This is a genomic window from Lysinibacillus sp. UBA5990 (assembly GCF_002429815.1).
GTDB lineage: Bacteria > Bacillota > Bacilli > Bacillales_A > Planococcaceae > Lysinibacillus > Lysinibacillus fusiformis.
In genome coordinates, this window is the sequence record NZ_DJAY01000005.1 from 1 (window position 1) to 229540 (window position 229540).

Sequence of the window (229540 nt, forward strand, 5' to 3'; positions counted from 1 at the left end):
GTTCGTGTTTGTATGGAATCATACTTAATCCTCCCTTGTGAGATATATTTGGGTATGCAAAAAACATTGACGCAAAATATCTTTGCGTATAAAATATTCTTACACTTATTATAATGCAAAATTTCGTTGCATATTTCAAGTAAAAAATTTTTGAGGTGCACTTTTTTATGAAAAATTCTGAACCTTTACTACCTTTTTATGAGTTTATTGCAACAAATGTATCCGTTGGTATTCATGCAGTAGACCTATCCGGCAAGACGATTATTTATAATACAAAAATGAAAGAAATTGAAGGATTCCATTTTGATGAACTTGCGGATCGTTCGATTATTGAAATGTTTTCCTTCCGTCAGCACGAAAGTACATTAATGCGTGTATTACAAACAGGAAAGAAAGAAATTAATGTCAAACAATCCTATTGGAATAAAAATGGCCATGAAATTACAACCATTAATGATACTTTTCCACTTATTGTAGAAGGAAAACTGATTGGGGCAATAGAATTTGCGCGTGATATTACATCATTAGAAAAACTTGTTTATCAACCCCTTCGTCGTTATGATGAGCCTTTGACGTTCGACATGATAAAAGCTGAATCTGAAGCCATGAAGCAGGTCATCGAAAATGCTAAAAAAGCAGCGGCTGTAAAATTACCAGTATTATTAATTGGGGAATCTGGGACAGGCAAGGATTTAGTGGCTGAAGGTATTCACCACGCCGCTTCACCAGATCCTGAAGCCTTTATGACTCTCGTTAGTCGTCGTTCCGCTCAATCGGTGCTTGATAAATTAAATCAGCTTTTAGAAGAAGATAAAGACTATACCTTTTTCTTTGAGCGCATTGATTTTTTGAGCTTAGACATTCAAGAACAATTATTAGATATACTTCAATCCCTACCGCAGTCCAAGTATATGTTAATTGGTAGTGTAGGTAGCGACCCGATTACATTAATTGCTGAAAAAAAGCTGTCCAAATCCCTTTATTATTTCTTTGCAACGATGGCTATTACTATTCCCCATTTAACTGATCGAAAAGAAGATATTCTTCCATTTGTGGATGATTATTTTAGCCGTCATCGAGAACGATTTGCTTCACAGGTTACAGAACTAGCGCCAGATGTACAGGAATTATTCTTACAATATGATTGGCCTGGAAATTTAAAGGAACTCGAGTTACTATTGGATGAAATTGTTTCATTTATGACGATAGAATCTACCGTAACCTCTGATTTATTGCCGCTGCATTTTCGCTTTAAGGTACAGCAGCAAGATACCAACAATCGTGAACCAGAATTCTTTATGTTCCATCAAAATCATGATGTCATGCCATTAGATGCTTATTTGCGCGAAGCCGAATCATATTATGTGCAAAATGTCTTAAATTTATATGAGGGCAATATTACAAAAGCAGCGAATGCACTTGGAATGAGTAGACAAAACCTTCAATACCGAATCCGAAAAATAAAAAAGCAATAACATAAAAACGAGGATACCTTCACTCTGAAAGTATCCTCGTTTTTTATTGTCCAGATTGTTCAATCCAGTCCTGTAATTTATCTTTTAAGGAATTAAAACCATTCGCATCCGATTCATCTACACGGTCTTGCAATGATTTTCGTGGTGGTGCTTCTTTTTTTCTTACTGTTGCCGGGCGTTCCTGTAGCGCTCTCATCGATAAACTAATTTTTTCGGCCTCTTCATCGATTTCAAGTATCTTGACCTCTACTTCTTGCCCAACAGCTAAAAATTCACTAACGTCCTTTACAAAGCCGTATGTTATTTCCGAAATATGCACAAGGCCTTGCGTATTGTCATCTAATGCAACAAATGCACCGTATGGTTGAATACCTGTAACTTTTCCGGTCAACACGTCTCCTAATTCATATTTTTTTACCATAACCTTTGCCCACTTTCTTTTGGTTTGCTACGTATATATCGGTTAAATTATAACATACGTGTAAAATCGGGGCAAAAAATCTCCTTACTCAGAAATGGCTGTAATGATGCAACGTTTTTCACCTTTTCCTGTAGTCGCTGTACCTAACTGGAAGGTTAAATGCTGACCAATCAGTTGAACTGATTCTGGCTTAACACCCGCTTTAATGGTTGTTTGAGAAGCATCTGTTGCATAAAGAATTGTAAAATGTTCCATACCCTCAAATTGAACCATTTTACTCAAATCTACTTCTTGAGACAATAACTGTTTAGCTGTTTCTTGATCACCTTTTCCGTGTGCATATAAGAATAGGCTAACGACGTTCATTGGATTTAATGAATCTAGGATGGTATAATCTTTGCTTGTTATATAGGAATTGTATAGTGCTTCCGTTTGGTAAATCCATCGGAAATCAATACGTAAACCTGCTGAGCCATCTTCTGTTTCTATATAAACTTTGTCTCGTAAATTTAACAACTCCAACCAGATATCCTTTGTTGTAAGTATGTCTAATGTTTTTGATTGTTTATTTGCGTTATATTCTTCAACTATAAATTGAGCGGTCAAGCGCATCGATTCTCCATACTTTCCATTTGCAGATGCAGTTAAAAACTCGATATGTTCGGGCGAATATCTACTCATGTCTTCAGTACCTTTTAGAAGTACAAGCCACGTATTTTCGAATTCTTTCTTTAAATCCCGTAATAGGAAATCAAGTCCTGCTATTGATAGGTCCATTATTAAAGTTCTTTCGTATAATTTTAAAATTCGAACAGTTTCTTCTGCAGAAAACCGTAAATTCTCACCTTCCAATAAAGAGCCAGTAGCCAAATATTTAAAAAGACCTAATATATCAGAGTGAAGACGTTCAGCATATGCTGGTGAATTTTTCTGAAAAATAGGATTTGCTCTAAAGCTAAAGTTATTCCCATCATTAGATAACTCAAAATACTGTTTTTTAGCCGTAGCGATTAATTGATTTAGTTCTTTAGGGTAATTTTTCTCTTTTTGTGCTAGTACACTCGTATACGGAGAAAGCTGATTTGTATAATATTGCAGAACATCTTTCGTTGAGTAGAAATAATTGCTAAAGAAATATCTAGATTCTTCGTATGACATAGAGTTTTCAAATGTGCTGAGTTGCTCTATCAGCTCCCGAGGTGTTTGCAAATTATCTAGTATTTCTTGCTCCAGTTCCACTAAATATTTTGGATTATCCATCATTCTATTAACAACTAATTTTTTATTTCTAGCTTTATCATTGTATCTATTATCAGCTGTTCCAATAAACGATAGTTTCCTAAAATCTTGCTCAGGTATATTGAGCTCCTGACGTGTTTTTTCGCGCTTTTCTAGATACTTTTTTTGTAAACTCAAGAACCATTCTTCATAGCTACTTTCTATCTTTTCTTCATCTGAATGCACGGATGTTGACGGATGGAACATATATGACGACATTAGAATTCCAACTAATAACACACTGGCGATGCTAGCAATCCAAACAGCATGCTTTTGCCATTTTGTTGAAGATTTTGGAACCGTATTATTGATTTCATGAGATTCCCTTATGGCATCTTCATTTTCAATTTGCTGAATAACTTGTTGTGGATCTAGCTCTGATTCCATTCGCTCATAGGATTTTTTCAGTAGTGCCATACGTTGATTAAATTGTTTATCATCCATTTTCTACACTCCCCTCTTGCATTAATGCTGCCTTCAACTTTTCTTTTGCACGTAATAACCGTACCTTAACCGTTGATAATGAAATATTTAAAACCTCTGCGATTTCTTCATATTTTAACTCGTGAAAATAATACAGTACGATAGGGTACCTATATTTTTCATCTAGGGCTTGAATAGCATTGTGTAAGAGTTTATCTTCTTCAAATAATAGAACATCGTCTTCAGCAGAGAGGAAAATAGTTTGCCTTTGCGCATTAAGCTTGTCCTCTTTTGCCAGTTCTCTCTGTTCCTTACGATAATAATCACGTGTAGCATTCAATGTAATTTTATAAAGCCACGTTGTAAATCGATCCTGTTTAAATTGATGTAAAAAGCGATACAGTTTAACAAATACCTCCTGTGAAACATCTGCTAAATCATTGCTATGTACGCCACACTGAAAGGCAAACTTTTCAACTGTTTGTTGATGAATTCGAATAAGATCGATATAAGCTTCTTTGTCTCCTTGCTGTGCCCTCGCTATTAATTCAGCCTCCTCCAAAGCAATCTCCTCCTTTTGTTTATGGAACGACAGAACCTCCCTAATTGTTACATAATAAGGATGTTATTTACTCTAAAAGGAGGAACCTTACTAAAACTCCACCACACGCTATATAAATTGGCTCTTAATGTAGAAATCCCCCCAATCAATATTCAGATATTTGCTTGTGTTATGGAAATATTGCGGTAAAATAAAACTTTAGTACAAGGAGGCTTTATTTTTGTGTCATCGAGAGATCAATTTACAACTAAAATTGGGTTTATTTTAGCTGCCGCCGGAAGTGCTATAGGGCTAGGAGCCATTTGGAAATTCCCTTATATGGCTGGTACGAATGGTGGTAGTGTCTTTATTTTATTATTCATTTTATGTACATTCTTTATCGGCTTACCAGTACTCATTGCAGAATTTATGATTGGTCGTCGTGGACAAAAGGATGCTGTCACATCCTTTAAAGAACAAGCGCCAGGAAAGCCATGGTATTTAATTGGTTGGGGTGGTATGGTCATTGCTGGCCTTATCTTATCTTTCTATAGTGTTGTAGGTGGGTGGATTTTAAGCTATTTGGGTCGTGCCTTTACGTTTAAGCTAACGAATGCAGGTTCTAACATCAACTACGCAGATTTATTTGGCCATATAATTTCGAGTCCATTTGAAGCCGTGCTTGTGCAAGGGCTATTTATGTTATTGACAGTAGTCATTGTGTCAGCTGGCATTAAGGGTGGCATTGAGAAAGCCAGCACATGGATGATGCCGCTCCTATTTATTTTCTTCATTATATTAGTCATACGCTCTTTAACATTGGATGGTGCAATGGAAGGCATTAAATTTATGTTTGTGCCTGATTGGTCTTACTTGAATGCAGAAACATTTTTAATGGCATTAGGACAAGCATTTTTCTCATTAAGTGTTGGTATTGCTGTGATGATTACCTATGCTTCATATCTATCAAAAACAGAGAAGATTGGTAACTCAGCAATCAATGTTGCATCCATGAACATTATCATCTCTTTACTTGCTGGCCTTGTTATTTTCCCAGCAGTATTCGCACTTGGCTATACGCCTGATCAAGGACCTGGCCTTGTATTCATTATTTTGCCGGCTGTCTTCGAACAACTGCCTCTCGGTGGTCTATTCTTAACCATTTTCTTTATTTTATTATTATTCGCCACAGTTACATCTTCCATTTCTATGTTAGAAATTGTCGTGGCAATTGCGATTGGAGATAAACCAGAAAAACGAAAAAAAATTGCCTGGATTGGTGGCATCATTATCTTTATTGTTGGTATTCCTAGTGCATTGTCATTTGGTATACTATCAGATGTGAAGATGTTAGACCGTTCTATTTTTGATTTTGTTGATTTTATGACCAACAATATCGGAATGCCTATTGGCGCTCTGCTAATATCAATTTTTGCAGGTTATTATTATACAAAAGATATTTCTCGTAAAGAGCTAGCCGCATCTAATTGGACGTTTACAATTTGGTACATGTTAATTCGTTATGTGTCCCCAATTGCTATATTAATTATTTTCATTCAGGGCATCTTACCAATATTTAAATAAGCATATAGAACCTCTATTATTACAATGCAAAAAAGAGGTTGTCGTAGGACAACCCCTTTTTTTATAGGAAATATGCAAAATATTTTAAATAATACATTTTGCTTCAAATTTAATAGCAATCAGTTTGTAAGAGATGGATACACAATCTTCAAAAGGAATCCATTGCTCAAACGAATGCTCATATGTTTCTTGAATTACTTTTGCAAGCGTCGATGGATCATCGATTCCTTGCAATGCCGCTACAACATCTGCTGTTTCCGTATCATAATGGTCTGGACCTAAGTGGAATGGATCCCACTCCTCTAGCAGATGGACAGCTGCTTGATTCATTTTTACATTTTCCAAAATACTCACCTATTATCCTTTGATCATAATCGTATGATACCATAGTAAATAAAAAAGAAAAGAGTGATTTGCTTGTCTATTTTTGATCAAACTATCAAACGACGTTGTACAAACTCCGTAAAATGGGACGCAATGAAAATGGTTTATGGACTAAACGATGCGTCCGATATTCTGCCAATGTGGGTAGCTGATATGGATTTTGCTGCTCCAACGGCCGTTTCAAAAGCATTGCAGGAACATGCTGAACGCACTATTTTTGGTTATAGCTTTATTAGCGAGGAAGCGATACAGTCAATCGTGGACTGGCAAAATACTCGTCATGATTGGCACATTGACAAGGATTCCATCGTATTCTGTAATGGTGTTGTTGCTGCCTTAGCAAATAGCATTGTAGCCTTTACTAATCCAGGAGATAAAGTCCTTATATCTACACCTGTTTACCCACCATTTTTTAACATCCCAAAAAGCAATGGGCGCGAAGTAATAAGCTGCCAACTAGTTGAAAAAAATGATGGTAAATTTATCATTGATTATAAAGCTTTTGAACAGGCATTAGCTCAAAATGTGAAAGCCTACATATTATGTAATCCTCACAATCCTGGCGGTTATGTATGGGATGAAGCTACTTTAAAGGAAATTGTACGACTCTGTGCTCAATACGATGTCCTTATTATTTCAGATGAGATTCATGCTGATTTAATGATAAATGGAGAAAAACATATTCCTATTGCCAAAGTAGCAGGCGATGAAATCAATCGTATTATAACGTGTATGGCTCCTACTAAAACATTTAATTTAGCAGGTATTCAGGTTTCTTATATGATTGTGCCAGATAAGAAAAAACGTCTACAGCTTGAAGCCGTGAATATGGCAAGTGGACAAGGCTCATTAAATACTTTTGCCTCTGTAGCATTGCAAGCTGCATATACGGAAGGCTCCCCTTGGTTAGATGAATTGCTGCCGTATATTTCAGCAAATATGGATTATGTTAAAGAGGAGTTAGAGCAGATTCAAGGCATTCGCATCATTAAACCACAATCCACTTATTTAATATGGATTGATTATAGAGAGCTTAAGCTTGAAGAAAAAGATATTATGAATCGACTATTAGAAATTGGTAAACTGGCATTAGAGCCAGGGACAAAATACGGAGAAGAGGGTCGAGGCTTCTTACGTATGAATGTAGCTTGTTCATTTGAAACAGTACAAGACGGCGTAGAACGCTTTAAAAAAGCGTTTAAACAATAAAAAACAAGAGAAGGAATCCCGACTATTTAGGATTCCTTCTTTTTATATGTTTAAAATCCTTAATATGTGGAAAAGTTTCTTATCAATCGGATGGAAAAAGGGGTGTTTTCAATGGACTTAGTTCCTTTAAAAATTCAGCGTGCCTATATGACATTCTTATTTCCTTTCGCCTACCAAACAAAAGATCGGCAAAAGATTGGTAATATCCTTTTAGAAGAAGAGTTTTCTTTTTTTGAATTGAACAATGCTACTCTTGAAAAAGCCTTTTATGGAGACATAACAATCATCCATGAAGAACTTGCCCAGTTTTTTTATCCCTTTCTTGAAGACAAATTATTTCCAAACAAAATGGATAGCCCAGACTTTCTTCGTTTCTCAAAAGCATTTTATACACAAGGAGCCTTACACCATCAAGAAAATTGTATAAACTATGAGCTTATGAGTATCGATGTAACGCTATGCCCTTTCGGCAATGGCATCGTCACTGTACGAACAAGCATAGACAACCCTTATGACATTAGCGATATTTTAAATTTCATTCATTACTTTAGGGTGCTGGAGGCAAAACTGCGAGAGGAAAAGGGCGCAAGTCACCATTTCTCGTTCGGTCAATGTGATTCTACGAGTGAACTATTATTTAACTATTTTATCCCCTTCTTAAAGCCTTTTTTACAGCATCACCAAGACCATAGCTATGAAGGATTACCCTTTTTTGAAGATGAACGAATGTTTTCCTCAGCCTATTTAATTTGTGATGAACAAGCAGAACTTTTACCTGAGCATCTTTTTCGATTAGGGCAAGTAGATGGAAGAACACCTGATGGCAAACCCTTTATTTCAAGTACAAATCCTAAGTATATTTCAAACTATGTGCAGGAACACGCCCATACACGCTGGGCACCCAATAGTTATATTATCTCCTCAGCGCAGGCGCAAATGACACTTACAAATAAGGCATTTAAACATTGTTCACATAGCATTCAAGAGTTTATGGGGACTCACTATTATAATTTGTTCATTCATTATTTTTATAAAATGATGCTCTTAAAGCTTTCCTATGAATACAGTGAAATAAAGTGGGGAAAGGATAAACAAATTGTCAATGAATTAATCGAACTAATCACAAAGTTTTCTGCACGATATTATTTCGAAGAAGTTGTTGTTCGAACTGAAGGTAGGGAAATTTCTCAAATGCTACGAAAGCATTTCCGTATCAATGAACATTATGTAGAAACAAAAGCGACATTGAACAGCTTGTATCGAACACAAGAAGATCAGTCTGATAATCGAAGTAATAATTTATTATTTATTTTAACTGTATTTACGGTTATATCCGGTATTTACGGAATGAATTTAGTCATTGAAGAATGGAAGGACAGTAGTGATCTAGATAGTGTTTGGAGCTATACGCCGTTCGAATGGGTTGCTTTTATTACAGCCATGAGCGGGATTGGCCTATCCATTGTACTCGTTTGCTTCAATGCCTTCAAAACTCTACAAAACATAGTTCGTCGTTCTAAAAGAAAAATTTAAATAAAAGAATCTGTCTCCATTAGAGGCAGATTCTTTTTAATTAAATATTTTGTTGGTTGTTTGTACTTTTCTTTTCTGCTAGTATACGTGCTTCAATTTCCTTTGACTTAATTTCCTGTTTCTTAGAAATTTTACGGAAAAGCGTAAACACGATTACACATAAAATAAGCATGATTAAAAATTCAAATGCTGCTGGAATATATCCTGATTTATCTTCAGGGAAATATAAAAATTGATACATTAAGTTTTCCATGCTCTACACGTCCTTATAATTATTATTCAAAGACTGTAATTGACTCAATTTTCACATCTTCTAATGGTTTATCACGGGGATCTTTTTCTACATCCGCAATTTTATCCACAATATCCATTCCTTCTACAACATGACCGAATACAGTATGTTTATGGTCTAACCAAGGTGTACCGCCATTTTTTGCATAAGCTTCAATAATTTCCTCTGGGAAGCCTGCTCCTTGCAATTGACGAAGCATATCGCTTGGAAGATGTTTCATCTGAACGATAAAGAATTGAGAACCATTTGTGTTTGGACCGGCATTTGCCATTGATAGCGCACCGCGTAGGTTAAACAATTTATCTGAGAATTCATCTTCAAAAGAATCACCCCAAATTGACTCACCGCCCATACCTGTTCCAGTAGGGTCCCCACCTTGAACCATAAAGTCTTGAATAACTCGGTGGAAAATGATGCCGTTATAATAACCTGATTTAGCATGACCCAAAAAGTTTTCAACAGTTTTTGGTGCAAACTCCGGGAACAATTTAATTTTAACTGCCCCTAATGTTGTGTTCATTTCTACAAGCACTTCGCCTGCTTGTACGTCTGTTGTTAATTGTGGAAACATGGAAGTCTCTCCTTTAATGATAATTTTCAGTTTCAATGAAAAAGATGACAATTCATCCTTCTTGACCTCATTTTAGTCTAACATACTTCCGATTGGTTTTCTTCATCAAAGTATTGACGATTTATGCACTTTTAACTTCCTTTCTCAAAATAAAGGAAATAGGTCTGACCGAGTATTTGGAATCAATCCAAAATATGTTATTCTGTTGAAGGATTCATAGAAAGAGTGGAGGCACACATGAAAAAGGCTTTTGGTTTTTTTATTATACTTCTTTCCTTACCTGTTCTATGGTGGATTAGCACAAACATACGAACAGAAATCAATACCGCACAAGCACATGAGGAACAAATTACACAGGCTATTCATTTACCTGAAGTACAACCTCAGCTTCCTGTAACACTTAAGGACCAAAATGGGCAAACATTTAGTGAGGAATATGTCGAATGGCGGCAGCCACTAACATTACAAGAAATTCCACAAATTGCCCAGGAAATATTCATTGCAAGTGAGGATGCCGACTTTTACGAACACATCGGCTTTGATTTAAGTGCTATTATGCGTGCAGTAGTCGCCAATTCAAATACGAGTACTAGCTCACAGGGTGGCAGTACGATTACACAGCAGCTTGTTCGAATGCGTTATTTATCTGATGAAAAAACATATGAACGAAAATTAACCGAACTTTTTTATGCTTATGAATTAGAAAAAGAGTTCGATAAAGAAGCAATTTTAACGATGTATCTTAACGAATCCTATTTTAGCAATCAAGTTTACGGAATTGGTGGAGCCGCAACTTATTATTTTCAAAAGCCACTTCAGCAATTATCAATAGCTGAAATTGCTTTTATTGCAGCGATTCCCAACAACCCCTCCCTTTATAACCCTTTAAAAAACTTTGATCAAACTAAAGCACGTCAAGAACGCTTATTAGATACACTTGCCTTGAAAGGTAGCATTACAAAGGAAGATGCAACGGCTTATAAGGCAGAACCTATTACATTGCGTATTAAGGATAAAATACAAAGCTATCCTATGTATGGCACTTACGTTCTTCAAGAATTAAAATGGTTAGTTGCAGAAAAAGAAGGCTATTCGGATCGACTTAACAATACAGAAAATGAGGAAGAAAAGAAAAAAATTAAGACACAATTAGACAATCGACTTGATACATTATTTCAAAATGGACTCATAATTAACACTGCATTGAATCCACAAAAACAGCAGCATGATGAGCAACAAATGACCGCTACCTTGGGTGCCGGTTCATTGCAAGCAGCAGGTGCTGTTATTCAAAACCAATCCAGAGAAATCGTTAGTTTATATGCAGGAAAAAACTATGAAAAGTTTGATTATCATCGCGCATTTCAAGGAACACGTCAGCCAGGTTCCGCCTTTAAGCCACTGGCTGTCTATGCTCCTTTTTTTGAAACAACAACACATACACCTGATTCAATTGTAAATGGTGGTAGTTATTGTGTTGGATCCTTCTGCCCTCAAAACTATGGGGGCTATAAGTACGGTGATGTGTCGCTGCGCACTGCGTTTCGACATAGCTACAATACATCGGCACTGCGACTGTTCCAGACAGTTGGCGTTGATACAGCATTTCAATATTTAGATCGTTTCCATTTCCGCTCCATTGTAGAAAAGGATCATAATTATGCTGCTTCCTTGGGCGGGCTTACTTACGGTGTAACAGCATTAGAGCTAGCAGATGCCTATACAAGCTTTATTGATGGATCTTATGTTCTAGCCCATAGCATTCGTAAAGTTACAGCTTTAGATGGAACTGAACTCTATAGTTGGGAAACACAGCGTGATCAAATTTGGTCTCCTAAAACAGTAAAATACATGCGTGAGCTACTTGCCGATGTTGTGGCGAACGGTACGGGACAGGGAGTCTACAGTAATAGCAGCTATGTTGGTGCCAAAACAGGGACAACGAATGACTATCGAGACTATTGGCTTGCCGGACTTAATGATACCTATACAGCTGCCGTATGGATTGGATATGATAAGCCTCAATCCATGCAAAAATTAGAAGAATACAAAATTCATCATCAATTATTTAATGTTTTACTTGAGTAAGATTAGTGGTTTGGATGTAATGATCGCAAAAGGGAGCAGAAAGAGATGGTCTACTCCCTTCAGACTGTAGACAAACTCGAAAAAGTTGAGAGTTTGCCTATAGTCTTTTTTCATTTACATTCGAATAAAGTAAGCCATTGATTTCCACTACGGGTGGGGTGGAGCTGCTTCCTTTGCTTTGTTGCTGCCGCTTCACTTTCGCCAGAAAACATCCGCTCAGTCCAGAATCTCGACTTTCCCGCTTTTCCCGCTGAAGTCACCGCCCTTCGTTCTAAACAACTTCTACATAAAGCACTTCATTGTTGCCATTAATGGAAAGCTTGGACGTGACAGGTAAAATAAGAAGTTGCCTATGCTCGAACAACATGTAGTCATTCACCAAATAGTAACTTGAACATAACAAAAACCATCGAGTTTGAGCCTCTCGATGGTTTTTTTGCCTACAGTATGAATTTAGTGGGCAAATGGAAGACTTGCTAAAATACCATTATATAGTTTCAATACAACATAAACGATGAATGTTAATAGAATCGTCCACATAAAAAGTTCAAAGATTAATAGGCCGATTGTGCCGCCCATTGACATGAAATGACTCATTTTGTAAATAAGATAAATGAAATATGTAAAAACAGTTAGGACAAAAATTCCTATTAACACATAAATAAATTGGATGGCAAATGCTGAACACATGGCACCAATAAACAAAATAATATAGCCGTCTCGCGCTTGGCTAACAGTTGCTCCATCGTTGTCTTTTGAAAAAAAGAGCATTCCTAACTCATGGATGGTTTCTCCTACTAGTTTGAGTGCTGAAAATAGCATAAAAAAAACAACTGCAAACACTATGAGTAAAAATACACGTAATTCAACATCAGATAAAAATTCTCGCATTCCTGAATATACACCGATCGCTCGAAAAATCTGTAAAGATTCTCCAACTGCATACATACCAAATGTCAAACTAAACAATAAAATTGTAATTAATGGTAAATAACCGTAGATATATGGATTCTTCATAAAAAATTTTTTCCTCTATTTTTATTGATAACTTCCTATTTATAATATAACGAAAATTCTTCCACTACCGCAAGCTAAATCCCAATAGTACGTATGCATTCCCAATTAAAGTACGTTATAATTGATTTACTTACCTGCATAAAGGAGGGTTTTTTTGTTACAAGTACTTTATATTTTCATTCCAATGCTTGCTGCAATCTTTGTACCATTTTTATATAAAAGCATAAAAAATATTCATACTGGCTGGTTTGTTCTCGCTGTTCCAGCTACGCTCGTAGTTATTTATGCATCCTATATTGCACAAGTAGCTAAAGGTGGAGTATTTACCGCTAAACTTCCTTGGATTCCATCGCTTGATATTTCCTTCGTCTCCTATTTGGATGGCCTTAGCTTATTATTCTCGCTATTAATTACTGGAATCGGGTCTTTAGTTGTCCTCTACTCCATTTTTTACTTAGATAAACATAAAGAAAAATTACATAATTTTTATGTTTACTTACTGTTATTTATGTCTGCCATGCTTGGAGTAGTACAGTCAGATCATTTAATTACACTGTATTTCTTTTGGGAATTAACGTCCATTTCCTCATTCCTGCTCATTGGTTATTGGTATAACCGTGATGCATCACGCCTTGGCGCACTGAAGTCAATGATGATAACAGTTGGCGGCGGATTAATGATGCTAGGTGGATTCGTACTTCTCTACTTAATGGGAGGAACTTATTCCATTCGAGAGCTAATTATTATGGCACCAAATCTAATCGATCAACCTTTATTTACATGGTCGCTTGTTTTATTACTTCTAGGAGCATTTACAAAATCTGCGCAATTCCCATTCTACATTTGGCTACCAGATGCAATGGAAGCACCTACACCAGTAAGTGCATACCTTCACTCTGCCACAATGGTCAAAGCAGGTATTTATTTAGTAGCACGCTTTACCCCAATATTTGCGGCTTCCGAGCTCTGGGTATGGCTTGTAACAGGTATAGGTATTTTAACTTTATTCTGGGGTTCTTTCTTTGCAGTCAAACAAACGGACTTAAAAGGGATTCTAGCCTTCTCGACTGTTAGTCAACTTGGACTTATTATGTCCCTACTTGGGGCAAGCGCAGTTGCGTTTCATGCGAATGAATCAGTAGATACAATTAAATTCGCGGCATTTGCTGCCATCTTCCATCTAATTAATCACGCAACATTTAAAGGTAGTCTATTCATGATTGCAGGGATTATTGATCATGAAACAGGGACACGTGATATTCGAAAATTGGGTGGGTTAATGAGTATTATGCCTATCAGTTTTACAGTTGCAGCGATAGGAAGCTTATCGATGGCTGGTCTTCCACCGTTTAATGGCTTCTTAAGTAAAGAAATGTTTTTAACAGCCATGCTCTCCCTACAAAAGTTTGAGCTCTTTGGCTTTGATACATGGGGTGTGCTCTTCCCAATCGTCGCTTGGATTGCTAGTATTTTCACATTTATTTATAGCTTTTATTTTGTTTTCCGAACATTTAATGGCAACTACAAACCAGATCAATTACCTCATAAACCACATGAGGCACCTATTGGAATGCTAGTTTCTCCAATGCTTTTAGCGGGATTAGTTGTGTTCATATTCTTTATTCCGAATTTTATTGGCGATACATTTGTCAAACCGGCTGTTCTAGCGATTCAGCCATTTTTATACGAAACACCACAAGATATTGACATACAAGTAGCAGCTTGGCATGGGGTCAATCCCGAACTTCTGATGACGATAGGAATTATCATTATAGGGGTACTGCTATTTGTATCACTACCGAAATGGCAAGGAATGTATCAGCGATTCCCAAAGGCTTTCACCTTGAATAATGCGTATGACAAAATTATGCAGGGGTTAGATGTTGGCTTAAATCGCCTCTCTCGACTCTATATGACGGGTTCAATGCGCCATTATTTACTCTATATGTTTAGTGGTATTACTATTATCGTCATTGGTTCGCTTTTTGTAAAAAATGCCTTTAGTCTTTCATTCCAAGGGACCGCTCCGATAAGACCATATGAAATTATTTTAGTCGTGGTTTTATTAATTGGAACAGCTATCACCATTCTAGCCAAATCGCGGTTAACGGCCATTATAGGTCTGGGCTCTGTTGGTTATACGGTAGCTCTATTCTTTGTTATTTTTAACGCGCCTGATTTAGCCTTAACACAGCTTGTTATTGAGACCATATCTGTAGCCCTCTTTTTATTAGCATTCTACCATTTACCAAAGCTTGGTAAACGAGAAGAACGTATGAGATTTCAATTAAATCGAGCTGTTATATCCATTGCAGTCGGTGTCATGGTAACACTTGTCGCACTATCTGCCCATTCGCAAAAACTCATTCCTACTATTTCTAAGTACTATGAGGAAACCGTTTACTCTTTGGCGGGCGGAGGAAATATTGTCAACGTAATATTAGTAGACTATCGTGGCTTTGATACATTGTTTGAAATTACAGTACTCGCTATTGCTGGGATGGCCATTTTTGCAATGATTAAATTGCGTATGAATAGAAAGGAGAAAACACATGAAAACAAATGATGTGATAATACAATTTACGGCTAAAATTGTATTCTTCATTATTTTCTTCTTCTCCATTCATATTTTTTTAGCAGGTCATTACACGCCTGGTGGTGGCTTTGTTGGAGGGCTTTTAACCTCCAGTGCCATCGTGCTATTAGTATTAGCCTTTGATATCCGTACTGTACGACATATTTTACCTATTAATTACACGTATTTAACGGCTATTGGTTTATTATTAGCCCTTGCTACTGCGGCATTCCCTATGTTTGTGGGCGAACCTTTTTTTACACATTTCTTTGATTATTTCGATTTACCGCTTCTAGGCAAACAGTCTTTACACACGGCTATGCTTTTTGATAGCGGTGTCTATCTGGTTGTTGTGGGTGTTACGATGACCATTATTCAAACGATTGGAGAGGATGAATAATGGAAATAATTATGGCCTTTGTCATTGGCTTCCTCTTTATGGCAGCTGTCTATTTAATTTTATCAAAAAGTTTATTACGAATTATTATTGGTACAGGACTTTTAAGTCATGGTGCTCATCTACTTATATTAACGATGGGTGGTCTTGGTGGTGAGGCTCCACCCGTGTTAAACGAAGGAGCCAAAACTTTTGCAGACCCATTACCTCAGGCACTTATTTTAACTGCTATTGTCATTAGCTTTGGCGTCACAGCGTTTTTCCTAGTGCTGGCATATCGTTCCTATCAGGAGCTGCAAACTGATGATATTAGCTTAATGAGAGGAAGTGATGAGGATGAATAACTTCCTACTGCTGCCTATCATCATTCCGTTTTTCTTCGGTATGATTTTAATGTTTGGGCAAAAAAATCTAATTTATCAACGAACGTTTTCATTACTTGGAATTGGGATCTCCTTGATCACTGCCATTTCACTTCTAATGAAAGTGAAACATGATGGTATCCAAAAGGTCACTTTTGGAGATTGGCCAGTTCCTTACGGTATTACGATGGTTTCTGATATGGTATCTGCATTGCTCGTGACAACGACATTGTTAATTGCCTTTTTTGTTGTTTGGTATGGCTTTGGTTCTATTACGAAGGAACGTGAACGATTCTTTTATTACCCTGGTATCATGTTTATTTTAACTGGGGTTAATGGGGCTTTTACTACAGGCGATATTTTTAACTTATTCGTTTTCTTCGAAGTATTATTAATGGCTTCTTATTTACTGATCGTCCTAGGTGGCGAGAAAGGGCAACTGAAAGGATCGATTAAATATATTTTAATTAATGTTATTTCATCTGCCCTATTTGTCATTACTGTAGCCTTTTTATACTCGGTTGTAGGAACATTGAATATGGCTGATATTGCCGTTAAAATAGCTGAAATCAATCAACCAGGTATCATTACCGTTATAGCTGTACTCTTTTTAATGGTATTTGGATTAAAAGCAGCCATTTTCCCATTGTATTTTTGGCTTCCTACTTCATATGCAGCGGCTCCTATACCTGTACTAACATTATTCGGTGCACTGCTCACAAAGGTAGGTGTCTATGCGATTACACGTACCTATACATTATTCTTTGTACACGATTTATCCTATACTCATGATCTATTGATGGTACTTGCCATTGCTACAATTGTGGCTGGATGCATTGGGGCACTCGCTTACTTTGATGTCAAACTTATTATTATCTACAATATTGTCATCGCCGTAGGAGTTATTTTATTTGGTGTCTCACAAATGAATGAAGCTTCCTTAAAGGGAGCAATGTTTTATTTAGTACACGATATGCTCATAAAGGCTGCACTCTTTATGTTAATCGGTATGATCATCTACATTACAGGTACATCTGATTTGCGTAAGATGGGTGGTCTGATGAAAAAATACCCGGCACTTGGTTGGTGTTATTTAATTGCAGCATTTGGCTTAGCCGGAATTCCACCACTTAGCGGATTTGTTGGAAAACTATTGATTGTTCAAGGTGGCTTTGAAGCGGGAAATATGTGGAGTAGTATTTTCATATTAGCATCATCACTGCTCGTACTACTTTCCGTAATTCGTATCTTCATCTATGCCTTTTGGGGCGAGGAAAAAGAAACGAAGGTTATCGTTGACAGATCTATCTACAAGATGCTGTTTATGCCTTCAGCCCTTTTAGTACTTATTTCTGTCGCATATGGTGTCGGTTCCGAATGGATGATACCATTTATGGACGATGCAGCAAAACTTTTAAATGATCCATCTATCTATATAGATGCTGTGATGAAGGGGGATTAACGCTGTGGCATTTCAAATGATTTTAAACTTTGTACTTGCCTTCGTATGGATGTTCCTATCCTCTAATTACACAGCAACCGGCTTTATTATTGGGTTCATAATGGGCATCATTTTACTCATAATAATGCGAAGATTTTTTAAATCTCGTCTTTATGTCTACCGCCTATGGGCCCTTTTAAAATTAACTTTGCTGTTCTTTAAAGAGTTAGTATTAGCGAATGTGCAAGTACTGAAGGTAGTATTAAAGCCTAAATTGGACATGCAGCCTGCCTTTTTTGCTTATCCTACTGTATTAACGGAAGATTGGGAAATTACATTATTATCCAGTCTTATCACTTTAACGCCAGGAACTGTAGTCGTACATGTATCGGATGATTCTAAAACACTATATGTACATGCTATTGATATTAGTGATGTGGATGAGGCTGTTGCTTCCATTCGAGATTCATTTGAGAAAGCGATTTTGGAGGTGAGTAAATCATGACAACATTTATTATAACGGTCATTGTAGTGATTTGCTTATCGATGATTGCGGTCATTTATCGAATGATCAAAGGACCTTCAGCATCTGACCGTGTAGTCGCTTTAGATTCACTGGGTGTCTCACTTATTTCCTTGATTGGACTATTTTCGATATTAGTGGAAACAAGCTTCTTCCTTGAGATTATTTTATTGCTAGCGATTTTATCATTTATTGGTACAGTTGCTTTCTCTAAATTCATAGAGAAAGGAGATATCATTAAACGTGACAATTCTCGCTAATAGTTTAGTTATCTTTTTCATTTCTGTTGGAGTACTTTTTATTGTCGTCACAGCTATTGGGCTTATCCGCCTACCTGATTTATATACGCGAGCACATGCTGCCTCAAAAAGTGCTACACTTGGTGTCATGTGTGTACTAATTGGTGTATTCTTACACTTTTGGCTAATTGAAGATCATTTTAATCCACGTATATTACTAGGGATACTATTCCTCTTCATCACTGGCCCTGTTGGAGGACATATTATGACCCGCTCCTCTTATATTGCTGGTGTAAAGCCTTGGAAAGGTACAGTACGTGATGAATTAGGTCCTGAAATTGACAGAATGAAAAAAGAACAAGACGCACAATAAGACATATAAAAAATCTGCTCAATCGTTCTGAACGAGCAGATTTTTTTATTGGTTTATTATATATACCCTTTGGAAGTTAAAATACTAGTCAACTGTTCCACACACTCTTCTATCGTATGATGTTCTGTATCTAAAATAATTTCTGGGTTTTCTGGTTCCTCATAAGGGGCACTAACACCAGTGAAATTAGATATTTCTGCTTTTCTCGCTTTTTTATATAGACCCTTGGGATCACGTTTTTCACATGTTTCTACTGAACACTTTACAAAGACCTCGATAAATTCACCATCTTCAACAAGCGCACGGACCACCTGACGATCTTCTCGATAAGGCGAAATAAATGCCGTTAATACAATTTGACCACTTTCTATAAAAAGCTTCGAAACTTCCCCTATACGACGAATATTTTCTTTTCGTCCTGCCTCATCAAAACCTAAATCCTTGTTTAGGCCATGGCGGACATTATCGCCATCCAACACAAAGGCTTGGTTGCACCTTTCATATAATTGACGGGCAAACGCATTGGCTATAGATGATTTTCCTGAAGCAGACAAGCCCGTAAACCATAAAATAAAGCTTTGATGTTTATTTTGAGATCGACGCTCCTCTTTTGTAACGGAGGCCTCATGCCAAACAATATTCGAACTCATTTGACTACCTCCTTTTGCATGCCTTTTATTAATACTTCTACTACCTCTTTACGGCTAAATGTACTTGGTGGTACTTCCCCATTGCGTAGCATCTCTCGTACTTTTGTTCCTGATAAAATAATATGGGCAGAGCTATCGTGTGGACAAGTTTTTGTAGTAGCCATTCCTTCACATTGCTGACAATAAAAACTATGCTCGAACTTTAATGGAACAATCCCTAATTCATCTTCCGTAAACTGTTCAAAGATTTTTTGTGCATCGTACGTTCCATAGTAATCCCCTACACCTGCATGATCTCGTCCGACGATAAAATGTGTACAGCCATAATTTTTCCTTACAAGTGCATGAAAAATGGCTTCTCTTGGTCCTGCGTAACGCATAGCAGCCGGAAACACTCCTAATTGCACACGATTTTCAGGATAGTAATTTTTTAATAGAATCTCATAGCTTTCCATGCGGATAGCCGCAGACACATCATCCGACTTTGTTTCACCAACAAGTGGGTTTAAAAATAAACCATCAATCGTTTCAAGTGCTGCCTTTTGGATATATTCATGCGCTCGATGCACCGGGTTACGCGTTTGAAAGCCAACAATGGTTTGCCAACCCTTTGAAGCAAATAGTTGACGGGCTTCCACCGGATCAAATGAATACGTAGGAAACTTTTGTGCCAGACGTTTGATTAAAGTAATTTTCCCTCCGACATATATGGTAGGACGTTCATGTAGCTTGTGAACGCCAGGATGTGCGAGATCCTCAGTACCATATACAAGTAATGCCTCTGTTCGCTTATTCGGCTCAAAAATATCAGCCACCTGAATAACGCCATAAGTTTCACCTTGGTAGACTAATTTTACCTCTTCGCCAGGTTGTAATGTTGCTGCCTTCTCTTTCGTCACAGGGAGGGTAATTGGAATACTCCATACTATACCTGATGCTAATCGACTTTTTTCCACTACTGATTCATAATCTGCTTGTGTTAAAAAGCCTTCGATGGGGCTGTAGCCACCTATGGCAATTAACTCTAAATCACTCAAAGAAATGGCATCCAGCTCAATCTCCTTATGAATAGTTGTCATATCCTTTTCGGGATGAAAAGCTTGCACAAGAAACCCTCCATGTGGTTGTAAACTCATATAATCTCCTCCTAATTCTAGTTAAATACTAAGTTTAATAGTTGAAATGTATGAAAGATCAACATCAATGATGTTGTAATACTAGTGAAATTAAATACCCTCTCCTGCATCATATATGGATTGTTCTTCTTCTCGCATTGTACGCATTAAACTAATAACCCCAAGCGTTCCAACGATAATGCTGCCATTCAAAATAATCGCATAAAGATCTTTTTCTAAAAACAACTGCACTAAAAAATAAGAAATGGCTAATGAAAAAATTGGGGATACAACCCATATACGAATAATCTTTTTCACAATATGCTTATGGAAAATTTGTTTTCCGTTCTTCGCCATGCCCATTCCAATAATAGAGGAAGATGTTACTTGCGTTAGTGGCACTGGAAGTCCAAAAATGGAGCTTATACCAACAAGGAGCGCACCCGTACTTGAAATTAAAATACCCTCTGCCTTTTGAAAACGTATGATTTTCTTACCGTTTGTTTCAAGAACTCGTTTTCCAAGTAGGATGGCTCCTATAGCGACAAATGCACCCCCAAGCATAATGCCGATAGTAACATCCATCATGCCAGCACCTACAAGCGGTCCAACTGCATTCGCAACATTATTCATACCTGCCGAAAAGGCTTCAAAAAATCCTGCTAATACAAGTAGAACCGTTAAAATTGGATGATCTTTTAGTAGCCCCCTGTGCTGTAATTTATATAACAACTTCCCACATATAAGGGCTATAACAAAAGCTATAAGTGGGACGATAACCCAAAAGGACATGATAACAAGTAAAGAATGGACGAATAGCACTTTATAAGCCATTCCCACACCAACGACTGCACCGACGGTCACCTCACTCGTAGATAAGGGGATGCCTAAAAGATTGGCAAAAAATAAACTGCTTGTTGCAGAAATTAAAATAATGATGACAATTTTCACCGTAATATATTCCTGAGGCATAATGCCTGAGCTAATCGTTTTGACTACTTCTCCTCCGCCTAAAACTGCTCCACTATAAACTCCTATGGCGCATAACAGTAATGCTTGCCAAGCCTTTTTTATAGCTCCGGCCCCATAAGCAACTCCCATCGAAGCAGCTGCTCCACTTGCACCAATATTCATTGCAAAAAATAAACTAATAGCTATGGCGAAATATTCTAGCATGGCATAACTCCTTTATTCATGTAACCCACATTCCGTCTTACCAGAGCCTTGCCATCTACCTGAACGTAAATCATCCATCGTAAACGCCGGCTTTGTACAATGCTCACAGCCGATACTTGGATAGCCCTGATCATGCAAAGGATTGTATGGCAAATTGTGTTTTGAGACATATCGCCAAACATCCTGCCATGACCAATGGATAAGTGGGCAAACTTTAATCGACTTAAATTTATCATCACGATTAAGAAAATTTGTCTGTTGACGTGATGGCGATTGTTCACGACGCAAACCAGATATCCAAGCCTTTGTACCTGAAAGGGCTTCATGTAAAGGCTTAATCTTGCGTATAGCACAGCATTGATTTGGATCTGACTTCCATAGTTCATCACCATATTGCGCCGCTTGTTGTTCAAGTGTAAGTGCAGGCTTTTTCATCACAATATTTAATTGTGGATATTTTTCCTTTACACGCTGGATCGTTTCATAGGTCTCTTTAAAATGAACATCTGTATCTAAAAAGACAATGGTTGCATCTGGCTTTACCTTTGAAATGAGATCAATTAAAACTATGCCCTCTATCCCAAAGCTACAGGCATAGACAATTTCATTCCCATACTCTTGATAGCTCCACTGTAAAACCTCTAATGCTCCCTTATACGTTTCATCAACTTGAAAATTAATGTTTGGCTCTTGCCAATTTGCATGTGTTAACATTGAATCCCCCTCATAGCGAAAAAAGGCGTTCTAACAAAAGACACCCAAAAACATGTCTTTGTTAAAACGCCTCTAGTTTGACTAGCCAGCTCATTATTCAACGATTTTTCACTAGTAATTGCTACCTCGTTCTATAATCGTCTTTTCTTATTACCAAATATATACTAAAGTACACCAAGCAGTCAACTAGGCTTTTGAAATATATTATGCTATTAACCCATTTTTGACACTCTTAGTTGCATAAGATAAACGATAGCTAAGTAAATCACCGTTATTTTCAACATTTCATAATTCCTTGTTGACTAATAGGAAATATATGTTTAATGTATTATCTACAAATACTAAAATGCTGATCAGAGGATCTGAAGGCCATCTACCTATGACGAATAATCGTGATAGGGGATGGCCTTTTGCATTCTTTAGCCGAAAAAGGAGCGAAATGGAATGAAGAAAAGGAAGAATGTCTTTCAATCTTTGGCACTGCTAGCTGTATTAACTTTATCTGTAACAGGATGTAGTAGTGCTACCTCAAATGAAGAAGCAAGTGGCCAGAAAGGTAACAAATCAGTAGAGCTATTAAATGTATCCTATGATCCAACACGCGAGCTTTACGATGAGTTCAATCAAGATTTTATAAAAAAGTGGAAGGATGAAACAGGACAGGATGTCACGATTAAACAATCTCATGGAGGCTCAGGAAAACAAGGTAGAGCAGTGATTGATGGCCTCGAAGCAGACGTTGTCACGCTTGCTCTCGCCTATGATATTGATGAAATTGCCCAAACTCGTGAACTGCTGAATAAAGATTGGCAAACAGAATTTGACCATAACTCTACTCCATATACATCCACTATTGTCTTTTTGGTACGCAAGGGCAACCCGAAAAATATACAAGATTGGGATGATCTCATCAAAAAAGATGTATCCGTCATCACCCCTAACCCTAAAACATCTGGTGGTGCAAGGTGGAACTACCTAGCTGCTTGGGGATATGCTGGAAAGTTATATAACAATGATGAAACAAAAATAAAAGAATTTATGAAATCACTATACAGCAATGTTGAAGTACTAGATTCTGGTGCCCGAGGTGCTACCACAACTTTTGTGGAACGAAAAATTGGGGATGTCTTAATTGCATGGGAAAATGAAGCTTACTTATCACTTCATGAATTAGGAAAGGACGAATTCGAGATTATTACTCCATCATTAAGTATTTTAGCGGAGCCACCAGTGGCGGTCGTTGACAAAATCGTCGATAAAAAAGGAACACGCGAAGTAGCCGAGGCATACTTACAGCATTTATATAGCGAAACAGGTCAAGAAATTGCTGCCAAAAATTATTACCGCCCTCGCAATGAAGCTGTTCTAGCTAAATATAAAGACCAATTCCCTCAGCTCGAACTTGTTTCTATCGATGATTTTGGTGGCTGGACAAAAGCACAAGCAACTCACTTTAAAGACGGTGGTACCTTTGATGAAATCTACTTACCACAATAAGGAGTGTTCTGATGAGTAGTTTAACCTTGACGAAGAAATCACGTCGGATTATTCCAGGATTTCACCTATCTCTTGGATATACGATGTTATATGTTAGTTTATTAGTGTTATTACCACTTTCTATGATTTTTTTCCATACGATGTCCTTAAGCTGGACTGCGTTTCTCGATATTATCACCGATCCTCGTGCTGTTGCTTCCTATAAAGTGAGCTTCAGCACAGCCTTCATTGCAGGTCTATTAAATGTACTTTTCGGTACAATTATCGCTTGGGTTCTGGTTCGCTACCAGTTTCCTTTTAAAAGGATGATTGATGGATTAGTAGACTTACCCTTTGCTTTACCTACTGCTGTAGCGGGGATTGCTTTAACATCACTCTATGCCCCCAATGGTTGGATTGGCCAATTTTTTGATTTTAAAATTGCCTTTACGCCCCTTGGTATTATAATTGCCTTAACTTTTATTGGTCTCCCTTTCGTTGTACGGACAGTACAGCCAGTAATGCAAAATATTAGTGCTGAAGTCGAGGAGGCTTCTGCTAGCCTTGGGGCCAATCGTTTACAAACCTTTCGTAAAGTGATTTTACCAGAGTTACTACCAGCCATATTAACGGGCTTTTCATTAGCCTTTGCCCGTGCTCTAGGAGAGTATGGCTCGGTTGTTTTCATCGCTGGAAATATGCCGATGAAAACCGAAATTACCCCTTTAATTATTATGACTAAACTTGAGCAATACGATTATGCGGGTGCCACTGCAATTGCAGTAGTAATGCTTGTTACTTCATTTATTTTATTATTAACCATTAACGTCATACAGTGGCTAGCCAATCGTCGGTTTGTACATTAGGAGGAGCTATATGGAACAATCAACATTTATTCAACAGGCTAGTACTGAAAAAAATAAGGTGTTTAAGTCTGCCGCCTTACAGGAGCCTCGTGTTATTCGCTATACGCTTACATTTATTGCATTAGCCTTTTTAGCTTTTTTTATCGTCCTACCATTAGCTTCAATTTTTATTACAGCCTTTCAAAAAGGTGTTGATGTTTACTTCGCAGCTATCACACATCCAGATGCATTAGCTGCTATTAAACTCACTTTAACAGTTGTAGCAATTGCTGTACCTCTAAATGCAATCTTTGGCGTAATGGCTGCATGGACCCTTACAAAATTTAATTTTAAGGGGAAAAATCTTTTACTAACCATTGTTGATTTACCTTTTGCGGTCTCCCCTGTTATCGCAGGTTTGGTATTTATTTTACTATTTGGATCGCAGGGATTATTTGGTGATTGGTTATTCGCCAAAGATATTAAAATTGTTTTTGCCCTACCTGGCATTGTCCTTGCGACTATATTTGTCACACTGCCCTTTGTTGCTCGTGAGCTAATACCTCTAATGCAAGCACAGGGTACGTCTGAGGAAGAGGCGTCAATTTCGCTTGGTGCAAGTGGCTTTAAGACATTTTGGTATGTCACCTTACCTAATATTAAATGGGGTTTATTTTATGGTCTAATTTTGTGTAACGCACGAGCTATAGGAGAATTTGGTGCAGTTTCAGTTGTATCTGGCCATATACGAGGCATGACGAATACAATGCCCCTTCATATTGAAATTCTCTATAATGAATATCAATTTTCAGCCGCCTTTGCTGTTGCATCCTTAATGAGTGTCATAGCTATCTTTACTTTAATTTTAAAAGACATAATTGCATGGAAGTCCAAATCTAGTTAAAAGGAGATGATCAGCATGAGTATTCAAATTCAAAATGTCTCGAAAATATACGGATCCTTTCAAGCATTAGAGGATATTTCTATTCATATTCAGTCAGGGGAGCTTGTTGCATTGCTTGGCCCCTCTGGATCAGGAAAAACCTCTCTATTACGTGTTATTGCAGGGCTGGAAACCGCCGATACGGGTGATATTTTTTTTGATGGACATTCCATGACGGATCGGCATCCAAAGGAACGTAATGTAGGCTTTGTGTTTCAGCATTATGCCCTATTTCGTCATATGACAGTCTTTGAAAATGTCGCCTATGGCCTAAAGGTTCGCCCTCGGAAAACTAGACCTACTAAGCAAGAAATACGAGACAAAGTGATGGAATTGCTACAATTAGTGAAACTCCAAAATTTCTCTGACCGCTATCCTACACAGCTTTCAGGTGGTCAAAGACAGCGTGTGGCACTTGCAAGAGCACTTGCAGTAGAGCCGAAAGTTCTTCTGCTAGATGAGCCATTCGGGGCACTCGATGCAAAAGTTCGCAAGGAGTTGCGTCGCTGGCTACGAAAGTTACACGATGAATTTCATATTACAAGTATTTTTGTAACGCATGATCAAGAGGAAGCATTGGATGTGGCAGATCGTATTGTTGTCATGAACAATGGCAAAATCGAGCAAGTTGGGAGTCCCGATGAGGTATATACGCATCCCCAAAGTCCATTTGTCTATGATTTTTTAGGGAACGTTAATCTTTTTAAAGGACGCTTACATAACGGTAAGCTGATGCATGGAGAAGTTGCACTGGATGTGCCTGATGTACAATCACATACAAAAGATAATGTGATTGGTTATGTTCGTCCCCATGATATACAAATAGAAAAGGTAAGTATTCCAGGTACGGTTCCCGTCAAAATCAATCATATCCATCTGTTGGGACCAATTGTCCAAATTGAGCTACGCCGTGAAGATTTAGATGAATTTTTAGAGGCAGAATTATCAAAAGAACAGTTCTATCATCTTCAGCTTGAAGTGGGCGATCATGTATTTGTTAGGCCGAAGCAATTAAAGGTCTTTATCCCCGAAGATTACTCCATTTAAAAAACCATGTAGCAAATTTCTTTGCTACATGGTTTTTCTATTTATTATATGTGAAATTCTTTACCATCATATACAGCCGTCACATATCCAGCACGAATGACAAAATCACCAAAATGTTCACCGTCTAAACGTTCCTTCGCATAATGTACAAGAATTGGTCGTAGCTCCGCTAGTATCTCTTCCTCACCTATATTTTCACGATAGATTTTATTCAATCGATTACCAGTAAAACTTGCCCCAAGATATAAATTGTATTTCCCAGGACCTTTACCGATAAAGCCTATTTCAGCCATCGCTGCTCGGGAGCAACCATTTGGACAGCCTGACATCCGAATAACAATTTCTGTATCATTTAACCCAGTTTCATCAATGATTGTTTCCATTTTTGTAATAAGAGATGGCAAATAACGTTCCGCCTCCGCCATGGCTAAACCACAGGTTGGTAAGGAGACACAGGCAATGGAATTACGGCGCAATGCGGAATAATGCGCACCATCCGTCAGCTTATATTGCTCTATAATAGCATCAATCATTTTCTTTTTCTGTGGTGTTACATTACTAATCATTAAATTCTGGTTAGGAGTTAAACGGAAATCACCTGTATGCACCTTAGCTATTTCACGTAACCCTGTTAACAACTCATAATCTTGAAAATCTTTAATGCGGCCGTTTTGAATAAATAGCGTATAATGCCACTTACCCTCTGCCCCTTTAATCCAACCGAACTCATCTCCTGTACGTTCAAACGTATAAGGACGCGCTTCTTGAATACTCCAACCCAAACGTCGCGTTAATTCTTCGTTAAACCATTCTAGTCCTCTTGCATCAATCGTATATTTGAAACGTGCATTTTTACGAACTGAGCGATTCCCATAATCCCGCTGAATTGTTATAATCTTTTCTGCTGTTTCCAATAGTTTATCTGGTGTAATAAAGCCAATTTCACGCGCAAGCTGTGGATAGGTAGCATGATCGCCATGCGTCATCCCCATTCCTCCACCAACAGCTACATTAAAGCCAATCAGCTTTTGATCTTCTACGATCGCGATTAGTCCGATATCTTGTGAAAATACATCGACATCATTACTTGGCGGAATCGCAATGCCAATTTTAAATTTACGGGGCAAATATTGTTCTCCGTAAATCGGTTCAATTTCTTCATCCTGACTGTCTATTACCTTTTTTCCATCTAACCATAATTCATGGTATGCACGTGTACGAGGTAGTAAATGCTCACTTAGTTTAGCAGACCAATTATAAACTTCTTCATGTAATGTTGATTGATTTGGGTTTACATTACACATAACATTACGGTTTACATCCCCACAGGCGGCAAGAGAGTCCAATAACACGTCATTAATTTCTTGCATATATTTTTTGACATTCCATTTTAAAATACCGTGCACCTGAAACGCTTGACGTGTAGTTAGTTTTAAGGAGCCATTGCCATACTTTCTAGCCATTTCATCCATTACAAGCCATTGTTCCGGCGTAGCCGCTCCTCCAGGTGTTCGTACGCGTACCATGAATTGATAGGCAGGCTCTAGTTTTTGTCGTTGTCTTTCATTGCGAAGGTCTCGATCATCCTGTAGGTAACTACCATGGAATTTCATTAAACGATTGTCATCCTCAGGAATACCAGAACTTAATGGGTCATTCATAGTCCGTTCGAGTGTCCCACGAAGATAATTACTTTCCGTCTTAATACGCTCTACATCACTTGGTTTCCCTGACTGTGTAGGCAAAACAATTTTCTCTGTCATTCTTTATCGCTCCTTTAATCCATTACACCTCTCCAGAGGCTTTGCTTGCTAGCAAATAGTCATCTTCCTACGAGGAAGAGTTTTTTTCTTAATAAACATCCCGTTGGTATCGTTTTTGTTGCTTTAGTTCTTGCACAAGGGCTTTTGCTTGCTCAGACGTTTTCTGCCCCTGCTGCTCTATAATACGGTGAATGGTTGCATCCACATCAGCTGCCATTGATTTCTCATCACCACATACATAAATGACAGCACCTTGCTCAAGCCATTCATAAAAATTAGCTGCATTTTCTTCCAATTTGTGTTGAACATAGACTTTTTTATCGGTATCACGTGAAAAGGCTATATGCATTTGGCTTAATGTGCCAGAAGCTAGCCAGCGTTGCCAATCTGTTTGATAGAGGAAGTCCGTGACAAAATGCTGATCACCAAAAATAAGCCAAGATTTTCCCTCTACCCCTAACTCTTCTCTTTCCTCTAGGAAAGCTCGATACGGTGCTATACCTGTGCCCGCGCCAATCATTATTATGGGTGTTTCCTTCTGCTCAGGTAATCTGAAATTTGGATTTTTATGAACATAGATTGGTAATGTAGCGCCAATTTGAAGTTCTGCCACACTGCCTGAACATACTCCCAGACGTTGTCGACCGTTCGTCTCATAGCTTACCTTGCTAATCGTTAAATGCACCTCATCATGATTCGCCAATTGGCTACTTGCAATGGAATACAGTCGTGATGGAATTTTTCGCAGAATGTCCACGAATTGTTGCGCACTCCATGTGAAAGGAGCAAAATCCTCTACTACATCAAGTAAATCCCTTCCCTTGGCATAATCCTTCCATGCATTAGGTTCTTCTAATAACGATGAAAACTCATTATGTTCTGTGTAAGCTTTAATTTTTTCAAGAACTGGCTTAGATAACACTGTAATTTCCAATTTTTTTTGTAAGGCATTCTTTAAGGACACTGTTTCATCAAACACAGTCACCTCAGTAGCTGGATCAAATTGTAGTACTCCCAGTAATGCATCGACTAATGGCTCACTATTTTCCGGTTGAATCCCAATACTGTCTCCTGGCTCAAATTGAAAATTAGCCCCTTCAATGGATAACTCTAGATGACGTGTCTCTTTGTTGGAGCCGCGACCATTTAGATTAATATTTTCTAACACTTCAGCGTAAAATGGATTTTTTCTTGAATATGTAGTAGCTCCTTGTATTTCATCGCTCTGTGTTGAAGTAACCGATATTGTAGTAGCCTGTTTGAGAAATTCTTGTTGAACAGCTGAGAACCATTGAGCAGCAGCGTCATCATAATCCACATCGCAATCAGTACGAGGAACAATTCTTGTTGCACCTAGTTTGGCAAATTGCTCATCAAAGTCTTTACCTGTTTTACAGAAAAATTCATAGGAGCTATCCCCTAATGCAAGTACCGAATATTGAAGATACTCTAGTTTTGGTGCTCGTTTACTATGCAAAAATTCATAGAACTGGATCGCCTGATCAGGTGGATCACCCTCACCATGTGTACTCACAATAAGTAATAGATTGTTGATTTTCTTTAAGTTACTTGCTTTAAATTTCCCTAATGATGAGACCGTAACGTCTACGTTTTGAGCCTTTAATAGAGAGGCATATTTTTCAGCTAGCCCTTGACTATTACCTGTTTGGGAACCATATAAAATCGTCATGGTTTTCGTAATAGGGGCTGTTGCTGGGATCGTCTCAACTACGGCCTCCTGAGTAGCTTGTGGTGCACTTAAATAACCGTTTAACCAAATTTTTTGCTCCAGTGTTAATTGAGGTAAAAGTTCGTTTAATAATTTTACCTGCTCTTCATTAAATGGACTGTTTATAACTTGCAGTTTCAATCTTTGCCACCTCGCGAATCGTTATCATTTCATCCTCTAAAAAGATTTATCGGAGTCTTATTTTTTCTTTCTTTTCGATTTGAACCACATAAGAGTTTTGAACAATCAATGTAATCGAACCATGGTTCACAGTATTTAGCATTTGGCGGACATTATCTAATGCTAGATTTACATTTTCAAGCTTTTTATCTGCCATTATGAAACACCTTCCTCTTTGAAATGTAGTAATTCATCAATACGTTCCACTAACACTTTTTTTACATTGACGTCATAACCTAAGCTTTCACATAACATCATGTTGTTGTTAGATAGTCCTTGTAATCGCTTTGTAATGCTTTGCCGTAAAATACCAGTAAATAAGAGATACGGCACAATAAAAACTTGATGCTGCCTCTCTTTTTCTTGCTGGAGCCAGTCATCAAAACTCGGACCCATCCCATATAAGAAGCAAGTATCTACTGTTTGATAGTTGTATTTCATTCGCAATCTTGTTGCAATTTCAGCTAAATCTCTCTTTACGGTCGGATCACTACTGCCACGTCCTATTAGTAAAACACATGCTTCGCAGTTAGGCTGCTGCTTTTCTAAAATCCTAGCCTGCAACGTGTCAATGATTCGTTCATGAATGCCTAATGGTTCACCATAGGAAAAGTTGATATGCGGATAGAGCTTTTGAGCTTCGGCAATTTCTCTTGGAATATCTTGCTTCGCATGCTGTGCAGCTAGCAATAGAATGGGCATAACAGCAATCATAGTTGCCCCTTGTCTAACACAGTTGGCAATCCCCTCTGCAATGGTAGGTGTTGCAAGCTCCAAAAAGCATATTTCCTGAATAGATACATGAACCTCTTGTTGAACGCCTTGTAGAAAAGCTACAGCTTGATCTGTACCTGCCTTAACACGACTACCATGAGCAATATATAAAATAGCCTGCATAAAGTCACATCACATCCTTACCCCGTAACTTGGATTGGTTGTGGACTGTTATGCTCGAACCATTGTATCGTTTCTCTTAATGCCACAACCTCTCCAACTAAAATGATACTCGGGTTCTGAATATTTTCTGTTTGAACGATTTCTTCAATTGTTGCTAAAGTGCCCGTAACCGTTTTTTGCTTAGCAGCAAAAGTTCCCCAATGAATAACGGCTACAGGTGTTTCTTCCTCACGTCCATATTTGAGAAGTTGCTGTCGGATGTACGGCAGATTACCTACCCCCATATAAATAGCAATCGTATCGATTCCTTTTGCAAGACTTTCCCAACGTATTGCGTCATCTTTTCCTTCCTGCATATGTCCCGTAACCATGGCAAAACTAGAGCTTAGATCCCGATGTGTCACAGGAATTCCTGCATATGCCGGGGCTGCTATACCTGAAGTAATCCCCGGTACAATTTCAAATGGAATATGATGTTTGGCTAGCACTTCAGCCTCCTCTGCCCCTCTTCCGAAGACAAATGGGTCACCTCCCTTTAATCTTGTAACGATTAACCCTTGCTGTGCATAACTGACAAGCGTTTGGTTAATATGCTCCTGAATCATGGAATGTTGCTGTGGCAGTTTTCCGCAAAATATTAATTGAGCGTCTTGTCGAGCATAGTTTAATAGCTCTTTATTTATGAGTCTGTCATATAAAATGACATCTGCACATTCAATACAACGTAAACCCTTGACCGTAATAAGATCAACATCCCCAGGACCAGCACCAACGATATATACTTTCCCCATTTCATTTCACTCCTTCTATCCGTTGCGCCTCCGCGTCATGGTGTCCAGTTTTTAGTTGACGGAGTAGCAACCGTCACGCCCTTTGACAACCGCAAGCGGTTGTATCTCCAACTGGTGGCGTTTGAACAAAGCTTTTGATTCTCCCCTATAGAGGAAAAAGATTGCTGTAATCAAGGTAAAGAAAAAAGGCCAATATTATCCCTAGGCACAAAAATGCCCATGAACAATAAAAGCCTCTAGTTTGCTAGTCAGCTACTTATTTAATTCTTAGTAATATAATAAGAATAATAAATAATTTAGTATATTCTGTCAACACAAAATTTGATACTTCCTCAACACAACAAAAAACCAGTTGCCGTTTTTGACTAGGCAACTGGATTATTTATTTTATGTTCTTACCAGCGTCTACGATACCGTGGTCCTGGTCGGTAAAATGGACCAGGCGGATATGGCCGATAGTTTGGATAATATGGATTGTAAGGATATTGATTAAATTGAGACCCTAGGAAACTTCCTAAAAAGCCACCGAAAAACGGTGCACCGAATGGCCAAATACCTCCTCCAAATCCTCCTCCTGGGTAACCTCCGAAATTACGCATATGCTACCTCCCTTTTTATTCTATCGTATGAAGGAAGATGCATCTATCATATGTACATTGCCTAATCTATCGGGATAAGTGCTGAAAATACAAAAAATCAGCGGAAAGACAATCCCGCTGATCAAAATGCTCTATTATTTTTCTTCTCCTAAACGTTGGACAAAATTAGCGAGTGTACGTACCATTACGCCTGTACCACCTTTAGGACCTAGATCATGGACAGCTACTGCATCGGATGTTCCGGCAATATCAAGGTGAATCCAAGGTGTTTCACCAACAAATTCTCCAACAAAGCCCCCACCAAAAATCATATGACCATCACGACCAGGTGAGTTGTTTAAATCTGCCACATCAGATTTACGAATTCTCTTTTTATCATTCTCTGTCAAAGGCATACGCCAAACAAATTCATCCGTTTCCTCTGCCGCTTCCATAAATGCTGCAAAAAATTCATCATCATTAGAAAGAGCACCTGTTTTATCCATACCTAGCGCAGTAATGACGCCTCCTGTTAAAGTAGCGACATCAATTAGCGATGCAGCCCCTTGCTGCTTCGCATATGTAGTTGCATCTGCCAGAACTAAACGTCCTTCTGCATCCGTATTTAATACTTCGACTGTTTTCCCACTATACGTTGTAATGACATCATCTGGTTTAAATGCTGTGTCAGATACCATATTATCAGTAGATCCGATAACGGCTACTACATTTTTATTTGGACGTAATTCACCGATAATTTTCATGGCACCAAGCACTGCTGCTGCACCGCCCATATCGCCTTTCATCCCAACCATCGAGTCTTTTGGTTTTAAGGAATAGCCACCTGTATCATATGTTACACCTTTACCTACGAGACCAATAGGATTTTCAAAATCATCAGTCGCTTTATATTTTAATGTAATTAATCGAGGTTCTTCGTAAGAGCCTTGGTTGACACTTAAAATGCCGCCCATTCCCAATTCTTCTAATTGCGCTTTACCTAGAATCTCTACTTCAAAGTCATATTCACTTGCCAAAGATTCCGCATAGTTTGCTAAATCAGTTGCCGTTAGTAAATTCGGTGGTAAATTAATTAGACTACGTGCCTCATTCACTGCATCCGCATAAATGACGCCGACCTCAAAGCCTGCTACAACTTCGTCTAAATCCCCTGCTGACGTCACTAGATGAACAGCATCAATACGTTTATCCACTTCGTTTGAAGTTGTTTTGTAATGAGGAATAGAATAATAGCCTAGACCAGTTCCTTCACCAGCTAAGAAGGCTACATCAGTCACTGAAATTGTTTCTGTTGTAAATGATTCAAGCCAAATGGAATACTCTTTTACTTTTAAAGCTCTTAACTCTTTCCCAACTAAACCAAAGGCTGCTCGAATATCCCCCTCTTTTAGGTTTTTACGCTCATCTAGCCCTACAAATAAAATACGTTTTAAATTGGCATGATCCTTCACAAATGGCAGCTTCGTTAGCTTCTTAAGCTCTGTTGAAACGTCTCCCGCGCTAACCCACATATCAAGTGATTCACCATAAAAAGATGAAAAGCTTGCCCAATCCTGCATTTGCTCACGGTGTTTAGTGACACCCACCACTAATAATTCAGTAGAAATTGTTTCAAATGTCTTTGCTTCTTTTACAATATTCATGTAAATTCCTCCATTCCATCTACTATTATAACGAAGTTTCTGAAAAGCGCGTAATATTTGCCTATATCTTCTTTTAGAAAATAATGAATGTTATAATAAAAGCAATTATTTGCGAAGGTTGTGATGAATTTGAGTTTACTTCAAAATACCCCATTACTGATTGCCCTCTTTTCGGTTATCTTTGCTCAGTTTGTCAAGATTCCTATCCATTTTCTAATGACCAGACAAGTGAAATGGAGCCTCTTTACTTCAACGGGCGGAATGCCTAGCTCTCACTCCGCTTCTGTTACTGGACTGGCAACATCTATTGCTTATGAGACGGGTTTAGCATCCCCAATTTTTGCCGTAGCCGCTATGTTTTCCATTATTGTTATGTACGATGCCAGCGGTGTACGTTACCAAGCTGGGCAACATGCTGCAATTTTAAATCAATTGCGTAAGGATTTCCAAACACTGCTTCATGATTTAAAAAAATGGCCTCAAATGGATGGGCAAGAGAAAATGGAGGAATTAAAAACGTTATTAGGACACAAACGAAGCGAAGTATTTTTTGGGGCGCTCACAGGTATTTTTATCGCCATCATAACCTACGAATTTTTCATATGATAGCTAAAACACATCCTTTTATGATGGAGGATGTGTTTTTTATCGAATAAAAAAAGTACTCTTCTTTCAGTCAATAGAAAGAAGAGTACTGAGCAAATTAGAACATGCGATATCCACTTTTTCGTAAAAAAATCATCACAATACCTGCCACGATGGAGCCTGCAAAGCCGCCCGATAAAATAGCAATATCTACAAACTGAAGGGCTTGTAATTTATCGATTAACGCTGGAAATGCAGAACCTGGCTTGAAAATATAATCTAAGAAGCTTACTTCATCCACGATAAAGATCACAACAATTGGATATACAATCGCCATTAACCACGTCATACGTAACAGCATGTTTAATAAGAATCCGATACCAAAGAACATGACAAAAAATAACAAAATAGATATGATTAACTGTACTAATGAAACTGGACCATCCATGTATGTATAACCTCCGTTTTCCTCTCATTAGTTTACATGATTACGACAACGCTTTCAATGAACATATCCTTGTTTTCGCTTGTTCGACATATTTAGGAAATCATTTTTGTTGATTGTGATTGATCATGGATATTTAATACCAAAAAATATCATAAAAAAAACTATTGAAGACCATTTCTTATCTCCAATAGTTTCTTTTCTTACATTATGAAGTTGATTGAGTTAATACAAACTTTGGAGATTTCCACAGCTGTGCCCATTTTTTAAACGCTGAAATAACAATGAGTAGCCCTAGCATCAGCATGATAACGGATAAGATGCCATTTAACATATTAAAGCCGGCAGCTGCGGGATTCCAATAAACATTTTTAATCATCCAATAACCTGCCACATTCACAGTGATGTATAAATAAGTTAATGGGATAAAACAAGTTAGTGCATAGATTCGTTTATCTGCCACCTTCAGTACCATCGTCACTCCACATACTAAACCAATTGCCGCCATTAGCTGATTAGAAACCCCGAATAATACCCAAATGGAGCTGATATCTCCTGAATACAATAAATAACCCCACATAAAGCAAGCAAGTGCACTAGCGAAAATTGTCCCTGGTATCCAATTAGTACGCTTCAAGGGCTTATAAACATTGCCCCCAAAGTCTTGAATTAAATAACGTGCCACTCGTGTTCCCGCATCTATCGCTGTTAGAATAAACACAGCCTCAAACATAATGACAAATTGATAGAAATAGGAGGATAACTCCGCAAACCAAGGAATACCTGTAAAAATATCCGTCATTCCGACAGCTAATGTCACGGCTCCTCCTGTTCGTCCCTCTAAGTCCATTCCAATACTTTGAGATAATTCTTGTAAATGAACAGGCTCCATTCCTAATGTAGCAAAAACTGCTGGCGCTGAGTTAATGGCAAAATAGTCTGCTGGATGCAGGGCTGTAGCTGCAATTAACGCCATCACACCTACTAACGACTCAACTAACATTGCTCCAAAGCCAACGATTCGAATATCTTCCCAACGGTCAATCATTTTAGGTGTCGTTCCTGAGCCTACAAAGGCATGGAAGCCGGAAATAGCTCCACAGGCAATCGTAATGGATACGAATGGCCAAACAGGACCTGCAATTACCGGACCTCCACCATGAATAAACTCTGTAAATGGTGGGAACTGAATAGCTGGGTTAACGAAAAAGACACCAATAATTAAAGCGATGAACACCCCAATTTTCATGAAACTACTTAAATAATCACGTGGAGCCAATAATAGCCACACAGGTAATGCCGCTGCAAAAAATGCATAGATAGGTAAAATAATTGCTAGTGTATCACGATCAAACGTTAAAAAATCACCAAATGCAGTTCCTTGAATAAGCGGCCCTATAAATACGCCAATCATTAATAAAATAAACCCAACTGCTGACGTAACAAGTAAATTGCCTGTTTTACGATAAGCAATACCCACAAGCATAGCAATTGGAATGGTAATCCCTACTGCAAACGTCCCCCATGGATTGCGTTCCAAAGCTCCTAAAACTACCATAGAAAGACCTGCCATTGTAATTGTAATAATAAACAGCATGGCAAGGCCTGTACAGAAGCCAGCAATCGGACCGAGCTCTTCCTTCATCACTTCGGATAAAGACTTACCACCATGGCGCATAGAAGCAAATAATACGACTGCATCATGGACAGCTCCTCCAATGACCGCTCCTATTAATAACCATAGAAGACCAGGTAAATAACCGAACTGTGCAGCTAAAATTGGTCCAACTAATGGTCCCGCAGCAGCGATCGCTGCAAAGTGATGTCCAAAGGTTACCCATTTATTCGTCGGAACATAGTCTTTACCATCTTCCAAAGCATGGGCGGGCGTGGGCGTATCATCCTTTATTTTCAATACCTTTTTTGTAAAAAATATGCCATACAAACGATAGCTAATCACCAAAACACAAATAGAGCCTATCACAATTGTAATCGCATTCATGCAAACACCCCTTTTACTTTTTCCACATCATAGCAAAGGAATGTCCATGATATTCATAAAATTAACTGAAATGTCAGAATCAAAAGTTGAAATGTAGTTTTCTACCGTTGAAATGCAACTACCTCGATAGGTCAAAAATTTTCCGCACATCCTTCATATAGAGCCTACTGACAGGAATGGAATGTCTGTTGTGCAAAATTAAATTATATTTAGAACTACTCCAAGGCTCTAGCTCCACAATATGCTCTAAATTTACGATAAACGCACGATGGACACGCACAAATCCTTTTAATGTCAGCTTCTTTTCTAATGCTGCCAATGACTCCGAAGCAAAAAACCTCCCTTGCTCTGTGACAACAACCGTTTTACTGTCCTCCGATGTACAATATAAAATATCCTGTATTTTTATTAATAAAATTCGATCATTGACATAGACCGTTAATTTATCAAGCTTGTCAAGCTGTGATATCTTTATTTCTTCCATTGTTTTCGCCTGTGCAGCTATTTTTTTAGCTACTAACTTTTCTACAGCAGCCTGTACTCTCTGTGCTTCAAAAGGTTTCAGAATATAATCAAAGGCATTCACCTCGAATGCCTGTAATGCGTATTCATCAAAGGCAGTAGCAAAGATAATTTCGGGTCTTTGTGTATGCAACAGTAATTGTTTAGCTATATCAAGTCCATTATTCATGCCTAACTCAATATCTAAGAATACACAATCAACCTGTTCATACTGTGTCGTGTTGTAAAAATCCTCTAGACTTTCAGACTCACCACAAACATTTACTAACGCTGTTTGCTCTAATAAATAGCGCAATTCAGCACGAGCCAACGGTTCATCATCCACAATAAATACATTCAATCTCTTCTACTCCCATCTAGTCGCCTTTAACGGCAGTTGAATCATTATTTTTGTTCCTACATCCAATGTACTCACTATATGAAAATCAGCGTCAGAGCCGTAAATTTCATGAATACGCTGATAAATATTCCATAACGCCGTTCCAGTCCCTTGCTCCGATTGCATAATCTGTTTACCGAGCTGCTTTACCTGCTCTTTTCTCATGCCACAACCGTTATCTTCGGTTAACAAGACTAGCTTATCGTTCACTCGTTGTACTTTGACAATAATCTTGCCTTCCTTACTATTTTTAAAAGCATGATAAATAGCATTTTCAACAAGAGGCTGTAATGTAAATGGTGGAATCTGCACATCGAAAAGTGATTCATCCATAATAAACTCAACTTCGTAACGCTTAGGAAATCTTGTTTGCTCAATGGATAAATAAGCCTCAACATGATCTATTTCATTTTTCAATGGAATAAGCATTTGCCGTGCACCTTGCAAATTGCTTCTAAAAAATGTACTAAGCTTGATCAATAATGCTCTTGCCTCATCTGCATCTGTACGGATCAAGCTTGATATCGTATTAAGGCTGTTAAAGAAGAAATGAGGATGAACCTGTGCCTGTAACGCTTTAATTTCAGCATCCTTTAATAACTTTCGTTGTTGTTCAATTTCAGCATATTCCAGCTGTGAAGAGAATAGTCTACTTAAACCCTCCGCAAGCTCCTTCTTCACTCCTGTTAATGAATCTGCTTTGGTGAAATACAGCTTTAGACTTCCAACCGTGCGATGCTGTACCATTAAAGGCAAAACAATGGCAGCGCTTAAAGGGCAATCATCATGTGGACATTGAATTTCCTTTGCCGAAGTAGCCATTAAAATTTTCCCTTCCTCTAGTACTCTCTTCGTCAAAGCCGTCATAATTTCCCGATGAATTAAATGATGGTCTTCCCCAACGCCAACATGTGCTAATACACCGTTTTTATCCGTAATGGCGACCGCCTCTACATTAATTTCTCTTTTAATAATTTCAGCCACCGTCTGACAGGATTCCTCATTCAAGCCTTTTCGGAAATGCTCAATCGTTTGTTGAGCAATTGAAAAAGCTTGATGTGTTTGCAGTGCCTTTGCTCGTTCTTCTTCATCGATAAATGTTTTTATAATCATGAAAAATAAAAAGATTCCAAAGGCATTCATCAAAATCATTGGCATGGCAATTAATGTCACTAGCTGCAAAGCTTGCTCGAATGGCTTCGCAACTACTAAAATCACTAACATTTGAATCGTTTCTGCACAAATTCCAATGATAACAGCTTTCTTATAGGAAAAAGTTTGACGTATTTTGAAACGGTTGCTTAATCCACCGGTCATAAAGCCTGCTAAAATCGTCGAAATGCCACAGGCGATCGCTGTAAAGCCCCCAAGTGTCATACGGTGAATCCCTGCAATAATACCTACACATACACCAACAAGGGGTCCACCGAAAATGCCTGCAATGGCTACACCAATTAATCTCGTATTAGCAATAGCCTCCTCAGCATTAATCGTACTATGTATCATCTGATTTAACGGGTGTATCGTACCGCTTTCAATTTTAATCCCTGTATAACTACTAATAATACATAAGCTACTAAAGATAATGACGAGCCATATTTTCTCCTTCGTCCCTTGCTCCTGAAACAGCTTCTCTCGAAACAGTCTCCATCTTGACATTAAAAAGGCAAACACAATGATCAGCCCGACGCGCTCTAACATAAATAAAAACAGCTCCATCATAGGTCCCCTCCCAAAGTCATATCATTTTTTAAAGAACAGTCGATACGAGGTATACCCAAAAATATCGCCAGGATTAATCCCCTCTATCGCTTCTAACTGATGTTTTTCGAATTGATTGGATGCCATTTCTTTTAACATAACGGAGGTTGTTTCATCTTGTGCGAGCTCCTGAGGATACAACCATTTGGCTTCTAGTATTTCTTTTTCCTGAATGCATACCTGCTGCTGTTCATCTAGCATACGACAATAAAAAATCGCCATATTATCACTGATATCGTCACGGATGACGCCTGTACGAAATCCAATTAAGCCTGATACACTGCAATCTATTCCTGTTTCTTCTTTTATTTCACGTATGACCGCCTCATCCACGGTTTCACTTGCGTTAACAAATCCCGCTGGCAATGACCAACGTCCTTTCAATCCGCTATAAGCCTTTTTCACAACTAACCATTGTCCAAGCTCATTCACCGTAACACCTGATACACCCAACCATATTTTCCCTCGATCTTTTCTCATAACCTTCACCTCTATATAACTATTATACCTGCTCGCTTTCAGTGGAATGAAGCTTTTATTCAGAATTTTAAGACCAATCTTTATAATTCAATAAAATGCATAGACAATCCTTATTTGTAAATATGTTACGCTTAGTGCAACTCATCATTTTAATAAGAAAGGAGATTTTATGTTACATGCACTATCAGTACGAGCAAAATACTTTGTAGCAGCCCTTATATTAGCGATACTCACACCTTTTTTAGCCTTTTTTACGCCTCTAACCATATCGCAGACATTCTATGCCCATAGAGAGGATGTCGTCCTGATGACACCACCTAGCAACTTTATTATGCTATTAATAGCCTTAGGCTTGATCTTCGTAGTTTTCATTGTACTCGGATTAAAAAGGAATCCAAACATCTACAGCCTTGCATGCGTCATCATCTTAAGTAGTATCGTATTAGGTTATTATTCTTTATTAAGCTATAGCGCCATACAAAAGGATCAAATCGTTTTTCAACAGTATCACCATCAAACTATTTATAAATGGCAAGATTTACATGAGGTTATCTATGAATACGAAATAGGTACGTTTGGAACCTATTACTTTCAAACTAAAAGCAATGAACACTTTGTCATTGAGGAAAATGGACAATTTGGTCTTGATGAAAAGAGGGCCATCTATAAGCTAGCAGTTTTAAATGGAGTAAAGTTTATGGAGCGTGAAAAGTCTATTTAACTCCATGTTAAAAGGGTTCTTCCATCACTAACAAAAGAAGCCATTTTCTTATTTTCACTTTGTTTCTCTAACCAGCAATCGGGAGAGGAGATATAGATTTTCAGAAAATAAAAGCCATCCAACCTACCACATGGTTGAATACAGAAAGGGAGAGTAAAATGATCATTAAAATGACTCCATCTACTATGAAGGATTTTAATAAATCAAATGACGGTTTTATAGTCTCGGGGAAAATTATACCGACATTCAAAGATAAAGTTTGGACATTTACAGAGGAAATATGTTCGGAGCCTTACTTCAAAAAATATGAAGAAGATGTAATTGATCTCAGTTACATAGAAGATATCGAGAAAGCTGTATTTTTTTATTATACTGACAACCACTGTGTAGGGCAGATTAAGATGTGCTCTAACTGGAACGGATATGCACTTATTGAAGACATCGCTGTCGCAAAAGATTATAGAAAAAATGGCATTGGCTCTGCCTTATTAAATAAAGCCATTGAGTGGGCAAAAGAAAGAAACTGCTGTGGTCTCATGCTGGAAACACAAGATATCAATGTTCCAGCTTGTCACTTTTATGCCAAAAATCAATTTGTAATAGGTGCAGTGGATACAATGCTATATTCAAATTTTCCAACAGCTAATGAACTAGCAATTTTTTGGTATTATAAATTTTAAATGATTAGAGTGCCTTGTTTAATTATCTAGACAAGGCTTTCCTTTAAGACTTTTATGTTTTCAAAACACAGTAAAAGCCTCTTCAATTTGTTGTTTTCAAAACATACAAATCAAAAAGGCTTGGTATTCACAACCTAGTTCAGATTGTGTTTACATATTATCAGGATTGTCTTCTACATTTATATCACGTTTAATTATTCACAAATCTCAGGTGTACCTTCACGCTTTGCTGTTTTGAAAGATGTACCGCAGCCACATGATGCAATGGCATTTGGATTATCGATTGTGAAGCCACCGCCCATTAGCGATTGTTTATAGTCAATTTTTGTTCCCATCAAAATCGGCGCATCTTCACGGGAAACAAGAATTGTTAAACCATGTTGTACATCTACAAAGTCATCCTCTTTTTTCTCTTGATCAAAATGCATACCATAGGATAGTCCGCTACAGCCGCCACCGTTTACTACTACACGTAAAAAAGAACCTTGCTCTTCATTATGCTCCATCATCTCATTAATATGAAAGCCGGCAGCCTGTGTAATTTCAATAACTTGCTTTGTACTTGTCATCCCCATCACCTTCCTTCTTACCTACTATCATATCAATTTTGACCATTGTATGACAAACATTCAGCTTCAAGGTAAATTTTAGTGATAGTTCTCATATTTTTCACATGTTTAGGAGTTTTTGTTCATGTTTCTACCAGCTCCATTGGTATAATAGTTACAATGACTTCTATGTAGGGGGTAATATATATGGATATTTCACCGTATTATGAAAAACAAATTCAATGTTTAAATTGTAAAAAGGATTTTCCGACGTTAAAAGTTCGTTCCAAATTTATTAAAGTAGAACAAACAGAAACCGATTTCCACCCTATTTATACGGATGATGTGAATGCACTTTATTACAATGTCTTCGTTTGCGAGCATTGTGGCTTTTCATTTACAGAGGATTTTACAAAATATTTTGCACCAGGTATTCAAGATGAGATTCACACGCAGATTACAAAAAAGTGGGTGCATCATGATTTTAAGGGAGAACGTACTGTTTTTCAGGCGATACAGGCGTATAAATTGGCTTTCCTCTGCGGCACGATAAAAAAAGAAAAACATGTCGCTATTGCTGGTTTAGCTTTGCGTCTTGCTTGGCTCTACCGTTCTCTCAAAAATAGTGGGCAAGAGGAGCGCTTTATGAAACTTGCGCGGGATCATTATATGGAATCGTATTCAACAGAAGATTACAGTTCTACACAAATGTCTGCTGTACGTATCATGTATATGATTGCTGAATTATCAAGAAGAATCGGAGACATTGAAAATGCGACACGCTTCTTCTCTAGAGTAATTGAAAAACAAAGTAGCGGTGGTGAGGCAAAAATTATAGATATGGCAAAAGAGCAATGGGCTATCATCCGCGAAGAAAAAGAGCATGCGCGCCACATATAAATAAAAAAAGTTCTAGTCTGAGATTCAGCTAGAACTTTTTTAATGTCTTAGAATACTTGCTCTACTTCCACAATACCTGGTACTTCTTCTAATAATGCGCGTTCGATACCAGCTTTCAATGTAATAGTAGAACTTGGGCAACTGCCACAAGCACCTAATAAACGTAATTTTACAACGCCATCCTCAACATCTACTAATTCACAGTCTCCACCGTCACGTAGTAAAAATGGACGTAATTTATCTAATACCTCTTGAACTTGGTCGTTAATTGTTGCTTCAGCCATTTTATCTCGACTCCTTTCCTTATAATGATTATAATGTTAGCAACAGAAAAAATCCAATATTGAATCACAAGGAGAGAAAATACGATGCAACCAACTAAACCTATGATTGAAATTTATGGAACAGCTGTAATTTGCGCTAGCTGTGTCAATGCTCCATCTTCCAAAGATACATATGAGTGGCTACAAGCAGCTATCGACCGAAAATATCCAGATCAACCCTATGATATTCGTTATATCGATATCGAAGGTCCAATTGAGAATGATCGAGATCAAGACTATGCAACACGTATTCAGGAAGATGAATTTTTCTACCCTCTTGTTCTCATTAATAATGAAGTCGTTGGTGAAGGCTATGTACAGTTGAAACCGGTATTCACTGCACTTGAAGGTTTAGGGTTTGTTCCAGATAAAACAGTTTAATCAAACCAAGGGATTGTTTCAAATAGAAACAATCCCTTTTACTAACTAATCATTTTGACGTTTGTAATACCATAATAATCCAGATTTCATTAAACGAGCGATACGACCTGTAACTGTTGTATCTGCCAAATAGACAAAGCCTTGTTTTTTACCAAGGGCACCCATGAAACCTTTTAATTTAATATCTGGCATTTTTTCAGGTAATTGTTCGCCCTTCCAGCGCATACGAAGTACTTTTACAATTAGCTCTGCTTGTTCCTCTGCTAACTGTGCAGTTGGAGGTAAATCTGAGGAAGCACAATCTCCAACAATATATACATGTTCATCGTCAAGTACATTAAAGTACTGTGTTACTAGTGGACGACCCTGTTTATCCTTCTCTACATCCATATCACGTACGATTTTGACAGGCTGTACGCCAGCTGTCCAAACGACCTTGTCGAGTAAAATTTCATCTTCATGATTAAAAATTTTACCTGGTTCCACTTTAGTAATATTGGAATTGGCAATAACATCAACGTTATGCTTAACGAACCAATCCTTTACATATTTACTTAGTTTTTCAGGGAAATCCTTTAGAATACGTGGACCTCGGTCAAATAGCTTTATTTTTAAATCAGATCGACTTTCACGTAGCTCACTTGCAAGTTCGATACCACTTAAGCCAGCCCCTACAATTCCGACTGTAGACCCAGCTGGTAAACCACATAGCGCTTGAAGTGTAGCACGTGATTGTCCCATTGTTTGAATGCTATAAGTGTACTCCTCTGCACCTGGTACACCATGATATTTATCTTCGCAACCAAGACCAACGACTAAATCATCATATTCAATACGTTGCCCATCTTCTAAAACGACTACTTTTTCCGCACGATTAATTTCAGTGATTTCTCCATATACAGGCGTTAAACGTTCATGCTCAGGGAAGCTTACACGAATCTCTTTATCTGTAGCAGTACCTGCTGCTAACGCATAAAACTCAGTTTTTAAACTATGGAAAGGGGCTCTATCTATTATGACTACCTCTCTGTCTAATGGCAGACTATTTAATAGACGAAGCATGACACGCATATTGCCATAGCCGCCACCTAAAAGTACTAATTTACCCATAATATTCTCCTTTAATATCTCTTTTAATAATTGTTCACAAAGTATCCACAAACGAGTATAACCGATTGTGAGAAGTTTCACAATATCAGAATGAAAATTTGTGAAGGATTTCACAAAATAAATGAAAAGATGTTCATTTCGATAGATTTTTAATCAATTAATAACGGTTTTCCCTTAAAGTTTTATATAAAAACGCTTCTTTACCTTCAATTTAAATAATTGACGAATTTCGTAAAACCGAGTAGCATTACTTTGGTGAGGTGACATGGATGAATCCAATGGTTGAATTTTGTATTAGTAATTTAGCAAATGGCTCTCAAGCAACTTATGAAGTACTCGAACGCGATCCGAATATTGACGTTTTGGAATATGGCTGCCTCAGTTATTGTACAAAGTGCTCAGAATCTTTTTATGCTATTGTCAATGGTGAATTAGTAGAAGCTGATTCTCCAGAAGCATTAACGAAAGCCATTTATCAGTTTATTGAAGAAAATCCTTTATGGTAGTTTGCTAAAACGCCTATATGAATAAATTTGAACAAAAAAAATGGATGTTATGCTAAAAAATCTGCATAACATCCTTTTATTTATTGTAACGCTTCCACTACATATGTAGGTTGAAGTTCTTTCTCTTGTACAACCTTTGTGGGCGTAACGCCTGTATTCACATGGATTGTATCACAGCCAAAATTAATACCGCACATAATGTCCGTATCATAATTATCACCAATCATAACCATGTCTTCTTTAGCAAAATGATGTTCTGTCGCAATCACTTCTAGGATAGCAGGTGATGGCTTACCTATATAAATAGGATCAACGCCTGCAACCTCTCCTACTAAACGAGCAAAAGAACCATTCCCTGGTAAGAAGCCATATTCTGTTGGGAACTTAATATCCTGATTTGTGGCAATAAAGACTGCTCCTTTTTGGACAAAGATAGTCGCTCTAGCAAGTGCCATATAATCAAGCGTTCGATCAATTCCCATGACAAATACATCCGCCTCATCTTCAACAGGCACAATATTTTCACTAAGCAATGCCTGACGAATACCATCAGAACCCATCATAGCTACTTTTTTACCTGCATAATGGAGTGCCACATACTTCGCTGTGACGGACGCACTTGAATAAATATGTTCTAATGGTGCACTAATCCCTATAGACATTAAAGCATCTTGCAGTTGTTCACGTGTTTTAGAAGAGTTATTCGTGACATAAAATGGCTCGATTCCTCCTTGCTGTAAGCGATGAATAAAAGCAACAGCAGAAGAAATCCCTTCCTTTCCACGGTAAACAGTGCCGTCTAAATCAAAGCAATAGGCCTTATAATCTCTCATTGATGATCCTCTGGTAAAAAGGCAGAAACTGGACCTAGCTCATTTGTTAAATAACTATGGACTGCAGGCGAAAATTGCTTTAATGCTGATAAATTGGCTGTAAGTACGTGGACAACTTCATCGATATCTACCTCTATAAACTCGCGTACAAGCATTTTACGCAAGCCAACAACTGCTTTATATGGTGCCTCCATTTCAGCAACTACGACTTTTTCATCGACTAATATATCAATAATATCCTCGTAGCTTCCTGGGTCGCGCATTATGAAACCGTCAATCATTAAATTTCCTACATCCATCATTGACTCCATAATGTTGTGACCAATTCGCTCGATAGCTAATTTCTTTATATCATTTTGAGACCAGTTATTCTCTGTCTCCAAAATGGCTAATAGCCCATCTAAGTACTGTAAATTTTTTGTGATTTTATTACGATCTACAAAATACACAAGGAAAGCCCCCATTCAAATCTTTAAAAGTTGATAGTCTTTTCTCTTCTATAGTACCATAACTATAGGACTGGAAGGAGATTAAAAGATGGAACGTTTTTTTTTATATGATGATGTAGAAGATACAAAAACTCGCTTTGTTAGCTTTGCAGGAAAAAAATTACGCTATGATTTAGCGATATTACAATCTGGCCGCTTCTTTGGGAAAGTGCTTGTCATGGATATTCAATTTGGTCGCTTTGCGATTATTGGTCCTGATGATGTAGAAGAGCCTGGCTACTTAGAACATGTATACAATCGTACAGAGGACGAAACAGAAGAACTTCGGGAATATTTACGTGAGCTATTGAACTAACACCCTTTTTACAGGGTGTTTTTTTGTAGGCCATCATTAAATTGCACGAGCATTTTTTGTGAATCAATAAATCAAGATAAAAAAATTTCGCTCACCAGTTGGCTTTTGCGAAATCTTTTAAGGTCGATTATTTATTGAGCGTGGATGGATTATCTTTATTATGTGGCTTGTCTTTATTTTCATTATCATTTTGCTTTTTCGCTTCGTTATTTTGACCAATAACGCCTAAATCATCTACACTAATATCAAAACCATATCCATATTCTTCACGATCTAGGGGCTTTTTATTGCGCTTATCCTTCGTCAACATCATCACCTCCACTCATAAATTATCCTTTTTTCAACGTTTTATACTTCTTGTACCTTCATTTCTCAAGCTGTTGCATCCTTAATTATCCACCGCGTTGCACTCATCAAATCAGGAAAAATTGCATCTGCTAATGGGTCATCCCCACCTAAAAACACGCCCTTTGTACCTGCTTGTTTTCCAGCTATAATATCTGTATCCGTATCACCAACCATATAGCATTTCGATAAATCAACGTTATATTTCTTTCCTAAATCAATAATTAGTTTACTATTAGGTTTCCTACAGGCACAGCCTGACTTAGGTTTATGGGGACAATAAACTACTTCATGAATAATGGCACCTTTTTTCTTTAGCTCCTTGACCATATGCTCATGTATTTTTTGCAAGCCACTTTCGCTCATAAAGCCTAAACCAACACCACCTTGATTTGTCACGACAAAAATATAGTCAAAGTGTTTATTTAATTTGCGAATAGCTTCTGGAACTTGTGGTAAAAAGTATAAATCTCTAGGTTTATTAACAAATTTCACGCGTTTTGTTAATACTTCATTGATTACACCATCACGGTCTAAAAAGACGGCTCTTTTCATTTGTATCTCACCTTTAATTAGCTGTTTTGAGCTTTATTATTCCCCAATCATACAAAAGCTAATAAAAACAAAGAAAAAAACTTGATGCACATCACATCAAGTTTTTTCTTTTTATTCTGCTAATGGTTCTTGGTCGGTTGGTTCCGCTATTATTTCATTAGCATCCAACACCTCTGGCTGTTTCATAACTTTCCCTGTTTTACGTAGGACAAAATAGGCGCAGCCAAAATTACAATACTCGTATAAATAATCTTGAAGCGTACTTATTTTCGTATCAAAAGTCGACTTTTGATTTTTATCATCAAAAAAGCCCTTTAATCGTAATTGGTTATAGCCCCAATCACCTACTATATAATCATATCTAGCCAATATATCGGAATACCTTTCCTGAAAAACTTCCTCCTGAAAGGCTTCACGAAAATCTTCTAATAGTTCATATTCTAATCCTTCAACTATGATCAAAGTGACACCACCCTCTTGTTCATCCTTGACGCTTAGAGCTCTGCTTGTAACTGACGTTCTTTTGTTGCAGCGTTTACTTGTTCGTCAGCATGGTAACTACTACGTACAAGTGGGCCAGCTTCACAATGTTTAAAGCCTTTTTCCATAGCAATTTTTCGCAGTTTCCCAAACTCTATCGGTGAATAATATTTTTTAACTGGTAAATGCTTTTTCGTAGGCTGTAAATATTGACCAATCGTCATGATATCTACATGATTTGCTCGTAAATCATCCATTACCTCTAAAATTTCATCATGAGTTTCTCCTAAACCAATCATTAAAGATGATTTCGTCGGAATATCTGGTTGCATTTCTTTAGCTAGACGAAGGAACTCCAAAGAACGCTCGTATTTTGCACGAGCACGTACTCTCGGTGTTAATCGGCGCACGGTTTCAATATTATGATTTAAAATGTCTGGCTTCGCATCCATTAACATTTGAAGGTTTTCCTTCATACCACCTAAATCGGATGGTAATACTTCAACAGATGTGAAAGGACTTTTACGGCGAATAGCACGTACTGTTTCTGCTAAAACTTCCGCTCCCCCATCTTTTAAATCGTCACGTGCTACCATAGTAATGACAACGTGCTTTAGGTTCATAATTGCTACTGAATCTGCAACACGTTCTGGCTCTGCCAAGTCTAATTCATTGGGTAAGCCTGTTTTTACTGCACAAAATCGACAAGCACGTGTACAAACCGAACCAAGAATCATCATGGTAGCCGTACGTCTTTCTCCCCAGCATTCATGAATATTTGGACAGCGAGCCTCTTCACAAACTGTATGAAGATTTTTCTCACGCATTAGCTTCTTAAGACCTTTATATTCATCATTAGTGTTTAGTTTTATTTTTAGCCAGTCTGGTTTTCTTAAATGTTCTTCCTTACTTGTAGGTTTACAAGATGTCATACGGATATCGCCCCTATCAAAAATATGCATTTTTTATATTAACTATCTTCACTGTTGTCAATGTAACATAATAAATGAACTCCAACAACTATCACAGTAAACATTTCTATTTAAATGGCACAGGTATTTCAATGGAAGGTTGAGGCGCATCACTGCTATTGGTATAGATGTTCGGTACTGGTCCTCTAGTTAACCCCATAGCTACAGGAATATCCTGTGCAACGGTTGAAGATTTACTTGCAAACGGAACAATAATTTGGACATTTACCTCTAAATGAATGCCTACTTCAACATACGCACTATTGATCCCAAATTCTTGAATGGATGAGGTCACATTACTATGGACATTTCCTATCACATGAAATCGTATAGGGATTTTTGGCCCTAAATTTCCGAGCAAAGGAATATTCGCGGCTTGCCCCAGCGGTACAAAAAAGACAATGCCATCGCCTTCCTGAATTCGATTAATATCATATTCAACATTATCTAATTCAGGTAAATGTGATAGTTCTCCTTGTTCTGCCTGCTCTAAATACATTTTTACAAGCTCTAATGTCTCCGCTCGAACACGATTAATAATTTCCGTATTAAACTTTGTTGTCATCATATCAGAACTACCTGGAGGAATATCTTCAATGATATCATTTACATCTAATACATTGGAGGTTCGTGAGTTAATGGCTTTACTTACTACATATGATGCAATTTTTGTAGTTTGTACCTCTGCATACTGCAAATATGTGGGCATGAGCCGTTCATTTAAATAATAAATAAATAATATAAGACAAACAACCATACTAACAATTAAAATGGTTAATCGATTAAGACGTATTCCCCGTTTGTTATACGAGCGCAATTTCATCCTTTTTCGAGGGAAAAACAAAAAAATCTCCTCCTGTTCCATAACGTATGAACAGGAGGAGTATTTTATTCTACCTTTGCAGGAACCATATAATCCGTCTCAACATTTTCAATTAAAACATTTGGATAGTCCACTAAATTAACCTCATATGTAGCTGCGAGCAGTTGATTTTGCTCCTCAAAAATACGAATCCATGGTAATGCTGCATCCAATGGGTTTTGTCTAGATACAATGCCACGTCGACCATCTGATAATTTTAAGATAACACCATTTGGATAATGAACGACAGCTCTTTTTAACGCTTTTACGATGCGAGCATCATATAGCGTACCGGAGCCTGCCTCTACAATAGCTAGTCCTTGTGAAGGAAGCATTTTTTCACGATATACTCGATTCGTTGTAACCGCGTCAAAGACATCGGCAACGCCAATAATCTTGGCAAATGGATGAATTTCAAAATCAACTAATCCTCGTGGGTAGCCACTTCCGTCAATACGCTCATGATGTTGAAATGCACAATGAGCCACTAGCAATGATATAGAATGTAAATTGCGTAATAAATCAAAGCCATATCGGGCGTGCATTTTCATCGCTTCAAATTCTTCATTGGTTAGGCGACCTGGTTTTGTTAGGATATCTTTTGGTACCATTAGTTTACCTACATCATGTAGTAATGCACCAATCCCTACTAACCGTAAATCCTCAGCAGAGTAGCCGAGCTCTTTGGCAATGGCTATCGAGTATAGTGTCACTTGGAAGGAGTGTTGATATAAATACTCATCAAATAAATAAGCATCTGTTAATATCGTTAAAATTTCATCATTTCCAGTAACAGCAGAAAGTAGTTCATCTACAATCGAGACAATTGTTTTTGATTGTTGATCTAATATATAAGAGGCATTTACTGAATTTAAACCATCGATTGATTGAAATGAGTCTTTAATTGTTGTAATGACTTTATTTCGCATCGCAGGTGGAACAGTTTCTTCTACCTCAATGCCCTCCGAAATATCATCGTCAATGTATAGGTAATGTGTATTTAACTGTTGAAGTCGCTGAATAATTCGGTCATTAATGATGACATCCTTCTTTAAAAGCGGATGCCCCGCCTCATTCCAAATGGTTCTGCCTAATACCATTCCTTCTTTTAATACATCGATTGAAATTAATCGCATGATTTCTTCCCCAATCTATTCTTTAAGCTAACACTATTACTTAAAGAAACTTTGACCATAATCTATCATAATGTTTCGTAAAAATTCTGGTAATATATATTGCTTCTTTGCATATTTGAAACTTGGATAAAAATATCCAAAAGTAAACAAATCTAATGTTACAAGTTTATAGATGTGATCATCATTTGCCAGCTTTCCATTAATTAATAACTGACGATTGTCGTTCATGGAAAAACCATATGTCAATATTTTTCCAAAAATTACACCTCTAAACCCTAATCCCTTTAATTCAATATAGGGCCATTCTTCATTCTTGGATTGCATATAAATTTCCTTCATTTCCGTAACGGATAATTCAATTGTACATAAATTAATAGGATGTGGAAAAATCCGATGTAAATCTAATGCAGTCACAGTTCCTTTTGGAAGGCCATCTAAAAATATTCCAGCATTAAACAAGGCACAGTCAGCACCACTTTTTTCTAAAATAGCCTGTGCAAATAAATCAGATAGCTGTGAGTAGTGGAACCATTCCTTATTATAAGATTTCTTCGTCGTAAATACTGGCGTATCCAATATTCTAATTCCCTCATCCTCTAAGGATTGTACAAATTGCTGCTCGTTATGGATATTTGGCAAGTCCTTATTATGAATTAAAGTATCCTTTTTTTCAACAATTTTCCTCATTTTTTTATCGTATTCGATAACAAGATGTCCTGTATATTGTCCAAATTTACCTCCACCTGTCAATAAAACACCATTGACGCGTTTCCCTTCTGGCAAGACATGATGTGTATGTGAACCGAATATAACGTCAATTTCTGGACATTCCTCCGCTAATAGCTCATCTTCGGTTATCCCTAAATGTGATAGGCATAAAACAATATCAACCTCTTTACGTAGTTGATGGGCTAAACGAAGAAGTGTGCTGCGCGCTTCAACCATCTGCCAATTTAACGCCTCATAATACACTTCAAACATAGCCGTGGCTGCAATTATCCCTAGCTTCGTCCCCTTCTCCGTTGTAAGCACAACATAGGGCTTCAGCCAGGCTGGATTTCTCCCCTGATATGCATCAATATTACCTACAACAACATCAAAATTTGCATCATCGTATAAATGAAAAAGCTCATCATGAGACAATGTAATGCCCTCATTGTTCCCAATTGTCACTACATCGTATTCTGCTTCGTTGAGTAGTTGTACATTCCCCTTACCGATTGTCGCTTCGGTATAAATATTAGAGCGATCTAAATGATCCCCCACATCAAACAAATAACTCGTTTCCCCTATTCTCGCTAGACTGTTGCGCTTCTCTTTCACATAGCTTTGCATTCGTGGCCAATACTTAAAATGACTATGCAAATCATTTGTGTGAAAAATATGGATTTTTTCAAGCATTAAAGCCACCTCATTTTCATTAGCTAGTATAGCCGATTAAGCCAATATCCCTTCAACAATGGAACGAATTCCTAATAGTAATAAAATAATTCGAAGAACCAGTACAAGCGTATCTGATTTAATTTTTTTATTTAACGCTGCACCAAGCTTCGCCCCAATAAAGGCTCCTGGTATGACGGGGATTGTATAAAGCCATGGAACATGCCCCAAATATACATGGCTGGCCGTATTAACAAGTGACGTTAAAAACACTAAAAACATCGAAGTTGCTACTGCTACATGTGGGGGAAATAAGAACAATATAATCATAGCCGGTACAATCATTGAGCCTCCACCTATACCAAATAGTCCTGAGGCAAAGCCCACTCCGAATGTAAATAAAATCGCAAACCAAATCGGATATCCGTAGATAAAGGTTTTCCCTTCGGCATCCGTAAATTCTTGTTGCAGACCATTTTTCACAAACCATTTTACAGGCTTCAATTTGTCGCGTACAAGTAAAATAATCGATAAAATAATAAGCAAAATACCAAAGTATAAATTGAAGGATGGTAAATCTAATCCTTTATTAACCCAAGCGCCCAAAATAGAGCCTGGAATACTGCCGATAAAAAATATATAGCCAGTTTTATAATCCACCGTTTTTGATTTCATATAACTTAATGTGGAGGCTAGTCCTGTAAAAATCATCATTACAACAGATAAACCAACTACTTTTTGTGGTGTTATATCTGGAATCATTCCAAGGTTTAAACCGATATATAAAGTTGCTGGCACTAATACCACGCCACCGCCTAGCCCAACTAATGAGCCAAGGAGACCTGAAAATAATGCAATAATTATTAATAAAATAAACGCCATTATAATTCCCCTTCAAACATGTTTAATTGTTTAGGCGCTAACCCAACATCTTTAATATTCAAAATACCCTGTAATTCCTTCGCGTTTTTCGCTGCATGATTACCCGAATTGTTATTAAATAATATAAATAGTTCCTGCACCTTTGTCTCAAGCTTCGTGATTTGCTGTCCAAGCTGCTGCAATTCTTCTTTATTATAGTCATATAAAAAGCGAACTTTGCGCCAATTTTCTGCATTCCCCGTGTTGCGCCAACCATGTATATTTCGCCCATGGATACGCACCAGCGCCTTATCGGCAGTCACTACAGGATGGAAGGGCACAGATCCTACACCAGCCTGTGGCTCATCACAAATCGTATGAATCAATTGATGCTCTCGTAAAAAGTCCATTGTTTGTTGTACTACATTATCTGCATACCATGTTTGATTGCGAAATTCGATAGCCACTTCGAAATCCTTTAGTTGTTGACGAATATACAATAAGTATTGAACATTTTTCGACTGACAATCAAACCACGGTGGAAACTGAGCTAAAACCATTCCTAGTTTCCCCAAACGTTTAAATTCATAGGCACATTCAATAAAAGCATTGAACATATCATTTTTGGATTCAAAAGGAATATCTCCCCGCAAATGTCCCGTCATGCCTTGATAGGCCTTCACTATAAAACGAAAATTCTCCGGTGTATTCTCACACCATTTACGAACATTCTCTTTGGATGGTATGGCATAAAAGGAAGTATCTACTTCCACTGCTAAAAAATGACCTGTATAATCAAATAATTTATCCTTTGAAGTAGTCACTCCACTATAAAGTGAAGGGTGATCGCCCCATCCAGTTAATCCAACTACAATCATGTGACATCCTCCTCTATCTACAACATAATCATAGCATACAGTCTTCTCATACAATTAAACATCATGTAAAAAATCTAGCTTTTCACAAAGAAAAAGCATGAGTCCTTATACAAATTGAACTCATGCCAAACAAGTTATTTATCAAGATTTTGTTGGATTGCCTCTAAAAAAGTAATACGACTAAACGCTGGGCCACCTTCCATTAGTGGGTCCACAACATTCACAAATACTTGCTCATTTTTAAAGGCATTAATATTTTGGATAATGGGATTCTTTTTAAAATCTTCTAACGCATTAGGAGCATCCGCATTTTCATCCGTTGAAAACTGCACAAATAAATAATCTGGATTCATATCCGCTAGTTGCTCAACAGAAATCGCTTCTTGTGATTTAGCCTTAGCGATTTCAGCAGGAACTTCTAAACCAAGCTCCCCATATAAAACGGGGTTTAAAAACACCTCTTTTGGATAGACATAAGCTTGTCCCCCACGAATTCGAATGGCTGCAACTTTTTTGCCTTCTAGCTTTTCTGTTAGGCTAGATTTTGCCGCTTCAATATCAGCCTTATATGTAGATAATATTTTTTCTGCCTCTGCTTGCTTGCCCGTTAATTCAGCTAATAAGTTTAAATTAGACTCCCAATTCGTAGAGATATGCGAAACTAAAATGGTTGGAGCAATTTTTTCTAATTTACTTTGTACTTCCTCTGGAAACTTTGTTGAGCCTAAAATCACATCTGGATCTAATTCTAATATTTTTTCAAAGTTTGGCTTAATCTTCTCCCCAATCGATTCTGCCTTATCTGTAATAGCAGCGTACAACTCAGGGAATTTACCACCAACCGCAATTGCTCCTACCGGATGAACATCAAGTACAACCATATCTTCCATGGCCTCCATCGCACCCGTAACAATAATTCTTTCGACCTTATCTGGCACTTCATAGCTTTCTCCAAGATAATCAATGGTTCTTGTCCCATTTTCATTGCCAGAATCGTCTTGTGTTTGTGATACTTCCTCTTTCGTAGAATTTGTGGACGTATCTGTTTTCTTCTCTCCGCATGCAGCGAGGATCAGCATAAATACCGCTATCATACTAATAAATAGAAACTTGTTTTTCATGTACTCAATCTCCCTTTCTTAATTGATATTGATTCTCATTATCATTGTAGTATGTCTCCTTATAAAAATCCACTATTATTTCAATATATTAAGAAAATTATTTTTCATACAAAACAAAAACCCTTGCCACAAACATAGTTGTGACAAGGGTTAATTAATACTTTATGCAGTAAATCCAGTTATCTTACAAAGCTTAATAAGTCCTAAACCTGATGATTGATAAAGCTTTGAACGATTGCCCTCCCTAAAGGGATAAGTGAGGGCTTCGCTGCTTCTCTCCATTTTCTCAGCAATTACTCTCAAGTGCCCCTTAAATTTTATCGAAGGATATAAAAGCATCCTCTACTTCCTCATAGAAAACGTAAAAAAGGAGCAGATATTAGAATCTGCCCCTTTTATTTTAATTTTATCCGATAGAACCTTCCATCTCAAACTTGATAAGACGGTTCATTTCTACTGCATATTCCATTGGTAATTCTTTTGTGAATGGCTCGATGAAGCCCATTACGATCATTTCTGTCGCTTCTTCTTCAGAGATACCACGAGACATTAAATAGAATAATTGTTCTTCAGATACTTTTGAAACTTTAGCTTCATGCTCTAAAGAAACGTTATCATTCAGAATTTCGTTGTATGGAATTGTATCAGAAGTTGATTGATTATCCATAATCAGCGTATCACATTCAATGTTGGCACGAGCACCGCTAGCTTTAGGACCGAAACGAACTTGTCCCATATACGTAACCTTACCACCTTGTTTAGCAATCGATTTAGAAACGATTGTAGAAGATGTGTTAGGTGCCATATGAATCATTTTTGCTCCAGCATGTTGATGTTGACCTTTACCTGCTAATGCAATAGATAATGTCATACCACGAGCACCTTCACCTTTTAGGATACATGCTGGGTATTTCATTGTTAATTTAGAACCAATGTTACCATCAATCCATTCCATTGTACCGTTCTCTTCAACAACTGTACGTTTCGTTACAAGATTGTATACGTTGTTTGCCCAGTTTTGAATTGTTGTATAACGGCAGTAGGCATCTTTACGAACAACAATTTCTACAACAGCTGAGTGTAAAGAGTTTGTTGTGTAAACAGGGGCTGTACAACCTTCAACATAGTGTACATGCGCGCCTTCATCCACAATAATTAGCGTACGTTCGAATTGCCCCATATTCTCAGAGTTAATGCGGAAGTAAGCTTGTAAAGGTGTTTCAACTTTAACACCTGGTGGTACATAAATAAATGATCCACCTGACCATACAGCTGAGTTCAATGCCGCAAATTTATTATCTGTGTATGGGATTACTTTACCCCAATATTGTTTGAAAATTTCTTCGTTTTCGCGTAATGCTGAGTCTGTATCTTTGAACACAATACCAAGATCTTCAAGGTCTTGCTTCATGTTATGATAAACTACCTCTGACTCATATTGTGCAGATACACCCGCAAGATATTTTTGTTCTGCTTCCGGAATCCCTAATTTATCAAAAGTCGCTTTTATTTCGTCAGGTACTTCATCCCATGATTTTTGTGTAGCTTCTGATGGTTTTACATAGTACGTAATTTCATCAAAGTCTAAATCACCAAGATCGCCACCCCATTGTGGCATTGGTTTTGCATAGAATGTTTCAAGTGCTTTTAAGCGGTACTCCAGCATCCACTCTGGCTCTTGTTTCATATTTGAAATTTCACGGACGATTTCTTCAGTTAAACCACGTTTTGAACGGAAAATTGATACGTCCTTGTCATGGAAACCGTATTTGTAATCGCCGATATCAGGCATTTTTTTAGCCATCTTTTCTCCTCCGTTCGTTGAGATGTATTGTTCGAGGTATTCGACCCTTGCCTTGAGTGAAAGTATATCACTTTCACCCAGCCGACAAGGCAGTATGATTTATTTCACACCTTTTTCCATTGCTTTCCAAGCTAATGTTGCACATTTAATACGTGCAGGGAATTGTGAGACACCTTGCAGTGCTTCAACATCCTCTAGGTCATATTTATCGCTATACTCTTCACCCATCATCATTTTAGAAAAAATATCAGCAAGCTCTAAAGCTTCATCTACCTTTTTCCCTTTAATCAGTTGAGTCATCATAGAGGCAGAAGACATAGAAATTGAACAGCCTTCACCTTCAAATTTGGCATCCTCTACAACACCGTCAGTCACTTTTAATGTTAAGTGAATACGGTCTCCACATGTCGGATTGTTCATATCAATCGTTACAGCTTCACCTTCTAAAGCACCCTTATTACGAGGATTTTTATAGTGATCCATAATGACTGAACGATATAGTTGATCTAAATTATTAAAAGACATCGCCAAAATACTCCTTCGCAGAACGTAACCCTGCGACAAGACGGTCAATATCCTCCTCTGTATTATACAGATAGAAGCTTGCACGCGCTGTCGCTACTTGCTGAAGACATTTCATTAGTGGTTGTGCACAGTGATGACCAGCACGAACAGCAATACCATTCATATCAAGCACCGTTGCCACATCATGTGGATGGACATCATCTAAGTTAAATGTCACAAGTCCACAACGTTTCATTGGGTCACGTGGGCCGAAAATTTTTAAACCGTCAATTGTTTCAAGCTGATCCATTGCGTAGCCTACAAGCTTATGCTCATGCTCTGCAATATTATCTAACCCAATCTCAGTTAAGAAATCAATAGCGGCACCTAATCCTATTGCACCTGCAATAATAGGCGTTCCACCTTCAAATTTCCACGGTAATTCCTTCCACGTTGAATCATATAACCCTACAAAATCGATCATTTCGCCACCAAATTCAATTGGCTCCATCTTTTCAAGGTGTTCCTTTTTACCATATAGTACACCTATTCCAGTAGGACCGCACATTTTATGCCCAGAGAACCCTAAGAAATCTACATCCAAATCTTGCACATCGATTTTCATATGCGGAGCAGCTTGAGCTCCATCAGCCACCATAACAGCACCATTAGCATGTGCAATTTGGGCAATTTCTTTAATTGGATTAATAGTTCCAAGTACGTTTGATGCCATTGACACCGACACAATTTTTGTTTGAGGTGTGATCGTCGCACGTACTTTTTCTAAACTAATCGTTCCATCAGCTTCTAGCTCAATATATTTCAATGTCGCCTTTTTTTCTTTGGCTAACTGTTGCCAAGGAATAATATTGGAGTGATGCTCCATTTGAGTAATGACGATTTCATCACCCTCAGCAACATTTGCACGTCCATAACTGGCTGCTACTGTATTTAAGGCTGTCGTTGTTCCACGAGTAAAAATAATTTCTTGTGTTGATTGAGCATTAATAAACTTACGAACCTTTTCACGTGCACCTTCATATTTATCTGTAGCACGGTTTCCTAATGTATGCACACCACGGTGAACATTGGAATTATCGAATTCGTAATAAGCTTTGATTGCTTCAATTACTTGAACAGGTTTTTGAGATGTCGCTGCACTATCAAGATACGCAAGTCTATGACCATTAACATCCTGATTTAAAATTGGGAAATAGCTTTTAATGTCTTTATTCATCATTAGCGAACTTTCCTTTCAATAACCTCCGTCAGTTGCTTTTGAACGCCCTCAATTGGTAATTGCGTAACAACTGGCGCAAGGAATCCATGGATAACAAGGCGCTCTGCTTCTGCTTTCGAGATACCACGGCTCATTAAATAGTAAAGCTGTAATGGATCTACTCGACCAACAGATGCTGCGTGTCCTGCTGTTACATCATCTTCATCAATTAATAAAATTGGGTTTGCATCCCCTCGAGCTTTTTCAGAAAGCATTAATACACGTGATTCTTGTTGTGCATCTGCTTTCGTTGCACCATGTTCGATATAGCCAATACCATTAAAGATAGATTGAGCTGCATCTTTCATGACACCATGTTTTAAGATATGCCCGTTTGAGTTTTTACCCCAGTGACGAACCTCTGTAGTGAAGTTAAGTTTTTGTTCTCCACGACCAACAACTACTGTTTTTGTATCTGCATGAGAACCGTCACCAATTAGATGAGTAATATTTTCTGAGATTGTATCTGAGTCATTCATTAAACCAAGAGCCCAATCTACTTTTGCGTCACGCGCTAAGCGTGCACGACGATTTACATATGTCGTAAAGCCTTTTGCAAGTACATCCACTGCTCCATATGTTACTTGCGCATTATCTTGGACAACTACTTCCGCAATAATATTTGCTTGGCCTTTTGCTTCTTCAACCGTTGAAATATATGTTTCCACATATGTTACAGCAGAATTTGCTTCTGCTACTACTAATACATGGTTGTATAATGATGCTTCAGCATTATCGTTTAAGAAAACAACTTGAAGTGGTTGCTCGATGACTACATTTTTTGGTACGTAAACAAATACGCCACCGTTAACAAGTGCTGTATGAAGCGCTGTTAACTTATGCTCATCCACTTTAACAGCTTCAGTCATAAAGTATTTTTGAACAAGCTCACCATGGTCACGAACTGCTGTAAAAATATCTGTAAAAATAACACCTTTATCAGCAAGCTCTTGTGATGTTTTAATGTAAGCTGGTGTATTATTGCGTTGAATATAAAGGTTTTCTTGCACTTCAAGGTCAATTAACCCTTTTGCTTCTTCAGGTAAAGCATCCAATGATGGAAATGCCTCACTATGAACTGTAAATACTGGGAAGTTCATGAAATCCCATTTTGTAATATTAGTTCTATCTGGTTTTGGCAAATCTAAACCAGTTACTTTGTCTAGTGCTGCCGCGCGAAGCTCTGTAAACCAAGTTGGTTCACCATTTGCTTCTGAGAACGAGCGCACGTCCTGTACTGTTACAGGCAAGTTAAGTTCCACTGTCATGCTAGTTCGTCCTCCCTCTTATGCTTCTTGTTCTTCTGTTTCTTCTTCAATACCTAATTCTTTTTTGATCCAGTCATAACCTTCTGCTTCTAAGCGTTGTGCAAGCTCTGCACCACCTGATTTCACAACACGTCCTTGCATCATTACGTGTACATGGTCTGGTGTAATGTAGTTAAGAAGACGTTGATAGTGCGTAATCATTAAGCAGCCAAAGCCTTCACCGCGCATTGCGTTGATTCCTTTAGATACTACTTTAAGTGCATCAATATCAAGACCAGAGTCAATTTCGTCTAAAATAGCGATCGTTGGTTTAATCATCATTAATTGAAGAATTTCATTACGCTTTTTCTCACCGCCAGAGAAACCTTCATTTAAATAACGTTGTGCCATATCTTCGTTCATTTCTAGGAATTCCATGTTTTTATCTAATTCACGGATAAACTTCATTAATGAAATTTCATCGCCCTCTTCACGGCGAGCATTAATAGCTGAACGTAAGAAATCAGCATTTGTAACACCAGCAATTTCAGAAGGATATTGCATAGCTAGGAATAGACCAGCTTGAGCACGCTCGTCTACTTCCATCTCAAGTACATCTTCGCCATCAAGCTCAACAGTACCTGAAGTAACTTCATATTTAGGGTGACCCATAATAGCAGAAGCTAGTGTTGATTTACCAGTTCCGTTTGGTCCCATGATTGCATGAATTTCGTTTGTATTAATTGTAAGATTTACGCCTTTTAAAATCTCTTTCCCGTCGATAGCAACGTGAAGATCTTTAATAACTAAAGTTGACATGAAATTACCTCCATAGTGTTCAGTGAATGGGTCAACCATTCCTTAATTATCATCATTCTAATCTTAACTGAAAATCGTTCTCTATGCAAACCATTTCAATTACTTTCCTTCTACGCAATTAAAATCTTGAAAAATAAAGGCTTTGTAAGCATTTTCAGATTATTACTATTTGGAATAGATATTGAGAATAGACTTTCTTCATTTTCAATGAATTATCTCTAATTGAGAATTGATTTCATCTAGCTACATAGTGGAAACCTCATGAAAAGGGCTAATTGTAGAGGTTTTATGACAAATTTGCATAAACAACCATAACTATACTATAACCTATTTCATTAAAATGGAATCAATAAAATGAAGATATTTTCAAGGCAATCTCTTTTACACCCAAAAAAATTCTATTATACAAGATTACTGAATACTTAAACTTTTTTCTGTATTTACAGTCACTTTTTATCTTCAATACTATATAATTGAGCTATAATCAATCTTATTTTTAGATTAATAGAGGTGAAATGTTAGTGGAGTTACGTCAATTACGCTATTTTGTGGAGGTTGCTGAACGCGAGCATATTTCAGAGGCCGCTGAGCATCTTCACGTAGCTCAATCAGCCATTAGTCGGCAAATCGCAAATCTTGAAGATGAATTAGGTACTCCGTTATTTGAACGAGTGGGTCGTAATGTGAAATTAACCCCGATTGGGAAGACATTTCTTGAACATACCATTACAGCATTAAAGGCCATTGATTTTGCTGCCAAACAAGTAGAAGAATATCTTGATCCTGCTAAGGGCTCTATTAAGATTGGCTTTCCAACAAGCTTGGCTAGCTATGTACTTCCAACCGTTATCTCAGCATTTAAACGAGAGCATCCAAATTTACAATTTCAGCTACGACAAGGATCTTACCGATTTTTAATTGATGCTGTCAAAAATCGAGAGTTAAACCTTGCCTTTTTAGGTCCGCTTCCTCCTAAAGATGAATCTATTGAGTCGACTATATTGTTTACAGAAAATATTGCAGCTCTTCTACCTGCCAATCATCCATTAGCGAAAAGAGAGAGTATCCAGCTCGCAGAATTGAGAAATGATCTATTTGTGTTATTTCCAGATGGCTATATATTACATAAAGTGGCAATGGATGCCTGTCGTGCTGCAGGATTTTTGCCTAATATTATTTCAGAGGGTGAAGATTTGGATGCACTTAAAGGCTTGGTAGCAGCTGGAATAGGCGTTAGTCTGTTACCAGAAAGTTCACTTTATGATTCTGCTGCTCGCTTTACTGTAAAGGTGCCCATCGAATCACCCTCCATCCCAAGGACGGTTGGCATTATTTCTCCAGTCAATCGAGAAATCGCTCCATCAGAAACCATTTTTTTAAATTTCGTCAAAGATTTCTTTTCACGTCTGTCCCAATTTCAATAAAAAAATCGCCTTAACTGGCGATTTAAACTTTAGGCAAAAGCCATCGAGAAAGTTCACTCTCGATGGCTTTTGTTGAAATTCTCTTTATTGGTGATTTTTTGGGGGAGACGAACGCTCTCCAGTTTCTTGCTCACTAATCCAGTGTAATGTTTTGACACCTAATCCACCTGCACGCCACAACACTACATCATGATAGCTTTTCCTCTGGACATATTTGACCCATTTTTCAAGTGTTTCTTGGTCAGCATACCAAACCTCATGACTAACATTGCTAGAATCTGTATACGTAAAATAAACTGCTCCACTTGCTTTATCACGTTTTTTATTAGCGTTTGTTTCAGCTAATACTTTCTCAGCCTCAAGCTCCGTTAATGCAACCGTATTCCCTTGAGCTACCCAATCGAAACCACCTGTGGCAAAGGCGATGGCTAATTTTTGATTGGATTTTTTGATTTTTTTTATTAAATCATTGAGGAAGGTAAAAGTAGCTTTCGCACCTGGACCACTATGATAACCATGTACATTATAGGCCATTACAGTGTAGCTAGGCCCATTTGGTAGCTTCACATCAAACGGAAAGCTTGGCTCTAACACAACATGCAGTGTAACATTCTTTTTGGCAAGCTCTCGGTAAAGCTCCTTTAAAAATTGAACATATTTTGAAAGGTCTTCTTTAGCTATCTTTTCATAATCAATTTCGATGCCATCCGGTTGGTATTGATCAACTACCTGCAAAATATTATTGATATGCTTTTTTCTTGCTGCGGAATCCTGTAATAGCCTATGCAAAAGTGTACTATCCTTTTGAACAGATGAAGCATTATCTGTCACATAATCATTAATAAGCGTTAGGATCACATGATGTGATTCATTGTATTGCTGCTGTGTCTGTTGCAACATATCGACTGCACTATCCGTTAACAACAATTCATCTTGATAATTAAAATATGCACCAAAAACGCGTATATCTTGTAATCCTTGTTGAGAATTTTGGACATCTTCTAAGGCTAATTGATTTTGCCATTCAGGTAACCACATAGATAAACGGAGCTTTGCTTTATCTTTCAATTCTTCCTTTGCTATAGCCGGTGGTTCTTTACTATTACTACAAGCAGTGATAAATATTAGAGCTATACAGATAAATAATATAAAATTTTTCACTTGTTTCAAATTTCACCCCAAATTAGAAGGTTTCTATAAAGAAATCCACAACATGATTAAACAATGTTGTACTTTTATACTTAACCTTCTCGAAATTCGTATATTGGTTTGTAAAAATGGTTTGATCTTTTCTATCTGTAATTAAAATATCTTCTATTAATGTATCGTATATATCATCTGCATACTGTTCATGGGACGTATCTTTATGACTAAACAACGCCCCAAATCCTATTTGTGATCCATGAAGGCTAGGGTTAATTTGAATAGTTTCAGATAATACATTATCTACATCTATGTTTATTTTATCCTTATTTACTGCAATGTTAAATACTCTATTTTTTCTTAAGTTTCTTGGGTATTCTTCTTCAACAATCCGCGATCCCTTTTGGGTATCCTGATACGTATAGACGGTCGCCTTATTAAATGCATACTCCTCTTCATTCCACTTAATCTCATTCAATGGAAAACGAGCCTTTTCCACAATGTCTGAAGCTGGTAATTTTTCACTTACTACAAGCTCATTATCGATTAAGGCAATGCGTAAATAGCTATTTGTTTTATCATCATAATTGACGTAGAACGCTTGTTCACCCACCACATTCCCTTTAAATGTAAAATTCGCATTGTATTGTTGCGGCATTGTTTCCTTTAAAAGTATCCTACCTTCACTAGAGGGAGCTGATGTTAATATGACTTTATTCTGATCAAATTCTGCCGCCCCATTAACGGTATGCCATTTTTGGGCTAATGCAGGATCTCCTATTTTAAACTCTACATTTTGATTGCTAGCCTGTCTGATCTTCATCATTACATGATTGGTTGACCAATAAGGGGAAACTTGTAATCGATTCAAGTTATATAGATCGCTATCTTTATCATTATAGGCACTCAATTCTCGATTAAAGTGCATAAGAAACTTGTCTTTAATTTCCTTGTCATTGGCACTCTGCACCAGTGGGTCCATATTGTTATACAATGAATTAGCATGCATAATGGCATAGGCTTTTGGAACTTTCCCAAACTCTTGCTGATAGATATCTTGCATAAGCTTGTAGTCTTTCTTAATTCGAATTTCCATCTCTTGTCGAGTTTCACTTGGAATCATATATTGATTACGAATAAAATCCATTAAATAGTGGTTATAATACTCGATTGTTGTTTTATTTGGTATATTATTTTCGTCAATCATTCCTAAGGACTGCCCTTTATCATTAAAAATATTAATATAGGTTAGTCGGTACCCATTAGAGCCTAATTCCCAATAGCCGCTTTTCTCCATCAACTTCAAATCTTTTGGCTTTAAAAATTTATGATCACGGGTATCCATTTTATTGGCATACGTAAACATCGTAGCCTTGTAATTTAATTTCTCCATAATATTTTGTGCGAAAATACTAGAATCCGTACGTCCATCCTCAAATGATAAAAACAATGCTTTTTCAGGTAATGGTTTGTTCTTTTGATAAAAATCCAATATATCCTGTTGTGTAATCGTTTGATAGCCTTGTTTTTCAAGCAATGTTAATTGTTCTTCTAAATTCTTCTTTGACACATATTTAGGGGAGTCATTTCTACTCACCCCAAAATAGGAAAGTGCTATAAATCCTTCTTTATTGTTTAATGGTACCGCCTCAGCAAATCTCTTGTCTGTCAGAAAAACGGCTTTAATTAACACAACTGCTAAAAAGACAACAACGATTAATTGTAGGATCGAGCGTATAATTTTCCTTCGATTTTTTTTAGCTGGCTGTAAAATTACATTTTTCTCTTTCATTCCTTCTCACCCATTTTTCTAATTTTCAACATTGAAAATCGGGATTTTCGTAATTTTTGCTTTTCTATTTTCTTTTCTTTTGCCAAAACGTCTTGTGGCGTTTCCCTTGTTCCCCACGTTGATTTCCAAAATGTTACCCATGCAACTGGCATTTGCCAGAGTAAAATAAATTCATAATAAAGAACGAAGATAAACCCGAATAACCATAATTTACTTTTTCTAAAGAATAGATGAGCCAAACTCATTAGCATGGCCATTAAAAGTAAACCTAATAAAAAGGTAGTTGGAAAAACGCCATACATAATCGGCACATAGATTAAGTTGTAAACGACGACAATGGGTGCTGCAATTGGCACAATTAAACCTATGATGAAGAAAAGGAACATGAAGGGTTCTTTTTTCCACATAAATAAAAATGCTCGTAAAGATTCTCTTAACCAAGAACGTTTCCATCTCATTTGCTGAGATAAAAAAACCTTTGTGTCAGAGGGGACGATCGTCGAACAAATTGCATTATCCTGATAACCTGTTCGATGAGTTTTCAAAATATAGTTTGTCATACTACGATCATCACCAAATGTAGCAGGCTGCCCAAGAAATTTTTGATTGAGCCAGGCTGTTTCATTCTTTAAAATTAGTTCTTTTCGATAACAAGCTAAAGGTCCTGATAAGCATGTTACCGTATCAAACCAAGATTCAGCCGCTTTCATTATACGAAAGGCAATATAATAACGCACTGTCTGTAGTTTGGTCAGGGCATTAGTAAATTTATTTTCTACCTCTGTCCGACCAGCTACACCACCCATTTTAGGATCTTGGAAAGGCTGTACTAAATTGCGAATTGCATGTGGCTCCAAAAAACTATCTGAATCCACAAAAACCACTAAGTCATGTTTTGCTTGATGAACACCGGCTACTAGTGCTTCACGTTTTCCACCATTTTGAGGGAGCTTAGAAAACTTTAAGCGATCAGTCGTTTTAAAACGCCCACCCTCAAAATGAATAAGATCAATCATTTCCTTAGCTTTTTCCTCCGTCCCATCCGTAGAGCAATCATCCACGACAATCACTTCTAACTTATCGACAGGATAGTACTGATTAATACAGCTTGAAATCGTTCGATGTATCCATTCTTCCTCGTTAAATACAGGGATAATTATGGATACACCGGGCTCATAATGCGGATTGATTGGTACATTTTTATAGAAAATACCAAATAGGTATCTACTTAATAGAAACGTTGCGGCTATAATACTATAAAGATATAAAAATTTATTAAACCTAAAATAAATAACACTTTCTGCTCTCATCAGCATGACAATAAGAGTGACGACCAATAAAAATAGGCTCGCCATAAAAACAGAAATGCCCCACCGCTTTTTTACCATATATTCATTTAAAGGTTGGAGAAATTCACAAGCAAAGTAATACAGCGTTTGACCATCCACCTCTTTAGTAAAATGTCTGACCACCTTTGCCTTTAACTTTACTTTTGCCTCATATCCCTCGGGCATTGCGCCCCCTGGAATCGTAAAATTCATTTCTAAAATTTCATCTTTTAATAATTGTTGAGGCTGTTGAGAATATACAAGGATTCCCGTAACTGAAATATCTTCCGCATAGTATTTGTCTGAACTTATTTTATGCCTTGCTCTTCTCACCAATACTTCAAAATGAGTTTCATAGCGTAAGCTAAGCTGTTGGAGACGATAAATTTCATTGACATCTGTCGGATCAATTTCTTCTTTCTGATAAGATGCACCTCGACGATTGACAAGGTTCCGGACATTTTCGGGATCAGGAATATTTGATAGAATCCGACGGTCTGATCGCGGTACTGTTAAAACCTCTTTTTTCGTTTTTATCATTTATTCACATCCCTATTTGCATCTTCTTCAATCCAAGTTGACATTTTACTAAAGCTATAACCATCTTGTTGCAACTTTTCAATAATTAATGGAAGTGCCTCAACTGTTTTAGTTCCATCTAAGATGTGCATGACAATAACCTTTCCTGGCGCTGCTCTAGATATGACCCGATCATAAATATCCTGAGCACTGTAATCTAAATTCCAGTCAAAAGAAGCAATGTCATACATGGCAATGGTTTGAATTCCTGTAGCAGTAATCACTTTAGCAGTTCGCTCATCCATGATTCCTTGTGCTGGTCTAAAATAAAGTAAAGGTGGTTCCTGTAACGCATAAGTGAGTGCCTTATGGGCCTTCACTAAATCATCCTGTATTTCCTCTGGCGTCATCTTAGTAACATCTAAATGGTAATAGGAGTGACTTGCTACTTCATGACCTTCCTCTTGTATTAATTTTGCTAATTGTGGATTTTTCTCCACCCCACTACCGATTAAGAAAAATGTACTTTTAATATTATATTTTTTTAAAACATCTAAAACATCTTTCACTTGCTGTTCATGTGCCCAGTCATCAAAGGTAATGGCAATTTCTTTTTTAGATGTCTCTTTTCGATAAAATAAATGTGGTTCGATATTTTCATAATTTAAGTTAGGTTTGATTGCATCATGACCTGCTATTTCTTCTAACGACTTTGTTAAATAACGCTCATCTAACAAATCATTTAAAGTAGTAATTGTGTAATCATGCTCTTTTGCTAATTGTGCTAGTAAAGGAATGGTATCTATAATGGCAGGATTAATATAAGTATTAAGATGAATAATAGAGCCTCTATCAATATATTTGTCAATATAATCAATCAATTCTTGGGCACTTTGCATTTTTCGATCAAGTGGATTAATAGATAATCCTATCACTGCATTCATATCCAGTGCAGCAGCCGCTAAGCGCATATTATCTGTAATATCACCGGAACGACTTCGAACATATTTGGGCTTATATCCTAAATGCTCCTCAAATATTTGATTCGTTAAATAAATCTCCTCATAGGTTTGATCATAGTCTAAAGCGGTGACATCTGGAAATGACAAGGTACCGTTTTGGACTTCATGGCCTCTTTTTAAAATGTCTTGAACAAGCTCCGGCTCCTGTGCCACTCGTAGCCCCTCTAAGAAGAAGGTAGCTTTCATATTAGATTCATCTAATTTCTTCAGTAGTAGCTCCATGGTTTGATTATCCGCAAAGCCATTAAACGTTAGAGCCACTTTTGGCTTAATAATATCGGCATGGCTGATTGAATCACTCATCGTACCATCAGATTCCTTAATCTCTATAGTAGAATCAATTGGTTGAATCGTTTTTTGAGGAGTGGATTGACATCCTGCTAAGAACATCAGGAGTAGAAGCCCACATATTTTTAGCTGTTTCATGACCCACGAACTCTCCTTATAACTTGTAATAATATTTATTCTTAAATAAAAAATGGGTATTACGTGTATCAAAAATTAATGACGCTTGTTGATCAATTAATGAATAATCAATGTTGGAATGGTTGGTTAAAATCAATACTGCATCTGCATCTTTAATAATTTTTTCTGTTAAAGGAACTGTATTGAATATCGATTGTTCTACTGGGAATGTTTGAATATAAGGGTCGATAATCTGTAATGAGCACTGATTATCTAGTAATTGTTGAATGACACGTAGTGCGGGAGATTCGCGTGAGTCATTTATTTCCGGCTTATACGTGACACCAATAATAACAATTTTTGCTTGGCGCAGCTCGGTATTTTGAATACGTAAGTACTGCTCAAGCCTCTCCACAACAAAGTTAGGCATCGAATCATTAATTTTATCTGCTGCTTCAATTAATGTTGCTGAGACACCATGCTGTTGACCCGCCCACAATAAATATTTAGGGTCCACAGGGATACAATGTCCACCCACTCCTGGGCCAGGTTTAAATGGCATAAATCCATAAGGCTTTGTTGAGGCGGCATCGATGACTTCCCAAATATCAATGTTCATTTTATTGCAAATTTGACTTAGCTCATTGACAAGAGCGATGTTGATTTGGCGAAACGTATTTTCCAATAATTTCTCCATTTCGGCAACTTTCGGACTTGTTACCGTATATACACTAGTATGAATGACTGTTTCATAAAAAACCTTTGAAACTTCCAAGCATGTGGAAGTGACACCGCCAACAACTTTGGGTGTATTAGAAACTGAAAAATTACTATTACCAGGATCCACTCGTTCTGGTGAATAGGCTAAAAATAAATCTTGACCAACTGCAAAGCCATGTTTTTGCAAAATAGGCTGAACAATTTCCTCTGTTGTCCCAGGATAGGTCGTACTTTCAAGAATGACTAGTGCATTTGCATTAATATGGCACCCAATATCGTGAGCTGCTTCTTCTATATAGGAAATATCAGGAGTACCATCCTCAGTTGTAGGGGTTGGCACACAAATGATGACAACATCAACAGATGCAAGTTTGGAAAAATCATAGGTTGCTTCAAATTGATGTTCCTTTAATAGTGGCTGTATATTTTCTTTCGGGATATCAGCTATATAGCTTTCACCGTTTTGCAACAGGGCGATTTTTTCTTGATTTTTATCAAAGCCTAAAACATGAAAACCTTTTTGAACAATTTCAATGGCAAATGGTAGACCTACATAGCCGAGGCCAATTACCCCAATTGTCGCTTTTTTTGTTTGAATTTTATTTAATAAAGCTGAGCTCATTGATTTCGTGTTTATCGTCATAACAATAACTCCTTTGGCTAAACTTTCATGTAATTTTTATCGCCATTTTTCCGTTTTCTATTCATTCTACTTATATATGCCGAATATTCTGCAACGTAATAGGTTATTTCTCATTGCCATTTTAACCAAACCCCTTTCATCTCCACATACTTAAGTATGATTTTTGTAGTCAAAATAGATGAATAAAATCTAAATTTCACAAAAAAACTTTTCTAACAATTATATAGTACTACTTGCAACTAAACAATTTCTAAATAATTCCTTCATTCACGATAAAACACCTACTTTATTAGTATTTAGAACAAAAAAATTCATTATTTATTCAAATTTTTAGTAAATATATTCAGAGTCTTTTTATAGTGTAGATGAAAAAGATGCTAAGTAACACTGAAGAATGTTAATAAATAGAAAATTAACATTTTTTTCTTTCTTGAAATCTCTAAAAAAATCCCTCCAGCATTGGTTTTAACCGATACTGGAGGGATTAGGTAGAACAATACTTTGAAATATGTAGAATAGGCACTACATGAGCTGTTGTAAATAATTTACATAGCTATTTTTATTTCCTCGGAAATCGACAACCTGTAAATAGTCACTATCCGAAAGCAGTCAAAATTTAGTTAAACAGCTTCAAAGAAAAAGAGTACATAAGTAATTCACTACTTACGTACTCTTCTGTTTAGATTATTGAACAGGTACTACTGCACCTTTCCATTCTTCTAAGATAAAGTCTTGGATTTCTTTAGACGTTAATACTTCTAATAATGTTTTAATTTCTGGTCTTGATTCATCACCAGCACGTACTGCGATGATGTTTACGTATGGCGACTCTTTGTCTTCAAGAGAAATCGCATCTTCGATTGGATTTAAGCCATTATCAATAGCAAAGTTAGAATTGATCAGCACTGCGTCCCCTTCGTCGTTTTCGTACATTTGTACAAGCATTTCTGGTGCAGTATTCGCATCAAATTTAAAGTTTTTAGGATTTTCTTCTATATCCTTAATTTCTGCTGCTGTTTTATCAATACCATCTTTTAATTTAATTAAGCCCTTAGCTTCTAATAATGACAGCATACGACCATGATCTGATACTGAATTAGAAAGTAAGATTGATGCACCTTCAGGCAGTTCCTCTAAAGATTTATATTTTTTAGAATAAATACCGATTGGCTCAATATGAACACCACCAGCATTGACGAAGTCATAGCCATTGTCTTTAATTTGCAACTCTAAATACGGAATATGTTGGAAGTAATTTGCATCCAAATCTTTTGATTCTAAATCTTGGTTTGGTAGCACATAGTCTGTATATGTTTCTACTTTTAGGTCAATACCTTTCTCAGCTAAAATCGGTTTTGCTTTATCCAAAATTACTGCATGTGGTGTATTAGAAGCTCCCACTGTTAAAGTAACGTTTTCTTTACTATCTGTTTTATCACCAGATGCTGAATTTGCATCCTCTTTTTTATCAGTACCGCAAGCTGCTAAAGCTAGTACAAGTATTGATAAAAATAATCCTGTTAATAACTTTTTCATTTATGACACTCCTTTTATTTTGATAAAAATATGTTAGCGGCAAGAACCGGAATAACCTCAGTTTTATTAACGTTTATCAATTTTTTCTGTAATGAAATCACCAATCCATTGGATGATAAAGACTACTACTAAGATCAAAATAGTTGCCATTAATGTCACATCTTGGCGATTTCTTTGGAAACCGTCTAAGAAGGCTAAGTTTCCAAGACCCCCTGCACCGATTATTCCTGCCATTGCTGTATAACCGACAAGTGCTACAGCCGTAACTGTAATACCTGAAATAAGTGCTGGTAAGGATTCAGGGATCAGAACTTTCCAAATAATTGTGGCTGTTTTAGCCCCCATTGAACGAGCTGCTTCAATAACACCCTTATCAATTTCTCGTAACGCAATTAATACCATACGCGCATAGAACGGAGCTGCACCGATAATTAAAGCTGGTAAAGCAGCATTAGCTCCACGGATTGTACCTAGTAAAAACTTAGTGAATGGAATTAATAAAATAATTAACACGATAAATGGGATAGAACGGAATATGTTAACGAGCGACCCTGTTAAAAAGCTAACAATTTTATTAGCCCATAACTGATTCGGACTTGTTAAAAATAGGACGATCCCAATGGCTAACCCAAGAATAAATGTAATAACTGTAGAAATGGCCGTCATATATAATGTTTCATACGTAGCCTGCCACATGCTATCCCAGTCTACATTCGGAAAGAGATTAGTTAGCATCTGCAATCACCTCCGTTTGTACTTCCACTGTATTTAAATAGCTTAAGGCTTCAGTCACGTTTGCTTTGGACCCGTCAATTTGCACAATGAGGGTACCATATGCACCATTTTTCGTTTGTGAAATATTTCCGTGTACAATGCTTACTTCCACATCGAATTGCTTCACTAGATGTGAAATAACTGGCTGTTCTGTTTTTTCACCAACAAAAATCAATTTGACAAGTTGTCCAGTTGGATAATTTGCTTTGATTTGTTCTACTGTATCCTGTGTTTCCTTTGTATTTGTAATTTGAGCTACAAATTTCTTAGTAATGGCAGCCTGAGGAGCCTGGAAAACTTGTAATACTTCTCCACGCTCTACAATTTCGCCTGCCTCCATCACTGCTACACGATGACAAATCTTGCGAATGACATGCATTTCATGAGTAATGAGGACAATCGTTAACCCTAAACGTTCATTAATATCCACCAGTAAATCAAGAATTGCATCTGTTGTCTCAGGATCTAGTGCAGATGTTGCCTCATCACATAGTAAAACCTCTGGATTATTTGCTAATGCTCGTGCAATCCCTACACGTTGCTTTTGTCCACCAGACAGCTGTGATGGATATGCTTGATCGCGACCCTCTAAGCCAACAAGTGCTATCAATTCCTTCACCCGTGCCTCACGTTGAGCTTTTGATACACCTGCAATTTCTAATGGGAAGGCAATGTTTTCTGCAACTGTTCGCGACCAAAGTAGGTTAAAATGTTGAAAAATCATACTAACCTTTTGTCTAGCTGCTCTAAGCTTTTGACCTTTAATCGATGAAAATTCTTGATTGTTCACCGTTACTGTTCCTGCTGTTGGTTTCTCTAAACCATTAAGTAAACGAATCATGGTACTTTTACCAGCGCCACTATAGCCGATAATGCCAAAAATTTCACCCTTATTAATAGTAAGGTTAACATCTTTGACTGCCGTTAATTCGCCATTTGCTGTTTTGTATTTCTTCGTTATATTTTGAAGCTGTATCATAGCGAATACTCCTTTTCTTATATAAAAAAACCCCTTCACTCATAGACAAGTAGAAGGGGTCACGTATTATACGTTGAACCGTTCTCTCATCTTTCAAAGAAAAATCTTTGGGTGATTTGGCACCTTTTCACTATGTGATGGTTGCCGGGCTTCATAGGGCACTTCCCTCCGCCGCTCTTCATAAGAGTTCGATATATTTAATGTTTTAGTAATATATTTGTTACTTTACCACGCTAATAAAGTTCAGTCAATTGATTTTTTTAACAATTCGTACAAAAATGGTACGGATTGAAAAGCATAAATCTTTTCTGTCACTTTGCCGCCATCACAAACAAGTAAACAAGGGACGCTTTCAATTTGATGTTCAATAGCAATTTGCTCCAAAAAATTAATATTTGCTTTCCCTAGTTTTAGGTGAGGTAATAGTTGTTCTACAATTGACATCATTTTCGATGCCACTGCACATGTACCACACATCGGTGTATATAAATAAAACGCAGCTTTTTCTCCCGACTGTAAAGCCGTCTCCCACTGCTCTTTTGACCATTCTTCCATTTAGTTCACGCAACCTTACAAAATATATTCATTATGGATTGAGAAATGCGCACGCAGTAAAATCATTGCTAACACTTTTCTTGGTGTTGTTTCTACTTCCTTATATGTCGGCATTGTACGTAAATGCTCCGCTTCCGGATAATGTCTGTCCATTAAAGCGCGTAGCTTATCGCCTGAAGTATCAGCATCAAAAAAAGTAAATAGCTCGCAGCCCTCATAGGGGTCTATTAGCTCCTCTAATTGATGCACTCCAATTGTTCCATTCGTACATAGTATTGTAACATTCTCGTTCAAAATTGGCTCAATTTGTAGCTTATCTGAGCGTCCTTCTACTATCAAGCATTTCCCATCGAACATTACGCCACCTCCATTTAGACATACCCACTTATACATTATTATATAATAAAAAACGCCGGTAGTTTCCGACGTTTTTTGATTATGGCTTGTCTTATTCTGCAGTCATCTCTTCGTATTGTTCTGCTGTCATAAGTTTATCAACTTCTGATGCATCAGCAGGCTCTACGACGATCATCCATGCTTTTTCATATGGTGATTCATTTACGAATTCTGGGCTATCTTCTAAATCTGCATTTACTTCCACTACAGTACCTGAGATTGGTGCATACAATTCAGAAACAGTTTTTACTGATTCTACGCTACCGAATGGATCATCTGTTTTGATTTCATCGCCAACTTGTGGAAGTTCAACGAAAACGATATCTCCTAATTCAGATTGTGCGAAGTGCGTAATACCAATACGTACTTTTCCATCTTCTACTTTTACCCATTCATGCTCTTCAGAGTAACGTAAGTCTTTCGGTGTGCTCATGCAAAAAACCCCTCCATAATTATGTAATATATTCACTTTCAGTGTGCCATACTTCTCCTATAAAAACAAGGATAAAAACGGTTATAACCAAGCTTGCTCAAAATCGGATTCTTTAAACCCTAAAGTTACTTTTTTTCCATCTGTTACGATGGGACGTTTTATTAACATACCATCCGTAGCTAGTAGCTCAAGCTGTTCTTCCTCAGTCATATCAGCTAGCTTGTCCTTCAAACCAAGGTCACGATACTTCATGCCAGAAGTATTAAAAAACTTTTTCAAAGGTAGTTCACTTGCTTGCCATAAAGCTGTTATTTCATCCTTTGTTGGTGGCTGCTCTACGATATGTACCTCTTCATAGGAAACGTCATGATCATTTAACCACTTTTGTGCTTTTTTACATGTTGTACATTTTGGATAATGGAAAAACTGAATCGTCATAAAAATGCTCCTCTACTGTCTTTTTCTGTAGTATACCATCATAATCATTTAGAATGGTGGAACTTCGCTCATTTACGTAAGTCTATCCATCGGTTTTGTATTTTTATCCGTTACTTTCACAAATTTATCTGGAACAAAAAAACTAGCTACCCATTTACGGATAGCTAGCGTTTTTTTATACGATTAAACGATATATTTTTCTGCTTCAATTAATTTCACAGATGCTTCACGTTTCTTCGTAATTAGGTTGTATGGATTGTTACGCGTTAATTTCCGTAATGCAGATAAAGTCATACGTGCTGCATCACCATCTGCGGACGCAAGAATTGTATCTTTTGCTTCTTTTTCGATTTCAGCAAATGCTTCTTGGCAGAAAATTTGAGTGTATAGCAATTTTTGATGTGCTTTTTCAACGCCATCACGAGCAATCGCTTTTTCTGTACGTAATACAGCTGATTCCATTGCAAATAATTGATTAGCGATATTAGCAATATTCACTAAAACTTCTTGCTCTTGATCTAACTTCGCACCAAAGCGTTGTGCTGCTAAGCCTGCCGCTAATACAGCAATCTTCTTGGCATTTTTCACTAAGTATTTTTCCTGAGCTAGTGGCTCTGTACCGATATCCTCCGGCATTAACATCAGAAGCTCTTGCTGTAGATTTTGCGCAACTTGTAATAATGGCAGCTCACCTTTTAGTGCCTTTTTCATAAATGTACCTGGTACAATCATGCGATTAATTTCATTTGTACCTTCAAAAATTCGATTAATACGAGAATCCCGGTAAATACGCTCTACCTCATATTCAGCCATGAAGCCATAACCGCCGTGTAACTGTACCGCTTCATCAGCAATATAATCTAATGTTTCTGATCCAAATACTTTAGCAATTGAGCATTCAATCGCATACTCAGCGATAGCACCTGCAATCACTTTTCCTTCCTTTTGCTCCTCTGGACTTAGCTGGCTTAAACGATCTTCAAATAAACCAACAGTACGATAGTTTAATGATTCGGATGCATACAATTGAGAAGCCATCGTTGATAATTTTTCTTTTGTAAGGTTGAAGTCAGAAAGCTTTGTTTTAAATTGCTGACGTTGGTTTGTATATTGTACCGCTAACTCAAAAGCACGTTTTGATCCACCAATTGTTCCAACCCCAAGTTTATAGCGACCGATATTTAAAATATTGAAGGCAATGACATGCCCACGACCAATTTCACCTAATAAATTTTCTACTGGCACTTCTGCATCTTCTAACACTAGTGTACGAGTAGATGAGGATTTAATCCCCATTTTCTTCTCTTCAGGACCCACTGAAACACCATTGAATGCACGTTCCACAATAAAGGCAGTGAACTTGTCGCCATCAATTTTAGCGTAAACAACAAACACATCTGCAAAGCCCGCATTTGTAATCCATTGCTTTTCACCATTTAAAATATAATGTGTGCCTGCATCGTTTAGTTTCGCAGTTGTTTTTGCCCCTAAAGCATCTGAGCCTGATCCCGGCTCTGTTAATGCATAAGCAGCAATTAATTCACCTGAAGCAAGCTTAGGTAAATATTTTTTCTTTTGATCTTCGTCACCGAATAGCACGATTGGTAATGAGCCAATTCCAACATGTGCACCATGGGTGATGGAGAAACCACCTGCTACAGACATTTTTTCTGCAATTAATGCTGAAGAAACTTTATCTAAGCCTAGTCCTTCGTATTCTTCAGGAACATCTGCTCCTAGCAAGCCTAATTCACCAGCACTTTTAAGGAGACGTACTGAATGCTCAAATTCGTGGTGCTCTAAATTTTCAACTACAGGTAAAACTTCATTTGCTACATATTCTTCTGTTGTTTTGGCAATCATTTTATGCTCGTCAGTGAAATCTTCTGGTGTAAACACACGATCTAATTCCACATCCTCAATTAAAAATCCGCCGCCTTTAATGAAATCCGTTGTTTTTTCAGTCATATAAATTCCTCCCAATATATCTATTTTGATAGTCTAATCCCCTATTGAATGATGCCTCTTCAAAATCTGTGATATTTGCTAGAGGCTTAATTTTATTCAGCATCTTCTCCAACCATATAGAGAAGATTTCTGACACTACAAACCTTTTGCTGGTGAAGACAAACATATATAGAAAAGCTTGAAATATACATGCTCGGAGGCAACCGGAAACAGTACACCTCAAGCTGATCTAGTGAAAATTATAGAATTTCAAATACTCCAGCAGCCCCCATGCCGCCACCAATACACATAGTTACTACACCATATTTTTTGCCTTGACGCTTTAATTCATGAATAAGTTTTAGTGTTAAAATAGCACCCGTTGCACCAAGTGGATGTCCTAATGCGATAGCTCCACCATTCACATTGACCTTATCTTGGTCAATGCCTAAATGACGAACAACCTGTAAAGATTGGGATGCAAATGCTTCATTGATTTCCCATAGATCAATAGCATCTACTGATAAACCTGCTATTTCTAATGCTTTCGGTACCGCCACAATTGGACCAATTCCCATTACTTCAGGTGGTACACCACCTACTGCAAAGCCTAGGAATTTTGCCATTGGTGTTAAACCTTGCTTGATAGCCTCTTCACGATCCATCACCAATACAGCTGCTGCACCATCGGAAGTTTGAGAAGCGTTCCCTGCTGTCACACTCCCTTTCACATGGAAAGCTGGACGAAGTTTCGCTAAGCCTTCAACCGATGTACCAGGACGGACACCTTCATCCATGCTGAAAGTGAATTTTTTCACTTGTGGCTTATTGTTCTCATCAACATAATGTTGTTCCACTTCTATTGGTACAATCTCATCATTAAATTTACCTTCTTTGATCGCCTTTTCAGCAAGTTCATGTGAACGAACAGCAAAAGCATCTTGATCTTCTCGACTTACATTGTACTGTCGAGCTACTTCCTCAGCTGTATGCCCCATTCCCATATAATATTGTGGTGCTGTTTCAGCTAATGTTGGATTTAAGCGGGGTGTGTTCCCCACCATTGGCACCATACTCATTGACTCTACTCCACCAGCAAGAATGGCCTTTGAATGCCCTAGCATAATTCGTTCAGCTGCATAGGCAATCGCCTGTAGACCTGAAGAGCAAAATCTATTAATTGTTAGAGCCGGAGTTGTATCTGGTAATCCGGCAAGTGCACCGATACTACGAGCTACATTCATCCCTTGTTCTGCTTCTGGCATAGCACAGCCTAAAATTAGATCATCTATAGGTCCCTCATAGCCTGCTCTTTTTAATGTTTCTTTGACAACGGCAGCACCAAAGTCATCTGGTCTTACTGTTGCTAAAGAACCTTTTTTTGCTTTTCCAATTGGAGTTCGTGCTCCTGCTACAATAACGGCTTCACGCATCGTATAATCCCCCTTTGTTTCATGTGCAAGTTTTGTCTATTTCGTCCATTAGTTACGAAGTGGTTTCCCCTTTAACAGCATATGTTGCATTCTTTGCTGTGAAAGTGGATCAGCAACAAGGCTAAGGAATGCCTCACGCTCTAAGTTTAATAGATACTGTTCATCGACTAATGTGCCATATGGAACCTTACCACCCGCAATAACGTAAGCTAGCTTTTTAGCAATTTTCAAATCATGCTTACTGATAAAGCCTGACTCATACATACCTTGCGCACCAATGAGTAATGTACCGTAGCCTGATGCACCAACCACAGGAACTTTTGTTGGCACAGGTGGTTGATAGCCTGCTTCGTAAAGTGCTAAAGCCGCTTGCTTCGCGTCATATAATTGATGATCTTGGTTAACAGAAATCCCATCTGCGAAGTTTAAGAAGTTATTTTCACGTGCTTCCTCACCAGATGTTGAAACCTTCGCCATCGCAATTGTTTCAAAAACTTTATTTGCAATATGCTGATAGTCTATCTCAACACCATTTGGTAGGCCCTTTAGGAATTTTTGATAAAGCGCTTTATTACCTCCGCCGCCCGGAATTAACCCAACGCCTACTTCCACTAATCCCATATATGTTTCCATCGTTGCCTGGATATGTGCAGCAGGTAAACAAACCTCTGCACCGCCACCTAATGTCATCGCAAACGGTGCTGCCACAACTGGCTTACGTGAATATTTAATTTTTTGCATCGAATCTTGGAATGCCTTAATGACAAAATCTAGTTCAAAGATATTATCATCCTGCGCCTCGACTAAAATCATTCCTAGATTTGCTCCAACACAGAAGTTTTTCCCCTGGTTTCCAATAACTAAGCCCTTATAATTAGCTTCTACCTCGTCGATTGCAAAGTTGATCATTTGAATAATATCTAAACCAATAGCATTCGACTGGGAATGGAATTCTAATAATGCAACTCCATCACCTAAGTCTATTAAACTAGCACCTGTATTAGATTTAATTACGCCATGTTTTTTCTTATACCGTTTTAAATCAATTTCCTTTTCATTAACGGGCACTTTGACATACTCCGAACCATTATAGTAAGCCAAGTCACCATCGATATCTGAATAGAAAGTTTCAAACCCATTTGCTAACATCTCTTTTACAAAGGCAGGTACTTCTCGACCTTCTGCCTCCATTTTTGTTACAGCTTCTTTCACGCCAATAGCATCCCAAATTTCAAATGGTCCTTGTTGCCAGCCAAAGCCCCATTTCATCGCATTATCAATAGCTACAATATCATCTGCAATTTCACCGTATAGCTGAGCAGAATAAATTAATGTAGGAGCAAATATTCCCCATAATAATTCACCTGTACGATCTTTTGCATATGTTAAAGTCTTCACTTTATTAGCCAATCCACGAGTTTGTTTCGCCATTTCAATGGAAGGTGTCTTTAATTTTTTCGCAGGACTATAGTCCAAAGTCGTTGGGTCAATTTCATGAATCTCTTTTCCTTGCTTTATGAAGAAGCCTTGGCCTGATTTGGCACCGAGCCAACCATTCGTGACCATTTTTTGCAAAAATTCTGGGACAGCAAACACCTGCTGCTCCTCACCTGTTGTTTGATCGTATACATTTTTAGCTACATGAATAAATGTATCTAATCCAACAACATCGAGCGTACGGAACGTTGCCGATTTAGGACGGCCAATAAGCGGACCTGTCACGGAATCTACTTCCCCAACTGAGTAACCACCTTTTAGCATTTCCTGTAACGTGATGAGTAACCCATAAGTGCCGATGCGGTTAGCAATAAAGTTAGGTGTATCCTTTGCAAGCACAACGCCCTTACCCAGCACATCTTCACCAAAGGTTTTCATGAAGCTTACTACTTCAGGTGCAGTTGTATCAGCTGGAATCACCTCTAATAGTTTTAAATAGCGAGGCGGGTTGAAAAAGTGTGTGCCAAGAAAATGCTTTTTAAAATCATCTGAACGTCCTTCTGCCATCGCATTAATACTAATGCCAGAGGTGTTTGAGCTAATAATTGTTCCAGGTGTACGAACAGCATCGATTTTTTCATACAGACTTTGTTTTATAGGTAAGTTTTCTACAACAACTTCAATAATCCAATCTACATCTTTTAGTTTCCCTAAATCATCTTCAAAATTGCCGACCGTTAGTAGTGATAAATTTTTCTTAGAAGTAAGTGGTGCTGGCTTTTGCTTTAATAACTTTTGCAAAGCTCCGTTTACAAGACGATTTCTTACAGCTGGGTGCTCTAAGGAAAGACCTTTTGCCTCTTCCTCATGCGTTAGTTCCTTCGGTGCAATATCTAATAGTAATGTTGGTATACCGATATTAGCTAAATGCGCTGCAATTCCAGAGCCCATCACCCCAGAACCTAGAACAGCAGCTTTTTTAATGTTATAAGTCACAAGCAATTCCCCCTTATTCTTCCATTGAATGAATAGCCATTCATTTTTTAGTCAAAAAAATATCAAGTGTACCTTAGTGGATTTTTGTCCCTCTGCTGAATGAATATTTACTAAATTCAACAAGCACAACTAAGGTTTATCTCCATTTCAAAACATTGCTAATGAATGAAGATAAAACTACTTTTCTGTTTTTAGTGTAGATTATTTTGTCTAATTTAGCAATCTTTTTTCAAGAATTATTTTTGCAATATACATCTTTTTTTGTCGTTTACGAGCTAAATGGAGACAATAAGTAGCGATGACTATAGCCAAACAGAAAACTTTCAGGATACGCAAAAAATGTGTAGAATGGTAAGCAAGGAGAGTGAATACTTAATGAAAACAATTACTACTGCAGAACAATTTAATGAATTAATCAATGGCAACCAAAAAGTACTAGTGAAATTTTACGCTGGCTGGTGCCCAGATTGTACACGTATGAACATGTTCATCGATCCAATCATTGAAGAGTATAACCAATTTGATTGGTATGAGCTAAACCGCGACGAGCTTCCAGAAATTGCAGACAAATATGATGTAATGGGCATCCCAAGTTTATTAATTTTCCAAAACGGTGAAAAGCTTGCTCACTTACACAGTGCCAATGCAAAAACACCTCAACAGGTAACTGAATTTTTATCTGCTCAACAATAATAATAATGAGAGCTGCATTTCTTCATGAAATGCAGCTCTTTTTGAAAGGAGATACCATTATGCGCCAACAATTGGGGCTACTCGGAAAATCACAATATGATGCTTCGATTGCAGCTAACTATCGTAATTCTGCTTGTGGCCCTACTACAATACACGTTATGTTAAATTATTTGAATGGATCTGCTCCTTCGATTAATGAGCTTTATAAACAGCTTGGTAGTACCAAAATTGGTTTGTTCAAATGGCGTTTGATTCGCAATTTACGCCGATTATATCCATCATGGGATGTTCGTACTTGTTCATTAAAAGAAGCTTTACAGGAAATTGATGCAGGGCGTCCTGTTGCTATGCGCTTTGATCGTTATTTTAGTTTTCGTTGGCGAGATCAAACCTCTACTTTCGCCTATCATTGGGTACCGCTAATTGGCTATGACATTAGAGATGATCAGCTATGGTTAATTTTTCATGATAACGGTACAGCTAATCGTGATAGCATCATTCGTCAGGCACTCTATCAACACAACGAAAAAGTATTGTCCTTTGTAAAAGTGGCCCCTCGCTAGAGTAAATATCGAATCGCCTACTATTTGCTCTCTATTCTTCTCCTTACAATAAAAAAAGCAGAGCATATGACTATACTCTGCGATGATTAATTAAATAAGTGAATACAAAGAACGTGCATGCTTGGCAATAAGCGTGTAGCCACTCTCTTCGATCTCTTTAAATATGTGCGGCTCATAGTTTGGTAATATGAGGCTTGAAAGGTCTGCTTCAATAGGCACATCGGTTTGAATCGTTGCGAGCTCATGCGATAATTTCAGCATATCTATATTGTCTTGGATTTTAGTTCGTTGACCTGGCTTTAATTCACCGAGCGACGCTAGTACACTATCAATCGAGCCATATGTTTGAATTAATGTGAGTGCTTGCTTAGGACCAATACCTTTAACGCCTGGATAACCATCACTTGTATCTCCCATAAAAGCCTTAACTTGTGCAAACTGCGCGGGCTCAATACTATACTCCTCTTTAAAACGTCCATGTGTATAAATATCATATTCTGTGTAGCCCTTTTTCATAAATGCAATCTCTGTTGAGGGTCTCAAAAGTTGAAGTAAATCTTTATCTCCACTAATCACAGTAATTTCAGCCTCGTCCTGCCATTTGGTAATCATTGAGCCAATTAAATCATCAGCCTCCATGCCCTTCACACCAAAATTCTGCCAGCCCATTTGTAGGGATAAATTTTTCGCCATATCAAATTGAGGCAACATTTCCTCCGGTGGCGCTGGACGATTTGCTTTATAGCCATCAAATAAATCATTGCGGAATGTATGCGCCCCCATATCCCAGCAAACTGCCATATGTGATGGCTTCATTAAAGATTGCGCAGTTAGTACATGTCGTACAAAGCCTTGTGCTCCATTCGTCGGTGTGCCATCCGCCAAGCGAATAAAGTGACCCATGGCCGCCGAAGCGAAAAATGAACGGAATAACAATGCCATACCGTCAACAATCAGTAGTTTTGGTTTTGTTGTCATCATAAATTTCCTCTCTATAACCGTACAAGTTTGTATAAATTTTTGATACCTATTGAATAGTATAGCAAACTTTCAACAATGAGCATTGTCAATACACGGCAATATGCTTACTTACAACGTCACTTTTCCTTTTTTTGAGATACGATTGCGATGATCCAGCTGAATACCTGTTAGCCATTGTAAAAATGCCGTTACACCAATTTTAACGGTTTCTGGACGCAGCGTTCCTTCCTTAGGATCTGCATAGACAAAATCAATATGGCGAACCCCTTCATTTTCACCTATAAGTTTGAGGATATCAAATAATTCATAGGCTGTTAGACCACCTGGTGTGGCAGCGGGGACATCTCGTGCAAACATAATATCAAGTGCATCTAAATCCACTGAAACATAGATTCGATCAACCTCATACATTAGCTGACGTAACATTTCACGTATTGTGAGTTGAATACCATCACGTCGCATTTGCTTTAATGTAATCATATGAATGCCCTGTTCCCTTGCATAATGAATCATTTCCGGGGAATTGAAAAAACCATGCAATCCGACATTATAAATATGTCTCCCTTCCACAATCCCTGAGGCAATCAATTGATGGATTGGAGAATCTTGAGCCAGCCCAATTTCCTCTTGGTTTCTTGCATCTAAGTGTGTGTCAATTTGAATGATGCCAATACGGTCCTGCGGAAAGGCATTTTTTATTCCTTTTAATGAACATGCGGTAATGGCATGGTCTCCTCCAATCAAGCAAGTAAAGCTTTTTTGAAAAGCTATACTTAAATTTTCTGCTGCCGCCTCGATGGCAGATTCAGAAAGCATTCTATCTTGTTCATGAATCGCCACATCGCCAATATCAACGACTGATAGTGCACGTAAATTTATTTGCTCATCTAAGTTATATGATTGGAAGCTAGGCCATACTTTACGAAACGCTGTTGGATATTGCGCTTTTGCAGATGCTTCTCCTGCATACGATAACAGAGCTCCATACACAACTATATCCACATCATTTGGGTTTGGGTTTGTTTGCTGCTTAATCCATTGATGCATGGCCGATCCATTCTCTTGCTTCCATTGGCATTCCGGTTCTATAAACATATACATCTACCACCTTTATATCTTTTCTATTGAAGTTAAATTAACCTATATTTTTTCACATGTCCCTCAAATGTCCTACCCAATCTTCTCTCTATCTAATAGTACCATTCGTACATTCAACTTCGTCATTGTTTTTCACTTTTCCTCTTTTCTTTTAACTTTCCTATGGGAAACAAAAAAAAGCAAACTAGAAATCAGTTTGCTTCAAATTTCACTATGAGTTGGCGATGCTACTTTTGTTGTTTGAAGTGATTTTCACAAAGTTCGGCTACCTCATACATGGAATAGCTTTGAAAATTGTATTGACTGCGTAATTCTTGAAAATAAAGTAATAGCTCCTCTAACATGGCTAAATTTTTAGCTGTATTCTTCCCAAAATTATGAGGATGCCACCATAAATGATAAAAAGCTTGGGCCTTTGCAGCCTCGAGCATACTTTCCTTTATGCGTTTTACCTTTGAGCCCTCGAATACGTGAAATGGACGAAAATAGGGTCTTAAAAAGGCACTTGAACGAATATTAATCAGTTGCTCACCCCGCATTTCCTCCAAGGTTGCCATATGATGGCCAGTAAGATTGATATAGCTATCAAGCCATTTTTTCGCTCCCAAAAGTCTACCTTTTTTCGTAAACTTTTGAGCATCATACAATGGATGATTTTCAGTTCCTCTGTAACAAACATAGCCCGCTTCTACACATGCTTTAAAATAGTCCTTATTCACTTGATTTCTTGGAAAAACCATGGACTTCATTGGCGAAATATAACCCTCGCTTATGGTCTTTGTCGCGTCTAAATCTGCATAAAAGGCAGCTTCTGTTTGACCTGTTTCCAAGCAATAATAATGAGAAAAGGTATGGCTACCTATTTCCTGATGTGGTGTACGTTTAATCTCCTCTATTAAAGATTTACCAAAATGTAAGAGGTCCTCTTGTTCGTTTTCGCCTACTTTAGCTAGCTGGCTATGTGCTGCATAGCGCATATTGTCATACTTAACAGGGATACCTCGTAAATAATGAGCCATTTCAGCCTTTGATTCTGCAAACAGGAGTCCGACTGTCGCCCATGTTGCATGAATGTCATATTGCTCAAATAACGCAAGTATGCTGGGCAAGGCTTTCCGTACACCATATAGGTTTTTATTATATTGTCCATATCGAAATACATCATGGACGCCCCACTTCAGCTCAAAATCTAATGAAATAACGAGACCCCCACCATTCATGTTGCTACTTCCTCCATTTTTGCACGCCTAGTAGCAGTGCGCGTATTTTTGATTGGGTAATGTAGCCTGAGTAAACATTGACAACCTGTCCACCAAAGCTTAGTTTGAATGCACGTACATTCCGATTATCGGTTAATTCACCCATATCATATAAAACAAAACCTTGCTCCTTAAAATGAAGAAGATTATGCCAGATTAAAAAACGATTGGCATAGCGGTATGGTCTCTTTAAATGTGGAGATATAGCTGATGCCGCACAAGTTGCTTCATAATAAGACATTGCTTTATTCTCATGTACAATATCCAGTCGATAGCATAATGTTTGTCCACAAATACTTTGAATTTCAGATAATAATAATGCTCCCTGTTTGTTGAGAAGCATGATCGTATCCATTTGAGATTTACCAATACCCTCAAGCTTTTTTCTTTTAGCAAAATGATTATAAAATTGCTGAAAAGCTCGTAAGTTTTCGACGGAAGGCTCTTTATATAAAATAACTTGATAATATTCTTTATGTGCGCGTCGTAATATTTTACGGTTTCCTTCAGAAAGTGCTAAGTACAATGACAGCTCATGACCTTGAAGATTGATATGAATCGTTTCACTTTTAACAAGCTTTCGACTTGGGACAAGAGAATTTGTATAGCCTATTACTTTCATGGATTTTCGAACATTGGCTGGCTTTTCTAGAAAATAAAAATGCTGCAACGCAATATTCCATCGCTTACTTTTAATGGACAGAATGAACATCGCCCCCACTCTCCGTATTTTTTTGTACATGTTGTCGCTCAAAACGAGCTACTTTATAATGTTTCATTCGAGTAATAGGTTTATAGCCTAGCTGTACTAAGCGCTTCCGTTTTCGCCATTGCCAAAAGCTTGCCGTTACCCACAATGTTTGTCCAGGTTTGATTTTTCTGAAATAGGCCGTTATAATATCGATTTGCTTGAACATATCATAGGCTAAAAAATAAGTTTGTTTCGGTAATGCTTCTACTATTTGCAGTGAATCGACACGCCAATTTGTAGCGTGTAACGCGAATGCTGGCTTATTTGTCTCTGCAAAGGAGTCCTTATAAACCGTGTATCCTTTATAATAGAGAGCAATGACTTCCTCCTGATCAAGCTGCATCGCTTCCTGAATAGCCATTTCCTCAAATAAGTTGCCCACAGGTTGCTGTGGTGACACATCCTCTGCTGGAGATAATTCATAGAGCTCCACTTGCTTCAAACGAATAAACCTATCTACGAATTGTTGTCCATATTCTAGCCAATCTTTAAGCTTTCCATACTTTACTAAATAGCGGAATCGTCCAAGTTTGTTACGCTTCCAATCTACAAATCGCTGATTATTTTTTACATATTCCTTAAGCCGCTCCATTAGTAGCCATGAACCTGTCACTAGCCTCGCACGTCTCGTACCGCTACTGGCAAGCATTCGTCTAGTAAAATCGATATTCGTACGCCAATCAAATTTGTAAGGCTCATAGCCAATACTCATATCAAATAGCCGATAATTAGCCGCGAATGTTCGCTGAATAGATTCCTGATTGACGATACGTCCAGGACCAAATACATTAAATGTCGGTTCGTGAGCAAGCGCATAGGTTACAAAGCGTCCACGACAATAAAGTCCATATGTGAAGGCAATCCACTGATTTTCAAAGACAAGTACATCGACCTCTACTTGTAGCGCCTCCCCATGAAGCATTGTTAAGCGCTCAAAAAAGTCTCTTTTCTTCCCTTTTGTAAAGTCACTCGTATCCAGTTTCTTTGCCCACCGTCGATCAAATAATCGAAACATTTGCCATAGCTCGTCTTGTGTAGGGACTCTCCTTGTTAATGTGCCTAGCTTCCGTAGCTTTCTTTCCCGCCGATCGACACCATGCATTTTTCGGCGTTGCTGGAAATGCTGAGGAAAGTCTACCTCAGAAAAAGCGAGATATGGAGTGACCACACGGAACATACTTGTTCGTAACTGCCTTTCCACGAAATATTGTTCGATGACTTTAGTAGACTCTTTACTTTCCAATAAGCCATGCAGTGAAAAAATGACGTGCCGATGTTTTTTAAGAAGCTCATCGAACACAAAGGTCGTTGTGTCCATTAACCATTCTTTTTTGGCAACAACCCCTGTATAATTGGCAATACTTTCACCCGCGAAGGTATACACCCTAATCCCCCATCGACTAGTCACCATAAAGGGGAAAAAGGCCAAAATGATTCCTTTATGTTCCACAGCGAAGAGCTCTACTCGTTCTTTTCGCCCTACTATTTGCCACCAATTATAAAACCAAGCAAATTCAATAAATGGATTATCATTGTTCTCTTCCTCTAAAATACCATCCCAAATTTCCTTGTACCACATGAGCTCATCATCTGTTCTAATGCGTATTAATTGCAATTCAATCCCCTTTCTTTACGAGTTCTAAAACAGCTTGCTGATAGACCATTAATGTTTTTTGGTACATCGGAGTAAACGTAAAATGCTGTAAATAACGTCGTTCGCTCGCATTACCCATTTTTTTACTTAAGGTAGCATCCATTAATAAATAGTGAAGCCTCTGCTTCAATAATTCTTTATCCTCACGCTCCACTAAAAAACCATTGTCATGATCCACCACTAACTCTTTAACACCACCCACATTTGTTGCAACTATAGGGAGACCTATACGCATCGCTTCAATAATAGAGATTGGCAAACCCTCCCAATCTGACAACAAAACAAATACATCACTTTTCTCTAAATAGCTGTGTACGTCTAATTGATCACCCAAAAATGTTATGCGATCTGTTAAATTATGCTGTGCAACAAATTCTTCTAAAGCTGGCCGTAGAGAACCATCTCCAATCAATTGAAGCTGCCATGGAACATCTGTCAGTTCTGCTAACGCCTCCAGCAATAGATCCTGTCTTTTTGGCACTTCAAAACGAGCAACCATCATTATGACAGGCTGCTCCGTATATGTCTTTTCTGTTGATGAAATTCTATCTATTGGGGCAATACCATTATGAATAGTTAGCAGTTTATGAGCTGGAGCAACCTTTTTCATGAGTGCTAGCTCCCGATCATAATCAGATACCGTTATTATTTTTGTGGTGAATCGTTGAACCGATTTTTCCATTCGATAATAAAGCACCTGTTTCTTTTGAGGAACACCTTCTGTAAAGCTCCAACTGTGTGCGGTAAAAACAGTTGGGATACGCAGTAAACTTCCCACTATACGACCTATCACACCTGCCTTGGACGAATGTGTGGCAACCACATCAGGTTGTATGCTTTTAATGACGGCTCTTAATTGCCAAAATGCTTGGAAATCCTTTGTTAGATGAATAGCACGTTGCATAGCTGGAATACGAATAACCGTAATTTTTTCCTCTTGTAAGCGCCAAAGGGATGGCTGATAGGAGCCTGTCACGACAGTCACTTCATGACCATCTTGCTTGAGCTGGATCGCTAATGCCTCAACATGCTTTTGCGCTCCACCGATTTTATCCATTCGTGTAATAAACTGAACAATTTTCAGTACGGCCACTCCCCATCATTTAATAGGCACCCGTTCTTGCTACTACTACATAAAGAGTTTTCAAAACAATTTGGACATCCATCCAAAAGGAGTAATGATCCACATATTCAATGTCATATGAAATTTTTTGTCCATGGGAAATATTAGAACGGCCGTTAATCTGGGCAAGACCTGTTAAACCTGGTTTTACCTCTAGTCTCCTGGCCTGTAAATTGTTATAGGCGTTTGTAATGGTTGGAACCTCCGGACGAGGCCCCACAATGCTCATTTCTCCTTTTAATACATTTAACAGCTGAGGAATTTCATCAATACTTAGCTTTCGAAGGACAGCACCTACTTTGGTAATCCGTGTATCCTGTTCTACTTTAAAAAAATAGTCGTCTGGAATACCATTGGTACATATAGCTGGCATATTGACTGGAACTGCCTGTATACACATTGTGCGTAGCTTCCAAATAACAAAGCGGTGATGATCGAGGCCAGTTCGTATTTGTTTAAAAAAAATGGGGCGACCTGTTGAAATGAGTAAAATGAGGAATACAGCTAGCATTAGAGGGATTGTCATAAAAAGTAATAATAATGCCCCGATAATATCAAATATTCTTTTGCCATACTGACCATAGAATGTGAGATTCTTAGTTGTCGGAACGTGCACTTCACCATCCTTTGCATTTTTTTACTACTTAACACTATATATTCATTTTGAACATTTCTAGAACTATTTTAAGAAAAGTGCTTCTAGATGAAAAAAAGAGTTATACCAGCGACACTTGCTGAATAACTCCATTTTTCTTATTATATGCATGCTCCTAAGATTTGGGCATCACATTCAATTACTACATTGCCTTTTAATGCTTTGCTAATCATACATGTTTGTTCCGCTTTTTGTGCGAAGCGAGCAATTTTTGTTTCAAGTTGTTCTGTTAAATTGGTAATTACTATTGTAGGCTTATGAACAATTTTTTCATAAGTAAACACACCATTTACTACACTGACATACCCTTCAGATTGCAGAGATAGATCGTGTACAGCCACTTCTGATCTTTCGAGAAGAGCAGCTAATGTAATTAAATAACAAGTCGCTGAAGCCCCTAATAACATTTCATCCGGATTTGTACCAATGCCTGGTCCATCCATCTCCTGAGGAATAGAAATTTGCGTTTTCAGATTGCTAGCATTGATAGCTCCCGTACCATTTCTTCCATCCGACCAAGTTAAGTCCATTGTAAATTTATGCTGAACCATTTTAAACCCTCCTTTACATATGTATGACTATGAAGAAAAATGCTCATTCTCCAAAGAAGACGAGCAGTTCTCCGTCAATAATGTTTAGCAAGACGCTTGAACGATAATAGCGCATCCACTTTCGATACTGCTGCCTATAACTCTACCACATTCTAAACGGTATGCTCGAAATAAGTGGATCGTTTTGAAATAGGAAAATTTTACTTCGCTAAACAAAAGATAACTATTATTTTACAAAAAACAATGTGACAAATTTTATGGTAGAATAGAATAAATAATTCTTTAGGAGATTTTAAAATGATTTTAACCAAGCAAGAAGCAATACAGGCACTTAAAAAGAACAAATTTATCGGTTTTACTATTGCAACAGGTAATATTATTATGAAAAAGATGAATAAAACCGATTATAATATTTTTGTTTTTGAAGAAGGAAAAGAGAAGCCTTTACGTTATGTTGGCTCGATTATGAACGTTATGGCAACTATGAGTGATAAAGCATCGAATAAGGATTTTGTCATTGTAGAACAGCTTCCAACTCAAAATAACGTTGCCGAAACACAAGCATCAGAAAACGAAGTGACAGTCGAAGAGAAAGCTGTAGCATCAAAGGTAGAAGAAGTAGTAGTCGTTGATGAAACAGAAGAGAGTCGTGCTATTGCAGGCTATGAAGATCTATATAAAATGACGGCAAGTGGTCGCATTATTACGGTACGTGAAAATCGTCCATTAGCTCGTTGTAATGATGAATACGGCTTCCATATTGCACGACTTACAAAGGACGGAAAGGCTTCCAGTCATAATGTCTTTGAACTGTGGAAGCAAACATTCCCTGAGTTAGAGCAAACTCAATTCAAAGGTGCTTTAAAAGCAAAATACGGGACAGGTTGTAAGCTAATCGATAAACCTGGTATCCATTTTTAATCTCATTCACTAAAATGTCTCAACAACAACCCTCAGTTGATAACACTGAGGGTTTACTGTTTATAAATGAAACTCTTTTCGCCAATTGAACAACTTAACGATGTTAATTTGAGCCACTTTATGAAATCCAGCATGCATCAGCTTTCGTCGTCTGCGCCTCTCATACCACGGAACTAACGTACAGACGGATCGCCCTTCACGTTGCACTTGCACAACTATTGCCTCTAATAGCTGAGTGTCATATTCTCTGATGAAAGACATATTGGCGGATAGCTCATACGTATAGCCACTCTCCTCTTCGCGTGCTATTTGATCGTGCCTTCTATATACGATTTGATCTCCATCGCCAAAAAATTGATTTCCCTTATAAAAATGCGCTATATAAGCAGGCCGCTTATTCATTGTCATCATATCCTTCATTTGTAGCTCTTGAAAGGGTCTATATCCTTGACCGTTTTTTTGCTCCGCGATATAGATGGCTACTATATAAATAGCTACGATTCGTTGAAGGGCTCCTTTTATTACTCGGAACCATTCTCTTATTCGAGCATGCTTTAGAAAATACAACAATTCCCCTAACCTGTCCCTCTTCCATTTCACAAGCTGGTGATTGTTTGTTAATTTCCCTTTTACCCGATCTCTTAATACCATCCATGACCGAATAAGGCGCTCAGTAGTGCCTTTCGTACTCATAATAAATTTTCGTGTAAAATCAATATCGGTATACCATTGAAACTTATAGGGCTCATAGCCACTACCAAAATCATAGTAACGGAAGCCTAAATCACGTGCCTTGAACATATTTTCCTTTTCTATTAAACTGCCGGGGCCAAACCTATTGAAATCAGGCTCATGACCCATAGCCTGACAAAAATTACGATCTCTACAGCATAAATCAATGGTAAAGCCAATCCAATGCCCTTCAAATTGCAAGCTATCAACCTCGACTCTAAATGCTTCATTAGAGACATCGGTCAAACGTTCATAAAACAATTGGGTCTGTGCTTCTGTAAATCTGCTTTTGTCCAATTTCTTGCGCCATCTTCGCTTAAAAAGCGTAAACATTTCATGAAAATGACTGACGCTAACATCCTGAAAGTCAACGTGCCCAAGTAGTTTTAATTTCTTTTCATAACGCTTAATACTTTTAAACGTCTTACGATGCTTTTTCAAAAAATCATCAGGTGTCATTGATTGAAAATCTATAAATGACGTGACGGTTCGAAATATAGAATAAGGCATCTGGTATTCTATCGCATATTTCTCAAGCTCTTGGGAAGTGTCTTTACTTTCGATTAGACCATGAAACACGAGCAAATAACGCTTATATTTTTGCGTGAACACCTTCAATATATAATGAATAGCCCGCTCCAGCCATTGCTGCTCTGCTATCACTTCCATATAAGCCGCATACCCTTGTCCTAAAAAACCAAAGTGATGAATTTTACCGAATCCCACAGAATGAACTAACGGAAAAAATGCCACTGCCGTACCTTGATGTTCGACTATAAATATTTCTACATTTTCATGTATACCAAGCGTTGCCCACCATGTCGTCACCCATTCGTATTCAATAAAAGGATTATTATTTTTTTCCCGTTCAAGTATATCTGACCAAGTACTTCGATAGGGCTCTAACGTTTTCATTGAAGTGATTATTTTATAATCTAGCAACGCACTGAATCGCTCCCTTTTTCATTATCATCACCACTTATTCAGTAGCCACTATATTCCAAGCAAGCAAATATTAGAACAGTCCATCAACGTGAAACCCTCCCCATTCAATTGAATAGGAAGGGTTTCGTCCACACTATACCTTTAGAAGTGGTTCCTCTATTTTGTTTACAGCATTGGCCATATGTGTAGTCGCTACATAGCTAAGTGTCATGCCAGGTCCAATCGTTGCGCCTGGTCCAGGATAGGTTTCTCCCATAATAGACGCTGAGCAATTACCTGATGCATACAAACCTTCTATTGGTTGACCATCCTTTTTCACAACACGAGCACATTCATCCACTACTAATCCACCCTTTGTACCAATATCTCCAGGATAAAGACGCAAAGCATAAAATGGAGCTTTCTTGAACTCTGCTAAATTAGGGTTGGGTAATGTCGGGTCTCCGTAGTAATTATCATAAGCACTATCGCCCCGATAAAAGTCATCATCATGACCATTCTGTGCAAAGATGTTAAAACGATCTACCGTTTCTACTAAGCTTTCTACTGGCACATTCATTTGCCTCGCAAGATCCTCAATCGTTTCGGCACTTTTCACGATCCCATGGTCATACCAGCTTTTCGGGAATGCTTGTCCTGGAAACAAACCTGTAAAAATATAACGGCTTTTAGCAGTAGCATCAAGAAGAATCCATGAAGGTACAGCCTGTTTCGTCTCCTCCTGATGCTTGTACATTGTATCTACAAACTCATGATAAGGTGCTGCTTCATTGACAAAACGTTGCCCTGCACTATCTACAACCATCATATTGGGAACGCCCCGATCAGCCACAAGGAAGAATGGTTGTCCTTGTGGATCTATAACAGAAGGTGCTCCCCATACTTTATCCATTAAATCGAGGGTAGCTCCCATTTTCACACTAGGCTCAATGATATCCCCTGTTTGCCCCATAGGTGAAGAAGTCCACGCAGCATTAGTAGGAGCAGGCAAATATTTTTCACGCAGTGCCTGATTATGTGAAAAGCCACCGGATGACAAGACAACGCCTCGCTTTGCCTCTATCCGCTGCTCTTGTCCATCACGTTCAACTATCACACCAACAACTCTTCCATTATTCATGATGAAATCTTTAAAAGCCGTTGATAACCAAAGCTCTCCATTCGCTTCGGCAAGTGATAATCGTAGACGTGCCACTAATGCTTCACCTAGCGCTACTAGTTTGCTCTTTGTTACCTTGGATTTCACTAAACGCATTCCTAATTTCAACGCAGTCGTTTTCCCTTTGAATGTTCGCATAATCATATTGACCTTATGAAACTCGTAACTATTCATCGTAAAGCCTTTGGTGGATAGAGTTGCTCGACGCATATGATCGGCCAGTGAGCCCATTTTTGTTAAATCAAAAATAAGAGGTTCAATGGAGCGTCCCTGCGACAAACCGCCCAATTTTTCAGGATAATAATCGGAATAGCCCTTGGCATATCGGAAGCGCATATGATTCGTTTTATTGTATAAAAATCGCAACATTTCTGGCCCTCTTGTAATATAAGCTTCCTTTAACGCTTCAGGTACACGATCACCTATTGTGGAATCTAAATATTGGCGTGCAAGTTCATGTGTATCTGGGACACCTTCACCTTTAATAACATGATTATTGGGAATCCATAAGGCGCCACCAGAAATTGCAGAAGCACCACCGTAACGATCTGTTTTTTCAATCACTACTGATTTTAATCCTTGTAATTTTGCTGTTAAACCTGCTGTCAATCCCGCTGCTCCAGAGCCTACTACAACTACATCAAAACTTGCATCCCACTTCATTCAACCATTCCTCCCTATGAGCTAAATCGATGAATATAATCTTCCAATTAAAAAGTATAGAATTAAACCAATTTTCAGTCAATTTAATATGTTCGCCATTTTCCTACATAAAGCTGGCATTCCATGTCAAGAAAGTTTGCTACAAGCATATTCAACTTTACTTAGCATATATTTGGAAAAACGACTTTAAGTTTATGATGAGGCGGGGGATTTTACAGGTGAGTGCAATGATACTTGGTGGATTTCTATTTTTCAGTGTGAGCATTGGTGGCGCAATTGCCTGGATTTTCTCTAAGCTATTTCAACATACAACTCAAGGGCTGTCATTATTATGTGGAGGTTTCCTAGTAGGCTTACTCGTTCTAGATATCATTCCTTCTTCATTTCAAATCTATCAATCATTTGGAATTATACTAGGGATTTTTATTGGCTATTTCATTTTCCAACTATTAGATACTGTATTTCATGCTTCTCATGCGCAAAATCCCTCTGTCTCTCTACTAACCCTTGCCATGATTATTCATACCATACCGATTAGTCTTACTGTCGGCAATTTACTTGGCAATGCAGCACTAAGTATTTCTCTCACAGCTTCCATTATTCTTCACCATGTTCCTGAAGGTTTTGCCCTATCCACCGCACTCATTGCTCAAGGCGAAAGACTATGGAGACTTTTTATTTATTTCTTTATCTTTTCTATTTTTTTTAGTATTTTTATTTGGTTTGGGCAATATTGGGCCTTACCCGAAAAGGCACAGGGTATCTTAATGGGCATTTCTATAGGTTTGATTGCCACAGCCAGCATTTCTGAATTCATTTTGCATCAACTAAAGTATGTCTCGTTTAAATCATTTTTTATGTATCTCATTTTAGGCTATATGCTAAGCTATATTTTCCATACACTAGTTAAATAGGCTACGAGTTGTAAAAGAAAAAATCACAAATAAAAAGCAATCCACCATCATAAAGTGGATTGCTTTTTATTTTTATTCCTCGTGTTGTTGCTCACTTGAGAAAGATCCACTTCCATCGCTTGTGAATATCTTGTTATCACATATGCTATTTCCTCACGTGTAACAAGTTTTTTTGGTTCAAACTTACTACCATCGAAAATATCAATTAAGCCATACTCTTCTAAAACTTGCCGATTTGGATTAAATGTTGTGGCAGATGAGCCATTAATAATATCCGCTTGATAGAGCAATTGAATAGAACTCTCCGCCCAATGTCCAATTGCATCCTTGAAATACCCACCTGGTTTTAACTCCACATCTGTACGGGCAAATACTAGCAACATATCATTTAAATCTGCGCACTAATTACTTCCCATTTGTTTGCTGTATAGATTTCGCTCTTAAAGCCATTTCCAGTTTGGATAATTTTAATTTGAATTGCATTACCGAATACTTTCTTAATGTCTTTATAGTTTTCCTTACACTCTTTTTCTCCTCCTGGATAAAGGTTTGTACCATCTTTATAAGATTGAAGAATTGCCTCTAGTGAAATTTTTACTTTATATTCGTATTCGTTGTAACGATTGTAACCTCATTATTTTCAAAGCCTACTTTAGATAGCAATACTATTATTGCTAAGACATGGACAGCTTAGTTGCTGTTCTTTTTTATTTCTACAGTTATGTTTAGTCGATATTGGGTACATACTTGAAAAGGAGGAATCCCACAAACTTTATATCATTATAATAATAGTAGCTATTATTTGATTTTCTATTACTTAAAGAAGTAGTATGGAATTGTAACGAAGGATTTTTTTACATATCCACACTATTATATTAATGTAACAATTTCAAAGGAGGAATTTCGATGAATTATCAAAACATTACGGTCGCAGGTAGCGGCGTCTTAGGAAGTCAAATTGCTTATCAATCTGCTTTTAAAGGTTTTCAAGTAACAATTTACGATATTAACGACGAGGCGTTGAAAAATGCACAGGATCGCATTACAAAATTGAAACCACTTTATCAACAAGACTTAGGAGCTACACAAGAAGAAGTAGATGCTGCCTATGCTCGACTAACATTTAAAAGCGACTTAGCACAAGCTGTTGCCGATGCTGATCTTGTAATTGAAGCAATCCCTGAAGTTGTCCAAATTAAAACGGAATTTTATACGACCCTTGGCAAAGTAGCACCTGCAAAAACAATTTTTGCGACTAACTCTTCTACTTTATTACCTAGCCAATTTGCAGAAGCAACAGGCCGTCCTGAGAAGTTTTTAGCGCTACACTTTGCCAATACTATTTGGAAAAACAACACAGCTGAAATTATGAAACACCCAGGCACAGATATGAATGTATTCGATGAGGTTGTTGCATTTGCACGTGCAATCGGCATGGTTCCACTACCATTATATAAAGAGCAACCGGGCTATATTTTAAACTCATTGCTCGTACCATTTTTAGATGCCGCTGAATCTTTATTAGTAAAAGAAGTGGCAGAACCAGAAACAATCGATAAAACATGGATGATCGGCACAGGCGCACCACTTGGCCCATTTGCCATCTTAGACATCGTTGGTATCAACACTGCTTATAATATTGTTGAAGCAAAAGCAATGGCTACTGGTGATGAAAACATGAAAAAGCTAGCCAACCTACTGAAAACAGAGTATATCGAAAAAGGTAAGCTTGGTCGTGCAACAGGAGAAGGATTCTACACATATCCAAACCCAAGCTTTGCTGAACCAGATTTCTTAAAAGGTTAAAGAAGAAAGAGCAATTGTCCACAAACAAGGAGAATTGCTCTTTTTTTTGGCTTATGTGAAGAAATCCCAAAAGCTAGGAGTATTGATGAATTCCTTAGTCGCAAGTTTTTCAATAATCTTTAATTTAATCTCCTGTTCCAAGTCTTCTCTTTCCTGATAGCTTGTCTGATGGAGACATTGTTTAATTTTAGGTGAAAAATTCTCAATGAATAGAAGTGACTCCTCATTATAGTTATTTTCCCTGTCCATCCGTTATCCCTCCTCTTTACGAAGCTTTTGTTGTAGTTTTTGTAATGCCTTTCGATGAAGATTCGATATATTTTGGGATGTTGTTTGTAATGCTTCAGCAATCGCCTTTATCGAATAATCTTTAATATAAATCATTTCTAAAATTTGAAGCTGCTTATCCGTTAAGCTCTTCAAGGATTGAAATAGCTCTTCATTTTCAACAGTATCTAGTAATCCTTCTTGAATGATTTCGTCCTTTCTCATCATCCCTGTCTCAAATAGTCCATCGTCTACAATTAATAAAAAACGGTCTTGCAGTCTTCTCCTTTTTTTATCAAAATCCAAGCTATAGAAATAAATTAAATTACTGACATATTTTATTTTTTGAACATTTATATAATGTAATTGAAACGTCTCATCAACCCTTTTCATATTACAATCGGTTGGATATAAAATCGCTTTTTCAACTAAATAAAGATTTTTAGCATTAGCCAAAAAGCTTTTGATAATTGGATTTTTTATCTGTTCCATATTCCTGTAAAAAAACTCTTCGATCTTGTAGTTATCGTTTTTCATCATCATCACTCCTATCTATCCGCCTTCTTGCTAAATAAAGTGACTATCATATATCTATTATAAACCAAAATAAGAACAAATGTTCCTAAAAATCAAATTCATATTGATTTTATTTAACTTAAAATCACTTTTACATACGTAAGACACAATATTGGTGGAGGAGGAAGATGTTATGCTAACACTCGAAAATATTCAAATGTGGATAAACCTAATTGGTAATTCAGGATTCCCAATTGCCATCACCATCTATCTCTTTGTGCGATTTGAAAAAAAAATCGAAAATTTAGAAGCTGTCATCATAAGAAGTTTAAATAAAAATGAGGAATAGTAAAAAAATACGGCAGCATCCTTTTAATGAATGCTGCCGTGTGATTTCGCATTGCTCGTGCATACAATATATGTAAAAATAAATATTTCTGTGATGGGAGGGGATTATGATTACTCACAATACAATGGTATCAGCCGATATAGCCATGACCATTTTTTTCATGCTAGGCATTACTTATAATTACTTTTATGATTCATTCCCCATTCAAATTGAATACTTGGGCAATCTTGTATTTTGGCTGATACTCCCATTATCAATCATTATTGTTGTGCTAAGCATATGGTTACTAAAAAAGAAAGTAAGCATGGTTAGCTCTTTATTAGCACTTTTTTTAGCGGTCATTACTATATTTATTTTATGGTTATATTGAAGTTCGTATACAAGCCTTTGAAGATTTGCTTACTTCAAAGGCTTTACATATAGAACCATATAATCTTCATCAAAGTATTGCTGGTCTATTTTTAAAGCTCTCTTCTCTGTCCCAAATACTTGAAAACCTAATGATGTGTACAGTCCTTTTGCCGAATCATTAGAAGATACTACGGTTAAATTGATTTGCTCTACATCTGCTAATTGTTTTCCTTGATTGATTATGGCTTGCATTAAACGTTTACCTAAGCTAAGCCCTCGCTTTTTTGGAGACACATAAACGGCAAAAACACTCGCTTTATGCTTTAGCTTCATTTTGCTTTCCTGCACCAATGTAGCAACCCCAAACAATTCATCCTGATCAAATGCTCCAAAGGTAAAAGAACCTTGCGCTTCCAGTCTACTTGCAAACAACTCAAGCGTCATATCTTTTTCCTCTTCAAAGCTTGCACCAAATGCCTCAGGATTTGTTTGTAATCCCTCTAATCTTAATGTCCGATAAGACTCAGCATCTTGTGCTGTTAATAACCTAATTTCCATATATCTTCTCCTCCCATTTTTATTTATCGACTAACAACGTTTTGAAAACGGAAAAAAATTTCTAAAATAACATCTTTAAAAACTGTTCAAAATGCACGCCTGCCTCGCGAGGCACTTGCTCCTTGGAAGTCGCTTCAATAGCAGCCGTTAAAAACGTCTCTGCTAGCTTCATGGACTCCACTAAATCCTGCCCACGCATCATGCCGCCCATAATAACAGACGCAAATAAATCACCCGTGCCCGAGTAACTTTCACCATTATAGTCACGAATACTATGGAAAGAACGGTTCGCATCGATAAACATATTCCCGACATAGCGCTTTCCCTCCACTACAGGTGGATTTAAGCCAGTAATAATGACATTTGCACCTGTGGTCAGTTGGAGCTGCTGTCCCCCTTCCTCTAGTGCCTGAATATAATCTATTTCATGCTGATAGCTTTGCAACCTCTCAAACGACAAGCCTGTGAGCAAACAACATTCCGTAACATTAGGCGTAATAATATCTGCACACTTTACTAACTCCTTCATCCGTTCCAGTAAGTCGCCCGTAAACATTTTATATACCTCACCATGATCGCCCATTACAGGATCAACTAGCAAGGTCGTATCCGTTGAGTGAAACACGCCTAAAAAACGGAAAATATTATTGATTTGCTCTTTACCTGTGACAAAGCCCGTGTGAATACCGTCAAAGCTAGCCCCAAGTTTGCTCCACTCATCCACAAAGTAGTCCATCTTTGAGGTTAAATCCTCACAATAAAAGCTGGAATACCCTGTTTGTGCCGTTAGAATGGCAGTTGGTAATGGCACAGCCTGCGCGCCCATCACAGATAATACAGGCATTGCAGCCGTTAGCGAGCATTTCCCAAAGGATGACATATCCTGAATTACAGCCACTTTTTTCATCATACATTCCACCTAACTCATCCTGATTATACTCACCTCATCGTATCACAATTAGAAAGATGCGAAAATATCCTCCAACTGACCTCTAACTATTTTATAAAATTGACACTTTTATAATAGTCAGTCCTTTGCTAAAGTAAAAATCATCAAAATATTCATCATAGTGAGGAAGATAAAGATGCAAAATATACAAAGATCATCTTATACAAGACCACGCACGAAAACATTTGATTTAGTCATTACAGCCATTTTAGCGGCACTTGTTTTCGTTGCTACCATGTTTATTAATCTTAAGCTACCATTTGGTCAAGGTGGACTAATTCACTTAGGGACATCGATGCTGTTCATCTCAGCCATTTTATTTGGACCAAAAAAAGGAGCACTTGCAGGAGCCATCGGAATGGGCTTATTCGATATCGTAGGGGGCTGGTTAATTTGGGCACCCACTACTATTATTTCACGCGCATTACAGGGCTTTATCGTTGGTAAAATTGCCTGGTCAAAAGGATATAAAGGCGACCATATTGGTTTAAACATTTTAGGGGCTGTAGTATCCATGCCCGTAATGATTGCCGTCTATTACATTGGGCAAGCGATTATGTTCAATAGCTGGATTGCACCGTTAGCATCCATTCCTGGTGATGTTATTCAAAACATTGTTGGCCTAATTATCGCTATCCCCGTATGTGTCGTACTGAAAAAAACACCCTATTTCAAAAGGAATTTTTAATAAAAACACGCCATCTTGCTCCTTTATTTTGCAGCACGAATGGCGTGTTTTCTTTGCTTATAAATAGAAAAACAGGTAATTTTCAGGATAATGTGAAATTCGTCTCGATCATTTTCATACTATATGGTGGAGGTGGTAAAAATGCCAAGAGTAAAATACCGTGATGCAGACGTTGCTTTAATGGCAAGGATGATGCGAGCTGAGGCTGAAGGTGAAGGACAGCAAGGTATGCTGTACGTGGGCAATGTGATTGTCAATCGAGCTGTCGCATCTTGCTTGGACTTCAATGATGTGAGAACTATCGAGCAAGTCATTTATCAAGTACAAGGGGGAAACTATTCGTTTGAAGCCGTTCAAAAAGGCAATATGTTTTACCAACGTGCAAGAGAAACGGAAAAAAGATTAGCCAAACAGAACTTAGACTTCTGGCGTCAGCACCCAGCCAAATACGCCCTTTGGTACTTCAACCCATATGCCCCATGTCCCCCAACATGGTACGGCCAACCATTTACAGGTCAATTTAAAAACCATTGCTTCTATGAACCTGCACCAGATACTTGTGAAAGTGTTTATATGGGGTAAAAATTAAAATTTTATTTTAAGCTTTTTAGAGGGAACTGTCTAAATTTCTGCTGTTCCCTTTTTTGTTCATATCTATTTCAACAGCTTATTAAAAAAACCGCTAGCACTATTCAATACTACCAATAACTAAAAAGGTTTCTTTATTTAGTCCTACGGCATACTATTAAAATCAACATCAACCTAAAATAAAGGCTGAAGAGAGTAGTTATAAAACTACTTCTCTTCAGCCCTTTTCATTATTTACTTTATAACTTTTACATAGCGGCTATACACATAACCCGTTTTCTCTTTATAAGAAATTTTATACCAGCCTTGTTCTTCCCCTAAAATCGTTATTTCAGTATTTTTTGAAATTGTGCCATATACTTTACCTGCATTCGATGGTTTCGAACGAACATTTAAGTGATACGTTGTCACAATGCCTTTAGTTGGTTGTGGTTGATTAACAGAAGGCTTTGATTTATCTGTCTCTGGTTTGCCTGGATTTGTTGGTTTTTCTCCTGGCTTGTCTGTTACTTTATCTCCCTCAGCTTTAGGGTGATTAATAGCTTTTACTAGCTTTTGATAAAATTCACCTGTTGTTTTTACTCCAGAAAATTGGCTTTCTTTGACGTTGGCCTTTGCTGCTAGCTCTGCTATTTCTTCTTTTGTTATGGCATCTTTGACATTAATAGATGCAATATTTGTATATTTTCCATCTTCCGTAGTAGGAATAGCTAAAATGTCTTTGTTGATTAATTCCACAACAGCAGCACGAGTTGGTGATTTTGTATCGACACCAACTATTTTCCAGTTATTTTGGATTACTGGCTCATAAACACCGTTCATCTCTTCTTTCAGGTATCGAATTGCAAGATTACGAATTGTCCCACCTGTTTCCCCATAAGCACTTTCATCTTTAGAGGACCAAGTCATATTAAACTTACGCCCTTCTAACGCTTGACCTTTTGACACAAGAAAATCCATTCTATAAGCGTTCATACCAAGCTTTAATTGATCTTCCATTTTAATTGGTGTTCCATCTAATTTACGAAGATTTTTGATTCTGTTGCCTGGCTGCTCCGTTAAATCGATGTCATATTTTACATGACCAAAATAGTCATTTGTACTATATTTCGATGAACGTCTTGTTTTATCAAAACTAATCGTTACATCTCCATCTCGTGTACTATTAAAATAGCCAACAGCCCATTCCATATAATCTTTTAAATCTTTTCCTGTTACTTCATAAACAGATACTTCTCCGCCAGCAAATTGATAATTATAGGCAATATCCTTTTTCTTGATAGGACCTATATCCAAAGAAGCTTTGTCATTATCAATCTGATGCGCTACTACATCAGCCTTACTATAATGTAGCATTACCTCATGGAAGAAGTCTGATAAAGGCGTTTCTTGGATGTGTACTGTAGGAATTCCCTTAATTTCATTTTTCGGGACAAGATTTGTTCCTTTCAGTTGTGCCACTTCGATATTAGCATCTTCACGTGCAAACTCATGGTAAGGCTTCAATATTTCTTCTAGTTCTTTATCAGATTCAATAAATGTGCCATCTTCGTTCTTTACCGGAATAGCCGAAGCATCTTTTTCTTTTAACACCAATTGTTCGCCTTGGCGAGTAAATGTTAAATCAATTCGTGAAATATGTGTTCCATATTTATTAGGCTCTGTTATAAAAACGCCATTCACTTCTTCTTTATTAATCAAGACATGATTATGACCTGCAAAAATAGCTGTTAGCTCTGGAATGGCATTAGCCATCTCCTTTACGCCAGTCCCTGGAATACCATTTTCATTTTCGAGACCCATATGCATGAGGCCAATCATGACATCTACTTTACCCTCTAATTCTTTGACCGCTTTTTTAGTCTCTTCAATTGGATTTTTGACCACTAATCCATCAAGATGATCCGTGCCTTTTTCATACTCTGTAATCAATGGTGTTACCATCCCGATAACGCCGATTTTTACCCCTTCACGCTCAATAATTGTATACGCAGGTAAATAACGCTCTCCATTTTCTTTATAAACATTACCCGCAAGTCTTGTACCATTAAATTGGCTAGAAACTTTATCAAGGATGTCTAAACCGAAATTGAACTCATGATTACCATATGTCCAAGCCTCATAGCCCATTTCATTAGCAGCAACCATCATTGGTGATTGTGGCTGATCATTGAAAAGTTCTGCCGAGTTATCCTGTATTAAATCTCCATTTTCCAACAAGATTGTATTCGGATTATCGTTACGAATCTTTTTGATAATTGTATATAATTGCGTTAAACTTCCTGTGAGATTTGGGCCATCCACCGCATAATCCCAAGGCATAGAACGGCCATGAATATCTGATGTAGCGAGGAGTGTAATATGAATATCTTTATCTTCCTCTTGTGCATTTACAGGAGTTTGCGTAACAAAAATCCCTGTGGCTAGTATCAATGCCACCATACTTAGTATAGATATAACTTTTCTAAATCGACTCATTTCCTATTTTCTCCCTTTAATTCTGAATTTTAAGATTCCTACCCAGTTTAGCATTTATGGTGATCACCATCCAGGTAAAATTAATCATAAAAGTAATAATAATGAATATTTTTAACAAATTTCAGCGTGATTAAGGGGAAAAAAGCTATAGTAAAAGGATATTTAACAAGCGCTTAATGCTCGCTTCAATACCCCTAATTTAGTAATTAAAATTGATATGACATTACCTTCGACTAGAGGTTTCGCCAAGTCATTGTAGGTCGGCTTTCATGCGCTGTTCCTTCAATAACAGTACTCCAATCAAGCCAATGGCGGAAAATACAACCGGGATGATAAATCCATAGTAGTACCCATCTCCTAAATAACCTGAAGTCGATTGAAAATAATCCAACACATAGCCAAAAATAATTGGTAGTAATGCAGCGCTTAAAAAGCCTCCTGTATTCGCAAAACCAGAAACGATACCAGACTCAGTGATAGGAAAAGTTTGACGAACAGCCGCGAACGTTAAGGCACTTGCTCCATACCCAAAGCCGATGATGAAGAATAGTACGATGAGCCAGAAAATGGACGGTTGCCCTTTATACAAAAGAAAGGAAAACCAACTCAATAAAACAGCGATATGAACAACAATATATGGTCTTTTAATCGTTTCTAACCAACCTGCCAGCCAACTCGTTAAAGGAGCCCCGATAAGTGCTCCAATAAGACCAACCATAATTAGCTGACTCGCCTCTGACCGTGTCATCTCATACATATTGATTCCATAGGGCACAGCCCATGAACTGATAAAGCCAACATATCCCCCAACAACCCCGAAATGGCAAAAAAATAATGCCCAAGCTTGTCGATTTAAAAATATTCTTCGCAATAAAACAGACGTTTTTTCTCGTTGTACTACCTCAGCTTCAACTATCGCTTTTGCTGAAAAGATACGTTTCGTATTTTTAACAAGTACAAAATAAAGAAGAACACCACATACACATAATAAGAGTCCTGTTGAAAAAAATGAAATTCTCCAACCAAATAGAAAAATCAAAGTAGCAAAGGGCACCGTCGCCAATAAGAAACCTAGACTCCCTGTCATACCAGCAAAGCCTATTAAACGCACAAATTCCTTCTTCTGAAACCATTGTGCCAAAATAAGCACCATATTCACCCAAATAGTTGCATCGCCTACACCCGTAAGTATTCTAGAAAAAAATAGGATAAATTCATGTGTACCTAGACTATATAGAATCGTGCCTAGCCCTGTAAGGATGGCACCTATTATAAGAAAAAAGTTCGGCCCAAAGCGATCAGCTAAAACCCCCATCGGAATTTGTAAACTCGTATACACAAAAAACTGGATACTCGTCAATAGCCCAATCGTCGATGCCGTCACCCCAAAATCCCTCATCAATTGGTCTGTAATTAACCCCGGAGCAGTTCGTTGACTGGCCATTAACAAATACGTAAACAATACAGCAACAAACACAACCCATCTATACCTGTGATGTTGTTTGTTCAATAATCACTACTCCTATTAGTTTTTACTTTATGTATATGAATTGGCCGATGGGGGAAAGACCTGTAATTCTCTTCTACTATAAAAACAACACAATGTGTTCAAAATACTTTTTAATGTTTGGATTTCACCCCTCCAAATTTAGTATCCAAATCTGCTTTAATGGAATCTCAGTACGAATTTCTATTGGTAGTTTCTCATAGTTATTAAAAATTTCTTTGATAACATCATTGGCATCCCACAAACGTAATTTAAAAAATTGCTTTGGAATTTCTCTATGAACTGAGCTTTTAAATCCACTCCAAGAAACTAACAAACCGTAGTCTGCACCGACATTGCTCATTGTACCAATTAATTGATCCATTGCTGGTCGATCAACTGGTGCATCATGTGATTTGACTTGTACACATATTTTAGTGCCACCAAATCCAAGCTCCCCAGATGATGCTAGTAAATCAACACCTCTATCAGCCCCCTCAGCACTTCTATATATGGTGTAACCTTTTGCTTTTAAAATGGCCCCAATCAACTTTTCCATATGGCTGCCTTTAAATTTTTGCAAAATGTACTCTGAAATTTGATCTAACATTGTTTCCTCTATATTGTGTAATGAAAGGTCATCTCCGCCATCTACATCCGTTGTAGTTATGTCTAATGACACACGTTTATTTGATTGCCAATTATTTTTCCAAAGCTGCTTAATTCTTTCTTCTGCATTATTTTTTTGAATTTTGCATACAGTCATAAATGCACCCATTGAATATAAAATATCCTGATCAAAAACATCTCTAGGAATATCCATTGCAAACCAATTTACTGCGCGGTAATGATAATATGGATTTCCTAGACTCTCGTCATATATGTAATCCCCTATGATTTCACCAAAATGAATCGTACGACTCCGTTTACTAGGTAACACAACCCAGTCACCTTTTTGCATTTTTGCAACAATTGGATAAATTTGTGATGCCCAGTTCACTGCTGTTTTTTCTTTTGGTAATTCATAATGCATTACTAAAAACTCTTTTAAATCACTTTGATTTTTAAAGCTGTTTAAATCTACATCCAAATCATTCCAAGTTAAATATACTCTTTTATCGATTAAAAATTTATCTTCAAATTCTCCAGCTGAACCAGCTCGAAAAAGCCAAATACTCATAGGCTTTACCTCCTATTATTCTTCTTTCATATATCATAAATTAGTAATCCTATTTTTTGAAGCATTTACTAAATATATATTTTACTTCTTCCATTTTGCTTAATAAATCAAATATATTAATGAAGTAAATAAAGACACTCTAGTGTAATTTACTCCCAATATAAAATTTAAAACTTATTTTTTAAACACTACTTTTTTGCTTTTTATTTAAGTGAAAAAACCGTCCATATGGGCGGTTTTAGATCACTTAGCCGTATGCATAAAGAGAAAGCCAATCAGCGATTTTTTGAATGTCTCACTTAGTTGACTCGTCTCATTTTAAGACGAGTTCACCATTCATCTGACCTCTTTCATAAATTCTCTTAAGCCTTCAACAATTTCTTTTGCCTTAGTACGATATAAATAATGATCCCCGTCAAATGTCACCACTTGCCCATAGACAGAATCTCTTATTTGCTTATGATGTTCGGGTACCCACCTGTCAGTGACTGGATGATCTGCTTGGATAAAGAAAATAACAGGAAGATTTTTGGGGAATGACAAACTTCCAGCTGCTTTAAAATTTTCATACATCATTTCAGCTTCATTTAACTGAGTGGAATTATACATGTTCTTATGCTTAAGCATTCTCAATTGTTCCTTTGTTTTTTCATCATACGTTAGGTCGGCGTATGGGTCATCACCTAGCTTCACCTGCAATCGAGCTAAACCCGATTGTTTAAGAAATTTTATAGTTCTAATGATAGATGAACCAATCTTTTTCTCGCTGATTGATGGAACACTGCTATCAAGCCCAACAAATGCACTCACTTCATTTGGATATGTATTCACATAATCCAGTCCATAAAGACCCGAAATAGAGTGACCCATTAAAATATACTGTTCAATATGAAGCTGCTGTAATGCTTCATGCACTTCACTAACTATATTTTCGGTACTCCGTTCCTTCTCAGTTGAATCACTTAATCCATAACCAAAGGGTTCCACAACAACAACTTTGTAAAATGGAGACAGTTCATCTACTAATGGCTGAAAATCAAGTCCCGGTGCCGCCGTTCCATAACCAGGTAAAAGCACGACCGTTTCCTCGCCCTCCCCCTGAATGAAAACATTCATATATTTCCCATCTACTGTTACAGACTGACCATACGATTCTATTTTTCCTTGCTCCATTTTGTTGCATACAATATTAACTACGAACACAATCAATAAAAAGAGTACTAGGGCTATCACTAAACCCGCTATCACTTTACCTATAATAGTTATCGTTTTTTTCATTCTATTTGTACGAGACTATAAAACCGCCCGTGCAGACCGCTTTAACTGCTCGTGCCACTCCTCCCTTTCATCATCAACTTCCTATCCGGCCACTTCCGCAAACCGTTTAGGATAGCTTACAAAATGAAGATGTCCTCCCTATGACAACAATATGAACGGAGTATGAACAAATTAAAAATGCTAGGGCGTGTGAAATCAATTAACGAGGAATAGATACTTGAAAAATAAACTCTACGATCAATTGAAAAAACATAGGGAGATTTTAATCTTCCTATGTTTTCATTCATATTATTGATCTGCTTGTTCTTGCTTCTTTTTCAAATACTCTGCACGTATTTTCTCAAGTTGCTGCTTTTTATCAAATTGAGCAGGCTTGTGTTTTTCATGATACTTCGCCACAGCCGCCTTACCTTTAGTATCCAATTGATATTTCCCCATTTTGGTTCACCTACTTTTCCTGTCTTAAAGAAAATCTATTCAACAAATATAATATACCTTATTTTGATGATGTATACATTTTTACTTTATTGGTGTACCGCCTAACCATGCATATATCACCTTCGTTTTCTGTAGCAACTGTATCCCCGTCTACAGCCTATTTTCCTTCAAAATAAAACTAACCAGTGAGAACCATCTATATAGTATCGAACGCTTAACAATACTCTAGTATGAATTAGAAAACGGCATTTCAACAGTTTATTAATATGTTATGTAAACAGATGAGATTACAAAATCTTAGATATTATGAAAGATGTTTGTTAAAAAATCACATCATTTTCACACTAAAAATGTCAACTTATAAAAGATTGATGAATGAATAGACGTTTGCAGGACAATTAGCCTCATATAAAAAATAATTTCGATACCATTGAATTATGAAGATTACTGTCGAAATATACCTATATATAGTTGTGGGAGGAAGCAAATGATGAAGAAAAATTTACGGTTACGAAGCATCTCAGGGAAGTTAATGCTACTAATCACAATTATTATACTTGTAACAGTTGTGATTATCGGCTCAACAAGCTATTTGGTTGCCAAAGATCAGCTCTTAGAATCAGGTCAACGAGAACTCCAAAGCATTGTCAAAGGGGCCTATACTTCAATAGAATTGATTAATGAAGAAGTGGAAAATGGCAAAATAACACTAGAAGAAGGAAAAGAACAAGCCAGAATTATTCTAAATGGACCCGTCAATGAGATGGGAGAGTACGATTATCAAAAATCCAATTTTACCTACAAAGAAAATGGCTATATATTAGCTTTTGACGAGGATTTAGTGTTACAACTCCATCCTTCTAAAATAGGTGGAGCTCCTGCCGATGACCTTAACAGAAGTAATCGTGAAAAAATCATTGCAGGCGGCAAGTCCAAAAATGAATCAGATCGCTTTGTCATTTATTCTGATAAACAACCAGATGGTTCCTTTAAAGATAAAACAGCCTATACAGAATATTTTGAGCCTTGGGGTTGGACTATTGGAATTGCTGTCTTTCAAGATGAATTTTATGAAGGGTTAAACATTTTACAATATATTATTTTTGGTGCAACAGTCATACTTATTATTTTAAGCTCACTGGTGTTTTATTTAGGTATTCGGAAGAAATTAAATACTTTAAAAGAAGTAGCTGAGGCCGCAACAAAAATTGCTGATGGTCATATAATGGTTACCCATCTACCTGAATCAAATGACGAAATTGGACAACTTGCTACTGCTTTTAATAAAATGTCACAGCAATTACGCACGCTCGTCGAAAAGACTAAAAATACAAGTGAACATTTATTGGATTCAGCGACTAACTTATCAGCCGTTTCAGAAGAAACATCTGCTAGTAGTGACGAAGTTGGTAGAGCAATTACTGAAATTGCTACTGGTACACAGGAACAAGCCAATGATTTGGACAACATAAACCAAACAGTAGAGCTATTATCAAGTTCTATAGAAACCACGGAAAAACAAAGTAAAGTTATGTACGACATTACAAAACATGCAGAAAAAATATCATCCGAGGGAATTGAAATAGTACAACAATTACAACAGTCCAATACTATTTCACTAGCAGCCTCACAAGAAGTCAGTGATGAAATTAAAAAATTAAATGATCAAATAAATCAAATCACACAGGTGATGGAAACCATTGAAACAATCGCAGAGCAAACCAATTTACTAGCTTTAAATGCGAGTATTGAAGCTGCAAGAGCAGGTGAGTATGGTAGAGGATTCTCAGTGGTTGCCGATGAAATAAGAAAACTAGCAGAACAATCGAAAATGGCCACCCACCAAGTACAAGGAGTGGTTTCATCCATTGTTTCAGAAACGACTAAAACAGTTGAAACTGTAGAAGGAACAATGGAGACTGCTAAAAAGTTAAATGATGATGTAGTCCTAACACAAAGTAAATTCAATCAGATGTCTGATTCTGTTAAACAAATTGTAGAATCCATATTAGCCGTTAATAAAGAAATGGACGTGATGACCTCCTATAATAAGTTGATGAGTGAAGGAATCGAAAGTGCGTCCAGCGTATCAGAACAGACGGCCGCTTCCGTACAGGAAATTGCTTCTTCCATCGATGAGCACATTAAAGCAATTACGGATGTTGCTCATGCTGCTGAAAAACTAACGGAATTAAATCGTGAATTAAATACTTTAATGGAGCGATATACTATATAAAAGCTAGTTTTATGAATAGATCTAAAACGACAACAAAAGATAACCGGTTTAAATACTTTACAATTACTGAAGGTATTCCAAAGTGATTGGAGCTTTTGATGAAACATACACTAGATTGTTAAACAAAAGCATCGAATCAAATGATTCGATGCTTTTATTTTTTGGTAGGTTGACACGTCAATTTCTAAAAATGATATCCATATTCTTTTGGTGTTGTTTAACAATGTGGCTCTCTTGTTGAAAAACAACTTTATTATTAATAATACACATTTTTATTGAATTACCTAAGAAGTGAATAAGTGCTCATGAAATCAATAATTTTGTATGATGGAGACGGCGGGGCTGTGCCCTGTCGTCGTGGAACGCTGTTGTATCAAGGGTTTATAGCCATCCGAACTATTTTGACCATGGTTTTGACCTTAAACGTGAATTTACGGGGACAAATCTAAATACTACTATTTTACTTCCTTGTATTATAATAATAAAAATAAATACAAAGGATTGATAAGCATGATACATAAACGATTACTCTACTATAAAATTATAAATATGCTAAACGAAGAATACTACCCATATTATCTAAATAAGTCAGATTCCCTTACTTTACCACCTTTTAAATCAATCGTTCCCGACATAATTAATTCTTGTATAGAAATTGATGCCAATGTAATTGATGTACAGAGATTAAAGAAAAACTTTTATAGGCAGGAGCTAAAAGAACGCTGGGTAAGCAATGAGTTAAAGAATACACGTGATATAAAAGATAGCTTCTATTATGAAATAAATCACAAAGCAAAAGCTATTTTTAATTTACCGCGCATTAATTCAAATATACTTGTCGACTTATATAGCGCGGAAGATTACCGAACATTATTAACAACAGAAACCGACAAATTATATACCTGGCAAAATGATATTAATTCGCTATTCATTCGCTACCCGTTCATAAATTCATTATCTTCTCAAGATTATATAGATGCAATTAAAAACGATATAGAGTTTTTAAGCTTAAACTATATAGCTTCGAACAAAACTCTTCACTTGATACCTGACGACGTTATCGACCATTTTGATCAGGGGAATTTCAATGAAATAATCGAATTTTTCCATACCGATGCCCGTTTAGTTAATTACGAAGAAAAAATCCATTTGGAAAGTTTCACTTATAACGAAGACATATTTGATTTAAATCTATTTTTAGAATTCTTCGATGAAACTGATAGAAAAATTATTAAATACCTACTTCATAGTCAATGCGGGCGCGACAGCTTAACACATACTATTTCCCTGAAATCTATTATGCGCCATTTAGATAAAGCACCTGATAAAATGAATTACTTGAATTTAATAAAAAGATTAGTAAACCTAAAGAATTTTTATACTAAAAATACAACGCCCAAATATAAATATGCTTCGCCATTTGGGATATTCTATTGCCTTAAGTTTAATTTAGTAGTAAATAAAGAGCCTGTTATTGAATCAACCGCTGTAACTTATGTAATGAATCCAGATTTGGTTAAAGTATATTAGGATTAATAAATGGAATATTTTAAAGGCACTTGTCTATAATATAGCATCAAAATTTAAAGGTGTTGCAAACGTGAATAAAGACAAGTTTCTTAAACTTAATAATAAGGACCGCGTTACTTTCGTTAATGATTTATTAAAAAATAAAGCATTTGATTTGCAACAAGTTGCCGATCACATCGGCATCAATTACTCAACATTCACAAAAGTAATGCAAGAGGATGATTTCGTTTATATTAAGCGCGAGAACCAATACTACAAATTCGTACGTGATGAAAATGCGATTTCATCCGCTGAAAACTTCGAGAACGAACTTACAGCTTTTCTTAACGAAAATTTAGATACGCTTAAATCAATGATTGATAAACATAAGCGTAATGATGACTTCACAATTGATAAAAAGATATTTGCTTCAAAACTCTCAACAAAGACATTTCGTATGCCAGAAGAGTTATACCAGCAGTTTGTCCGCACTTGCGAAAAGGAATTCCCACATTTAAAAATTCAAGATATTATCGCGCAACTACTATCGGACTTTACTGATAAATACAAATAACCGCTGTTATTCCTTTTGGAGTAACGGCGGTTATTTCCATTGTTAAATATAACTAATTAACCAATCTGGATTTTCTACAACTTCACATTGTACTTCCTCCATACTTTTAGGGTTCGAACTTAGCTTATATACTTTTATTTGTGATGAATCAAAGTGGTTTACAATCACTGAAATTATTAAATTTTTATACGCTTTTGGGACATAATTATTTAAACCTTTCAAAGCCCTAAAATCTGTGCTACTTGGGCGTAAATCATCTGAAAGGTGGGTATGCCAATCGCCTATAAAATATATTTTTTTGTCAGAGATTTCATTCAAACTATTGGCGAACTTAGTAGTATGAACATTATCAATTACAATTGAGTATCGTTCCATTTTCGCACATTTACCTGGATCAGATGCATGAGTTACTAATAATTCTTCACCATATTGACATCCAACGATACAACCGCCAACCTCTGTAAAATCGCCATATCTTCTAATCACATCCCGAATATTTTTCAAAGAATTCTCTGTAAAATAAACCTTTTTAATAGCCATTGCAAGCTTCACAATCCCTTGACCTCGGATTTCCTAAATAGTCTATATTATAGTGACGGTTTCCTTTTGAATCTCTTTCGCTCCATCTTATATATTGAGTATCTTTTGTATCAATATTTAATAAAGTATCTATGCTTGCTTGAACAATCAGTCCACTTGCAATATTAACGCTCGAAATCCCCCCTATAAAAGTTGGTTGATCACATCCAGGTGCAAATTGAATTTCGGATAATGGTGCACTTGGTGGAATTTCAGTTCCATAATTTATATTCCAACATCCCCAACAACCTGTATCGCCAGGAATAATTCTTACTACTTCACAACTCCAAGCTCCATTAGTAACAGAACCTATGATTAGAGGAATATTTTCACTTAAACAATACCTATTTAAATAATGAGATACTTTATGAGAACCAGTAGTTTCTATAATTAGATCTGAGCGATTAAGTAATTGATTTAGTTTAGTTAACTGTTCGGAACTTCTATGCCCTCCAATTCCTATATACTCAACATTGACGTACGTAGATGGCATTAATGCTAATATTCTTTCCTTAACAACATCTACTTTGGGATAACTAAACATATGTTGTTCCCCCTGATGCCGAATTGAATTGGCTGGTTCGAAAATATCATAATCAATCAAATTAATTTTTCTTATACCTTCTTGTGCAATTGATGTTGCAACAAGTGAACCTAATGAGCCCAAACCAACCAAAGTAACTTCCTTATGAGCTAAATCCTTGCCGTACGGAGTTCTTATCAAAGAATCATCATCATTTATTATATAACATCTAACCCATTCCGCTTTATTATCTATTATTTTCAAAGCAACCCAGCTAATCCGTTTGTTACCTACAAATCCCCAATCGTCTTCAAAAACAAAAAATATAAAATACTTTTTCTTATTTTTTATTTGAATGCGCATATTCGTTAACCACTCAAATATTTTCTCAGTTGTAAATGGAGGATGTTCTGTAACCTTAAAAATTTGCGCGTTAAAAGTAGGCTTCTTATTGAACCATTCATCATAATTTTTTTCTCTTGAAACTTTTTTTTCATCTATCCATACGTCAGCAAGTATTCCTCGATGCTTGTCATACCTAACAGTACAATTGTTTCTATCATTAAAATTATCTAAGACTAAATCTCCAAAAGGTTTTGGTATTAAAATACCACCCATTTTATAGTCATATTGATTAATAAGAGGCTCTGGAACAATATCTTCAACATTTTCTTCAGCATCATAAGTTTCTGGTGAATATCTTAGTATTAGTTCTTCAATTTCTTCAATTAATTCTATTGCAGAATAAGAAGCTTTCCATCGTTCACTTGCAAAACCAAACAAACAGAGGCTTTTAGTAAGCTTATTTTGATGTCTTACCAATATTAAATCTTCACTTACTTCACATTTTACAGTAGGTGGAAATGAAGGAAAGCCGTCGGAATAAATAATCTTTATTGGATACTTAGAGTTAACCGAAGAAATACCTTCGCATTCCAGAGTCCCATCTTTAATATAAATCTCATATCCATATGACTGTAATATTCTTTTTTCTTTTAAATATAACTCTCTATTTTTTTCATACCAACGCATATGTTTAACCATGCCTTCTTGGAGGTTGCGCTCCCCAATCTGCCGTATCTCTCTTAGCAATCCCACTTAAGCTAAACTTAGATTCATTAGTTGTGTCTTCTGTAGTGTCATCGTTATATACTTTTTTCCATGCAGATAGTTCTGTTTCATCTCCGCTTTCAATACCATCTAAATACGCTAAACAACTTTTTGCCTTTAATTTCATTCGTTTTTTATTAATACTCTTTATTGAATCTGAAACATTATTACTTGAATTCGCAGGATCAATTAGCTCAACAGTTTCAATATTTTCTTCAATGTATTCTAAAACTTTTTTAGTTTTATCTTTTAAACTTGTTCCTTCAAAACCATCTAAAGCTTTTATTACTAATAACTCCAAAGCAAAAGATTTAAATTTCAGGTCGTTTCTATATTTCCAGATTTTCATGAGCCTAATTATTTTTCGACAACCACTTTCCTTAATATGATTCTTGTGTGTTTCAAGATTAGTCTTTAGGGATGTTCCTGTATCTCTTCTATAAAGCTTTACATCATTATTTGAAGTATCTTCATCTAACCGCCTACCAGGAACTACATCGACATTTTCATCCTCTAATCCAATTGAAACATTTTGCTTTCTTGGATTGTCATACTCACCTTCAAGAAACTCATATACTGAATCATACATTTTTTCTAACGTATCAAATGCATCCTTTTTAAAGTGCACCGCAATATCAATGTCTTTACTTGAACTAATGGCAGTTTTCTTAGAAATAGAACCCGAATACTTAATCTTTACAATTTTAGAACCAAAGTGGCTTTCTAACTTTTCTTTAACTTCATCTCTTTTAGTCTTAATTTCTTCTTTTTCATCATCACTTAACTTATAGTCCTCTAATAATTGATTTAAATACTCATTAGCAGTCATCTTCATCTTTCCTTTCATATGAAATTATATTTGAGAGAGAAATAATACTTGTTGTTAAGGTTGCTGGCATATTAGCAAAAGTAGAATATGGATATTGGTTGGCTAACTCCAAATTCATTCCTGCAAGAAATGCACGGCCAGTATAAATAATTATCGGAATCTTTGAATCCTTCTCAATTAACAATTCCAGATAGACTCCAAGAGTTGGTCGCTCATTTTCATAGCTCTCTTCATAGAGGTAAATAAGCATATCCATTTTATTTTCTTCTACAAATTGCTGGAACTCTTCAATAAATTGCATTGAGTGAATTTCTACTTTATTTACAATAGCTTTAGAGCGTGTTTGTAATTCCTTACCTAATGAATCTTTCTGATTATCGTTACTAATTAATAGAATGTTACTATTTTTCAATTTATACTGAGTATCAAGCAAACGAGTCAGTTCATTTAATTTTTCTTCATACTCTGTTATTTTCGGATCAATTAATGAGCCTATTTTCTGTTCAGCACTTGATTTTATTCCTGCTAAGGAAGCTTCAATTTCTCGATTCGCATTTTTTCTTACTTCATCCCTTGACTGTCCAAACATCCAATAAATAACTACAATTGCCCCCGTTACTAAAACGCCTAAAGCAACAAAAAAGAGATTTACTAAATTAAAAAAGCTCTCTCTGTCCTTATCTGCAAATTCAATATACTTATCATATTGGGCTTCTAAAAATTCTATTGTTTCATCTTTACTTTTAGATTCTGCACTATTTTTTTCATCCTCATTAATAACTTTTTCTAACTCGGTAACATTCTCATTTACATTATGAATCTCATTCAAAAGCATTTTTTCTTTTGTATGAATTGACTTCCCAATCCAAATTAAAAAGAACAAGTTGATGACTAAAATGACGATTAACAAATACTTACCAATTGTATTTGCCCTATCAGAAAAAACTTTTCCTTCTTCTATTTTGTTTTCATTTGACAATCTTTCCGTCACCTCAAATCCAATTTTCATATAATAAAGACATTACTATTAAAATTAGTGTTTCATATCATAAAAAAAGACAGCTCTAATAAACTTAGAAACTGTCTTTCGTACTTATTCTGGATGTCTGTTCATGATGTTATAGTTCGCGCACAATTTCTTCATCTAATATCTTTTTACGCTTTTCCCAATCTGGCATGAGCGTATATAACATATTGTAAAAGCTTTCACTGTGGTTGTTATACTTAAAGTGTATTAATTCGTGCAGTATTACATAGTCAATGCAGTATTTCGGCGCCTTGATAAGTTCCGTATTAATTAAAATCGTATTGTTGTCAATTTGTGCTGATCCCCAGCGCGCTTTCATGACACGGATTTCGAGTTCAGGTTTTTCAACACCGTATTTCCCCATTAATGCGGACATCTTATTTAACGATTCACCGAAAATCTTAAATGCCTTTTCCTTGTACCACGCATCCATTAACTTTTCTTTCTTTGAAAAGTTCCCTGGGTTCTGCGTTTTCAAATATATAAAACCTCTAAAATACTTGACCGCTTCGTCTGCCGATTGTTCGACGCGCAGGCGGTATTGCTTCCCTAAATATTTGAATGACTCACCACTTACATATTCTCGTTCGCTTTGTTTATGTGGAAGTACGTCTTCAAATTGTTTTACGTTTTTCAAAATCCAGGAGCCTTTGCTTTTCACAAAGTCATATATAAAACTTAATGGTACTTTCTCATTAGCTGATATTTGAATGCTCATATCAGGCTTAATGTTTAAATTGACGTTTTTGACGTCTTTTCTCTCAATCCAAAAATCAATGGGCTGACTGCCATAATGAATTTGGTGCTTTTCCATATTGCTCACTACCTTAATAACGCTTGATGGCTACTGTTTTTACTTGTTCAATCACTTTGTCAATCGTGTCGAAGTCTAGTGTTACATTATTTTCATTTGAGAAATCAAACAATAAATCATCAATGTCTTGCGCAATACGATTGTGAATTTGCGGGTTGTTATGCCAATCTACTTTTTGATGTTGCTTAATAATCGCATCCATCTTAATTGCTAAATTAGCAAAATCTTCGTCGCCATACGATACTTGCTCGTCCTTCATTGTTAGAAGGTCTTTCGTAACACCGTAAAAGGCTTGTGCATGGCCGTTATCTTTAATGATTGATGGATAATCTTCTTTCGGCTCTCCTTGGCGGAATTCTTTTAGCAATTCATTCATCGAATTTAAGTAATCCGCTTCTGAAATGCGCTTTTCCTTATATTCGTCAATTACTTGCTGAATGCGCTCAGAGAACTTCTTATAATACGCTGGGTTTTCATCCCACTTCGTGCTGACGCTTTTCGTTAAACGTGTACGAATTGCATCAGCTTTTGCGCGTTTTGAGCCAAGACGTTCAAGCTCTTCCTCAAATCCTTTTTCGTTCAAAATGTCGACTGGGTTCGTAATACGAATAATATCTTCTGCTGAAATATATTGGTCCATCAGCTTTTGCATTTTCGATTCGTATTCCTTATGGTCAATCGAATCTGAGTATCGTAATTTAACGCTTTTGCGAAGCTCTTGAAAGAATTTTAAGTCTTTCTTATATTTGTTCAATTCATCTTCCTGTAAAGCATTATAAATACGCTCTGATTCTAAAGCGATAGCAAGGTTACGTCCGAATTTACTTAACGTGTCATAAAAATCGTTACGCAATTCTTCGTCTTCTAATAACACTTCATACTCTTCAACGTCCGACTTATTACGAATCGGCGCAAAGATGTTGTCCCAAAGCTGTGAATGGTACTGACGAAGCTCACCGATAATTGTAATAATATCGTAAATAGCGCCTTGAATATCTTCAGGATCGAAGTTTTCAAGCCCAGCGCCTGAATACATTTGTAATGCTTCATCTAACTTTTCAAGTAAGCCACGGTAGTCGATGATAAGACCGTAATCTTTACCTTCATAAAGTCGGTTTACGCGGGCAATCGCTTGTAATAGCGTATGCTCTTTCATTGGCTTATCAATATAAAGTATCGACGCCCGTGGTGCGTCAAAGCCTGTTAGAAGTTTGTCTACTACAATCAATAAGTCTATGTCATCACCATTAATAAACACGTCTTTGATTGCATCTTCATACGCATCCGCAGTGCCATAACGGTCCATCATTTTCTTCCAGAAGCGCTGAATTAAATCTTGTGATTCTTCATCAATAGAATCATGACCTTCGCGTTGATCTGGTGAAGAAATAACGACTGCGCAATTTAGATCGCCAAACTCTTCAAATGAATTTAAATAACGAATAGCTTCCATCTTACTGTTAGTTGCCAACATCGCCTTAAATTGCGAACCTTGCGTTTTATAGTTGCGATAGAAATGTTCGTTAATATCAAATGCAATCATGCTAATACGTTGGTCTGAAGATGCAATATGTTCAAAGTGCGCCCACTTTTTCATCACTTCTTCTTTTTGTTTGTCATTTAAATGACGTGTAATCATATTTAGACGGTTATCAATTGCCGTCTTATTAACTGTTTGATCGACCATTTTCCCTTCATATAATAAAGGTACGATGGCTTTATCATTAACTGCATCTGCAATCGTATATTTATGAATGAGCTTACCAAACTTAATCATGGTGCTCTTTTCTTTTTTCATTAAAGGCGTACCAGTAAAACCGAGATATGATGCATTTGGGAATACTTTCTTCATTTTGTTATGAAGCTCTCCGTACTGTGTGCGGTGCGATTCATCAACAAGAACGAAAATATCACGTGAATCATTTACTTGTTGCTTTGCAGACGCTGTATTAAATTTATTCACTAATGTAGTGACGATGTTGCATTTTCCATCATTCAACAATTCAATTAAATGATTACCCGAATTTGCACGGCTTGCTTTTAGGCGCGTATGATTAAACGTCTTATGAATTTGTTTGTCCAGCTCTACACGGTCTGTTACAACGACTACTTTTGGGTTGCAATCTGATAACTCTGTTAAAATATATCGCGCCAGCATGACCATCGTTAACGATTTACCAGAACCTTGTGTGTGCCAAATGACACCTGATTGACGATTACCATTTTCATCACGCTGTTCTACTGTATTTAAGATTTCTTTAATTGCAAAATACTGCTGATAACGAGTAACCTTCTTTACATCTTTATCGAATAGTGTAAAGAATGCGGTTAGCTCCAATAGACGCGTTGGATGGAACATTGAAATAATGTTTTTATCTTGCGTTGTTGGTAAACGGTCTGTCACTGCCCTTTGTAATAACTGCTCTAACCAATCTTTCTCTTCTTCTTTCCATACAGACCAGAACTTTTTCGGTGTACCACAAGTTGCGTACTGCGTTTCATTTTTATTTGTCGCCATGACAATTTGAATGAATTTAAACAATTGTGGGATATAATCATTTTTTTGATTGCGAATCATCTGACTAATGCCTTGGGTCATTGAAATGGATGATTTTTTACATTCAAGAACCGAAAAAGGAATCCCATTCACGAAAAGTACTATATCGGGGCGTGCAAGGTTGCCGTTCGCGCGCTCAACAGAAAATTCTTCAACTACATGAAAGACATTGTTTTCGATATTATCCCAGTCTATAAACTGTATTGTAAAAGATTTCTTTGAGCCGTCTGGAAGAAATTCAGTATAGCTTCTCCCTAACATAATTGTTTCATAAATAGCTTCATTTGCCTTTACAAGCCCGTTCGTTAAAGGCTCATCTAAATCACGGATAGCTTGTTGAATGTTGTTTTCTGTAAATGAATACGCTACACCTTTAGATTCATAACGATTTATTTTTCGTAGTTGATCTTCCAACACATCTCGAAGTAATACGTTATGAAGATTCCCGCGCATTCGTTCTGCTTGCTCAGTTGGAATATAGTTGTACCCCAACTTTTTCAACACTTCAAGCGCAGGTTGTTGACTAATATTAATTTCATCATAAAGTTGCTCAGTGGACATGTCGCCACCTCCAATCTATAAATGAAGGAAAAGGAGCAAAGGTATTATACCTTCACTCGGATTTTTCCTGTTAGAAGTTGTTGCATGAGTCCTGCTTTTTGTTGCCTAACAATTTTAAGTTCTTGGGAAAGAAGTTTTATTTCCTCATCTATATTTGCCAGCAACTCTGCTATATCTATTTGTTCTTTTAAAGAAGGTTTATAAAACCACATTTCCTTTAAGAATTTGAAATGCCTATTATATCCTGTATTTGGAATGTATTTGTTTAATAAGCAATAGTAATAAAACTTAATATTAAATCCATCATTAGTATTTAAAACTTGTGTACCATCAGCACCAACTATAAAATCAAAATCAATAAATTTTCTTTCTCGCGTATGATCACCAAATATTATTACACCTGAATCAACTTGGAAAACTTTTAATTCATCATTAGAATAAGCTACAATTTTTTCTTTACCTTGGTCTACTACAGGAAATTTACCACTTTTTAAATATTCATTAGTTTTAATTTGATTTTTTTTAATAGGTATTCGAATAAAAACTTCTTCGAAATCGACCTTTTCCCACTTTTCATCATAACCAGGAAGCCTATTTTCACCCGTTAGCAATTTTTGCATTAGCCCTTTTTTTTGCTCTTTTTTCTGCTCGATTAATTTTTCTTTTAGTTCAATGGCTTTGTCCCAAGTTATTAAAATAGAGGCTATTTTTCTTTGCTCCTCAATATCTGTAGGCAAGAGAATATTAATTTCTTCAAATTCTTTCTGCCCTAAAGTTTTATTTCTCCCTGCCCCTCCTGGAGAAGCCAAATTTAATAAATACTTTCCCCGTGAAGATTTAAATAAATAAGTGATGAAGTCTAAATCCAAAATCTCTTTCTTGGGTTTATACATTGGAAATCTATGTGATGCTATATACCCCTTATCTTTTCTTGTAGTCCGTGCCACTGCCATTTCCCACGCAAAAACAATATTGACAATAAAACAATCAGGTTCTATCCAAAAAACTGCCTTATTTCCTAATTCTTCACCCGTCACTGGTTCCTTGTAGAAAATCCCCTTTCCATGAGATCTAATTCCTATTTGAGTATAGTTTTCATCCTTAATTACCTCAACAGGATTTCTAACCCTATCTAAAATATCCTTTACTTTTACATTACTCCATCCTTCAAGAGTTTTTCTTTTACTCATATAATCCGCCCTCGTTAATTATTTAGGAACCATTTGGAAAAACCGAATAGTTCACAGATAAAACCCTTAGCTATCAAGAATAAATTGACAACTCATAGTCCTAATTCTTTCAAATACTTCTCCATCTCCGCTTCAACTACTTTTAACTCCTCTTTGATGTTCACAATGTTTTGCTTCACTGCTTCCATATCAACAGGTTCTTCTTCTTCGAATGTATCAACATAACGTGGAATGTTTAAGTTGAAATCATTATCTTTAATTTCATCAAAAGTCGCTATACTTGAATATTTATCAATTGTTTCACGGTTGTTATAGACATTCATAATTTTTTGTAAGTCTTCTTCGCGTAGCTTATTTTGATTTTTGCCTTTTTCATAGTTGTCCTCCCCAGATGCATCAATAAATAACACATCTTTGTGGGAGCGGTTCTTCTTGAATACAAGTATACATGCTGGAATATCTGTACCGTAGAAAAGTCCTTTTGGTAATCCAATAACCGTATCAAGTAAATTCATCTCTATAATTTGCTGACGAATTTTACCTTCGCTTGCGCCACGGAATAAAACACCATGCGGTAAAATCGTTGCCATTGTACCGTTTTCAGCTAATGAGTAAAGCATGTGCTGTACAAAAGCATAGTCACCTTTTGATGTTGGTGGTACGCCCCACTCGAAACGGCGGTGTGGATCTAAGCTTGCTTCCATTTTAAATTTACTATCTGAATTACTTTCACCTGCAAAACCCATCGCCCATTTATCTAATGAGAAAGGTGGATTTGCAACGATTTTTTGGAACTTCATTAGCTTTCCCTCTTCTAAATGTAATGGATTTGCTAACGTATCGCCCCACTCGATATTAGCGTCATCGATGCCGTGTAAATACATGTTCATCAATGATAGCGCATGCGTAGCACCATTACGCTCCTGACCATAAATCGCTACTTTATTGTTTGGTACTTGTTTCGCAACACGGATTAATAATGAGCCTGATCCACATGTAGGGTCATAAATACGGTCATTTTCTTGTGGCTTAACTAAACGAGCTAACAGTTCTGAAGCCATTGTAGGCGTATAAAATTCTCCGCCTTTTTTCCCTGCATCAGAAGCAAATTGCTCAATCATATATTGATAGGCATTACCAATAATATCCTCATCCCCAATAACTGATGGCTTTAAGTTTAACTTATTGATGTCTTCTAATAATGTACGTAACATGGCGTTACGTTCTTTTGCTTTCCCTAAAATTGCTTCGCTGTTGAAATCGATGTTACGGAATACGCCACGAAGCTTACCAGTGTTTTCATTTTCAATACGCTCTAACACTTTGTTAATAATTTCACCAATTTCAGCATCATTACGTTTGCTGTACAGATAATCAAATGTTGACTCATCATCTAATACAAAACGTTCACGAGTTAATGCACGCTGAATACGTTGTTCATCGCCGTTATAACGCTCTGTGTATTCTTCTAAGTGCTCCTTATACGAATCGCTTAAATATTTAATGAACATCATTGTTAAAATGTAGTCCTTATAAATACTTGAGTCGATTTTTCCGCGGAATGTATCCGCGGCCTGCCATAATATACTATTGATTTGATCTTGAGAAACTTTCTCTACCATGTGATTTCCTCCTAATTACATTCCTTGAAGCACTTTGTTTGTCTGCGCTTGGAATAGCTTTTCTTTTTCTTCGATTAATTTGTTCAGCAATTGTGTTTCTTGTAAATGAAGCTTATACAATTGAATAATGCTTCGTTGCTTTTCGAGAGGCATTGATTCAATCGGTATCCCACTTAATGTCGCTTTATTTGTACTTGGAATTCGCGTACCTGCCTGCCCTTTTTCTAACTCTTTTTTTGCGGGCGCCGTGTTCAAATACCACGCTACATACTCAGGTAAAATGAAATCCACTTGAACATCGATTACTGCAAATGATGAAGGAATTAATAGTCCTGCTTTTGATTCATCAATATAGACCGCCGAATATGGATAATTCAATCGGAACAGTATATCCCCTTCCTTTGTGAAATAATGCTGACTTAGCACCTCGTTACTTTCAAATTGCTCAAACGATTCTTCTAAAGAATCAATGCTTTTAACTGTAAACATGCGGTACGTTGCTTTTACTTCATTTGAGGTCGTTGCTTTTTTACGCGTAATTACCATTCCTGCGCGAATATCCGCTATATCTCCTAACTGCAAAAAATCACCTCAGTTTCGTTAAATCGGATATTTAACATTCAAGTTAAATACATCATATAACAAAAAGGTAAAGTTTGCAAATAAATTGTGCGTAAATTTTTTAGACTATTTGATTCAGTTACAAAGCTAACATTATTAATGTGTAACAGCGCGGATAATCTAATCGAATCACGATTATAATCGCAAACATAATTCGAATTGAAATAGAATCACAAATAGCATTCAAAGTAAGTTGTGTAAAATTACGATTATACTCACGCATCTACTTTAAATAGAACAGCAAATAGAATTTATTCGAATTTCGCATATACGTCGTTTAATGGATTCTCAAATTGTTTAGGAGCTTTAGGGTAATTTTTTGGTATGCACACTGGATTTATGCCCAGATTTTGAAGCAAGCGCATCGCCTTTTTATACTTGTGTGGCGACACATGTTTTTTAGGGGTACTTAAACTATGAGAAGTTGTTTTTAGAAGGAATTCCTTTAGAAGATTTTTATCGGAAGCGCTAAGCGAAGAGTCGCAAATAATTCGCTCAGCCTCGGAGTATTTGTAATAATCCCCTTGAGGATAAATTGGGATTAAATACTTTTGAAGATAATCATTAAACTGCTCATCTTTGAAATAATTTGATAAATGCATCGAGGTAGGATTAGGACAGCGCGTACTCGCTTTATAGTATAGATGTTGATACATTAATCTCACTTCGAATCGTACAACATCTTTTTCGTACACTTGAGTTTCGCATTCCTTTGCTTCTCTTTCTGCCTCTTTATCATATGCAGTTGTAACAATAGAACCTGAACTATGGTAGATTGTCGTTATATACTTTTCAAACTCTCCTGAAGCGTTCCTCTTCCCCTTATATTTTTGCTGAAAACGATAGCGGTCAACATGTTTTGTAATTAAATGAAAATACAGCTCACGCAACTGTTTGTTTGGTAGAATGACATCGTAGCGATAATCAGTTCTCACTAAAGTATGGTCTTCATAAGGTGCGTGACCTATTAGCATCATAAGCAATTCCATAATACGTTGCTTGACTTTAGGATAATCTGATTCCTGTATATCCGATTTCCTTAAAAGAAGTATTACATCTACGACTAATGAAAGATAGATTTTGCCTGGGTGGCGCACTACTTTGACTGTAAAAGCATTATTAAAATATTCACCATAATGCATTTGAATATAATCATTTACTTGTTTATAGTTACCGCCGACAGTTTCTTCTAAAGTATTTAAGTCCTCCTCTGTGATGTGAATATTCATTTGAAACGTATGAAGCATTCAAATTACCCCTTTCATGATAGAAGCTGTACATTTGAGGTGCGGGATAAGTCTAACCATTGGTATGATTAGGTTTCTTTACATTTTTTTATCCCGACTCAACTATTATTATTTCTTTTTTAGGCTGAAAATTTCGTATCAAAAATGATTATACAAAGCAAAATGATTTTGAAAAGCCTTTATCATGTTTGATCCCGTTTTATGTAATAAAAAAGACCGAGAACAATTACGTCCTCAGCCCAACAGCGTGCCTTCCTTTGAAAGCATATATTAAACTCCCTACCTCACAAAGTTCGTGCCACATTGTTTGTTCATTCCAGTCAAATTTCGCAATTCGTTCGATTAAATGAATTACCTGCCTTGTTTCCTCTTCAGTTAAAATCTTGTCCGCAACGCGCAACGGTGACTTGAACATTAACGAATAAAGATCTACTACTTCATCTTCTTGCTCAACTAACCCTTCCGCCAGCGTCAATACATCTACCTTTAACGCACGCGCGAGTTCTACTAAAATTGGGAACGATGGGGACTGCTTTTCGTTGCGCTCTAATCGCGAAATATAACTCGGACTTACGCCAGTCATATCACCTAATCGTTGCAACGATAATCCTCGCGCCTTTCTTAGTCGCTTTAACTTGTCCGCAAATGCTTCATCAAATACCTTTACCTGTTTCATCTCATTACCTCCTAAACTATACCGATACGGTAATCCTTTTTTATGAGTTTATATATTTTAGAAAGTAATAAAGCATTTATAACTGTATACGCTATATTTTTTTATTTGGTGATATAATTGAGATTAATCGCGGTGTATAGCTTCGGCTTGCACTTAAGGGAGCTGGATGCGTCTGGCTCTCTTTTAATTCCAAAAAAATTCATTAAGATTTGTTGACATGGAAAATAATTTGTTGTATTTAAAAATTGAATATAGGCAATTTCACATATGTTTTTTATTTAGTTTTTGATATTTTTAGCTGGTTTATTTAAATTTACATGTATTTATTTAGAGTGCTTTTTAGCGATTAGTGGGTATTTTGCGCCCATTTATAGGCTAAGTGCGCCCTCTAAGTATGAATGTATCTTTAAATAAGCCAGTTTTTATTTTGCTTAAAATTCCAATTCCTCCTGCGACAAACCCATTTACATATTGCGAAAGGAGGAGCCGTTATGTAACTACTTTTCTGATGACCTTAACATGTAAAACAATTCGATTAGGAGGTTATTCTAAATGGAACTAAATACAGCGGAAATTCAAGCAACTACGCAAACAATTGTATTAAACACAATTGCTGAATTACTCGAACAAATTGTCAGTAACAAGCCTGAAACTTCGAAGGAATGGATGTCTATACAAGAAGCGTGCCAATATATCAGCATCTCTTTCAACACCTTCAACAAGTTTCGAGTTATGGGACTTAAAGTTGCCGAAATCGACGGTGTAAAGCGCGTGTCTAAAACCGAAATTGACCGCTTCCTTCTTGAACATTCATTTTAATTCCACGCAGTAAACAACTTTTCTATTAGCGTCCGCTAATTAAAAATCTCATTATTTCTAAACTAAAAACAACTTACGGTGGCAAATTACGCTATTTTTTAGACAACTCGAACCCGTAATTTTATAATAAAAGTGTTACTTTCGATTAGTAACGCTGGTTATATTCCCTTTGTAATTTGTCCCCGTAATTATAGGAGGAATACTAACTATGCCAAGAAAATCAAATACTGCTATTAAGGCCTATAAGAAAAAAGACGGTAAAATTTATTATATGTTTAAAGTATATCTCGGTTTAGATGCATTAACGGGAAAACCGCAATATACGACGCGCCGAGGCTTTAGATCTTTAAAAGAAGCTGAAATTGCGCTGGCACGTATTCAAGTAGAAATCGCTAAAGGTAAGTTTCAAAAAAGAACTTATGAAACATACCGCGAGCTATATGAGGCATGGATAGAAGTCTATAAAAACACAGTCGAAGAAAGCACGCTCAATAAAACGCTGAAATACTTTGAGCATCATATCCTTTCTGCAATCGGTGACTATCGTATAGAGCAGTTAAACGTGGATGTATGTCAAAAATTCGTTAACCAATTGCACGAGAAATTAGCGAAAGCCCGCACGATCAAAGCTTACGCATCAAAAGTATTGGATTACGCAGTTAAACGTGATTTAATACCATCCAATCCATTTAAGTTGGTGGAGATGCCAAAAAAGCGCGCGCACAAATCGACAATCAAAAAAGTAGAGCGCAATTTCTATACGAAGGATGAATTAAACAAACTGCTAACAGTTATGAAAGAAGAAACGAATCGGAAAGCATACGTTGCCATCCATATTCTTGCCTTTACTGGAATGCGAAAAGGCGAATTATCAGCGCTCACTTGGGAGGATATTGATTTTGAGAAAAAGGAAATGACAATCAATAAAGCAATTGCACGAGGATTAGAAAATACTATGTATGAGAAATCAACGAAGACTGGTGTTAGTCGAACTATCAGCTTAGACGACGAAACAATTAATCTTCTACAAGAATGGCAAATTGACCTTAAAAACTCTTTAGGTAGACGATTTAAAAAGAAAAAGCAGTTAGTTTTGCCGAACGAGGACAATAGTTATTTGCAAACGACAAAGACGAGAAAATGGCTCAATTATGTCATTGATAAGTATGAACTACCGCCACTTACAACTCATGGATTGCGCCACACGCATACGTCAATGCTAATAGAGGCGGGCGCTAACATGAAACAGGTCCAAATGCGTCTTGGTCATTCCGACATCAAAACTACTATGGATATTTACACGCATTTAACTGCGCATGCCGAAAAAGAAACAGTCAATTTGTTCGCAGACTTCTTAAAATCCTGACCACAAATTGACCATAAAATTGACCATATAAAGATGAAATTGAATGAAATTAGATGAAAGTAAATGAATCTCTAAAAACGACAAAAACCCTTGAATATCAAGGGTTTTGAGGTTCATTGAAATCAGATGAAATTCAATGATATTCGTATTATGGAGACGGCGGGAGTCGATAAACCATATTATTTGAATGTTAAACATTATGCAAAATCGCTATAAATCTGCGTTCTTGTGTATATGAAAATGAAATACTTATCATAAGAATTAAATATCTTGTTACCAAAAGTGTTACCACATGACCGCCATAATTAGGTGGTCTTTTTCGTATCTAACTCAAACCAGCTGTTTTTCTACTTCTTTTTCAGCCTGTTTGCCTTTCTCTTCATTTGTCACTTTAATATATGAATAAAAATCGCTCTGTTTATACTTAATTTTGGTGTATTTAAAATACTTGAAGTATATCTTTTTCAAATATTCATCATAATCATTTTGCTCGTTAAGTCTATATCCGATTACGTATTTTTCGAATCCTAAAGTAGTATAATACACGTTCAATATTTCATCAGTTACATGGTGAGTTGCAGCCCCAGGAATTGAAATGGGTATGTATAAAACCTCGTCACTTTTCCATATTGGCATATTTATAGATTGCTTTGACTTTAATGATGTATCATCATAAGATGATACAATTTCGACTTTCAAATCTAGTACATTATTTTCTGTAAGATTTTCAAGAACTAAAAAAGTCATCCTGGTTTTTTCGTCATCATGCGAAAGTGACTCCAAAACGTTTCTAATGTCATTAGTATATAATATAGTACAGTCTCTATCATTAAAGGGATAATCCGTCTCAACCTGTTCGTACCTAATGAAAGCCATTTTTTCCATTCTAAATTGTTTTTTATCTTTTCTCTGATTAACAACAGTTGTTAAAACAAAAGTTACAAATCCGACGACAATAGGTATAATCCACACATAACGTAATAAATCAACTGTTTCCGTTGAAACCTGAGCTTCTATTTCTCCCACCTCCCATTTGGTATATTTTAGCACACAATCACTTGTAAACAACATATCCAACCCTACGAGGCACAATCACAATCTTTTTATCAACAGGCTTGTTAACATTTGTGAATTCCTTTTTGAATTTCATTTCTTCATATTGAACTTCCAAATCAAAAATCGTTAATTGCCCTTGCTGTTCCATGTATTCAAAATGAGTCATGTTCTATTTCCCCTTTCACCATTCAAGCCAATTTTCTAAGTTTGGTCTACTACATATTTCCGAACGACTATCACGCTCATTCAGCCAGTTATAGAAAGGTACTGGACGCTCTCTATCTGCTGTTTCTTCTATAGATGATGAATTAGTCACCTTTATGCTAGAACGCTTTATAGCCTTGTTATACGCTCCTGTGAATACGGCTCTTAATGTACTTGTAATAGTTAATGTACCGTTCACAATATCGCGGATAATGTTAGCTAAAACGTCCTTAGCGTTCACAAAATCACGTATATCGTTCATTTTTGTGGCTAGTATGCATTTATGCAGTTGATCTTTTAAATCATCTCTCATAGGCAGCGATTGCATAAAGTCAAATAGCATCACCTGATATTCATTCATGTATTCCTTACAAGCTTCTTTTTCAGCGTGAGCATTATTATATATTTCTTGTAAAGTGCTTGTTTTAAAAGATAAATGATTAAACGATTTAGATGATTGGTTTTCAGTTTGTTGCGCTTCAATCTTACTCTCACAAGGCTTTTCGTCATTTTCACGCTCGGACATTAACGCTGGGACATTGTAAGGCAAAATAATGTAGATGCTTGCTCCCTGCCCACCTTTGCTTTTAACAGTCGTTTCTTACTTAACAATTCCTAACGATTCCAGTTTTGAAATAGCTCGATAAACTGTCTTTGTGCTGATCTCCAATGCTGCAGCAATTGTGGCAGCTTTCAAATGACAAGCTCCTGGATTCTCTAAACTATGAGAAGCAAGTTTGAAAACGATGGCGCGCTCTGATTCCGTTAAATCGTAGTAATGAGCAGCCATGTGATTTTCTACAGCTGTGTCCATATCTGCTATTGATTCAAATGTTGTATATTGTGCTAAGTATTCAAATGCCATCGTTTTCACCTCACTTTCACTTAAAAGTGTAAATAATACACTGTTTGATAATAATATATATCATAAAAGTGGAAGTGTAAATAAAAAATACACTTAAAAGTGAATTTATATTTTATTTCAGTGTATTTATAAGCTATAATAGTGGTAACAATAATTATTGAGGCGGTGAAAAAACATGAGCATGGCAAAGAAAATTAAATTGTTAATGGTTGAAAGAGATGTAACAGCTGCTAAATTGGCTGAAAAACTAGGTACTTCCCAATCCAATATTTCTAATAAGCTAAAGAGAGATAATTTTAGTGAAAATGAATTAGAGGAAATTGCAAACGCATTAGATGCAAAATATGAGGCTCATTTCGTTTTAGAGGATGGACGCAAGTTTTAAGTAACAGATAACTATTAGTTGTCTGTTTTTTTATATGTACTATTGGTAGGATTTTCTATAGAATGAAATTACAATTATCTGTAAGGAGTGCATGACATGGACACTATCGCTGAAACAATCAAATTTGCTGGCTTTGGTAAGAAGAAAGCAATGGCTAAACAAATTCAAATGTTCGATGATCGACTAACTGAACAAGGTGAAACGCTACTAGCTGTATGTGCATCCGTTAAAGGCATCAAACAGCTTTATGTAACTGACAAACGTATTCTATTACATGAAATAAAAGGCATTGTTTCGAACGATGAAAGAAGCATTCCTTTAACATCAATTAGTAGTATCAACATTTCCAATAAGCTTGTTTACTCAACAATCGAAATCGTTTCTACTGGAAACAAAGCAATTATTGACGATGTGCCAGCGCATATAGCACTTGAAATTAAGAGTGGGATTGAGAACCTTAAAGCAATGGCTAAAACATCAACTGCACCTGCAGGTAAACAGGAAAAGGACATGTATGATGTAGCCGATGAAATTAGAGAATTGAAAGATCTATTAGATGATGGGATATTAACGCAAGAAGAATTTGACGCGAAGAAAAAGCAATTGTTAGGAATCTAGTCACTCATTCGAGTGGCTTTTTTTATGAAAGTTTTTAGCAAAAGAGTAAAATAATATACATAAAGCTATTTACTTTATTGAATAGATATAGTATAATAAAAGTATAGAAAGGAGGTGAACAAGAGTGGATGAATTTGAAAAAATCCTTGCAACAGTCGCACTTGTCGCAACAACGTTCAAAGCTATCACATCAGGCTTTAAAGACATTTACGACATGACACAAGGAACAAAGAAAAAGCGACGCTCCCCCGCAAAGAAGAAACGTCGCAAATAAGCTGTGAAGGAGGTTAACCCCTCCTTCTCAATCAAATTATATCACATCCACTTACATGTATGAAAAAATTGCTTCAAAGATTCGGTTACACAAACATTGCTTTATTAATTGCCAGTACAATCATAATAATGGTATACGTTGATTTTCAGAATCCATCAACTTTAGATTATGTTTTAATTGCATTGTATGGAATCACAATCTTAATTCACATCACAAGACTTATTCTGTTAATGTTTAAAGCGAGGTGAGGTTAATGGAATACAAATTTAGTTCAACCGAAGAACTTCTAGAATTTCTAAATGAAGAATTGCTTTCTGCAGCCGAAGCAACTGAGGTATTGGAAATATCGAAAGTAAGACTTGGGAAATTAGTAAAAGACGGAAAGTTAATAGCAGCTAAAGATCAACCTAAAATGTTTTTAAAAAGCATGTTATTAGAGAAAAAAGATGAACTCGAAACACTACGCAAAAAGTATAGACCGTATGATGAATAAAAAGAGGACCAGGTACTCACTTTCAATTGAGCGCCTGGTCTTTATTTTGGTGACTGATTAATAATTTTTCTACCTGAGTTTTTAAAGCCATATTAGCATCATTGATCTTAACGGCCTCTGTGGTAAAAACGTTCCGTTCACTTTCAATTTTGATTATAGCGCTATCATGTAAAGTAAATTCGTATTTGTGCATCATCTCATCTCTTTACCAACAACTTACAGTAAATTGGTAGACAAATCTATAAAAGGTGGCAAAATTTCTTTTTGGTCCTATTGCCGACAAAATGCAACAAACATTTATTACTTTTTTCAGTCTGCTTAAAAATGACTTCGGAACTTAATCTAATAGGTATTTAGTATTAAATTACAAAATTACCTATATTTAACTTTATGTATATGTAATAATAGAATCCTATTCTACAAAAATATAATTTCGGAGGTAATTAAGAATGAAAAAAATTTTTACTTTATTAAGTCTTTTAGTTTTATTCAGCACTACTATTTCAGTTCCTTTTGCTAGTGCAAATGAAGAAGAGTTTCTGCACTCTACCAATGCTAGCCAAATGGAAGTAGACACACAAAGTGAGTATGATTTGAAAGCGCTCGAGATAATAAAAGAATTAGAAACATCAGATGAAGGTGTTATAGTAGAAGAATATCAAGCAGAAGAATATAAGATAGATGAAGAAGTTATAGTAGAAGAATATCAAGCAGAAGAATATAAGATAGATGAAGAAGTTGAGAAAGCTATAATTTTAAAAAAGGGTAAAAAGCCACCCAAAAAGGATCCATCTAAATCTGGACCTGTTTACAAGACAGATAAAGAAGCAACTACAGCTGCAAAGAAACTCGGTTATACTAAAATATCAGAGACATGTGGTAAAGCTGCAATTTTCAGAAACAAAAAAGGAAAACCTGAATATATATCTCGTGATATAGATGGTCATATTGGTGGAGCTTGGAAAGGTGGCTCTTCACCTAGTACTATCTGTTCAAAAGACACTAGGAGTGGTACATATGATAAAAACCTCACAAGGATTGGCGACTAAATCTATTCATACTAAGTCTGGGGTTCCCATTACTGAACCGTGGAGTTCTTCAATGTATTTTAATGCGTCAATGGAAAACCGTGTTCGATTCTTAACGGATTATTTTAAAGAAGTTCGAGTGGATGGGATTCGAAAGTTTATTAATGACCTCACACTGGATGATCCCACTGTTGATCTATTCATTTCTTTAGAATACGATAATAAAAAGAAATACATCTCTAATAACTTATCCAAGCGTATACGCTTAGTTAATTGGAAAGAATATAAACTTACAAGTGAAGAGTTTGATCTTTATGAAGGCTTTGGTAAGATTGCATTAATAAAAGATGTAGCAGTAAATGACACCATTTTATATACAATAGATGCGCTTCTCAACAAAAATAAGTGTGCCTCTAATGCTGTATTTTTTATTGTCACGAGTAAGTATTTAGTTCATTTCGGAGCGAGTGGGGACGTAATTAATATACTTTCTACAGATCCTATAAATATTAAAAACCTAAAAATGAATTATAAAGGTATTTTTGATACTTTTTATGATGAACCTTTAAGCTAACTTCAGTAATTAAATATGTAAACGCAAAAAGCCCGTCATCACTGTGATTTGAACATTAATGACGGGCTTTGATTTTTATTTAACTTTACGTTCAATATAAATCAATGCATACTCCAATATTTTCTCTGTTGAATAATTATCAACATCAGTATGTGGCGATGTAAATGTACCATCCGCTACTGCTTTACGAATTAAATTACGCCCTTTGTCCTCCACAGTTGATGATGTGGAAGGCTTCAGCATTTTACCGACCGCTTTTGCTAGTTGTCCTGCAATCGCTTGGCATATCTTCTCAAAGTCTCGCTTGTACATTGCAACATCTACGCTATCATTTACAAAGCATACTTCAATCAAGTAACAAGGTTTATTCGTACCTTTTAGCAATCCTAAATCAGTACGAATTTTCACCCCACGATTCTGCAATCCACTCGCGTTACTAATCGCATCTGTAATAGCTGTAGCTGTATCAATATTTTTCCCACTATAAATAAGTGTCTCTGTGCCGATGCCTTTGTTGTGTGTGCCTGGAACTGAATTAAAGTGAATAGACACATCAATTTCTCGGCTCGATTTATTATGTTGTGCAATCAACCATTTGATGTTTGCTGCCTGCGATTTACTCACGTTATCCTCAATGTAATTTGTAATAATACCTGCTGCACGTAAAATAGACGTTACACGCTTTGCTACGTTGATTGCTTCGGTTCCTTCGTCGATTAATCCCATAGCTCCAGTATTCTTTCCTCGATGTCCTGGGGAAACTGTAATCATTTATTACCACCGTCCTTTTTATCATCGTTGTCCATTTGCAATTGCGTTAATGCATTGGTTAAAAATTGAGGTACTTTGATTCCGAGTTTACCTAGATTCTCAATCATCGAAATACCTTCCATGCCGATTAAAAACAATATCATAGCGTTACGCATGAAGTTGCCACTCTCTGTTGCTAAGTCCAATTGCACTGCTGCAATAACCATTAAAACCATTGCTGTTTTTTTAATCAAACCTTTAAATGCCTTTTTACTTTCAACGTTTTTATGGATGAATCCAACCATGATGCCAAGAATATAATCAATTACCATGAAGATGATAAAAGCTTTGATTAGATGGTCAATGCCACCGACAAGGTATGCTAACCATGCCATTGAGCCACCTACTAGTGACGTGTATAATGTATCTGTTTTCATTTGACACCTTCCTTTTCTGCATAATAAAAGCCCTCCACAGATGATTGTGGAAGGCATGAAATCAATGGTTATTTATTTGACTAATAGCAGCTGCTAACCAAAAGCCAATTGCGCTGATAAATAGTAATGTTACAATCGGATTCTCATATACAAGTTGCATTTCCTCACCTCATTTTTGGCATAAAAAATAACGCTTGCTTATGCTTGCGTTTGTTGTGTATCCATATCTGTTAATAGTTGCGTATATTCTTCATCTGCCAGTTGATTATTGGCGTAGAAGACATTTACCTTCTTTAACATGTCGTCATAGCTGTAACGGTTACGATCAATTAAAAATTTACATAAGTCATAAACCTTCATTATAATTTTCCTCCCTCGATGCCCATTTCATTCATGGTAATTAAGTATTCTGTATTGATAAGCGTTTGCGCCTGCATTTCTTCAACTGTTGGTGCTGGCTCAATAGGTAATGGTTCGGGTACATCATCCACAATAAGTGTTTTCGTAATCGCTGACGCTTTTTTACCGTCACTAGTATACTCAATAACGTGATAACCGTCGTCGTCATACTCGCGTAAAATGTGACTCATATGAATAGCCCTCCCTGTATACGGTAGTATCCATCATTAGACATTCCTACACTTATTTCTAATGATTTATTAAACTTTATCGGCCTATTAATCCATAGGACACCCATAGACGATGTTGTTACCCCAGGCGTGTACGTTCCTGAGGGTGTTATAACTGAGGATAGACCATTCCTAGTAATATGAACAAATGGTGTAGAAGCCCCCGCCCAATCGCCTATTGGTACTACCCCTACGGCGTAAGCTGTTGTAGGTGGTGCTTGAACCATTACCACTCCGTCTACAATTACTCGTATAGAAGCAGTATTAGGATTACTAGATGCTACTGCTAACGCTAAGTCTAACAACCCAGACCCTGTTACACTGTACACTACTGTACCACTTGATGCTCCTAAGTTACTCTGTATCTGAAATGGCACAAATTTATTTGCCTCAAAAGGAGAATCCATTTTGACAATCTTAGTATTCATACCATCTATACTTGAAGCTAGCTGATCTACGCCTGTTTTAGTAATATCAGTAGTGGTTTTTATACCATCAACTGTATTTTTTATTGCTAATTGTGTAGCTTTGTCAGGAAAATACCCTTTATCAATCCCTGCCATCATTCTACCTCCTGTTGAATATAATAAAAGCCGCCTGCATCTACTCCAAATCCTATACGATATTTCTTGTTATTATCGCTGTTAGTGTATATGTGAGGCATTGAATTAGTCATATGGCTTTCAATTTCCTGCCTAACATTAATCACCTCATTCTTTACCTCGTTAATGGCACCGCCAATTGTTTTATCCTCTGTTTCTAAATCAGGAATAGATGCCGTACCTTTTTGTAATTCACTTACTGCAGCATCCAAGACTTCCATATTTTCATTAATGTCTGATATTAAAACACTTTCGGTTCCCTCAGGTTTTTTTAAATTTAAATTCGGTGTGTATTTCATTAGCTCACCCCATCCCATACTCTTATATCATCCCAAGTTAAATTACTTACACTCCCCCAGGTACGATTTTTCACAAAGTCCCAAACGTTGAAAGTGTACGCATAGCCAAACTCTAAATGAGCTGGCACAATAATTTCTATCACTTGCATAAGGCCCTCCAAGTTATTAGGAATGCCCTTTGTGCCAATGAATTTGATTTCATATACGCCAGGTGTATTTGTTTTATTTATTTCTACTTCACCATTACTATAAGCAGCTGCTACATCTTTAATAGTTTCTTCGGTTGTTTGGTCAAAGCTTGCTCTGTATCGTGAAATAATTTGTTCCCTGCGTTGGTCATAGCGTAATGTGCTATTTGGTTTAATGCCAAGATCACGTTCATAAATAGGTAATGCTTCAATAGCTGTATCGATAAAAATGTTACGGTTCACGATTTCAAGTTGTTGCTCTGCATTCCTTAGTTCTCTATCATCGGCTGTAAGTACTGTTCTAAAGGTATTGGATTTACGCTCATATAAAGGTAAATACTTCATCATATCCGATAGATAGTCTTTTGTTGAAACAACAATACTTGTAATCATCTCAGCTCTTGTCTGCATGATAATAGGTGATTGAACCACCTTTACCCCTTGCGATAGTTGCTCAGTGATTACCTCATTTGTTGCGCCTGTTGAAGCAATTGAAACACCTTGCGTCTGCAATTCTGTTTCGGTAATCATCAAGGCAAGTCTAAAGCATTCCCATTGGTGCGCTGATAACTCACCCCAGGTAAAGACTGATACTTGGCCCCACTCAGATTGTGGTATAGCGTGCATTTGTCCTCACCTACCTTAAACGGACAATTAAATAGTTTTTAGGGATCTTGTATTGGCTTGATATATCGATGTTCTTTGTAAATTCTGCTTGCGATTTAAACAGCAAATTGCCACCTGTTTTTGCATCAAGAATCCCAATGTGCGTAATATCTCCCCATGTCTCTGCAGCAATAGGAAACAAAATATCAGCGCTGTTCGATGTTTGGCCATCTGTTGGCGCTGTGAAGCCTGCAGGTTGTCGTGAGTAGCTTGCTGCATTTACTTCTACGTCACCATTAAATAAGGCAACAAATACTTGCGTAGTTCGTAAATTGTCCGTTAGAACTTTATTTTTTAAATGCACTGTCATATGATTCATTCATTTACACCTCCCATTACTGGAACCCCAACATCAGGAATAACCACGTTAGCAGTTGATCCATTGATAAGTAAATCCTGATAATCCATAACCCCATCACTATCTATAATGAGCGCTACAATCTTTGCGTAACTCACAAAAGAAGCTTTGAAGGCTATTTCTCTCAAATGATTAGTAATGTTCTTTTTGATATTTGTTTTTACGATTTCCTCCGTGTAACCAGGTAATAATTTGAGGGCTACAGATAAATTGAGGAACAATGCAGCTGCAGGTATTACAAGTAAATCCTCTACACCAAACGGCATTTCCTTCTTAATATGTTTTCTCACATCTTCTACTAATTCAACCGATGCAGGTAGCTTATTCGCATCGATCACGACAACCTTCATTGTTAAGGGACCTTTGTAGCGAGGGAATATCTTTGCATCCCCTGTCCCTGTGACTTCTAAGGTCCATTCACGGTAATGATATTCATTTCCTGATTTCCCTGGACGTTGAAACTTATCATAATAGCGCACAAGTAAATCTTTTTTTGATTCCTCATCATAGCCATTTACTACAGGCTCAGGATTGTAGACATTCACCAAGTCATTAATAGATGCAGGAAAGTTTACAATTGTGTTCGCTGGCACGTTTCCTATTTGGCCAAACTCATTACATTGGATACGAACATGAGCGAATCCACTTTCATTAAGAACGGCTTCTTCAATTACTGAGTATAAAATTGTTTCTGTGCCTACTAATTCACCAACCTTAACAAGAGTACCAGCAGTACCGGAAACAATAACAGTTGTTGTGGCTTGTGTAGCAGGTTTACGCATTCGCCCTGTACGCTGATATACTATTTTTGTTAGCTCGTCACCTGTTAAATTTTCAATATCTAACTTATCTCGTACTGCAGCAATTTCCTTTTGATGTTCGGCAAATTCAACGGCCACAGGTTTTGTAATATCATAAACAAAATTACCTTTTGACTTGTCATAATCATTGCTGATATTTGCCATTATCCGATCATGTATGATCTTTTCATCTTCCATCTACGCTGCCACCTTCTTTATTGGCTCGTCAATTTCGAATGCTCCCTCTACTGTGACGACTCTGAATTTTATTCGCATCCACTTTCCACCATGGTTGAACTGCCATTCCTGAATTTCTTGAATGTGTGTATGTTCCATCAAGGATGCTGAGACTTCTCGTTTTATTTCTGCTTCAATAAAGGCGCGTGGTAAGCTAGAACCTATCAAATCCTCCAATGTCACCCCATAAGGAATGTCTTTGTAAATGCGGAATCGAAAGCGCTCAGTTTTAAGCACTTTTAAGATCCATTGTTTTAAGGTTTCGAGTCCATGTATCTCAACCATTTTTCCATTTCTAAATACAAAATCACCTTTATCAAAGTCATACAAAAAAGACTTACCTAGTGGCGGCAAGTCCGGTTTAATTTCCTGTGTATCAAATTCTAGTTGTGCGATCTTAGGTAACATTATTCAAACCTCACCGCCTTACCTACAACAAAATAAAGCTGTTCATCTGCAGTCGGTAACAATATTACCTCGTCACCTTCTTTGATCGTATCCTTTGTTTTAGATTTCACTTCTCTAGCTTCAAATGATTGAAATTGGCTATCTGTAAATCGAATTTCACCCTCCAGCTCAATTTCACGTTCATAATCTTCAAGGACATGAGCAGCGAAAACCAATTGGCTATTTGTTAGTATGACTGTATCATTTAAGCGTATTTGAGCATTAGGCGGTGGCGAAATAACAATACCAGTAGACATTGAAACTTGCTTAGGATTTTCATTTTGTTTAAGCATTTTAGCTAAAGTCGTAATCGAATCCATTTACTTCACCTCTAATGTAGGCTTCATGGTATGAATGCCTTTGCTAATCGTGTGCAACACATCTTTAATTAAAAAAGTACCTTTAATACCTGTGGTTGGTTCCTCTAATTTGAACAACCGGCCAGCTCTAAAATCATCATGGCCCATCAAATCAACGCTATTTTCCTCTATCACTTTTGAAAACTGTTTTAATTCGTTTTCTGCAATCTGTTTAGCGCTTTTCTTTTCATTCTGATCTAGCTTCACAACTTTTGTAATACGGCCATACTTCTCAGCCATTTTATTATCAGACTTGGTTAAAACCACTTTGTCATTGTTTCCGACAACTTGGATTGTATTAGCCATTTCTGTAATGCTGCGTCTTTTAGAGGGATTCATAAGGGCCGAATGAATATCGTACTTTGGGCCACCTTCAAACAATTGAAATGTGCCTGTTACCACTACATCACCTTGCTTTTCGATGTATAGTTTGCCCTGGCGCATTTCCATGAGGTATTTCACGCCTAATGATTGTTCTGCAATAGTAAGAATTTCTTTGATAATTTCGCTTACCTTTTTATCATTGAATATCTTCTCAATAGGTTTAGGTATAGATACAATCTTACCAACTTGGATATTGAAATCTTTAGCGATTTTCTTGATACAAGCATCTGCAGATAATTTTTTAAATTGATATACAGCTGAGGATTTATTTAGATAAAAGGCATAATCAAAGGCAACATAAGCAATTGGTGATCTGCCATTTTTCAGCTCGTCCACAATAATAGCTCGAGTAATCTCTTTGCCATTATTATAAAGGGCCACCATATCGCCAATGTCACATGGATTTTTAGGGAAGTAGTTCGTATCAGTAAACGCAATACTAAAATTGATTTCGTCCCCTAGTTCCTCCATGTTGCTACGCCAGGTTAATGTGCCAAGCAAGGGCGTAATATTCGTCATGGTTTCACCTTTAATTAACCATAATTCATGGGCCATTATTTCACCTTCTTTGTTTCTAAAATAATCTCTTTAAATTCTGATAGGACCAGTGAATAATAAACATCACCCGAACCGTCTTGAAGTCCAGCCTCAAAGCTTTCGATCGTCATTAGCATATTAATAGGTGTGTTTGACATAATCAGGCGAATTGGCATTCGTTTATCTATCCAACCCTCTATGATCTCGTAATACTCCCACCCAAAATATTTATTGCTTCGTGAAAATGGATACACCTTTGAAGGGAAAAAGGAATCAATCGTAAGTGATTTCAAGCCTCTACGTCCAAGTAATTTAATGTCACCCTGATTAATTGTTGTAAAGACTTCATTGCTCACAGGACTAGGTATTTTAAAATCAGGCGGCACTATAGGAAGTTGAATAATTTGTTTTCGATCCATTGTGCTTAGAAAAATATCCATCTGTTCAACCCCTTATAAATTGGCCAATCGTAATTGTAATAATGGTACAAGCTCATTAGCTACTTCCATTGCTGTAACGCCTTTAGCATTTAGGTTTTGAATAATAACTTGCACACTACCACTATTATTTGAAGTTGTTGATTGTGGTGTACTTCCTCCTGCAGGTGTAGTCGTTGTTGTTGCCCCTGGTGATGGTTGCACCATTTGATCCACATTATCGATTGATCCACCAGCTGCACGAATTCTTTCAGATTGTCGAGCAGGAATGACCATTTCATCTTTGTGTAGCTCTGCAATGTATCCATCGTACGGCACTCTATTTAATCCATCTGCGTGTGAACCTGAAACGAATTTACCAACGGCACCTGCAGCTTTTCCAATTGCACCGCCAATTTTCGATACCCATTCAGGCGGTTGGAAGTTACTGATTGCATTTTTAAAGTCTACAAACTTATCATAAAGTCCTTTGAAAAAGTTTGTTACTGGCTGAATCTTTTGAGCAGCCCAATCATAAATGCCTCCGAATACCTCTTTTGTCTTGGCCCACAATTCCCCTGCTTTTGCTTTGACAGTATCCCAATTTCGATATAACAAGACACCTGCCGCAACTACTGCAGCTATGCCGATAACTACCCAAGTCAAAGGACTGGCAAGCATGGCCGAATTCATGGCCCATTGTCCAGCTGTTGCGAGGCCCATTGCTGTTTTAAAGCCTTGAACCATAGTCGTTACTGTTGAAATGACTTTTAATGTGCCCATTCCTGCAGCTACAACCCCTACCGCTGTTCCAACACCTATAAGAGTCTCTTTAATAGGCTCCCAATTTTCACGAACCGTATTGCCAAACTCGAAAGCTTTTTCTATGATACCTTGAATTTTAGGGACTAATTCATCAGCTTTCTGTGCAACTGATCCTAGAAATTCTTCCGCTCCTGCATCATTTACAACATCGGCTATACCTACCTGCAACTCACGCCATGATGAAACTAATCTATTTTTAAGGCTTCCTTCCACTTTGGATGAAGCTGCATCTGTCGCTCCCTCGAAATCCTTCATAGCGTCCTTTGATCCGAGCATTGCATACATGGCTCCTGATTCGAGATCTTCCCATTTAGTTCCGAATAAAGCTACAGCTAATTGGTTGGCCGTTACCTGATCATCCATACCTTGCAACTCTTTTGTAACAGCGCCAGCAACATCAGCTACGCTTGCTTCTCCCCTATTGAAAGACTCCCATAAATCAAAAGTCGATTTACTCATGGCTGAGAATGTTTCGTCAGTTGACTTTGACCCATCTTTTACACGGATCTGAAACTCTTTCATTACATCATTTACATAGTCTAAATTGTAAACGCCTGCTTGGGCGCCACGTTCCATGATGCCGAAATATTCCTCAGCACTATAGCCCATATTGCCAAATAAGGATGAATACTCCGCGACATTATCAAACATTTCATTACTAAAGTTCAATCCGCGTTGGCACCTGCAGTGAATAAGTCAAATGCTTTATCTGCAGATATACCAAATGCCTCCATCATATTGTTAGTACCGCGAGTGACTTCGTTTACATCAGAATCAAATGTTTTACCTAATAACATTGCTTTAGAAGTAACATTACTAAGTTCACCATTATCGATATTGTGCATATTTTGTTTTACTCGTGATAAGGCATTTGTTACTTCATCAATATTTTCACCGTACCCTTTTTTGAATACATCTTTTGCGGCACTTCCGTATACTTCCATTTGTCCTGCAGTTGCACCAGTTTGAGCTTGTAAAGTTGAAAAAGCTTCGTCCATGTCAAATATGGATTTCGCAACGCCTACACCTAAAGCCGCAACCCCTGCGCCGCCTAAAGCAGCCGCACCAGCCCCGACCGTTTTAAATACATTGACAGCACCTTTGCCGAATCGTTCTAGCTTGTTGCCTACTCTTACAATACCTCGACCAAAATCGTCAGACCGATCACTGGCGCGTCTAAGATTGCTCGAAAAATCTCTGTCCTGTAATGACAAGACTGCAGATATTACCCTTCTTCCCAACTTTTCACCGCCTTTACAAAAGAAAAAAGCTAGAACGGTATTGTTGCAATCGCTCCAGCTTTCAAGTTTTTATCCCTATCTTCTAATTCCTTGTCCAAACTTGCTGTCATTAATAACTTTGTATCGTAATCAAGATTCAATAAATATTCAGTCTTGAAACCTTTTTGAATATAGTGATGAAGAAAATAAAAATCATCATCACTTTCAATTAGTTTTTTATAGCTTTAACTCCGCCTTTTTTAAATCCTGCAAGCTCGAAAGCAATTTCAGATAGCAAAGCAATTTCACCAGGTTCAAAAATTTTAGCTACAATGTCGGTCGGCAACGTGCATCCGTAGGACTCTTTTAACTCTGGTTCTTTTAAATTTGGTTCTACCATTGTGTTATACACCATGTATTCATCCGCATCAGTGTCATATTTTTAATCACGCGACATCTTCATTACATCTACACATAAAGATTTTTCAGGCTTGCGAACAACTACTTCGACACCTAATCGCTCCACTAGCACTACCTGATTAACATCATCTTTCAACTGGTATTTTTCTTTCTGTTTCATTAAATCCAATACCGATAGTCGTTTATTTTCTTTTTGTGACATTCTAAATTCCCCCAGAATATATTTTTAAGCACTAATTCGATCAATGAAATCATAATCAGCAAAGTTAAATGGTAATGTACCTGCCGTTTTTTGTGCAAATTGCATTAACATAAATTCATTAAATGTTACTTCGCTAATGGCTACTCGTTCCGAACCAAACGCTCCTAGATCAGCTAACTTCCCAACAATATTTACTTCAGGAACAATACCCTTTTTAACATCGTCAGCTAGTAAATTTGCACCTCGGCTATAAACCTTTTTGACTTTTAATGTCCCTTCACCTGACCAATCAAGCATCTTTTTATGTGTTGCTGGATCTTCGGCCATATTAACATCTTCATAATCAACGGAAACTTTAGCTTCAAATTCCTCAATATCGAGCCATTTTTCGTTGTTCACCCACACGCTGCCATATGTGCCGTTAATAACACGATTAGATTTTAATTTACCCATGTGTCAATCCTCCTTAAATCGCAATATCCATATCTAAGTCCTCGATAGCATCAACAATCTTAATGTTGCTACCTAAAAAGACGTTCTTTTTAAAGGACATTTCTTTTACTTTTTGATCGTCCCAATCTGTCGTGTCTCGGCCATCATTTTCCCACGCTAAACGTTGCTTTTGTACGTTAATTTCAGCTTTATTATCAAAGTTCGGATCAAGAATCTCCTCACCTTCTAAGCCGTCATAATAAGCGTTAATGGATCGGATAAATAACACTTGATTATCGTAAATATTGTTGTGTTTACCGATGTAATGCTTATCAAATGTAGTGCGAATATCATCTTTAATTAAATCCTGAACTTCCATGACACGAATCGATTTAAAGTCTTCTGTTTTTTTGCCTGTTGTTGTCGTTAGGCTGTTAATACCTCGGCCAATTTTGATATTTTCGCCATCATTTATCAGGATCAGTTCACCATCATCAACAGCCTTATCAGGATCTTCAATTTCTGTGATAGCATCGACCTCATTCAATTCGTAATAAGTAGATGATCGAGTAAATGGCAAACCTGCTAAGATGCCAGCGATACGCGCGGTATACTCTGCCGTTGTGTACTCTTTTTCACCGACTTTAATTCCTGCTGTAGTTAAATTAATGATTCCCTCATGATCTGCCTCACTGTTTGGCAATACTGCTTTGAACGTTTTCTTATTAATGTCACGCTTTGTTTTAATCCACGTTTCAAAAGTTGTTGTATCCTTAGCTTCAATACCAGGGATGGACAAATAATTGAATCGCTTATTATTTAAGCGTGTCAAAGCTGCGTTGTAATCAGCTGCAGTTGTTGGCAAACGCTCAATAATAATTTTGCTTGGTGTGCCCTTGAACGTTAATTGAATGTAATCTAAGTTTTCGGGCGACCATCCATCTGTTGGTACGTCCTCAATGCTTTTGTAAGTCACAGTGTCAGCGGTTTGTACATCGTCTTTTAAAATCAATGCAACAATTCCTAGCTGGCTACGCTTGATCGCTGTTACAGCTTTACCATTAAAATCTATAATAATTTGTGGTAGGCCCATTGTTTAATCCCCTTCCTCATCATCCAATTCGCCCATAAGCTCAATTGGATATTTTTTATAAAAGTCTTTGCCATTTTTTATTTCATCTTCGATGTTGTTACCTGAACCGCCTTCGCCAAATTCACGACCATCAAAGAATTGAAGATCAAATTCAAACTGCAGCACACCGTCTATTTCATCAAAATTAGGTTCACCTATATCCAAATGTCGATCTCCTACAAGAATTTCAGATCGAATAAATTACCTAGCGCTTCTTGAACATCCAACAATTCAATCGCGTTATCGTCTATTGATGAAGGAAAATAAAAAATGCGAACCGTGCAAGACTTTTCAACTTGTGTTAAATAGCCCTCACGCTTCACATTATCTAATTGAACTTTGAATGATGGCCGTGTAAAGCCTTCATTTGCTGATTTACTAGAAACATCAATATCAATAAAGTTCGATTGTAATTTCTTATTTATTGTCGCTTTAATTTGCTTAAACGTAATCATAATTTCTTTTTCCTCAACAATTCATCTAGCCATTTTACCGTTTCTTTTTCTACATCTCCCGATGATTCAAATTCACGCATACCCTTATCTAATGGCTTTTTACCTTGGACAAAATCGCCTGTTTTATTGCCGTCTTTGTCAACCATCCAATGGCCATCTTCCACTAAGTGGGCATGTGGTGAAGAATTATAAACACGAACAACTAATTCACCGTGATAACCAACAAAGACTTTTCCTCGTTTCCACTTCTTGTGATACCCACCTGTTTTCTTTTTTACCAGGCTTCGAGATTTCTTAGCTACGTTAGTCCTTGCTTTTGAACCAATTTTACGCATCAGTTTTGGAGCTTCATTAGGCAAATCTTTCGTTGCTACATCAAATAAATCACGTTGGAAGTCGGTTAAACCATTCATTTGAATACTCACTTCAACACCTCCTGGACAAAAATTTCAAGAGTTTCATTCTTAAAATAAGGATTGAGAACATATTTGATTTCAAACTCATGATCCTTATATCCGATACGCATATCTTTTGATATATCTTTGCCAGCGTTATATCGAACAATGATTTTATGTGTAACATTTGTTAGGACTGTATCAGCCACTTGCTTTTGTAGTGAGCCAGTTTGTGGAATGATTGCAGCCCATATTTTTTTTACAGGCAGAAACATATAAATGGTTTCTTCCAATTCATTTTTCGCCTTTTGATTAGTGAGGATTTCGATTCGGTGTCTTAAATCTCCAGGATTCATAGTCTCACCTCAAAGTAAGTTAATAGAGTGCATATCTAAAATGGATTGAACAACCTTATTTACGTTGTTATCCTTCACTGGAAAGATACGATTTTCATACATTTCATTAGCAAGAACAAATACAGCTATCGAAATATCCTCTTTGGTGTCCATTTGTTCATCCGATAGGCCCGTATATCCTTTTATAAAAGGTTTTACAGCGGATAAAATAAGCGTAAAAGTTGATAGTATTTCGGTATCTGTTTCATCTTCTCGCACATATTTAGCCAGCTCGCCTGGCGTGATCTCACTAACCAACATCAGTTTTCACCTGCTTTTTCGTAACAACTTCCTCTACATGGCCAGCTTGTAACAAGTCCTCAGCAACTTCTTTCGATAACACTTTAACTTCATCTTTAGACATTGTGACGCTACCCGAAAAGCTTACAAGTGCTTTTACTTTCATCCTGTCACCTCCAATAAAAGAAGCGTAGAGTATAGCCCCTACGCTGATTTCATAACTAATTTAGAGATTTTTTGAGCATTTTCAATCTTAGAATCAATTTCAATCCAGCCTACTACACCAATTGCGTGTTGAGTTGCAAATTTTTCGCGTAGAATTTGAATAGAAACATCTTCTGCAAGTTTTACCGCAAGGCCTGACATATCGCCATAATAAATAGCTGTTTTACCTGCTTTCATTCCTGACATATTGTCAGATGTGTACACATCTTTACCTAACAACGTGTAGCCCCATTGCGCTGTTGCATCTCGATTTAATAGGTAGTTGCCTTGTCCATCTTTTAATTTTCGAATAGCTTTACGTGTTGTTTTATTCATGATCCAAATGGCGTTACCTTGGAAAACATCGGGTACTTCTTCTTGTACATCGATCAATTCATCAGCTGTTAAAACTTCTGTTGCTGCTGCAGTTACAGTTTGTTTAACAGTAGAAAGTCCCTCGACTTTATTTAACGTACCATTTAATAATTCTCTTTCAATCCATGTAGAAATTGCTTCTGCCATTTTAGTGACTACGAATGAAACAATATCGAATTGTGAATTATTAACAAGTGATTTAGATACTTTGCTTAATGCACCAGCCAAGAAACCTTTTAACTCAATTGAACCTAGTTTACCGCTAGTAGATTCAAGTTCTGCAAATTCATCAGCATACGCCATTTCAATTGTTCCTGCAGATTCGTCATAGTAAGGAATACTTAACGTACCGCCAACATTATATCGAGTTGCTAATTGATAAATCGGTGAAATATCTTTTACCTTTTGAATGATTTTGTTTGCAATGCTAGAAGGAATAACAGCACCGTTTGCACCTACAGTTAAATTAACATCTGCTCGTTCCTCCACTAAACCACGAATGTAGTTATCGAAAGCGCGTGTTTCAGCTTCTTCCAAAGTACGTTTTTCAGCCTTTTTAGCAGGTTCTTTTTTATCTAAAGAACGTGCTTCATCCAATGCAGTGATTGTTTTATCTAGTCCTGCAATTTGGCTTTTGATTTCATCAAAACGAGTTGATTCTTGGTCAGTTAGCGCGCGCGTTTCTTCTTTGGCTCCCTTTAGTAAATTGTCCATTTCATCTAATAAGTTATTGCGTTGCTCCACTAGTGATGGCATAGATCGCTTTTCAATAAATTTCTTAATATTTTTTTTCATGTTAGTTTCCACCTTTCAATTTTAAAAGCTCAATTTGTTTTTCAAACAATGAGTAATCAATTTCTTTATTAGATCGCGTTTCTTCTGATCGATTTTCAATTTCGGCTTTAAAATCAGCACCGCGAGTTTCAGAAATCGCTTGTTCTTCTCCGCGAGCTTCGATTGAAGTAGCTACATAAGCTGGCGTTATATCTAAAATAGACACCTCCAAAAGCTCGATGTCTTCAAGCGTTCGTTTTTGTATGCCATCTTCTCCGTCTTCCCACAATGGCTTATTATCAACAAAGCCAAATGACCAGCCTTTAAGCTCGCCATCTTTTGCTTTTTGAATGATTTTTTCATCAGTTACATGAGCAATAGCACGTAAACCGATGTTATCCTCATACAATTGCAAGTTGCCCTCTTGTAATGACCCAAGCTTACGGTTCTTGTCGTGATTGAATAATAGATCAACATTTTCAGCCTTATCTAAAGCTCTTTCAAAGGTTTTGGCGCGAATTTTTTCTTTAAAACGACCTCTTGGCGAAGGTAAAACACGACTTTCGCGCTCAACAGCATTTACATAACCATCTAGTAATACTTGATTTCCTCTAATTTCAATCCTCAACTTCTTCACCTCCCTTCTCGGATACCTGGCCACCTTCTGAAATATCAGCGGTTTTATTAGTGTTTGGCGTGTAAATTGTCTTTGTTTTTGGATCATATAAGACATCTTGCAAGCCCAGCTTAATGAAACCTAAACCAAGTGGTGGTTGATCTTCTAAATAACGAACCTCGTCAATCTGCATCCAGCCAGTTTTAATAGCAATTTCATAAGCTTTATAGCGTTTTTCAATGTCACCTTTGGTTAGCTCTTTCATATCAAAAGCAAAATAAAAAGACTGCTCTTTTTCCGATGGAAGAAGCAAGTCCTTGTTCAATGCCGTTTCAATTGCTCGAATAATCGGCAGTATGCAATTTTTAATAAAGTTTGTATGCACTTCTTCATTGGCCGAGCCATCCAAAATACTATCAGGTACTTTAAAGAGTTTATTTATTTCGCTTGAATTGGTCTTTTTGTTTTCATTCAGCTGCATTTCAACCGATGTACTCGATGCCTCTTTGAAATCCAAGCCATTATTTAATACAACAATATTCTCTGTATTGTTCTTGTATAAATTGTTCCAGGCTTCTTTTAATTCCTTAATTGCATCCTTTGACAATCGGCCCAATGACTTTAAGAAACCTTTTTTATTACCACCCGTTTTCACAAGTGATTCCTCAAAAACAAGCGTATTGTATGCAACCGATAAAATCTTATTGTGATCCTTAATAATGCCATTGCCTGTTACACCGTCTTTTGAATTTCGAGCAATCTTTATAAATTCAAACTCCCGATAGTTCACTCCATTGACGGAAATATCATAGCTTTTAAATATTGGATCAATACCAACTAGCACAGATACATTTCGATTTTCTACATAGTGAATACTTTCGACATTATTTCTTTTTCGGTTGATATATGCATACCCTGCACCCTCCAACAAGTAATCAGTTACTAAGGCCTTTTTAAATTGGAAACCGTCTAACGTATCTAGTGTCTCGTCATTAAGTAGAAAAACACGTCTATCATCTTCCAATTCTTCGACTTTACCGCTAGTTTCTTTGTGCAATTTGATTGGTAAAGTTGCAATAATATCAGAAATCAAGTCAACACAGGTGCCGACACTAGGTAGCTTAGCGCTTCTTCTTTAGTTAAAACTGCACTTGTTAAACCTGCTTGCAGCAATAATTCATCCATTCCACTTTCGCGAAATTCCTGAATACGTCTATAATCACGCCATTCGCGCCACTCTTTTATTAATCCCACAATCTCACCTCCTTAAATGACTTGTGCGCCCCAATCAGCATCAGGATTAAAGATGACATCATGCTGCAGTAAATAGATTGCATTGATAAGACTTACAACCATATCGACCTTGCCTGTTGATTTTTTCTTATTAACGTAAATGTTTTTATTTGTGTCCTCAGTGACTTTGGCATTTTGAAAGTTTTCTTCTAGCAATTCATTTTCGGTATAGTGAAATTCCTTGTTCATAATCTTTTCACGTAATAGCTTTGTAGCTGGGTGTAATACGCTAGAATGCTGTTTTACTTCTACCGTAACCAAACCCTCTTTTTCTAGTTTCTGAGCAGTAGAAAGGCAGTTATAACGGTCATACGCTACGCCCATTACAAACACACTGAATTTTTCTTCTACCTCTAAAATCATTTGTTCAATAAAGCCATAATCAACAGTCATATCACCACAAGAAACTTCCCTGACTTAATGTGATCGTAGTAATTAATCTTTTCCACTCGGTTTTTATCAGGGATACGCTCAGATGGTACAAACGCGTAGGAATCAGCATATATTTGCATGTCTTCCTCTGTCACCATCGAAAATGAACAGTTATCATTCGTCATGGCCAAGTCTAAACCTAGCCAAACTTGACGGCCCGACCAATCGAACTTATCCATTTTACATTTCCGCAAGTCTTCCACATTTACATACGCTTCACCACTGTTAGAAGGTAAAAAGTGATTCATATGTTTACAAAGATATTCTTCACGCTCTGAGGGCTTTTCTATGGCTGATTTACGGCTATCTCGAATCTCGTTATAGTTTTCCTCAACTCTTAGTGGATTCGCTTGTAACAGACCTGTATCGTCCCATAAATGCTCGTCCTCAGCGTAATAAAGCAGCGCAAACATACGATCATCTTCAATAAATCCATTAAAGACTTTCTTTGCATACGCCAATTCTTCCAGCATGATCGATTTATCCTCAGCGTAGGCCGTTGTTAATTTAAAGCGTAGTGGATTTTTAACGTTTAGTTGCCCTGATTTCATAGCGTTTATATTCTTATAATCTTTAAATGCACCAACTTCATCAGCGATAAAAGCAGATGGCCGGATTGAGTTATTTCTATTCGCCTCTGCAGTACGTGCCTGGTAAAAACTATTTGTTAAAGTACATACAATTTTTCCGCTTAACGTTTTTGGAATCACAAAGTATTTAGCAACGCCCGGGCTGGCCATAATAATTTGCGTCATAGCCTTTTTAACTTCACCTGCAAGCTCACGATCCAAACAAATAGAATAGAACTCTGAATAATCATCCTCTGTAAGCATTAAGATGATGATGATTAAAGCACAAATGAAGGTCTTCGCATTCTTACGAGGTATAAACACCGTAATATCACGGTATCTAAACTTTTCTTTATCGTTTTTAAAGCGCCAACCGAATATATTGACAAGAAAAAAAGCCTGGAATCCTTCCAAGCCTTCTAATATCGTTTTCCCTGCAACGCCTAAACCTGTAGCAAAGTTAAGTAATTCTAATAGACCCTCTATCTTTTCTATTTCTTCCATGTCGAAATAGTAATCAAAATCATCTTCATACTGCTTTTCTAAATCTTTTAGAAACCAATTACACTGTATAATGACCTCTTTTGTTGTGATTTCTTTGCCTTTTACAACTCTTTCAGCGTATTTTACTGCCTTTTCGAATATCATTTTTTGCCACCACTCAATACTTTTAACAGTGGTTCGTCTTCTTCAACTCGAACTTGGAAATTGATATTACCTAGCTTTGCTCGACTTTGAGGAGATAGACTTAATTCATTACAGCAACGGAAAAACTCTTTTGAATACTTATCTTTAGCACTCAATAAGTTACGATCTAAAAGCCTTTCAATATCCCTGTTAATAATTCGTTCAATTTGTTGCACTCGGTCAATGGCTACCGCACAGGTGCTTAGAATATAAATATCGAGATTACCAAGAATCCCACTTGCTTGTAACTCCTTCACAATGAAATTGAAAATTTTCTTTTGCCTTGCATTCAGGTGTGTAGGAGGCAAGATTTCATCGGCAGCACCTTTTAATTTGTCTTCTGTTTGAGTACGAATTGCGATTTCTTCTTTCGTTAAATTCTTGCTCATTGTTTTTACACTTTTAGACGGTCTAGCCAATTTCCTCACCTCCTTAAAAATTTTCATTTAGGGAAATTTTTTAGAGCAAATGGGGGCAGTCGGTGTACAGGAATTTCAGATTTTTTCACCGAATGCCAGGGGGGTGCTCTCCAAAATAATATTTTTTAATTTTTTTGCAGGTATTGATCCCTTCTCTGCCAGCTCATGATGATAACGACACAATGATATAAGGTTGTCATCCTCTAGCCTCTTGTCCCAGGCATCTGCTATACGCTCTATGTGATGCACCTCTAAGTCTGTGAAGTTATATTGCATCTGAGTATTGTATAAGTTGCGTAGACATACCTGGCATAGATGTTTGTCACGATCAGCAATGTGCGCTCGCTTGTTCTTCCATGCCCTTGACCATCTGAATCTATCAATGTATGTGGTCTGCTTTGTAGCTACTGGCTTAGATGCACACCGTTGACCACGCTTATGAATACCACCACAATAAGTACAACTCTTTAGCATTGTTTCAGAACCCTCCACAATATTTTCATAGTAGGAATATAATTTAATCTCATTGCATAAACTAACTTTTAGCTAAAGGTGGTGAGATAAATGAAAGCAGAAATAAAGCTCACTTGTAGTGAAATCCTTTTAGTTTTATTAGTAATTGAAAAAATCTTCTTTTAGTTAAGAAGGTGACAATGCGAAAGGTAATGCATTGTCATAACGTTTAATTAAATAAATACATAAAAAACGCATAATAAAAAGCCACACCCTGTTAGATGTGACTCTTTTAAAATTAACTATATTATAACGTTTTTGCTGCAGGAAAATCCTCATATCCGCTATACATTACTCGACCTACCTGGTTCACACGATTTACATACCCAACTCTACTCATATATGGATTAAAACTTGAACGTGTAGATGTTTTACCTTTTTTAGTAATCAACTTACCATCATTAATTTCCCCTAGGTAATTTCCACTTTGTCCATAAATTTCATTTCCATAGAATTTACCAACATGTTTTCCGTCATGTGTCCAAAGATTATCTCCATCCTTGTACCCAAAACTTTCTCCACCCCATGTATATAACCAATCCATAGAACAACATCCTCCTTTATATTTCCATTATAAGAAAATACGAACTTGCGTGTCTAATAATTACTCTAATAAAAAGCCACACCTTGTTAGATGTGACTTAGTAGTTTAAAAGTTAGAGCCTCTTTCTATGAAATCGATTCCGTTATGTGAGATTTTAATGGCCATGTATCCACCTTCGAGTGGCTCGGCAAATAGTAACCCACTATCAATCAAATATAAATAAGCTGCATTTTCTTCTGGATCTTTGGATATTGGAATACTTGTCCTTTTTGCTGAACCACCATATTTAAAATTAAATTCATAAAAGGAGAATAATATTTCCTTTCTTAACTCTTTACGTTGTAAGATTATTTCCTCTGAAACTAGTATCTCGTTCATACAAACACTCCCTTTCATACTATTCATATTATCATGGAAACAAGTGTAATTAATAGAAAAATAGTCCTGTGTAAATTACAATTATTGCAGGAGGTGAATAGATTGTTTGAGTATCTTTATAAAGGTATAAATAGAATTTTAATTATCCCTACTTTAACTGCTATTGCAACAATTTTGGGGATAATGGCCATAGCGAATATTTTATCCTAACTAAAACGACCACCCTTAATAAGAGTGGTCGTTTGCTTGTTTCCGACATACACGTACAAGCAACGTGTTTATTTCGTAATGTTATTTTGTTAGCGTATTTCCGTACGCTTTTGTTAAAACTTGATAATATCAATTTACACCGTTTTTTAGCGAAGTTCACTATATCACACAATTACACTACATCATCCATCCTATTCTTTTTGCAGTCATATCGATTAACGCATTTCTTTTTCTTAATACTCTTTGTACAGACATATATAATTCATCAGCAATATGCTGCCATTCATAACAATTGTTTTCATTGTCCCAGTAGCGCATATCTACAATTGTTTTAAGATCATCATCTAATTCTTTATATATGTCCTCAACTGTTTTAACGATACGATTCAAATTTTGATAATAAACATCATTCATAAGTATTATGGCTTTGTTATGAGTAGGATTAGATATTTTACTACTCTTAGCATTAAAATTTAGAGCTTCCTCATTATGTGGATTTAATAGCTCCCACTCCCTATATTTCAATTGTTTTTTATAATCTTCATAATCAGTCCAGTATTTTTCTATTGTTTGTATTTCACTTCTGGATAATTTGGTCATTCGCAACCACCTTTCGGTCACTGTTTTTGAGAAAAATGCGTTACGTTCTGTTACATCTGTTACGCGTAAAAAGTCAGTGATATCAATACTTCAAGGTACAATCAAATGTAAAACGTAACGCATTTACCCCCTATTTTTCTTATATAAATAGAAATTTTTATTTTTTTAATAAAAAATATAAAGAAGTTCATTTTATCTGTTACATCTGTTACACACCCCATAAACCCTTGATACATCTACGTTTTTGACGTAACGCATATCTGTTACACGTAACGCATTTGACCTCTTTTCAACGCTTTTTATTTGAAAATAGAGTGAATTTTAGCTAATTTCGTGACCAAAAACGGTCAAATACCCTCTATTTTTGACCGAATTTGGTCAGACGCGAAAAAAAGATATAAAAAACGCTAAAACGTAACGCATTCACAATTTAGACAATTATTCATCATCAACTACAAATAGGCGTTTATTTTTCCCATCCACTCGTTGAACTTTTGTATTAAAACCAAATAAGTGTTTTATTTGTTTACTAAAACTAATATTACTTACTGGATTGAATCCATTGTCTGAGCAATATAGCTTGTACTGCATGTAAATGTTACCCACTACGCTGCGTTCCAAATAAATGTCTTCATTATGCACAAAGCTAATAATCGGATTGTTTTCTTCCTGATATTTTTCCATTTCTTTCTCAACAGCTTTGGATTGAGTGAATTTTTTGTTGTTAAGTAATCGTTTTAATGCAACCAATGCAACATTTAAAATATATTGCATTGATTCATCCGAAAGTAATTTATCTGTAATGAATGGATCGTAATCTTCATCATCAGGTGTAAATTTAGCTTTGAATGGCACTATTTGAAGTCGCCTACCAAGACCATCACTATAATCATTAATTCGCGGCATTTCATTCGCTGAGAAGATTAGTTTTGAATAGTTGGTAAAATCGAATGGATCTTTCCCTTTACGCTCAACGTTCAATGTTTCACGTTAAATACAGACGAATCTTTAATATAGCCTTTGGCAATATCATCACCAATATTGACTAACTTTCCAAATAACTCGGCTGTTTTAAATCGTTGGTCCAATTCTTTTAAATCCAAAGATGCAGCATTATCCTGTCCTACTAAACGGCGAATTATTTTTAAATAAGATGATTTACCATTGGAACCATCACCAGTAAGAATAAAGGTTGCTGCAAACTCATTTCTCCTAAATAAGATGTAACCTAATATTTCCTCTAACATTGCACGAATTTTTTTGTCCTGAACAAAAACACCATTTTTCATAACAATGTATTGTGTTGAAGCAAACTGTTTTTCCTTTGCATTGAGCTGTATATATGCCAATGTTTCTTGTCGTCTAGCCCTAGTCAATGATGAAATATGTTTAACCATCATTCTCTCAATGTCTTCCTCATGATCCGAATATACACCATCATGGTAAATATGCAGCACGTTCGCTATTTTACAAATGTGATGTTCATTAATTAAAAAATCACCGAATTTATCATGATGGAATACACCCTTAATAAAAAATGATTCTTTCATGAATGCATCATCACGTAAAATAATATTCAACTCACTCTTATCAACTGGCTGCTCTAAAATATAGCTGTTGATTATTGCAATGGTTTCTTTAATATCTTTCTTGGCCATGCCCTGTGACTGCATTTTTAAAATGTAAGTAAACAACTTATCATTACGTCCGTCACCATCTGAAAGCTTGGTTAAGTTAGGATTTTTCTTGTTATAAGGATAAAGCCAAGCTGGCAAAGGATCATGTTCTTCACACTTACGAAGCCATTTGCGAATATGACCATTTATTTTTAGTGGATCTGCAGTATTTTTAATTCCCAACTTATAATCACAATGAATGCCGATATTGGAATACCATTTAATTTTATTCGCTGTTAAATCGTAGCCTTTAAAGTAAAAATGCATGCCGTTGTTCGTTTGTAAAACGGAACAATTAATATTCTTATCCTCTACTATGTCTAACAGTACCTCTGCTTCGTCTATATCATCCACATCGACCATGATAAAGTCGTCCGCCAAAATACCAACATAGGATTCTTCTTTTCTTGCCGTATTATAGGAAAGTAGCTTGCTACCATCTTTGAATGATGTGGCAGCATGCTTACCATTTCCTTTCAGGTAGCCTTTATAAATGACAATCACCTACTTCCATTGATAAAATATTACTTTAATAATATAAAAAGGATGTGTGTTATTTGCTTAATTTAGTTGGTACTATTATTGCAATAGTCTCCGGACTTTTATCAAGTATTCAAATCATTACAAAATTCATCAAACCAGATTCAAATGTAAAAATTCATCAACATAATGAAAATGGAAATAATATTAATATTGATAACTCGACACATATAAATGCTTCAAGAAGCATTATTGTTAATCCAGATAACAATAATTCAAACAATGATATAGTTATTCCTGCGATAATAGTAATAGGTTTAATCGTCCTCGCTACTATGTTGGCCTTTTATCCAATGACTTATATGCTAATTCCGTCACTTTGTATACTATTACTTACAATCAATATTTATAGAGATACTACAGTATCATTCGAAAGTGTTAAAGCAAAGATTCAATGGGCACTAAAAAATGTAGTATTTCTTATTGTGATTTTTATTTTGTTGTTCACTCCCAAATCAATATTACATATCATTGATCAAATTCCAAAATTCCATTATGATTCTTTTCAAAATGTATTGGATTCACTTATAAATAACATAAAATTTATAAATTATTATTTTGATTTGTCTAATCTATTAGCTATTAATTTAGTTTTTCGAATGCTAGTTACGTTCTTACTTTTTATCCATCTCTTTCAATCAAGTATTGCTAAAAGAAGTATTATTAAAGCATATAAACCAATTGATTTATTGATATTTGCATTTGTTACTTTATTGATGTTATTTGGATCAAATACCGAGTTTTTTTGGAATTTAGTTGAACCTTATAGAATCAATATTGCAAACTGGTTTAGTCCTCCCCAATAAATGCATTAATTCGTTCATTGGCCAAATCCAAGTACCACCAGTAGTCAAGCTTTGAGGGTACTTTCATATCACTTATATCCTCATTTACAATGAAACACTTATCTGGAACATACGGTATCTTTTCAGAGGTACCGTTTTTTACTTTCTTCAATTCCTTATCATTCTGATCTATACTTGCGAACACACGGAATACTTTTTCATTCATCCTTCTTGTGCCATAACGAGCATAATCATATTTGTTACTGATCTTTACAATCTTTTGAAATTTAATTAAATTAGTACAATCAAAAATAGTTTCTTCAGGATCAATGCCTTTTACAAACCAATTAACAATGGCTTCATTCACTATAGGGAGATCATTGTCCAATGGATTAAGCTTCTTCACATAAGCACCTTTAGCTTTATAGCTACCAGCTGCATCAACAAGAATATAATTGTTTACATCCTTTTGAATAACTTTTGTAAATTCCTCAAATTCTAGCTCCATTTTTGTCCGCTGTTCCCACTCATAACAAATATCATCAATTAATTCGTAATCATTATAATCTCTTAATTTAACCAGAACGCCGTCTGTATTGGATTGGATGATGTCACAATACGGCTCTAATTTTTCAATCAAATCTAGCAGTAATGTCATGCCGCCAATGCATACATTGTTGGCCATCAATGGATCATAAAGACCGTTATACTTGTCCTTCATGGCCCCGTATGTACCGTTAATAACGATTTTTAGTGGAGCCTGACGTTTATCCTTCGCTGCTTTATACTCAAGTCGTCTATCACGAATTTCAGTGAATTTTTTAGGATCTTTTACGTTCCTAGACAAATAACCATATTCAATCATTAATGCTGGATAATAACTAGCCACATCGATATTTAAAAAGTGACCAGTACCGATATAGTTATTCCTTGCGCCATGTAAGCCACCCCACGCAAATAGATGAAGTACCCCTGCAACATCTAATTCAAAAACCTTACTGTAATCTTTATTTTCCTTATAAAAATCAAGGACCTGAGTATATTTATTAATCTTTAAAGTAGCTGGGAATGAAAAATTAAATTCATCTTCTCGTTCTACTTTTGGTTGCTGTGCTTCTAAAATTACAGCTGCTAATTGCGCTTTAGTTTTAGATATTTGCTTTAATGGCATATTGAACATTTTTAGTAATTCAATCTGTGATTCAAATTCTGATATTGTCTCCATGAAAATGTGAATCGTTTCGTGTACATCATGGCGGCAATATTTAAGGACCTCTAATATTTCATCATCAGTCAATGGCCGATCAGTGGTAAATGAAACTGTAGTTTCTTGAATATCATGACCCTGGAACCCTTCAAGCTGTTTTAAGGATCTAAATTTATTGGTCATTACATCAAAATTAAATAATTGGATTTTCCAAAAGTCTTTATAAAATTTCCATCCTGGCTCACGTTTAACAATGATCCAGTGATTTATTTCTTGTGGTGTAAAGCCGCAAATAATTGCCTTTAAGATGTATTGGTCATAGTGGCGTGAATTGTAACCTACCCAAATGTCTTGTTTGTGTGTGTTGTAAAAATGAATAAGACCAGGTACGTCATTTATAAATTCATGTTCTTTTTTTGTATCTGTATCAACGATGACAACTAGCCAGTCATGGTTAAATACTTCAAAGTCATAAAAAAGCAATGTTATCACCTAACTTTCACATTTTTCCTTTTATTCATATTATTCCAACGTATACCAGCCCAATTAAATGGAAATTATAAGAATGAGTTTAATTTAAAAGACGGGAGGTATTGCGTATGAAAAAATTAGAGTTAACTTTATCAGACGAGAGAGTGTTTGTAGTTGAAATTAAGCATTGTACTAAAGCTAATCAGGAGTATGTCATGACATATTTAATAGATCCAAAAGCTCCTATAAATGATTGTTTCAATGTTTCTGTTACTTGTTCCTATCCAGACGGTACCAGTGAAACAACTACAAAAAAGTGCAAAACAGCTAATTCAAGTTCAGATTGTACTGTTAGACCCCCTACAATCACTTGTACAGATGGTGATTGTTAATGCGCCTAGATTAAAAGGGAGCTTTTAGGCTCCCTTTATTCATTTATTCAACTTCGAAAACTTCTTCGATTTTAAACTGATCGTAGCCCTTATCATCAGTTTCTTTTTTCAGTAAGTATTCAAACTTACCTTCAATATCCTCATGAATATCCAGGACCAAATCTGCATAATCTTCGAATCCTGTAAATTTAACATCATCTTTTTCACAATCCCACAACGCGCGTAACATTTCATTGTTTTGGTGTACCTGTAGGCCAAATGCACGATCATTCTGCGGTTGCATCACTTTGTTATAGAAAATGCGTTGACCTTCATATTCACCTTCAAGGACTTTGAACCATACTTTTAGAAATCAAAACGACCACCACCGAATACATTTTGTTTCTTAGCGAGTTGTAAGAAACGTTCATCATCTGAATTAACAAATGCCTGGAAAGAGAGGTGGTTCGGGTGACTCAATACAGTTATAGTCGTGTATCACTCTTTGAAGATTGCCCATATCAATGACAAACTTCTGATTCTTGTCATCCCATTCTTTGAAAACGGTAGATGGTAATATTTTTAAATAAAAAAGAACGCACATTCCCACTAAAGGAGGTGATAATAATTTTGGGAACGGAAAAAAGAAATTCAATAATTGAAAGGAGATTTTAGTTTGGCAGTATACAAAGATGAAGCAAGAGAAACATGGTATTTTGTCACAAGAATTGAACAATCTGACGGTTCAAAAAAACAAGTGAAACGTAGAGGGTTTAAAACAGAAAAGGCTGCATTACTGGCCGAGGCAAAATTAGAGGCTGATGGATTTGCAGAAGAAGTAGTAACATTTGAATTTGTTGCTAAAGAATATTTAAGTTGGTACAAAAAACGGCGAAAAGAATCATCTTACATTAAAATAAGCAGCATAATAGATGTTCATTTAATTCCCCATTTTAACCGTAAAGAGTTAAGAAACATAAAACAGCGAGATATAGTTAAATTTCAAGACAAATTAATTGAAAGTAAAATGGCAGCATCACATGTAAAAAAAATTCACACAACACTTTCTGCTGTGTTTAATTTCGCTATCAAGAATGAATACACTAAAGAAAATCCAGCTTCAATAGTTGGTAATGTAGATCTAAAAGAAAATAAACACGTAAACTTTTGGACGCTTGATGAATTTAAGTCTTTTGTGGCAATAGTGGAAGATCCATTGTTCTATGCTTTATTCATGACATTGTATTACAGTGGTATGCGAAAAGGAGAATTATTAGCTTTAACATGGGCAGATTTAGATTTTGAAACTAACTCAATTAATGTAGATAAGACAGAATACAATCGTAAAGTAACTACAACCAAAACAGATGCATCACGCCGCAAAATACTTATGCCAAAAAGTGTAATGAATCTATTAAATGCAATTAAACTGGAACGAAAACCAAAATTAAATTATGTTGTATTTGGTGATATTAAAGATAGTATATCAACAACTACATTAGATAGACGATTTGAGAAATATGTAAATGATGCTGGAATAAAGAAAATACGTATACACGATTTCAGACATTCTCATGCTTCTTATTTAATTAATAAAGGAACAATTATTTCTGTAATTGCTGCACGACTCGGGCATGGTGATGTTGCAACTACTTTAAACACTTATAGCCATTTATACCCTACAACAGAAACAGAAGCCGTTCTCGACATGGAAAACGACTTCAAACCTGCTCAAATTATTGAATTTAAAGCTAAAGAAACGTGAATTGTTACCACAATTGTTACCACACTTTTCAAAAGCCTTGCTACAACTGTACTTTGAGCCACTAAATGGAGACGGCGGGAGTCGAACCCGCGTCCAAAGACTCCAATACTTCAGCTTCTACGCGTGTAGTTTGCCTATTTCGATTCGCGTAACATTATGCCGACAAACAGGCGTCCTGCACGCTAACCTGGAAATCTCTTGCCGATGACTCAGGTGGCACCATCGACCGTATCCCACTAAAGTTGGGCCCCACGTTCTCTACATGGGCGATAGAGAGGCAGAGCGCTTACGAGCTTACGCTGCGAAAGCTAAGTTTTGTTGTTTGCCAGTTATTATATAACTGTCGTTGATGACGGAGCCGAGCCCTCCGACGCGCGACTAAAGCTTGAACCATCCCTGTCGAATCCGTAACGTCCCCTTGATATATGAACCGAAGCGGTTAGGCCTCGTTCAAACAAAGAGCTAGAATTGCTTCTAGTACGGTGGGAGCTTAAAAGTACGCTTCCATGAAATCTGGCAATCAGTAATACATATTATAAAACAAAATCTGCGATAGTTCAAGTGTCCCGCTATAATAGGAAAAATTGGCTTGGGTAGAAATGCTATCCGTCACTTCCGAGATTCTATCCGCCACGCGCCGCACACTCCAACCAAAAGCAAAAAGCCCACCAACCATGTAGTGAGCTTTCTCCCAATCTATTAATATTGATTTTTGGATTTGAAGGTGCGTTCCATTTCGCGTTTGGCTTCTTTTTTGCGCATGTCGTTACGTTTATCGTAGTCTTTTTTCCCTTTGCCGACGCCGATTAAGAGCTTGGCATAGCCGTCCTTGATGTACATTTTCAATGGGACAATTGTGTAGCCGTCACGTTTAACGGCACCAACTAGCTCGCCGATTTGCTTTTTATGGAGAAGCAATTTGCGGGCGCGTAGTGGGTCGTGATTGAAACGGTTACCTTGATCGAAGGGGCTGACATGCATATTGCTAATCCATGCTTCGCCATTGGTAATTCGGACGTAGGAGTCTTTTAGTTGGGCCTTGCCTGCACGAATGGATTTGATTTCTGTACCGGTTAGGACCATGCCTGCTTCGATTGTCTCTTCAATAAAGTAATCATGTCCAGCTTTTTTGTTTTGTGCTAATACTTTTCCTGAACCTTTTGCCATATGATTCACCCTCTACTTAAAGGTTGAGCTTGAGCGAAAGTATCCTTTCTGAGGACACTTTCGCGCATGCTTATTTACGTTTTGATTTTTTCTTTTTGTTTTTCTTTGCAATGCCTTCATAGAATTTTTGCTTTTGCTTCACGCGTTTTTTAGGACCTGGGCTGCTTGAGTCATCTTTGCGACGTCCACGTGGATCACGGTCACCTTCACGGCGTTCACCGCGTTTAGTACCATGACTTCCGCTTTCTTCTTCTTGGCGACTGCTTCTACGGCTGCCACCACGCCCGCCTTTTTCGTCGTCGCTACGTGTGCTTCTGCGACTGCGTTCACCTTTATTGTCGTTATAATTTTTACGTGCGTGAATAACAGTCGGCGCGGCTTTGCGTGTTCGTCCATATGAAGTTACCATTCCAACGATTTCAAAGTCAATGGATGACTCCTCAATAATGACATTGGCAACACGGACTGTTACTTCATCACCAATACGGAATTGACGATTTGTACGTTCACCAATCATGATCATTTGACGATCATCGAAACGGTAGTAATCATCTGTCATATTGCTAATATGGACAAGTCCTTCAATCGTGTTTGGCAACTCCACGAAAATACCGAAGTTGGTAATGGATGACACGATTCCTTCGAATTCTTCGCCAATTTTATCAGACATATATTGTGCCTTTTTCAAAGCATCTGTATCACGTTCTGCATCAACCGCACGGCGTTCACGCTCGGATGTGTGGTCAGCAATTTCATCCATTGCCATTCCCCACTGTGCAACCGTTTCTCGAGAAGTATCCTTATTAATTAAATACGTACGAATTAAACGGTGTACGATTAAGTCCGGATAACGGCGAATTGGTGATGTGAAGTGTGTATAGAAATCAGTTGATAGGCCAAAGTGACCTAGGCTTTCTGGGTAATATTTTGCCTGTTGCATCGAGCGTAGCAGCATCGTTGAAATAACAGGCTCCTCTGGCATACCTTCAATCGCTTTCAGAACATCCTGTAATGCTTTAGGATGCACGGTATTGCCTGTACCTTTAATTAATATCCCGAAGTTCGTAACAAATTCAAAGAAGCGTTGAAGCTTTTCTGGCTTTGGATCTTCGTGAATACGGTATAGGAACGGTACATTCATCCAGTGGAAGTGCTCCGCTACCGTTTCATTGGCAGCTAGCATGAAATCTTCAATTAGCTTCTCCGCTACTGTACGTTCACGAAGCTCAATGTCAACGGGCCAACCTTCCTCATTCACGATGACTTTAGATTCTTTAAAGTCAAAGTCAATGGCACCTCGAGATTCTCGTTTACGACGTAAAATGCCAGATAGATCTGCCATATTTTTAAACATCGGAACAAGTGGCTCATAGCGTTTGATTAACGCTTCATCTTGCTCCTCTAAAATTTTGTAGACATCATTATACGTCATACGTTCAGTCGTTTTAATCACACTTTGGAAAATTTCATGTGAAATAACATTTCCATTCGCATCGATAATCATTTCACAGGATAGTGTTAAACGGTCAACCTGTGGATTTAATGAACAAATGCCATTTGATAGTCGATGCGGAATCATCGGGATAACACGATCTGTTAAATAAACACTTGTTGCACGATCATAGGCTTCAAGATCGATGACAGAGCCTTGCGTTACATAATAACTAACGTCTGCGATATGTACGCCAAGCTTATAAGTACCATCCACATTTTTTGTTACGGTTACTGCGTCATCCAAGTCCTTTGCGTCAGCCCCATCGATGGTTACAATCGTTTCATGACGTAAATCACGACGACCTACTAAATCAGCCTCTGTAATATCATCTGGCACACGTTGTGCAGCAGAGATAACTTCGTCTGGGAATTCAGGCGGTATATCGTGCTTATATAGGATCGATAAAATATCCACGCCTGGATCATTTTTATGCCCTAAAATTTTTGTAATATAGCCTGTAGCAGATTTTAAATCTTCAGGCCATGTAGCTACTTCAACCACAACTTTATGTCCATCAACAGCGCCTAATGTATCCCCTTTTGCGATAAAGATATCCATTGGCAGCTTTTTATCGTCTAAGACAACAAAACCAAAGCCACGGTTAGCTTGGAATGTGCCGACAAAGCTTGTTTGACCACGTTCAACAACCTTAGTTACGGTCCCTTCACGGCGATCACCAAATGATTCTTTTAACACACGAATAAGAACGATATCTCCATTTATAGCGCCATTAATTTCATGCGGTGGGATGAACACATCATCCATGCCCTCAACATCAGGTGCTACAAAGCCGAAGCCCTTCGCGTGACCGATAAATTTACCTCTTAGTAAATTCATACGTTCTGGTAGGCCATAACGATTGGAGCGAGAACGCACAACTAAGCCCTGTCCTTCCATACGAACTAATGTTTTGACAAGCTCCTTAAATTCTTCCGCATCTTCAAAGCCGAATTCATCCTCGATTTCACCGACAGTTAATGGTTTGTAATCATCCTGGCCGAAAAAAACGAGTAACCGACTTTGTAGTGTATCTTTTTGGTCTTTCATACATATTCCCTCCTTCATGAGAAAATCCTATTTATAATTTTATTGTGCCCAATTTAGGCTTTCTAAAAAGCGATAAATGTCTTCATGTAATTGATCTTTTTCTTGATCTAACGTAATAACATGTTTAGAGTTTTCATACCACTTAATATGCTTATCAAGTGACTCAGTTTGATTATATATAATGTTGGCAGATTCTGTCTCTATTACCTCATCATTTGTAGCCTGAACGACAAAAATAGGGGCATAAATCATGTCAATTTCTTGACGAGTACGTACAATAAATTCACGTAGCTCTTGGAGAGACGGCATGCCTTTTTCAGCAATGAGTGCTACTTCTGTTTCGATTTGTTCCTCCTGTTTACCTTGGAACTTTTTATAGTCTTTAGCATATTTCAAAACACCCTCAAACATGACGTCTGTAGTACGCATAGTCATAGGTGCACACATTGTAACAATTCCTTTAACAGGGTTGTTTAAGGCAACGTTTAATGCCATCACACCACCTAATGAAAGGCCGGCAACAGCAATTTCTTCATAGCCAGCATCCTGTAACTGTTTATAGGCGGCCACGACATCTTGCCACCAGTCTGCTGGACCTGTTGTGATTAGTTCTTCTGGTTCCACACCGTGACCTTTATAGTGAGGTGCTAAAGTAGTATACCCTTTTTTCTCTAAAAATCTACCAAGCATGCGGACGTCTGCCGAGCTACCTGTAAAGCCATGTAGTAATAAAACGGCACGTGGTCCTGCTTGAAAGAAAAATGGCTGTGATAATGATTTGTTCATGGTAAGCACTCCTTCATCCTAAAACGCTCATATATACTATACCCATTATAGCCCTCTCGATGATGCCTCGAGCATAACATTTGGCTATAACGTTACATTTCAATTTTTACTCCATCAAGAAAATTTTCCATTTGGTTATGATAAAAGAAAACGCCCAACCAATGTGGTTAGGCGATAGATCTTCAACTATTAGATTTTTGTAATAGCGATTGCTAAAATAAAGAATAGTATAGCTAACACAATTGTTGCACGGTGAAGGATTAAATCCATACCACGCGCTTTTTGCTTTCCAAATAGTTGCTCAGCTCCACCCGAGATGGCACCTGATAAGCCTGCACTTTTACTAGATTGAAGTAATACCACCACGATCAACGCTAATGATACGATAACTAATGAAACTAATACTACTGTATGCATTCACTGCACCTCCCGAACTTTGAAACATCACAACAGACTACATTATAACAAAAAAAGGTTGCCGTGACAAACTTAGCTTTCTGTTTAGTAGGAATTTTTCCTCTTCACGTATATCTATTTGTCGGATTATACGACTATTTGTGGATAACACCTCCTCTAATTTTAGATTATAATGGAAAAAATGATATTTTATTGGAGGATTTATGTATTGAACAAAAAATTAGCACTGCTTTTATTATGCTGCACCATTCCCTTTTTTACAGCATGCTCAAAGGCAATCGATATCCTACTACAAGATGAAGAGGATGTCACAATGACAACAACTTTAACAGAAGAACCAAATGAAACAAATACTGATATAAAAATACCAGAAAACAAAGCATTATCTGCCTCATTTTCACCTACCGATTTATTTTCAACCACTTTATTTAAGGATGATCCGGCTTTACTACAATTTGCAAAAAAAGTGGAGAAGCAGGTTGCTCAATTTGAAGAGCACTTTGAGGCTTCTTATACAGGGAAGCTGGATTTTGAGGATTTTGAAGTACAGCTCAATGATTTAAATAACCTGATTACCTTCGTTGACCCTTATACAGCTGGTTATTTTTTATATTATGAATGGGTAGCTTGGGAAACCGATAATGGCTATTTAGTAGAATTGTCCATACAATATTTAACCGATGACAAGAAGGAAAAAAAGGTAGACCAATATGTGGAGGCGTTCGCGAATCATTATATTACCAAAGACATGACAGACTTTGATCGTGCGAAAGTCATTAATGATTATGTTGTCCAGCTAGCCACATATACGGAACAGGGCTCTACTGAAGGTCAATCCGTTTTCGAATTAATTAATGAAGAAACTGCAGTATGTCAGGCTTATGCTTTACTTACTTACCGTCTATTAGTAGCATCTGATCTCGATGCGAAGTACGTCTATGGCTATAGTGAAGATCAGTTACATGCCTGGAATCTAGTCCAGGTTAATGGCAATTGGTATCATCTTGATACAACTTGGAATGACGTTGCCCCTACCGAGCCTTTTACAATTTCCTACGAATACTTTTTGGTCAATGATGAAAAACTAAGCCAAGATCATTTATGGGCCAATGAAAACTATTTTGCCGCTACTAGTAACGAATATGATTTTATGCATGATATGTGGTATGCCAATACAGTAGATAATGTGATCTATTATAACAGCATGAGCGATAGTACAGTTTATTCCTATGACTTAACGACAAATGAAAATAAGCAAATTACTGCAACTGCCTGCTATTATTTAGTGACTGACCAACAATCTATTTATTGTAGTGACTATGATAATGCAGGCTATTTAACAAAAATAAATGTCCAGGACGGTTCCGAGGAGGTATTATTCGAAGACGAGGTACTGAACTTGAACATTCAAGATGGTATTTTGTATTACGAAACGCTTGACGGTTCCAAGCATCAACAAAATTTGTAATCCTACATTGAATCTGTGTGCGGATTCCACACAGATTCTATCTCCCTCTCCTTCAGTTGGCCAACGACAGCACTATCTCTTCACATTTACAGTATTACCATATTTTATTAACAAGTTTTTAACGGTAGCTTTACACCCTTCCTTTACACTTACAGTTGATCATTCACCTAAAGGAGGAAAATCATGAAATACGCAAAAAAATGGGCTTCATTACTATTAGCAAGTGCAGTGACTTTATCCGCAGTTAGTATTCCACAGCAAGATGTACAAGCAGCTGAAGTAAAAAAAACAACAAATGTCATTATGCTGGTGATGGATGGGAGCAGTAATAATGCTGTAACACTTTCCCGTTGGTATAAAGGTGAAAGTTTAGCAATGGATGAAATTTTATCGGGTGCGATGCGCACATATTCTGCTGAATCAGCCATTACAGACTCTGCCCCTGCCGCTACTGCGTTAGCGACGGGACATAAATCGAATGATAAATATGTAGGGGTTCTCCCATCTGAGATTAATTCACCTGGATTAGCGCAAATAGATAAGAAGGATGCCTTTAGACCTGTAGCCAATGTATTAGAAGGTGCTAAACAGCAAGGGAAAGCTACTGGCTTGATTTCTACCTCTGAAATTCAACATGCGACGCCTGCCGGTTTCTCAGCACATGCTAACAATAGGAGCCAATATGGAGATATTGCTGAACAGCAGGTTTATCAAAATATTGATGTTGTCTTAGGTGGAGGTTTAGAATCGCTTACACCAGGTACATCTAAAAATGCCCGCAAGGACGGCGAAGATTTAATTAAAGTATTGAAAGATAATCAATATGATTTAGTGCATACTCGTGATGAGTTATTAAATAGTCCCTCATCAAAAATTTGGGGAAGCTTTGCACCAAGTGCCTTGGCGTATGATTTAGATCGTGCCAAAACTAGGGAATCTGAGCCTACACTTGCTGAAATGACGAATAAAGCAATCAACACGCTTAAAAAGGATAAGGATGGCTTCTTCCTTTTTGTTGAAGGTAGTAAGGTAGACTGGGCTGCACATGCCAATGACACAATCGGTATAATAAGCGATATTTTGTCGTTTGATGATGCCGTAAAAGAAGCCGTTGATTTTGCGAAGGAAGATGGGAATACATTAGTCATCGCAGTCACAGACCATGGAAATAGCGGAATTACGATGGGGAACGCCAATACTACTAGTACCTATTCAAGCATTCCTGTTTCAGCTTATATTGATCCATTAAAAAAAGCTTCCATGACCGTTGAAGGGGCTTTAAGCCAACTAAAAGAAGACCGTTCCAACATAGTGGAGGTTGCTACTCTGTATGGATTAGATCCATTAACGAAGGACGAGCTTTCTACATTAAAATCAGTGAAAGATGTCGGTAGTGAAATGGTAAAAATGCTTGCAAACCGTGCGAACATTGGTTATACGACGGGTGGTCATACGGGTGAAGATGTCTTTCTTTATTCATTTGGTCCTTCTAAATTAACTGGACTAGTTGAAAACACGGATTTAGCTCATTCAATGGCGCAATTTATGGGCTTCGACCTAAAGTCACTGACAGATGATTTGTATGTGCCAGCGACAAAGGCATTTACAGAGAAAGGCTTTACAACAAAAATAGATCTATCCGATAAAGAAAACCCAACTTTCGTTGCTCAAAAGGCGGATGTAACAGTGAAAATTCCTGTTAATAAAAACACCATGATTTATGAACAAACTTCAACGAACACAGAAAAAACCCACACATTCAATACCATTAATGTTTACAATGGCTCTGAATTTTATGTTTCTAAAAAAGTTATAGATGCCGTGAAATAAAAATAAGAGCACGAACATAAGTTGAGATTATTCCCTTATGTTCGTGCTCTTTTTACATAAAAATAGCCATCCAACAGTTTGTAACTCTTGTACATTCCCCCAGAACCTTAAATTTACCTTAAATTAATCTTATGATTTAATGAATTCACCTTAATCCAGCAACATTTTTCTCCACATTCCGTCAAATCAGTGTTAAAAACATAAGGTAAGGATTTTTAACTAGTAAATTAGTATTTTTTGAAAGTTTAATCCTATACTTTTTTTCATTGGAGGTGGACAAATGGAATCCATCAAAAATAATGAGTATCTACGCTTTATCGGATTCACGTTATTTTATTTGATCGTTTTGGTGCTGTTGTTTCTTATACATGGCTTTCATGATATGAACGCTGGACCATTTATATATACGGAATTTTAAATAAAGGAGTTTTACTGATGTTAAGTATTTTAGCAGCTATTGAACGTGTGGCCATCCAACAGCCACAAAAAACTGCTTATCAAACCTACAATGCCTCCTTAACATATGGTGAGCTTTGGCATTATTCGGATTGTCTAGCCGATTATATCATGGCACATCATTTGCAGAGACAGCAGCCCATTGTCGTTTATGGACATATGTCCCCTTTACAGATTGCTGCCTTTTTGGGTGCAGTAAAGGCGGGACACCCATATGTACCCGTTGACTCGTCAACACCGTCTGAAAGATTACAGTTAATTTTAGAGGCATCGAAAGCTTGTCTAGTATTCACTACAGAACCATTACAGATGCTAACAAACATACCTGTAGTAACAGTGAGTGATGTGTTAGACTCACCCTCCCTCCAAGACAGTCCAGCATCAACAAGCTGGGTGCAGCAGGAGGAGATTCATTATATCATTTACACTTCTGGCTCGACTGGGCAGCCAAAGGGCGTCCAAATAACTGCCAATAATTTAGCTCATTTCGTTACTTGGATGCAGGAGCATTTTCCAATACAGGAATCAGGCGTATTTTTAAATCAAGCTCCCTATTCTTTTGACTTATCCGTCATGGATCTCTATCCAGCTCTTATAGGAGGGCATATGCTTTACGCAATTACACAACAAGAAATTGCTAACCCGCGAGCTTTATTTGACTCATTAGCGCTGTCCAATACTCGTGTTTGGACGTCTACCCCTTCCTTTGCCAAGATGTGCTTAATGAACAAGGAATGGGAGCAAAAGCTCATGCCTGCATTAGATACCTTTTTATTCTGCGGTGAAGTTTTACCAGTACCTGTCATTAAAGAGCTCATGCAACGTTTTCCACAGGCCACAATCTATAATTTATATGGACCTACTGAAACGACTGTCGCTGTATCCTATGTAAAGGTAACGAAAGCATTAATAGAACAATTTGAGCAATTACCGATTGCTCCTATTTCTGAGCCAAATGTTTCTTTATTAGATGATGGAGAAATTGTTATTTCGGGGCCAACTGTCAGTGCAGGTTATTTAGGAGCACCCGAGTTAACAGCTAAAGCCTTTCCAACTGTAGCTGGTCATCGCATCTATCAAACCGGAGATATGGGCTATGAGCAAGATGGGTATTTGTTCTTTTTAGGTCGCAAGGATTTCCAAGTAAAATTACATGGTTATCGCTTAGAGATTGAGGAGATTGAGAAACAAATTAGTAACCTACCACCTGTTTCAAGCTGTGTAGTAGTTCCTGTCTATAAAGATAAAGAAATTGTTTCTCTAAATGCTCATATCGTTTTACGTGAGCCTTTAGCGGACTCTGCTTTTAAAATGACGAAGCAGCTGAAGACCCTATTATCAGAGTATTTACCTGCCTATATGATACCTAGAACGTTTAAATATATGGACGCTTTACCGCTAAATCCAAATGGTAAAGTCGATCGTAAAGGATTGGCGGTTATGGAAACAGTATGACGCCTTATGGAAATATAGCATTCTTTCTCATTATTGGACTATTATTGCTACCTACCATTCTATTAGGTTTACGTGGCAAGTCTGCGAAGCATTATAATTTATTAGTTTCGTTGATTGTTTTAGCCATTATCTTTGGACACTCATTGAACGGATCCATTTCGTTAATATTGTTTACGGTCTTTCAAATAGTGCTTATTACGACCTATCAACGCTATCGACAACAGCAAAATAATGGACCTGTTTTTGTCATGGCTGTGCTCCTGTCGATTTTGCCGCTTGTGCTAGTGAAGATTTTGCCTATCCTTGGTCTACATCATTTATTCGGCTTCCTAGGTGTGTCCTACATTACATTTAAAGCGGTGCAAATGATTTTAGAAACACGCGACGGCTTAATGAAGGAAAAAGCCTCTATCGTCGAACTGGCCTATTTTTTACTGTTCTTTCCTACAGTATCGTCGGGTCCTATCGATCGTTGGCGCCGTTTTACCAAGGATTTTCATTCGGTTTCCTCTTCGGAAGACTATCAAAAGCTGTTACTAAGTGGCATTAACTATATCTTTGTGGGCTTTTTATATAAATTTATATTGGCTTATTTAATCTACAACTACACACTTATTTATTTGCCAAACCATACGTATAACTATTTGACACCTTTCCAAGGACAGCTGGCGTATATGTATATGTATAGCTTTTACTTATTCTTTGACTTTGCAGGCTACAGTGCATTCGCAGTAGGCGTGAGCCGAATAATGGGCATTCAAACACCTATTAACTTTAACCGTCCATTTGCCAGTCGCAATATTAAAGACTTTTGGAACCGTTGGCATATGAGTCTTTCCTTCTGGTTTAGAGATTATGTTTATATGCGCTTTGTCCTTTGGATGACGAAGAAAAAATGGCTGAAAAATAAATTCGCCATTTCATATATAGGGTTCTTTTTACTCTTCTTTTTAATGGGCATTTGGCATGGCCTCGAATGGCATTTTGTCGTTTACGGCCTCTATCATGCCTTATTAATTATTAGCTTCGATAAATTCGAACGCTGGAATAAAAAGCATAAGCTTTGGCCAAAAAATAAATGGACGCATGCCATTGGTGTATTTATCACGTTCAATGCCGTATGTTTTGGCTTCTATATCTTTTCAGGAAAATTATTTTAACTAAAGGCTTTCTACAAATAAAGCCTGTTCAATAAAGGAGAATTATTAATGGATAAACAACAAGTTTTAGAAATGCTAGTAGAGTTATGTGAAGATGAAATTATTGTAGAAAACCCAGATATCGATCTATTCGAGGAAGGTCTTCTCGATTCTTTTGGTACCATTAATTTATTGGTAGAAATTGAGAATCGCTTTAATATTTCTGTACCTATTACTGATTTTAATCGTGAAGAATGGAACACGCCGAATCGTATTGCAGGGAAATTAGCTGAAAGACAATGATAAAAAAAGGCTTTCTATCACTATTTATTGCCTTAGCCCTGTTTTCAGGCTTTGTCTTCTTTCCAAATTCTTGGATCAAAGCTTGGATATCAGAAGATGATGTGGAGCAAGCCAAAACAAATATGTCTCCACTCGTTTTTCAAGGCACGTATTTACAGGAGCGAATGTTACAGGAACCTACTTCCATGCCTTTATACGGTTCCTCTGAATTAAATCGATTTGACCCGTTTCACCCTTATAATTATGCCCGTGCAACAGATGCCCCGTATACGACATTTATGATTGGTCGTGGTGGGATGCAGTCCATTACGCATTTCTTAAATTTTGCGGCGCAAGAGAAAAATTTAGAGGGCAAAAAATTAGTCTTTATTATTTCACCCCAATGGTTTACGGAAAAAGGCATGGGTGAATTCCATTTTTCACCGAATTATTCTATGTTACATGCCTATGACTTAGCGTTTAATCGTGATATGGATGCTAATCTCCGTAAACAGGCTATGGAACGCCTGTTAGAATTTGATACTGTTGAGCGAGATCGTCTCTTAAAAACGATGTATCAATATCAAATGTCTAATGGCAAAAAACATCCTGTTACAGGACGTATTGCTATGGTAGCGGGCCGCTTTCACAAGGAATTACTAGAAAAAAAGGATCTCTACTATTCGCTATTCCCTCGCAAGGGGCATTCATTAAAAAATAATGATAAGCTCGTTGCGGACCAAAGCTTTGAACAGCAAATACAGCATGCTGAAGCCTATGGGGAGAAACGTGTCTCCAATGAATATATGATTGAAAATAGAGCTTACAAGCGACTGGTTAACGCTAATTTTTCAAAGTTTAAGAATATGCGCAAGCATGAAGATTATACGGAATCTCCTGAGTACAAGGATTTTCAGTTAGTTATGGATGTGTTAAAGGATGCTGGTGCTAAGCCATTATTCGTCTCTATTCCCGTTAACGGCTATTGGTATGATTATAATGGCTATCCTAAAGAACGTCGTCAACAATATTATGAGAAGATGGCACAACTATTAAAGGATGCCAATGTCGACTATGTTGATTTTACAGACCATGAGTACGATCCTTATTTTATAATGGATACGATTCATATTGGCTGGAAGGGCTGGGTTTATTTAGACCAGAGTATGGATAAATACTGGGCACAGTAATAATTTAATAGTAAGTGGAGAGTCAGTCTGAAGTGTTAGCTCACTACAGACTGACCTTTTTTATGTTCATTAACTTTCCTCTTCATTAAATGAGAAAAGTCTAAGTTCCTCAGAATCATTGGAAAATTGGATGACCCTTTCAAACTGCAAGCCAATTCTTTCGAGTAACTTAGCTGACGCATGATTATCTTGGGTAGTAATAGCCACAATTCGATTAAATCCTAGTGTATCTAGACCATAGGCTAAAACCGCTGATGCTGCTTCATAGGCGTATCCCTTTCCCCAATAATTAGGGAGAAACGCGAATCCAATATCTACATCCTCTAAAGTATCCCTTTTGACGAAACCGCATATTCCAATCGGGGTTTGATCTTCCTTTTTTTCAACTACATATAGGCAGAATCCGAATTGCTCATACATACGTATTGCACCATTTTCTATATAATTAGCCGCCTCCTCTATGGTCTTCACACCGCGGTCACCGATAAATTGTATCCATGAGGGATCATTCACTAGCTCAAGAATAAATGGCGCATCATCCGTTGTTTGTAAGCGCAGTATAAGTCGTTCTGTTTCAAGAATGTACATTGTCACTCTGCTCTCCTTTCGTCTGGAGCTTACAGTCAAATTTACTGCTCTCCCATTCAGATGCTAAAATAGAATATTGATATTCATCCACCCATTGCCCTTTTGACATATAGTTTTGTAAGAAATGACCTTCACGTCTCATCCCTACACGTTCAAGTACGGCAATAGATTTGTTATTTCTTACATCCACAAAAGCAATGACTTTATGTTTCTTGAATGAATGGAAAAGATAATTCATTAACGCGCAAACCGCTTCCTTTGCATATCCCTTCCCTTGATGTTTCGGAGAAAGGGTAAATCCAATTTCTACAATGCGTGGTTCACTTAAAGGCGTGTGAAGTGCGCAATCTCCAATAAGCTCATTCGTTTCCTTCAAAGCAATGGCGAATTGGTACCATGTCCCTGGCTGATGAGGAACATGGTTTATTTGGTGATGCACGAACGTTTTTGCTTCGTGATATTGATAATTCTCCCACGATTGATATTTAGCTATTTCAGGATCAGCCCGATATGCATAAAAGCTCTCAATATCATCCGTCTGAAATTTTCTTAATAGAAGACGATCTGTTCGAGCAAATACTTCCATATTTTTCTCCATAGTATTTTCCCTTTCATAACTTTCTTTCATACATATTATTATAATCATAATAAACGATGGATGCTTTGTTCATTTTTCATGAACACATCCATCGCAATCATTACATCCATAAAAAAATCGCCCCAAAAGTATGTTTCACTTTTGGGACGATATACATATCAGTCGCTTATTTTAAGTTATAGAATGATTTTAAACCAAGGTACTCAGCTGTTGAACCAAGTTGATCTTCGATGCGAAGAAGTTGGTTGTATTTAGCTACACGGTCTGTACGTGATGGCGCACCCGTTTTAATTTGGCCTGCATTTGTTGCTACGGCGATATCAGCAATTGTTGCATCCTCTGATTCACCAGAGCGGTGAGAGATAACTGCTGTGTAGCCTGCACGTTTTGCCATTTCGATCGCTTCAAATGTTTCTGTTAATGTACCGATTTGGTTCACTTTGATAAGGATTGAATTTCCTACTCCTTGCTCAATGCCTGCAGATAATTTTTTTGTATTTGTAACAAATAGGTCATCACCTACTAATTGAACACGACTACCAATACGTTCAGTTAATAGCTTGTGTCCAGCCCAGTCATTTTCATCTAAGCCGTCTTCAATTGAAATGATTGGGTATTTGTTTGTTAACTCTTCGTACCAATCAACCATCTCTTCTGAAGTTTTGACAACACCTTCACCATCTAAGTGGTATTTACCATCTTCTTTATTGAAAAGCTCTGATGAAGCTACATCCATTGCAAGCTTCACTTCTTCACCTGGTTTGTAGCCTGCTTTTTCAATCGCTTCTAAAATGACTGTAATCGCTTCTTCGTTAGAGCCAAGGTTTGGTGCGAAACCACCTTCGTCACCTACTGCTGTATTATAGCCTTTAGCTTTTAGTACTGCCTTCAGGTGATGGAAAATTTCAGCACCAATACGTAGTGCATGGCGGAAAGATTCTGCACCGACAGGCATAACCATAAATTCTTGAATATCTACATTGTTATCTGCGTGTGCTCCACCATTTAAAATGTTCATCATTGGTACTGGTAATTGTTTAGAATTAAACCCACCAAGATATTGATAAAGAGGTACATCTAAATAATCTGCCGCAGCATGTGCAACTGCCATGGATACACCTAGAATTGCGTTAGCACCTAGCTTGCCTTTATTTTCTGTGCCATCAAGCTCTATTAAAGCTTTGTCAATGACAACTTGGTCAAGAACAGAATAGTTACCTTCTAATTCTTGTGCAATAATTGTGTTAACATTTTCAACTGCTTTTAATACACCTTTGCCTAGGTAACGAGAGTTGTCACCATCGCGTAATTCTACAGCTTCGTATTCACCTGTTGATGCACCTGATGGTACGATTGAGCGTCCGAAAGCGCCCGACTCTGTAAATACTTCAACCTCTACTGTTGGGTTCCCACGTGAATCTAAAACTTCGCGAGCATAAACTTGTGTAATAAATGGCATAATTAATTCTCCTCTTTTTCAATTAATGATTGACCTGTCATTTCAGTAGGCTGTGACACCTCTAATAATTCTAACATGGTTGGAGCCAAATCGGCTAAAATACCACCATTTCTTAAAACAACATTTGGTTTTGTCACAATTACTGGAACAGGATTTGTTGTATGAGCTGTCATAGGCTCCCCTGCTAGTGTTACCACTTCATCTGAGTTCCCATGGTCAGCTGTAATAATAGCTGCACCACCTTTTGCAAGAAGCGCATCGACTACTTTCCCTAAGCATTCATCCACTACTTCAATGGCTTTAATTGTTGGTTCAAGCATTCCACTATGACCTACCATATCAGGGTTGGCAAAGTTAAGAAGAATACCATCAAATTTTTCAGCCTCAATTTCCGCAAGTAAGGCTTCTGTCACCTCATAGGCAGACATTTCAGGTTTTAAATCGTATGTGGCAACCTTTGGGGATGCGATTAAAATACGTTCTTCACCTAAGAATTTTTCCTCACGTCCACCACTCATAAAGAAAGTAACATGTGGATATTTTTCGGTTTCGGCAATGCGTAGCTGTGTTTTACCATTCATCGCTAACACTTCACCGATTGTATTTTTCAAGTTGTCATTTTCATAAGCAACCTGTGCATTAACTTCATCACTATAATGAGTAAAGGACACAAATTTTAAGTTTTTTGGATGCTTGGCAGATACTGCAAAACCATCAAAGCCTTCATTTGTGAATACTTTTGACAACTGTATAGCACGGTCAGGACGGAAGTTAAAGAAAATAACTGCATCGTTATCACTAATCGTTGCCACTGGCTCTCCATGCTCTTGAATGCTAAACGGAATGACAAATTCATCTGTCACTTCACGCTCATAGGATGCTGCTACACCACTTTTTGCACTTTCCGCTGTTTGACCAACGCCATCTACCAGTACATTATAAGTAAGCGCGACACGATCCCATCGCTTATCGCGGTCCATTGCATAGTAACGACCGTGAATAGATGCAAATTGACCTACTCCCATTTCAGTCATTTGTTTTTCTGTTTCTTCAATATAGGCTAAAGCTGTTGTAGGCCCAACATCTCGACCATCTAAGAAGCCATGAACGAAAACGTCCGTTAAATCTTGCTGTTTTGCAAGCTTTAATAGAGCAAACATGTGCTCATAATGACTATGAACACCACCATCTGATAAAAGCCCCATAATATGCAGCTTAGAATTATGTGCTTTCACATGTGCCACAGCATCTAAAAATGCTTGATTTGTAAAGAAGTCCCCTTCACGTATCGATTTATTTAAGCGCGTTAAGCTTTGATAAACAATACGACCAGCACCAATGTTTAAATGACCCACCTCGGAATTACCCATTTGTCCTTCTGGTAGCCCAACGGCCTCTCCAGATGCTGTTAATGTAGCGTGTGGGAATTGGCTCCAATATCGATCAAAATTTGGCTTATTAGCCTGTGCTACTGCATTTCCGAATGCTTCATCACGAAATGCAAAGCCATCTAATATAATTAATGCTACTGGCTTTTTAGGCATTTGCTGCCGCCTCCAATAATGTTAAATAAGATTCTGGTTGTAAGCTTGCTCCACCAACTAATGCTCCATCAATATGCTCTTTTGTTAAAAGCTCATGAATGTTGTCAGGCTTAACGCTGCCACCATATTGGATGCGAACTGCATTAGCCGTTTCAACATCAAATAATTCCTCAACGACCGAACGAATCGCTCCGCAAACTTGATTGGCATCATCGGCTGTAGCCGTTTTACCTGTACCGATTGCCCAAATTGGTTCATAGGCAATGACCATGTGCTCTACTTGCTGCGCTTCAAATCCAGCAAGTGCCGCTTTAATTTGGCCCGCAACCTTTTGTTCTGTTGTTCCCGCTTCACGTTCCTCTAGCGTTTCACCACAGCAAATAATCGGTACAATATTATGTGCAAGTGCTGCTGTTACTTTTTTATTAATAGCTTCATCTGTTTCATTGTAGTACTCGCGACGTTCTGAGTGTCCTAATATGACATAGTCCACGTCCACACTTGCTAGCTGTGCAGGACTAATTTCACCAGTAAAGGCCCCTTCATTTTCATAGTGCATCGTTTGGGCACCAATAGCTAGCTCCGATTCACTAGCAACTTGCACAAGTGTAGGTAGGTAAAGTGCTGGTGCGCAAATTACAGCGTCTACTTTCTCATTAGAAGGAAGTTTATCCTGTACGGCATCTACAAATTGTATAGCTTCTTCAAATGTCTTAAACATTTTCCAGTTACCTGCAATAATTGGTTTACGCATCGTCTTGCCTCCGATTTTTTATTTGGCTTATTTATCGTTTAGTGCAACAATCCCTGGAAGCTCTTTACCTTCCATTAGCTCTAGTGAAGCACCGCCACCTGTAGAAATGTGATCCATTTTATTAGCTACTTCAAACTTTTCAACTGCCGCCGCAGAGTCACCACCACCGATTACTGTATAACCGGATGTAGTTGCCATTGCGTCAGCCACTGTTTTTGTACCATTCGCAAATTTATCCATTTCAAAGACACCCATTGGTCCGTTCCAAATGATTAATTTAGAATTTTTAATGACCTCTGCATAGTGAGCAGCTGTTTTTGGCCCAATGTCTAGTCCCATCCAATCGGCAGGTATAGCATCTACATCCACAACTTTTGTTTCCGCATCTTGTGAAAATTCATTAGCCACTACCGCATCAATTGGCATATGTAATTGCACGCCTTTCGCTTTCGCCTTTTCAATAAATGATTTTGCTAGCTCAATTTTATCTTCTTCTAATAATGATTTCCCAATATCGTAGCCTTGTGCCTTAATGAACGTGAATGATAATCCACCACCAATAATTAAGTGGTCTACTTTTTCTAATAAACTTTCAATTACACCAATTTTATCTTTAACTTTGGCACCACCGATAATCGCTGTAAATGGATGTTCAGGATTCGATAGCGCTTTACCAAGTACATCTAATTCCGTTTGCATAAGGAAACCCGATACTGCAGGAATGTGCTTGGCGATTCCTTCTGTAGAAGCATGTGCTCGGTGAGCTGCACCGAAAGCATCATTGACATAAATATCTGCTAGCTGAGCAAATTGCTGTGCTAAAGCTGGATCATTTTTTTCTTCGCCTGCATGGAAACGAACGTTTTCAAGAAGTAAAATGTCTCCATTCTGCATGCTCGCAACAGCTTCTTCCACTGCTTGCCCAATGGATTCATCTAGCTTCGTAACTGGTTTGCTCATTAGCTCCGCTAAGCGGTTACCAACTGCTGTTAGACGCATGTCCTCTTTTACTTCACCTTTTGGACGACCTAAATGAGAAGCTAAAATGACTTTTGCACCTTGCTCTACTAAATATTCAATTGTTGGAATAGCTGCTCGAATACGTGTTTCATCTGTAATGGCCCCATCCGCCATTGGAACATTAAAATCAACACGTACAAAAACGCGTTTACCTTTTACATCAATATCTTTCATTGTCTTCTTATTTAACATGAAGAAACTCCCTTCAAAGTTGTTTTAGTCTTACATCCTTGTGTTTTACCCATCTTGGCTCCACACCATGCTTCCTAAATCGAAAAGTCATCTTGGTACTTTTTCGGGGTCACCATCTAGTATGCATATGATTCTCCAACTTTTGATAATGAACCCTAATACTTGTTTTTATAGTAGCAAAAATACCCTTTTATGTCTTGCAAACACCATGTATCAATTACGCCTTAGTGTTGGAGCCCTAGCAAAATCTGTGACATCCACCGGGCTATTATCTTGATGTAGTTGGTGGTGTTTGGACACCCACTCCCACTCCATTAAAGAGAGCCATTTGTGTATTCATCACATCACCTAAAGAGGTGGGCGTTTCCTGCTGAATTTAGACAAAAAGGGAGTAAGGGTTATCCCTTACTCCCAATACCCTTGTATATTATATCTATTCGATATTATAAAGGCTATACTTTTTGTACATAAAAAGCAGTATTATGTCACACTTTTTACTCAAAATGTTGAAATATGATACTTATTTATTGTTTAACCCTTGTTCAGCAATGTATAAAGCTAAGTCCATTAAGCGAGTAGAGTAACCAATTTCGTTATCGTACCAAGCTAGAACCTTCACCATTTTGTTTTCTAATACCATTGTTGAAAGACCATCAACCGTAGAAGAATGGTGGTTACCGTTATAATCAATAGACACTAATGGTAGTTCATTGTAGTCTAAAATGCCTTTTAATTCATTTTCAGATGCTTCTTTTAATACCGCATTAATTGCTTCTTTCGTTACATCTGCTTTTAATTCTACAACTAAGTCCACACATGATACGTTAGGTGTTGGTACACGCATAGAGAAGCCATCTAATTTACCTTTTAATTGTGGTAATACTTTAGAAACGGCTACCGCTGCCCCAGTTGTTGTTGGAATCATAGATACCGCCCCTGCACGCGCACGACGTGGGTCAGAGTGTGGGAAGTCTAGGATTCGTTGATCGTTTGTATAAGAGTGGATTGTTGTCATCATACCGCGTTCAATGCCAAATTTCTCATCAAGTACTTTCGCTACAGGCGCAAGACAGTTTGTTGTACATGAAGCATTTGAGATAACATCGTCTGTTGCTGGGTTATAGTCTGTATGGTTGACACCCATAACAAATGTAGGCATTGCTCCTTTTGCTGGTGCAGAAAGGATTGCTTTTTTAGCTCCTGCTTCAATATGCTTACCTACTTCTTCCACTGAACGGAAATGACCAGTACATTCAAGAACTACGTCTACTCCTAATTCACCCCATGGTAATTGTGAAGGATCTTTTTCAGCATATACTTTTATACGTTGACCATTCACTACGAAAGAATCTTCATCTGCATTGACTTCAGCATCATAGATACCGTGGACTGAATCATATTTCAATAAGTGTGCAAGCTGACCTGCGTCTGTTAAGTCGTTTACAGCTACTACTTCAAATTCATTTTGCTTCATTGCCTCACGAAATACTAAACGTCCAATACGTCCAAATCCATTAATTGCTAATTTTAATGCCATTGTTAATTCCTCCAATAATGTGTAATGTCTGCCTCTATTGAAATAGAGACGTTAAATTGCTTTTATGCTCATTCAAAAAGTGCTTCAACACTTTTTGAGATCGAGTGACATGGTAATGCTCACACCCATCATTCAAGATGGCTGTCAGAAGATAATGTAGCAGCAATGGCTTTTGCAGCTGCTTCATCTGTAATAAAAATAGTTTGCTTTGGCGCTACTTTAAAATAAGAAAGCATCGCATTGACCTTTTGTTTTCCTGCTGCCACGGCAATAACTTGCTGGCTATTTTTTACCTGTTCAAGCTGAATGCCAATCGTGCGGATACGATGTACGATTTCACCATCGGCATTAAAGTAATAGCCAAATGCCTCACTTACCGCACCCTTCTCCTCAAGAATTCGCAAATCCTCAGAAGATGAATTACGTCGAATCGCCATTTCCTCTGCCGATCCAATGCCATGGATCACACAATCTGCTCGATCATAAAATGCCATCATTTCAGTTACCATAGGCTCAGTTAACATAGCTTGATAAGCTTGCTCACTTAAATGCTCAGGTAAAAATAACGTACGGTATTGTTCCTCCATCTGCATGGCAAATGTTGCAACAAGCGTATTAGCTTGCATTTGCATTTCATGACCAATTCCTCCACGTGCAGCAACAAAGGTAATATCTTTTTGTCCATCTAATGGATGTAAAAATTGAGCTAGCGAGGCAACTGATTTTCCACCAGTGACCGCTACAACTTGTTCATCAAATGCAGTAGACATAAATTGCAATGCTGCTTCCTTGCCAAGCAAGGTTAGGATTGTATTGTCTTCACTATAATCACCTGGTACAACAACAACATGTTGTATACCAAAATGGTTTTCAAGCAATTTTGCAAGCTGGGTTAAACCAGACCATTCATAAACGATGGCTCTCAGTTTTTCAATCACTTCTTCACCATCATCTGTACATACCATACCCGACTTTTGTGAATCTAATAACCCTTGTTCACGTAAAATGTCAGTTTCTTTACGAATTTCTCTCTCTGTCATTTTCAAAGAATCTGCGAGTGTTCGACGCCCGATAGGTTGCATGAGTTGAACGGCTTGCAAAATACGATATCTAGATTGCAGAAGCGGATACATTTCAGGAAGTAGCCTTTGCTGTGCCTCTGGAATAGTGAACATATTTATCTACTCCCTTGTTAATAGGGGTGGGTTGTATTTCATCCCACTATATCATTTTGTGTCCCACTTATAATTTTATTATAATACGCATATTTGGAAAGCGCAAGTAATTGTATAGTTTTGGATTAAAAAAAAGCCCCGTAGCTTAGTTAATAGCTACGAGACTTTGATTTGCTTATTTTGTGAAAGATAAAATTGCATTTTTCTTGAATCCTTCTAAAGCTTTTGTTGCTTCATTTTTATTTGTAAATTCAAAAATACGAACGTCCTTTTTTTCAAATACTGTAATAACCCACATTGTAAAATCTCCCTTCACATCGCTTTTGTAATATAACAACCACTAGAATTTGTGATACTTTTCATTATCTGTTTTATAACAACGTCTTACTTGATACCTATTCTACTCTGATTTTTATAAAATAAAAGTCTAATGTGAAGGTCTTCACAAACTGTTCAAATTCAAACCGCTTTCATTGAACAATTTGTGAATTGTATGAATGACAACTAACAATAGAGCGATTTTCGCCGTTAATACCTTTTTAAAGACCTGTAACTTAACTGCCCAAGTACTCCATCAATGTGGCATAATCAAGATTGCCGTATTGGATAACGACCCCATCCTTTTCTACTACAGGTATCATTAACATATATTTTTCGTGTATCCGATCATCCTCTTCAATATTAACTATTTCAATATCGAACGCTACATCTTCCTGTACAAGCTTTAATGTATGTAAGCCCTCTACACATAATGGACAATTAGCTCGACTAAAAAATTGAACAATCATGGATGGCACCCCCCTGTTTCTATTTTAAACGAAGTGTTTTTGCTTTCGTTTTTTCATGGTAGAACTTTAACAATGAATCTAACACGATGACAATGATAATTACAATGATTGTAAACTATGTGGTGGATTGATTCAAAAACTTACTAAAAAAATGAAAGGCATTGAGTGCGAATAACAAGCGCATCAATGCCTTTTGGTTATTATGTTATTTTAAATGATGATCAAGGAATTTCAACATGGCATTATAGAATTCGATTCTGTTTTCTTCATTCGCGAAGCCATGGCCCTCATTATCCTTTAACATATACTCTACGTCTACACCTCTAGCACGTAAAACTTCTACAATTTGGTCGGATTCCGCTTTGTTGACACGTGGATCATTTGCGCCTTGTGCAACAAATAAAGGTGTTTTAATTTTATCTGCATGGAACACCGGAGAAACCGCTGTTAATAATTCTTTATCTTTCTCTGGATGGCCTACTCGTTCATAAAACAGTTCTCTCATAGTTTCCCAGTATGGTGGAATTGTATCTAATAGTGTGAAAATATTAGATACACCTACATAATCAACTGCTGCTGCATATAAATCTGGTGTATACGTAATACCAGCTAATGTTGCATAACCACCAAATGAAGCACCGTAAATACCGATACGTTTAGGATCAGCAATACCTTGGTCAATCGCCCATTGAACGCCATCCGTTATATCATCTTGAATTTTCAAGCCCCATTGCTTATTACCAGCTTGCAGGAATTCCTTCCCATACCCAGTCGAGGAACGGAAGTTTACTTGCAACACTGCATAGCCACGATTTGCTAATAACTGTACTTCTGGATTAAAGCCCCACATATCGCGAGCCCACGGTCCACCATGTGGGTTTACAATAAGAGGAAGATCTTTAGCATTTTTATTTTTCGGCAACGTTAAATAACCATTTATAATTAATCCATCACGACTCTTATAAGAAATAGGATGCATTTCTGCAAGTTCTTCAGCTTTTAACCAAGGACTTAAAGTCGCTAATTCTGTTAATTCATCTGTTGTTGAATCATAGTAATAATATTTTCCATAGATGGTGTCACTCGAAACGCTCACAATAAATTTTGTCATTTCTTTATTGTAATCATTTATACCAAATTCGCTTTCATGTACACCAAGCTTGTTTTGAATTTGACGAAATAACTTTTCAAAGTCCTGATCAAAGAATTGATAATGAATTTTGTCTGTAGCATAAGCACCATATAATAATTTATCTTTTTCAGCATTATACAATACACCGGAAACATCGACTTCATCATTAGACATGATTACTTCTTCATTTCCTTGTAAATCATATTTTACTACTTCGACTTTATCTCGACCTTTATTGGATGTAGCATAGATAAACTTATTGTCCTTTGAGAAAGCTAACGGCATGACTTCATCCCCAGCACCCATTTTAATAAATGGTCTGAATTCATCCTTTTCTGAATCTCGATAAAGGACAGCACCTTCCACCCCGTCAGTAGCCACAGCTACACGTACATTGCCATTACGATCTGCTAACCAGTTCGTAATATTACCAGGATTTTTAGCAACATGAGTCGTATTTCCCGTCTTAACATTTAGCTTGTACACATCAAAAACGGTAGCATCCTCTTTGTTCATCATAATAAGAATTTCGTCTTTCACACCTTGTAAGCTATCCAATATCCCTACAGTCACGTTAGGATATGGTGTTAAATCTTTTTCCACAGAACCGTTAAATGTTGTAGAATAAATATGGAAGTTTTCATCTCCACCTTTATCTTTCAAATAAAGTAAAGCATCATCCTTCCAGAAAAAACCTGCAATATTTCGATCCTTTGAGTTTGAAACACGAACAGGCTCACTATTATCATTCATTTTTTTCACGAAAACATTCGAGCGGTTCTCCCATGCAGAAGCAAATGTAATGTAATTACCATCTGGTGACAGTTCGTAACCAAAATTCCCTGGATTTTTTATAAAATCTTCCACGGAAATTTCTTTTACCCCTTCATTATTGGAACCATTTTTTATATGTTTAACATTGTTAAGGAGTTTACTAGCATCTTGTTTCGTCATAAACTCAGTACTTGAGGACACTCCATTAAAGAAACCAAGCTTATTGGCTTTCTCTAAATACGCTGTCAGTGACGTTTCTTTTTCTTCTTTATCGACAGCTCTGACTAAAATCCGAGCTGCTTGATCACGTTTAATAGTAGCGCTTAAATCTGAAATCTCCCCAGCCTTTACCCATTGATCTTTAAACTTTTGACGCATTGAATCGGAGCCATGCTGGAATGTTAAAGCTGTTACTGCTAAATCTAGAAACTCCTGGGCTGAAAGATGTTCCTCTTGTGCTAATACAACCTTTGTTTCATTGGCAGCATGTACTTCCTGCAATGTTGCAGGAATAACCGTAGCAGTTGTTAAAATAATGGCTAATGATGCAGTTAAAAATCTTTTTTTCAAAATGATTCCTCCCTATATCAGTTTACGTTATATCGATAGTCGATATATGCAAATTATACCATTATTTGTATTTTTGTCAATATTTTCACATTAAAAGCGAACTAAACAATTAGCTCGCTTGTCATTAATATTAAAATTTCCGGCTTGCCCCTCCACCTGCTGAAGATCCGCCACCAAACCCTCCAAAACCACCACCACCTGAACGTCCGCCACCAAAGCCGCCAGGATAGCCGCCGTAGCCTCTGCCACGAGGACCGCCTCCTCCACCTTTCGAAAAGAATGAAGAAAAAATGAGGATCATAATAACGATGACAATAATGAGCCAAATGGGCATTCCTTCATCTTCATTTGCACCTGCTGGTAATTCACCATTCCAATTATACTCTTCAGCTACAGCACGAAAGACCTCTGCATATGTAGCTAGAAAGGCTTGATCATTATCACCTTCACTTGCGAAAGGGTAAAATGCATTATCTAAAATACGTCCTAATTTACCGTCTGGTAATGGTCCCTCTAAGCCTTGACCAACAGCTATCACCACATCATTTTGGCCTTTTCCCTGTCCAAATGTAGCGAGTAGGAGAACACCGTTATTTTTCTCTTTGTCCCCAATGCCCCAGGAACGAATCATCTTTGTCGCATACATTTTCGCCTCCTGCCCATGAAGGCTATCGAGGGTTACGACCATGATTTCAGCACCTGTCCCTTTGTCTAACTGCTCTGAATAATGGTTTAGCTCTTGTTTTACATCTAAAGATAGGACATTCGCAAAATCATGGATATACGTGTTTTTCATGGGTGACGGCATTGCTGCTTTTGTCATATTCGTGCTAAAAAGAAGGACTGAGCAAACGATAATCAGCTGTATAATACAACGCTTCATCACTCTGTACCTGGTTGACTAAAATCAATAGAAGGCGCTTGTTCGGCACCCGCAGCGGCTTTAAAGTATTCTTTTTGTTCAAACCCAAACATTCCTGCCATTAAATTTCCAGGAAAACGTTTAACATGTTTATTGAATTGTTGTACTTCATTATTGTAATCCTCCCGCGCAACTGCCAAGCGATTTTCCGTTCCAGCAAGCTCATCCATTAACTGACGAAAATTTGCATCTGCTTTTAAGTTAGGGTAGTTTTCCACGACTACTAGTAAACGACTAAGTGCACCAGTTAAAGCATCATTCGCAACAGCTTGCTGCGCGGGAGTATTAGCATTGCTCATTTGAGCACGTGCGCTGGTAATATCCGCAATGACCTTTTGCTCGTGATTCGTATAACCTTTCACAGATTCAACCAAATTGGGAATTAAATCATAGCGGCGTTGAAGCTGGTTTTCAACTTGCGCCCATTTGGAATCTACATTTTCCTCAGCTGTCACTAAACTGTTATATTTAGGAATCAATACTAAGGCTAACACGATAAGAATGATAACAATTATCCCAATAGGTCCAAACCATTTCTTCATTTTTAAAATCCTCCTTGACTTGCATTTCCTTTTGTTAGTCTACATTTTTGCCTTTGCATTTATACCGTATGAAATTCCTTTGGCTTGACATACTAAATACTGCATCAAAAATTATATGAGGAGGCGTTTTTTTTGTCACAATCGTTTTACAATGAATCATCATCCAATCAAACAAATTTCAATCAACAACATAGTCTAAATCATGGTGGACACGAAATGATGGACATGCATGAAGCAATTGGTGAAATTATCGCTGGTATGAATCAAGCGATCATTTTACGTCCACAAGTAAAGGATCAAGAATTACTCAGCATTTTGGATCGTCAATATAATTTTACATTGGGTATGTATAATACAATTGTTGAGTCCTTTAAAACAGGTCATGATCCATCTGTTCCTACGGGGCGTTACCAAATGGAAACAGGAAATGACTTTAAATACGGCTTAACTCCAGGGCAACCTAAAAAACCAATGCAAAACGCCAATGAAATTAATGATGAAGCCATTTCTGGTTTCTTACTAGGCGCTCAAAAGGGAGTAGCAAAATGTATGACGGCTGCTGCAACAGAAACGACAAACCCTGTTGTTCGTCGTGTTGTTGCGGATAGTATTCCCAACTGCATTGAAATGGCCTATGAATTATCCATTTACCAAAATAAACATGGTTATTATCAAGTGCCTCAGTACTCTCAACAAGATATGCAAACGATGCTTAATGCATACGATACAACCTCTAATCCCCTTCATTAAAAATCAAAAGGCAGTCCATAGTGATGAATTCTCATCATGGACTGCCTTTTCTAATTATAGTACTTTTCCTAAAAATGCTTTAGTACGTTCATTTTGTGGGTTTCCGAATAGTTCCTCAGGCAAACCCTCTTCCACAATATAGCCACCATCCATAAAGACTACTCGATCACCAACTTCACGAGCAAAGCCCATTTCATGTGTGACTACAATCATTGTCATCCCTTCAGCAGCTAGATTTTTCATAACATCTAACACCTCTTTTACCATTTCTGGATCAAGAGCTGAAGTAGGCTCATCAAATAAAATGGCCTTTGGCTTCATGGCTAACGCACGTGCAATGGCTACACGTTGCTGTTGTCCACCTGATAGCTGTTCAGGATAATTATAGGCTTTACTGTCGAGACCCACCTTTTTTAAAAGCTCATGCCCAAGCTCTTCAGCTTCTGGACGACTCATTTTACGAATTTGCATTGGTGCCATCGTGACATTATCGATGACGTTCATATGAGGGAATAAGTTAAATTGTTGAAACACCATTCCAACCTCTGCACGAATCTCATTGATATTCGTTTTCGGATCATTGATCTTTACATCTTCAATATAAATAGCACCATCCGTTACTTCTTCTAGCATATTAATGCAACGTAAAAAAGTACTTTTCCCTGAACCAGAAGGCCCAATAACACAAACAACTTGTTTTTCTTGGATTTCATAATCGATCCCTTTTAATACTTCTAGCTTACCAAAATATTTGTGTAGGTTCTCAATTTTTATCATCTTGCTTCCCGCCCTTCTGCCTTACGAGGGACATAACTATTGCTAAATCGCTTCTCAATAAATGCAACAATTTTCGTTACACCATAAGTTAATATTAAATATAATAGTGCAGCAACAATGTACGGTTCCCAGAAACGGAAGCTTGCACCTGCAACAACTTTACTAGCATATAGAATATCTGGTGCAGCAATGACTGTTACTAGTGAGGAATCCTTTAATAATGCTATGAATTCATTCCCTAATGGCGGGATCATGCGTCTAAAGGCCTGCGGTAAAATAACCTTACGCATCGCTTGATTATGTGTAAGACCAAGAGAACGAGCGGCCTCCATTTGCCCCTTTGCAATACTTTGGATACCTGCACGGAAAATTTCTGCGTTGTAAGCAGCACAGTTTAAAATAAGCGCTGTAATCCCCGAAACCATATATCCTAAAGAATGACCAAAAATGGTTGGAATAACGGCTAAGTGTATTAATAAAATTTGAACTAGCATTGGTGTTCCGCGGAATAAATCAACATATAATTTTGATGGCCAATAGATCCATTTTTTACTTGATAATTTTCCTAGTCCTAAAAACAGTCCTAAAAGAATACCGCCAAAATAACCACTAAGTGTCAAAATAAGTGTTACGCCAATACCTCGTATAAACATATCTCGGTAGTTCCAGACAATGTCCCAGCGTAGGTCAAAGATGTCCATCCGAAAACCCCATTTCCCCTTTAAAGTCATATCAATTAAATGAGTCGCTAGCATATTGCTTCGCGAGTGGCATTACCATTTTATTATTCGAAATCAGTACCTGTAATTTCTTTTAATTTACCGTTTTCTTTAATCTTTTTCAGACCTTCATTTAATTTATCTAATAGCTCTTTATTCCCCTTTTGAACCATAAAGCCATAGTATTCTTTTTCGAATGCGTCATCTTGAATGACTTTAATTTTTTGATCTGGATGCGCTTTAATATATTCGTATACTACCGCATTGTCTCCAATAGCTGCGTCAACATTACCATTTAACATCTCTTGAATTGCGATTGGCTGACTTTCGAAAGCCATGATATTTGTACTTGCTTCACCTTGTAGCTTTTTAGCTGCCATATGACCAGTAGCATTAATTTGTACGGACACCTTTTTATCTTTTAATTCATCTAATGATTTAATCTTTGAATCTTCTTTCACAACAATTAATAATTGAGATTCATAGTATGGCTCAGTAAAATCAAATGATTCTTTGCGCTCATCTGTAATTGTAATCCCTGAGGCACCAATATGTGTTTCACCATTTTTAATTGTTTGGAAAACGGGTTCCCAACCAATATTATTCCACTCTACTTCGAAATCCATTTCATCAGCAATTGCTTTTAAAATATCGACATCAATCCCCACAATTTTCCCTTTATCGTCAACAGATTCAAACGGTGCAAAAGTTGCTTCTGTCCCTACTTTATATACTTTCTTTCCATCTCCACCTTCTGAAGGTGTACTACCCGAAGAGGCATTGTCCTTTGTGCCACATCCTGCAAGTGCTAAAGTTAGCGCTGCTATAATCATAAGTAACATCCAAGCTGTTTTTTTCATTGCATTTCCCCCTATTTCGATAATTTTCCATTCTGCGTATTATTTTTCGCAATTCGGAAATGTTAGACTATTAGGTCAATTATATTAATATTATAGTATTTGTACAACAACTTTTCGCATAAAACTAAATATTTTTTCATATTAATTAATGGTAAATTCATTTAAATAGAAAAAATAAGCATTAATAACAATAAAACGAACCTAAAACTAATATATATACAATAGAAGCAATGCCAAATTTCGATAAATTTAAACAAAAAAAAGAATCCCCTCAGAAAGGATTCTTTTTTTCGGCTATTACTAGCCTTCACGGACAGTATGTTCACTAAAAAATAATTTGGAGTTGTTGCTTTTTTGAAGGTTTGAAAGGCATAAATAGGGGAATAATGCCAACTAGGACAGTATTCCCATTACTTTTCCTCTCTATCTCCACTAAGCAGGCTGCTAAACTACTTATTAGGAGATTGAGCTATTACAGTATATCAATATTCAGTAAAATGGCGCCCTCGGAGGGAATCGAACCCCCAGTGCAAGAACCGGAATCTTACGTGTTATCCATTACACCACGAGGGCAAAAAACACAAAAAAAAAGTACTCACCCTAGGCTTACGAAAAGCATGATGTAGATAATCCTCATTTTGAAGCATACCTGCAAAATAGTGTCCTGTACTTTCAAACTTATAACCTTACCTATTATACAAACGTATCACATATAATTCAACCATAGAATGCAAAAAGAATTTATTTTTTTTTATTTTAATTAATTTCACTTTAACAGGGTTAATATTTGACCTTCCCTGACTATAATGTGTATGATAAGGTTACAGCTGAAATAACAATGTAGATTTCAGCAAAGGTAATCGAATTTAGTTTTTTGAAGGAGGATTTAACATGAATTTAATTCCTACAGTTATTGAACAAACAAGCCGTGGTGAACGTGCATATGACATTTATTCACGTCTACTTAAAGACCGCATTATCCTTTTAGGAAGTGCTATTGATGACAATGTGGCAAACTCAATTGTCGCACAGCTACTTTTCCTACAAGCAGAAGATCCAGACAAAGACATTTCTCTTTACATTAATTCGCCAGGTGGATCAATTACGGCTGGTATGGCTATTTATGACACAATGCAAATTATTAAGCCAAAAGTTCAAACGATTTGTATTGGTATGGCTGCATCAATGGGAGCATTCTTACTTGCCGCGGGTGAACCTGGTAAACGTTTTGCATTACCAAATGCAGAAGTAATGATTCACCAACCACTAGGTGGCGCACAAGGTCAAGCGACAGAAATTGAAATTGCTGCTAAACGCATTTTATTCTTACGTGAAAAATTAAACGGCATTTTATCTGAACGCACTGGTCAACCACTTGAAGTCATTGCAAGAGACACAGATCGTGATAACTTCATGACTGCTGAACGTGCAAAAGAATATGGTTTAATCGATCACATTATGCACCGTAGTACGGATAATAAATAATACTAAAAAGCCTCACAGAAATTACTCTGTGAGGCTTCTTTATTTGTTTGTTAATCTTCATTTTCAATAATTGTAGCTAATGCTGTAACCGCTTGCTCAGCATCATTGCCTTCACTACTTAACGTTACTTCGGTACCTTTCGCAACCGCTAAGCTCATGACACCCATTATCGATTTGGCATTCACTTTTTTTTCATCTTTTTCTAGAAAGATATCCGCACTGAAACGATTGGCCTCCTGCACAAATAGTGCCGCTTGTCTAGCTTGTAGTCCTAATTTTAATTTAACCTGGACTCTTCTCTCGATCATTCTCAAAACTCCCCTTCACTACCGTTCATCTATTAGTTTTATCTTACCTTACTTACTAGCAAAAGAACAATAAGCGATTACGCATGACTTTCATACCTGAAAAGTATGATAACTTAACCACCTATTTTTTCACCGCGTCTTAATGCATCTGCTATTTCGTCTATTTTTCTTAAACGATGGTTGACACCTGATTTGCTGACGGTACCACTGGATACCATTTCACCAAGTTCTTTTAATGTAACATCTTGATACTCTACTCGTAATCGTGCAATTTCACGAAGCTTTTCTGGTAATTGGTCAAGACCAATTGAATTTTCAATAAATCGAATATTCTCTACCTGTCGTAATGCTGCTCCAATTGTTTTGTTTAGATTGGCCGTTTCACAGTTCACAATACGATTGACACTATTGCGCATGTCTCGCAATATCCGAACATCCTCAAATTTCATCATTGCCTGATGGGCACCTACAATATTAAGGAAATCAGAAATTTTTTCCGCTTCTTTTAAATAAGTAACAAAGCCTTTTTTGCGTTCAATTGTTTTGGCATTGAGTTCAAATTCATTCATTAAATCCATCAATGCCTCGCCATGTTCTTTATATAAAGAATAAATTTCTAAATGGTAGGCGGACGTTTCTGGGTTATTGACAGAGCCTCCTGCTAAAAATGCACCTCTTAAATAGGCTCTTTTTTGACCATTTCTTTTAATGAGCTTTCTTGAGATCGTATGATTAAATTGAAAGTCGTCTGAGATGATTTCTAAATCAATTAACAGCTCGCGTGCTCCTTCTCTTACACGGCAAATATATACATTATTTTTTTTCAATCGCATTTTCTTACGAACTAGCAATTCCACATTGTACGGATACAATTTTTTCATAATCGTATATAGTCTTCTTGCAATTGCAGCGTTTTCAGTTTGCACGTCCAAGCTTAGTTGTTTATTCGCAAAGGATAATGAACCATTCATACGAATTAGGGCAGAAACTTCTGCTTTCATACAATGATTGTCCGCTTCTATTTGGGTTAATTCCTTTTTTGTTTCAGAAGCAAAAGACATATCACGCCCCCCTTTCAATCATAATTTCTATGTATATGTTCATCTTACCATATACAATAAACACTTTATGTTTCTAGTATCGGTTCTCTTACCGATCATAAATACCTGCATAATCTACCAGCCATTCTGCAACATTCGTAGCATTATGTCGAACCGTACCATCTGATCGAATTGTAGCAATATCGCGCCTTATAACCTCTAATCCCATACTTTCAAGCTTTGCCACATCAAACGTCACTGGCTCTGCTCTTTCTTCTTTATACAATTCTTTTACAGGATTCGGCAGTTCTTCATCATTAACTAAAATCGAATCAATAAAGGAAGCGCCAACATGCTTATGTATGGCTGATACATGATCACCTGCTGTATAAGAAATGGTTTCACCTTTTTGTGTCATTAAATTACAAACATATATTTTTCTTCCTTTAGCTTTTACAACAGCTTCCCCAATCTCTTTGACAAGGAGATTCGGAATAATACTTGTGTATAAGCTTCCTGGGCCAATTAATATATAGTCTGCACGCTGAATTGCTCGAATAGCTTCTGGTAACGGTTGCACGTTTTCAGGTACTAAAAAAACGCGATCAATGCGTTTTGTCGCTGTTGGGATTTTTGATTCACCTTCAATGATTGAACCGCCCTCTAACACAGCATGTAAATTAATTTTTTTATTGGCTGCTGGTATTACACGGCCATGTACTTTTAACACCTTCCCCATCTCACTTATAGCATGGTTAAAATCACCAGTAATATCTGTAAGTGCTGTTAGCATTAAGTTGCCTAAGGAATGGCCACGTAAATCCTCTGACGCTGAAAAACGGTATTGAAACATTTGTTCCACTAGCGGTTCAATATCTGATAATGCCGCAATGACATTACGAACATCACCCGGTGGTGGGATATCATAATCATCTCGTAAACGTCCTGAAGAGCCGCCATCGTCTGCTACCGTCACAATAGCAGTAATATCAAATGGATGGTGCTTGAGCCCACGAAGTAATGTTGATAGTCCTGTTCCACCACCAATTACCACAAGCTTTGTTTGCTTTTTCCCCATTCACTCATTCCTTTCTACGATTAATATCACGATGCGTAATAACCGTATTCTCTTTGCTGGCTAGATAAGCCCCAAAAAACTCTGCTAAAGTTACTGAACGATGCTGACCACCAGTGCAACCAAAAGCGATAACAAGTTGTGATTTACCTTCTTGTCGATAAAGAGGAATCATAAAGTCGAACAAATCCGTTAGTTTTTGTATCAGTATCTGCGTATCCTCCAAGGCTAAAACATAAGAGGATACTTCTGTTTGAAGACCCGTCTTCGGACGTAGCTCCTCTACGTAATATGGATTTTTAAGGAAACGAACATCGAACACCAAGTCTGCATCAATTGGCATACCATGCTTGAAGCCAAAAGACATAATGTTTACGGTAAAAATTGTATCTGCTTCACTGGAAAATTCTTTAACTATCTTTTCACGTAATTGCTTTGGTTTCATGTTAGATGTGTTATAAACAAAATTAGCACGGCCCTTTACTTCCGATAAAAGTGCTCGCTCTTGCTTTATACCATCTAAAGGTAAGCCGCTTACTGCCAATGGATGGGCTCTTCTTGTTTCTTTATAGCGCCTTACTAATGTGGCATCGTCTGCATCTAAAAATAAAATACGAGCTACAATGTCGCCTTCTTTTAGTATATGGTCTAACGCCCCAATAAGCGCATCAAAAAAGTTGCCTCCACGCATATCCATCACTGCTGCAATACGTGTACTATTTTTTCCAGAATCTCTTAGCAGCGTTAAAAAAGTTGTAAGTAACGCAGGTGGTAAATTATCAATACAGTAATACCCTAAATCTTCAAAGCTTTGAATAGCTACGGTCTTCCCAGCTCCAGACATTCCTGTAATAATAACCAATTCATGTGTACTTTGTTGGCCTTCAACCACCACTGTCATGCAACTCCTTTATTGATCTTTTGATATTTGTATTTTCTGGTGAAGTAATTCAAAATTCGTTGTATAGTCAAACGTGCCATACTGAATACCTGATTGCGAAATAGCAAATTGCAAATTAGTGCGATCTCCTTCAGCCATTGGCAAATGTGCTAAATCCTCTACTGGGTGCCATGCAAGTTTACCTTCTCTAGTTTCTACAAACGGTACACCGTCTACATCCTTAGCAACAAATGTATAAAGCATCCATTCATCTACGACTTCATCATTTTCTTTAATGACCATCGTATATACACCCTTTAGGTGTACATGTAAAGGTTTAACATTTGTCTCTTCCTGAAATTCACGAATAGCAGCCTCAAAGATGGACTCACCGCTTTCCATTTTTCCACCCGGAGCAACGTACCAACCACGTCTTGGTTTCTGAAGTAATAATACTTTACCGTCTTTTACGGCAATTAAATTTGCAATTCTTTGCATAGGCACACCTCTAATCACTTTTGCATTCTACTCTCCATTATAGCAAGACACTGCAAGATTTGTCCTCATTTACAACTCTCATACGTAGACATTTAACAATTTAGTTTTATCCAAGAATTTATTGAAAAAAAGCTCATGCTCTTTTCATGATCTATATAAATAAAAAAGTAGGTTGTTCCCACCTAATTGAGGCGGAAACAACCTACTAAACAAAATAAAAGGGGGATTGCTAATTACACTTTTAATCATACACCTTTTATATGTCATTCAAGTTACAACAATATTAAAACCACATTAAAATTGTATTTTTTTCCTTAAAATAGCCAAGTTATGCATTAATTTTCTCTAATAGTTCTTCTACATAATGCTGTACAGCTTGTGCTGCAATACTGCCATCGCCTGTCGCTGTAACAATTTGACGAAGTGATTTTTCACGTACATCTCCAGCTGCAAAGATACCTGGAATTGTTGTTTCCATATTATCATTTGTCAAAATATAACCAGCATCATTTAAAATACCTAAAGATTCAAACGGCTTTGTTAAAGGTAGCATACCGATATAAACAAACACACCATCTGTTGTAAACTCTGACTCAGTTCCATCCACAGTTGATTGTAGTGTAACACTGCCCACTTTACCATTAGCTTCATTAATTTCTTTTACTGTAGCATTCCAAATGAAATCGATTTTGTCATTTGCAAAGGCACGATCTTGGAGGATTTTTTGTGCACGTAATTTATCACGACGGTGGACAATTGTTACTTTATCAGCAAAGCGTGTTAAATATACGCCCTCTTCTACAGCTGAATCTCCCCCGCCAACAACTACAAGGTTTTTTTGTTTAAAGAACGCGCCATCACAAACTGCACAGTAGCTGACACCACGGCCGCCAAGTTCTTTTTCACCAGGCACACCCATTTTTTTATACTCTGCACCAGTTGTAATAATAATGGCACGTGTTTTATATTCTTTTGTACCTGATTTAATTGTTTTAAATTCTTCCCCGTCGATGATTTCTGTTACATCGCCATAGGCATATTCAGCACCGAATTTTTTAGCATGGTCAAACATTTTTGTAGAAAGCTCAGGTCCTAAAATTGTATCGAAACCAGGATAGTTTTCTACTTCTTCAGTGTTGGCCATTTGTCCACCAGGGATTCCTCGTTCAATCATAAGCGTTGCCAAATTAGCACGTGATGTATAAACAGCAGCTGTCATCCCAGCAGGACCTGCACCAATAATGACTACATCATAAATTTTTTCTTCCGACATAAATACTTCCCCCTAAACAGAATACTTTTTATCTTCATTCAACAAATAGTAGTGAAAGTGTAACGTCACCTACATATGATCCCAACTTACAATAGAGGGGATGAAGATAAACCATTGGCAACTAGCAAGAAGTAACACTCAACGCAATGTTGCCACGGCAAATTCTTGATAACGTTAGTATGTTCATCGTATGTGAAAGTATAAAGTTATTCAACTATGTTGCTCACACACTAATTATGACTGTCTGGTAAAAAAGCTAAAATTTCTTCAATATACTTTGATAAAGTGGCAACAGATACTCCATATTGTTGAGCTATTTCTTTTTTTGTCACCTTAAGCATTTGAGAAGACCTAAATAAATAATCATTTGCTCCTGCAATCGCTACAGGATTTGTAAAACGATAATTTTGAATTAAAGCTTGTTCACACAGGACAAACCACATTTGAAACATAGGTACAATCAATGATGATAATTTGCCATATTGCTCTAATAAAATTTCTGGCACATTTACAGCACGTAAAAAGCTGGCCTCTACTTTGTTTTTCTTATCAAATTCATGACCAAGTGCATAGGCTAAAAATAATTTCTCAAATGCACCGAATTGCTCGATATTGACCCATTTAGGATGAGCGATTATCTCTTGCTTATGAGCAGTATCCTTCAATAAAAACAATCCAAAGATACGCTCACTTGAATAGCTACTTTCTAATTTTTCAACGATAAAATTTCGATCATGTTCCAACGCGTCCAGCGCAAATTCGTTGTCATGTTGGCGCCAAGGTTCAAACCCCTCTTTATCTGGGTCTACCTCTAGCAGTTGACCCCAAGCACTTTTGGAAACCTCCTCATGCCCTGAAAAATAGGCAGCATGGGATAACCAGAAATAAAAACCTGCGTCTCCTACATAGCCTCTTTTTTGCATACTGCGCAACCATTTATAGGCTAATTCATATTGCCCTATTAAAGCTAATGTAGCACCTAGTTTATAACGATGCTCCCATGTATATGGCTGAATTTTAACAAGGATATTTAAAAGCTCTTGCAGATCTTCTTCATTCTTTTCGTAATACGCAATCACCGTTAAGTTACAAAGTGCATGTAAGTTTCCCTTATTTTCACGTAGTACTGTATGTAAGAGAGCCTTCGCCTGTTCCTCTTCTCCAACATAAAAATAAGCAAGTGCAAGATTATTATAGGCCGACCAAAAGGCTGGTCGATCTTCAATTAAATCTTCTAAAATAGTAATAGCTTCAGGAAAGTCGCCCTTCTCCATATGACGGCGAGCCTGCTCCTGACGATATAAATCCTCACCAGATCCTTCAAGCTCCTCAAATTCATCCTGCTCGAAAGCGACAAATTCTAATATTTCTGCTGCTTCATCTGCATAAGCACCTTCAGGCTCTAGCTGCAAATACTCTTCAGCAAAGCGTTTTGCATCCTGCATGATTCCTATACAACCTGACACTTCCGCCATGTAAAAAATAATTTCCGGATTATCGGGGTCAATTTGATAGGCACGACGAAGCAGATCATACGCTTCTTCAAAACGTTGACCTTCTAACTCTACAATAGCAAGCTGCAAGATTATCATAGGATCATCTGGGCTAAGATCAACTGCACGCTGCAAATATTTATAGGCTTTATTCATTTGTCCACTGTTCATAGCTTGAATTGATTTTTTATAATAATAGTCGCCTGTTGGAATGAACGACACTATATTCGATTGGTTCTTATTTTGACGTTTCTTTTCCAATACATTTCCTCCGAAACAAGAAATAAGGAACGTATTAAACGTTCCTTTACACAGTAAACCCTATTATACCATACAATTAATAATATGCTGTTATTTCTCCTCGTGACGTTTTTTCAACACATGAAGGACATCATATATACTTACCTTTTGTTCTTGCAATAATACAAGTAGGTGATAAATTAAATCCGCTGCCTCCCACTTTACTTCTTCTATATCGCGATTTTTGGCCCCAATAACAACCTCTGTCGCTTCCTCGCCAACCTTTTTACAGATTTTATCGATGCCCTTGTCAAATAAATATGTAGTATAAGCTCCTACAGGCATTTCCTGTTCTCGTTTTTCAATAACACGGACAAGTTTTGCAATCATTTCTACAGAGCCGACCTCAGCATTTTGCTGTACCACCTCCGTAAAGCAAGAAGTTGTACCATTATGACAGGCTGGACCATCAGGTAAAACTTCCACAACTAATGCATCTTGATCGCAGTCTGTTTTAATTGCTACAACCTTTTGTGTATGACCACTTGTAGCGCCCTTATGCCAAAGCTCTTGACGTGAACGAGAATAAAACCAAGTTTCACCTGATTCCATGGTTTTAACTAATGACTCTTTATTCATATAAGCCACTGTTAGCACCTCTTTCGTATGGGCATCCTGTACTACTGCCGGTACAAGACCTTTCTCATCAAATCGAATCCGCTCTATCATCTCACTGCCACTCCTTTTTCACGTAAGTATTCTTTCACTTGGGCTACACTTGTTTCTTTATAATGGAAGATGGAAGCTGCAAGTGCTGCATCTGCATCAACTTCTTCTGCCAATACTTCGTAAAAATGTTCTGCAAACCCTGCTCCACCACTTGCAATAACAGGGACTGTCACAGCCTCTCGTACCGCTTTTGTTAATCCCAAATCAAAGCCAGATTTTTCTCCATCTTGATTCATACTAGTTAATAAAATCTCACCTGCTCCTAAGCGCACCGCTTCCTTTGCCCAGTCAATAGCTGACCAAGTAGTTTTCTTACGTCCACCATGGGTATAAACCATCCATGTACTGTCCTCTTCACTATAGCGAGCATCAATTGCCACGACGATGCATTGAGCACCAAAGAAATCGGAGCCTTCTTGAATAAGGGCAGGACGCTCTAAAGCGGAAGTATTGACAGAAACTTTATCCGCACCAGCTCTTAAAATACGCTTCATATCATTCAACGTCCGAATACCTCCACCAACTGTAAAAGGAATCGCAAGTGTGGCAGCGCTTTGTCGAACTACATCTATCATTGTTTCGCGACCTTCATGTGAAGCAGATATATCTAAAAATACAAGCTCATCTGCACCTTGTTCATCATAGAATTTTGCTAGTTCCACTGGGTCACCAGCATCACGAATGGATACAAATTGTATCCCTTTTACAACGCGTCCCTCCTTGACATCTAGACAGGGAATAATTCGTTTCGTTAGCATGCTTTCACACCTTTCAGCCATTGCTCTAATAAATATACGCCCAGCTCACCTGATTTTTCAGGGTGAAATTGCATACCTGTCACGGAACCTTTCGCTACAATACCGGGAACTCGTATGCCACAATAGTCTGCATATGCAACAAGTTCAGACTCCTCAATATCAGTAGCATAAAATGAATGAACGAAATAGACATGCTTTGCAGGGGCACTATTTTCTAACCAAGCAGGGCGATTCGCCATCACCAATTCGTTCCACCCCATATGTGGCACTCGATATGCTCGACCCTCATTTGTTCCACTAAATCGCTTAATATGTCCTTTAAAAAAACCTAAGCCATTTGTTGATGTAACCTCATCACTTTGTTCAAACAATAATTGCATCCCTAAACAAATGCCTAGAAGAGGACGATTTTGGCTTTGGGCTTTTTGTAGATAACGATCTAAATTAGTCTCTGCTAAACGCTTTCTAGCATCAGGGAATGCCCCAACTCCCGGTAATAGTAGTGCATTTGTAGCATCTAGCGTGTGTTCATCAGCTGTCACAACCACCTCACAGCCAAGTCGATTTAATGCTTGTACCACGCTAAATAAATTTCCCATACCATAATCAATCACACCTATTTTCACGTTAACAGCCCCTTAGTCGATGGTACTCCTTTAACACGTGGATCAATTTCTACAGCAACATCAATCGCCCTAGCTAATGCTTTAAAAATTGCCTCAATAATATGGTGCGTATTATGTCCATAGGGTACAATCACATGTACATTCATTCGTGCCTCTAAGGCAAATTTCCACAAAAATTCATGCACTAATTCTGTATCAAAAGTACCCACCTTTTCTTTTAAAGCGGGTACACGGTATTCTAAGTGTGGGCGATTCGAGCAATCTACTACCACCTGTGCAAGTGCATCGTCCATTGGCACAAATGCCGTTCCATAGCGTTTAATGCCCTTCTTATCGCCAAGTGCTTCCCGAATAGCTTGCCCTAACACAATGCCAAGATCCTCCGTTGTATGGTGATCATCTATATAGGTATCCCCATTCGCATGGATGGTCCCGTCAAAAAGACCATGCTTGATAAATAAATCCAACATATGGTCCATAAAACCTACGCCCGTTTTAATATTTGCCTTCCCTTCACCATCTAAATCTATGGCTACTGAAATTTGCGTTTCATTAGTTATTCGCTCTATTTGTGCAAATCGTTTCTTCTCCGTCATTGTATTATTCCTTCTTCCATCCTCGAGATTCCACCGCACGTGCATGCCCCTCTAAACCTTCCATACGTGCAAGACGTGCAATTTTTGGTGCATTGTCTTGCCAAGTTTTTTCACTGTAATAAACAACACTTGATTTTTTTACAAAATCATCTACGTTTAAGCCACTAGCAAAACGTGCAGTGCTATTGGTTGGTAACACATGATTGGTCCCCGCAAAATAATCACCAACTGGCTCTGAACTATAACGACCAATAAAAATACCACCTGCATGCCTTATTTGTTCAGCTATAGCCTCAGCATTATTTGTCATAATTTCTAAATGCTCCGGTGCTAATGAATTAATCGCTTCTACTGCATCTGATACCGTTTCAGCTACATAAATGACCCCGAAATTTTCGATTGAAGCACGCGCTACTTCTTGACGTGGTAAAGTCCTCAATTGCTTCTCAACTTCTTCTGCTACTTTTTTGGCCAATTGCTCTGAGGTCGTAACGAGAATAGCACAAGCCAAAGGGTCATGTTCTGCTTGTGATAATAGGTCTGCAGCAATTTCGTCTGGAAATGCAGTGTCATCAGCTAGTACCGCAATTTCGCTTGGTCCTGCAATCATATCAATTGCAACCTCTCCAAATACCTCTCGTTTGGCAAGAGCTACAAAAATATTTCCTGGGCCTGTAATTTTATCGACTGGGGCGATGGTCTCTGTGCCATATGCAAGAGCAGCAATCGCTTGTGCTCCACCAATTTTATAGATTTCTTCAATTCCTAAAAGCTGAGCCGCCACTAGGACACCTGCTGGTATTTTTCCATTGCGGCCTGCCGGTGAAGCAATCACGATACGTTTTACACCAGCTACCTGTGCTGGAATCACATTCATTAGCACGGATGATGGGTATGCAGCTGTACCGCCAGGAACATATAACCCTACTGCATCTAGAGCTGTTACACGTTGTCCTAGCCAAGAACCGTCTCCTAGATCAAAGTGATAACCCTGTCGTGACTGTTGTTCATGATAAAGTCGAATATTCTTGGCCGCTTCCGCCAAATCCTGATAGAGTTGTTGGTCAAGAGCATATACGGCTTCTTGTATCTCTTCCTTCGTGACCCGCAAGCTTGCAGGCATATATCCGTCCCACCGTTCTGTATAGGCACGTAACGCTACGTCTCCCTGTGTCCTAACATCTGCTAGCACCTGTCTTACAACTTTTAACTGTTCCTCATTTCCTCCTTCAAGTGGTCTTTTTAAGGAAATACCCTTTGCCAATTTTGTTATTTTCATACAATTAAACCCCTTCAGTTACTCATATGTAGCTAGATATGATTACTTTATTGTTCATTCACACATTTCTTTAGTCGTCTTACAAGGTCAATAATGCGCTCACCCTTCATGCGATAACTAACCGGATTGGCAATTAACCGAGATGAGACAGCCGAAATAAATTCATATTCAACTAACCCGTTCTCTTTTAATGTTCGTCCTGTAGAAACAATATCGACAATTCGATCTGCTAAGCCAATCATAGGGGCTAATTCAATAGATCCATTAAGCTCAATGATTTCGACTTGCTCCCCAATGCCTTTATAATATTTCATCGCAATATTCGGATATTTCGTTGCAATTCTTGGAGCAATCTCATTCATCTCTGTATTCGGTAAACCAGCTGATGCAATATAGCAATTACTAATTTTCAAATCCAGTAATTCATGTACCTCTCTCTGTTGCTCTAACAAAACATCCTTCCCAGCAATACCAATATCCGCTACTCCATGTTCAACGTAGACAGGCACATCTATTGGCTTAGATAAAATAAATCGAATTTTCTCTTCTGGTATTTCAATCATTAATTTACGTGACATTTCGACCTCTTCTGGTAAATTAAATCCTGCCTCTAATAGCATTTGATAGGCCTCTTCAAAGATTCGCCCTTTTGGCATTGCAATAGTTAATTCATTCACTGCCAATTTCCTCCTGTCCAACTACAACTACTTCAGTAAAGAGTGCTAAAAAGGCTTCTTCATCGACTAGGCTACTACGTAACTGTAAGGTAGCAAATTTCCCCGTTCCCCTTAATGTGTTTACCTTTAATAAAGCTGCCTCATACTGTTCTTCCTCAAACAGCACAACAGTTGCTTCTTGTTGCTCCACTGATTGTCCATTTAATGTTTCCAATAAACGATCGACACGAATGCAAAAGCCTGTAGCACCAGCTTTTGATCCAAACACCTCTAACAATCCATCGTAACGGCCACCATTTCCTAATGGAAAACCACTGCCTAAGGCAAATACTTCAAAAAGCATACCTGTGTAGTAACTCATATGACTCGAGAGTGTAAAATCAAACGTAACATGATCAGCTAAGTCAGCCATCTCCAATAGCTGAGCAAGCTGTTGCATGTATACTAATGCATCATTTTTACGAACATATTTTTCAATATCGCGAATGTCCTTCACATCCATTGCTTCTTCAATAAATTGGAGAAGGGCATCCGCCTTAGCTTTAGGCAAATTAAATGACTCTACCGCTTCTTCAAATCCAACATAATTTCGCTGGACAAGTAATGTTCTAAGTGTAGCTTGCTGCTCAATACTCTCTGTATAATCTTGTAAAATGCAGTTTAGTATTCCTGCATGCCCAATCGTCACTTTAAACGCTTCTAATTTTAAGTGTTTCAAAAGCTCCATTGCTGTCACTATGACTTCTGCATCAGCAAATACGGATTGGTCGCCTATTAATTCAATGCCCATTTGATCGAATTCCGCTGGTCTCCCACCTTCTGCTTCTTGTGCACGAAAAACGCTTGCGAAGTACGCTAAACGTTGAGGAATCATTTCTTTCAATAATTTTGAAGTGGCCACCCGAGCAATGGGTGTCGTCATATCCGGTCGTAGCACTAATGTATTTCCCTGACTATCCACAAGTTTAAATAAATGAGTATCAGCGATCGCGGAAGCTTTTCCGACTGTATCAAAATATTCAACAGCTGGTGTTTTGATAAACTCATATCCTCTTTTACATAAAAAATCTTTGCCACTCTGTCTTACTGCTTCAACTTTTTCAAAGATCTGCGGAAATGTATCACGCATTCCAAGTGGTTTTTCAAACATTTTTATTGACGACATATGAACACTTCCTCACATTTACTTTAATTCACTAGAGTGTTAGAGAATTAGATTATGAAAGAATTCTAACTTATTTCTTTTCAACAGTCAACGCAATTCCCCTTAATTATCTAAATCTTTAATTTACTTTTCATTTGAATAATATATAGAGGCAAGTTGCAATTTGAAGATAATCTACAAAATGTAAATATTGAGAATGAGAATGTGTCTAACATGTGACAAATAAATCATGAACACTGTTACCTTGTCTGTAAAAAATTGATAATGATTCTCCATCTCATTATCAATAAAAATACTATTATATCTATATTTACGATAATTATTACCCTCATTCCACTTTTACTTTTACAACTCAAAATACCTAATATAGAATAGCATCAACAAATAAAGCAACAGTTAAAATACACATTGGAGGGATTTATGATGGCATGTCCATTCGTACAACTTAGTGAGCAAATGATCGTTAGTTTTTGTAAAGGTGATTTTTATCCTCGTGATAAAATTACATTGCATACAACCGAATATATCGTTGGTACTGCTATTAAATCCACTTTCGTTGAATCAACTTGCTCAGGCGATCATAATAATGGTGAATTCAAATCAGAATATGATGCTGTACACGCATAAATCCGCTTCATGATACCAAAAACAAAAGCTACTCCCAAAGATTGTTGAGAGTAGCTTTTTAAACTTATGGACTTTGTTTATTTTTTAGGTGTACACCATTGCACAACTTCATGACGCTTACGCTCTGCCATTTGCTCTGCTGTATAAATAATTTGCATAGGATTTCCCCCTGCTAGGCAGCCAGCCGGCACATCCTTATGTACAAGAGTAGCGGCCGAAACAATGGCGCCATCTCCAATTGTCACACCAGGTAAAATTGTAGAATTCGCACCAACCATTACTTCATGACCAATATGGACATCCCCTAAACGATATTCCTCTATTAAATATTCATGGGCTAAAATGGTCGTATTAAAGCCAATCACTGTATTATCTCCAATAAATATACGTTCAGGATACATAGTGTCTGGCATAACCATTAAGGCTAATGTAGTTTTTTCACCAATGGTCATTCTTAAAAATGTTCGATAAAGCCAATTTTTCACACGTAAAAATGGTGTGAAGCGTCCAATTTGAATGACAATGAAACACTTCATCACCTTCCAAAAGGACACCGTGTCGTAGATTTTCCAAAGAGAATTTGCTCCTTCGACACGATAACGTTCTGTTTTACGCGCCATCTAACTTACCCCTCTTTCACAATATCCAATAAATCCGTCATATGATGTAATATATATTCCGGTTGATACTGCTGTAAGTACGCTTCACCTTTAATTGCCCAAGCGACACCAGCTGCTCTAACTCCTGCACGATGTCCCGCTTCAATATCATGCGAGTTATCACCGATCATAATTGCATCATCTTTGTCGATGCCTAAGCGTTCCAATGCAAGTAATACTGGTTCAGGATCAGGCTTCACATTTTTCACATCATCTGTTCCAATACGCACATCAAATAGATGTGCTGCTCCAAGGATAGATAACCCACGATCAATCGTATCATTCCGTTTTGTCGAAACAATCGCCAATAATATGCCTTGCGCTTTTAATTGCTCTAATGTCGAAACAACATCAGGGTATTGGCTAACAAGTTCATCATGATGCTCTATATTCCAAGCTCGATATTTGGCTATTAAAGCTTCCTCTTCACCTGGTGCAATGTCATTAAATGTCTGCTTGAGGGATGGACCAATGAATTTCAAGCAATCTTTTGGCGAAAATTGCCCGGGAAATCTTTCATTTAAAACATGCATAAATGTTTGAATGATTAATTCATTTGTATTCAGTAAAGTTCCATCAAAATCAAATAGTAGTGCCTTTACAGCCATATGTTACATCCCCTTATTTATTATCTAAGTATTTCATGGCTGGTTTAACCTTTATTCTACGATAAATAATGGCTCCAAGACCTACTACAATACCTATAATAGATACAATCTGTGCTGAGCGTAAATCGCCAACTAGGTAAAGACTATCTGTACGCATTCCTTCAATGAAGAAACGACCAATGGAATACCAAATTAAATAACTGAAGAAAATTTCCCCACGATTTAAATTTACTTTACGTAATACCAGTAAGATAATGAGCCCAATTAGATTCCAGACTGATTCATACAAAAACGTAGGATGTACATAAGTACCTAATTCTTCAATATACATTTGATTGATAATCCAATCTGGTAACATTAAATTTTCTAGAAATTCCTTTGATACAGGACCACCATAAGCCTCTTGATTCATAAAGTTGCCCCAGCGACCGATAATTTGTCCAATTAAAATACTAGGCGCTGCAATATCCGCTACTCGTAAAAAGCCTACATTTTTAATACGAGTAAATATGTAAGCCGTCACAAATGCACCAATTAACGCACCGTGTATAGCAATACCGCCATTCCATATCTCAATGATTTTACTTGGATTTTCACTATAGTAATCCCAGCGCATTGACACATAATAAATGCGCGCACAAATGATGGATATCGGAACCGCCCATAATAATAGGTCTGCAAGAAAATCCTCAGGCAATCCTCGCTTTACGGCCTCTCGTTGGCCCACCACATACGCTAAAATAATACCCGATACGATAAGCAGCCCATACCATCGAACTGGAATTGGCCCTAAATGAAAGGCAATCGGGTTAATTTGTAAAAGTAATAAATCCATCTTTTGCTCCTCTCCAACTATCTGTTACCAAAGAACAGTTAACTATTAATCATCTAACACATCGTTCGACGATATAACTTCATCTAAACGTCTTGAAAATTCTTCAGCCGCATTTACGCCCATTTTCTTTAATCGGTAATTCATAGCTGCCACTTCGATAATGACAGATACATTTCGTCCTGGTCTTACCGGAATTGTTAATTTCGTTAATTCCGTATCAATAATTTTCATCTTTTCTTCTTCTAAGCCTAATCGATCATACACTTTTTGTGGGTCCCAAATTTCCAACTCAATAATAAGGGTAATACGTTTATACGGGCGGACTGCACTTGCACCAAATAGTGTCATAATATCAATAATGCCGATCCCTCGTATTTCCAATAGATGCTCTAATAGAGGTGGTGGACTACCAATTAGTAAATTCTCTGATTCTTGTCGAATCTCAACACAATCGTCGGCAACTAAACGGTGACCTTTTTTGACAAGCTCAAGAGCTGTTTCACTTTTACCTACACCACTTTTACCAATAATCAGGATACCGATGCCATACACATCAACAAGTACACCATGTGCAGCTGTCATTGGCGCTAAACGGCCCTCTAAATAGTTGGTTAATCTACTTGAAAATTTGGTTGTTGTCATATGTGTTTTAAATACAGGAACATGCTTTTCGTTGGAAGCTTGAATCAGCTCCTCAGGTACTTCTAAATCCCGAGAAATTATAATTGCAGGTGTATCCTGGGAACAAAGTAAACGCATCCGTTCAAGCTTGATATCAGTTGGTAACATTTCAAAAAAGGACAGCTCCGTTTTGCCAAGCAATTGTACCCGATTGGCTGGATAATGTGTAAAATACCCTGCCATTTCAAGTCCTGGTCTTGAAATATCACTTGTCACGATCGTTCTGCCGATTCCTTCCTCTCCTGCTAATAACTCTAACTTAAATTTCTCCATAACATCTCTCGTTAATACTACGACCAATTATAAAGCCTCCAATCAATGGATAAGGTTCTCCTTATTTTAGCATGTCTATGTATAAAAGAAATGTATTTACTCTTCACAAAAAAAACTAGCAGCTCTCCAGCCCGCTAGTTTTTGAAGTATTATTTTTGAGTAGCTAACCATTTAGCAACTGCTTCAGCATCTGCGCCTTTTACAAGTCCTCCAGGCATGCCATTTTTACCATTATTAATAATATCTAAAATTTCCGATTCCGATAAACGAGAACCTACATCGTTTAATGCTGGTCCATTGGCACCTTGTAGCTCGCCACCGTGACATGTCACACATGATTTCATTGCGATAGCTTCTCCATCTGGAGCAGTGGCACCTTCATTGTTAGTTGCCTCTTTATCTCCGCCTCCACAAGCTGCTAAGAAAATTGCTGAACCGAACACTAATGTTAACATTGCTTTTTTCATTAGTACCCCTCCTCATAATCGATAAATACCTTACGCCGCCATTATACCAAAATTATGCACGTTTGAAACCTTCTCCTAATACCTCATAGGCATCCGAAACGATGACAAACGCTGATGGGTCAACGCTTTTAATGAGTTGTTTCAGCTTTGTGAATTCTGTCTGATAAACAACAACCATAAGAACTGGTCGCGCCTCTCCTGTATAGCCCCCAAATGCTTGTAACTTAGTTACACCCCGATTGATTTCAGCATAAATGGCTTCACGTACTTCATCTTGTTTCAACGTAATAATATAGACCATTTTTGATTGGCTAAAACCTAGCTGAATAATATCAATCGTTTTGGTTGTTACATAAAGTCCAATGAGGGCATACAAACCTTTCTCTAAATCAAAAACAACTGCTGCACTAATCGCTATGATTCCATCTATTAACAGTACACTTGTACCAAGCGTTAATCCAGTATACTTCGTAATGATTTGCGCTAGTAAATCAGTGCCACCAGTAGAAGCATTCCCTTTAAAGACCAGTCCTATTCCTAATCCCACTACAATTCCGCCAAAAAGAGCTCCAAGCAAAGGATTGTCCGTCCATGGCTCCCAGCTATTTGTTAGCAAGACAATAAACGGTAATGTAATCGTACCAATAAATGATTTTATGCCAAATTTTTTGCCGAGTAATAAAACACCAGCAATAAATAGTGGAATATTAAAAGCATATTGCACAATACCCGGATTCCAGCCAAATAATCCATGCAAAATTGTACTAATTCCACTTACCCCTCCGGAGGCAACCTGATTTGGTAATAGAAATACATTAAAACCAATAGCAATCACTGCCGCTCCTACAATAACATACACATAGTCCACAATGTTTTCCCTAACATCATGTCTCATTTCCCCACGCCCACTTCAACTATCAGAATTTTTTTAAGACGAGATGATTATAGCAAATACTTTACACATTGAGAACTTCATCTTGATGAAGAGATTAGCTATTGTGGAGGATAAAAATAAGCTATCTTATACTGAATGTAAGATAGCTTTTTGTACGAAATATTGGCACTTACTTAAAATGATTTTTCTGCCCATTCCATTGCCTCATAATATAAAAGATCCATATCGTTGAGCGGGATATTTAATTGAGCACCTAGCTCCTCTAAACGTGCCCAATCCAATTTGCCAAGAGCGATACTAAATTCTAGAAATGGTGTCATCTCTGTTTCATGTCCTAGGATTGTATTTGTAATATCTTCCGAAAATGGTAGCTGATACAATATGCTGCTCATAGGTCTTTGCAGTAATGTGTCAATGAGGGAAAACATACCTACAAGGAAATATTCCGAAAAATTCTTTTTGTAGGACAGCTTGGCTAGCTTCTCGCAAACTTTTGCTCGAAACAAGGACATACACATTACTTCTTTGAAAAGATCTGAATCCCCATCAATATCAATTTCTCGCATCGCTAATAGATAAATCCATTTTCGTAAATTGGATATCCCTAATAACACAATTGCTTGTTTAATGGAGCGTACTTTAGATTTTGAACGCTTAGAAGAATTATTAATCATTTGCAATAATTTATACGTCAAAGAGATATCTCGTTCGATGTTTTCTGCTAATAATTGAATATTTGGTTCTTCTTCTTTTAGCAACGAGATGATATGAATATACTGAATCGTATTAGCAGGTATATCTGTTGCTTTTATTATTTGAGGTTGTTCAAAGAAATAGCCTTGAAATAAGACGTATCCAGAAGATTTAGCCACTTCAAATTGATGACGAGTCTCTACTTTTTCAGCGAGCAATTGAATATGTGGATAATTTCCCTTTACTTTATTTTCAATCTCCATTCTTTTAACCATCGATGTTGCTAGAAAATCTACTTTTATATAATCAACTTGTTCAAATAATTCATCATAGATTTCAACATGTTCATCCATAATAAAATCATCTAATGCAATTTGAAATCCATATTTTTTTAGCTCCACCACGCGTTTTACTAATTGTGATGTCAGTGGAACATCCTCTAAAATTTCAATGACAACTTGTGAAGGATTTAAAAATTCATGGATGGAGCTCATTAATAAGTTATCAGTAAAATTAACAAAACCGGGCTTACCTTTCGTTACTTCTTCAAAACCAATTGAAAGAAATGAGTTCACCAGTACATCAATAGTTGCTGCATCTGAATCAACCATAGGAAAGGCATTAACGTTTTTGCTACGATATAATAATTCATATGCAACGACCTGTTCGTGAAGATTAAAAATAGGCTGCCTGCCAATAAATACTTCCATTTCGTTGCCCCCATTTCTCCACATTCTAGTAATTAATAGTATAGCATTTTTTACGACCTGATGCTTATACTTCAATATAATTTATCATCACCATTATAGATTTACTAGATCTTTTTTCTACCTAAAAAAGACAGTCCCAGTGATGTAGCATCACGTTAGGACTGTCCAAATTATTTGCCAACTTTGGCTTTTATCGCACCAATTACTGCCGGTACAACAGAGATAAAAATAATCAATATAAGCACAACTGAAAAGTTATCTTTTATAATAGGAATATTACCAAAGAAATAACCAAGTAATGTACAGCTGAATACCCATAAAATAGCACCTAAAATATTATAAAGTAAGAAGTAGCTATAATTCATTTTACTTGCTCCCGCTACGAATGGGATAAATGTACGAATAAATGGCATAAAACGAGCTATCACAATTGTTTTTCCGCCATGTGTATTAAAGAATTTTTCAGCTGCTTCCATACGTTCTTTTTTAACAACTCTTCCGAGAAGACTCTTTGGAGGAATCGATGTTCCAACTTTATGACCAATATGGTAATTCATTGTATCACCTAAAATGGCAGCTGCTAAAAACACTGGTATTAATATCCACATATCAAAGGCTCCCATTGCAGCAGCCAATGTACCACTTGCGAATAGTAATGAATCACCTGGTAAGAATGGGAAAATAACGACGCCTGTTTCTACAAAAACAATCGCAAATAAAATAAGATAACTCCAATTGCCAAAATCACGAATGATTTCTTCTAAATGCACATCGATATGCACAATAAAGCTTATTAACTCCTGAATGAGTTCTATCATGTTTTTGTATGCTCTCTTTCAATAGTATTTTTACCTAAAAGCTTTGACGTAGCCTTACATCAAAGGGTTCCAGTTTTGTACGTCTTTTTACATTACTTCCTCACTATATGACAAGCTATTGAAAAGTATGTAGAAGATTTCACAAGTTTGATTTTATCACTTACAGATAACTTACCTCAACTCATTTTACTATTATACGAATAATGTACACAAAAAAAGAGCTACCATTTTTCAATAGTAGCTTTTTTCGTTTTATACTTTTTCTTTTAAGGAACGGCGAAGTATTTTTCCAGTCGTATTTTTAGGTAATTCGTCCATAATTTCAATGACCTTAGGAACCTTATATTTCACCATATGCTTACCACAATACGATAGAAGATCTTCCGTCGTAGTGGCCGCCACCTCTTTTAATACAACATATGCATGAACCGCCTCTCCTAAGTTAGGATCAGGGAATCCAACTACCGCTGCCTCTACAATGTTATTATGGGCAAACAATACTTCCTCGACCTCTCTAGGATAGACATTAAAGCCTCCTACAATGATCATATCTTTTTTACGATCGACAATGTAAAAATAGCCTTCGTCATCCACTCTCGCTAAATCCCCTGTATAGAGCCAGCCATCGCGGATTGCCATAGCTGTTTCCTCTGGCATTTTATAATACCCCTTCATTACGTTAGGGCCACGTACAATTAACTCCCCAACCTCGCCAACAGGTACTTCCTGACCGTTTACATCAACAACTCTATTTTCCACATTGCTAATCGATGTACCAATAGATCCAGCTTTACGGTCACGATCCAAAGGATTAAAGCATGTCACAGGTGATGCCTCTGACAAGCCATATCCTTCTGACACACGCACATTAAATTTCTGCTCGAAATTATGTAATAGTGCAACAGGTAAAGAAGCTCCACCTGAAATAGCTAAACGAATTGTCGAGAAATCTTCTGGATTGCCTTCAGGTAACTGGTATAAGAAATTATACATAGTTGGTACCCCAGCAAAGACGGTTGCTTCTTGCTCTCGTGCTAAAGCAAAAATTTCTGTAGGGCTAAATCTAGGTGCTAGTAAAACTGTTGCTCCACTTAATAATGGCGCATTCACAACAACTGTTAAAGCAAAGACATGGAATACAGGTAACGTGGCAATGACACGGTCCTTTTCTTGGATACCTAAATAATGGGCAACATCACGAGCATTTGAATAGACATTTTCATGCGTAAGCATCGCTCCTTTTGGAGTGCCAGTAGTGCCCGAAGTATATAAAATAATAGCATTGTCATCATCTGACACTTCAACAGGTTGTAAAGATTGAGAAGTATTTGCGACGATTTGTGTAAATAAATAGGTTTTTTCTTGCGCACTTGGTGATAAAGTCGCTACTTTTTCCGCTACATCTGCCGTTGTTTCACAGACTACAAATGCTTTTACCTGTGGAAATGCTTGTACACCTTTTTCCACCAATGGCAGCAAAAGATCCAGCGCAATGACCGCTTTTACATCGCCATTATGCAAAATATAAGAAATTTCATCTGGTGTATAAATTGGGTTAACAGGGATTGCCGTTGCCCCTAAACGCATTGTTGCATACAAAGCAATTAAATAATGTGGAGTATTGCCGAGTAAAAACGCCACATGATCCCCTTTTTCAACTCCTAAATCTTGTAACCCCTTTGCAAAACGACCAACTGTTTGCTCGAATTCTCCGTATGTCGTATCTTTCCCCATAAAATGATACGCAACTTTTTCCGGCTGTTCTGTTGCCTGTTGACGAACACGTGAAACTAAATTCAATTACACCATCCCCTTATCGTATAAAATGAATCGTTATTCAGTAATATTATATAAGAAATATATGTAAAAAACAATGAGTCTTTTTATTTCATGTCATATATTACGTTAAATAATTCATTTTTTTCTCTTTTAAACAAATACATTACGAACGAATATGAGAAATGTATCGCCAACGAATTAAATAAAAATACACTACTTGTATTAATACAAAAAAGCCAAAAGCAAAGAATACTTCTTTGACAATAGAAATATTCGCGATATCTTTCAAAATGCCCTGTACCATTAGAAACGCAAAGGCACTGTGCATCATGGCAACGCCCCATGGTAAGAAAAATTGAGGAAATAAATGGCGGTTAACAAGCTTCTTTAACTCTATTTCCGTTAAACCCATACGCTTTAACACATCGAATTTACGCTTTTCTCTCTCTAGTGACGTATGCAATTTAAAATAGATAAAACTTCCTGCAGCTAGTAAGAATACGGTAGCTACTAAAACCCCCACTAATGTAAATAATGAGTAGGTAGCTAATATATAAGAATAATTTAAACCGGCATTTTCAAAGTAGAATGGACTAAATTTATCCTTTTTAAGAAAATATAAATTGGATTCTAAATAATCTATGTCCTTACCGACTTCCTTTGTTTCCATCCACTGTGGAATGACAAATGTAAATAAATGATAGCTTGGTTGAATAATGTTTTTCTCAGAAATAGGATGAATAAGCTTTGCAAAATCCTCATCACTAATAACGATCGAATTTACACTTACAATTGAACCAGGAAACACAATCTTTGGATAAACACTATCAATCGTAATTGGTATCGAATTTTCTTCAAGCACTGTATGCACAACTCTATTTTTTAATTTTTTTAGAGAATCCTCTGAATAAGGAATAAATACCGCTTCACCGGAGCCAAGATTTAGAAGTGGATAACTATAGGAAGATAGCAAGACATTCATATCAGACTCACGAAAAACCTCTACTTCATTTTGTGTGAAAGAAGATGTTTGCTTAACAACAACAAAGCGGGACAGCTGATAGGATAACCCCTTGTCTTCTAATTGCAGACGCAAAGAATTTATATGCTCTCTCTCATAAGGATTATCGATATCTCCCTTATAAACTAAACCCAATGGATTTAAACGATCATATTGAGTTGTGTAAGAAGACATTGTTGCTAATACACCTACAGATAAAAATGCGAGTGTGGACACCATAGTAACAACAAAAAACATTTTCACATTATCCATCATAATATGAGTTTGCTCAGCAAGTGAGAGCAGACGATAACGTTGCCAATGAAATTTACGTTTACCCCGTGCTAAGTCTAAAAGACATGGAACAGAATCGCTGAAAAAATAATAAGTACCAAATGTTGCTGAAAATGGGATTAATAGCGTTAGTCCTATTAAAGATGTATGCCCCACAACAAACGCTAGAATATAAGTCCCTAAAATTAAAGTAATACCGTATATAGCCCGAATTTTGGAATAGGTTGTTAAACTATTTAAATAATCGCTACCTTTAATTAGATCTCGTAATTTCCTCTCTCGTGTAAAATATACACTAATAAAAGAAATTACGACAAAGGCACTTGTGAATACACCTATTGTCAGTAGAAACGGCTGCCAGGAAACATACAATGGTAATTCATCCAAATGTAAAATTTCCCGCACAATCATGAAAAAGAATTTTGAAAAAGAAAAGCCAAAAATAATTCCCACAATGATGGAGCCTGCCCCAATAATCATTGTCTCAAGAAAGACAAGTTTATTCATCTGACGCTTTTCCATTCCTAGATGCAATAAAATCGCAAATTCATGTGATCTAGCCTCTAAAAACGCACTCATAGAATAGTATAAAAAGAATAACGTAAAAAGGACGAGTACAATTTCAGCACCCACCATGCCAATAAGTGATACTTCTCCTAATATTCCGCGTTCAATATCAGGATGAAACATCAGCATTGAATAGATAAAAAATACAGCCACAGAAAAAAAGCTCGCCATGAAAAAGGCACCATATATCCGGCTGTTCCGTACGACATTACGGTAAGCGAATTGTCGAAAGGTCACCTACTTGCCCTCCTCCTAGTAAGCTCAAAACATTTAGTATGCGTTGGAAAAACATTTGACGACGGTCATCTCGGTAAATTTCGTTAAAAAATTCGCCATCTTTTATGAATAGCACTCGATCACAGTAACTTGCTGCAATTGGATCATGCGTTACCATCACAATCGTCGTGCGTTTATCTTTATTTACTTTCGTTAAAAGTTCAAGTACATCACGTGAAGAATTTGAATCTAAATTACCTGTTGGCTCATCTGCTAAAATGAGGCTCGGATTATGAATAAGTGCTCGACCAATGGCTGTTCTCTGTGCTTGTCCACCAGAAATTTCGTTTGGACGCTTGTGCAAGAAGGGTGTCAAATCTAACTTATCGACAATGTTAGCCAGCCGTTCCTCCATTACCTCTAATGGTTGCTGGTCCAATGTTAACGGCAACACAATATTCTCCTCAACTGTTAGCATATGCAGAAGATTGAAGTCCTGAAAGACAAAGCCTAGCTGCCTTCTTCTAAAATAGGCTAGCTCCGTTGCATTAAGCTTATGAGGATTCATGCCATCTAAAATTATCTCACCACTCGTTGGTTCATCAATAGTAGAAATAATATTCAATAATGTTGTTTTACCACTTCCGGAAGGGCCCATAACTGCTAAAAATTCGCCTTCTTCCACCTCAAAGCTCAATTGATTTAAGGCGCGATGTGTGACCTTGCCTTCATAAACTTTTGTCACATCATTAATTTGTAATATAGGCATGCTAAATTCACCTTATTTCTTCATTAATTCTAATGATTGCGGTAAAAGCCACTGTAATACAACTTCAAAGCCGATTTGAAAATACGGCTCTGTTAATCCTAAAACGGACTCTTCCGCTACCAAACTAAAACAATGCTCTCCTATAATGACATCCCAGGCATCCATTTCTCCCTCTAGAATTTCACCATATACAGTGTAATGTCCACTATACATAATCTGTTGACCATCTACAGGAAACGCATTTAATAATGTTGGTTGTTGTAAGTTTAACCCAAGGATATTTGAAAAATGCAGTAGTTCTTCATTTAGCACTTCATTTGCCATGACGAAATTTTGATAAGATACTTGATCACCCTCTTGCAAATGTGTCATATAAAGAGACTTTGTTTTCTCCTTATCAATATTTAATAGCCAGCCTTCAAAGCTTACTTCTGTCATCCTAGCTCCCCCTAATTTGTAAATGTCACTGTAACAATCGTCCCTTTTCCGACTTCTGATGAAATAGCCAATTCATGTCCAAGCTTCTCGCAAATTTCCTTGGCTAAATAAAGGCCCATCCCAGTAGACTCCCCTGTTTTTCGCCCATTTTCACCAGTAAAAAAGGCCTTTGTAACACGTGAAAGGTCGGAAGCCGGAATACCGATTCCCTCATCGCAAATGGCTAGCTGTACATAATCATCATTTTTAATAGCAGAAATGACTATTTTTTTATTGGCTTCAAATGTGTATTTCACTGCATTGGTTACAAACTGACCGAGAATGAAGCGAAGCCATTTCGAATCACTCGCCACAATAAGATCATCTTCAATATGAATTTCAGGGAATACTCTTTTCGTAATAAATAAACGTTTATTCTCATTAACAGTTGCAGTCACTATGGCCTTTAATGCAACCTGCTCTACTTGCATATCATCTTCGAAGTTTTCTAATCGTGCATTTACAAGCACCATGTCTAAGCCTCTACGTAAACGATCAATTTCCTCCTGCACATTTTTCTTATCTAGAGGGCGATCATCCTGCAACAGTAACTCAATGACAGCGATGGGTGTTTTCATCTGATGCACCCACTGATTCATAAATTGATCATGACGTTTTTGACTGGCGTACAATGAATGCAGTTCATGTTGATAGAGTCGATATAACTCATGCATATATTTCTCTGTTTGCATTGCTTCTGGCGTTTTGGCGTTTTTTTGTAACACATCCTCCATTGCTGTTGGAAGCTGGGATATTTTCAACAAATAACGTTGTTGCATTAAATAGCGAACAAGTAAAAATGAACATAGCAGCACCAGACTGATACAGAAAGAATATATAGCTGTATCGATATTTCTGAATCCATCTAGTCCATATAAGACCATGATGAAGCCAACTAATAAGAGCTGAAATACAATAAATGATGCATAATCACGTAAAAATAATTTCAAACCCACTATAATTCACCCGCACTTAATATGAATCGATAGCCTGCGCCACGCACAGTTTCAATAGTTGATGCAATTTGATAATCCGCTAATTTTTTACGGACGCGAGTCATATTAACATTCAACGTATTTTCATCGACAAATGCTTGATCATCCCAAAGTTCCTCTAATAGTTGCTCCCGTGTTACTACTTTCGGGGCATTCCCCATAAGCAATTCTAAAATAATGCACTCTTTTTTCTGGAGTGGGATTTCTAATTCATTTTTATGCAGCTCCATCCTCTCTAAATGAAGAATAAGCTGCCCTTGCTTAATTGTCCGCTCCTCTTGCCTTGTAGCATACTCACCATATGTACGACGCAAATGACTACGAATTTTAGCCAAGACAATTTCATAATTAAAGGGCTTTGTAATAAAATCATCGCCCCCATTTTCAAGTGCAAAAATTTGGTCCATTTCCCCTGAGCGAGCAGAAATAAAAATAATTGGACACGTTGTATGTTGACGTAGCTGACGGCACCAATAGTAGCCATCATATGAAGGTAAATTTATATCAAGCAGCACCATATGTGGATTAAATGCTGTAAATTCTTCTATAAGATGATCAAATTCTTGAATGGTTTCAACTTCGTATTGATATTTTCTAAGCGTTTCCGCTAGTAATGATGCAATTTTCACATCATCTTCAACTATGAATATTCGATGCTTTTCCATACCAACACTCCTTTCTAACTATATTGTATCAAAAAAAGGTTCGACGACATAATTGTCAGCGAACCTTTAGGCTAAATCATTCCATAAAATCGAATTTTTCTTAATAAATTAATTGTAAAAAGTCTTCTGTTGAAATTCCACCAAAATATGTAGGAATATCAATATCTGCTAATGCTTCTGCTATAGCCGTTCTATCATGGTTTGTCCCAACTAGGCGTTGTTCTATATCAGTCATATCCCCTACACCAAAGAAATCACCAAAAATATGTGCCTCTTCGATGACACCATGATTAACTTCAAGGCGAATATCAATACCTCCTGTTGGGAAACGGTGCGTCTTTTGAATATTAAAGCGCGGTGATTTACCATAATTCCATTCCCATGTTTGATAACGTTCTGCTGAAAGCTTATGAATATTTTCCCAATCTTTATCCGTCAGTTCATAATAACGAATGTTTGCTTCCCCACCGAAAATGGATTTTAAAATTTCAAGACGGAATTCTTCAATCGTCATCTTCTCTTTTAAAAACTCCGAAATGTTCGCTACTCGGGAACGAATGGATTTAATTCCTTTAGATTCAATCTTATCCTTTTTGACTTTCAAGGCTGACACAACGGCATCTATTTCAGTATCAAACATCAACGTACCATGACTGAACATACGGCCTCGTGTAGAAAACTGAGCATTTCCGGAAACTTTACGCCCCTCTGCCAGAATATCATTACGTCCTGAAAGCTCTGCATTCACACCCATTTTTGCTAAAGCATCTACTACTGGCTGCGTGAATTTTTTATAATTCATAAAGCTATCGCCATCATCGTTTGTAATAAAACTGAAATTAAGATTTCCTAAATCATGGTACACTGCTCCACCACCAGACAAACGGCGAACAACAATAATGCCATTATCCTCTACATAATCCGTATTAATTTCTTCAATGGTATTTTGATTTTTACCGATAATGATGGATGGCTGGTTAATATAAAAAAGTAGCACTGGCTCCTTTTCAACATCCATAGTTTTAAGTAAATACTCCTCAATAGCAAGGTTAACACGCGGATCATGGATCCCTTTATTATCAACGAAAATCATAGTTTACGTTTCCTCCTTCACAAAATATCCATATTTATTTTAACGCAAATTAGGCGTTTTGTGTTGACGAAAAGCATCTGTTATAATACACTAGAAAATATCATAACAGTAATAGTACAGATGAACTTAAAGGAGGAGTCCACAATGTTAGAAAACGTAGTTGAATTTTTCAAGAATTTGCCTGCTAAGCAATGTACAGAGTGCGGTGAAAAAATTGAAGAACAAAGTGAATGCTACTGCAACACTTGTGAAAAATGTAACCACCTATAAGCATTTGCCTATTCTGTAATTGTCATTTACGTGCCCCACACGTAGTAATAATGACACTCTTCATCATATTTTGATGAACCTTTAATTAAATCTCTTACACTTACAAAACAACAGCTGATACGCTCATATCAGCTGTTGTTTTTTGCCCTTTAAAGACAAAATAAAGCACCCACCTCAGTTGGTGAGTGCTTCAACTATTTTAGTTTTCCTCAGCTATTTTAGAGTAACGTTTGTTATGCAATAGCATGAAATAACCGAATGTGATGGCTAAGAATGCTACTAAGAAGCCAGCTAAAACTCCATAGTTTTGCATTAAGAATGACGTATCGCCAGTAGAAATGCTAGACTTAAATGCTTGAACCGTATAAGTCATCGGTAATAGTTTGTTAAATACTTGTAATGGTGATGGAATTAATTCAAGTGGAAAAGTACCTGCGCTTGTTGTTAATTGTAAAATCAATACAACAATTGCCATGAAACGTCCTGGATCACCAAAGATTGAAACAAGCATTTGGATTAAAGCTAAAAATACATAGCTTGTTAATAATGCTGTTAAGATAAAGTAGCCCATGTTATTTACTTCAAGTCCTAGACCCCATTTAACAATAACTACTGTTAGTACTGTTTGCACTAAACCTACGACTGCTAAAACAGTCACTTTACTTGTGAACCAAGATGCGCCATTTTTTGGACGGATAGCTGGTTCAACAAGTGGGAACACAATTGAAATTAATAATGCACCAACGAATAATCCTAGAGAAATAAAGTATGGTGCAAAACCTGTACCATAGTTAGGAACATGGTTGACTGATTCTTTTTCAACTTCAACTGGACTACCTACCATGTCGTAAGTGTCTTGATTAGCTTTTACTTCATTTGCTTTTTCACTTGCCTCACCTAACTTACCTGATAATGTAGACGTACCGTCAGCAAGTTCGGTAGAACCATCTGCAAGTGTTGCTGAGCCTTGTGCTAGCTCACCAGATTTTGAAGCAAGGGTAGATGTACCTTGATTTAATGTCGTTGTACCATTAGCTAATTCATTCAATCCAGATGCCAATGTTTTAGAGCCAGTTACAGCTGTATTCACACCCGCATTTAGTTCCCCTAATTTTGCAGCTAATGTTGCATTACCTGCTTGTAGACCTTTGGCACCTTCTACTAAAGCATTACTTTTTGCTGTTAGAGCATTAGCACCTGCTAGCACCTCAGCTTGCCCTGCTGCAATTTGACCTGCACCTGAGCTTACTTGATTAGCACCAGCTTGTAATTTTTCTGTACCTGCAGATAATGATGTTAAACCGTTATGCACACTAGCACTACCTGCTTGTAGCTCTGCTAATGTTTGCTTTAATGCCGCTGCTTGTTCCTCTGGCATTGAAGCCATCATCGTTTGTAACTGGTTGGATAACGCTGTAATGCCTGCTTCCACCTTAGCAGAACCAGCAGTTAATTGGTTCGCTGCACCATTTAATGCACCTGCATTTTCAGCAATAGAAGCTGCACCTGTACTAATTTGTTGCTGTTTATCGTTTAAAGTGTTTAAACCTGCCCCCACTTTTGCAACACCTTGTGTATATTGTGATAATCCTTGTTCAAGGCTAGTTGCACCATTGGCAGCTTGCTGAGCACCTTGTTGTAATTGTACTGTACCATCTTGAAGTTTAACTAAACCACTAGATAAATCATTTGCACCTTTTGCAGCATCTCCAGCACCTTTTGTTAATTTATCTGTACCATTTGACAGTTCAACTGTACTTGATGCTAGCTGTTCAAGATAACCTTTTAAATCTTTTGCACCGTTCGCAACTTTTTGGGCACCTTCATCAAGCTTATTAGAGCCATCAGCGGCTTCTGTAAAGCCATCACCAAGTGTTGCGATAGAATCAAATAATTTTTCAGCGTAAGTTGCTGAAACTTGTGAATTTACTTCTGCACGGACACGATCCATTGCAGTCTCACCAATTTGAGCACCAAGGAAGTTAAGTCCTTCGTTTGGAATGTAGTTCATAACCAATTTTGATGGTTTGTCATCTAATAATGTTGTAGCATGCTCAGAGAAATTTGTTGGAATTTCTAGAATCATATAATAATCACGGCTATTTAAACCTTTTTCGGCTTCTTCTTTTGAGACCTCTATAAAGTTAAACTGCTCGCTATCTATCAACTTATCAACTAAGGTGTCCCCTAAGTCTAATTTTACGTCATCCATCTCAGCACCAGTATCCTCATTAACAACAGCTACTGGAAGATTAGGAAGCCCTGCATAAGGATCCCAAAACGCCCATAAAAACATACCCGCATACATTACTGGAATAAATAATACAGCAATGATTGAGACAAGCATTTTTCTTGTTTTAAAGATCTTCAGCCACTCAGCTTTAATCATATAATATCCTCACTCCTAAACTATTTGACCGAAAACGTCACTCAGTCATTTTTGTTCAAAAAAAAATATAAACCCTTCAACCTTTGCAAAAAGAACACTTGATTCGATACTTTTGTGTATATCGAAATCGAATCAAGTTAGAATTAAACCTCGAAAGATTGTCTCCTTGAAAAGATTAAGAATCTTCTCTTCAGGGATCACATCACCGTGTAACTCATGCCAATCGACAACAAACGCAAGATAGGCCTTTAACAGCAAGTAACTAACCAGCTCCGCATCACAATCTCTAATTTCACCTTTATTAATACGTCGCTGAATTAACTCTGCAACATACGATAAAATTTCTGTCTCGATGCGTAGGAGCACCTGTTTAACAGCTGGTGTACGTAGTTCTTTTTCTTCCTCTATTAACTTTGCAAATAAAAGATGTTTTTCACGGAACTGTAGCATTTTCATTAAAGCATTATGTGCATTATCCATAAAGCTTGCTGATGCATCCAACACTGCATCCGCTTCACCCTTCATTTCTCGAACTAGTGACATAGCGATTTCCTGAAATAAAATCTCTTTATTTGCAAAGAATGTATAAATCGTACCTTTACCGACATTAGCTATCTTTGCCACTTGCTCCATTGTTGTTGCTTTGTAGCCAAACAATGTAAAAGATTTTGCAGCTGCTTCAAGAATTTCCTGCCTACGATCCATTAGTAACACCCTTTCTTGTTAGGTTATGTACATCAAAAGTACACTTTCATAAAAATGACCAGAAAACCATTTCGGTCATCTGGTCATTATCATATTCCTATTTTTAAAAAATTGCAAGTGTTTAATGATGATTTTCTTCATCTTTTTTTTCTTCAGCTTGATCAGTATCGTCAGATGTGCCATTATCATGGTTCATCATGTTATTATCCATACTATTATTGCTCTTTTCATCTTCTGGTAAAACTTGTGTCATATCAGGATTTCCTGCAATAATTTCTTGCTTAGGCATGTTATGAACACCATTTGCTGTTGTATGGGCATACATATAATAAACCCCATCATGATCAAATGTAGTTGTCGCTTTATATACGCCATCTTTGTCTAATTTTCCATCAACCATTTGGCCTTCATCACGTTTCCCTGATTCCCACACTTCAAACTCTACTACAGCATCATCAACATTTTTACCACCCTGCTCAACATGGGCTGCTAGCTCAATTGTTTCATTAAGTGCTACTTCTTTTGGTGTTAAAATTTCAACTTCTGGTATTTGTGGAACTTCAGGCTCTGGTAAAGCCTCTTCTTTTTTTTCTCCACAGCCTACCAATAAGGCAGGAACCGCAATTAGTGCAAATAACCATTTTTTCATTTTTTTAATCCTCCATTAACGGCAATGTAATCTTAACGATTGTGCCTTTTTCAATAATACTTTTTATTTCCAATCTTCCCTGTAGCTGTTTTAATAATTGCTCTACAATTGATAAACCTAGTCCACTCCCGCCATCTGCTCGACTTCGCGCCTTGTTAACACGGTAGAATCGCTCTGTTACGTGTGATATATCCTCTTGTGGGATGCCGATTCCATAATCTTTGATGGTGATTTGCGCACTTCCGTTCTTTTCAAGAGCAACCATTTCCACCTTCGAATTTTCATACGAATAATTAATAGCATTTTCAATAATATTGATGAAAATTTGTTTAAGCTTTACCTCATCTGCTTGAATAATTAAGGCATCGTCCACATCTAAATGTAATGTTATGTTCTTTTTATCAGCTTGATGTGTTAAGATTTTTTGAACTTCTCGTAAAGTCTCTCCCAGAGGAATTGGATACACTACAATGTCTGTTTGTTCATTTTCAGTTCTGGCAAGTTGCAGTAATTCATTCGTCAATCTCTCCATACGATTAGCCTCACGAACAATAAGCTGAATCGTTTCCTCTTTTTGATTTTCTGTGATGATGCCATTTTGCATTGCTTCACTATAGCCCTTTACATAGCTAATTGGTGTTCGTAACTCATGAGAAACAGTAGCTAAAAATGTTTTTTGTGCTTCATCCTCTTGCTGGATTGCCTCAGCCATTTTATTAAAGGTACTTGATAATTTACCGATTTCATCTCGCGAATTTACAGGTACACGTGTCTCATAATTCCCGTAAGACATCTGTTCCACAGCAAGTTGCAAATCGTTTAATGGTCGCATAATATGCCGAATACCTTTATAAATTAAATAACTTACAACCACCAAAAATATGAAAGCACTAATAAATAACAGAATCACTCCACTATTAGCTAATTCACTGATCTTGGCTAGAGGGAAATAAATGTAAATGATTCCTTCTAATCTATTTTGATCGACAAGGGGCAAGACTACAGAAATTAGCTGTCGATCGAAACGAGGTTCATAGCCAATTTTTTGCACATAACTACCAGAAAGTAATTTCTGTCTTTCTTCAGGTCCAATTAATGTTTCATAATCTATATCAAATGGAACACAAGCACTTAATTCACGTGGATTTCTTACTGCAAATATATTTAAATTTGAATAATCGTTAAAACGTTCAATATCTGCAATAAATTCATCCGTTACCTTTCCATTGTTATACATTGTCTGTAACTTTAGGCCAACCTCAACCATTGTATCTTCCGTATCTTGTACATATAAACGTTGGTATAAAAAATTCGTGAGGACATACATAAAAACAACAGTAATTATTAAAAATGCGAAAATTAACAACCAAATACGTGTGGCTATCTTCTTCATTCGCCAGGATCAAAGCGGTAGCCGACTCCCCAGACCGTTTGAATATGTGCAGCCGCTTCCTTTCCAAGCTTGATGCGTAAGGTTTTTATATGCGTGTCGACTGTTCGAGTCCCACCTACATAATCAATATCCCAAATGCGTTCTAATAACTGCTCTCGTGAATAGGCATTCCCTGGATTTTTCATAAATAAATGGAGTAGTTCAAATTCTTTTAATGTAAGGGGGATGCTTTTTCCATCGACCGATACTTTACGTGCTATTTCATCTATTTTAATGGGGCCAAATACAATATATTTTTGCTGAAGCTCCTCAATATTTGCACCACTTCTTCTTAATACTGCGTAAATTCTAGCGACAAGTTCATCATGTGTAAATGGTTTAACAATATAATCATCACCACCAAGAGTAAGGCCCTTCACTTTGTCCTCATTGGCGTCACGTGCTGTCAGGAATATAATCGGAACATTGGACATAGCGCGTATACTTTGACACACAACAAAGCCATCCTCGTGCGGCATCATTACATCAAGCAGCACTAAATCAATTTTCTCACGTACAATTATATCGTATGCCTCAGTACCACTCGCAGCAGTAAATGTTTCAATATCAGAGTTATTGAGCATCATTTCTATTAGGTTCCGCATATCTTGCTCATCATCAACTATTAATACAGTTGTCATTGTTTTTCCTCCCTTACTAACAGCTGAAAAGCACCTTTCCCGACATCAACTGTTTTTTCTTTCTGGCCATCTTTTATAAAGTGCAATTTGTGATCGTCATAACCAGCGACAACAATATACTCTTTAAATTGATTGACCACAAAAGGGTTTGCCCCTACTTCCTGCTGCCATTTTATATGACCATCAAAGTCAGCAACATATAACTCATTATGACCATGACTTACAACAAGTACAGCATCCTTTGTCTTTTTTAACCCTACTGGCATCAATGGCATGTTTATTTCACCATGCAATTGACCACTGCTCAAATCATATTTCTTAACCGAACTATTTGGCTTACTTCCTTCTCCATGTCCACCTATCCAGAGTTCATGTGTCTCATCTACAATGGCTATTCCATGTGAAGACTTTTGGATCGGCCACTCCTGTTCAATTTGTAAATCCTTCATATTTAAAACAGATAATTTTGTATCTTTGAAATTTATCACATACAGCTTATCCTTATACGATGCCATTGACATAGGATAATTACCTAGCCGCTGGGAGGCCAGCACGTTTCCTTCATGATCAAAGCTTGTCACTGTATTAGTTTTACTATTCGTTATAAAAAATTGCTTGATATTGTCATCATAATAAACATTTGTCGTACCAACCTCTACTTTTTGAGAATAGAGCTTTTCTCCTGTTGATAGTGTATAGACGTCAATAGTATTTAATTGGTGTCCGTATAAGAGAACTTGATCATCCCCTAGCAATGTTGCCCCTGAGTAAGCTCTATCAAATAACCACTTTGCTATTACATGGCCATTTTCATCAATAAAGTCCAATGATGGCTCTTGAATATTTAATGAAGCTATAAAATTTCGATCACGCTCAATCGATTCATACGATTTTTCAGTACAACCCGCTAACCAAACTATTTGTAGTAAAGAAAAAATGAAGAATGCCCATTTTTTCAACGTTATCACCTCTGCCCCTTTACTATACTTCACAATTGTGAAATTCGGGTGAAACTTGAAAGGTAAATTTATGACAAACCATAAAAATACATTTCACAATTTAGACTAAGCATTTCAGTTGTATTCATCCAGCCAATACTTCCTTCTATACATATACTACAAGGATAATGGTAAGGAGGAATAAAATGTGGTTTCCATCAGCTTATGTATGATTGTGAAAAATGAAGAGGATGTCATCGGAAGATGTCTTGAATCGGTTAAAGGTTTAGTAGATGAAATCAATATTGTAGATACTGGTTCAACAGATCGTACAAAACAAATTGTTGCTCAATTTACAGATAGAATTTTTGATTTTGAATGGATCCATCATTTTGCCGCTGCCAGAAACTATGCCTTTCAGCAAGCAACGATGGATTACATTCTTTGGTTAGATGCAGACGATGTTTTTTTAGAAGAAGATCAAGAAAAATTTAAGGCGTTAAAGAGTTCTCTTTCCCCTACTATTGATGCCGTTTCAATGAATTACAATCTTAGCTTCGATAGTGAAGGTAATGTAGATGCTTTAATAAGAAGAAACCGACTAGTAAAGAAAGAAAAAAGCTTCCAATGGATTGGTGCTGTCCACGAATATTTGGAAGTAGGTGGCGAACTAATAGATAGCGATATAGCGGTTAGTCACTTACCACTCACTCATGACCATTCACGTAATATTACGATATATAACACATTAGTTGAATCTGGCGAAACATTATCACCACGAGATACATTTTATTTTGCCAATGAGTTACTAGATCACGGTCAATTTGAAGAAGCCATTTACTATTACGAATTATTTTTAACGTCAAAGCTAGGCTGGGTGGAAGATAATATTCGTGCTTGCTTTAAATTAGCGGATTGCTATTCAAATTTAAATGATCGGGAAAACAATTTTAGTGCTATACTAAGAAGCTTTGAATACGATGTCCCCCGCCCTGAGGCCTGTTGTCGACTAGGTTATCATTTCATGGAGCAATATAAGAATTATGAAGCTATTTTCTGGTACGAACAAGCACTTATCATTAAACAAAATCCTAACGCTCCTTTTCAAAATAAAAGCTTCTCAACTTGGCTTCCTCACCTACAGCTTTGTGTTCTATTTGACCGTCTACAACAATACGAACTCGCAAACGCACACAATGAATTAGCCGGTTCCTTTATCCCTAACGACGCAAAAGTTTTACACAATAAAAAGTATTTTGAGCAAACCTTAAAAAAACAGGCTGATTCCTAAAAATTCTAATTGCTAGAATAAACAGGACAAAAGAATACTTATTAGTGTTTAGCAGGACTTTAAAAATCTTCAAGCTTTGTTAACAAATCTTCTATTTACTATTATTAAATAGTTATGTGTCTACCTCTTCTATCATTTCTCAGAATACGATATTTGAGAGGGGAGGTGAGACTTTGCATTTTGGAAATTATCTAAAACAAGTATGTAGTAAATGTAATTCTTTTCCTTGTTGTTGTAGAACTGGGCCTATTCCAAGTTGTCCAATTTGGCCTGTAAAACCTACCGGACCTACTGGCGGTATTACTGGGGCTACTGGGGCTACTGGGGCTACTGGGGCTACTGGGGCTACTGGGGCTACTGGTGTAACAGGGGTTACTGGAGCTACCGGTATCACTGGAGCTACTGGCTCTACTGGCGTTACTGGTTCCACTGGTGTGACAGGCACTACAGGGGTTACTGGCATTATGGGCGCTACTGGTGTTACGGGTATCACTGGCGCTACTGGACCTACCGGACTTGCTGGTTCCACTGGGGTTACTGGTTCTACCGGCTCGACTGGCGTTACTGGTTCTACTGGGTTAACAGGAGCTACTGGTGTAACAGGAGCTACTGGTGTTGCTGGTTCTACTGGACCTACTGGCGTTACTGGAGTTACTGGCGCTACCGGTGTTGCTGGTTCCACTGGACCTACTGGGGCTACGGGTGATATTGGACCTACTGGTTCCACTGGTATAACTGGAGCTACCGGCTCTACTGGGGTTGCTGGTTCCACTGGACCTACTGGGGCTACCGGACTTACTGGTTCTACTGGGACTACCGGACTTACTGGTTCCACTGGGGTTACTGGCTCTACTGGCTCTACTGGCTCTACTGGCTCTACCGGCGCTACCGGCGCTACCGGGGTTGCT

Annotated in this window: 245 protein-coding genes, 1 tRNA gene, 1 other RNA gene, 2 pseudogenes and 1 riboswitch; of the genes and pseudogenes, 60 read left to right on the forward strand and 189 right to left on the reverse strand. The window is 37.2% G+C overall.

Going from position 1 to position 229540, the window contains the following annotated elements:
* Nucleotides 1-167: 167 nt before the first annotated feature.
* Complete coding sequence (locus B3D94_RS02875; RefSeq protein WP_069482437.1) at nt 168-1475, forward strand: sigma 54-interacting transcriptional regulator; 1308 nt, start codon at nt 168-170, stop codon at nt 1473-1475.
* A gap of 43 nt (nt 1476-1518) precedes the next feature.
* Here the strand turns inward: B3D94_RS02875 and yugI are convergent, their stop codons facing one another.
* From yugI to B3D94_RS02890, 3 genes are all read right to left on the reverse strand, one after another.
* Entirely contained in the window at nt 1519-1896 is a 378-nt protein-coding gene (gene yugI, locus B3D94_RS02880; protein WP_008178152.1) for a S1 domain-containing post-transcriptional regulator GSP13, read from the reverse strand.
* An 84-nt stretch (nt 1897-1980) separates the two neighbouring features.
* Nucleotides 1981-3618, reverse strand: a complete 1638-nt coding sequence (locus B3D94_RS02885) for a hypothetical protein (protein ID WP_291754486.1) — start codon at nt 3616-3618, stop codon at nt 1981-1983.
* Nucleotides 3611-4159 (reverse strand): RNA polymerase sigma factor, encoded by a 549-nt coding sequence (locus B3D94_RS02890; protein ID WP_069482439.1) that lies wholly within the window; start codon nt 4157-4159, stop codon nt 3611-3613. The genes B3D94_RS02885 and B3D94_RS02890 overlap by 8 nt, the downstream gene beginning before the upstream one ends.
* Nucleotides 4160-4381: 222 nt before the next feature.
* Between B3D94_RS02890 and B3D94_RS02895 the strand changes: the two genes are divergently transcribed.
* Complete coding sequence (locus B3D94_RS02895) at nt 4382-5722, forward strand: sodium-dependent transporter (protein WP_291754488.1); 1341 nt, start codon at nt 4382-4384, stop codon at nt 5720-5722.
* An 84-nt stretch (nt 5723-5806) separates the two neighbouring features.
* Here B3D94_RS02895 and B3D94_RS02900 read toward each other — a convergent pair whose 3' ends face one another.
* Nucleotides 5807-6067, reverse strand: a complete 261-nt coding sequence (locus B3D94_RS02900; RefSeq protein WP_083244733.1) for a DUF1871 family protein — start codon at nt 6065-6067, stop codon at nt 5807-5809.
* 72 nt (nt 6068-6139) lie between these two features.
* Between B3D94_RS02900 and B3D94_RS02905 the strand changes: the two genes are divergently transcribed.
* A complete protein-coding gene (locus tag B3D94_RS02905; RefSeq protein ID WP_291754492.1) occupies nt 6140-7315 on the forward strand; it encodes a MalY/PatB family protein in 1176 nt (391 codons plus the stop codon).
* A gap of 111 nt (nt 7316-7426) precedes the next feature.
* On the forward strand, nt 7427-8848 hold the full coding sequence (locus B3D94_RS02910) for a hypothetical protein (protein ID WP_069482442.1): 1422 nt from the start codon (nt 7427-7429) through the stop codon (nt 8846-8848).
* A gap of 40 nt (nt 8849-8888) precedes the next feature.
* Here B3D94_RS02910 and B3D94_RS02915 read toward each other — a convergent pair whose 3' ends face one another.
* Nucleotides 8889-9101 carry a hypothetical protein gene (locus tag B3D94_RS02915; protein ID WP_069482443.1) on the reverse strand — a complete coding sequence of 71 codons (213 nt, stop codon included), beginning with the start codon at nt 9099-9101 and terminating at the stop codon, nt 8889-8891.
* A 22-nt stretch (nt 9102-9123) separates the two neighbouring features.
* Nucleotides 9124-9711, reverse strand: coding sequence for a peptidylprolyl isomerase (locus B3D94_RS02920; RefSeq protein ID WP_069482444.1), 588 nt, complete (start codon nt 9709-9711; stop codon nt 9124-9126).
* A gap of 237 nt (nt 9712-9948) precedes the next feature.
* Between B3D94_RS02920 and B3D94_RS02925 the strand changes: the two genes are divergently transcribed.
* Nucleotides 9949-11799 (forward strand): transglycosylase domain-containing protein, encoded by a 1851-nt coding sequence (locus B3D94_RS02925; protein ID WP_069482445.1) that lies wholly within the window; start codon nt 9949-9951, stop codon nt 11797-11799.
* 453 nt (nt 11800-12252) lie between these two features.
* Here B3D94_RS02925 and B3D94_RS02930 read toward each other — a convergent pair whose 3' ends face one another.
* Nucleotides 12253-12816, reverse strand: coding sequence for a DUF5366 family protein (locus B3D94_RS02930; protein WP_291754498.1), 564 nt, complete (start codon nt 12814-12816; stop codon nt 12253-12255).
* Nucleotides 12817-12970: 154 nt separating this feature from the next.
* On the opposite strand from B3D94_RS02930, the gene B3D94_RS02935 reads away from it, so the two are divergent.
* Genes B3D94_RS02935 through mnhG form a run of 7 tightly spaced genes read left to right on the forward strand, consistent with a single transcriptional unit; the run spans nt 12971 to nt 18726 of the window.
* Nucleotides 12971-15382 carry a Na+/H+ antiporter subunit A gene (locus B3D94_RS02935; RefSeq protein ID WP_291754501.1) on the forward strand — a complete coding sequence of 804 codons (2412 nt, stop codon included), beginning with the start codon at nt 12971-12973 and terminating at the stop codon, nt 15380-15382.
* Nucleotides 15369-15791, forward strand: a complete 423-nt coding sequence (locus tag B3D94_RS02940) for a Na(+)/H(+) antiporter subunit B (protein WP_008178127.1) — start codon at nt 15369-15371, stop codon at nt 15789-15791. The genes B3D94_RS02935 and B3D94_RS02940 overlap by 14 nt, the downstream gene beginning before the upstream one ends.
* Nucleotides 15791-16132 carry a Na(+)/H(+) antiporter subunit C gene (locus B3D94_RS02945; RefSeq protein WP_008178124.1) on the forward strand — a complete coding sequence of 114 codons (342 nt, stop codon included), beginning with the start codon at nt 15791-15793 and terminating at the stop codon, nt 16130-16132. Before B3D94_RS02940 ends, B3D94_RS02945 begins: the two co-directional genes overlap by 1 nt.
* Nucleotides 16125-17612, forward strand: a complete 1488-nt coding sequence (locus B3D94_RS02950) for a Na+/H+ antiporter subunit D (RefSeq protein ID WP_069482448.1) — start codon at nt 16125-16127, stop codon at nt 17610-17612. The genes B3D94_RS02945 and B3D94_RS02950 overlap by 8 nt, the downstream gene beginning before the upstream one ends.
* 4 nt (nt 17613-17616) lie before the next feature.
* On the forward strand, nt 17617-18096 hold the full coding sequence (locus tag B3D94_RS02955) for a Na+/H+ antiporter subunit E (protein ID WP_069482449.1): 480 nt from the start codon (nt 17617-17619) through the stop codon (nt 18094-18096).
* On the forward strand, nt 18093-18374 hold the full coding sequence (locus tag B3D94_RS02960; protein WP_008178119.1) for a Na(+)/H(+) antiporter subunit F1: 282 nt from the start codon (nt 18093-18095) through the stop codon (nt 18372-18374). Before B3D94_RS02955 ends, B3D94_RS02960 begins: the two co-directional genes overlap by 4 nt.
* Nucleotides 18358-18726, forward strand: a complete 369-nt coding sequence (gene mnhG / locus B3D94_RS02965) for a monovalent cation/H(+) antiporter subunit G (protein ID WP_069482450.1) — start codon at nt 18358-18360, stop codon at nt 18724-18726. The genes B3D94_RS02960 and mnhG overlap by 17 nt, the downstream gene beginning before the upstream one ends.
* A gap of 56 nt (nt 18727-18782) precedes the next feature.
* On the opposite strand, the gene cysC is transcribed toward mnhG, so the two are convergent.
* From cysC to B3D94_RS02985, 4 genes are all read right to left on the reverse strand, one after another.
* The gene (cysC, locus tag B3D94_RS02970; RefSeq protein WP_069482451.1) at nt 18783-19376 is read right to left on the reverse strand and encodes an adenylyl-sulfate kinase; all 594 of its coding nucleotides are present in this window, start codon (nt 19374-19376) and stop codon (nt 18783-18785) included.
* Nucleotides 19373-20512 carry a sulfate adenylyltransferase gene (sat, locus tag B3D94_RS02975; RefSeq protein ID WP_069482452.1) on the reverse strand — a complete coding sequence of 380 codons (1140 nt, stop codon included), beginning with the start codon at nt 20510-20512 and terminating at the stop codon, nt 19373-19375. The genes cysC and sat overlap by 4 nt, the downstream gene beginning before the upstream one ends.
* 90 nt (nt 20513-20602) lie before the next feature.
* A complete protein-coding gene (locus B3D94_RS02980) occupies nt 20603-21667 on the reverse strand; it encodes an inorganic phosphate transporter (protein ID WP_069482453.1) in 1065 nt (354 codons plus the stop codon).
* A 12-nt stretch (nt 21668-21679) separates the two neighbouring features.
* Nucleotides 21680-22381, reverse strand: coding sequence for a phosphoadenylyl-sulfate reductase (locus B3D94_RS02985; RefSeq protein ID WP_291754516.1), 702 nt, complete (start codon nt 22379-22381; stop codon nt 21680-21682).
* 444 nt (nt 22382-22825) lie between these two features.
* Between B3D94_RS02985 and B3D94_RS02990 the strand changes: the two genes are divergently transcribed.
* The 4 genes from B3D94_RS02990 to B3D94_RS03005 are packed head-to-tail and all read left to right on the forward strand — an operon-like array spanning nt 22826 to nt 26692.
* Nucleotides 22826-23878 carry a sulfate ABC transporter substrate-binding protein gene (locus tag B3D94_RS02990; RefSeq protein WP_291754518.1) on the forward strand — a complete coding sequence of 351 codons (1053 nt, stop codon included), beginning with the start codon at nt 22826-22828 and terminating at the stop codon, nt 23876-23878.
* An 11-nt stretch (nt 23879-23889) separates the two neighbouring features.
* On the forward strand, nt 23890-24723 hold the full coding sequence (gene cysT / locus B3D94_RS02995) for a sulfate ABC transporter permease subunit CysT (protein ID WP_069482456.1): 834 nt from the start codon (nt 23890-23892) through the stop codon (nt 24721-24723).
* A 10-nt stretch (nt 24724-24733) separates the two neighbouring features.
* A complete protein-coding gene (cysW, locus tag B3D94_RS03000) occupies nt 24734-25606 on the forward strand; it encodes a sulfate ABC transporter permease subunit CysW (RefSeq protein ID WP_291754520.1) in 873 nt (290 codons plus the stop codon).
* A 15-nt stretch (nt 25607-25621) separates the two neighbouring features.
* A complete protein-coding gene (locus B3D94_RS03005) occupies nt 25622-26692 on the forward strand; it encodes a sulfate/molybdate ABC transporter ATP-binding protein (RefSeq protein ID WP_291754522.1) in 1071 nt (356 codons plus the stop codon).
* Between the two features lie 44 nt (nt 26693-26736).
* Here B3D94_RS03005 and cysI read toward each other — a convergent pair whose 3' ends face one another.
* The 7 genes from cysI to B3D94_RS03040 all read right to left on the reverse strand — a co-directional run bounded on the left by cysI (nt 26737) and on the right by B3D94_RS03040 (nt 34294).
* Nucleotides 26737-28455: an assimilatory sulfite reductase (NADPH) hemoprotein subunit gene (gene cysI, locus B3D94_RS03010; protein ID WP_291754524.1), complete on the reverse strand. Its 1719-nt coding sequence runs from the start codon at nt 28453-28455 to the stop codon at nt 26737-26739.
* An 88-nt stretch (nt 28456-28543) separates the two neighbouring features.
* The gene (locus B3D94_RS03015) at nt 28544-30325 is read right to left on the reverse strand and encodes an assimilatory sulfite reductase (NADPH) flavoprotein subunit (protein WP_069482460.1); all 1782 of its coding nucleotides are present in this window, start codon (nt 30323-30325) and stop codon (nt 28544-28546) included.
* Between the two features lie 46 nt (nt 30326-30371).
* On the reverse strand, nt 30372-30521 hold the full coding sequence (locus B3D94_RS03020; RefSeq protein WP_083244734.1) for a YezD family protein: 150 nt from the start codon (nt 30519-30521) through the stop codon (nt 30372-30374).
* A complete protein-coding gene (locus B3D94_RS03025; RefSeq protein ID WP_291754527.1) occupies nt 30521-31261 on the reverse strand; it encodes a sirohydrochlorin chelatase in 741 nt (246 codons plus the stop codon). The genes B3D94_RS03020 and B3D94_RS03025 overlap by 1 nt, the downstream gene beginning before the upstream one ends.
* A gap of 17 nt (nt 31262-31278) precedes the next feature.
* Nucleotides 31279-32052 (reverse strand): uroporphyrinogen-III C-methyltransferase, encoded by a 774-nt coding sequence (cobA, locus tag B3D94_RS03030; RefSeq protein WP_291754528.1) that lies wholly within the window; start codon nt 32050-32052, stop codon nt 31279-31281.
* Nucleotides 32053-32447: 395 nt separating this feature from the next.
* Complete coding sequence (locus B3D94_RS03035; protein ID WP_069482463.1) at nt 32448-32651, reverse strand: uroporphyrin-III methyltransferase; 204 nt, start codon at nt 32649-32651, stop codon at nt 32448-32450.
* Nucleotides 32652-32785: 134 nt separating this feature from the next.
* Nucleotides 32786-34294, reverse strand: coding sequence for a leucyl aminopeptidase (locus tag B3D94_RS03040; protein ID WP_069482464.1), 1509 nt, complete (start codon nt 34292-34294; stop codon nt 32786-32788).
* A gap of 123 nt (nt 34295-34417) precedes the next feature.
* Here B3D94_RS03040 and B3D94_RS03045 point away from each other — a divergent pair, with 123 nt between their 5' ends.
* Nucleotides 34418-34900 carry a divergent PAP2 family protein gene (locus tag B3D94_RS03045; protein WP_029987084.1) on the forward strand — a complete coding sequence of 161 codons (483 nt, stop codon included), beginning with the start codon at nt 34418-34420 and terminating at the stop codon, nt 34898-34900.
* Between the two features lie 97 nt (nt 34901-34997).
* On the opposite strand, the gene B3D94_RS03050 is transcribed toward B3D94_RS03045, so the two are convergent.
* The 5 genes from B3D94_RS03050 to B3D94_RS03070 all read right to left on the reverse strand — a co-directional run bounded on the left by B3D94_RS03050 (nt 34998) and on the right by B3D94_RS03070 (nt 40468).
* Entirely contained in the window at nt 34998-35327 is a 330-nt protein-coding gene (locus B3D94_RS03050; protein WP_025116669.1) for a YuiB family protein, read from the reverse strand.
* A gap of 205 nt (nt 35328-35532) precedes the next feature.
* Complete coding sequence (locus B3D94_RS03055; RefSeq protein ID WP_291754530.1) at nt 35533-37326, reverse strand: carbon starvation CstA family protein; 1794 nt, start codon at nt 37324-37326, stop codon at nt 35533-35535.
* 118 nt (nt 37327-37444) lie between these two features.
* The gene (locus B3D94_RS03060; RefSeq protein ID WP_291754531.1) at nt 37445-38188 is read right to left on the reverse strand and encodes a LytR/AlgR family response regulator transcription factor; all 744 of its coding nucleotides are present in this window, start codon (nt 38186-38188) and stop codon (nt 37445-37447) included.
* A gap of 6 nt (nt 38189-38194) precedes the next feature.
* Complete coding sequence (locus B3D94_RS03065) at nt 38195-39946, reverse strand: sensor histidine kinase (protein WP_069483408.1); 1752 nt, start codon at nt 39944-39946, stop codon at nt 38195-38197.
* 24 nt (nt 39947-39970) lie between these two features.
* On the reverse strand, nt 39971-40468 hold the full coding sequence (locus B3D94_RS03070) for an NUDIX hydrolase (RefSeq protein WP_291754533.1): 498 nt from the start codon (nt 40466-40468) through the stop codon (nt 39971-39973).
* Nucleotides 40469-40637: 169 nt separating this feature from the next.
* Here B3D94_RS03070 and B3D94_RS03075 point away from each other — a divergent pair, with 169 nt between their 5' ends.
* The gene (locus tag B3D94_RS03075; RefSeq protein ID WP_291754534.1) at nt 40638-41189 is read left to right on the forward strand and encodes a hypothetical protein; all 552 of its coding nucleotides are present in this window, start codon (nt 40638-40640) and stop codon (nt 41187-41189) included.
* 158 nt (nt 41190-41347) lie between these two features.
* On the forward strand, nt 41348-41869 hold the full coding sequence (locus tag B3D94_RS03080) for a GNAT family N-acetyltransferase (RefSeq protein WP_193832950.1): 522 nt from the start codon (nt 41348-41350) through the stop codon (nt 41867-41869).
* A gap of 194 nt (nt 41870-42063) precedes the next feature.
* Here the strand turns inward: B3D94_RS03080 and B3D94_RS03085 are convergent, their stop codons facing one another.
* Nucleotides 42064-42438: a HesB/IscA family protein gene (locus B3D94_RS03085; protein ID WP_025116662.1), complete on the reverse strand. Its 375-nt coding sequence runs from the start codon at nt 42436-42438 to the stop codon at nt 42064-42066.
* A 186-nt stretch (nt 42439-42624) separates the two neighbouring features.
* Here B3D94_RS03085 and B3D94_RS03090 point away from each other — a divergent pair, with 186 nt between their 5' ends.
* Entirely contained in the window at nt 42625-43317 is a 693-nt protein-coding gene (locus B3D94_RS03090) for a DUF2225 domain-containing protein (RefSeq protein WP_069482471.1), read from the forward strand.
* 47 nt (nt 43318-43364) lie between these two features.
* Here B3D94_RS03090 and B3D94_RS03095 read toward each other — a convergent pair whose 3' ends face one another.
* Complete coding sequence (locus B3D94_RS03095) at nt 43365-43601, reverse strand: NifU family protein (RefSeq protein ID WP_004228295.1); 237 nt, start codon at nt 43599-43601, stop codon at nt 43365-43367.
* A gap of 84 nt (nt 43602-43685) precedes the next feature.
* On the opposite strand from B3D94_RS03095, the gene B3D94_RS03100 reads away from it, so the two are divergent.
* Entirely contained in the window at nt 43686-44021 is a 336-nt protein-coding gene (locus B3D94_RS03100) for a YuzD family protein (protein ID WP_193832951.1), read from the forward strand.
* A 45-nt stretch (nt 44022-44066) separates the two neighbouring features.
* Here the strand turns inward: B3D94_RS03100 and B3D94_RS03105 are convergent, their stop codons facing one another.
* The gene (locus B3D94_RS03105) at nt 44067-45131 is read right to left on the reverse strand and encodes an NAD(P)/FAD-dependent oxidoreductase (RefSeq protein WP_069482473.1); all 1065 of its coding nucleotides are present in this window, start codon (nt 45129-45131) and stop codon (nt 44067-44069) included.
* 269 nt (nt 45132-45400) lie between these two features.
* Between B3D94_RS03105 and B3D94_RS03110 the strand changes: the two genes are divergently transcribed.
* Nucleotides 45401-45637, forward strand: coding sequence for a YuzB family protein (locus B3D94_RS03110; protein WP_008178065.1), 237 nt, complete (start codon nt 45401-45403; stop codon nt 45635-45637).
* An 80-nt stretch (nt 45638-45717) separates the two neighbouring features.
* Here the strand turns inward: B3D94_RS03110 and B3D94_RS03115 are convergent, their stop codons facing one another.
* Both B3D94_RS03115 and B3D94_RS03120 read right to left on the reverse strand, forming a co-directional pair.
* Complete coding sequence (locus tag B3D94_RS03115; protein WP_069482474.1) at nt 45718-46470, reverse strand: TIGR01457 family HAD-type hydrolase; 753 nt, start codon at nt 46468-46470, stop codon at nt 45718-45720.
* Nucleotides 46467-46919 (reverse strand): DUF86 domain-containing protein, encoded by a 453-nt coding sequence (locus B3D94_RS03120; RefSeq protein ID WP_036119960.1) that lies wholly within the window; start codon nt 46917-46919, stop codon nt 46467-46469. The genes B3D94_RS03115 and B3D94_RS03120 overlap by 4 nt, the downstream gene beginning before the upstream one ends.
* A gap of 88 nt (nt 46920-47007) precedes the next feature.
* Here B3D94_RS03120 and B3D94_RS03125 point away from each other — a divergent pair, with 88 nt between their 5' ends.
* A complete protein-coding gene (locus B3D94_RS03125) occupies nt 47008-47274 on the forward strand; it encodes a DUF3055 domain-containing protein (protein WP_008178058.1) in 267 nt (88 codons plus the stop codon).
* Between the two features lie 127 nt (nt 47275-47401).
* Here the strand turns inward: B3D94_RS03125 and B3D94_RS03130 are convergent, their stop codons facing one another.
* From B3D94_RS03130 to sufC, 15 genes are all read right to left on the reverse strand, one after another.
* Nucleotides 47402-47584 (reverse strand): hypothetical protein, encoded by a 183-nt coding sequence (locus B3D94_RS03130; protein WP_170844129.1) that lies wholly within the window; start codon nt 47582-47584, stop codon nt 47402-47404.
* Between the two features lie 62 nt (nt 47585-47646).
* Nucleotides 47647-48174, reverse strand: a complete 528-nt coding sequence (locus B3D94_RS03135) for a D-glycero-alpha-D-manno-heptose-1,7-bisphosphate 7-phosphatase (protein WP_291754598.1) — start codon at nt 48172-48174, stop codon at nt 47647-47649.
* A gap of 111 nt (nt 48175-48285) precedes the next feature.
* Entirely contained in the window at nt 48286-48636 is a 351-nt protein-coding gene (locus B3D94_RS03140; RefSeq protein ID WP_193832954.1) for a YutD family protein, read from the reverse strand.
* A 32-nt stretch (nt 48637-48668) separates the two neighbouring features.
* The gene (gene lipA, locus B3D94_RS03145) at nt 48669-49586 is read right to left on the reverse strand and encodes a lipoyl synthase (protein ID WP_069482477.1); all 918 of its coding nucleotides are present in this window, start codon (nt 49584-49586) and stop codon (nt 48669-48671) included.
* A 106-nt stretch (nt 49587-49692) separates the two neighbouring features.
* Nucleotides 49693-50490 carry a sporulation protein YunB gene (yunB, locus tag B3D94_RS03150; RefSeq protein WP_069482478.1) on the reverse strand — a complete coding sequence of 266 codons (798 nt, stop codon included), beginning with the start codon at nt 50488-50490 and terminating at the stop codon, nt 49693-49695.
* Nucleotides 50491-50513: 23 nt separating this feature from the next.
* Nucleotides 50514-51623: an HD-GYP domain-containing protein gene (locus B3D94_RS03155; RefSeq protein WP_069482479.1), complete on the reverse strand. Its 1110-nt coding sequence runs from the start codon at nt 51621-51623 to the stop codon at nt 50514-50516.
* Nucleotides 51624-51659: 36 nt separating this feature from the next.
* Entirely contained in the window at nt 51660-53024 is a 1365-nt protein-coding gene (locus B3D94_RS03160; protein ID WP_291754604.1) for a bifunctional metallophosphatase/5'-nucleotidase, read from the reverse strand.
* A gap of 36 nt (nt 53025-53060) precedes the next feature.
* Nucleotides 53061-53885 carry a sulfite exporter TauE/SafE family protein gene (locus B3D94_RS03165; protein WP_291754606.1) on the reverse strand — a complete coding sequence of 275 codons (825 nt, stop codon included), beginning with the start codon at nt 53883-53885 and terminating at the stop codon, nt 53061-53063.
* Nucleotides 53885-54742: a DUF72 domain-containing protein gene (locus tag B3D94_RS03170; protein WP_036119972.1), complete on the reverse strand. Its 858-nt coding sequence runs from the start codon at nt 54740-54742 to the stop codon at nt 53885-53887. Before B3D94_RS03170 ends, B3D94_RS03165 begins: the two co-directional genes overlap by 1 nt.
* A 134-nt stretch (nt 54743-54876) precedes the next feature.
* Complete coding sequence (locus B3D94_RS03175; RefSeq protein WP_291754609.1) at nt 54877-55863, reverse strand: ABC transporter substrate-binding protein; 987 nt, start codon at nt 55861-55863, stop codon at nt 54877-54879.
* Nucleotides 55864-56269: 406 nt separating this feature from the next.
* Nucleotides 56270-57667, reverse strand: coding sequence for a Fe-S cluster assembly protein SufB (gene sufB / locus B3D94_RS03180; RefSeq protein WP_069482499.1), 1398 nt, complete (start codon nt 57665-57667; stop codon nt 56270-56272).
* A gap of 99 nt (nt 57668-57766) precedes the next feature.
* Nucleotides 57767-58192: a Fe-S cluster assembly sulfur transfer protein SufU gene (sufU, locus tag B3D94_RS03185; RefSeq protein WP_291754612.1), complete on the reverse strand. Its 426-nt coding sequence runs from the start codon at nt 58190-58192 to the stop codon at nt 57767-57769.
* The gene (locus B3D94_RS03190) at nt 58182-59411 is read right to left on the reverse strand and encodes a cysteine desulfurase (protein WP_069482501.1); all 1230 of its coding nucleotides are present in this window, start codon (nt 59409-59411) and stop codon (nt 58182-58184) included. The genes sufU and B3D94_RS03190 overlap by 11 nt, the downstream gene beginning before the upstream one ends.
* Nucleotides 59411-60718: a Fe-S cluster assembly protein SufD gene (sufD, locus tag B3D94_RS03195; RefSeq protein WP_069482502.1), complete on the reverse strand. Its 1308-nt coding sequence runs from the start codon at nt 60716-60718 to the stop codon at nt 59411-59413. The genes B3D94_RS03190 and sufD overlap by 1 nt, the downstream gene beginning before the upstream one ends.
* Before the next feature lie 18 nt (nt 60719-60736).
* Nucleotides 60737-61516, reverse strand: a complete 780-nt coding sequence (gene sufC, locus B3D94_RS03200) for a Fe-S cluster assembly ATPase SufC (RefSeq protein ID WP_004228249.1) — start codon at nt 61514-61516, stop codon at nt 60737-60739.
* Nucleotides 61517-62037: 521 nt separating this feature from the next.
* On the opposite strand from sufC, the gene B3D94_RS03205 reads away from it, so the two are divergent.
* Nucleotides 62038-62940: a LysR family transcriptional regulator gene (locus B3D94_RS03205; protein ID WP_069482503.1), complete on the forward strand. Its 903-nt coding sequence runs from the start codon at nt 62038-62040 to the stop codon at nt 62938-62940.
* Between the two features lie 84 nt (nt 62941-63024).
* Here B3D94_RS03205 and B3D94_RS03210 read toward each other — a convergent pair whose 3' ends face one another.
* The 15 genes from B3D94_RS03210 to B3D94_RS03280 form a co-directional block, all read right to left on the reverse strand.
* Nucleotides 63025-64101 carry a glycosyl hydrolase family 18 protein gene (locus B3D94_RS03210; protein ID WP_254664374.1) on the reverse strand — a complete coding sequence of 359 codons (1077 nt, stop codon included), beginning with the start codon at nt 64099-64101 and terminating at the stop codon, nt 63025-63027.
* A gap of 22 nt (nt 64102-64123) precedes the next feature.
* On the reverse strand, nt 64124-65875 hold the full coding sequence (locus B3D94_RS03215) for a polysaccharide deacetylase family protein (protein ID WP_291754617.1): 1752 nt from the start codon (nt 65873-65875) through the stop codon (nt 64124-64126).
* A complete protein-coding gene (locus B3D94_RS03220) occupies nt 65872-67743 on the reverse strand; it encodes a glycosyltransferase family 2 protein (protein WP_069482506.1) in 1872 nt (623 codons plus the stop codon). The genes B3D94_RS03215 and B3D94_RS03220 overlap by 4 nt, the downstream gene beginning before the upstream one ends.
* Nucleotides 67740-69170: a polysaccharide deacetylase family protein gene (locus tag B3D94_RS03225; RefSeq protein WP_254664323.1), complete on the reverse strand. Its 1431-nt coding sequence runs from the start codon at nt 69168-69170 to the stop codon at nt 67740-67742. Before B3D94_RS03225 ends, B3D94_RS03220 begins: the two co-directional genes overlap by 4 nt.
* 16 nt (nt 69171-69186) lie before the next feature.
* Nucleotides 69187-70512, reverse strand: a complete 1326-nt coding sequence (locus tag B3D94_RS03230; protein WP_069482507.1) for a nucleotide sugar dehydrogenase — start codon at nt 70510-70512, stop codon at nt 69187-69189.
* Nucleotides 70513-71196: 684 nt separating this feature from the next.
* Complete coding sequence (locus tag B3D94_RS03235) at nt 71197-72048, reverse strand: MetQ/NlpA family ABC transporter substrate-binding protein (protein WP_291754624.1); 852 nt, start codon at nt 72046-72048, stop codon at nt 71197-71199.
* Between the two features lie 66 nt (nt 72049-72114).
* Nucleotides 72115-72783, reverse strand: a complete 669-nt coding sequence (locus B3D94_RS03240) for a methionine ABC transporter permease (protein ID WP_031417714.1) — start codon at nt 72781-72783, stop codon at nt 72115-72117.
* Entirely contained in the window at nt 72773-73801 is a 1029-nt protein-coding gene (locus B3D94_RS03245; protein WP_036120001.1) for a methionine ABC transporter ATP-binding protein, read from the reverse strand. Before B3D94_RS03245 ends, B3D94_RS03240 begins: the two co-directional genes overlap by 11 nt.
* Nucleotides 73802-73884: 83 nt before the next feature.
* Nucleotides 73885-73988: riboswitch (SAM riboswitch) on the reverse strand.
* 56 nt (nt 73989-74044) lie between these two features.
* Nucleotides 74045-74356, reverse strand: coding sequence for a thioredoxin family protein (locus B3D94_RS03250; RefSeq protein ID WP_069482510.1), 312 nt, complete (start codon nt 74354-74356; stop codon nt 74045-74047).
* 15 nt (nt 74357-74371) lie between these two features.
* The gene (locus B3D94_RS03255; protein ID WP_025116633.1) at nt 74372-74713 is read right to left on the reverse strand and encodes a hypothetical protein; all 342 of its coding nucleotides are present in this window, start codon (nt 74711-74713) and stop codon (nt 74372-74374) included.
* A 91-nt stretch (nt 74714-74804) separates the two neighbouring features.
* Nucleotides 74805-75185: a glycine cleavage system protein GcvH gene (gene gcvH, locus B3D94_RS03260; RefSeq protein WP_025116632.1), complete on the reverse strand. Its 381-nt coding sequence runs from the start codon at nt 75183-75185 to the stop codon at nt 74805-74807.
* An 81-nt stretch (nt 75186-75266) separates the two neighbouring features.
* Nucleotides 75267-75623 carry an arsenate reductase family protein gene (locus B3D94_RS03265; protein ID WP_036145544.1) on the reverse strand — a complete coding sequence of 119 codons (357 nt, stop codon included), beginning with the start codon at nt 75621-75623 and terminating at the stop codon, nt 75267-75269.
* A gap of 183 nt (nt 75624-75806) precedes the next feature.
* Entirely contained in the window at nt 75807-77591 is a 1785-nt protein-coding gene (locus B3D94_RS03270) for an acyl-CoA dehydrogenase family protein (protein WP_036145547.1), read from the reverse strand.
* A 239-nt stretch (nt 77592-77830) separates the two neighbouring features.
* Nucleotides 77831-79003: an acetyl-CoA C-acetyltransferase gene (locus B3D94_RS03275; RefSeq protein ID WP_069482512.1), complete on the reverse strand. Its 1173-nt coding sequence runs from the start codon at nt 79001-79003 to the stop codon at nt 77831-77833.
* Nucleotides 79004-79051: 48 nt separating this feature from the next.
* A complete protein-coding gene (locus B3D94_RS03280) occupies nt 79052-81436 on the reverse strand; it encodes a 3-hydroxyacyl-CoA dehydrogenase/enoyl-CoA hydratase family protein (RefSeq protein ID WP_291754645.1) in 2385 nt (794 codons plus the stop codon).
* Nucleotides 81437-81784: 348 nt separating this feature from the next.
* On the opposite strand from B3D94_RS03280, the gene B3D94_RS03285 reads away from it, so the two are divergent.
* Nucleotides 81785-82129, forward strand: coding sequence for a thioredoxin family protein (locus B3D94_RS03285; protein WP_083244814.1), 345 nt, complete (start codon nt 81785-81787; stop codon nt 82127-82129).
* A gap of 59 nt (nt 82130-82188) precedes the next feature.
* Nucleotides 82189-82692, forward strand: a complete 504-nt coding sequence (locus B3D94_RS03290) for a C39 family peptidase (RefSeq protein ID WP_036120023.1) — start codon at nt 82189-82191, stop codon at nt 82690-82692.
* Nucleotides 82693-82782: 90 nt separating this feature from the next.
* Here the strand turns inward: B3D94_RS03290 and B3D94_RS03295 are convergent, their stop codons facing one another.
* The 8 genes from B3D94_RS03295 to B3D94_RS03330 all read right to left on the reverse strand — a co-directional run bounded on the left by B3D94_RS03295 (nt 82783) and on the right by B3D94_RS03330 (nt 90764).
* A complete protein-coding gene (locus tag B3D94_RS03295; protein WP_291755007.1) occupies nt 82783-83670 on the reverse strand; it encodes a 5'-3' exonuclease in 888 nt (295 codons plus the stop codon).
* Nucleotides 83671-83781: 111 nt separating this feature from the next.
* Nucleotides 83782-84774: an agmatinase family protein gene (locus tag B3D94_RS03300; RefSeq protein WP_008179969.1), complete on the reverse strand. Its 993-nt coding sequence runs from the start codon at nt 84772-84774 to the stop codon at nt 83782-83784.
* Nucleotides 84775-84998: 224 nt separating this feature from the next.
* Nucleotides 84999-85991 carry a polysaccharide deacetylase family protein gene (locus B3D94_RS03305; RefSeq protein ID WP_291754653.1) on the reverse strand — a complete coding sequence of 331 codons (993 nt, stop codon included), beginning with the start codon at nt 85989-85991 and terminating at the stop codon, nt 84999-85001.
* A gap of 4 nt (nt 85992-85995) precedes the next feature.
* Nucleotides 85996-86742, reverse strand: a complete 747-nt coding sequence (locus B3D94_RS03310; protein WP_291754655.1) for a hypothetical protein — start codon at nt 86740-86742, stop codon at nt 85996-85998.
* On the reverse strand, nt 86723-88396 hold the full coding sequence (locus B3D94_RS03315; protein ID WP_291754657.1) for a GNAT family N-acetyltransferase: 1674 nt from the start codon (nt 88394-88396) through the stop codon (nt 86723-86725). The genes B3D94_RS03310 and B3D94_RS03315 overlap by 20 nt, the downstream gene beginning before the upstream one ends.
* A 1-nt stretch (nt 88397) precedes the next feature.
* Complete coding sequence (locus B3D94_RS03320) at nt 88398-89528, reverse strand: glycosyltransferase family 4 protein (RefSeq protein WP_083244737.1); 1131 nt, start codon at nt 89526-89528, stop codon at nt 88398-88400.
* Nucleotides 89529-89538: 10 nt separating this feature from the next.
* Complete coding sequence (locus tag B3D94_RS03325) at nt 89539-90174, reverse strand: sugar transferase (protein ID WP_008179979.1); 636 nt, start codon at nt 90172-90174, stop codon at nt 89539-89541.
* 140 nt (nt 90175-90314) lie between these two features.
* Complete coding sequence (locus B3D94_RS03330; protein ID WP_193832971.1) at nt 90315-90764, reverse strand: SACOL1771 family peroxiredoxin; 450 nt, start codon at nt 90762-90764, stop codon at nt 90315-90317.
* Between the two features lie 297 nt (nt 90765-91061).
* On the opposite strand from B3D94_RS03330, the gene B3D94_RS03335 reads away from it, so the two are divergent.
* Nucleotides 91062-91685: a 3-ketosteroid-delta-1-dehydrogenase gene (locus tag B3D94_RS03335; RefSeq protein ID WP_291754664.1), complete on the forward strand. Its 624-nt coding sequence runs from the start codon at nt 91062-91064 to the stop codon at nt 91683-91685.
* 60 nt (nt 91686-91745) lie between these two features.
* On the opposite strand, the gene B3D94_RS03340 is transcribed toward B3D94_RS03335, so the two are convergent.
* Both B3D94_RS03340 and B3D94_RS03345 read right to left on the reverse strand, forming a co-directional pair.
* Complete coding sequence (locus tag B3D94_RS03340) at nt 91746-93359, reverse strand: GNAT family N-acetyltransferase (RefSeq protein ID WP_291754666.1); 1614 nt, start codon at nt 93357-93359, stop codon at nt 91746-91748.
* Between the two features lie 136 nt (nt 93360-93495).
* The gene (locus tag B3D94_RS03345; RefSeq protein WP_069482519.1) at nt 93496-95184 is read right to left on the reverse strand and encodes an FAD-dependent oxidoreductase; all 1689 of its coding nucleotides are present in this window, start codon (nt 95182-95184) and stop codon (nt 93496-93498) included.
* Between the two features lie 227 nt (nt 95185-95411).
* Here B3D94_RS03345 and B3D94_RS03350 point away from each other — a divergent pair, with 227 nt between their 5' ends.
* Nucleotides 95412-96098: a ZIP family metal transporter gene (locus B3D94_RS03350; protein WP_291755010.1), complete on the forward strand. Its 687-nt coding sequence runs from the start codon at nt 95412-95414 to the stop codon at nt 96096-96098.
* A gap of 47 nt (nt 96099-96145) precedes the next feature.
* Here the strand turns inward: B3D94_RS03350 and B3D94_RS03355 are convergent, their stop codons facing one another.
* Nucleotides 96146-96481, reverse strand: coding sequence for an S-layer homology domain-containing protein (locus B3D94_RS03355; protein WP_291754668.1), 336 nt, complete (start codon nt 96479-96481; stop codon nt 96146-96148).
* A gap of 523 nt (nt 96482-97004) precedes the next feature.
* Between B3D94_RS03355 and B3D94_RS03360 the strand changes: the two genes are divergently transcribed.
* Complete coding sequence (locus B3D94_RS03360) at nt 97005-97904, forward strand: 3-hydroxyacyl-CoA dehydrogenase (RefSeq protein ID WP_291754670.1); 900 nt, start codon at nt 97005-97007, stop codon at nt 97902-97904.
* A 51-nt stretch (nt 97905-97955) separates the two neighbouring features.
* Here B3D94_RS03360 and B3D94_RS03365 read toward each other — a convergent pair whose 3' ends face one another.
* Together B3D94_RS03365 and B3D94_RS03370 are read right to left on the reverse strand one after the other, a co-directional pair.
* A complete protein-coding gene (locus B3D94_RS03365; RefSeq protein ID WP_008179990.1) occupies nt 97956-98153 on the reverse strand; it encodes a hypothetical protein in 198 nt (65 codons plus the stop codon).
* A gap of 3 nt (nt 98154-98156) precedes the next feature.
* Nucleotides 98157-98663 carry a sigma-70 family RNA polymerase sigma factor gene (locus tag B3D94_RS03370; RefSeq protein ID WP_175423134.1) on the reverse strand — a complete coding sequence of 169 codons (507 nt, stop codon included), beginning with the start codon at nt 98661-98663 and terminating at the stop codon, nt 98157-98159.
* 217 nt (nt 98664-98880) lie between these two features.
* Between B3D94_RS03370 and B3D94_RS03375 the strand changes: the two genes are divergently transcribed.
* On the forward strand, nt 98881-99036 hold the full coding sequence (locus tag B3D94_RS03375; protein WP_083244739.1) for a YvrJ family protein: 156 nt from the start codon (nt 98881-98883) through the stop codon (nt 99034-99036).
* A 106-nt stretch (nt 99037-99142) separates the two neighbouring features.
* Nucleotides 99143-99406 carry a hypothetical protein gene (locus B3D94_RS03380; protein ID WP_291754677.1) on the forward strand — a complete coding sequence of 88 codons (264 nt, stop codon included), beginning with the start codon at nt 99143-99145 and terminating at the stop codon, nt 99404-99406.
* Nucleotides 99407-99435: 29 nt separating this feature from the next.
* On the opposite strand, the gene B3D94_RS03385 is transcribed toward B3D94_RS03380, so the two are convergent.
* Both B3D94_RS03385 and B3D94_RS03390 read right to left on the reverse strand, forming a co-directional pair.
* On the reverse strand, nt 99436-99945 hold the full coding sequence (locus tag B3D94_RS03385) for a GNAT family N-acetyltransferase (protein WP_291754679.1): 510 nt from the start codon (nt 99943-99945) through the stop codon (nt 99436-99438).
* Nucleotides 99946-100006: 61 nt separating this feature from the next.
* The gene (locus B3D94_RS03390; protein WP_291754681.1) at nt 100007-100855 is read right to left on the reverse strand and encodes a pyridoxamine kinase; all 849 of its coding nucleotides are present in this window, start codon (nt 100853-100855) and stop codon (nt 100007-100009) included.
* 175 nt (nt 100856-101030) lie between these two features.
* Here B3D94_RS03390 and B3D94_RS03395 point away from each other — a divergent pair, with 175 nt between their 5' ends.
* Both B3D94_RS03395 and B3D94_RS03400 read left to right on the forward strand, forming a co-directional pair.
* Nucleotides 101031-101582 carry an ECF transporter S component gene (locus B3D94_RS03395; RefSeq protein WP_069482526.1) on the forward strand — a complete coding sequence of 184 codons (552 nt, stop codon included), beginning with the start codon at nt 101031-101033 and terminating at the stop codon, nt 101580-101582.
* Between the two features lie 141 nt (nt 101583-101723).
* Nucleotides 101724-102164: a cell wall hydrolase gene (locus tag B3D94_RS03400; RefSeq protein WP_025116607.1), complete on the forward strand. Its 441-nt coding sequence runs from the start codon at nt 101724-101726 to the stop codon at nt 102162-102164.
* Nucleotides 102165-102404: 240 nt separating this feature from the next.
* On the opposite strand, the gene B3D94_RS03405 is transcribed toward B3D94_RS03400, so the two are convergent.
* The 5 genes from B3D94_RS03405 to B3D94_RS03425 all read right to left on the reverse strand — a co-directional run bounded on the left by B3D94_RS03405 (nt 102405) and on the right by B3D94_RS03425 (nt 109030).
* Nucleotides 102405-104492, reverse strand: coding sequence for a 5'-nucleotidase C-terminal domain-containing protein (locus tag B3D94_RS03405; RefSeq protein ID WP_414673973.1), 2088 nt, complete (start codon nt 104490-104492; stop codon nt 102405-102407).
* A gap of 406 nt (nt 104493-104898) precedes the next feature.
* Nucleotides 104899-106158 carry an MFS transporter gene (locus B3D94_RS03410; RefSeq protein WP_291754685.1) on the reverse strand — a complete coding sequence of 420 codons (1260 nt, stop codon included), beginning with the start codon at nt 106156-106158 and terminating at the stop codon, nt 104899-104901.
* A gap of 124 nt (nt 106159-106282) precedes the next feature.
* Complete coding sequence (locus B3D94_RS03415) at nt 106283-107314, reverse strand: restriction endonuclease (RefSeq protein WP_291754688.1); 1032 nt, start codon at nt 107312-107314, stop codon at nt 106283-106285.
* Between the two features lie 336 nt (nt 107315-107650).
* Nucleotides 107651-108592, reverse strand: coding sequence for an alpha/beta fold hydrolase (locus B3D94_RS03420; protein ID WP_291754691.1), 942 nt, complete (start codon nt 108590-108592; stop codon nt 107651-107653).
* A 288-nt stretch (nt 108593-108880) separates the two neighbouring features.
* Complete coding sequence (locus tag B3D94_RS03425; protein ID WP_025116598.1) at nt 108881-109030, reverse strand: hypothetical protein; 150 nt, start codon at nt 109028-109030, stop codon at nt 108881-108883.
* A 487-nt stretch (nt 109031-109517) separates the two neighbouring features.
* Here B3D94_RS03425 and B3D94_RS03430 point away from each other — a divergent pair, with 487 nt between their 5' ends.
* The 3 genes from B3D94_RS03430 (at nt 109518) to B3D94_RS03440 (ending at nt 113349) form a co-directional block, all read left to right on the forward strand.
* Nucleotides 109518-111266 carry a methyl-accepting chemotaxis protein gene (locus tag B3D94_RS03430; RefSeq protein ID WP_291754694.1) on the forward strand — a complete coding sequence of 583 codons (1749 nt, stop codon included), beginning with the start codon at nt 109518-109520 and terminating at the stop codon, nt 111264-111266.
* 510 nt (nt 111267-111776) lie between these two features.
* On the forward strand, nt 111777-112796 hold the full coding sequence (locus tag B3D94_RS03435) for a hypothetical protein (protein ID WP_221681217.1): 1020 nt from the start codon (nt 111777-111779) through the stop codon (nt 112794-112796).
* 70 nt (nt 112797-112866) lie between these two features.
* On the forward strand, nt 112867-113349 hold the full coding sequence (locus B3D94_RS03440; RefSeq protein ID WP_291754700.1) for a hypothetical protein: 483 nt from the start codon (nt 112867-112869) through the stop codon (nt 113347-113349).
* Nucleotides 113350-113391: 42 nt separating this feature from the next.
* Here the strand turns inward: B3D94_RS03440 and B3D94_RS03445 are convergent, their stop codons facing one another.
* The 11 genes from B3D94_RS03445 to B3D94_RS03495 form a co-directional block, all read right to left on the reverse strand.
* Nucleotides 113392-113901 (reverse strand): hypothetical protein, encoded by a 510-nt coding sequence (locus tag B3D94_RS03445; RefSeq protein ID WP_291754703.1) that lies wholly within the window; start codon nt 113899-113901, stop codon nt 113392-113394.
* Nucleotides 113879-115483, reverse strand: coding sequence for a ThiF family adenylyltransferase (locus tag B3D94_RS03450; RefSeq protein WP_291754705.1), 1605 nt, complete (start codon nt 115481-115483; stop codon nt 113879-113881). Before B3D94_RS03450 ends, B3D94_RS03445 begins: the two co-directional genes overlap by 23 nt.
* 4 nt (nt 115484-115487) lie before the next feature.
* Nucleotides 115488-116390 carry an SMODS domain-containing nucleotidyltransferase gene (locus B3D94_RS03455; RefSeq protein WP_291754708.1) on the reverse strand — a complete coding sequence of 301 codons (903 nt, stop codon included), beginning with the start codon at nt 116388-116390 and terminating at the stop codon, nt 115488-115490.
* Nucleotides 116380-117369, reverse strand: coding sequence for a hypothetical protein (locus B3D94_RS03460; RefSeq protein ID WP_291754711.1), 990 nt, complete (start codon nt 117367-117369; stop codon nt 116380-116382). Before B3D94_RS03460 ends, B3D94_RS03455 begins: the two co-directional genes overlap by 11 nt.
* Before the next feature lie 139 nt (nt 117370-117508).
* A complete protein-coding gene (locus tag B3D94_RS03465; protein WP_291754713.1) occupies nt 117509-118231 on the reverse strand; it encodes a M48 family metallopeptidase in 723 nt (240 codons plus the stop codon).
* A 13-nt stretch (nt 118232-118244) separates the two neighbouring features.
* Nucleotides 118245-121349 carry a type I restriction endonuclease subunit R gene (locus tag B3D94_RS03470; RefSeq protein WP_291754715.1) on the reverse strand — a complete coding sequence of 1035 codons (3105 nt, stop codon included), beginning with the start codon at nt 121347-121349 and terminating at the stop codon, nt 118245-118247.
* 44 nt (nt 121350-121393) lie between these two features.
* Nucleotides 121394-122539, reverse strand: a complete 1146-nt coding sequence (locus tag B3D94_RS03475) for a restriction endonuclease subunit S (protein ID WP_291754718.1) — start codon at nt 122537-122539, stop codon at nt 121394-121396.
* Between the two features lie 92 nt (nt 122540-122631).
* Complete coding sequence (locus tag B3D94_RS03480) at nt 122632-124161, reverse strand: type I restriction-modification system subunit M (RefSeq protein ID WP_291754720.1); 1530 nt, start codon at nt 124159-124161, stop codon at nt 122632-122634.
* A gap of 15 nt (nt 124162-124176) precedes the next feature.
* The gene (locus B3D94_RS03485) at nt 124177-124743 is read right to left on the reverse strand and encodes a restriction endonuclease subunit S (RefSeq protein ID WP_291754723.1); all 567 of its coding nucleotides are present in this window, start codon (nt 124741-124743) and stop codon (nt 124177-124179) included.
* A 290-nt stretch (nt 124744-125033) separates the two neighbouring features.
* On the reverse strand, nt 125034-126029 hold the full coding sequence (locus B3D94_RS03490; RefSeq protein WP_291754726.1) for a hypothetical protein: 996 nt from the start codon (nt 126027-126029) through the stop codon (nt 125034-125036).
* Nucleotides 126030-126255: 226 nt separating this feature from the next.
* Complete coding sequence (locus tag B3D94_RS03495; protein WP_291754729.1) at nt 126256-126705, reverse strand: helix-turn-helix domain-containing protein; 450 nt, start codon at nt 126703-126705, stop codon at nt 126256-126258.
* Between the two features lie 552 nt (nt 126706-127257).
* Between B3D94_RS03495 and B3D94_RS03500 the strand changes: the two genes are divergently transcribed.
* Nucleotides 127258-127524 (forward strand): DNA-binding protein, encoded by a 267-nt coding sequence (locus B3D94_RS03500; protein WP_291754730.1) that lies wholly within the window; start codon nt 127258-127260, stop codon nt 127522-127524.
* Nucleotides 127525-127732: 208 nt separating this feature from the next.
* Nucleotides 127733-128890 (forward strand): site-specific integrase, encoded by a 1158-nt coding sequence (locus B3D94_RS03505; protein ID WP_291754733.1) that lies wholly within the window; start codon nt 127733-127735, stop codon nt 128888-128890.
* Nucleotides 128891-129220: 330 nt separating this feature from the next.
* Here B3D94_RS03505 and B3D94_RS03510 read toward each other — a convergent pair whose 3' ends face one another.
* Genes B3D94_RS03510 through B3D94_RS03525 form a run of 4 tightly spaced genes read right to left on the reverse strand, consistent with a single transcriptional unit; the run spans nt 129221 to nt 131015 of the window.
* Nucleotides 129221-129961 carry a hypothetical protein gene (locus tag B3D94_RS03510; RefSeq protein WP_291754735.1) on the reverse strand — a complete coding sequence of 247 codons (741 nt, stop codon included), beginning with the start codon at nt 129959-129961 and terminating at the stop codon, nt 129221-129223.
* Nucleotides 129945-130112, reverse strand: coding sequence for a hypothetical protein (locus tag B3D94_RS03515; protein WP_291754737.1), 168 nt, complete (start codon nt 130110-130112; stop codon nt 129945-129947). The genes B3D94_RS03510 and B3D94_RS03515 overlap by 17 nt, the downstream gene beginning before the upstream one ends.
* 15 nt (nt 130113-130127) lie before the next feature.
* Nucleotides 130128-130700 (reverse strand): helix-turn-helix domain-containing protein, encoded by a 573-nt coding sequence (locus B3D94_RS03520; protein ID WP_291754739.1) that lies wholly within the window; start codon nt 130698-130700, stop codon nt 130128-130130.
* 51 nt (nt 130701-130751) lie between these two features.
* Nucleotides 130752-131015 (reverse strand): helix-turn-helix domain-containing protein, encoded by a 264-nt coding sequence (locus tag B3D94_RS03525; protein ID WP_291754741.1) that lies wholly within the window; start codon nt 131013-131015, stop codon nt 130752-130754.
* A gap of 175 nt (nt 131016-131190) precedes the next feature.
* On the opposite strand from B3D94_RS03525, the gene B3D94_RS03530 reads away from it, so the two are divergent.
* The 6 genes from B3D94_RS03530 to B3D94_RS03555 all read left to right on the forward strand — a co-directional run bounded on the left by B3D94_RS03530 (nt 131191) and on the right by B3D94_RS03555 (nt 134387).
* Nucleotides 131191-131400 carry a helix-turn-helix domain-containing protein gene (locus B3D94_RS03530; RefSeq protein ID WP_099805726.1) on the forward strand — a complete coding sequence of 70 codons (210 nt, stop codon included), beginning with the start codon at nt 131191-131193 and terminating at the stop codon, nt 131398-131400.
* 96 nt (nt 131401-131496) lie between these two features.
* A complete protein-coding gene (locus B3D94_RS03535; RefSeq protein ID WP_291754748.1) occupies nt 131497-132018 on the forward strand; it encodes an SHOCT domain-containing protein in 522 nt (173 codons plus the stop codon).
* 124 nt (nt 132019-132142) lie between these two features.
* Nucleotides 132143-132292, forward strand: coding sequence for a hypothetical protein (locus tag B3D94_RS03540; RefSeq protein WP_291754750.1), 150 nt, complete (start codon nt 132143-132145; stop codon nt 132290-132292).
* Nucleotides 132293-132545: 253 nt separating this feature from the next.
* Nucleotides 132546-132785, forward strand: coding sequence for a DNA-binding protein (locus B3D94_RS03545; protein ID WP_291754752.1), 240 nt, complete (start codon nt 132546-132548; stop codon nt 132783-132785).
* Nucleotides 132786-133234: 449 nt separating this feature from the next.
* On the forward strand, nt 133235-133834 hold the full coding sequence (locus tag B3D94_RS22980; protein WP_414673972.1) for a toxin C-terminal domain-containing protein: 600 nt from the start codon (nt 133235-133237) through the stop codon (nt 133832-133834).
* A complete protein-coding gene (locus B3D94_RS03555; protein ID WP_036166835.1) occupies nt 133803-134387 on the forward strand; it encodes a hypothetical protein in 585 nt (194 codons plus the stop codon). The genes B3D94_RS22980 and B3D94_RS03555 overlap by 32 nt, the downstream gene beginning before the upstream one ends.
* Nucleotides 134388-134462: 75 nt before the next feature.
* Here the strand turns inward: B3D94_RS03555 and B3D94_RS03560 are convergent, their stop codons facing one another.
* The 37 genes and pseudogenes from B3D94_RS03560 to B3D94_RS03740 form a co-directional block, all read right to left on the reverse strand.
* A complete protein-coding gene (locus tag B3D94_RS03560) occupies nt 134463-135158 on the reverse strand; it encodes an N-acetylmuramoyl-L-alanine amidase (protein ID WP_054610677.1) in 696 nt (231 codons plus the stop codon).
* Nucleotides 135155-135574: a phage holin family protein gene (locus B3D94_RS03565; protein ID WP_069482490.1), complete on the reverse strand. Its 420-nt coding sequence runs from the start codon at nt 135572-135574 to the stop codon at nt 135155-135157. Before B3D94_RS03565 ends, B3D94_RS03560 begins: the two co-directional genes overlap by 4 nt.
* Before the next feature lie 198 nt (nt 135575-135772).
* Nucleotides 135773-135934, reverse strand: coding sequence for a hypothetical protein (locus B3D94_RS03570; RefSeq protein WP_155591844.1), 162 nt, complete (start codon nt 135932-135934; stop codon nt 135773-135775).
* Nucleotides 135934-136164 (reverse strand): hypothetical protein, encoded by a 231-nt coding sequence (locus B3D94_RS03575; protein WP_291754766.1) that lies wholly within the window; start codon nt 136162-136164, stop codon nt 135934-135936. Before B3D94_RS03575 ends, B3D94_RS03570 begins: the two co-directional genes overlap by 1 nt.
* The gene (locus B3D94_RS03580) at nt 136161-136769 is read right to left on the reverse strand and encodes a hypothetical protein (RefSeq protein ID WP_291754769.1); all 609 of its coding nucleotides are present in this window, start codon (nt 136767-136769) and stop codon (nt 136161-136163) included. Before B3D94_RS03580 ends, B3D94_RS03575 begins: the two co-directional genes overlap by 4 nt.
* Nucleotides 136766-137104 (reverse strand): hypothetical protein, encoded by a 339-nt coding sequence (locus tag B3D94_RS03585; protein WP_291754772.1) that lies wholly within the window; start codon nt 137102-137104, stop codon nt 136766-136768. The genes B3D94_RS03580 and B3D94_RS03585 overlap by 4 nt, the downstream gene beginning before the upstream one ends.
* A complete protein-coding gene (locus B3D94_RS03590) occupies nt 137104-137919 on the reverse strand; it encodes a putative phage tail protein (RefSeq protein WP_291754797.1) in 816 nt (271 codons plus the stop codon). Before B3D94_RS03590 ends, B3D94_RS03585 begins: the two co-directional genes overlap by 1 nt.
* Nucleotides 137920-137929: 10 nt before the next feature.
* Entirely contained in the window at nt 137930-138277 is a 348-nt protein-coding gene (locus B3D94_RS03595; protein ID WP_291754800.1) for a phage tail fiber protein, read from the reverse strand.
* The gene (locus B3D94_RS03600; protein ID WP_291754802.1) at nt 138274-139314 is read right to left on the reverse strand and encodes a baseplate J/gp47 family protein; all 1041 of its coding nucleotides are present in this window, start codon (nt 139312-139314) and stop codon (nt 138274-138276) included. The genes B3D94_RS03595 and B3D94_RS03600 overlap by 4 nt, the downstream gene beginning before the upstream one ends.
* Complete coding sequence (locus tag B3D94_RS03605) at nt 139315-139761, reverse strand: DUF2634 domain-containing protein (RefSeq protein ID WP_291754804.1); 447 nt, start codon at nt 139759-139761, stop codon at nt 139315-139317.
* Nucleotides 139761-140120 carry a DUF2577 domain-containing protein gene (locus B3D94_RS03610; protein ID WP_291754806.1) on the reverse strand — a complete coding sequence of 120 codons (360 nt, stop codon included), beginning with the start codon at nt 140118-140120 and terminating at the stop codon, nt 139761-139763. Before B3D94_RS03610 ends, B3D94_RS03605 begins: the two co-directional genes overlap by 1 nt.
* Nucleotides 140121-141098 carry an XkdQ/YqbQ family protein gene (locus B3D94_RS03615; RefSeq protein WP_291754807.1) on the reverse strand — a complete coding sequence of 326 codons (978 nt, stop codon included), beginning with the start codon at nt 141096-141098 and terminating at the stop codon, nt 140121-140123.
* Nucleotides 141098-141520 (reverse strand): hypothetical protein, encoded by a 423-nt coding sequence (locus B3D94_RS03620; RefSeq protein WP_291754810.1) that lies wholly within the window; start codon nt 141518-141520, stop codon nt 141098-141100. The genes B3D94_RS03615 and B3D94_RS03620 overlap by 1 nt, the downstream gene beginning before the upstream one ends.
* 12 nt (nt 141521-141532) lie before the next feature.
* A complete protein-coding gene (locus B3D94_RS03625; RefSeq protein ID WP_291754813.1) occupies nt 141533-142990 on the reverse strand; it encodes a phage tail tape measure protein in 1458 nt (485 codons plus the stop codon).
* Nucleotides 142987-143562, reverse strand: a complete 576-nt coding sequence (locus tag B3D94_RS03630) for a hypothetical protein (RefSeq protein WP_291754816.1) — start codon at nt 143560-143562, stop codon at nt 142987-142989. The genes B3D94_RS03625 and B3D94_RS03630 overlap by 4 nt, the downstream gene beginning before the upstream one ends.
* Before the next feature lie 208 nt (nt 143563-143770).
* A complete protein-coding gene (locus B3D94_RS03635; protein WP_291754818.1) occupies nt 143771-143956 on the reverse strand; it encodes a phage tail assembly chaperone in 186 nt (61 codons plus the stop codon).
* 27 nt (nt 143957-143983) lie between these two features.
* Nucleotides 143984-144163, reverse strand: a complete 180-nt coding sequence (locus tag B3D94_RS03640; protein WP_291754821.1) for a hypothetical protein — start codon at nt 144161-144163, stop codon at nt 143984-143986.
* Nucleotides 144164-144187: 24 nt separating this feature from the next.
* The gene (locus tag B3D94_RS03645) at nt 144188-144616 is read right to left on the reverse strand and encodes a phage tail tube protein (protein ID WP_291754824.1); all 429 of its coding nucleotides are present in this window, start codon (nt 144614-144616) and stop codon (nt 144188-144190) included.
* A 13-nt stretch (nt 144617-144629) separates the two neighbouring features.
* Nucleotides 144630-145688, reverse strand: a complete 1059-nt coding sequence (locus B3D94_RS03650) for a phage tail sheath C-terminal domain-containing protein (RefSeq protein ID WP_291754826.1) — start codon at nt 145686-145688, stop codon at nt 144630-144632.
* Between the two features lie 3 nt (nt 145689-145691).
* Nucleotides 145692-145892: a hypothetical protein gene (locus B3D94_RS03655; RefSeq protein ID WP_291754829.1), complete on the reverse strand. Its 201-nt coding sequence runs from the start codon at nt 145890-145892 to the stop codon at nt 145692-145694.
* Between the two features lie 11 nt (nt 145893-145903).
* Nucleotides 145904-146182: a phage tail terminator family protein gene (locus B3D94_RS03660; RefSeq protein ID WP_291754832.1), complete on the reverse strand. Its 279-nt coding sequence runs from the start codon at nt 146180-146182 to the stop codon at nt 145904-145906.
* Nucleotides 146179-146607 (reverse strand): HK97 gp10 family phage protein, encoded by a 429-nt coding sequence (locus tag B3D94_RS03665; RefSeq protein WP_291754835.1) that lies wholly within the window; start codon nt 146605-146607, stop codon nt 146179-146181. Before B3D94_RS03665 ends, B3D94_RS03660 begins: the two co-directional genes overlap by 4 nt.
* A complete protein-coding gene (locus B3D94_RS03670; protein WP_291754837.1) occupies nt 146604-146933 on the reverse strand; it encodes a phage head closure protein in 330 nt (109 codons plus the stop codon). The genes B3D94_RS03665 and B3D94_RS03670 overlap by 4 nt, the downstream gene beginning before the upstream one ends.
* A 9-nt stretch (nt 146934-146942) precedes the next feature.
* The gene (locus tag B3D94_RS03675) at nt 146943-147233 is read right to left on the reverse strand and encodes a head-tail connector protein (RefSeq protein WP_291754839.1); all 291 of its coding nucleotides are present in this window, start codon (nt 147231-147233) and stop codon (nt 146943-146945) included.
* Nucleotides 147223-147378 carry a hypothetical protein gene (locus tag B3D94_RS03680; protein ID WP_291754841.1) on the reverse strand — a complete coding sequence of 52 codons (156 nt, stop codon included), beginning with the start codon at nt 147376-147378 and terminating at the stop codon, nt 147223-147225. Before B3D94_RS03680 ends, B3D94_RS03675 begins: the two co-directional genes overlap by 11 nt.
* A 38-nt stretch (nt 147379-147416) precedes the next feature.
* Nucleotides 147417-148586 carry a phage major capsid protein gene (locus B3D94_RS03685; RefSeq protein WP_291754844.1) on the reverse strand — a complete coding sequence of 390 codons (1170 nt, stop codon included), beginning with the start codon at nt 148584-148586 and terminating at the stop codon, nt 147417-147419.
* Between the two features lies 1 nt (nt 148587).
* Entirely contained in the window at nt 148588-149193 is a 606-nt protein-coding gene (locus tag B3D94_RS03690) for an HK97 family phage prohead protease (protein ID WP_291754846.1), read from the reverse strand.
* Nucleotides 149183-150274, reverse strand: a complete 1092-nt coding sequence (locus tag B3D94_RS03695) for a phage portal protein (protein WP_291754848.1) — start codon at nt 150272-150274, stop codon at nt 149183-149185. The genes B3D94_RS03690 and B3D94_RS03695 overlap by 11 nt, the downstream gene beginning before the upstream one ends.
* Nucleotides 150271-150435, reverse strand: coding sequence for a hypothetical protein (locus B3D94_RS03700; protein WP_291754851.1), 165 nt, complete (start codon nt 150433-150435; stop codon nt 150271-150273). The genes B3D94_RS03695 and B3D94_RS03700 overlap by 4 nt, the downstream gene beginning before the upstream one ends.
* Nucleotides 150436-150447: 12 nt before the next feature.
* Nucleotides 150448-150867, reverse strand: a complete 420-nt coding sequence (locus B3D94_RS03705) for a terminase TerL endonuclease subunit (protein ID WP_291754854.1) — start codon at nt 150865-150867, stop codon at nt 150448-150450.
* Nucleotides 150864-152123 (reverse strand): terminase large subunit domain-containing protein, encoded by a 1260-nt coding sequence (locus B3D94_RS03710; RefSeq protein WP_291754857.1) that lies wholly within the window; start codon nt 152121-152123, stop codon nt 150864-150866. The genes B3D94_RS03705 and B3D94_RS03710 overlap by 4 nt, the downstream gene beginning before the upstream one ends.
* Nucleotides 152120-152581, reverse strand: a complete 462-nt coding sequence (locus B3D94_RS03715) for a P27 family phage terminase small subunit (RefSeq protein WP_291754860.1) — start codon at nt 152579-152581, stop codon at nt 152120-152122. Before B3D94_RS03715 ends, B3D94_RS03710 begins: the two co-directional genes overlap by 4 nt.
* A 75-nt stretch (nt 152582-152656) precedes the next feature.
* The gene (locus B3D94_RS03720; protein ID WP_291754863.1) at nt 152657-153055 is read right to left on the reverse strand and encodes an HNH endonuclease; all 399 of its coding nucleotides are present in this window, start codon (nt 153053-153055) and stop codon (nt 152657-152659) included.
* 286 nt (nt 153056-153341) lie between these two features.
* A complete protein-coding gene (locus tag B3D94_RS03725) occupies nt 153342-153638 on the reverse strand; it encodes a 4-fold beta flower protein (protein ID WP_291754865.1) in 297 nt (98 codons plus the stop codon).
* A gap of 105 nt (nt 153639-153743) precedes the next feature.
* Nucleotides 153744-154016: a hypothetical protein gene (locus tag B3D94_RS03730; protein ID WP_291754868.1), complete on the reverse strand. Its 273-nt coding sequence runs from the start codon at nt 154014-154016 to the stop codon at nt 153744-153746.
* Between the two features lie 387 nt (nt 154017-154403).
* Entirely contained in the window at nt 154404-154826 is a 423-nt protein-coding gene (locus B3D94_RS03735; protein WP_291754870.1) for a hypothetical protein, read from the reverse strand.
* A gap of 438 nt (nt 154827-155264) precedes the next feature.
* Nucleotides 155265-156997: pseudogene (locus B3D94_RS03740) on the reverse strand (DNA primase family protein).
* Between the two features lie 62 nt (nt 156998-157059).
* Between B3D94_RS03740 and B3D94_RS03745 the strand changes: the two are divergent.
* Complete coding sequence (locus B3D94_RS03745; protein ID WP_291754872.1) at nt 157060-157848, forward strand: hypothetical protein; 789 nt, start codon at nt 157060-157062, stop codon at nt 157846-157848.
* On the opposite strand, the gene B3D94_RS03750 is transcribed toward B3D94_RS03745, so the two are convergent.
* Nucleotides 157832-159526 carry a hypothetical protein gene (locus tag B3D94_RS03750; protein WP_291754875.1) on the reverse strand — a complete coding sequence of 565 codons (1695 nt, stop codon included), beginning with the start codon at nt 159524-159526 and terminating at the stop codon, nt 157832-157834. The genes B3D94_RS03745 and B3D94_RS03750 overlap by 17 nt on opposite strands.
* A gap of 107 nt (nt 159527-159633) precedes the next feature.
* On the opposite strand from B3D94_RS03750, the gene B3D94_RS03755 reads away from it, so the two are divergent.
* A complete protein-coding gene (locus B3D94_RS03755) occupies nt 159634-159897 on the forward strand; it encodes a hypothetical protein (protein WP_291754878.1) in 264 nt (87 codons plus the stop codon).
* A 43-nt stretch (nt 159898-159940) separates the two neighbouring features.
* Here the strand turns inward: B3D94_RS03755 and B3D94_RS03760 are convergent, their stop codons facing one another.
* Nucleotides 159941-160180, reverse strand: a complete 240-nt coding sequence (locus tag B3D94_RS03760; RefSeq protein WP_291754880.1) for a hypothetical protein — start codon at nt 160178-160180, stop codon at nt 159941-159943.
* 372 nt (nt 160181-160552) lie between these two features.
* Here B3D94_RS03760 and B3D94_RS03765 point away from each other — a divergent pair, with 372 nt between their 5' ends.
* Complete coding sequence (locus B3D94_RS03765; protein ID WP_291754883.1) at nt 160553-161641, forward strand: tyrosine-type recombinase/integrase; 1089 nt, start codon at nt 160553-160555, stop codon at nt 161639-161641.
* A 63-nt stretch (nt 161642-161704) separates the two neighbouring features.
* Here the strand turns inward: B3D94_RS03765 and ssrA are convergent.
* The 5 genes from ssrA to secG form a co-directional block, all read right to left on the reverse strand.
* Nucleotides 161705-162059, reverse strand: a transfer-messenger RNA (tmRNA) gene (gene ssrA, locus B3D94_RS03770).
* Nucleotides 162060-162340: 281 nt separating this feature from the next.
* The gene (smpB, locus tag B3D94_RS03775) at nt 162341-162808 is read right to left on the reverse strand and encodes an SsrA-binding protein SmpB (protein WP_025116583.1); all 468 of its coding nucleotides are present in this window, start codon (nt 162806-162808) and stop codon (nt 162341-162343) included.
* A gap of 70 nt (nt 162809-162878) precedes the next feature.
* Nucleotides 162879-165350 carry a ribonuclease R gene (gene rnr, locus B3D94_RS03780; RefSeq protein ID WP_291754887.1) on the reverse strand — a complete coding sequence of 824 codons (2472 nt, stop codon included), beginning with the start codon at nt 165348-165350 and terminating at the stop codon, nt 162879-162881.
* Nucleotides 165351-165389: 39 nt separating this feature from the next.
* A complete protein-coding gene (locus tag B3D94_RS03785; RefSeq protein ID WP_031417776.1) occupies nt 165390-166136 on the reverse strand; it encodes an alpha/beta hydrolase in 747 nt (248 codons plus the stop codon).
* A 189-nt stretch (nt 166137-166325) separates the two neighbouring features.
* Complete coding sequence (gene secG, locus B3D94_RS03790) at nt 166326-166553, reverse strand: preprotein translocase subunit SecG (protein WP_008173196.1); 228 nt, start codon at nt 166551-166553, stop codon at nt 166326-166328.
* Nucleotides 166554-166761: 208 nt separating this feature from the next.
* Between secG and B3D94_RS03795 the strand changes: the two genes are divergently transcribed.
* The 7 genes from B3D94_RS03795 to dltD all read left to right on the forward strand — a co-directional run bounded on the left by B3D94_RS03795 (nt 166762) and on the right by dltD (nt 174373).
* Nucleotides 166762-168021, forward strand: a complete 1260-nt coding sequence (locus B3D94_RS03795; protein ID WP_291754900.1) for a DUF5050 domain-containing protein — start codon at nt 166762-166764, stop codon at nt 168019-168021.
* A 183-nt stretch (nt 168022-168204) separates the two neighbouring features.
* Nucleotides 168205-169851, forward strand: a complete 1647-nt coding sequence (locus tag B3D94_RS03800) for an alkaline phosphatase (protein WP_291754902.1) — start codon at nt 168205-168207, stop codon at nt 169849-169851.
* 280 nt (nt 169852-170131) lie between these two features.
* Nucleotides 170132-170269 carry a teichoic acid D-Ala incorporation-associated protein DltX gene (locus B3D94_RS03805; protein WP_025116578.1) on the forward strand — a complete coding sequence of 46 codons (138 nt, stop codon included), beginning with the start codon at nt 170132-170134 and terminating at the stop codon, nt 170267-170269.
* Between the two features lie 17 nt (nt 170270-170286).
* A complete protein-coding gene (dltA, locus tag B3D94_RS03810; protein ID WP_291754905.1) occupies nt 170287-171762 on the forward strand; it encodes a D-alanine--poly(phosphoribitol) ligase subunit DltA in 1476 nt (491 codons plus the stop codon).
* Complete coding sequence (gene dltB, locus B3D94_RS03815) at nt 171759-172922, forward strand: D-alanyl-lipoteichoic acid biosynthesis protein DltB (RefSeq protein ID WP_291754907.1); 1164 nt, start codon at nt 171759-171761, stop codon at nt 172920-172922. The genes dltA and dltB overlap by 4 nt, the downstream gene beginning before the upstream one ends.
* A gap of 48 nt (nt 172923-172970) precedes the next feature.
* The gene (gene dltC / locus B3D94_RS03820) at nt 172971-173204 is read left to right on the forward strand and encodes a D-alanine--poly(phosphoribitol) ligase subunit 2 (protein WP_012292252.1); all 234 of its coding nucleotides are present in this window, start codon (nt 172971-172973) and stop codon (nt 173202-173204) included.
* A complete protein-coding gene (gene dltD / locus B3D94_RS03825) occupies nt 173201-174373 on the forward strand; it encodes a D-alanyl-lipoteichoic acid biosynthesis protein DltD (protein WP_291754913.1) in 1173 nt (390 codons plus the stop codon). Before dltC ends, dltD begins: the two co-directional genes overlap by 4 nt.
* A 69-nt stretch (nt 174374-174442) precedes the next feature.
* Here the strand turns inward: dltD and B3D94_RS03830 are convergent, their stop codons facing one another.
* From B3D94_RS03830 to B3D94_RS03890, 13 genes are all read right to left on the reverse strand, one after another.
* Nucleotides 174443-174961: a GNAT family N-acetyltransferase gene (locus tag B3D94_RS03830; protein WP_291755016.1), complete on the reverse strand. Its 519-nt coding sequence runs from the start codon at nt 174959-174961 to the stop codon at nt 174443-174445.
* Nucleotides 174948-175559 carry a GNAT family N-acetyltransferase gene (locus B3D94_RS03835; protein ID WP_291754916.1) on the reverse strand — a complete coding sequence of 204 codons (612 nt, stop codon included), beginning with the start codon at nt 175557-175559 and terminating at the stop codon, nt 174948-174950. Before B3D94_RS03835 ends, B3D94_RS03830 begins: the two co-directional genes overlap by 14 nt.
* 166 nt (nt 175560-175725) lie before the next feature.
* Nucleotides 175726-177018: a phosphopyruvate hydratase gene (gene eno / locus B3D94_RS03840; protein ID WP_069482559.1), complete on the reverse strand. Its 1293-nt coding sequence runs from the start codon at nt 177016-177018 to the stop codon at nt 175726-175728.
* Between the two features lie 2 nt (nt 177019-177020).
* Nucleotides 177021-178562, reverse strand: coding sequence for a 2,3-bisphosphoglycerate-independent phosphoglycerate mutase (gene gpmI, locus B3D94_RS03845; protein WP_069482560.1), 1542 nt, complete (start codon nt 178560-178562; stop codon nt 177021-177023).
* Nucleotides 178555-179316 carry a triose-phosphate isomerase gene (tpiA, locus tag B3D94_RS03850; protein ID WP_291754919.1) on the reverse strand — a complete coding sequence of 254 codons (762 nt, stop codon included), beginning with the start codon at nt 179314-179316 and terminating at the stop codon, nt 178555-178557. Before tpiA ends, gpmI begins: the two co-directional genes overlap by 8 nt.
* Before the next feature lie 27 nt (nt 179317-179343).
* On the reverse strand, nt 179344-180528 hold the full coding sequence (locus B3D94_RS03855; protein WP_069482562.1) for a phosphoglycerate kinase: 1185 nt from the start codon (nt 180526-180528) through the stop codon (nt 179344-179346).
* Nucleotides 180529-181048: 520 nt separating this feature from the next.
* Entirely contained in the window at nt 181049-182065 is a 1017-nt protein-coding gene (gene gap, locus B3D94_RS03860; RefSeq protein ID WP_008173218.1) for a type I glyceraldehyde-3-phosphate dehydrogenase, read from the reverse strand.
* A gap of 128 nt (nt 182066-182193) precedes the next feature.
* Complete coding sequence (locus tag B3D94_RS03865; protein WP_291754922.1) at nt 182194-183240, reverse strand: sugar-binding transcriptional regulator; 1047 nt, start codon at nt 183238-183240, stop codon at nt 182194-182196.
* Nucleotides 183241-183415: 175 nt separating this feature from the next.
* Nucleotides 183416-183538 carry a hypothetical protein gene (locus tag B3D94_RS03870; RefSeq protein ID WP_255250346.1) on the reverse strand — a complete coding sequence of 41 codons (123 nt, stop codon included), beginning with the start codon at nt 183536-183538 and terminating at the stop codon, nt 183416-183418.
* Between the two features lie 256 nt (nt 183539-183794).
* On the reverse strand, nt 183795-184028 hold the full coding sequence (locus B3D94_RS03875) for a glutaredoxin family protein (protein ID WP_069482564.1): 234 nt from the start codon (nt 184026-184028) through the stop codon (nt 183795-183797).
* Between the two features lie 205 nt (nt 184029-184233).
* The gene (locus tag B3D94_RS03880) at nt 184234-186504 is read right to left on the reverse strand and encodes a S9 family peptidase (RefSeq protein ID WP_069482565.1); all 2271 of its coding nucleotides are present in this window, start codon (nt 186502-186504) and stop codon (nt 184234-184236) included.
* Nucleotides 186505-186634: 130 nt separating this feature from the next.
* Nucleotides 186635-187387 (reverse strand): TPM domain-containing protein, encoded by a 753-nt coding sequence (locus B3D94_RS03885; RefSeq protein ID WP_291754926.1) that lies wholly within the window; start codon nt 187385-187387, stop codon nt 186635-186637.
* The gene (locus B3D94_RS03890; protein WP_069482567.1) at nt 187387-187968 is read right to left on the reverse strand and encodes a LemA family protein; all 582 of its coding nucleotides are present in this window, start codon (nt 187966-187968) and stop codon (nt 187387-187389) included. The genes B3D94_RS03885 and B3D94_RS03890 overlap by 1 nt, the downstream gene beginning before the upstream one ends.
* A gap of 132 nt (nt 187969-188100) precedes the next feature.
* Between B3D94_RS03890 and B3D94_RS03895 the strand changes: the two genes are divergently transcribed.
* Nucleotides 188101-188718 (forward strand): spore coat protein, encoded by a 618-nt coding sequence (locus B3D94_RS03895; RefSeq protein WP_069482568.1) that lies wholly within the window; start codon nt 188101-188103, stop codon nt 188716-188718.
* Nucleotides 188719-188772: 54 nt separating this feature from the next.
* Here B3D94_RS03895 and B3D94_RS03900 read toward each other — a convergent pair whose 3' ends face one another.
* The 4 genes from B3D94_RS03900 to B3D94_RS03915 form a co-directional block, all read right to left on the reverse strand.
* Nucleotides 188773-189495, reverse strand: coding sequence for an amino acid ABC transporter ATP-binding protein (locus tag B3D94_RS03900; RefSeq protein WP_193833025.1), 723 nt, complete (start codon nt 189493-189495; stop codon nt 188773-188775).
* Nucleotides 189492-190196, reverse strand: coding sequence for an amino acid ABC transporter permease (locus tag B3D94_RS03905; RefSeq protein ID WP_036120219.1), 705 nt, complete (start codon nt 190194-190196; stop codon nt 189492-189494). The genes B3D94_RS03900 and B3D94_RS03905 overlap by 4 nt, the downstream gene beginning before the upstream one ends.
* Nucleotides 190197-190279: 83 nt before the next feature.
* Complete coding sequence (locus B3D94_RS03910) at nt 190280-191074, reverse strand: basic amino acid ABC transporter substrate-binding protein (RefSeq protein WP_025116559.1); 795 nt, start codon at nt 191072-191074, stop codon at nt 190280-190282.
* A gap of 498 nt (nt 191075-191572) precedes the next feature.
* Nucleotides 191573-191647: transfer RNA gene (locus B3D94_RS03915), tRNA-Arg, on the reverse strand.
* 318 nt (nt 191648-191965) lie between these two features.
* Here B3D94_RS03915 and clpP point away from each other — a divergent pair.
* A complete protein-coding gene (gene clpP, locus B3D94_RS03920; protein WP_008173241.1) occupies nt 191966-192559 on the forward strand; it encodes an ATP-dependent Clp endopeptidase proteolytic subunit ClpP in 594 nt (197 codons plus the stop codon).
* A 50-nt stretch (nt 192560-192609) separates the two neighbouring features.
* On the opposite strand, the gene B3D94_RS03925 is transcribed toward clpP, so the two are convergent.
* From B3D94_RS03925 to B3D94_RS03990, 14 genes are all read right to left on the reverse strand, one after another.
* Nucleotides 192610-192867 (reverse strand): HPr family phosphocarrier protein, encoded by a 258-nt coding sequence (locus B3D94_RS03925; protein WP_004228023.1) that lies wholly within the window; start codon nt 192865-192867, stop codon nt 192610-192612.
* Between the two features lie 113 nt (nt 192868-192980).
* Entirely contained in the window at nt 192981-193928 is a 948-nt protein-coding gene (gene whiA, locus B3D94_RS03930) for a DNA-binding protein WhiA (RefSeq protein WP_069482570.1), read from the reverse strand.
* A gap of 88 nt (nt 193929-194016) precedes the next feature.
* Entirely contained in the window at nt 194017-194985 is a 969-nt protein-coding gene (locus B3D94_RS03935) for a gluconeogenesis factor YvcK family protein (protein ID WP_069482571.1), read from the reverse strand.
* A gap of 4 nt (nt 194986-194989) precedes the next feature.
* Nucleotides 194990-195883 carry an RNase adapter RapZ gene (gene rapZ / locus B3D94_RS03940; RefSeq protein ID WP_069482572.1) on the reverse strand — a complete coding sequence of 298 codons (894 nt, stop codon included), beginning with the start codon at nt 195881-195883 and terminating at the stop codon, nt 194990-194992.
* Nucleotides 195884-195892: 9 nt separating this feature from the next.
* Nucleotides 195893-196360 carry an NUDIX hydrolase gene (locus B3D94_RS03945; protein ID WP_258270315.1) on the reverse strand — a complete coding sequence of 156 codons (468 nt, stop codon included), beginning with the start codon at nt 196358-196360 and terminating at the stop codon, nt 195893-195895.
* Between the two features lie 328 nt (nt 196361-196688).
* A complete protein-coding gene (trxB, locus tag B3D94_RS03950; protein WP_008173253.1) occupies nt 196689-197633 on the reverse strand; it encodes a thioredoxin-disulfide reductase in 945 nt (314 codons plus the stop codon).
* Between the two features lie 230 nt (nt 197634-197863).
* On the reverse strand, nt 197864-199387 hold the full coding sequence (locus B3D94_RS03955) for a tetratricopeptide repeat protein (protein WP_069482574.1): 1524 nt from the start codon (nt 199385-199387) through the stop codon (nt 197864-197866).
* 90 nt (nt 199388-199477) lie between these two features.
* The gene (gene hisIE / locus B3D94_RS03960; protein WP_291754955.1) at nt 199478-200095 is read right to left on the reverse strand and encodes a bifunctional phosphoribosyl-AMP cyclohydrolase/phosphoribosyl-ATP diphosphatase HisIE; all 618 of its coding nucleotides are present in this window, start codon (nt 200093-200095) and stop codon (nt 199478-199480) included.
* Nucleotides 200092-200853 carry an imidazole glycerol phosphate synthase subunit HisF gene (gene hisF / locus B3D94_RS03965; RefSeq protein ID WP_291754957.1) on the reverse strand — a complete coding sequence of 254 codons (762 nt, stop codon included), beginning with the start codon at nt 200851-200853 and terminating at the stop codon, nt 200092-200094. The genes hisIE and hisF overlap by 4 nt, the downstream gene beginning before the upstream one ends.
* The gene (hisH, locus tag B3D94_RS03970) at nt 200847-201479 is read right to left on the reverse strand and encodes an imidazole glycerol phosphate synthase subunit HisH (protein WP_291754959.1); all 633 of its coding nucleotides are present in this window, start codon (nt 201477-201479) and stop codon (nt 200847-200849) included. Before hisH ends, hisF begins: the two co-directional genes overlap by 7 nt.
* On the reverse strand, nt 201476-202075 hold the full coding sequence (gene hisB / locus B3D94_RS03975; protein ID WP_069482578.1) for an imidazoleglycerol-phosphate dehydratase HisB: 600 nt from the start codon (nt 202073-202075) through the stop codon (nt 201476-201478). The genes hisH and hisB overlap by 4 nt, the downstream gene beginning before the upstream one ends.
* Before the next feature lie 4 nt (nt 202076-202079).
* Nucleotides 202080-203354: a histidinol dehydrogenase gene (gene hisD / locus B3D94_RS03980; RefSeq protein WP_291754964.1), complete on the reverse strand. Its 1275-nt coding sequence runs from the start codon at nt 203352-203354 to the stop codon at nt 202080-202082.
* Between the two features lie 47 nt (nt 203355-203401).
* Nucleotides 203402-204031, reverse strand: coding sequence for an ATP phosphoribosyltransferase (hisG, locus tag B3D94_RS03985; RefSeq protein WP_069482580.1), 630 nt, complete (start codon nt 204029-204031; stop codon nt 203402-203404).
* Nucleotides 204024-205196 (reverse strand): ATP phosphoribosyltransferase regulatory subunit, encoded by a 1173-nt coding sequence (locus B3D94_RS03990; RefSeq protein ID WP_291754967.1) that lies wholly within the window; start codon nt 205194-205196, stop codon nt 204024-204026. The genes hisG and B3D94_RS03990 overlap by 8 nt, the downstream gene beginning before the upstream one ends.
* 420 nt (nt 205197-205616) lie before the next feature.
* On the opposite strand from B3D94_RS03990, the gene B3D94_RS03995 reads away from it, so the two are divergent.
* Nucleotides 205617-205823: a hypothetical protein gene (locus B3D94_RS03995; protein WP_291754970.1), complete on the forward strand. Its 207-nt coding sequence runs from the start codon at nt 205617-205619 to the stop codon at nt 205821-205823.
* A gap of 77 nt (nt 205824-205900) precedes the next feature.
* On the opposite strand, the gene B3D94_RS04000 is transcribed toward B3D94_RS03995, so the two are convergent.
* From B3D94_RS04000 to B3D94_RS04070, 15 genes are all read right to left on the reverse strand, one after another.
* Nucleotides 205901-206443, reverse strand: a complete 543-nt coding sequence (locus tag B3D94_RS04000; protein WP_193833035.1) for an acyltransferase — start codon at nt 206441-206443, stop codon at nt 205901-205903.
* Nucleotides 206444-206448: 5 nt separating this feature from the next.
* Nucleotides 206449-207090 carry a pyrophosphatase PpaX gene (gene ppaX, locus B3D94_RS04005; protein ID WP_069482584.1) on the reverse strand — a complete coding sequence of 214 codons (642 nt, stop codon included), beginning with the start codon at nt 207088-207090 and terminating at the stop codon, nt 206449-206451.
* 13 nt (nt 207091-207103) lie between these two features.
* Nucleotides 207104-207925, reverse strand: a complete 822-nt coding sequence (lgt, locus tag B3D94_RS04010; RefSeq protein ID WP_069482585.1) for a prolipoprotein diacylglyceryl transferase — start codon at nt 207923-207925, stop codon at nt 207104-207106.
* Nucleotides 207926-207970: 45 nt separating this feature from the next.
* Entirely contained in the window at nt 207971-208906 is a 936-nt protein-coding gene (gene hprK / locus B3D94_RS04015; RefSeq protein WP_025116542.1) for an HPr(Ser) kinase/phosphatase, read from the reverse strand.
* Between the two features lie 122 nt (nt 208907-209028).
* Nucleotides 209029-209346, reverse strand: a complete 318-nt coding sequence (cccB, locus tag B3D94_RS04020) for a cytochrome c551 (RefSeq protein WP_069482586.1) — start codon at nt 209344-209346, stop codon at nt 209029-209031.
* A 52-nt stretch (nt 209347-209398) separates the two neighbouring features.
* On the reverse strand, nt 209399-210241 hold the full coding sequence (locus tag B3D94_RS04025) for a YitT family protein (protein ID WP_069482587.1): 843 nt from the start codon (nt 210239-210241) through the stop codon (nt 209399-209401).
* Nucleotides 210242-210414: 173 nt separating this feature from the next.
* Nucleotides 210415-211644, reverse strand: coding sequence for an EAL and HDOD domain-containing protein (locus B3D94_RS04030; protein WP_069482588.1), 1230 nt, complete (start codon nt 211642-211644; stop codon nt 210415-210417).
* A 170-nt stretch (nt 211645-211814) separates the two neighbouring features.
* Complete coding sequence (locus tag B3D94_RS04035; RefSeq protein ID WP_025116538.1) at nt 211815-212459, reverse strand: VTT domain-containing protein; 645 nt, start codon at nt 212457-212459, stop codon at nt 211815-211817.
* A gap of 255 nt (nt 212460-212714) precedes the next feature.
* Entirely contained in the window at nt 212715-214262 is a 1548-nt protein-coding gene (locus B3D94_RS04040) for a fatty acid--CoA ligase family protein (RefSeq protein WP_069482589.1), read from the reverse strand.
* Between the two features lie 142 nt (nt 214263-214404).
* On the reverse strand, nt 214405-216339 hold the full coding sequence (locus tag B3D94_RS04045) for an FtsX-like permease family protein (RefSeq protein ID WP_069482590.1): 1935 nt from the start codon (nt 216337-216339) through the stop codon (nt 214405-214407).
* Entirely contained in the window at nt 216311-217087 is a 777-nt protein-coding gene (locus tag B3D94_RS04050) for an ABC transporter ATP-binding protein (RefSeq protein ID WP_069482591.1), read from the reverse strand. The genes B3D94_RS04045 and B3D94_RS04050 overlap by 29 nt, the downstream gene beginning before the upstream one ends.
* A 12-nt stretch (nt 217088-217099) precedes the next feature.
* Nucleotides 217100-217525, reverse strand: coding sequence for a hypothetical protein (locus B3D94_RS04055; RefSeq protein ID WP_069482592.1), 426 nt, complete (start codon nt 217523-217525; stop codon nt 217100-217102).
* A gap of 11 nt (nt 217526-217536) precedes the next feature.
* Nucleotides 217537-218520, reverse strand: coding sequence for a sensor histidine kinase (locus B3D94_RS04060; RefSeq protein WP_069482593.1), 984 nt, complete (start codon nt 218518-218520; stop codon nt 217537-217539).
* Nucleotides 218520-219224, reverse strand: coding sequence for a response regulator transcription factor (locus B3D94_RS04065; protein WP_008173292.1), 705 nt, complete (start codon nt 219222-219224; stop codon nt 218520-218522). The genes B3D94_RS04060 and B3D94_RS04065 overlap by 1 nt, the downstream gene beginning before the upstream one ends.
* Nucleotides 219225-219324: 100 nt before the next feature.
* On the reverse strand, nt 219325-220317 hold the full coding sequence (locus B3D94_RS04070) for a lipoate--protein ligase (RefSeq protein ID WP_069482594.1): 993 nt from the start codon (nt 220315-220317) through the stop codon (nt 219325-219327).
* Between the two features lie 144 nt (nt 220318-220461).
* Here B3D94_RS04070 and yhfH point away from each other — a divergent pair, with 144 nt between their 5' ends.
* The gene (yhfH, locus tag B3D94_RS04075) at nt 220462-220587 is read left to right on the forward strand and encodes a protein YhfH (RefSeq protein ID WP_008173294.1); all 126 of its coding nucleotides are present in this window, start codon (nt 220462-220464) and stop codon (nt 220585-220587) included.
* Between the two features lie 199 nt (nt 220588-220786).
* Here yhfH and B3D94_RS04080 read toward each other — a convergent pair whose 3' ends face one another.
* The 6 genes from B3D94_RS04080 to B3D94_RS04105 form a co-directional block, all read right to left on the reverse strand.
* Nucleotides 220787-222976, reverse strand: coding sequence for a YhgE/Pip domain-containing protein (locus B3D94_RS04080; protein ID WP_069482595.1), 2190 nt, complete (start codon nt 222974-222976; stop codon nt 220787-220789).
* Nucleotides 222977-223108: 132 nt separating this feature from the next.
* Entirely contained in the window at nt 223109-223681 is a 573-nt protein-coding gene (locus B3D94_RS04085) for a TetR/AcrR family transcriptional regulator (protein ID WP_008173298.1), read from the reverse strand.
* A gap of 121 nt (nt 223682-223802) precedes the next feature.
* Nucleotides 223803-224330, reverse strand: coding sequence for a FixH family protein (locus tag B3D94_RS04090; RefSeq protein ID WP_069482596.1), 528 nt, complete (start codon nt 224328-224330; stop codon nt 223803-223805).
* Nucleotides 224331-224334: 4 nt separating this feature from the next.
* The gene (locus tag B3D94_RS04095; RefSeq protein WP_008173302.1) at nt 224335-225723 is read right to left on the reverse strand and encodes a sensor histidine kinase; all 1389 of its coding nucleotides are present in this window, start codon (nt 225721-225723) and stop codon (nt 224335-224337) included.
* Nucleotides 225720-226403, reverse strand: a complete 684-nt coding sequence (locus B3D94_RS04100; protein ID WP_069482597.1) for a response regulator transcription factor — start codon at nt 226401-226403, stop codon at nt 225720-225722. The genes B3D94_RS04095 and B3D94_RS04100 overlap by 4 nt, the downstream gene beginning before the upstream one ends.
* Nucleotides 226400-227371: a YncE family protein gene (locus B3D94_RS04105; protein ID WP_291754998.1), complete on the reverse strand. Its 972-nt coding sequence runs from the start codon at nt 227369-227371 to the stop codon at nt 226400-226402. Before B3D94_RS04105 ends, B3D94_RS04100 begins: the two co-directional genes overlap by 4 nt.
* A 178-nt stretch (nt 227372-227549) precedes the next feature.
* Here B3D94_RS04105 and B3D94_RS04110 point away from each other — a divergent pair, with 178 nt between their 5' ends.
* Both B3D94_RS04110 and B3D94_RS04115 read left to right on the forward strand, forming a co-directional pair.
* Complete coding sequence (locus B3D94_RS04110) at nt 227550-228632, forward strand: glycosyltransferase family 2 protein (protein WP_069482599.1); 1083 nt, start codon at nt 227550-227552, stop codon at nt 228630-228632.
* A gap of 248 nt (nt 228633-228880) precedes the next feature.
* Nucleotides 228881-229540, forward strand: a pseudogene (locus B3D94_RS04115) (collagen-like protein); the annotation flags it as partial.

Bases quoted from the DNA above. Each gene is read 5' to 3' on its own strand.
- B3D94_RS02875 (WP_069482437.1), top strand. From the start codon at position 168: ATGAAAAATTCTGAACCTTTACTACCTTTTTATGAGTTTATTGCAACA.
- yugI (WP_008178152.1), bottom strand. From the start codon at position 1,896: ATGGTAAAAAAATATGAATTAGGAGACGTGTTGACCGGAAAAGTTACA.
- B3D94_RS02885 (WP_291754486.1), bottom strand. From the start codon at position 3,618: ATGGATGATAAACAATTTAATCAACGTATGGCACTACTGAAAAAATCC.
- B3D94_RS02910 (WP_069482442.1), top strand. From the start codon at position 7,427: ATGGACTTAGTTCCTTTAAAAATTCAGCGTGCCTATATGACATTCTTA.
- B3D94_RS02915 (WP_069482443.1), bottom strand. From the start codon at position 9,101: ATGGAAAACTTAATGTATCAATTTTTATATTTCCCTGAAGATAAATCA.
- B3D94_RS02920 (WP_069482444.1), bottom strand. From the start codon at position 9,711: ATGTTTCCACAATTAACAACAGACGTACAAGCAGGCGAAGTGCTTGTA.
- B3D94_RS02925 (WP_069482445.1), top strand. From the start codon at position 9,949: ATGAAAAAGGCTTTTGGTTTTTTTATTATACTTCTTTCCTTACCTGTT.
- B3D94_RS02930 (WP_291754498.1), bottom strand. From the start codon at position 12,816: ATGAAGAATCCATATATCTACGGTTATTTACCATTAATTACAATTTTA.
- B3D94_RS02940 (WP_008178127.1), top strand. From the start codon at position 15,369: ATGAAAACAAATGATGTGATAATACAATTTACGGCTAAAATTGTATTC.
- B3D94_RS02945 (WP_008178124.1), top strand. From the start codon at position 15,791: ATGGAAATAATTATGGCCTTTGTCATTGGCTTCCTCTTTATGGCAGCT.
- B3D94_RS02950 (WP_069482448.1), top strand. From the start codon at position 16,125: ATGAATAACTTCCTACTGCTGCCTATCATCATTCCGTTTTTCTTCGGT.
- B3D94_RS02960 (WP_008178119.1), top strand. From the start codon at position 18,093: ATGACAACATTTATTATAACGGTCATTGTAGTGATTTGCTTATCGATG.
- cysC (WP_069482451.1), bottom strand. From the start codon at position 19,376: ATGAGTTCGAATATTGTTTGGCATGAGGCCTCCGTTACAAAAGAGGAG.
- sat (WP_069482452.1), bottom strand. From the start codon at position 20,512: ATGAGTTTACAACCACATGGAGGGTTTCTTGTGCAAGCTTTTCATCCC.
- B3D94_RS02980 (WP_069482453.1), bottom strand. From the start codon at position 21,667: ATGCTAGAATATTTCGCCATAGCTATTAGTTTATTTTTTGCAATGAAT.
- B3D94_RS02985 (WP_291754516.1), bottom strand. From the start codon at position 22,381: ATGTTAACACATGCAAATTGGCAAGAGCCAAACATTAATTTTCAAGTT.
- B3D94_RS02990 (WP_291754518.1), top strand. From the start codon at position 22,826: ATGAAGAAAAGGAAGAATGTCTTTCAATCTTTGGCACTGCTAGCTGTA.
- cysT (WP_069482456.1), top strand. From the start codon at position 23,890: ATGAGTAGTTTAACCTTGACGAAGAAATCACGTCGGATTATTCCAGGA.
- cysW (WP_291754520.1), top strand. From the start codon at position 24,734: ATGGAACAATCAACATTTATTCAACAGGCTAGTACTGAAAAAAATAAG.
- B3D94_RS03005 (WP_291754522.1), top strand. From the start codon at position 25,622: ATGAGTATTCAAATTCAAAATGTCTCGAAAATATACGGATCCTTTCAA.
- cysI (WP_291754524.1), bottom strand. From the start codon at position 28,455: ATGACAGAGAAAATTGTTTTGCCTACACAGTCAGGGAAACCAAGTGAT.
- B3D94_RS03020 (WP_083244734.1), bottom strand. From the start codon at position 30,521: ATGGCAGATAAAAAGCTTGAAAATGTAAATCTAGCATTAGATAATGTC.
- B3D94_RS03025 (WP_291754527.1), bottom strand. From the start codon at position 31,261: ATGCAGGCTATTTTATATATTGCTCATGGTAGTCGTGTTAAGGCAGGT.
- cobA (WP_291754528.1), bottom strand. From the start codon at position 32,052: ATGGGGAAAGTATATATCGTTGGTGCTGGTCCTGGGGATGTTGATCTT.
- B3D94_RS03035 (WP_069482463.1), bottom strand. From the start codon at position 32,651: ATGCGTAATTTCGGAGGTTACCCAGGAGGAGGATTTGGAGGAGGTATT.
- B3D94_RS03040 (WP_069482464.1), bottom strand. From the start codon at position 34,294: ATGAATATTGTAAAAGAAGCAAAGACATTTGAAACAATTTCTACTGAA.
- B3D94_RS03045 (WP_029987084.1), top strand. From the start codon at position 34,418: ATGAATTTGAGTTTACTTCAAAATACCCCATTACTGATTGCCCTCTTT.
- B3D94_RS03050 (WP_025116669.1), bottom strand. From the start codon at position 35,327: ATGGATGGTCCAGTTTCATTAGTACAGTTAATCATATCTATTTTGTTA.
- B3D94_RS03055 (WP_291754530.1), bottom strand. From the start codon at position 37,326: ATGAATGCGATTACAATTGTGATAGGCTCTATTTGTGTTTTGGTGATT.
- B3D94_RS03065 (WP_069483408.1), bottom strand. From the start codon at position 39,946: ATGGAGCTGTTTTTATTTATGTTAGAGCGCGTCGGGCTGATCATTGTG.
- B3D94_RS03070 (WP_291754533.1), bottom strand. From the start codon at position 40,468: ATGAGAAAAGATCGAGGGAAAATATGGTTGGGTGTATCAGGTGTTACG.
- B3D94_RS03075 (WP_291754534.1), top strand. From the start codon at position 40,638: ATGTTACATGCACTATCAGTACGAGCAAAATACTTTGTAGCAGCCCTT.
- B3D94_RS03080 (WP_193832950.1), top strand. From the start codon at position 41,348: ATGATCATTAAAATGACTCCATCTACTATGAAGGATTTTAATAAATCA.
- B3D94_RS03085 (WP_025116662.1), bottom strand. From the start codon at position 42,438: ATGACAAGTACAAAGCAAGTTATTGAAATTACACAGGCTGCCGGCTTT.
- B3D94_RS03090 (WP_069482471.1), top strand. From the start codon at position 42,625: ATGGATATTTCACCGTATTATGAAAAACAAATTCAATGTTTAAATTGT.
- B3D94_RS03095 (WP_004228295.1), bottom strand. From the start codon at position 43,601: ATGGCTGAAGCAACAATTAACGACCAAGTTCAAGAGGTATTAGATAAA.
- B3D94_RS03100 (WP_193832951.1), top strand. From the start codon at position 43,686: ATGCAACCAACTAAACCTATGATTGAAATTTATGGAACAGCTGTAATT.
- B3D94_RS03105 (WP_069482473.1), bottom strand. From the start codon at position 45,131: ATGGGTAAATTAGTACTTTTAGGTGGCGGCTATGGCAATATGCGTGTC.
- B3D94_RS03110 (WP_008178065.1), top strand. From the start codon at position 45,401: ATGAATCCAATGGTTGAATTTTGTATTAGTAATTTAGCAAATGGCTCT.
- B3D94_RS03115 (WP_069482474.1), bottom strand. From the start codon at position 46,470: ATGAGAGATTATAAGGCCTATTGCTTTGATTTAGACGGCACTGTTTAC.
- B3D94_RS03125 (WP_008178058.1), top strand. From the start codon at position 47,008: ATGGAACGTTTTTTTTTATATGATGATGTAGAAGATACAAAAACTCGC.
- B3D94_RS03130 (WP_170844129.1), bottom strand. From the start codon at position 47,584: ATGTTGACGAAGGATAAGCGCAATAAAAAGCCCCTAGATCGTGAAGAA.
- B3D94_RS03135 (WP_291754598.1), bottom strand. From the start codon at position 48,174: ATGAAAAGAGCCGTCTTTTTAGACCGTGATGGTGTAATCAATGAAGTA.
- lipA (WP_069482477.1), bottom strand. From the start codon at position 49,586: ATGACATCTTGTAAACCTACAAGTAAGGAAGAACATTTAAGAAAACCA.
- yunB (WP_069482478.1), bottom strand. From the start codon at position 50,490: ATGGAACAGGAGGAGATTTTTTTGTTTTTCCCTCGAAAAAGGATGAAA.
- B3D94_RS03155 (WP_069482479.1), bottom strand. From the start codon at position 51,623: ATGCGATTAATTTCAATCGATGTATTAAAAGAAGGAATGGTATTAGGC.
- B3D94_RS03160 (WP_291754604.1), bottom strand. From the start codon at position 53,024: ATGCTTGAAAAAATCCATATTTTTCACACAAATGATTTGCATAGTCAT.
- B3D94_RS03165 (WP_291754606.1), bottom strand. From the start codon at position 53,885: ATGGCGTTTATTTTATTAATAATTATTGCATTATTTTCAGGTCTCCTT.
- B3D94_RS03170 (WP_036119972.1), bottom strand. From the start codon at position 54,742: ATGATTGTAGTTGGATTAACTGGATGGGGCGATCACCCTTCACTTTAT.
- B3D94_RS03175 (WP_291754609.1), bottom strand. From the start codon at position 55,863: ATGAAAAACAAGTTTCTATTTATTAGTATGATAGCGGTATTTATGCTG.
- sufB (WP_069482499.1), bottom strand. From the start codon at position 57,667: ATGGCTAAAAAAATGCCTGATATCGGCGATTACAAATACGGTTTCCAT.
- sufU (WP_291754612.1), bottom strand. From the start codon at position 58,192: ATGTCTTTTAATAATTTAGATCAACTATATCGTTCAGTCATTATGGAT.
- B3D94_RS03190 (WP_069482501.1), bottom strand. From the start codon at position 59,411: ATGATGAATAAAGACATTAAAAGCTATTTCCCAATTTTAAATCAGGAT.
- sufD (WP_069482502.1), bottom strand. From the start codon at position 60,718: ATGACAGTGGAACTTAACTTGCCTGTAACAGTACAGGACGTGCGCTCG.
- sufC (WP_004228249.1), bottom strand. From the start codon at position 61,516: ATGTCAACTTTAGTTATTAAAGATCTTCACGTTGCTATCGACGGGAAA.
- B3D94_RS03215 (WP_291754617.1), bottom strand. From the start codon at position 65,875: ATGAAAGAGAAAAATGTAATTTTACAGCCAGCTAAAAAAAATCGAAGG.
- B3D94_RS03220 (WP_069482506.1), bottom strand. From the start codon at position 67,743: ATGATAAAAACGAAAAAAGAGGTTTTAACAGTACCGCGATCAGACCGT.
- B3D94_RS03225 (WP_254664323.1), bottom strand. From the start codon at position 69,170: ATGAAACAGCTAAAAATATGTGGGCTTCTACTCCTGATGTTCTTAGCA.
- B3D94_RS03230 (WP_069482507.1), bottom strand. From the start codon at position 70,512: ATGACGATAAACACGAAATCAATGAGCTCAGCTTTATTAAATAAAATT.
- B3D94_RS03235 (WP_291754624.1), bottom strand. From the start codon at position 72,048: ATGAAAAAGTTATTAACAGGATTATTTTTATCAATACTTGTACTAGCT.
- B3D94_RS03240 (WP_031417714.1), bottom strand. From the start codon at position 72,783: ATGCTAACTAATCTCTTTCCGAATGTAGACTGGGATAGCATGTGGCAG.
- B3D94_RS03245 (WP_036120001.1), bottom strand. From the start codon at position 73,801: ATGATACAGCTTCAAAATATAACGAAGAAATACAAAACAGCAAATGGC.
- B3D94_RS03250 (WP_069482510.1), bottom strand. From the start codon at position 74,356: ATGGAAGAATGGTCAAAAGAGCAGTGGGAGACGGCTTTACAGTCGGGA.
- B3D94_RS03255 (WP_025116633.1), bottom strand. From the start codon at position 74,713: ATGTTCGATGGGAAATGCTTGATAGTAGAAGGACGCTCAGATAAGCTA.
- gcvH (WP_025116632.1), bottom strand. From the start codon at position 75,185: ATGAGCACACCGAAAGACTTACGTTACTCTGAAGAGCATGAATGGGTA.
- B3D94_RS03265 (WP_036145544.1), bottom strand. From the start codon at position 75,623: ATGACGATTCAGTTTTTCCATTATCCAAAATGTACAACATGTAAAAAA.
- B3D94_RS03270 (WP_036145547.1), bottom strand. From the start codon at position 77,591: ATGACTGAAAAAACAACGGATTTCATTAAAGGCGGCGGATTTTTAATT.
- B3D94_RS03275 (WP_069482512.1), bottom strand. From the start codon at position 79,003: ATGCGTGAAGCCGTTATTGTAGCAGGAGCACGAACTCCAATTGGAAAA.
- B3D94_RS03285 (WP_083244814.1), top strand. From the start codon at position 81,785: ATGGTAAGCAAGGAGAGTGAATACTTAATGAAAACAATTACTACTGCA.
- B3D94_RS03290 (WP_036120023.1), top strand. From the start codon at position 82,189: ATGCGCCAACAATTGGGGCTACTCGGAAAATCACAATATGATGCTTCG.
- B3D94_RS03295 (WP_291755007.1), bottom strand. From the start codon at position 83,670: ATGACAACAAAACCAAAACTACTGATTGTTGACGGTATGGCATTGTTA.
- B3D94_RS03300 (WP_008179969.1), bottom strand. From the start codon at position 84,774: ATGTATATGTTTATAGAACCGGAATGCCAATGGAAGCAAGAGAATGGA.
- B3D94_RS03305 (WP_291754653.1), bottom strand. From the start codon at position 85,991: ATGAATGGTGGGGGTCTCGTTATTTCATTAGATTTTGAGCTGAAGTGG.
- B3D94_RS03310 (WP_291754655.1), bottom strand. From the start codon at position 86,742: ATGTTCATTCTGTCCATTAAAAGTAAGCGATGGAATATTGCGTTGCAG.
- B3D94_RS03330 (WP_193832971.1), bottom strand. From the start codon at position 90,764: ATGGTTCAGCATAAATTTACAATGGACTTAACTTGGTCGGATGGAAGA.
- B3D94_RS03335 (WP_291754664.1), top strand. From the start codon at position 91,062: ATGATTTTAACCAAGCAAGAAGCAATACAGGCACTTAAAAAGAACAAA.
- B3D94_RS03345 (WP_069482519.1), bottom strand. From the start codon at position 95,184: ATGAAGTGGGATGCAAGTTTTGATGTAGTTGTAGTAGGCTCTGGAGCA.
- B3D94_RS03350 (WP_291755010.1), top strand. From the start codon at position 95,412: ATGATACTTGGTGGATTTCTATTTTTCAGTGTGAGCATTGGTGGCGCA.
- B3D94_RS03355 (WP_291754668.1), bottom strand. From the start codon at position 96,481: ATGTTGCTAGTATTTGCCCGTACAGATGTGGAGTTAAAACCAGGTGGG.
- B3D94_RS03360 (WP_291754670.1), top strand. From the start codon at position 97,005: ATGAATTATCAAAACATTACGGTCGCAGGTAGCGGCGTCTTAGGAAGT.
- B3D94_RS03365 (WP_008179990.1), bottom strand. From the start codon at position 98,153: ATGGACAGGGAAAATAACTATAATGAGGAGTCACTTCTATTCATTGAG.
- B3D94_RS03370 (WP_175423134.1), bottom strand. From the start codon at position 98,663: ATGGAACAGATAAAAAATCCAATTATCAAAAGCTTTTTGGCTAATGCT.
- B3D94_RS03375 (WP_083244739.1), top strand. From the start codon at position 98,881: ATGCTAACACTCGAAAATATTCAAATGTGGATAAACCTAATTGGTAAT.
- B3D94_RS03380 (WP_291754677.1), top strand. From the start codon at position 99,143: ATGATTACTCACAATACAATGGTATCAGCCGATATAGCCATGACCATT.
- B3D94_RS03385 (WP_291754679.1), bottom strand. From the start codon at position 99,945: ATGGAAATTAGGTTATTAACAGCACAAGATGCTGAGTCTTATCGGACA.
- B3D94_RS03390 (WP_291754681.1), bottom strand. From the start codon at position 100,855: ATGATGAAAAAAGTGGCTGTAATTCAGGATATGTCATCCTTTGGGAAA.
- B3D94_RS03395 (WP_069482526.1), top strand. From the start codon at position 101,031: ATGCAAAATATACAAAGATCATCTTATACAAGACCACGCACGAAAACA.
- B3D94_RS03400 (WP_025116607.1), top strand. From the start codon at position 101,724: ATGCCAAGAGTAAAATACCGTGATGCAGACGTTGCTTTAATGGCAAGG.
- B3D94_RS03405 (WP_414673973.1), bottom strand. From the start codon at position 104,492: ATGCCTTGGGATTATGCGGTGGATGGCCCAAATCTCACAGGAAGTTTA.
- B3D94_RS03415 (WP_291754688.1), bottom strand. From the start codon at position 107,314: ATGAGTATTTGGCTTTTTCGAGCTGGTTCAGCTGGAGAATTTGAAGAT.
- B3D94_RS03420 (WP_291754691.1), bottom strand. From the start codon at position 108,592: ATGAAAAAAACGATAACTATTATAGGTAAAGTGATAGCGGGTTTAGTG.
- B3D94_RS03425 (WP_025116598.1), bottom strand. From the start codon at position 109,030: ATGGGGAAATATCAATTGGATACTAAAGGTAAGGCGGCTGTGGCGAAG.
- B3D94_RS03430 (WP_291754694.1), top strand. From the start codon at position 109,518: ATGATGAAGAAAAATTTACGGTTACGAAGCATCTCAGGGAAGTTAATG.
- B3D94_RS03435 (WP_221681217.1), top strand. From the start codon at position 111,777: ATGATACATAAACGATTACTCTACTATAAAATTATAAATATGCTAAAC.
- B3D94_RS03450 (WP_291754705.1), bottom strand. From the start codon at position 115,483: ATGCGTTGGTATGAAAAAAATAGAGAGTTATATTTAAAAGAAAAAAGA.
- B3D94_RS03455 (WP_291754708.1), bottom strand. From the start codon at position 116,390: ATGACTGCTAATGAGTATTTAAATCAATTATTAGAGGACTATAAGTTA.
- B3D94_RS03465 (WP_291754713.1), bottom strand. From the start codon at position 118,231: ATGGAAAAGCACCAAATTCATTATGGCAGTCAGCCCATTGATTTTTGG.
- B3D94_RS03470 (WP_291754715.1), bottom strand. From the start codon at position 121,349: ATGTCCACTGAGCAACTTTATGATGAAATTAATATTAGTCAACAACCT.
- B3D94_RS03475 (WP_291754718.1), bottom strand. From the start codon at position 122,539: ATGAGTAAAAGAAAAACTCTTGAAGGATGGAGTAATGTAAAAGTAAAG.
- B3D94_RS03480 (WP_291754720.1), bottom strand. From the start codon at position 124,161: ATGGTAGAGAAAGTTTCTCAAGATCAAATCAATAGTATATTATGGCAG.
- B3D94_RS03490 (WP_291754726.1), bottom strand. From the start codon at position 126,029: ATGCTTCATACGTTTCAAATGAATATTCACATCACAGAGGAGGACTTA.
- B3D94_RS03495 (WP_291754729.1), bottom strand. From the start codon at position 126,705: ATGAAACAGGTAAAGGTATTTGATGAAGCATTTGCGGACAAGTTAAAG.
- B3D94_RS03500 (WP_291754730.1), top strand. From the start codon at position 127,258: ATGGAACTAAATACAGCGGAAATTCAAGCAACTACGCAAACAATTGTA.
- B3D94_RS03505 (WP_291754733.1), top strand. From the start codon at position 127,733: ATGCCAAGAAAATCAAATACTGCTATTAAGGCCTATAAGAAAAAAGAC.
- B3D94_RS03510 (WP_291754735.1), bottom strand. From the start codon at position 129,961: ATGTTGTTTACAAGTGATTGTGTGCTAAAATATACCAAATGGGAGGTG.
- B3D94_RS03515 (WP_291754737.1), bottom strand. From the start codon at position 130,112: ATGACTCATTTTGAATACATGGAACAGCAAGGGCAATTAACGATTTTT.
- B3D94_RS03525 (WP_291754741.1), bottom strand. From the start codon at position 131,015: ATGGCATTTGAATACTTAGCACAATATACAACATTTGAATCAATAGCA.
- B3D94_RS03530 (WP_099805726.1), top strand. From the start codon at position 131,191: ATGAGCATGGCAAAGAAAATTAAATTGTTAATGGTTGAAAGAGATGTA.
- B3D94_RS03535 (WP_291754748.1), top strand. From the start codon at position 131,497: ATGGACACTATCGCTGAAACAATCAAATTTGCTGGCTTTGGTAAGAAG.
- B3D94_RS03545 (WP_291754752.1), top strand. From the start codon at position 132,546: ATGGAATACAAATTTAGTTCAACCGAAGAACTTCTAGAATTTCTAAAT.
- B3D94_RS22980 (WP_414673972.1), top strand. From the start codon at position 133,235: ATGAAAAAAATTTTTACTTTATTAAGTCTTTTAGTTTTATTCAGCACT.
- B3D94_RS03555 (WP_036166835.1), top strand. From the start codon at position 133,803: ATGATAAAAACCTCACAAGGATTGGCGACTAAATCTATTCATACTAAG.
- B3D94_RS03560 (WP_054610677.1), bottom strand. From the start codon at position 135,158: ATGATTACAGTTTCCCCAGGACATCGAGGAAAGAATACTGGAGCTATG.
- B3D94_RS03565 (WP_069482490.1), bottom strand. From the start codon at position 135,574: ATGAAAACAGATACATTATACACGTCACTAGTAGGTGGCTCAATGGCA.
- B3D94_RS03570 (WP_155591844.1), bottom strand. From the start codon at position 135,934: ATGAAGGTTTATGACTTATGTAAATTTTTAATTGATCGTAACCGTTAC.
- B3D94_RS03575 (WP_291754766.1), bottom strand. From the start codon at position 136,164: ATGAGTCACATTTTACGCGAGTATGACGACGACGGTTATCACGTTATT.
- B3D94_RS03580 (WP_291754769.1), bottom strand. From the start codon at position 136,769: ATGATGGCAGGGATTGATAAAGGGTATTTTCCTGACAAAGCTACACAA.
- B3D94_RS03585 (WP_291754772.1), bottom strand. From the start codon at position 137,104: ATGAAATACACACCGAATTTAAATTTAAAAAAACCTGAGGGAACCGAA.
- B3D94_RS03590 (WP_291754797.1), bottom strand. From the start codon at position 137,919: ATGCACGCTATACCACAATCTGAGTGGGGCCAAGTATCAGTCTTTACC.
- B3D94_RS03595 (WP_291754800.1), bottom strand. From the start codon at position 138,277: ATGAATCATATGACAGTGCATTTAAAAAATAAAGTTCTAACGGACAAT.
- B3D94_RS03600 (WP_291754802.1), bottom strand. From the start codon at position 139,314: ATGGAAGATGAAAAGATCATACATGATCGGATAATGGCAAATATCAGC.
- B3D94_RS03605 (WP_291754804.1), bottom strand. From the start codon at position 139,761: ATGTTACCTAAGATCGCACAACTAGAATTTGATACACAGGAAATTAAA.
- B3D94_RS03610 (WP_291754806.1), bottom strand. From the start codon at position 140,120: ATGGATTCGATTACGACTTTAGCTAAAATGCTTAAACAAAATGAAAAT.
- B3D94_RS03615 (WP_291754807.1), bottom strand. From the start codon at position 141,098: ATGGCCCATGAATTATGGTTAATTAAAGGTGAAACCATGACGAATATT.
- B3D94_RS03620 (WP_291754810.1), bottom strand. From the start codon at position 141,520: ATGGATATTTTTCTAAGCACAATGGATCGAAAACAAATTATTCAACTT.
- B3D94_RS03635 (WP_291754818.1), bottom strand. From the start codon at position 143,956: ATGGTGTATAACACAATGGTAGAACCAAATTTAAAAGAACCAGAGTTA.
- B3D94_RS03640 (WP_291754821.1), bottom strand. From the start codon at position 144,163: ATGTCACAAAAAGAAAATAAACGACTATCGGTATTGGATTTAATGAAA.
- B3D94_RS03645 (WP_291754824.1), bottom strand. From the start codon at position 144,616: ATGGGTAAATTAAAATCTAATCGTGTTATTAACGGCACATATGGCAGC.
- B3D94_RS03650 (WP_291754826.1), bottom strand. From the start codon at position 145,688: ATGGGCCTACCACAAATTATTATAGATTTTAATGGTAAAGCTGTAACA.
- B3D94_RS03660 (WP_291754832.1), bottom strand. From the start codon at position 146,182: ATGATTACGTTTAAGCAAATTAAAGCGACAATAAATAAGAAATTACAA.
- B3D94_RS03670 (WP_291754837.1), bottom strand. From the start codon at position 146,933: ATGAATCCTGGAGATTTAAGACACCGAATCGAAATCCTCACTAATCAA.
- B3D94_RS03675 (WP_291754839.1), bottom strand. From the start codon at position 147,233: ATGTTGGTTAGTGAGATCACGCCAGGCGAGCTGGCTAAATATGTGCGA.
- B3D94_RS03680 (WP_291754841.1), bottom strand. From the start codon at position 147,378: ATGAAAGTAAAAGCACTTGTAAGCTTTTCGGGTAGCGTCACAATGTCT.
- B3D94_RS03685 (WP_291754844.1), bottom strand. From the start codon at position 148,586: ATGAAAAAAAATATTAAGAAATTTATTGAAAAGCGATCTATGCCATCA.
- B3D94_RS03705 (WP_291754854.1), bottom strand. From the start codon at position 150,867: ATGACTGTTGATTATGGCTTTATTGAACAAATGATTTTAGAGGTAGAA.
- B3D94_RS03710 (WP_291754857.1), bottom strand. From the start codon at position 152,123: ATGATATTCGAAAAGGCAGTAAAATACGCTGAAAGAGTTGTAAAAGGC.
- B3D94_RS03720 (WP_291754863.1), bottom strand. From the start codon at position 153,055: ATGCTAAAGAGTTGTACTTATTGTGGTGGTATTCATAAGCGTGGTCAA.
- B3D94_RS03725 (WP_291754865.1), bottom strand. From the start codon at position 153,638: ATGGATTGGTTATATACATGGGGTGGAGAAAGTTTTGGGTACAAGGAT.
- B3D94_RS03730 (WP_291754868.1), bottom strand. From the start codon at position 154,016: ATGAACGAGATACTAGTTTCAGAGGAAATAATCTTACAACGTAAAGAG.
- B3D94_RS03735 (WP_291754870.1), bottom strand. From the start codon at position 154,826: ATGACCAAATTATCCAGAAGTGAAATACAAACAATAGAAAAATACTGG.
- B3D94_RS03755 (WP_291754878.1), top strand. From the start codon at position 159,634: ATGAAAAAATTAGAGTTAACTTTATCAGACGAGAGAGTGTTTGTAGTT.
- B3D94_RS03760 (WP_291754880.1), bottom strand. From the start codon at position 160,180: ATGCAACCGCAGAATGATCGTGCATTTGGCCTACAGGTACACCAAAAC.
- smpB (WP_025116583.1), bottom strand. From the start codon at position 162,808: ATGGCAAAAGGTTCAGGAAAAGTATTAGCACAAAACAAAAAAGCTGGA.
- rnr (WP_291754887.1), bottom strand. From the start codon at position 165,350: ATGAAAGACCAAAAAGATACACTACAAAGTCGGTTACTCGTTTTTTTC.
- B3D94_RS03785 (WP_031417776.1), bottom strand. From the start codon at position 166,136: ATGAACAAATCATTATCACAGCCATTTTTCTTTCAAGCAGGACCACGT.
- secG (WP_008173196.1), bottom strand. From the start codon at position 166,553: ATGCATACAGTAGTATTAGTTTCATTAGTTATCGTATCATTAGCGTTG.
- B3D94_RS03800 (WP_291754902.1), top strand. From the start codon at position 168,205: ATGAAATACGCAAAAAAATGGGCTTCATTACTATTAGCAAGTGCAGTG.
- B3D94_RS03805 (WP_025116578.1), top strand. From the start codon at position 170,132: ATGGAATCCATCAAAAATAATGAGTATCTACGCTTTATCGGATTCACG.
- dltA (WP_291754905.1), top strand. From the start codon at position 170,287: ATGTTAAGTATTTTAGCAGCTATTGAACGTGTGGCCATCCAACAGCCA.
- dltB (WP_291754907.1), top strand. From the start codon at position 171,759: ATGACGCCTTATGGAAATATAGCATTCTTTCTCATTATTGGACTATTA.
- dltC (WP_012292252.1), top strand. From the start codon at position 172,971: ATGGATAAACAACAAGTTTTAGAAATGCTAGTAGAGTTATGTGAAGAT.
- dltD (WP_291754913.1), top strand. From the start codon at position 173,201: ATGATAAAAAAAGGCTTTCTATCACTATTTATTGCCTTAGCCCTGTTT.
- B3D94_RS03830 (WP_291755016.1), bottom strand. From the start codon at position 174,961: ATGTACATTCTTGAAACAGAACGACTTATACTGCGCTTACAAACAACG.
- B3D94_RS03835 (WP_291754916.1), bottom strand. From the start codon at position 175,559: ATGGAGAAAAATATGGAAGTATTTGCTCGAACAGATCGTCTTCTATTA.
- eno (WP_069482559.1), bottom strand. From the start codon at position 177,018: ATGCCATTTATTACACAAGTTTATGCTCGCGAAGTTTTAGATTCACGT.
- gpmI (WP_069482560.1), bottom strand. From the start codon at position 178,562: ATGCCTAAAAAGCCAGTAGCATTAATTATATTAGATGGCTTTGCATTT.
- tpiA (WP_291754919.1), bottom strand. From the start codon at position 179,316: ATGCGTAAACCAATTATTGCAGGTAACTGGAAAATGTTTAAGACATTT.
- B3D94_RS03855 (WP_069482562.1), bottom strand. From the start codon at position 180,528: ATGTTAAATAAGAAGACAATGAAAGATATTGATGTAAAAGGTAAACGC.
- gap (WP_008173218.1), bottom strand. From the start codon at position 182,065: ATGGCATTAAAATTAGCAATTAATGGATTTGGACGTATTGGACGTTTA.
- B3D94_RS03865 (WP_291754922.1), bottom strand. From the start codon at position 183,240: ATGTTCACTATTCCAGAGGCACAGCAAAGGCTACTTCCTGAAATGTAT.
- B3D94_RS03870 (WP_255250346.1), bottom strand. From the start codon at position 183,538: ATGTGGGTTATTACAGTATTTGAAAAAAAGGACGTTCGTATTTTTGAA.
- B3D94_RS03875 (WP_069482564.1), bottom strand. From the start codon at position 184,028: ATGATTGTTCAATTTTTTAGTCGAGCTAATTGTCCATTATGTGTAGAG.
- B3D94_RS03885 (WP_291754926.1), bottom strand. From the start codon at position 187,387: ATGAAGCGTTGTATTATACAGCTGATTATCGTTTGCTCAGTCCTTCTT.
- B3D94_RS03890 (WP_069482567.1), bottom strand. From the start codon at position 187,968: ATGAAGAAATGGTTTGGACCTATTGGGATAATTGTTATCATTCTTATC.
- B3D94_RS03900 (WP_193833025.1), bottom strand. From the start codon at position 189,495: ATGATAAAAATTGAGAACCTACACAAATATTTTGGTAAGCTAGAAGTA.
- B3D94_RS03905 (WP_036120219.1), bottom strand. From the start codon at position 190,196: ATGGACATCTTTGACCTACGCTGGGACATTGTCTGGAACTACCGAGAT.
- B3D94_RS03910 (WP_025116559.1), bottom strand. From the start codon at position 191,074: ATGAAAAAAACAGCTTGGATGTTACTTATGATTATAGCAGCGCTAACT.
- clpP (WP_008173241.1), top strand. From the start codon at position 191,966: ATGAATTTAATTCCTACAGTTATTGAACAAACAAGCCGTGGTGAACGT.
- B3D94_RS03925 (WP_004228023.1), bottom strand. From the start codon at position 192,867: ATGATCGAGAGAAGAGTCCAGGTTAAATTAAAATTAGGACTACAAGCT.
- whiA (WP_069482570.1), bottom strand. From the start codon at position 193,928: ATGTCTTTTGCTTCTGAAACAAAAAAGGAATTAACCCAAATAGAAGCG.
- B3D94_RS03935 (WP_069482571.1), bottom strand. From the start codon at position 194,985: ATGGGGAAAAAGCAAACAAAGCTTGTGGTAATTGGTGGTGGAACAGGA.
- rapZ (WP_069482572.1), bottom strand. From the start codon at position 195,883: ATGACAGTGGTGGTTGAAGGCCAACAAAGTACACATGAATTGGTTATT.
- B3D94_RS03945 (WP_258270315.1), bottom strand. From the start codon at position 196,360: ATGCAAAGAATTGCAAATTTAATTGCCGTAAAAGACGGTAAAGTATTA.
- trxB (WP_008173253.1), bottom strand. From the start codon at position 197,633: ATGTCGGAAGAAAAAATTTATGATGTAGTCATTATTGGTGCAGGTCCT.
- hisIE (WP_291754955.1), bottom strand. From the start codon at position 200,095: ATGATAGAGCGGATTCGATTTGATGAGAAAGGTCTTGTACCGGCAGTA.
- hisF (WP_291754957.1), bottom strand. From the start codon at position 200,853: ATGCTAACGAAACGAATTATTCCCTGTCTAGATGTCAAGGAGGGACGC.
- hisB (WP_069482578.1), bottom strand. From the start codon at position 202,075: ATGACGGAGAAGAAACGATTTGCACAAATAGAGCGAATAACTAATGAA.
- hisD (WP_291754964.1), bottom strand. From the start codon at position 203,354: ATGAAAATAACAAAATTGGCAAAGGGTATTTCCTTAAAAAGACCACTT.
- B3D94_RS03990 (WP_291754967.1), bottom strand. From the start codon at position 205,196: ATGTCGTCAATAAAAATGTTTGAAAAACCACTTGGAATGCGTGATACA.
- B3D94_RS03995 (WP_291754970.1), top strand. From the start codon at position 205,617: ATGATGGCATGTCCATTCGTACAACTTAGTGAGCAAATGATCGTTAGT.
- B3D94_RS04000 (WP_193833035.1), bottom strand. From the start codon at position 206,443: ATGGCGCGTAAAACAGAACGTTATCGTGTCGAAGGAGCAAATTCTCTT.
- ppaX (WP_069482584.1), bottom strand. From the start codon at position 207,090: ATGGCTGTAAAGGCACTACTATTTGATTTTGATGGAACTTTACTGAAT.
- lgt (WP_069482585.1), bottom strand. From the start codon at position 207,925: ATGGATTTATTACTTTTACAAATTAACCCGATTGCCTTTCATTTAGGG.
- cccB (WP_069482586.1), bottom strand. From the start codon at position 209,346: ATGAAAAAAGCAATGTTAACATTAGTGTTCGGTTCAGCAATTTTCTTA.
- B3D94_RS04025 (WP_069482587.1), bottom strand. From the start codon at position 210,241: ATGAGACATGATGTTAGGGAAAACATTGTGGACTATGTGTATGTTATT.
- B3D94_RS04030 (WP_069482588.1), bottom strand. From the start codon at position 211,644: ATGGAAGTATTTATTGGCAGGCAGCCTATTTTTAATCTTCACGAACAG.
- B3D94_RS04050 (WP_069482591.1), bottom strand. From the start codon at position 217,087: ATGCCTATATTACAAATTAATGATGTGACAAAAGTTTATGAAGGCAAG.
- B3D94_RS04055 (WP_069482592.1), bottom strand. From the start codon at position 217,525: ATGACAGAAGTAAGCTTTGAAGGCTGGCTATTAAATATTGATAAGGAG.
- B3D94_RS04065 (WP_008173292.1), bottom strand. From the start codon at position 219,224: ATGGAAAAGCATCGAATATTCATAGTTGAAGATGATGTGAAAATTGCA.
- B3D94_RS04070 (WP_069482594.1), bottom strand. From the start codon at position 220,317: ATGATTTTCGTTGATAATAAAGGGATCCATGATCCGCGTGTTAACCTT.
- yhfH (WP_008173294.1), top strand. From the start codon at position 220,462: ATGTTAGAAAACGTAGTTGAATTTTTCAAGAATTTGCCTGCTAAGCAA.
- B3D94_RS04080 (WP_069482595.1), bottom strand. From the start codon at position 222,976: ATGATTAAAGCTGAGTGGCTGAAGATCTTTAAAACAAGAAAAATGCTT.
- B3D94_RS04085 (WP_008173298.1), bottom strand. From the start codon at position 223,681: ATGGATCGTAGGCAGGAAATTCTTGAAGCAGCTGCAAAATCTTTTACA.
- B3D94_RS04090 (WP_069482596.1), bottom strand. From the start codon at position 224,330: ATGAAAAAATGGTTATTTGCACTAATTGCGGTTCCTGCCTTATTGGTA.
- B3D94_RS04095 (WP_008173302.1), bottom strand. From the start codon at position 225,723: ATGAAGAAGATAGCCACACGTATTTGGTTGTTAATTTTCGCATTTTTA.
- B3D94_RS04100 (WP_069482597.1), bottom strand. From the start codon at position 226,403: ATGACAACTGTATTAATAGTTGATGATGAGCAAGATATGCGGAACCTA.